This is a genomic window from Paracoccus sp. NBH48 (assembly GCF_015390265.1).
Classification (GTDB): domain Bacteria; phylum Pseudomonadota; class Alphaproteobacteria; order Rhodobacterales; family Rhodobacteraceae; genus Paracoccus; species Paracoccus marcusii.
In genome coordinates this window covers 394340-620903 of sequence record NZ_VUOJ01000004.1, presented here as the reverse complement: position 1 = coordinate 620903, position 226564 = coordinate 394340, and the positions used below count along the sequence as shown (strand labels likewise).

219 protein-coding genes, 3 tRNA genes, 10 pseudogenes and 3 riboswitches (2 of these 235 cut by a window edge) are annotated in these 226564 nt (G+C 68.3%); of the genes and pseudogenes, 119 read left to right on the top strand and 113 right to left on the bottom strand.

Annotation, left to right across the window (positions count from 1 at the left end; genetic code table 11):
* Positions 1-393, bottom strand: the beginning of a protein-coding gene (locus F1642_RS09920; RefSeq protein ID WP_046000728.1) for a C4-dicarboxylate TRAP transporter substrate-binding protein. Its footprint begins 666 nt before the window's first position; the window shows 393 of its 1059 coding nt (coding positions 1-393); it begins with the start codon at positions 391-393; its stop codon lies beyond the left edge, outside the window.
* A gap of 145 nt (positions 394-538) precedes the next feature.
* On the opposite strand from F1642_RS09920, the gene F1642_RS09915 reads away from it, so the two are divergent.
* On the top strand, positions 539-1867 hold the full coding sequence (locus F1642_RS09915; RefSeq protein ID WP_194886140.1) for a L,D-transpeptidase: 1329 nt from the start codon (positions 539-541) through the stop codon (positions 1865-1867).
* Complete coding sequence (locus F1642_RS09910; protein ID WP_194886139.1) at positions 1864-2685, top strand: extensin family protein; 822 nt, start codon at positions 1864-1866, stop codon at positions 2683-2685. Before F1642_RS09915 ends, F1642_RS09910 begins: the two co-directional genes overlap by 4 nt.
* Positions 2686-2689: 4 nt before the next feature.
* On the opposite strand, the gene F1642_RS09905 is transcribed toward F1642_RS09910, so the two are convergent.
* Both F1642_RS09905 and F1642_RS09900 read right to left on the bottom strand, forming a co-directional pair.
* Complete coding sequence (locus tag F1642_RS09905; RefSeq protein ID WP_045980973.1) at positions 2690-3421, bottom strand: Crp/Fnr family transcriptional regulator; 732 nt, start codon at positions 3419-3421, stop codon at positions 2690-2692.
* A 113-nt stretch (positions 3422-3534) separates the two neighbouring features.
* A complete protein-coding gene (locus tag F1642_RS09900) occupies positions 3535-4857 on the bottom strand; it encodes a FliI/YscN family ATPase (RefSeq protein WP_046000726.1) in 1323 nt (440 codons plus the stop codon).
* Between the two features lie 99 nt (positions 4858-4956).
* Here F1642_RS09900 and F1642_RS09895 point away from each other — a divergent pair, with 99 nt between their 5' ends.
* The 10 genes from F1642_RS09895 to F1642_RS09850 all read left to right on the top strand — a co-directional run bounded on the left by F1642_RS09895 (position 4957) and on the right by F1642_RS09850 (position 10581).
* Positions 4957-5346, top strand: a complete 390-nt coding sequence (locus tag F1642_RS09895; protein WP_045980975.1) for a FlgB family protein — start codon at positions 4957-4959, stop codon at positions 5344-5346.
* Between the two features lie 12 nt (positions 5347-5358).
* A complete protein-coding gene (gene flgC, locus F1642_RS09890) occupies positions 5359-5751 on the top strand; it encodes a flagellar basal body rod protein FlgC (RefSeq protein WP_045980976.1) in 393 nt (130 codons plus the stop codon).
* Between the two features lie 12 nt (positions 5752-5763).
* On the top strand, positions 5764-6048 hold the full coding sequence (locus tag F1642_RS09885) for a flagellar hook-basal body complex protein FliE (protein ID WP_194886138.1): 285 nt from the start codon (positions 5764-5766) through the stop codon (positions 6046-6048).
* 15 nt (positions 6049-6063) lie between these two features.
* Positions 6064-6330, top strand: a complete 267-nt coding sequence (locus tag F1642_RS09880) for a flagellar biosynthetic protein FliQ (protein ID WP_042250834.1) — start codon at positions 6064-6066, stop codon at positions 6328-6330.
* Position 6331: 1 nt separating this feature from the next.
* Positions 6332-7048, top strand: coding sequence for a flagellar hook-basal body complex protein (locus F1642_RS09875; protein WP_045980978.1), 717 nt, complete (start codon positions 6332-6334; stop codon positions 7046-7048).
* A 9-nt stretch (positions 7049-7057) separates the two neighbouring features.
* Entirely contained in the window at positions 7058-7843 is a 786-nt protein-coding gene (gene flgG, locus F1642_RS09870) for a flagellar basal-body rod protein FlgG (protein ID WP_194886137.1), read from the top strand.
* On the top strand, positions 7843-8256 hold the full coding sequence (gene flgA, locus F1642_RS09865; protein WP_045980980.1) for a flagellar basal body P-ring formation chaperone FlgA: 414 nt from the start codon (positions 7843-7845) through the stop codon (positions 8254-8256). The genes flgG and flgA overlap by 1 nt, the downstream gene beginning before the upstream one ends.
* An 11-nt stretch (positions 8257-8267) precedes the next feature.
* Positions 8268-8993, top strand: a complete 726-nt coding sequence (flgH, locus tag F1642_RS09860) for a flagellar basal body L-ring protein FlgH (protein ID WP_046000723.1) — start codon at positions 8268-8270, stop codon at positions 8991-8993.
* A gap of 10 nt (positions 8994-9003) precedes the next feature.
* Positions 9004-9570, top strand: a complete 567-nt coding sequence (locus F1642_RS09855; protein WP_194886136.1) for a hypothetical protein — start codon at positions 9004-9006, stop codon at positions 9568-9570.
* An 84-nt stretch (positions 9571-9654) separates the two neighbouring features.
* The gene (locus F1642_RS09850; RefSeq protein WP_194886135.1) at positions 9655-10581 is read left to right on the top strand and encodes a glycosyltransferase; all 927 of its coding nucleotides are present in this window, start codon (positions 9655-9657) and stop codon (positions 10579-10581) included.
* A 3-nt stretch (positions 10582-10584) separates the two neighbouring features.
* Here F1642_RS09850 and F1642_RS09845 read toward each other — a convergent pair whose 3' ends face one another.
* The 12 genes and pseudogenes from F1642_RS09845 to F1642_RS09790 form a co-directional block, all read right to left on the bottom strand.
* A complete protein-coding gene (locus F1642_RS09845; protein ID WP_045980982.1) occupies positions 10585-11688 on the bottom strand; it encodes a flagellar basal body P-ring protein FlgI in 1104 nt (367 codons plus the stop codon).
* Entirely contained in the window at positions 11685-12698 is a 1014-nt protein-coding gene (locus F1642_RS09840) for a hypothetical protein (protein WP_194886134.1), read from the bottom strand. The genes F1642_RS09845 and F1642_RS09840 overlap by 4 nt, the downstream gene beginning before the upstream one ends.
* A gap of 2 nt (positions 12699-12700) precedes the next feature.
* Positions 12701-14146 (bottom strand): flagellar hook-associated protein FlgK, encoded by a 1446-nt coding sequence (gene flgK, locus F1642_RS09835; protein ID WP_194886133.1) that lies wholly within the window; start codon positions 14144-14146, stop codon positions 12701-12703.
* Positions 14147-14182: 36 nt separating this feature from the next.
* Positions 14183-15481 carry a flagellar hook protein FlgE gene (locus F1642_RS09830; RefSeq protein ID WP_194886132.1) on the bottom strand — a complete coding sequence of 433 codons (1299 nt, stop codon included), beginning with the start codon at positions 15479-15481 and terminating at the stop codon, positions 14183-14185.
* A 76-nt stretch (positions 15482-15557) separates the two neighbouring features.
* On the bottom strand, positions 15558-16334 hold the full coding sequence (locus F1642_RS09825; RefSeq protein ID WP_194886131.1) for a flagellar motor protein MotB: 777 nt from the start codon (positions 16332-16334) through the stop codon (positions 15558-15560).
* Positions 16335-16413: 79 nt separating this feature from the next.
* A pseudogene (locus F1642_RS09820) lies at positions 16414-17627 on the bottom strand (phenylacetate--CoA ligase family protein).
* A gap of 10 nt (positions 17628-17637) precedes the next feature.
* Entirely contained in the window at positions 17638-18459 is an 822-nt protein-coding gene (locus tag F1642_RS09815) for an ABC transporter ATP-binding protein (RefSeq protein ID WP_194886130.1), read from the bottom strand.
* Between the two features lie 55 nt (positions 18460-18514).
* The gene (locus F1642_RS09810; protein WP_194886129.1) at positions 18515-19795 is read right to left on the bottom strand and encodes an ABC transporter substrate-binding protein; all 1281 of its coding nucleotides are present in this window, start codon (positions 19793-19795) and stop codon (positions 18515-18517) included.
* A gap of 47 nt (positions 19796-19842) precedes the next feature.
* The gene (locus tag F1642_RS09805) at positions 19843-20919 is read right to left on the bottom strand and encodes a branched-chain amino acid ABC transporter permease (protein WP_194886128.1); all 1077 of its coding nucleotides are present in this window, start codon (positions 20917-20919) and stop codon (positions 19843-19845) included.
* A 79-nt stretch (positions 20920-20998) separates the two neighbouring features.
* On the bottom strand, positions 20999-21982 hold the full coding sequence (locus tag F1642_RS09800; protein ID WP_045980991.1) for a branched-chain amino acid ABC transporter permease: 984 nt from the start codon (positions 21980-21982) through the stop codon (positions 20999-21001).
* 33 nt (positions 21983-22015) lie between these two features.
* A complete protein-coding gene (locus F1642_RS09795) occupies positions 22016-22837 on the bottom strand; it encodes an ABC transporter ATP-binding protein (protein ID WP_194886126.1) in 822 nt (273 codons plus the stop codon).
* Positions 22834-24780: an AMP-binding protein gene (locus F1642_RS09790; protein WP_194886259.1), complete on the bottom strand. Its 1947-nt coding sequence runs from the start codon at positions 24778-24780 to the stop codon at positions 22834-22836. The genes F1642_RS09795 and F1642_RS09790 overlap by 4 nt, the downstream gene beginning before the upstream one ends.
* Positions 24781-24980: 200 nt before the next feature.
* Between F1642_RS09790 and F1642_RS09785 the strand changes: the two are divergent.
* Both F1642_RS09785 and F1642_RS09780 read left to right on the top strand, forming a co-directional pair.
* Positions 24981-26868, top strand: a pseudogene (locus F1642_RS09785) (PAS-domain containing protein).
* Positions 26865-27566 carry a response regulator transcription factor gene (locus F1642_RS09780; protein WP_194886125.1) on the top strand — a complete coding sequence of 234 codons (702 nt, stop codon included), beginning with the start codon at positions 26865-26867 and terminating at the stop codon, positions 27564-27566. Before F1642_RS09785 ends, F1642_RS09780 begins: the two are co-directional and overlap by 4 nt.
* A gap of 232 nt (positions 27567-27798) precedes the next feature.
* Here F1642_RS09780 and F1642_RS09775 read toward each other — a convergent pair whose 3' ends face one another.
* Positions 27799-29241: an aldehyde dehydrogenase family protein gene (locus F1642_RS09775; protein ID WP_194886124.1), complete on the bottom strand. Its 1443-nt coding sequence runs from the start codon at positions 29239-29241 to the stop codon at positions 27799-27801.
* 142 nt (positions 29242-29383) lie between these two features.
* Here F1642_RS09775 and F1642_RS09770 point away from each other — a divergent pair, with 142 nt between their 5' ends.
* Positions 29384-30040: a peroxiredoxin gene (locus F1642_RS09770; protein ID WP_045980997.1), complete on the top strand. Its 657-nt coding sequence runs from the start codon at positions 29384-29386 to the stop codon at positions 30038-30040.
* Here the strand turns inward: F1642_RS09770 and F1642_RS09765 are convergent, their stop codons facing one another.
* The 9 genes from F1642_RS09765 to F1642_RS09725 form a co-directional block, all read right to left on the bottom strand.
* Positions 30041-30865 carry a glycosyltransferase gene (locus tag F1642_RS09765; RefSeq protein WP_194886123.1) on the bottom strand — a complete coding sequence of 275 codons (825 nt, stop codon included), beginning with the start codon at positions 30863-30865 and terminating at the stop codon, positions 30041-30043.
* Positions 30862-31653 (bottom strand): hypothetical protein, encoded by a 792-nt coding sequence (locus tag F1642_RS09760; RefSeq protein ID WP_194886122.1) that lies wholly within the window; start codon positions 31651-31653, stop codon positions 30862-30864. Before F1642_RS09760 ends, F1642_RS09765 begins: the two co-directional genes overlap by 4 nt.
* Complete coding sequence (locus F1642_RS09755) at positions 31650-32774, bottom strand: rhamnan synthesis F family protein (protein ID WP_194886121.1); 1125 nt, start codon at positions 32772-32774, stop codon at positions 31650-31652. The genes F1642_RS09760 and F1642_RS09755 overlap by 4 nt, the downstream gene beginning before the upstream one ends.
* Before the next feature lie 91 nt (positions 32775-32865).
* On the bottom strand, positions 32866-35010 hold the full coding sequence (pnp, locus tag F1642_RS09750; RefSeq protein ID WP_046000707.1) for a polyribonucleotide nucleotidyltransferase: 2145 nt from the start codon (positions 35008-35010) through the stop codon (positions 32866-32868).
* A 230-nt stretch (positions 35011-35240) separates the two neighbouring features.
* Positions 35241-35771, bottom strand: coding sequence for a hypothetical protein (locus tag F1642_RS09745; protein WP_194886120.1), 531 nt, complete (start codon positions 35769-35771; stop codon positions 35241-35243).
* A gap of 299 nt (positions 35772-36070) precedes the next feature.
* A complete protein-coding gene (gene rpsO / locus F1642_RS09740; protein WP_045982834.1) occupies positions 36071-36340 on the bottom strand; it encodes a 30S ribosomal protein S15 in 270 nt (89 codons plus the stop codon).
* Positions 36341-36474: 134 nt separating this feature from the next.
* Positions 36475-37428 carry a calcium-binding protein gene (locus F1642_RS09735; RefSeq protein WP_255522340.1) on the bottom strand — a complete coding sequence of 318 codons (954 nt, stop codon included), beginning with the start codon at positions 37426-37428 and terminating at the stop codon, positions 36475-36477.
* A 197-nt stretch (positions 37429-37625) separates the two neighbouring features.
* Entirely contained in the window at positions 37626-37751 is a 126-nt protein-coding gene (gene ykgO / locus F1642_RS09730) for a type B 50S ribosomal protein L36 (RefSeq protein WP_042245282.1), read from the bottom strand.
* Positions 37752-37833: 82 nt separating this feature from the next.
* Positions 37834-37908 (bottom strand) — tRNA-Val (locus F1642_RS09725).
* 155 nt (positions 37909-38063) lie between these two features.
* Here F1642_RS09725 and F1642_RS09720 point away from each other — a divergent pair.
* Both F1642_RS09720 and F1642_RS09715 read left to right on the top strand, forming a co-directional pair.
* On the top strand, positions 38064-38927 hold the full coding sequence (locus tag F1642_RS09720; protein ID WP_245008393.1) for an N-formylglutamate amidohydrolase: 864 nt from the start codon (positions 38064-38066) through the stop codon (positions 38925-38927).
* The gene (locus F1642_RS09715; RefSeq protein WP_194886119.1) at positions 38924-39334 is read left to right on the top strand and encodes an NUDIX hydrolase; all 411 of its coding nucleotides are present in this window, start codon (positions 38924-38926) and stop codon (positions 39332-39334) included. Before F1642_RS09720 ends, F1642_RS09715 begins: the two co-directional genes overlap by 4 nt.
* On the opposite strand, the gene F1642_RS09710 is transcribed toward F1642_RS09715, so the two are convergent.
* Complete coding sequence (locus F1642_RS09710) at positions 39315-40043, bottom strand: DUF998 domain-containing protein (RefSeq protein ID WP_194886118.1); 729 nt, start codon at positions 40041-40043, stop codon at positions 39315-39317. The genes F1642_RS09715 and F1642_RS09710 overlap by 20 nt on opposite strands.
* A gap of 24 nt (positions 40044-40067) precedes the next feature.
* Positions 40068-40748: an orotidine-5'-phosphate decarboxylase gene (gene pyrF, locus F1642_RS09705; RefSeq protein WP_194886117.1), complete on the bottom strand. Its 681-nt coding sequence runs from the start codon at positions 40746-40748 to the stop codon at positions 40068-40070.
* 147 nt (positions 40749-40895) lie between these two features.
* Between pyrF and clpB the strand changes: the two genes are divergently transcribed.
* Complete coding sequence (gene clpB, locus F1642_RS09700) at positions 40896-43526, top strand: ATP-dependent chaperone ClpB (RefSeq protein WP_194886116.1); 2631 nt, start codon at positions 40896-40898, stop codon at positions 43524-43526.
* A 38-nt stretch (positions 43527-43564) separates the two neighbouring features.
* Here the strand turns inward: clpB and F1642_RS09695 are convergent, their stop codons facing one another.
* Positions 43565-44455 (bottom strand): 5'-methylthioadenosine/S-adenosylhomocysteine nucleosidase, encoded by an 891-nt coding sequence (locus tag F1642_RS09695; RefSeq protein ID WP_194886115.1) that lies wholly within the window; start codon positions 44453-44455, stop codon positions 43565-43567.
* A gap of 147 nt (positions 44456-44602) precedes the next feature.
* Between F1642_RS09695 and F1642_RS09690 the strand changes: the two genes are divergently transcribed.
* The 3 genes from F1642_RS09690 (at position 44603) to msrA (ending at position 46585) form a co-directional block, all read left to right on the top strand.
* Positions 44603-45571: a nitronate monooxygenase family protein gene (locus tag F1642_RS09690; protein WP_194886114.1), complete on the top strand. Its 969-nt coding sequence runs from the start codon at positions 44603-44605 to the stop codon at positions 45569-45571.
* A gap of 65 nt (positions 45572-45636) precedes the next feature.
* The gene (gene msrB, locus F1642_RS09685; protein WP_045982827.1) at positions 45637-46086 is read left to right on the top strand and encodes a peptide-methionine (R)-S-oxide reductase MsrB; all 450 of its coding nucleotides are present in this window, start codon (positions 45637-45639) and stop codon (positions 46084-46086) included.
* A complete protein-coding gene (msrA, locus tag F1642_RS09680) occupies positions 46079-46585 on the top strand; it encodes a peptide-methionine (S)-S-oxide reductase MsrA (RefSeq protein ID WP_194886113.1) in 507 nt (168 codons plus the stop codon). The genes msrB and msrA overlap by 8 nt, the downstream gene beginning before the upstream one ends.
* Before the next feature lie 139 nt (positions 46586-46724).
* Here msrA and F1642_RS09675 read toward each other — a convergent pair whose 3' ends face one another.
* From F1642_RS09675 to kynU, 4 genes are all read right to left on the bottom strand, one after another.
* The gene (locus tag F1642_RS09675; RefSeq protein WP_139597819.1) at positions 46725-49778 is read right to left on the bottom strand and encodes an efflux RND transporter permease subunit; all 3054 of its coding nucleotides are present in this window, start codon (positions 49776-49778) and stop codon (positions 46725-46727) included.
* Positions 49775-50875: an efflux RND transporter periplasmic adaptor subunit gene (locus F1642_RS09670; RefSeq protein ID WP_194886112.1), complete on the bottom strand. Its 1101-nt coding sequence runs from the start codon at positions 50873-50875 to the stop codon at positions 49775-49777. Before F1642_RS09670 ends, F1642_RS09675 begins: the two co-directional genes overlap by 4 nt.
* Positions 50872-51936 (bottom strand): efflux RND transporter periplasmic adaptor subunit, encoded by a 1065-nt coding sequence (locus F1642_RS09665; protein ID WP_148911184.1) that lies wholly within the window; start codon positions 51934-51936, stop codon positions 50872-50874. The genes F1642_RS09670 and F1642_RS09665 overlap by 4 nt, the downstream gene beginning before the upstream one ends.
* 70 nt (positions 51937-52006) lie before the next feature.
* The gene (gene kynU / locus F1642_RS09660) at positions 52007-53194 is read right to left on the bottom strand and encodes a kynureninase (protein WP_194886111.1); all 1188 of its coding nucleotides are present in this window, start codon (positions 53192-53194) and stop codon (positions 52007-52009) included.
* Positions 53195-53255: 61 nt separating this feature from the next.
* Between kynU and F1642_RS09655 the strand changes: the two genes are divergently transcribed.
* Positions 53256-54050, top strand: a complete 795-nt coding sequence (locus tag F1642_RS09655; RefSeq protein ID WP_194886110.1) for an alpha/beta hydrolase — start codon at positions 53256-53258, stop codon at positions 54048-54050.
* Here the strand turns inward: F1642_RS09655 and F1642_RS09650 are convergent.
* Both F1642_RS09650 and F1642_RS09645 read right to left on the bottom strand, forming a co-directional pair.
* Positions 54038-54874 (bottom strand): aldo/keto reductase, encoded by an 837-nt coding sequence (locus F1642_RS09650; protein WP_194886109.1) that lies wholly within the window; start codon positions 54872-54874, stop codon positions 54038-54040. The two genes, F1642_RS09655 and F1642_RS09650, sit on opposite strands and share 13 nt — an antisense overlap.
* A gap of 51 nt (positions 54875-54925) precedes the next feature.
* Entirely contained in the window at positions 54926-55396 is a 471-nt protein-coding gene (locus tag F1642_RS09645) for a YbaK/EbsC family protein (RefSeq protein ID WP_194886108.1), read from the bottom strand.
* 113 nt (positions 55397-55509) lie between these two features.
* On the opposite strand from F1642_RS09645, the gene F1642_RS15810 reads away from it, so the two are divergent.
* The 4 genes from F1642_RS15810 (at position 55510) to bluB (ending at position 58650) form a co-directional block, all read left to right on the top strand.
* Entirely contained in the window at positions 55510-56256 is a 747-nt protein-coding gene (locus F1642_RS15810; RefSeq protein WP_046000691.1) for a DUF421 domain-containing protein, read from the top strand.
* A 3-nt stretch (positions 56257-56259) separates the two neighbouring features.
* Positions 56260-56592 (top strand): hypothetical protein, encoded by a 333-nt coding sequence (locus tag F1642_RS15805; protein WP_045982818.1) that lies wholly within the window; start codon positions 56260-56262, stop codon positions 56590-56592.
* A 118-nt stretch (positions 56593-56710) separates the two neighbouring features.
* The gene (locus F1642_RS15100; RefSeq protein ID WP_045982817.1) at positions 56711-57979 is read left to right on the top strand and encodes a lytic murein transglycosylase; all 1269 of its coding nucleotides are present in this window, start codon (positions 56711-56713) and stop codon (positions 57977-57979) included.
* Complete coding sequence (gene bluB / locus F1642_RS09630; protein ID WP_194886107.1) at positions 57976-58650, top strand: 5,6-dimethylbenzimidazole synthase; 675 nt, start codon at positions 57976-57978, stop codon at positions 58648-58650. The genes F1642_RS15100 and bluB overlap by 4 nt, the downstream gene beginning before the upstream one ends.
* On the opposite strand, the gene F1642_RS09625 is transcribed toward bluB, so the two are convergent.
* From F1642_RS09625 to rsfS, 6 genes are all read right to left on the bottom strand, one after another.
* A complete protein-coding gene (locus F1642_RS09625) occupies positions 58647-59144 on the bottom strand; it encodes an RNA pyrophosphohydrolase (protein WP_194886106.1) in 498 nt (165 codons plus the stop codon). The two genes, bluB and F1642_RS09625, sit on opposite strands and share 4 nt — an antisense overlap.
* Before the next feature lie 4 nt (positions 59145-59148).
* Complete coding sequence (locus F1642_RS09620; protein WP_127897689.1) at positions 59149-60570, bottom strand: S41 family peptidase; 1422 nt, start codon at positions 60568-60570, stop codon at positions 59149-59151.
* Positions 60571-60586: 16 nt separating this feature from the next.
* Positions 60587-61756: a murein hydrolase activator EnvC gene (locus F1642_RS09615; protein WP_045982813.1), complete on the bottom strand. Its 1170-nt coding sequence runs from the start codon at positions 61754-61756 to the stop codon at positions 60587-60589.
* Positions 61753-63267, bottom strand: coding sequence for a 2,3-bisphosphoglycerate-independent phosphoglycerate mutase (gpmI, locus tag F1642_RS09610; RefSeq protein ID WP_194886105.1), 1515 nt, complete (start codon positions 63265-63267; stop codon positions 61753-61755). The genes F1642_RS09615 and gpmI overlap by 4 nt, the downstream gene beginning before the upstream one ends.
* A gap of 94 nt (positions 63268-63361) precedes the next feature.
* Entirely contained in the window at positions 63362-63829 is a 468-nt protein-coding gene (gene rlmH / locus F1642_RS09605; RefSeq protein WP_194886104.1) for a 23S rRNA (pseudouridine(1915)-N(3))-methyltransferase RlmH, read from the bottom strand.
* A 9-nt stretch (positions 63830-63838) separates the two neighbouring features.
* Positions 63839-64204 (bottom strand): ribosome silencing factor, encoded by a 366-nt coding sequence (rsfS, locus tag F1642_RS09600; protein ID WP_045982838.1) that lies wholly within the window; start codon positions 64202-64204, stop codon positions 63839-63841.
* 357 nt (positions 64205-64561) lie between these two features.
* On the opposite strand from rsfS, the gene leuC reads away from it, so the two are divergent.
* Genes leuC through F1642_RS09585 form a run of 3 tightly spaced genes read left to right on the top strand, consistent with a single transcriptional unit; the run spans position 64562 to position 67596 of the window.
* Positions 64562-65980 (top strand): 3-isopropylmalate dehydratase large subunit, encoded by a 1419-nt coding sequence (gene leuC / locus F1642_RS09595; RefSeq protein ID WP_045982810.1) that lies wholly within the window; start codon positions 64562-64564, stop codon positions 65978-65980.
* Between the two features lie 6 nt (positions 65981-65986).
* Complete coding sequence (leuD, locus tag F1642_RS09590) at positions 65987-66592, top strand: 3-isopropylmalate dehydratase small subunit (RefSeq protein WP_127897686.1); 606 nt, start codon at positions 65987-65989, stop codon at positions 66590-66592.
* Positions 66583-67596, top strand: coding sequence for an endonuclease/exonuclease/phosphatase family protein (locus F1642_RS09585; RefSeq protein ID WP_194886103.1), 1014 nt, complete (start codon positions 66583-66585; stop codon positions 67594-67596). Before leuD ends, F1642_RS09585 begins: the two co-directional genes overlap by 10 nt.
* Here the strand turns inward: F1642_RS09585 and F1642_RS09580 are convergent.
* The 13 genes from F1642_RS09580 to fliL form a co-directional block, all read right to left on the bottom strand.
* The gene (locus F1642_RS09580) at positions 67582-68811 is read right to left on the bottom strand and encodes an adenosylmethionine--8-amino-7-oxononanoate transaminase (protein WP_194886102.1); all 1230 of its coding nucleotides are present in this window, start codon (positions 68809-68811) and stop codon (positions 67582-67584) included. The genes F1642_RS09585 and F1642_RS09580 overlap by 15 nt on opposite strands.
* Complete coding sequence (gene bioD, locus F1642_RS09575) at positions 68808-69458, bottom strand: ATP-dependent dethiobiotin synthetase BioD (RefSeq protein ID WP_370582844.1); 651 nt, start codon at positions 69456-69458, stop codon at positions 68808-68810. The genes F1642_RS09580 and bioD overlap by 4 nt, the downstream gene beginning before the upstream one ends.
* Entirely contained in the window at positions 69455-70588 is a 1134-nt protein-coding gene (locus F1642_RS09570) for an 8-amino-7-oxononanoate synthase (protein WP_245008395.1), read from the bottom strand. Before F1642_RS09570 ends, bioD begins: the two co-directional genes overlap by 4 nt.
* A gap of 15 nt (positions 70589-70603) precedes the next feature.
* On the bottom strand, positions 70604-71647 hold the full coding sequence (gene bioB / locus F1642_RS09565) for a biotin synthase BioB (RefSeq protein WP_194886100.1): 1044 nt from the start codon (positions 71645-71647) through the stop codon (positions 70604-70606).
* 68 nt (positions 71648-71715) lie between these two features.
* The gene (locus F1642_RS09560) at positions 71716-72087 is read right to left on the bottom strand and encodes a hypothetical protein (RefSeq protein ID WP_045982803.1); all 372 of its coding nucleotides are present in this window, start codon (positions 72085-72087) and stop codon (positions 71716-71718) included.
* Positions 72081-73142 (bottom strand): flagellar type III secretion system protein FlhB, encoded by a 1062-nt coding sequence (flhB, locus tag F1642_RS09555; RefSeq protein ID WP_148911171.1) that lies wholly within the window; start codon positions 73140-73142, stop codon positions 72081-72083. The genes F1642_RS09560 and flhB overlap by 7 nt, the downstream gene beginning before the upstream one ends.
* 10 nt (positions 73143-73152) lie before the next feature.
* Complete coding sequence (locus F1642_RS09550) at positions 73153-73908, bottom strand: flagellar biosynthetic protein FliR (protein ID WP_255522332.1); 756 nt, start codon at positions 73906-73908, stop codon at positions 73153-73155.
* Positions 73908-76007 (bottom strand): flagellar biosynthesis protein FlhA, encoded by a 2100-nt coding sequence (locus tag F1642_RS09545; RefSeq protein ID WP_194886098.1) that lies wholly within the window; start codon positions 76005-76007, stop codon positions 73908-73910. Before F1642_RS09545 ends, F1642_RS09550 begins: the two co-directional genes overlap by 1 nt.
* Positions 76004-76279, bottom strand: coding sequence for a hypothetical protein (locus F1642_RS09540; RefSeq protein WP_052714842.1), 276 nt, complete (start codon positions 76277-76279; stop codon positions 76004-76006). The genes F1642_RS09545 and F1642_RS09540 overlap by 4 nt, the downstream gene beginning before the upstream one ends.
* Positions 76279-77145, bottom strand: coding sequence for a flagellar motor stator protein MotA (motA, locus tag F1642_RS09535; protein ID WP_045982799.1), 867 nt, complete (start codon positions 77143-77145; stop codon positions 76279-76281). The genes F1642_RS09540 and motA overlap by 1 nt, the downstream gene beginning before the upstream one ends.
* Positions 77146-77156: 11 nt before the next feature.
* Positions 77157-77699 (bottom strand): MotE family protein, encoded by a 543-nt coding sequence (locus F1642_RS09530; protein WP_052715256.1) that lies wholly within the window; start codon positions 77697-77699, stop codon positions 77157-77159.
* Positions 77692-78042, bottom strand: a complete 351-nt coding sequence (locus tag F1642_RS09525) for a hypothetical protein (RefSeq protein ID WP_046000675.1) — start codon at positions 78040-78042, stop codon at positions 77692-77694. Before F1642_RS09525 ends, F1642_RS09530 begins: the two co-directional genes overlap by 8 nt.
* Entirely contained in the window at positions 78039-78515 is a 477-nt protein-coding gene (gene fliL / locus F1642_RS09520) for a flagellar basal body-associated protein FliL (RefSeq protein WP_046000674.1), read from the bottom strand. Before fliL ends, F1642_RS09525 begins: the two co-directional genes overlap by 4 nt.
* Before the next feature lie 117 nt (positions 78516-78632).
* Between fliL and fliF the strand changes: the two genes are divergently transcribed.
* The 4 genes and pseudogenes from fliF (at position 78633) to fliP (ending at position 81731) form a co-directional block, all read left to right on the top strand.
* On the top strand, positions 78633-80210 hold the full coding sequence (gene fliF / locus F1642_RS09515; protein WP_046000673.1) for a flagellar basal-body MS-ring/collar protein FliF: 1578 nt from the start codon (positions 78633-78635) through the stop codon (positions 80208-80210).
* Entirely contained in the window at positions 80207-80779 is a 573-nt protein-coding gene (locus F1642_RS09510; protein ID WP_046000672.1) for a hypothetical protein, read from the top strand. The genes fliF and F1642_RS09510 overlap by 4 nt, the downstream gene beginning before the upstream one ends.
* The gene (locus tag F1642_RS09505) at positions 80767-81024 is read left to right on the top strand and encodes a FliM/FliN family flagellar motor C-terminal domain-containing protein (protein ID WP_042245210.1); all 258 of its coding nucleotides are present in this window, start codon (positions 80767-80769) and stop codon (positions 81022-81024) included. The genes F1642_RS09510 and F1642_RS09505 overlap by 13 nt, the downstream gene beginning before the upstream one ends.
* A pseudogene (gene fliP / locus F1642_RS09500) lies at positions 81021-81731 on the top strand (flagellar type III secretion system pore protein FliP). Before F1642_RS09505 ends, fliP begins: the two are co-directional and overlap by 4 nt.
* A gap of 27 nt (positions 81732-81758) precedes the next feature.
* Here fliP and dxs read toward each other — a convergent pair.
* The 6 genes from dxs to dapF form a co-directional block, all read right to left on the bottom strand.
* Entirely contained in the window at positions 81759-83684 is a 1926-nt protein-coding gene (gene dxs, locus F1642_RS09495; RefSeq protein ID WP_045982793.1) for a 1-deoxy-D-xylulose-5-phosphate synthase, read from the bottom strand.
* A 26-nt stretch (positions 83685-83710) separates the two neighbouring features.
* Positions 83711-84526 (bottom strand): polyprenyl synthetase family protein, encoded by an 816-nt coding sequence (locus F1642_RS09490; RefSeq protein ID WP_370582866.1) that lies wholly within the window; start codon positions 84524-84526, stop codon positions 83711-83713.
* A gap of 48 nt (positions 84527-84574) precedes the next feature.
* Complete coding sequence (locus F1642_RS09485) at positions 84575-84811, bottom strand: exodeoxyribonuclease VII small subunit (RefSeq protein WP_045982791.1); 237 nt, start codon at positions 84809-84811, stop codon at positions 84575-84577.
* Positions 84811-85722 (bottom strand): histone deacetylase family protein, encoded by a 912-nt coding sequence (locus F1642_RS09480; protein WP_194886097.1) that lies wholly within the window; start codon positions 85720-85722, stop codon positions 84811-84813. Before F1642_RS09480 ends, F1642_RS09485 begins: the two co-directional genes overlap by 1 nt.
* 121 nt (positions 85723-85843) lie before the next feature.
* A complete protein-coding gene (gene mtaB, locus F1642_RS09475; protein ID WP_194886096.1) occupies positions 85844-87097 on the bottom strand; it encodes a tRNA (N(6)-L-threonylcarbamoyladenosine(37)-C(2))-methylthiotransferase MtaB in 1254 nt (417 codons plus the stop codon).
* Positions 87094-87921, bottom strand: coding sequence for a diaminopimelate epimerase (dapF, locus tag F1642_RS09470; RefSeq protein ID WP_046000666.1), 828 nt, complete (start codon positions 87919-87921; stop codon positions 87094-87096). The genes mtaB and dapF overlap by 4 nt, the downstream gene beginning before the upstream one ends.
* Positions 87922-88016: 95 nt before the next feature.
* On the opposite strand from dapF, the gene F1642_RS09465 reads away from it, so the two are divergent.
* The 7 genes from F1642_RS09465 to F1642_RS09435 all read left to right on the top strand — a co-directional run bounded on the left by F1642_RS09465 (position 88017) and on the right by F1642_RS09435 (position 93945).
* Positions 88017-88092: transfer RNA gene (locus F1642_RS09465), tRNA-Lys, on the top strand.
* A gap of 126 nt (positions 88093-88218) precedes the next feature.
* Positions 88219-89445: a glutathionylspermidine synthase family protein gene (locus F1642_RS09460; RefSeq protein WP_194886095.1), complete on the top strand. Its 1227-nt coding sequence runs from the start codon at positions 88219-88221 to the stop codon at positions 89443-89445.
* Positions 89446-89464: 19 nt separating this feature from the next.
* Positions 89465-90049 (top strand): DUF1190 domain-containing protein, encoded by a 585-nt coding sequence (locus F1642_RS09455; protein ID WP_045981552.1) that lies wholly within the window; start codon positions 89465-89467, stop codon positions 90047-90049.
* Positions 90050-90234: 185 nt separating this feature from the next.
* A complete protein-coding gene (locus tag F1642_RS09450) occupies positions 90235-91140 on the top strand; it encodes an ABC transporter substrate-binding protein (protein ID WP_194886094.1) in 906 nt (301 codons plus the stop codon).
* Complete coding sequence (locus tag F1642_RS09445; protein WP_194886093.1) at positions 91140-92279, top strand: ABC transporter permease; 1140 nt, start codon at positions 91140-91142, stop codon at positions 92277-92279. Before F1642_RS09450 ends, F1642_RS09445 begins: the two co-directional genes overlap by 1 nt.
* Positions 92276-93211 (top strand): ABC transporter ATP-binding protein, encoded by a 936-nt coding sequence (locus tag F1642_RS09440; RefSeq protein WP_194886092.1) that lies wholly within the window; start codon positions 92276-92278, stop codon positions 93209-93211. Before F1642_RS09445 ends, F1642_RS09440 begins: the two co-directional genes overlap by 4 nt.
* Complete coding sequence (locus tag F1642_RS09435; protein WP_194886091.1) at positions 93208-93945, top strand: ABC transporter permease; 738 nt, start codon at positions 93208-93210, stop codon at positions 93943-93945. The genes F1642_RS09440 and F1642_RS09435 overlap by 4 nt, the downstream gene beginning before the upstream one ends.
* On the opposite strand, the gene F1642_RS09430 is transcribed toward F1642_RS09435, so the two are convergent.
* A complete protein-coding gene (locus tag F1642_RS09430) occupies positions 93942-94604 on the bottom strand; it encodes a GntR family transcriptional regulator (RefSeq protein ID WP_255522328.1) in 663 nt (220 codons plus the stop codon). The two genes, F1642_RS09435 and F1642_RS09430, sit on opposite strands and share 4 nt — an antisense overlap.
* A 142-nt stretch (positions 94605-94746) precedes the next feature.
* Between F1642_RS09430 and F1642_RS09425 the strand changes: the two genes are divergently transcribed.
* On the top strand, positions 94747-95481 hold the full coding sequence (locus F1642_RS09425; RefSeq protein WP_194886090.1) for an aspartate/glutamate racemase family protein: 735 nt from the start codon (positions 94747-94749) through the stop codon (positions 95479-95481).
* The gene (locus F1642_RS09420) at positions 95478-96833 is read left to right on the top strand and encodes an NCS1 family transporter (protein WP_045981559.1); all 1356 of its coding nucleotides are present in this window, start codon (positions 95478-95480) and stop codon (positions 96831-96833) included. The genes F1642_RS09425 and F1642_RS09420 overlap by 4 nt, the downstream gene beginning before the upstream one ends.
* Positions 96834-96869: 36 nt before the next feature.
* Here the strand turns inward: F1642_RS09420 and F1642_RS09415 are convergent.
* From F1642_RS09415 to glgB, 6 genes and pseudogenes are all read right to left on the bottom strand, one after another.
* Positions 96870-99304: pseudogene (locus F1642_RS09415) on the bottom strand (glycogen/starch/alpha-glucan phosphorylase).
* On the bottom strand, positions 99282-101156 hold the full coding sequence (locus F1642_RS09410; RefSeq protein WP_194886089.1) for an amylosucrase: 1875 nt from the start codon (positions 101154-101156) through the stop codon (positions 99282-99284). Before F1642_RS09410 ends, F1642_RS09415 begins: the two are co-directional and overlap by 23 nt.
* Positions 101153-103237, bottom strand: a complete 2085-nt coding sequence (gene glgX, locus F1642_RS09405) for a glycogen debranching protein GlgX (RefSeq protein WP_194886088.1) — start codon at positions 103235-103237, stop codon at positions 101153-101155. The genes F1642_RS09410 and glgX overlap by 4 nt, the downstream gene beginning before the upstream one ends.
* The gene (glgA, locus tag F1642_RS09400) at positions 103234-104661 is read right to left on the bottom strand and encodes a glycogen synthase GlgA (protein ID WP_194886087.1); all 1428 of its coding nucleotides are present in this window, start codon (positions 104659-104661) and stop codon (positions 103234-103236) included. Before glgA ends, glgX begins: the two co-directional genes overlap by 4 nt.
* The gene (gene glgC / locus F1642_RS09395) at positions 104658-105917 is read right to left on the bottom strand and encodes a glucose-1-phosphate adenylyltransferase (protein WP_045981564.1); all 1260 of its coding nucleotides are present in this window, start codon (positions 105915-105917) and stop codon (positions 104658-104660) included. The genes glgA and glgC overlap by 4 nt, the downstream gene beginning before the upstream one ends.
* A 22-nt stretch (positions 105918-105939) precedes the next feature.
* Positions 105940-108123 carry a 1,4-alpha-glucan branching protein GlgB gene (gene glgB, locus F1642_RS09390; RefSeq protein WP_194886086.1) on the bottom strand — a complete coding sequence of 728 codons (2184 nt, stop codon included), beginning with the start codon at positions 108121-108123 and terminating at the stop codon, positions 105940-105942.
* Positions 108124-108240: 117 nt separating this feature from the next.
* On the opposite strand from glgB, the gene F1642_RS09385 reads away from it, so the two are divergent.
* Positions 108241-109845 carry an alpha-glucosidase gene (locus F1642_RS09385; RefSeq protein ID WP_194886085.1) on the top strand — a complete coding sequence of 535 codons (1605 nt, stop codon included), beginning with the start codon at positions 108241-108243 and terminating at the stop codon, positions 109843-109845.
* Between the two features lie 19 nt (positions 109846-109864).
* Here the strand turns inward: F1642_RS09385 and F1642_RS09380 are convergent, their stop codons facing one another.
* Both F1642_RS09380 and F1642_RS09375 read right to left on the bottom strand, forming a co-directional pair.
* Positions 109865-110053, bottom strand: a complete 189-nt coding sequence (locus tag F1642_RS09380) for a hypothetical protein (RefSeq protein WP_046000653.1) — start codon at positions 110051-110053, stop codon at positions 109865-109867.
* Positions 110050-111024, bottom strand: coding sequence for a LysR family transcriptional regulator (locus F1642_RS09375; RefSeq protein WP_194886084.1), 975 nt, complete (start codon positions 111022-111024; stop codon positions 110050-110052). Before F1642_RS09375 ends, F1642_RS09380 begins: the two co-directional genes overlap by 4 nt.
* A 120-nt stretch (positions 111025-111144) precedes the next feature.
* Between F1642_RS09375 and F1642_RS09370 the strand changes: the two genes are divergently transcribed.
* The 3 genes and pseudogenes from F1642_RS09370 (at position 111145) to F1642_RS09360 (ending at position 113400) form a co-directional block, all read left to right on the top strand.
* The gene (locus F1642_RS09370; RefSeq protein ID WP_045981567.1) at positions 111145-112077 is read left to right on the top strand and encodes a ring-cleaving dioxygenase; all 933 of its coding nucleotides are present in this window, start codon (positions 111145-111147) and stop codon (positions 112075-112077) included.
* 17 nt (positions 112078-112094) lie between these two features.
* Positions 112095-112648 (top strand): annotated as a pseudogene (locus F1642_RS09365) (NADPH-dependent FMN reductase).
* The gene (locus F1642_RS09360) at positions 112645-113400 is read left to right on the top strand and encodes a VOC family protein (protein ID WP_194886083.1); all 756 of its coding nucleotides are present in this window, start codon (positions 112645-112647) and stop codon (positions 113398-113400) included. Before F1642_RS09365 ends, F1642_RS09360 begins: the two are co-directional and overlap by 4 nt.
* A gap of 67 nt (positions 113401-113467) precedes the next feature.
* Here F1642_RS09360 and F1642_RS09355 read toward each other — a convergent pair whose 3' ends face one another.
* Positions 113468-114964 carry a VOC family protein gene (locus F1642_RS09355; RefSeq protein ID WP_194886082.1) on the bottom strand — a complete coding sequence of 499 codons (1497 nt, stop codon included), beginning with the start codon at positions 114962-114964 and terminating at the stop codon, positions 113468-113470.
* A gap of 153 nt (positions 114965-115117) precedes the next feature.
* Here F1642_RS09355 and F1642_RS09350 point away from each other — a divergent pair, with 153 nt between their 5' ends.
* The 5 genes from F1642_RS09350 (at position 115118) to aroQ (ending at position 119636) form a co-directional block, all read left to right on the top strand.
* A complete protein-coding gene (locus F1642_RS09350) occupies positions 115118-116050 on the top strand; it encodes a pirin family protein (protein ID WP_046000648.1) in 933 nt (310 codons plus the stop codon).
* Between the two features lie 11 nt (positions 116051-116061).
* Entirely contained in the window at positions 116062-116604 is a 543-nt protein-coding gene (locus F1642_RS09345; RefSeq protein WP_194886081.1) for a DUF924 family protein, read from the top strand.
* A gap of 8 nt (positions 116605-116612) precedes the next feature.
* Positions 116613-117668 (top strand): histone deacetylase family protein, encoded by a 1056-nt coding sequence (locus tag F1642_RS09340; RefSeq protein WP_232303341.1) that lies wholly within the window; start codon positions 116613-116615, stop codon positions 117666-117668.
* Positions 117669-117702: 34 nt separating this feature from the next.
* Positions 117703-119121 carry an asparaginase domain-containing protein gene (locus tag F1642_RS09335; RefSeq protein ID WP_194886080.1) on the top strand — a complete coding sequence of 473 codons (1419 nt, stop codon included), beginning with the start codon at positions 117703-117705 and terminating at the stop codon, positions 119119-119121.
* Between the two features lie 86 nt (positions 119122-119207).
* Entirely contained in the window at positions 119208-119636 is a 429-nt protein-coding gene (gene aroQ / locus F1642_RS09330; RefSeq protein ID WP_194886079.1) for a type II 3-dehydroquinate dehydratase, read from the top strand.
* Positions 119637-119882: 246 nt separating this feature from the next.
* Here aroQ and F1642_RS09325 read toward each other — a convergent pair whose 3' ends face one another.
* From F1642_RS09325 to cobO, 3 genes are all read right to left on the bottom strand, one after another.
* Positions 119883-121241: a trehalose-6-phosphate synthase gene (locus tag F1642_RS09325; protein WP_194886078.1), complete on the bottom strand. Its 1359-nt coding sequence runs from the start codon at positions 121239-121241 to the stop codon at positions 119883-119885.
* A 9-nt stretch (positions 121242-121250) separates the two neighbouring features.
* Entirely contained in the window at positions 121251-121973 is a 723-nt protein-coding gene (gene otsB, locus F1642_RS09320) for a trehalose-phosphatase (RefSeq protein ID WP_194886077.1), read from the bottom strand.
* Positions 121974-122074: 101 nt separating this feature from the next.
* Positions 122075-122704: a cob(I)yrinic acid a,c-diamide adenosyltransferase gene (gene cobO / locus F1642_RS09315; RefSeq protein WP_046000642.1), complete on the bottom strand. Its 630-nt coding sequence runs from the start codon at positions 122702-122704 to the stop codon at positions 122075-122077.
* Between the two features lie 40 nt (positions 122705-122744).
* Positions 122745-122971, top strand: a riboswitch (cobalamin riboswitch).
* A gap of 94 nt (positions 122972-123065) precedes the next feature.
* On the opposite strand from cobO, the gene F1642_RS09310 reads away from it, so the two are divergent.
* The 7 genes and pseudogenes from F1642_RS09310 to cobJ all read left to right on the top strand — a co-directional run bounded on the left by F1642_RS09310 (position 123066) and on the right by cobJ (position 130867).
* Positions 123066-123476 (top strand): DUF1636 domain-containing protein, encoded by a 411-nt coding sequence (locus F1642_RS09310; protein WP_045981577.1) that lies wholly within the window; start codon positions 123066-123068, stop codon positions 123474-123476.
* Between the two features lie 2 nt (positions 123477-123478).
* Positions 123479-124522 carry a cobalamin biosynthesis protein CobW gene (gene cobW, locus F1642_RS09305; RefSeq protein WP_194886076.1) on the top strand — a complete coding sequence of 348 codons (1044 nt, stop codon included), beginning with the start codon at positions 123479-123481 and terminating at the stop codon, positions 124520-124522.
* Positions 124522-127691, top strand: a pseudogene (gene cobN, locus F1642_RS09300) (cobaltochelatase subunit CobN). The gene cobW and the pseudogene cobN overlap by 1 nt, the downstream one beginning before the upstream one ends.
* Positions 127688-128776: a precorrin-3B synthase gene (gene cobG / locus F1642_RS09295; protein ID WP_194886075.1), complete on the top strand. Its 1089-nt coding sequence runs from the start codon at positions 127688-127690 to the stop codon at positions 128774-128776. Before cobN ends, cobG begins: the two are co-directional and overlap by 4 nt.
* Positions 128776-129405, top strand: coding sequence for a precorrin-8X methylmutase (locus tag F1642_RS09290; protein ID WP_194886074.1), 630 nt, complete (start codon positions 128776-128778; stop codon positions 129403-129405). Before cobG ends, F1642_RS09290 begins: the two co-directional genes overlap by 1 nt.
* Positions 129405-130142 carry a precorrin-2 C(20)-methyltransferase gene (gene cobI / locus F1642_RS09285; protein ID WP_194886073.1) on the top strand — a complete coding sequence of 246 codons (738 nt, stop codon included), beginning with the start codon at positions 129405-129407 and terminating at the stop codon, positions 130140-130142. The genes F1642_RS09290 and cobI overlap by 1 nt, the downstream gene beginning before the upstream one ends.
* Complete coding sequence (gene cobJ / locus F1642_RS09280; RefSeq protein WP_194886072.1) at positions 130139-130867, top strand: precorrin-3B C(17)-methyltransferase; 729 nt, start codon at positions 130139-130141, stop codon at positions 130865-130867. Before cobI ends, cobJ begins: the two co-directional genes overlap by 4 nt.
* On the opposite strand, the gene F1642_RS09275 is transcribed toward cobJ, so the two are convergent.
* Positions 130843-131580: a cobalt-precorrin-6A reductase gene (locus tag F1642_RS09275; protein WP_194886071.1), complete on the bottom strand. Its 738-nt coding sequence runs from the start codon at positions 131578-131580 to the stop codon at positions 130843-130845. The two genes, cobJ and F1642_RS09275, sit on opposite strands and share 25 nt — an antisense overlap.
* Here F1642_RS09275 and cbiE point away from each other — a divergent pair.
* From cbiE to cobF, 6 genes and pseudogenes are all read left to right on the top strand, one after another.
* Positions 131579-132775, top strand: coding sequence for a precorrin-6y C5,15-methyltransferase (decarboxylating) subunit CbiE (gene cbiE / locus F1642_RS09270; RefSeq protein ID WP_194886070.1), 1197 nt, complete (start codon positions 131579-131581; stop codon positions 132773-132775). The genes F1642_RS09275 and cbiE overlap by 2 nt on opposite strands.
* Positions 132757-133080: a cobalamin biosynthesis protein gene (locus F1642_RS09265; RefSeq protein WP_255522325.1), complete on the top strand. Its 324-nt coding sequence runs from the start codon at positions 132757-132759 to the stop codon at positions 133078-133080. Before cbiE ends, F1642_RS09265 begins: the two co-directional genes overlap by 19 nt.
* Positions 133077-133844 (top strand): precorrin-4 C(11)-methyltransferase, encoded by a 768-nt coding sequence (cobM, locus tag F1642_RS09260; RefSeq protein WP_194886068.1) that lies wholly within the window; start codon positions 133077-133079, stop codon positions 133842-133844. Before F1642_RS09265 ends, cobM begins: the two co-directional genes overlap by 4 nt.
* Positions 133841-135179, top strand: a pseudogene (locus F1642_RS09255) (cobyrinate a,c-diamide synthase). Before cobM ends, F1642_RS09255 begins: the two are co-directional and overlap by 4 nt.
* A gap of 20 nt (positions 135180-135199) precedes the next feature.
* A riboswitch (cobalamin riboswitch) is annotated at positions 135200-135416 on the top strand.
* A 30-nt stretch (positions 135417-135446) separates the two neighbouring features.
* Positions 135447-136112: an energy-coupling factor ABC transporter permease gene (locus F1642_RS09250; RefSeq protein WP_194886067.1), complete on the top strand. Its 666-nt coding sequence runs from the start codon at positions 135447-135449 to the stop codon at positions 136110-136112.
* Positions 136109-136849: a precorrin-6A synthase (deacetylating) gene (gene cobF, locus F1642_RS09245; protein WP_194886066.1), complete on the top strand. Its 741-nt coding sequence runs from the start codon at positions 136109-136111 to the stop codon at positions 136847-136849. The genes F1642_RS09250 and cobF overlap by 4 nt, the downstream gene beginning before the upstream one ends.
* Before the next feature lie 15 nt (positions 136850-136864).
* On the opposite strand, the gene F1642_RS09240 is transcribed toward cobF, so the two are convergent.
* Positions 136865-137770, bottom strand: a complete 906-nt coding sequence (locus F1642_RS09240; protein WP_194886065.1) for a GAF domain-containing protein — start codon at positions 137768-137770, stop codon at positions 136865-136867.
* Between the two features lie 322 nt (positions 137771-138092).
* Between F1642_RS09240 and F1642_RS09235 the strand changes: the two genes are divergently transcribed.
* The 5 genes from F1642_RS09235 (at position 138093) to F1642_RS09215 (ending at position 142994) form a co-directional block, all read left to right on the top strand.
* Entirely contained in the window at positions 138093-138584 is a 492-nt protein-coding gene (locus F1642_RS09235) for a spore coat U domain-containing protein (RefSeq protein ID WP_139597874.1), read from the top strand.
* Positions 138585-138595: 11 nt separating this feature from the next.
* A complete protein-coding gene (locus F1642_RS09230; protein ID WP_194886064.1) occupies positions 138596-139309 on the top strand; it encodes a molecular chaperone in 714 nt (237 codons plus the stop codon).
* Between the two features lie 25 nt (positions 139310-139334).
* Positions 139335-141680 (top strand): fimbria/pilus outer membrane usher protein, encoded by a 2346-nt coding sequence (locus F1642_RS09225; RefSeq protein ID WP_194886063.1) that lies wholly within the window; start codon positions 139335-139337, stop codon positions 141678-141680.
* Positions 141677-142666, top strand: coding sequence for a spore coat U domain-containing protein (locus F1642_RS09220; RefSeq protein ID WP_194886062.1), 990 nt, complete (start codon positions 141677-141679; stop codon positions 142664-142666). The genes F1642_RS09225 and F1642_RS09220 overlap by 4 nt, the downstream gene beginning before the upstream one ends.
* 127 nt (positions 142667-142793) lie before the next feature.
* Positions 142794-142994 (top strand): hypothetical protein, encoded by a 201-nt coding sequence (locus F1642_RS09215; protein ID WP_127897629.1) that lies wholly within the window; start codon positions 142794-142796, stop codon positions 142992-142994.
* Between the two features lie 27 nt (positions 142995-143021).
* Here F1642_RS09215 and F1642_RS09210 read toward each other — a convergent pair whose 3' ends face one another.
* The 7 genes from F1642_RS09210 to F1642_RS09180 form a co-directional block, all read right to left on the bottom strand.
* A complete protein-coding gene (locus F1642_RS09210; RefSeq protein WP_194886061.1) occupies positions 143022-144899 on the bottom strand; it encodes a bifunctional sugar phosphate isomerase/epimerase/4-hydroxyphenylpyruvate dioxygenase family protein in 1878 nt (625 codons plus the stop codon).
* Positions 144896-145756: a shikimate dehydrogenase gene (locus F1642_RS09205; protein WP_194886060.1), complete on the bottom strand. Its 861-nt coding sequence runs from the start codon at positions 145754-145756 to the stop codon at positions 144896-144898. Before F1642_RS09205 ends, F1642_RS09210 begins: the two co-directional genes overlap by 4 nt.
* 3 nt (positions 145757-145759) lie before the next feature.
* Positions 145760-147253: a tripartite tricarboxylate transporter permease gene (locus F1642_RS09200; protein WP_046000622.1), complete on the bottom strand. Its 1494-nt coding sequence runs from the start codon at positions 147251-147253 to the stop codon at positions 145760-145762.
* Positions 147254-147262: 9 nt separating this feature from the next.
* Positions 147263-147763 (bottom strand): tripartite tricarboxylate transporter TctB family protein, encoded by a 501-nt coding sequence (locus F1642_RS09195; protein WP_045982583.1) that lies wholly within the window; start codon positions 147761-147763, stop codon positions 147263-147265.
* A gap of 86 nt (positions 147764-147849) precedes the next feature.
* Positions 147850-148839, bottom strand: coding sequence for a tripartite tricarboxylate transporter substrate binding protein (locus F1642_RS09190; protein ID WP_194886059.1), 990 nt, complete (start codon positions 148837-148839; stop codon positions 147850-147852).
* 105 nt (positions 148840-148944) lie between these two features.
* Positions 148945-149871 (bottom strand): LysR family transcriptional regulator, encoded by a 927-nt coding sequence (locus F1642_RS09185; protein WP_194886058.1) that lies wholly within the window; start codon positions 149869-149871, stop codon positions 148945-148947.
* 65 nt (positions 149872-149936) lie between these two features.
* Entirely contained in the window at positions 149937-150419 is a 483-nt protein-coding gene (locus F1642_RS09180; RefSeq protein WP_052715252.1) for a DUF421 domain-containing protein, read from the bottom strand.
* 162 nt (positions 150420-150581) lie between these two features.
* Between F1642_RS09180 and F1642_RS09175 the strand changes: the two genes are divergently transcribed.
* On the top strand, positions 150582-151019 hold the full coding sequence (locus F1642_RS09175; RefSeq protein ID WP_194886057.1) for a DUF1810 domain-containing protein: 438 nt from the start codon (positions 150582-150584) through the stop codon (positions 151017-151019).
* Here F1642_RS09175 and F1642_RS09170 read toward each other — a convergent pair whose 3' ends face one another.
* Positions 151020-151472, bottom strand: a complete 453-nt coding sequence (locus F1642_RS09170; protein WP_194886056.1) for a TetR-like C-terminal domain-containing protein — start codon at positions 151470-151472, stop codon at positions 151020-151022.
* Between the two features lie 19 nt (positions 151473-151491).
* Here F1642_RS09170 and F1642_RS09165 point away from each other — a divergent pair, with 19 nt between their 5' ends.
* The gene (locus tag F1642_RS09165) at positions 151492-151764 is read left to right on the top strand and encodes a hypothetical protein (RefSeq protein ID WP_194886055.1); all 273 of its coding nucleotides are present in this window, start codon (positions 151492-151494) and stop codon (positions 151762-151764) included.
* A 42-nt stretch (positions 151765-151806) separates the two neighbouring features.
* Here the strand turns inward: F1642_RS09165 and F1642_RS09160 are convergent, their stop codons facing one another.
* The 7 genes from F1642_RS09160 to F1642_RS09135 form a co-directional block, all read right to left on the bottom strand.
* The gene (locus F1642_RS09160) at positions 151807-152526 is read right to left on the bottom strand and encodes a sulfate/molybdate ABC transporter ATP-binding protein (protein WP_194886054.1); all 720 of its coding nucleotides are present in this window, start codon (positions 152524-152526) and stop codon (positions 151807-151809) included.
* Positions 152527-152539: 13 nt separating this feature from the next.
* Positions 152540-153400 (bottom strand): sulfate ABC transporter permease subunit CysW, encoded by an 861-nt coding sequence (cysW, locus tag F1642_RS09155; protein ID WP_194886053.1) that lies wholly within the window; start codon positions 153398-153400, stop codon positions 152540-152542.
* The gene (gene cysT / locus F1642_RS09150; RefSeq protein WP_194886052.1) at positions 153393-154232 is read right to left on the bottom strand and encodes a sulfate ABC transporter permease subunit CysT; all 840 of its coding nucleotides are present in this window, start codon (positions 154230-154232) and stop codon (positions 153393-153395) included. Before cysT ends, cysW begins: the two co-directional genes overlap by 8 nt.
* Positions 154229-155203 (bottom strand): sulfate ABC transporter substrate-binding protein, encoded by a 975-nt coding sequence (locus tag F1642_RS09145; RefSeq protein ID WP_194886051.1) that lies wholly within the window; start codon positions 155201-155203, stop codon positions 154229-154231. Before F1642_RS09145 ends, cysT begins: the two co-directional genes overlap by 4 nt.
* Before the next feature lie 23 nt (positions 155204-155226).
* The gene (locus tag F1642_RS15800) at positions 155227-155352 is read right to left on the bottom strand and encodes a hypothetical protein (protein ID WP_255522322.1); all 126 of its coding nucleotides are present in this window, start codon (positions 155350-155352) and stop codon (positions 155227-155229) included.
* A 17-nt stretch (positions 155353-155369) separates the two neighbouring features.
* On the bottom strand, positions 155370-155582 hold the full coding sequence (locus F1642_RS09140) for a hypothetical protein (RefSeq protein ID WP_194886050.1): 213 nt from the start codon (positions 155580-155582) through the stop codon (positions 155370-155372).
* A gap of 148 nt (positions 155583-155730) precedes the next feature.
* Positions 155731-156195 (bottom strand): Rrf2 family transcriptional regulator, encoded by a 465-nt coding sequence (locus F1642_RS09135; protein WP_045983366.1) that lies wholly within the window; start codon positions 156193-156195, stop codon positions 155731-155733.
* Positions 156196-156388: 193 nt separating this feature from the next.
* Between F1642_RS09135 and F1642_RS09130 the strand changes: the two genes are divergently transcribed.
* From F1642_RS09130 to F1642_RS09120, 4 genes are all read left to right on the top strand, one after another.
* A complete protein-coding gene (locus F1642_RS09130) occupies positions 156389-156871 on the top strand; it encodes an Lrp/AsnC family transcriptional regulator (protein WP_194886049.1) in 483 nt (160 codons plus the stop codon).
* 87 nt (positions 156872-156958) lie between these two features.
* Positions 156959-157558: an alpha/beta hydrolase gene (locus F1642_RS09125; protein WP_127897616.1), complete on the top strand. Its 600-nt coding sequence runs from the start codon at positions 156959-156961 to the stop codon at positions 157556-157558.
* 26 nt (positions 157559-157584) lie between these two features.
* On the top strand, positions 157585-157719 hold the full coding sequence (locus F1642_RS15795; RefSeq protein WP_255352874.1) for a hypothetical protein: 135 nt from the start codon (positions 157585-157587) through the stop codon (positions 157717-157719).
* Positions 157720-157752: 33 nt separating this feature from the next.
* The gene (locus F1642_RS09120) at positions 157753-159150 is read left to right on the top strand and encodes an FAD/NAD(P)-binding protein (RefSeq protein ID WP_194886048.1); all 1398 of its coding nucleotides are present in this window, start codon (positions 157753-157755) and stop codon (positions 159148-159150) included.
* Between the two features lie 510 nt (positions 159151-159660).
* Here F1642_RS09120 and F1642_RS09115 read toward each other — a convergent pair.
* The gene (locus F1642_RS09115; RefSeq protein WP_046000612.1) at positions 159661-160563 is read right to left on the bottom strand and encodes a LysR substrate-binding domain-containing protein; all 903 of its coding nucleotides are present in this window, start codon (positions 160561-160563) and stop codon (positions 159661-159663) included.
* Positions 160564-160640: 77 nt separating this feature from the next.
* Between F1642_RS09115 and pcaD the strand changes: the two genes are divergently transcribed.
* The 11 genes from pcaD (at position 160641) to F1642_RS09060 (ending at position 171450) form a co-directional block, all read left to right on the top strand.
* Entirely contained in the window at positions 160641-161423 is a 783-nt protein-coding gene (pcaD, locus tag F1642_RS09110; RefSeq protein ID WP_194886047.1) for a 3-oxoadipate enol-lactonase, read from the top strand.
* Entirely contained in the window at positions 161420-161809 is a 390-nt protein-coding gene (pcaC, locus tag F1642_RS09105) for a 4-carboxymuconolactone decarboxylase (RefSeq protein ID WP_173403393.1), read from the top strand. Before pcaD ends, pcaC begins: the two co-directional genes overlap by 4 nt.
* Positions 161806-162519 (top strand): protocatechuate 3,4-dioxygenase subunit beta, encoded by a 714-nt coding sequence (gene pcaH / locus F1642_RS09100; protein WP_148911111.1) that lies wholly within the window; start codon positions 161806-161808, stop codon positions 162517-162519. Before pcaC ends, pcaH begins: the two co-directional genes overlap by 4 nt.
* Position 162520: 1 nt before the next feature.
* Complete coding sequence (pcaG, locus tag F1642_RS09095) at positions 162521-163114, top strand: protocatechuate 3,4-dioxygenase subunit alpha (protein WP_194886046.1); 594 nt, start codon at positions 162521-162523, stop codon at positions 163112-163114.
* Positions 163107-163946 (top strand): 3-keto-5-aminohexanoate cleavage protein, encoded by an 840-nt coding sequence (locus F1642_RS09090; RefSeq protein ID WP_194886045.1) that lies wholly within the window; start codon positions 163107-163109, stop codon positions 163944-163946. The genes pcaG and F1642_RS09090 overlap by 8 nt, the downstream gene beginning before the upstream one ends.
* A gap of 97 nt (positions 163947-164043) precedes the next feature.
* On the top strand, positions 164044-165375 hold the full coding sequence (locus F1642_RS09085; protein ID WP_194886044.1) for a lyase family protein: 1332 nt from the start codon (positions 164044-164046) through the stop codon (positions 165373-165375).
* A 525-nt stretch (positions 165376-165900) separates the two neighbouring features.
* Positions 165901-166998 carry an alkene reductase gene (locus tag F1642_RS09080; protein WP_194886043.1) on the top strand — a complete coding sequence of 366 codons (1098 nt, stop codon included), beginning with the start codon at positions 165901-165903 and terminating at the stop codon, positions 166996-166998.
* Positions 166999-167471: 473 nt separating this feature from the next.
* Positions 167472-167747 (top strand): lipid-A-disaccharide synthase N-terminal domain-containing protein, encoded by a 276-nt coding sequence (locus F1642_RS09075; RefSeq protein WP_139599840.1) that lies wholly within the window; start codon positions 167472-167474, stop codon positions 167745-167747.
* The gene (locus F1642_RS09070; protein WP_194886042.1) at positions 167744-169303 is read left to right on the top strand and encodes a glycosyltransferase family 39 protein; all 1560 of its coding nucleotides are present in this window, start codon (positions 167744-167746) and stop codon (positions 169301-169303) included. The genes F1642_RS09075 and F1642_RS09070 overlap by 4 nt, the downstream gene beginning before the upstream one ends.
* Positions 169300-170136 (top strand): glycosyltransferase family 2 protein, encoded by an 837-nt coding sequence (locus F1642_RS09065; protein ID WP_255522307.1) that lies wholly within the window; start codon positions 169300-169302, stop codon positions 170134-170136. Before F1642_RS09070 ends, F1642_RS09065 begins: the two co-directional genes overlap by 4 nt.
* A 226-nt stretch (positions 170137-170362) precedes the next feature.
* Positions 170363-171450 (top strand): IS3 family transposase gene (locus F1642_RS09060; protein WP_139599857.1). Its coding sequence is split into 2 segments (ribosomal slippage): positions 170363-170612 and positions 170612-171450, totalling 1089 coding nucleotides; the frame shifts between segments, so codons are not numbered across the junction.
* A 472-nt stretch (positions 171451-171922) separates the two neighbouring features.
* Here the strand turns inward: F1642_RS09060 and carB are convergent.
* The 7 genes and pseudogenes from carB to F1642_RS15790 all read right to left on the bottom strand — a co-directional run bounded on the left by carB (position 171923) and on the right by F1642_RS15790 (position 178557).
* A pseudogene (carB, locus tag F1642_RS09055) lies at positions 171923-175260 on the bottom strand (carbamoyl-phosphate synthase large subunit).
* Positions 175261-175399: 139 nt separating this feature from the next.
* A complete protein-coding gene (locus tag F1642_RS09050; protein ID WP_052715248.1) occupies positions 175400-176173 on the bottom strand; it encodes a DUF1217 domain-containing protein in 774 nt (257 codons plus the stop codon).
* A 7-nt stretch (positions 176174-176180) separates the two neighbouring features.
* Positions 176181-176585 carry a flagellar biosynthesis repressor FlbT gene (flbT, locus tag F1642_RS09045; protein ID WP_045982339.1) on the bottom strand — a complete coding sequence of 135 codons (405 nt, stop codon included), beginning with the start codon at positions 176583-176585 and terminating at the stop codon, positions 176181-176183.
* Entirely contained in the window at positions 176582-176947 is a 366-nt protein-coding gene (flaF, locus tag F1642_RS09040) for a flagellar biosynthesis regulator FlaF (protein WP_052714760.1), read from the bottom strand. Before flaF ends, flbT begins: the two co-directional genes overlap by 4 nt.
* 86 nt (positions 176948-177033) lie before the next feature.
* Positions 177034-177876 (bottom strand): flagellin, encoded by an 843-nt coding sequence (locus F1642_RS09035; protein WP_045982357.1) that lies wholly within the window; start codon positions 177874-177876, stop codon positions 177034-177036.
* A gap of 169 nt (positions 177877-178045) precedes the next feature.
* Complete coding sequence (locus F1642_RS09030; RefSeq protein WP_194886041.1) at positions 178046-178363, bottom strand: hypothetical protein; 318 nt, start codon at positions 178361-178363, stop codon at positions 178046-178048.
* Positions 178360-178557, bottom strand: a complete 198-nt coding sequence (locus tag F1642_RS15790) for a rod-binding protein (protein ID WP_245008396.1) — start codon at positions 178555-178557, stop codon at positions 178360-178362. Before F1642_RS15790 ends, F1642_RS09030 begins: the two co-directional genes overlap by 4 nt.
* Before the next feature lie 180 nt (positions 178558-178737).
* Between F1642_RS15790 and F1642_RS09020 the strand changes: the two genes are divergently transcribed.
* From F1642_RS09020 to F1642_RS09005, 4 genes are read left to right on the top strand one after another with little or no spacing between them, the layout of a single operon-like run.
* Entirely contained in the window at positions 178738-179142 is a 405-nt protein-coding gene (locus tag F1642_RS09020) for a hypothetical protein (protein WP_194886040.1), read from the top strand.
* 19 nt (positions 179143-179161) lie between these two features.
* The gene (locus F1642_RS16515) at positions 179162-179992 is read left to right on the top strand and encodes a flagellar hook-length control protein FliK (RefSeq protein WP_194886039.1); all 831 of its coding nucleotides are present in this window, start codon (positions 179162-179164) and stop codon (positions 179990-179992) included.
* Complete coding sequence (locus F1642_RS09010) at positions 179985-180206, top strand: flagellar hook capping FlgD N-terminal domain-containing protein (protein WP_194886038.1); 222 nt, start codon at positions 179985-179987, stop codon at positions 180204-180206. The genes F1642_RS16515 and F1642_RS09010 overlap by 8 nt, the downstream gene beginning before the upstream one ends.
* 20 nt (positions 180207-180226) lie before the next feature.
* A complete protein-coding gene (locus F1642_RS09005) occupies positions 180227-180652 on the top strand; it encodes a FlgD immunoglobulin-like domain containing protein (RefSeq protein WP_194886037.1) in 426 nt (141 codons plus the stop codon).
* Positions 180653-180769: 117 nt separating this feature from the next.
* Here F1642_RS09005 and cbbR read toward each other — a convergent pair whose 3' ends face one another.
* Positions 180770-181702: a LysR family regulator CbbR gene (gene cbbR / locus F1642_RS09000; RefSeq protein WP_139599166.1), complete on the bottom strand. Its 933-nt coding sequence runs from the start codon at positions 181700-181702 to the stop codon at positions 180770-180772.
* 98 nt (positions 181703-181800) lie between these two features.
* Between cbbR and F1642_RS08995 the strand changes: the two genes are divergently transcribed.
* The 8 genes and pseudogenes from F1642_RS08995 (at position 181801) to F1642_RS08960 (ending at position 189247) form a co-directional block, all read left to right on the top strand.
* Positions 181801-182679 carry a fructose-bisphosphatase class I gene (locus F1642_RS08995; RefSeq protein WP_194886036.1) on the top strand — a complete coding sequence of 293 codons (879 nt, stop codon included), beginning with the start codon at positions 181801-181803 and terminating at the stop codon, positions 182677-182679.
* A gap of 7 nt (positions 182680-182686) precedes the next feature.
* Positions 182687-183559 carry a phosphoribulokinase gene (locus tag F1642_RS08990; RefSeq protein ID WP_194886035.1) on the top strand — a complete coding sequence of 291 codons (873 nt, stop codon included), beginning with the start codon at positions 182687-182689 and terminating at the stop codon, positions 183557-183559.
* A 21-nt stretch (positions 183560-183580) separates the two neighbouring features.
* Positions 183581-185040: pseudogene (locus tag F1642_RS08985) on the top strand (form I ribulose bisphosphate carboxylase large subunit).
* A gap of 12 nt (positions 185041-185052) precedes the next feature.
* Positions 185053-185472 carry a ribulose bisphosphate carboxylase small subunit gene (locus F1642_RS08980; protein ID WP_045982330.1) on the top strand — a complete coding sequence of 140 codons (420 nt, stop codon included), beginning with the start codon at positions 185053-185055 and terminating at the stop codon, positions 185470-185472.
* Between the two features lie 77 nt (positions 185473-185549).
* Positions 185550-186473: a CbbX protein gene (cbbX, locus tag F1642_RS08975; RefSeq protein WP_194886034.1), complete on the top strand. Its 924-nt coding sequence runs from the start codon at positions 185550-185552 to the stop codon at positions 186471-186473.
* 28 nt (positions 186474-186501) lie between these two features.
* Positions 186502-187185: a ribulose-phosphate 3-epimerase gene (rpe, locus tag F1642_RS08970; RefSeq protein WP_046000595.1), complete on the top strand. Its 684-nt coding sequence runs from the start codon at positions 186502-186504 to the stop codon at positions 187183-187185.
* A 138-nt stretch (positions 187186-187323) separates the two neighbouring features.
* The gene (locus F1642_RS08965; RefSeq protein WP_045982353.1) at positions 187324-188103 is read left to right on the top strand and encodes an SDR family oxidoreductase; all 780 of its coding nucleotides are present in this window, start codon (positions 187324-187326) and stop codon (positions 188101-188103) included.
* 64 nt (positions 188104-188167) lie between these two features.
* A complete protein-coding gene (locus F1642_RS08960) occupies positions 188168-189247 on the top strand; it encodes an ABC transporter ATP-binding protein (protein WP_139599168.1) in 1080 nt (359 codons plus the stop codon).
* Here F1642_RS08960 and F1642_RS08955 read toward each other — a convergent pair.
* Complete coding sequence (locus tag F1642_RS08955; protein ID WP_194886033.1) at positions 189244-190953, bottom strand: hypothetical protein; 1710 nt, start codon at positions 190951-190953, stop codon at positions 189244-189246. The genes F1642_RS08960 and F1642_RS08955 overlap by 4 nt on opposite strands.
* A 147-nt stretch (positions 190954-191100) precedes the next feature.
* A riboswitch (glycine riboswitch) is annotated at positions 191101-191190 on the top strand.
* Positions 191191-191348: 158 nt separating this feature from the next.
* Between F1642_RS08955 and gcvT the strand changes: the two are divergent.
* The 6 genes and pseudogenes from gcvT (at position 191349) to F1642_RS08925 (ending at position 198280) form a co-directional block, all read left to right on the top strand.
* Positions 191349-192465: pseudogene (gene gcvT, locus F1642_RS08950) on the top strand (glycine cleavage system aminomethyltransferase GcvT).
* Between the two features lie 14 nt (positions 192466-192479).
* Positions 192480-192836, top strand: coding sequence for a glycine cleavage system protein GcvH (gene gcvH, locus F1642_RS08945; RefSeq protein ID WP_194886254.1), 357 nt, complete (start codon positions 192480-192482; stop codon positions 192834-192836).
* A 97-nt stretch (positions 192837-192933) separates the two neighbouring features.
* The gene (gene gcvP / locus F1642_RS08940) at positions 192934-195768 is read left to right on the top strand and encodes an aminomethyl-transferring glycine dehydrogenase (protein WP_194886032.1); all 2835 of its coding nucleotides are present in this window, start codon (positions 192934-192936) and stop codon (positions 195766-195768) included.
* 133 nt (positions 195769-195901) lie between these two features.
* The gene (locus tag F1642_RS08935; protein WP_046000590.1) at positions 195902-196261 is read left to right on the top strand and encodes a hypothetical protein; all 360 of its coding nucleotides are present in this window, start codon (positions 195902-195904) and stop codon (positions 196259-196261) included.
* 5 nt (positions 196262-196266) lie between these two features.
* Complete coding sequence (locus tag F1642_RS08930; RefSeq protein ID WP_194886031.1) at positions 196267-198144, top strand: pyrroloquinoline quinone-dependent dehydrogenase; 1878 nt, start codon at positions 196267-196269, stop codon at positions 198142-198144.
* A gap of 60 nt (positions 198145-198204) precedes the next feature.
* Positions 198205-198280 (top strand) — tRNA-Ala (locus F1642_RS08925).
* A 16-nt stretch (positions 198281-198296) separates the two neighbouring features.
* Here F1642_RS08925 and F1642_RS08920 read toward each other — a convergent pair.
* The 12 genes from F1642_RS08920 to F1642_RS08865 all read right to left on the bottom strand — a co-directional run bounded on the left by F1642_RS08920 (position 198297) and on the right by F1642_RS08865 (position 212289).
* Positions 198297-199526 (bottom strand): calcium-binding protein, encoded by a 1230-nt coding sequence (locus F1642_RS08920; protein ID WP_194886030.1) that lies wholly within the window; start codon positions 199524-199526, stop codon positions 198297-198299.
* Positions 199527-199674: 148 nt separating this feature from the next.
* Positions 199675-200592: an N-acetyl-gamma-glutamyl-phosphate reductase gene (gene argC / locus F1642_RS08915; RefSeq protein ID WP_139599175.1), complete on the bottom strand. Its 918-nt coding sequence runs from the start codon at positions 200590-200592 to the stop codon at positions 199675-199677.
* A 69-nt stretch (positions 200593-200661) separates the two neighbouring features.
* Complete coding sequence (locus tag F1642_RS08910; protein ID WP_045982321.1) at positions 200662-200991, bottom strand: DUF779 domain-containing protein; 330 nt, start codon at positions 200989-200991, stop codon at positions 200662-200664.
* A complete protein-coding gene (locus F1642_RS08905) occupies positions 200988-202043 on the bottom strand; it encodes a DNA topoisomerase IB (protein WP_045982351.1) in 1056 nt (351 codons plus the stop codon). The genes F1642_RS08910 and F1642_RS08905 overlap by 4 nt, the downstream gene beginning before the upstream one ends.
* Positions 202044-202125: 82 nt before the next feature.
* Positions 202126-203652, bottom strand: a complete 1527-nt coding sequence (gene adh, locus F1642_RS08900) for an aldehyde dehydrogenase (RefSeq protein WP_046000587.1) — start codon at positions 203650-203652, stop codon at positions 202126-202128.
* Positions 203653-203769: 117 nt separating this feature from the next.
* Positions 203770-204741 carry a GAF domain-containing protein gene (locus tag F1642_RS08895; protein ID WP_255522303.1) on the bottom strand — a complete coding sequence of 324 codons (972 nt, stop codon included), beginning with the start codon at positions 204739-204741 and terminating at the stop codon, positions 203770-203772.
* Positions 204742-204819: 78 nt separating this feature from the next.
* Positions 204820-206043, bottom strand: coding sequence for an ABC transporter ATP-binding protein (locus F1642_RS08890; RefSeq protein ID WP_139599176.1), 1224 nt, complete (start codon positions 206041-206043; stop codon positions 204820-204822).
* A 16-nt stretch (positions 206044-206059) separates the two neighbouring features.
* Positions 206060-207601: an alpha-amylase family glycosyl hydrolase gene (locus F1642_RS08885; RefSeq protein ID WP_052715245.1), complete on the bottom strand. Its 1542-nt coding sequence runs from the start codon at positions 207599-207601 to the stop codon at positions 206060-206062.
* Entirely contained in the window at positions 207598-208731 is a 1134-nt protein-coding gene (locus F1642_RS08880; RefSeq protein WP_045982319.1) for a carbohydrate ABC transporter permease, read from the bottom strand. Before F1642_RS08880 ends, F1642_RS08885 begins: the two co-directional genes overlap by 4 nt.
* Complete coding sequence (locus F1642_RS08875; protein ID WP_194886029.1) at positions 208731-209726, bottom strand: carbohydrate ABC transporter permease; 996 nt, start codon at positions 209724-209726, stop codon at positions 208731-208733. Before F1642_RS08875 ends, F1642_RS08880 begins: the two co-directional genes overlap by 1 nt.
* Positions 209727-209787: 61 nt before the next feature.
* Entirely contained in the window at positions 209788-211143 is a 1356-nt protein-coding gene (locus tag F1642_RS08870; protein ID WP_046000584.1) for an ABC transporter substrate-binding protein, read from the bottom strand.
* Positions 211144-211230: 87 nt separating this feature from the next.
* Positions 211231-212289, bottom strand: coding sequence for a quinoprotein relay system zinc metallohydrolase 2 (locus F1642_RS08865; protein ID WP_194886028.1), 1059 nt, complete (start codon positions 212287-212289; stop codon positions 211231-211233).
* A gap of 147 nt (positions 212290-212436) precedes the next feature.
* On the opposite strand from F1642_RS08865, the gene pqqA reads away from it, so the two are divergent.
* From pqqA to F1642_RS08810, 11 genes are all read left to right on the top strand, one after another.
* Positions 212437-212529, top strand: coding sequence for a pyrroloquinoline quinone precursor peptide PqqA (gene pqqA / locus F1642_RS08860; RefSeq protein WP_042250260.1), 93 nt, complete (start codon positions 212437-212439; stop codon positions 212527-212529).
* 78 nt (positions 212530-212607) lie between these two features.
* Entirely contained in the window at positions 212608-213489 is an 882-nt protein-coding gene (gene pqqB, locus F1642_RS08855) for a pyrroloquinoline quinone biosynthesis protein PqqB (protein WP_194886027.1), read from the top strand.
* Positions 213486-214238 (top strand): pyrroloquinoline-quinone synthase PqqC, encoded by a 753-nt coding sequence (pqqC, locus tag F1642_RS08850; protein WP_045982314.1) that lies wholly within the window; start codon positions 213486-213488, stop codon positions 214236-214238. Before pqqB ends, pqqC begins: the two co-directional genes overlap by 4 nt.
* Positions 214235-214528 (top strand): pyrroloquinoline quinone biosynthesis peptide chaperone PqqD, encoded by a 294-nt coding sequence (gene pqqD, locus F1642_RS08845; protein ID WP_046000581.1) that lies wholly within the window; start codon positions 214235-214237, stop codon positions 214526-214528. The genes pqqC and pqqD overlap by 4 nt, the downstream gene beginning before the upstream one ends.
* Entirely contained in the window at positions 214525-215661 is a 1137-nt protein-coding gene (pqqE, locus tag F1642_RS08840; protein WP_194886026.1) for a pyrroloquinoline quinone biosynthesis protein PqqE, read from the top strand. The genes pqqD and pqqE overlap by 4 nt, the downstream gene beginning before the upstream one ends.
* A gap of 4 nt (positions 215662-215665) precedes the next feature.
* The gene (locus F1642_RS08835) at positions 215666-216460 is read left to right on the top strand and encodes a quinoprotein dehydrogenase-associated SoxYZ-like carrier (RefSeq protein WP_194886025.1); all 795 of its coding nucleotides are present in this window, start codon (positions 215666-215668) and stop codon (positions 216458-216460) included.
* 120 nt (positions 216461-216580) lie between these two features.
* Positions 216581-217288 carry a response regulator transcription factor gene (locus tag F1642_RS08830; RefSeq protein WP_045982310.1) on the top strand — a complete coding sequence of 236 codons (708 nt, stop codon included), beginning with the start codon at positions 216581-216583 and terminating at the stop codon, positions 217286-217288.
* Entirely contained in the window at positions 217288-218439 is a 1152-nt protein-coding gene (locus F1642_RS08825) for an FIST N-terminal domain-containing protein (RefSeq protein ID WP_139599181.1), read from the top strand. The genes F1642_RS08830 and F1642_RS08825 overlap by 1 nt, the downstream gene beginning before the upstream one ends.
* Entirely contained in the window at positions 218426-219748 is a 1323-nt protein-coding gene (locus F1642_RS08820) for a hybrid sensor histidine kinase/response regulator (protein WP_052715243.1), read from the top strand. The genes F1642_RS08825 and F1642_RS08820 overlap by 14 nt, the downstream gene beginning before the upstream one ends.
* A gap of 85 nt (positions 219749-219833) precedes the next feature.
* Positions 219834-220439 carry a hypothetical protein gene (locus tag F1642_RS08815; protein WP_046000577.1) on the top strand — a complete coding sequence of 202 codons (606 nt, stop codon included), beginning with the start codon at positions 219834-219836 and terminating at the stop codon, positions 220437-220439.
* A complete protein-coding gene (locus tag F1642_RS08810; RefSeq protein WP_194886024.1) occupies positions 220436-220783 on the top strand; it encodes a hypothetical protein in 348 nt (115 codons plus the stop codon). The genes F1642_RS08815 and F1642_RS08810 overlap by 4 nt, the downstream gene beginning before the upstream one ends.
* 10 nt (positions 220784-220793) lie before the next feature.
* On the opposite strand, the gene ubiB is transcribed toward F1642_RS08810, so the two are convergent.
* Together ubiB and ubiE are read right to left on the bottom strand one after the other, a co-directional pair.
* A complete protein-coding gene (gene ubiB, locus F1642_RS08805; protein WP_194886023.1) occupies positions 220794-222326 on the bottom strand; it encodes a 2-polyprenylphenol 6-hydroxylase in 1533 nt (510 codons plus the stop codon).
* 4 nt (positions 222327-222330) lie between these two features.
* Complete coding sequence (gene ubiE / locus F1642_RS08800) at positions 222331-223077, bottom strand: bifunctional demethylmenaquinone methyltransferase/2-methoxy-6-polyprenyl-1,4-benzoquinol methylase UbiE (RefSeq protein WP_046000852.1); 747 nt, start codon at positions 223075-223077, stop codon at positions 222331-222333.
* Between the two features lie 75 nt (positions 223078-223152).
* On the opposite strand from ubiE, the gene mutM reads away from it, so the two are divergent.
* The 4 genes from mutM to dnaA all read left to right on the top strand — a co-directional run.
* Entirely contained in the window at positions 223153-223998 is an 846-nt protein-coding gene (gene mutM / locus F1642_RS08795) for a bifunctional DNA-formamidopyrimidine glycosylase/DNA-(apurinic or apyrimidinic site) lyase (protein ID WP_046000575.1), read from the top strand.
* A gap of 69 nt (positions 223999-224067) precedes the next feature.
* Positions 224068-224844, top strand: coding sequence for an enoyl-CoA hydratase (locus tag F1642_RS08790; RefSeq protein WP_046000574.1), 777 nt, complete (start codon positions 224068-224070; stop codon positions 224842-224844).
* A gap of 157 nt (positions 224845-225001) precedes the next feature.
* Positions 225002-225271 (top strand): 30S ribosomal protein S20, encoded by a 270-nt coding sequence (gene rpsT / locus F1642_RS08785; protein ID WP_045982305.1) that lies wholly within the window; start codon positions 225002-225004, stop codon positions 225269-225271.
* Positions 225272-225814: 543 nt separating this feature from the next.
* Positions 225815-226564: the 5' portion of a chromosomal replication initiator protein DnaA gene (dnaA, locus tag F1642_RS08780; RefSeq protein ID WP_194886022.1), read on the top strand. The gene runs 612 nt beyond the window's last position; 750 of the gene's 1362 nt are visible here — the first part of the coding sequence; its start codon is at positions 225815-225817; its stop codon lies beyond the right edge, outside the window.

Sequence of the window (226564 nt, the reverse complement as noted above, 5' to 3'; positions counted from 1 at the left end):
GATCTGCTCGTTGTTGCGCATCAGCGCATCGGTGGCCTTCATGCCCACCCACGGATCGGGGTTGTCCAGCGGCAGGTCGGCGATGCCGTAGGCCACCATGTCCTGGGGGAAATAGACGCCGATGACGCTGCCCAGGTCGGCCACGCCGTCGCGCAGGGACTGGACGGCGGCCTTTTCCGAAAAGAGCGCCCCGCCCCAGGTGATGTCCAGCGTCAGGTCGCCGCCCGACTGTTCGGCCACCTGATCGGCGAACCACTGCGTCGCCTCGGCGCGGGCGCCGCGGTTGGGACCGGGCTCGCCATAGATCAGCGTGGTCTGCGACATGGCGGGGGCGGCAAGGGCTGCGGTCAGGCCGGCAGCCATCAGCGCCGTGCGATACGACGGTGTGGTCATGATAAAACTCCTCCCAGTTCCACTTAGCAGGCTGCCATTCCGCACTGCGGAACGCAACCTTGAATTGACCTGATTGTGACCACTGCGCTATCTGGCGGTTTTCCGCCTGATGCCGGATGTTGCGCCTTCACCATCGGAGCTTCCCATGACGCCCCACCCCGTCCGACCGCTGCTGCTGGCCCTTGGCCTGTCCCTGGGCTGGGCCTGGCCCGCCGCGGCCCAGACCCCGGACCTGCCCTTCACCGCCGCCGAGATCGAGGCCGCGCAGTATGACGGCAGCGATCTGCCCCGGGGCCGGTCGGCCCTGACCGCCAAGGTGCAGCTGCTGCTGGACCGGTCCGGGACCTCTCCGGGCGTCATCGACGGGTTCAAGGGCGGGATGAGCCAGAGCGCGATCAAGGCGTTCGAACGCCGTACAGGTCTGCCCCAGGACGGCGTGATGGACCCCCATGTCTGGAACCTGCTGCAGTCCTTCGCGACGCGCCCCGTCACCCAGACCTATGTCGTCACCGCCGAGGACGCCGCCGGGCTGGCCGCGTCGATCCCCACGGATTACGCAGAAAAGGCGCTGATGCCCGCCATGGCCCATACCAGCGTCGCCGAACGCCTGGGCGAGCGGTTCCACATGGACGAGAAGTTCATCGAGTTCCTGAACCCTGGCGTGGCCCTGGTACCCGGCGCGACCATCCAGGTGATGGCGCCGAATCCCCGCCTGCGCGGCCAGGTCACGCGGATCATCATCGACAAGGACAACCGCCGCGTCGCCGGATACAACGCCCGCGGCCAGATGGTCGTGGATTACCCGGCAACCATCGGCAGCAGCGCCACCCCCTCGCCGCAGGGGGCGCACAACGTGCGGACCGTGGCGATCAACCCGAACTATACCTATAATCCCAACGTCAATTTCCGCCAGGAAGGCAACGACAGTCCGCTGGTCATCCCGCCGGGGCCGAACGGGCCGGTGGGCACCGTCTGGATCGGGCTGACCAAGCCCACCTACGGCATCCACGGCACGCCCACCCCGTCGCAGCTGTTCGCGAACCAGTCGATGGGCTGCGTGCGCCTGACCAACTGGGATGCCGAGGAGCTGGCCGGCATGGTCACCATCGGCGGCACCGAGGTCCAGTTCCTGGATGCCGGGGTCACCATCGCCGACGTGACCGGCAGCGGCACCGCGGTCAGCCCGCCCGTGGCCGAAATCGCGCTGCCCGAGGGCACGACCGACCAGATCACGACGCCCGACCCCGCGCAGCCGCTGTCGTTGCCCGATCCTCAGGCGCCTGCCACCGTCGCCCCGACGACCCCGACCCCCACTGCCCCGACGCCTGTAGCCCCCGCGGCCACGGATCCAGCGGCCATCCCTGCCGCGCCGGATGCCGCCGCGCCCGTGACCCCCGATCCGCTCAGCGATGCCCTCAGCGGCGCGCTGCCCGAAGGGTTCGTCGTCCCGCCTCTGGAAGAGGCACAGCCATGATCCGCGCGGCGGGGACGATCATCGCGTTGACGCTGGCGGTGGTCCCCGCCCTGGCGCAGGAGCGCACCCCTGAGGCAGAGCCTGACACCGCCCACACCGCCGACCGCCCGCCCGAAAAGCCCGAAGCTGCGGAACCGGCGCCCGTGCCGGACCCGGTCCCTGATGCGATCAGCGAATCGGTACCGAACGAACCTGCGGCGCAGCCCTTCGGCCCGCCGCCCCCGCCGGTCTGGTTCACCTTGGCCGAGACGGACGCGGAATACGACGCCTGCCGACTGGCGCTGTCAGTGATGGGCACGCAATTCCGTCCCCAGCCCCCCGTGACCGACCCGGACAACCGCGACTGCGGCATCGCCCGTCCGCTGCAGGTCAGCCGCATCCTGCCCGACGTCGCCCTGTCGGGCGAGCCGGTGATGCGCTGTGCGGCCGCGCTGTCGCTGGCCTTGTGGACGCGAGATTTCCTGCAGCCTGCCGCGGGGCTTCTACCCGAAGCGCCGCGCCTGACCGCGCTGGAGACCGGACCGGCCTATTCCTGCCGCGACCGCGTGGGGACCGGAGAGGCCGACCCGAAACCGTCGGAACACGGCTATGGCAACGCGATCGACGTGATGGGCTTTCGCTTCGACGATGGCGATCCCGTGCTGGTGCAGCCGCGCCAAGGCGACGGCGATGCCGCCGAAAGCTTTCAAAAGGCAGCGCAGGGGACCGGATGCCTGCTGTTCACCACCGTTTTGGGACCGGGATCGAACGCCGCGCATGACGACCACCTGCATCTGGACATGGCGGCCCGGAACGGCGGCTGGCGGCTGTGCGAATGACGCCTCAGCGGCTCTGACGCTCCATGTCCAGATAGGTCGGGTCGAACCGGGCCAGCATCGCCAGGCCCTTCCAGTCCAGGATCGACACATCCGCCCCCGACCAGCGCAGCAGGCCGCGATCGCGCAGATCGCGCACGGCCCGGTTCACGTGGATGGGTGAATATCCCAGGATATCCGCCAGTTCCCGTTGCAGCAAAGGCAGAGAGAACTGATGGTCGGCCGCGGCGCCGACGGCGTTCAGGCGGGTATAGACCTCGCACAGCAGGTGGGCCAGATGCGCGCTGGAGCGCAGCGAGGCCGCCGCGACCAGCCATTGCCGATGCACCGCCGCGTCGATCAGCGTCGCCATCCACAAGAGGCGCGTCAGGTGCGGAAAGTTCTCGGTGATCTCGACCAGTTCGTCGTGATCGACGAACTCGACCTCGGCGGGACCGACAGCGACGACGGAATGTTCCAGCCCGGCCAGAACGAACCCGTGCAGATCGACGAAATCGCCCGGCACGTGCAGGGCGGTGATAACCCGTTCGTCGGGCCGCCCGACCAGGCGGTGCGAACGCGCCGACATGCCGCGCAGCATCATGCAGCTGCGTTTCGCCACCCGGTCGACGGGGACGATCACCTCTCCGGATGCGAAGCTGACATGTTGGGTGCGCAGGGCGCGAAGACGGGCCAGATCGCGTTCGGGCAAGCTGTCACGTCGTTGAAGGAAGCGGATAAAATACTCGGTAATCGCCATTCCGCCCCTCCTTCTAAGGCAGCCGGACAGTTGCAAATCGGGATTCTGGACGCAATGGTCCCCCCTTGCGTTCTAACATTGATTAAGCCAACGCAACGCGGCGCCGCTTGGTTTCACGCGCGCGCGCGCATGGGCAGGCGCAGCGCGGCCTCCAACGCGGCAAAGCTGTCCGCGATGCCGGGGCAGCGGCGCGTCACGAATTCGTCCAGCTGGGGGTACAATCGCACCGCCTCGTCCAGCTTGGCGTCCGAACCGGGCGCATAGAGGCCCGCACGGATCATCAGTTCCGATTCGGCGTAGGCGCCCAGCGCCGCGCGGGCCCGCCCGATGGCCGCGTTCTCGACCGCGCTGGCGGCATCGGGCAGCGACCGTGACACCGACCGCACCACGTCGACCGCCGGAAAGCGGCCCCGTTCCGCGATGGTGCGGTCCAGCACGACATGGCCGTCCAGCGTCCCCCGCAGGATGTCGGCCACCGGCTCCTCCATGTCCGATCCCGCGACCAGCACGCTGAAGATGCCGGTGATGTCGCCCGACCCTTCCGGGCCGGGGCCTGCGCGTTCCGCCAGCGCCATGATCAGGTTCGACACCGACGGAGGAAAGCCGCGATAGCTGGGCGGCTCGCCCGCGGCCAGGGCGATCTCGCGGTGCGCCTCGGCAAAGCGGGTGATCGAATCGGCCAGGAACAGGACGTGGCGGCCCTGGTCGCGAAAATGCTCGGCCACGGCCATCGCGGCCCAGGCACAGCGCCGCCGGATCAGCGGCGACTGATCCGAGGTCGCCGCGACGATCACCGCGCGGGCCATGCCCTCCGGACCCATCGTCTTTTCGACGAATTCGCGCAGTTCGCGACCGCGTTCGCCGATCATGGCAATCACCACGACATCCGCCTGTACCCCACGTGCCATCTGCGACAGCAGCGTGGATTTTCCCACCCCCGACCCCGCGAACAGGCCGATCCGCTGTCCCGCGACGATGGGCAGCAGCGTGTCGAAGACAGCCATTCCGGTGGCCAGCCGCGCCCCAAGGCGCTTGCGCGTGGCGGCAGGCGGCGCTTCGGTCCGAAAACTGCGGCGCGTCAGGCCCTGGGTCAGCGGGCGGCCGTCCAGGGGCTGTCCCAACGGGTCGATGATCCGGCCGATCCAGGCATCGCAGGGGGCGATTCGCGGCGCGAAGTCCAGCTGCACCTGGGCGCCGACCGACAGCCCCTCGATCGGGCCCTCGGGCAGGATCTGGGCGGCACGGGGCGACAGGCCCACGATCTCTCCGCCCAGATCGCCCGATTGCAGGGCGATTCGCACCCGGTCGCCGACCGATGCGCGCCCGTTCAGCCCTTCGGCGGCGATCAGGCCCGCGCGGATCGACTGCACGCGACCGTAATGCGTGGCCAGGCGCAGCTGCGACAGCCGGCGCGCGATCGATTCAAGCTTGTCCATCCGGTCTCCTTTCGCCGCGTGTCGAAAATCCGGCGGCTGAAACGGTTTCTAAACCAATTGGGGTTAAGACCGGGTTTATCGAGATTGAGGAGAAGCCTCATGTTTGAGAAGATCGAAATGCTGCGGATGGCCCGCGCGATGGGCCAGCACACGCAGGCCCGCCACATCGAGGTGGCGCGCAACATCGCCAATGCGGACACGCCCGGTTTCCGTGCCCACGACCTGCAGCCCTTTGCCGAGACCTATCGGCAGGCCGAGGAGGGCGGCACGCTGCGCGTGTCGAACGCCCGCCACCTGGATGCGCCGCAATGGTCGCCCGGCGGGGCGCGGGTGATCGAGGTCGCGGGCCCCGTCTCTCCGAACGGCAACTCCGTGTCGCTGGAGGAGGAGATGGTCCGCGCCGCCGAGGTCAAGAGCAGCCATGACCGTTCGCTGACCATCTATCGCTCGGGGTTGGACCTGCTGCGGTCCAGTCTGGGACGCAGGTAAGGAACCACCACCATGACCGATCAGATTTCACCGCTGCGCATGGCAGCGTCGGGGATGCGTGCGCAGACCGAACGCCTGCGCCACACGTCCGAGAACATCGCGAACGCCGACACGCCCGGCTATCGCCGCAAGCTGGTGGCCTTCGAGGAGGCCGTCCGTTTCGGCCGCACGACGGGCGAGGTCCAGGCCGGCCGCATGCAGCTGGACCAGTCGGCGCTGCCGCGCATCCATGACCCCGCGCATCCGATGGCCGACCAGGACGGCTATTACGACGGATCCAACGTCGATCTGGTGATCGAGCTGGCCGATGCCCGCGAGGCGGGCCGCAGCTACGAGGCCAACCTGCGCATGTTCGAACAGACCCGTCAGATGAACGGATCGCTTCTTGATCTTCTTCGCCGCTAGAAAGGCCGACCCATGATTTCAGGATTGAACGCCGCCAACGCCTATTCCGCCGCCCGCACGGCCGTCGCCCCCCAGCAGGGATCGGAGTCCCTGGCCCGCGTGGGGCAGGCCGCCGAGGATTTCGCCGCCCAGATGGCCCAGGTCGACCAGGTCGCCACCGGCGCCATGACCGGCCAGACCAGCACCCAGCAGCTGGTCCAGACCATCGCCGAGGCCGAGCTGACCATGAACACCGTCGTGGCGATCCGCGACAAGGTCGTCGAGGCGTACCAGGAAATCCTGCGGATGCCGGTGTAGGGAAGGAACGTCGTGATGGGAGAGACGGTCCTTTTCGACATGCTGCGCCAGGCGCTGCTGATCTCGGTCCGGATCTCGGCCCCGCTTCTGGGGGTCGCGCTGATCGCGGGGGTGGTGATCGGCCTGTTCCAGGCGCTGACCTCGGTTCAGGAGATGACACTGACCTTCGTGCCCAAGGTGGGGCTGATGCTGGTCGTCTTCTGGGTCTCGATGAGCTTCATGACCACCGCCCTGGCGGATTTCTACCTGGGCGAAATCATCCCCATGATCGCGGGCAGCTGAGATGGACAACGCAATCTATGCCAGCCTGTCGCGGCAATCCGGCCTGATGGCCGAAATGCGTGTCGTGGCCAACAACATCGCCAATGCCAACACCACCGGTTACCGGCGCGAGGGGGTGATCTTTGCCGAACACCTGTCCGCGCTGGACAGGCAGGGCGACACGCTGTCGATGGCCCACGCCCGCGGCCGCCTGCTGGACCTGCAGCAGGGCGGGCTGACGCAGACCAACAACAGCATGGACCTGGCCATCGAGGGCGAGGGGTTCTTTCTGGTCGAGGCGCCCGACGGGCTGCGCCTGACCCGCGCGGGCGCCTTCATCCCCTCGGCCGAGGGGGAACTGATGACCGCCGACGGCCACCGTCTGCTGGACGAGGGTCAGGCGCCGATCATCCTGCCGGCCGGCGCCAATGCGGTGGCCATCGGTGCCGACGGCACGCTGTCGTCGAACGGCCTGCCCTTTGGCCGCATCGGCCTGTTCACCCCGCCCGAAGGCACCGACCTGACCCGCCAGAGCGGCACCGGCTTCGCCGTCGAGGGCGAGCCGCAGCTGGTCGAGGAGGGCCGCATCCGCCAGGGCTTCCTGGAGGACAGCAACGTCGACCCGATCTTCGAGATCACCCGCATGATCGAGGTCCAGCGCGCCTACGAGCTGGGCCAGACTTTCCTGGATCGCGAGGATCAGCGGATCCGCGGCGCGATCACCGCCATGACCCGATAAGGAGCCACCATGAGAGCCCTGCAGATCGCCGCCTCCGGCATGAGCGCGCAGCAGACCCGCGTCGAGGTCATCTCGAACAACCTCGCGAACATGTCCACGACCGGCTACAACGCCCGCCGTGCCGAATTCGCGGACCTGCACTACCAGCAGGCCGCCCGTCCGGGCAGCGTCACCGCCGCCGACGGAACGGTGATCCCCGCCGGGGTCCAGCTGGGCCTTGGCGTGCGCCCGACAGCGGTCAGCGTGAACCTGCAGCAGGGCGCGCTGACGCAGACGGGCGGCGACCTGGACCTGGCCATCGAGGGCGATGGTTATCTTGAGGTGACGCTGCCGTCCGGGGTCTCGGGGTATACCCGCGACGGCGGGCTGAAGCGCTCGCCCGAGGGGCAGATCGTGACCTCGGACGGCTATCCGGTCGTCCCCGACATCATCATCCCCGAGGATGCCCGCGCCATCACCATCAATGCCGGCGGAGAGGTCTATGCCTACTTCGCCGACCGGGTCGATGCCGAGCTGCTGGGCCAGCTGACCCTGGCAGGTTTCGCAAACGAGAAGGGCCTCGAGGCGATTGGGTCCAACCTGTTCATCGAGACCGCAGCCTCGGGCGGCCCGCAGGTCGTGAATCCCGGCCAGGACGGCCTGGGCACCCTGCGCCAGGGCTATCTGGAGGAAAGCTCTGTCGATGCGGTGCGCGAGATCACCGACCTGATCAAGGCGCAGCGCGGCTACGAGCTGAACGCCAAGGTCATCACCGCTGCCGACCAGATGCTCGGCGCCACGACGCAGGTGCGGTGATGCGGGCGCTGATCGTGATGCTGGCGCTGCTGCCGGGGGCGGCCTTCGCAGGCGCCCTGGGCGCGGCGCACACCCTGCCGGTCGGGCACGTGATCGCGGCGGGCGACCTGACGGTGATCGACAGCGACCGGCCCGGCCTGACAGACCCGTCCGCTGCGATCGGGATGCAGACCCGCATCACCATCTACGAAGGCCGGCCGCTGCACGCCAACATGCTGCAGGCGCCCCGCGTGATCGGCCGCAATCAGATCGTGCGCCTGCGCTTTCAGCGGGGCGCCCTGCAGATCGACACCGAGGGGCGCGCCATGTCGGACGGCGCCGCCGGAGAACTGATCCGCGTCATGAACATGGGCTCGCGCAGCACGGTCACCGCCCAGGTGATGCCGGACGGCACGCTGGCCGTCACCAATTGAGAGGAACGACGATGAAACCCGCCTATCTGCTGTGCCTGGCCCTTGCCGCCGCGGGCTGTTCGCGGGCCGCAAATATCGGCCAACCGCCCGAACTGACCTCGCCCCGCGAGACTGAGGAATTCCTGGCGATGACCAATCCGCCCCTGAACCTGCCGCTGGATTCGGGCCGCCCCGAGGCCGCGGCCTCGCTGTGGGCCGGCACCCAGTCGTCCTTGATCAGCGACCGTCGCGCGGCCATCCGCGGCGACATCCTGACCGTCGTGATCGAGATCGACGACGAGGCCACGATCAGCAACAGCAGCGGCCGCAACCGCTCCAGCAGTGAGAGCCTGTCGATCCCGCAGATGGTCGGCATCCCGCAGCGCCTTGGCGAGAAGCTGCCCGAAGGTGCCAGCTTCGACAACTTGGCCGACGCGTCGTCGTCGTCATCCTATCGCGGCAACGGCAACATCTCGCGACGCGATCAGCTGACGTTGCGGGTGGCGGCGACGGTCGTGGACACCCTGCCCAACGGCACGCTGCAGATCCAGGGCACGCAAGAGGTCCGCGTGAACTTCGAATTGCGCGAGCTGACCGTCAGCGGCTTCGTACGCCCCGCCGACATCGATCGCAGCAACGAGATCGCCTATGACCGCATCGCCGGTGCGCGCATCAGCTATGGCGGCCGCGGCCAGATCACCGATGTGCAGCAGCCGCGCTATGGCCAGCAGATCGCCGACATCGTCCTGCCCTATTGAAGGTGTTCCCGTGATCAAGAAAATCATTCCCATCGCCCTGCCCGTGCTGGCCCTGGTCGGCGGCGCATTCGGTGGCGACATGCTGCGCGCCCCCGCATCACCGGCCGATCCCGCAACCGAGGCCGCAGCCCCGGACGATCACGGCGCGGCCCCCACCGATGACGGCCACAGCGGTGGCGAGGATCATGGCGGCGACGATCACGGGGGCGGAGACCACGGCGGTGGCGACCATGGTGGCGGGGGTGACCCTACCGAGGCCGCCTATTTCCAGTTCCCGACCCAGTTCTTCGTGCCCTTGATGCGTCAGGGCGACCTGCGCGACGTGATGATCCTGACGGTGACCCTGCAGACCGACGGGGCCAACCTCCAGGCGCTGTCGAAGAAGGAGCACATCCTGCGCGACGCCCTGCTGCGCCAGCTGATGATCCACGCCAATACCGGCGGTTTCGACGGCAACTTCACCGCGGATCGCAACCTTGTCACCCTGCGCGAGGGTCTGCTGCAGGCCGCCAAGACCGCAACGGATGCCCCCGTCACCGCCGTCCTGATCGAGGATATCGCCCGCCAGCCGGGCTGACCGCTTGCCCTTGCCGCGCCTTCGGGCCAGAACCGCAGACACCCGGAGCGACCGCTTCGGGTGTCTGCTTTTCCGGAGGGGCCGTTGCACGCGCATCATGTGGTGATCCTGATGGCGACCTGGCAGGGCGCGCCGCACCTGGGCACGCAGCTGGACAGCATCGCGGCACAGACGCACGCGGATTGGTCGCTGATCGTGTCCGATGATGGGTCGACCGATGAAACCCGGCAGATCGTCGAACGGTTCGCGGCGGATCGGCCCGCAGGACAGGTGCGCCTGGTCGACGGACCGCGCGCGGGCGCCACGCGGAACTTCCTGTCGCTGCTGGATCACGTGCCCCCCGATGCATCGGCCGCGTTCTGCGATCAGGACGACCAGTGGCTGCCGCACAAGCTGGCCCGCGCGATGTCCGCCTTGCAGGGGTTGGCCGGACCCGCCCATTACGCCGCCCGGACCATCATCACCGATGCGGACCTGCGCCCCTTGGCACCATCGCGCCGGTTCCTGCGTCCCTTGGGCTTTCGCAACGCGCTGGTCCAGGCCTGCATGGCGGGCAACACCTCGGTGTTCAACCGGCACGCCGTGGCGCTGCTGCAGCACGCCGCGCCGCATGCAATGCGGGCGGGGGTGATCTCTCATGACTGGTGGGCCTATCAGGTCAGCGCGGGCCACGGCGCGACGCTGATCCACGACCCGGAACCCGGGTTGCTGTACCGCCAGCATGCCCGATCCGAGGTGGGGCGCAACGATACCTTGCCTGCGCTGGCCGCGCGGCTGCGCAAGCTGATGGCCGGGCAGTTCGGCGGCTGGCTGCGGGCCAACCGCGCCAGCCTGTTGCCCCTGGATCTTCCGTCCGACAGCCGCGCGACGCTGGCGCATCTGGGCCGGATGCTGGACAGCACCGGGCCGCAGGCCGTGATGGCCATGCGGCGTGGCGGATTTTATCGGCAGACGCGGCCCGGGACGGCGGCCCTTGCGCTGTCGGCGCTGACCGGCGCCCTGCGCGCCTGATCGTTACTCGACGATCAGGTCCGCGTGCAGGGCACCTGCCGAATGGATCGACTTCAGGATGTCGATCATGTCGCGGGGCCGCACCCCCAGGGCATTCAGACCGTCGACCAGATCCGACAGGTTGGTCTCTCCGGCCACCTCGACAAAGCCGATGCCGGGTTCCTGGTTCACGTCGACGGCGGTGCGGGGCACGGTCACTGTCTCTCCAGCGGCAAACGGGTTGGGCTGGGACACCAACGGCGCCTCGGCCACGCGCAGGGTCAGGTTGCCCTGCGACACCGCCACCCGGGAAATGCGCACGCGTTCGCCCACCACGATCGTCCCGGACTTGTGGTCGATCACGACCTTGGCCCGGTCTTCGGGTTCGATCAGCAGGTTCTCGATCCGGCCGACGACGCGGGCGGGGTTCACGTCGCCCAGGCCGCGGAAGTTCACGACGACCGTGCCGCTGTCCAGCGTGACGGCCAGTTGACGGTTGAAGTCACGGTTGATCGCGTCCTCGACCCGCGTGGCGGTGGTGAAGTCGGCATTGCGCAGCGCGATGCGGATGTCGTCGATGCCGGCGAAATCGAACTCTACCTCGCGCTCGACCCGGGCGCCCACCGGGATGCTGCCGGTGGTGGGCACGCCTTCGACCACGCGGGCCGCGTCGCCCTGCGCCGCGACCCCGCCCGCGATGATCGATCCCTGGGCCACGGCATAGATGTTGCCATCCGCGGCCTTCAGCGGGGTCATCACCAGCGTACCGCCCAGCAGGCTTTTCGCGTCGCCGATCGCAGAGACGCTCACGTCGATCCTGCTGCCCGACCGCGCAAAGGGCGGCAGGGTGGCCGTCACGATCACCGCCGCCACGTTCTTGGACCTCAGGGCGTCATCGGTGACGTTCACCCCAAGCCGTTCCAGCAGGCCGGCCAGCATCTCTTCGGTGAAGGGGGCATTGCGCATGCCGTCGCCCGACCCGTCCAAGCCGACGACAAGCCCATAGCCGACCAGGTCGTTGCCCCGTACGCCGTCGAAATCGGCCAGATCCTTGATGCGCACGGGCACGGCCAGGGCCGAGGTCGCCACGGCCATCCACAGGATCAGTGCTTGCAGAACTGTCTTCATCGCAGGAAATCCACCAGCTTGAGGTTCGCCAGCCGCGCCTGGACCGCATAGAGCGATTCCAGCTGGCTTTGCACTTCGGTCAGGGCTGCTGCCGTCTCGAACGGGTCAGCGCTGCGAATGTCGCCGCGGGCGCGTTCCAGCGTGTTCAGGGTCGAGGTCCCGGTGACCTGCGCGCGCTCGACGGTCTGCTGGGCAAGGCCCACACGCCCCATCTCTCCCAGAACGGCGCTATCCGCGGCGACCATCAGGGTGCCGCCCGTGGACAACAGCTCCCTCCGCTCGGCCACGTTGCCCGCCAGGATACCGCGGTCCAGGATGGCTGCGGTCGCCAGGCCCTTCAGCAGGTCGCGCACCGGGCCAGACGCACCGGTCGTCTGCATCTCGACCGAGACGCCTTCTCCGACGGTGATCCGCTGCGGCTGGCCCAGGGTCCCGTGATAGGCCGTGTCCAGAAACCCGCCGCCCCCGGCCGGAGCGTCGAACCAGTCGGACACCGCCTGCGCGACGTCTGCGGCCGTGGTCAGCGGCGCGACGATGGCCTGCAGGCTGTCAAGGATGCTGGTCGCATCCGACAGGGGGGCCACGTCTGACGCCTCTCCGGACAGAAGGTACCGATTGCTGTTCGTGCCGTTCAGCCTCTGGATCACCGAATCGAACGCATTGGCCACTTCTGTCGACCGCGTCCCCAGCAGGGCCTGGTCGTTGAACGGGTCGGTGGCCAGAGCCAGGCCCAGCTCCGTCGTGCTGAGCCGGACGGCGTCGAACATGTCCTGCACTGCCTGCAGCCGGATGCCCGCATCCTGACCGTTCTGGCGCATCTGCCCTGCCAGCTGGATGCGGCCTTCGATCTCGTTCAGGGCGCGGGTGTTGCCGCCGACGCGCTGGCCCACATCCGCGACCTGCCCGGACGCGACCTCCTGGGTCAGGGTGGACAGGGTCGTCTTGATCCGGTTCGAGGCGACCTGCAGCGCATAGGCGCGGGCTTGGTCACCGATACTGTTCAGGGTCACGGCTACATCCTCAGGATCTGGTTGATCATCTCGTCCACGGCGACCAGCACGCGGGCATTGGCTGCATAGGACTGTTCGTATTGCAGCAGGCGTTGCATCTCGGCGTCGCTGTCCACGCCCTCGGCCATCAGGCTGGAGGCGATGGTCGACTGGCGGCTGCTGCGGATGGTCAGGTCGGCCTCGGCCTCGACCCGCCGGGTCGACACACGCGACTCGACCGACCCGAACCGGGCGGTCAGCGTGCCGTTCCCCTCGAAGCCGCTGCCCGCCTGCGCAGGGCGGGAGGCGTCCAGCGCCTGGACCAGCGCCGAAAGGATCGCGGATTGGCCCGTCGGTTCGCCGTTCGCAGCCTGCAGGCCCGACCTCAGGCGCCACAGCTGGCCCCCCTGTCCCGGATCGACCGTCGCATTCAGTGCGATCCGACCGGACAGGCCCACGACCGTCGCTGCGGTCGCGCGCGCACCGCCGTCGGTGAACAGCCCGGCATCGGCAGCCCCGAGGGACGGATCGACGGCGGGATCGACCAAACGCTGGTGCAGGTCAAAGGCCATGTCGTCCAGTTCCGACTGCATCTGCGGGGCCAGCTGATCGCGGATCTGGAAGTTGGCGGCCAAGGACCCGCCGCCGAACAGGCGCATCTGCGCCGCGGTGACCGGCGTCCCGTTCAGGGTCAGCAGTTCCAGGGGTGCGCCAACGACCTGACCCGCGGTCACCTGATCCGCGCCTGAAAATCCCAGCCGGGCCGGCACGCTGCCATCCAGCAGCACCGCCCCCTCGGCGCTGAACAGGGCGACCTTGCCCGAGTCGCGCGCGACCTCCTGGACGGGAATGATGCTTGCGATGCGGTCGATCACCTGCTGGCGTTCGTCCATCAACGGGGTGGCATCCTTGCCGTCGGAATCCAGGATGGAGATGCGCGCATTCAGATAGGCCACCCGCTCCAGCGAGGCGTTCACCGTCGCCACGTCGGACGCGATGCCCTGCTGCGCGGCGCTGCGCGCGCCCTGAACCGCGGTCGACGCCGCGTTCAGCCGGTCCGCCAGCGCGGAGGCCGTGCTGACGACCTGCGACAGGCGGATCTCGTCATCGGGCCGCGTCGCCGCACTGCTGAGCGCGGCCTGGAAATCGGTCAGCGCACCCGACAGGGAATGCGCCTCTCCGGGAAGACCGATGACCTTTTCCATCGACCGGTGAAACGACGCGCGTGCGGTGCCATCACCGACGGACGAGGCCGCCAGGCGCGATTCGGATAGCAGGCTGGAATTGACGATCCGGGTGATGCCGTCGATGCGCACGCCCCCGCCGTGCAGTTGGGCGGACACCACCATGTCGCGCCGGGCATAACCGGGCGTCATGACGTTGGCGATGTTCGACGCCACCGTCTCGGTGCCGCGCGCGGTGGCGGTCAGCCCCGACATCGCGTTCGATATCGCCTTGGCAATGCTCATGTCCGGCCTCCTTCACCCGATCCCCTGCGGGACGGATCAGCGCTTGATGTTCGTGGTTTCCTGCAGCATCTCGTCGACCGTCTGGATGATCTTGGCGTTCGACGAATAGGCGCGCTGCGTGGTGATCAGATGCGTCAGTTCCTGCGCGATGTCGGTGGTCGACGCCTCGCGCGCATAGCCGGCGATGGCGCCCGTCGGCCCGTCGCCCGCATCCCACAGAAAGAAGCCGCCTGAATCGGGCGATGTCTTGAAGGCCTGCCCTTCGACCGCCACCAGGCCGTTGGGATTCGGGACGTCGATGACGGGGATCTTGTACAGCGCCTTGACGAAACCGGTGTCGTAGGTCGCCTTGACATAGCCCTGCGGGTCAACCTCGACCGCGACCAGCTGCCCCACCGGAGAGCCGTTCTTGACCACGTTCGATGGAGAGAAGCTGGCCGCCAGCTGCTTCAGGCCCGAGGCCCCGCCCGGCACGCCGATGGAAAGCTCTATGTTGCCGCCCCCGACGGTCAGCGGGATCACCCCGGTTGCCGGAACATAGCCGCCGCCGACGACGTTCTGCAGCGCGCCGCCCGCCCCCTGGCTGTCGTCGAATGTTACCTGGAAGGTAGAGATTGGGTTGGCCGCGGGATCACTGGCACTGTCGCTGATGCTGACCGTCCAGGTGTTCGACATGCCGGTTGGATCGCTGGTGTCGGGCGTGAAGGTGATGTCCAGCGACTCCGAGGTTCCCAGGTTGCCGAAATACTCGACACGCAGCGGCAGCGGGTCGCCCGAGCCGGTGGGTAGGGTCTCTGTCGCGGGCAGGTTGGCGCCAAGCGACACCTGCGTCGTCGGATCCCCGACGGGGCGGTTCGATTCGATGCGGATCGGCTGCAGTGCGGCCGACGTGTCGCGCGCGACAAGCGGCATGCTGCCGTCCGCGGCCGTGGGCCAGCCCATCAGCACCAGCCCGCTTTCGGTGCGCAGCAAGCCGCCCGCATCGGGACGGAACGCACCGGTCCGCGTCATCATCAGCGACGGCGTCCCCCCACCGGTTGCATCGTTCAGGGTCGTCACGGGCAGCATGCCCCGCCCGGTCATCGCAAGATCCAGCGCATTCGAGGTGGTCACGATCGCACCGTCCTGCGACACCGATCGCGTCGTCGACGCGCGAACGCCGCCTGCGGTGTAAAGGCCCGCCCCCTGCCCCACGACCAGCGCATTGAAGTCGGTCTCGACGCGCTTGTACCCGAAGGTCGATGCGTTCGCGATATTGTCCGAGATGGTTCCCAGCCGCGACGAGTTCGCGGCAAGGCCGGACACGCCGGCATTCATCGCAGAGGAGATGGACATGGACAGACACCCTTCTGATTTCGGTCTTGTCCGTCACCCTGCCCGTGAACGCTTAAGATAAGGCTAACCGCGACGGCTACCTGAGTAAAATCAGCTCTATCCGGTTGTTCAGCGGGTCCATCGGGTTGCCCTGCCGGTTCTTGCGGTCCGCATAGCCGCTGACCCGCTGCACGCGCTTGCCGTCGAAACCCTGCTGTTCCAGCAGGTTGCGCACCGTATGTGCCCGGGCATCCGACAGCGGCCAGACCGGCGATGCGACCAGGGTTTCTGGATAGGCGCGCACATGGCCCGAGATCGCCACGTCGTTCCTGACATGCCGGATGACCCGCGCGATGATTCCCATCAGTTCGGACAGGGCGGGCTGGGGCTGGGCGGTGTCCTCGACGAAGAGGGGGGCGTCGGTCAGATCGCCCAGCTCGATCACCAACCCTTCGTCGGTCATGCGGGTCACGACATGCTGCAGCAGGTTGGTCAGCTGGGATGATTCGGCGCCCGTGCCGGTCAGGCTGTCCTGGACGGCGCGGGCGACCTCCTCGAAGTCGCCGGCACTGTCGCTGTCGGGCAGCGGCGCGTCGACCGCGTGACGGACGCCGTCCTCGGTCCCGTCACCGCCGCCGCTGGTGGTGGCGTTCGGCGTCTGGATCACCGTCGGTGCGAAGTAGTCGGCCAGACCGGTCTTCTGCTCCTCGGTGGTGGCGTTCAGCAGCCACATCAGCAGGAAGAACGCCATCATCGCGGTCACGAAATCCGCATAGGCGACCTTCCACGCGCCACCGTGATGGCCGCCGTCGGACGACGCCTCGACGCGCTTGATGATGATGGACGGCCCGTTCAGCCCCTTGCCCGCAGCCATGATGTCTATCCTTCGTTCCGGTCAGGCATCCTTGTCACCGGGGCAAAGGTTTCGATCAAGTTAACGGATCAAATGCGTCCTATTCATAGCTGCGGCGATCCTCGATGACCTTGCCGTCATTGGGCAGGCTGCCCGGTGCCACCAGTTCGATGTCGCCGCGCAGCTTCAGCGTGTCCATGACGGATGCGGCATAGTCGCCCCCCTGACCCGCGGTTTCCAGCTGGACGGTCATCACGTCCATCTCTCCGCGACGATCGGCGATCACGCGGGCGCGGGACACATCCGCATGGCGCGCGACCAGGGCCGCCACCTGTTCGGGGCGCACGAACATGCCCTTGATCTTGGTCGTCTGATCGGCGCGCCCCATCCACCCCTTGATACGCATGTTGGTACGACCACAAGGACTGGTACCTGCAAGGACCGCAGACAGGTCACCCGTCGCGAAACGAACCAGCGGATAATCCGGGTTCAGCGTGGTCACCAGCACTTCGCCGACCTCGCCGTCGGGAACCGGATCGCCGGTGCCGGGGCGCACGATCTCGACGATCACGCCCTCGTCCACGATCATTCCCTCCATCGCCTCGCTCTCATAGGCGATGTTACCCAGATCGGCGGTGGCATAGCATTGCCGCGTGACGATCCCCCGGTCGGCATACATCTGGCGCAGCGACGGGAACAGCGCGCCGCCGCCCACCACGGCCTTGGTGAAGGACAGCACCTCGCCCATCTCGTCGGCACGGTCCAGGATCACCTTGAGGAAATCGGGCGTGCCGGCATAGCAGGTCGTGCCGATGTCGACGGCCGCGCGCACCTGCAGTTCTGTCTGCCCGGTGCCGGCGGGCAGGACCGCCGCATCGACGGCCCGCGCGCCCGATTCGAACATCATCCCGGCAGGCGTCAGGTGATAGCCGAAGCAGTTCTGGACGATGTCTCCCTGCCCCACGCCCGCGGCATGCAGGAAGCGGCCAAGCCGCCACCAGTCGCCGTCGCGCCGACCGGGTTCATAGATCGGGCCGGGCTTTGAAAGATGTGGTCGAACTGCGCGGCGGGGCGGGTGGTATAGCCGCCGAAGGGGGGCTGCTTGCGCTGCGCCTCGGACAGCTCGGCCTTGCGGATCACCGGCAGGCGGGCCAGCGCGGCGCGGTCGGTCACCACCTCCGGCTCCACGTCGCGCAGAAGGCGCGCCATCGCGGGGGCCAGCTTGGCGCGGCTCAGCGCCAGCGGCAGGGCCTGGGCCAGCGCCTCGGCGCGCTGACCCTCGTCGCGCGTTTCCAGATCGTCGTAATATCCCATGATGACCCCCTCAGGCCAGCCAGCGCTTGCGCCGGCGATAGCTGCGCACCTCGCGGAAGGACTTGCGCCCCTCGTCCGACATGCCCAGGTAGAATTCCTTGACGTCCGGGTTCTCGCGCAGCTGCGCGGCCGGACCCTCCATCACGACGCGCCCGTTCTCCAGGATATAGCCCTGATGGGCATAGCGCAGCGCGACGTTGGTGTTCTGCTCGGCCAGAAGGAAGGTGACGCCCTCGCCCTCGTTCACGGCCTTAACGATCTGGAAGATCTGCTCGACCAGTTGCGGGGCCAGGCCCATCGACGGCTCGTCCAGCAGGATCATCTGCGGGCGCGACATCAGCGCGCGACCCATCGCGGTCATCTGCTGTTCGCCGCCCGAGGTGTATCCCGCCTGGCTCTTCCGCCGCTCGCGCAGGCGCGGGAAATAGTCATAGACCAGCTCCAGATCGCGCTTGATGGCGGCCGATCCGTCGCGGCGGGTATAGGCGCCGGTCAGCAGGTTCTCCTCCACCGTCAGGTGCTCGAAGCAGTGGCGCCCCTCCATCACCTGGATGACGCCGCGCCGAACCAGGGCGGCCGGGTCCAGCGCGGTGATGTCGTCGCCCTGATAGGTGATCGACCCCTTGGTCACCTCTCCGCGTTCACTGGCCAGCAGGTTCGAGATCGCCTTGAGCGTCGTCGTCTTGCCTGCCCCGTTGCCCCCCAGCAGCGCAGTGATGCCGCCCTTGGGCACCGTCAGGCTGACACCCTTCAGGACCAGGATGACGTGGTTGTAGATCACCTCGATGTTGTTGACGTCCAGCAGCGTCTCTTGGGTGCGGGTATCGAACATGGGCTGTCCCCTAGGATGCGGGACCGGCGGCGGGGTGACCGCCGCCGGTCGTGGATCAGTTGCAGCGCGCGGTCAGGCCCGCCTCGGCGGCATAGGCGGCGCTGTCTTCCTTGATCAGCGGGTCCAGGATCTCGGCATCCGGCTCGATGAAGTCGGTGATCAGCGACCACGTCCCCTCGGCGGCGTTCCACTGCTGCACGCGGGCCAGGCCGTCGCCGCCATGGTTCTGACAGGACAGCGCGATGGGCGCGCCGAAATCGGGCAGGCCCAGCTCAGCCATGCGCTCGGCGGTGATGTCCAGCGCCTCGAAGCCGTCGCGCATCTGCGCGGGCGTGATCTCGGGGGTGCCGGCCAGCTCCTGCGCCTTGGCGATGGCCTCGGCGATCACCAGCGCCGCATAGGCGCCGCGCGAATAGAGAACGCTGCCCGCCTGATCGCCCGCACCGGCCGCCAGGCCCTTGTCATAGACATGCGTCTGCAGGTCCTCGTACAGCGGATAGTCTCGGCCCACGCCGTGGAAGGTCAGCGCTTTGTAGCCCTCGGCCCCGGCCCCCGCCGCGCGCACGTCGTTCTCCGATCCCGACCACCAGATGCCGATGAACTTGTCCATCGGGAAGCGGATGTTCACGGCCTCCTGGATGGCGACCTGGTTCATCACGCCCCAGGCATACATGATCACGTAATCGGGCCGGTCGCGGCGGATCTGCAGCCATTGCGACTTCTGCTCCTGGCCGGGTGCGTCCACGGGCAGCAGGCTCAGTTCGAACCCGTGCTTTTCGGACAGCTCCTCCAGCGTACGGATCGGCTCCTTGCCATAGGCCGAGTTGTGATAGACCAGCGCGATCTTCTTGCCGGCCAGGTCGCCGCCCTCTTGGTCCAGGATGTGCTTGACCGCGACCGAGGCGCCGTCCCAGTAGTTCGCAGGCGCGTTGAACACCCATTCGAAGACAGAGCCGTCCTTGGCCGAGGTGCGGCCATAGCCCGGCGTATAGAGCGGGATGCCGTCCTGGGTGATCCGCGGGATCAGCTGATAGGTGATGCCGGTCGACAGCGGATTCAGGACCAGCGGGTTCTGGGTGCGCAGCGATTCATAGCACTCGACCCCCTTCTCGGTGTTGTAGGCGGTCTCGCATTCCGGGACCTGGATGCGCTGACCGCCGATGCCGCCGTCGCGTTCGTTGAGCAGCGTGAAGTAATCGGCAAAGCCGTCGGCATAGGGGATGCCGTTCGCGGCATAGGGGCCGGTCCGATAGGACATGTTCGGCACGATCAGGTCCGCCAGTGCGGGGCTTGCGACCATCATCGTGGTGGCCAGGGCGGCAAGGGTCAGTTTCATTGCGGGTCTCCTCCCAGAGATGCGATGCCGGTTGCCCGGTCTTGACGTTAATGCGGGAACGGCCACAGGCGCAGCTTGTCCTTGGCCAGGCGCCACAGGCGCGCCAGGCCGTGCGGCTCGACGATGAGGAAGGCCACGATCAGCGCGCCCACGATCATCAGCTCGATATGGGCGGCCAGGTCGGTGGGCCAGCCCATGTTGCCGACCAGGAAGTTCTTGAGCAGCACCGGCAGCAGCACCAGGAAGGCCGCGCCGGCAAAGCTGCCGAAGATGCTGCCCAGGCCGCCGATGATGATCATGAACAGCACCAGGAAGCTCTTGTTGATGCCGAAGGCCTCGCCGACCTCGGCCGCGCCCAGGTAGACCGCGAACAGAAGCGCGCCCGCGATGCCGATGAAGAAACTGCTGACGGCAAAGGCCGACAGTTTCGCGCGCAGGGGGTTCACGCCGATGATCTCGGCCGCGATGTCCATGTCGCGGATGGCCATCCACTTGCGCCCCAGGCTGCCGCGCGTCAGGTTGCGCGCGACCCAGGCCAGCACGAAGGCGAAGACCAGGCAGATCAGGTATTTCGCGGGCGCGGTCGCGGCCGGGCCGGTCACCGCCTGGTCGAACACCGTGCGCGTCGGCGCGGTGATCTGGCCCGAGGCCGAATAGTTGTAGAACCACGGCACCTTGTTGAACAGCCAGACCAGGAAGAACTGCGCGGCCAGCGTGGCCACGGCCAGATAGAAGCCCTTGATGCGCAGGCTGGGCAGGCCGAACAGGACGCCCACCCCGGCGGTGATGCCGCCCGCCAGCAGGATGTGGATGACGATGCTGACGTCCGGGAATGCCGTCATCAGCTTGTAGACCGCATAGGCCCCCACCGCCATGAAGCCGCCGGTTCCCAGGCTGACCTGGCCGGCATAGCCGGTCAGCACGTTCAACCCCAGGGCGGCGATCGCATAGATCAGGAAGGGTACCAGGACCGCATTGGCCCAATAGTCGTTGATGACGAAGGGGATGATCCCGAAGGCCACGGCCAGGATCGCGTAATAGCCCCAGCGGTCCAGACGGATCGGAAAGGTCTGGCTGTCGTCGCGGTAGCTGGTCTTGAAGTCGCCGGCCTCACGATAGATCATCGGGTGTTCCTTTCAGCGCGGTCGGCGGGGGCCAGCCCCCGCACCCCCGGGGTATTTCTGCAATGAAGAAGCGCCATGGTCACACCCGTTCGATGATGCGTTCGCCGAACAGGCCCTGGGGCCGGAACACCAGGAAGATCAGCGCCAGGACATAGGCGAACCAGTTCTCGGTCGCGCCGCCGACCATCGGGCCGATGGTGAATTCGAACAGTTTCTCGCCCACGCCGATGATCAGCCCGCCCACGATGGCGCCGGGGATCGAAGTGAAGCCCCCCAGCATCAGCACCGGCAGCGCCTTGAGCGCGATCAGCGACAGGCTGAACTGCACCCCAGATTTCGTGCCCCACATGATGCCCGCGACCAGCGCCACGAAACCTGCGATCGACCAGACCATCACCCAGATGAAGCGCAGCGAGATGCCCACGGACATCGCCGCCTGGTGGTCGTCGGCCACGGCGCGCATGGCGCGGCCCTGCTTGGTGTATTGCGCGAAGGCCACCAGTGCGGCCACCAGGATCGCCGCGATCAACGTGGCCCACAGGTCCAGCCGGTCGATGAAGAAGCCATAGCCGAACCATTGCGCGGTGACGGCCTCGATCCCGTCCGAGATGCCCTGCGGCAGTCCCACGTCCAGCGTCTTGATGTCGGCGCCCCACATCACGTCGCCCAGGCCCTCCAGGAAATAGGCAAGGCCGATGGTCGCCATGAAAAGGATGATCGGTTCCTGCCCCACCAGGTGCTGCAGAACCAGCTTCTCGATCAGGAAGGCCAGGCCGACCATCACCAGCGCGGTCAGGGCCACGGCCAGGACCGCGGGCACCGTCCAGCCGAAATGGTGCAGCGAGGTGCCGAAGGCCGCGTTGATCAGATGCGCGAAGGGCACCTGGCCGTTCTGGATGCCCACCAGCGTCAGTGCCGCGAACAGCGCCAGCACCCCCTGGGCATAGTTGAAGACGCCGGACGCCTTGAAGATCAGCACGAAGCCCAGCGCCACAAGCGCGTACATGACCCCGGTCATCAGGCCGTTCAGCACGACCTCGGCGGCGAAGATCAGCTGGTCCATGGGGCGCATCCTTTCACTTCTGCACGGATCGGATCAGTCATGGGCCACCCCCAGATAGGCGTCGATCACCGCCTGATTGCTGCGAACCTCGGCGGGCGTGCCGTCGCCGATCTTCTTGCCGTAATCCATCACCACCACCCGGTCGGACAGGTCCATGACCACGCCCATGTCGTGTTCGATCAGGCAGATCGTGGTGCCGAACTCGTCGTTCACCGACAGGATGAAGCGGGACATGTCCTCCTTCTCCTCGACGTTCATGCCGGCCATCGGCTCGTCCAGCAGCAGCAGGTTCGGTTCCGCCGCCAGCGCGCGGGCCAGCTCGACCCGCTTCTTCAGGCCGTAGGGCAGACGGCCGACGGGCGTCTTGCGGATGTTCTGGATCTCCAAGAAGTCGATGATGCGTTCGACCACGGCGCGGTTCTCATTCTCCTCGCGCTCGGCCGCGCCCCACCACAGGGCCTGGGACAGGAAGCCCGCCTTCATCTTGTTCAGGCGCCCGGTCATGATGTTGTCCAGAACCGACATGCCGTCGAACAGCGCGATGTTCTGGAAGGTGCGGGCGATGCCCAGACGCGCCACCTGATAGGGCCTCATCGCCGGGCGCGGCTGGCCCTTGAAGATGACCTGCCCCTCCTGCGGGTTGTAGAACCCCGAGATGATGTTCAGCATCGACGACTTGCCCGCGCCGTTCGGGCCGATGATCGCGCGGATCTCTCCTTGGCGGATGTCGAAGCTGATGTCCTTGATGGCTGTCACGCCGCCGAACCGCAGGGTGATGTTTCGCAGCTCCATCACCACGGGGCCGATCTGGCGGCCGTCGGCGGTCACATAGCCGTCCTGGGTCATCGCGTTCATTGGGCTGCTACCTTCTGACGGGCCGCGTCGCCATAGACGCGGGCATCCTCGATGCGCAGGGTCGCGCTGATGGCGCCCTTGCGGCCGTCCTCGTAGGTGACCTCGGTCCGGGTATGGACGCTGGACGATCCGTCATAGAGCGCGGTGACCAGGTCGTGGAACTTCTCGGTGATGACGGCGCGGCGGACCTTGCGGGTGCGGGTCATCTCTCCGTCGTCGGGGTCCAGCTCCTTGTGCAGCACCAGGAAGCGGTGGACCTGACAGCCCGACAGCATCGGGTCCTGCGAGACGGATTCGTTCACCGCCTCGACATGGCCGCGGATGGTCTCATAGACCTGCGGGTGGCCGGCCAGTTCCTGATAGCTGCCATAGGCGATGTTGTTGCGTTCGGCCCAGTTGCCGACCGCGGTCAGGTCGATGTTGATCATCGCGGTGCAGAAGTCGCGGCCGTTGCCGATGACCACGGCCTCCAGGATGTTGGGATAGAACTTCAGCTTGTTCTCGACATATTTGGGGGCGAACATCGCGCCACTGGCCATGCGACCCACGTCCTTGGCGCGGTCGATGATGCGCAGATGGCCGCTGCCCTCCTCGAAGAAGCCCGCGTCGCCCGTGGCGACCCAGCCCTCGGCATCCTTGGTGGACGCGGTGCTGTCGGCGTTCTTGTAATATTCGACGAAGGTGCCGGGGCTGCGGTAATAGACCTCGCCGTTCTCTCCGATGCGGACCTCCACCCCGGGGCTGGGAACGCCCACCGTGTCCGAGCGCACCTGCCCGTCGGGCTGCTGGGTGATGAAGACGCTTGCCTCGGTCTGGCCGTAAAGCTGCTTCAGGTTGATGCCCAGGCTGCGGTAGAAATCGAAGATCTCGGGGCCGATCGCCTCTCCGGCGGTATAGCCCACGCGCACGCGGCTGAGGCCCAGGGTGTTCTTCAGCGGGCCGAAGACGAAGATCTTGCCCAGCGCATAGGCCAGCTTGTCGCCCAAGCCGACCGTCTTGCCGTCCAGGAGCGCCGGGCCCGCGCGATGCGCGACCGCCATGCCGCGCTTGAACAGCCACCGCTTGAAGCGGCTGGCATCCTCCATGCGGATCATGACCGAGGTCAGCTGACCCTCGAAGACGCGGGGCGGCGCGAAGAAATAGGTCGGCCCGATCTCGCGCATGTCGGTCATCATCGTGTGCGCGCCCTCGGGGCAGTTCACGGTGAAGCCCGACCACATCGCCTGGCCCATCGAGAAGATGAAGTCGCCCACCCAGGCCATCGGCAGATAGGCCACGATCTCCTCGACCTCGGTCAGATGGTCGAAATCGGCGGTGTTGCGGGCGGTCTCGATGATGTTTCGGTTGGACAGGACCACGCCCTTGGGCTTGCCCGTCGTGCCGCTGGTGTAGAGCATCACGCAGGTGCTGTCGTAATTCAGCCCGGCGATGATCGCGTCCAGCCGCGGCCCCAAGGTGGCGGCCCCCGCCCGGCCCTGCGCCTGCACGTCGGCCAGCGACGCCATGTTGGCATGGTCGTACTTCCTCAGGCCCCGCCCGTCGGTATAGATGATGCGGGCCCGCGCGCCGGTGGTCTGCTCGACCTCCAGCACCTTGTCGACCTGCTCCTGATCGCCGCACAGCACGAAGCGCGCGCCGCAATGATCCAGGACATAGGCCATCTCCTCGGCCACGGCGTCCTGGTACAGGGGCACCGGGATCGCGCCGCACATCTGTGCCGCGATCATGCCCCAGTAATGCGCCGGACGGTTGCGCCCGATGATCGCCATGTGATCGCCCGGCGCCAGCCCCTGCGCCATCAGCCCCATCGCCAGGGCGCGGATCTCGTCCGCGGCCTGGGTCCAGGTCCAGCTTTGCCAGATCCCGTATTCCTTCTCGCGATAGGCGGGGCGGTCGCCAAAGCGGGCGACGTTGCGCGCCAGCAGCGCGGGCACGGATTGCAGATCGCCCGGGGCGTGTGCTGAACGGTCATGTATCCTCCCTCAAGGCGCGGACGCCCTGTCGCGCGGCACCTCCCCGTGCCCCGCGACACACATACCATTGGCGCCAAACCTTGCGCCAGTTTTACGCGATTCCTACGAAATGTTACGACGCTTTCGCACGCTGCACACCGGTGCTAGGCCAACGGGCGGAGGAGACCGCCATGCACCACCCCGACCCCGTCACGCGGGCCGAGATTCGCGCCGACCTGACCCGGTCGGGGCTGAACCTGATCGGCCAGGCGCTGTCCATCTTCGACGCGGACCTGCGCCTGGCGGTGGCCAACCGGCAGTACCAGACGATGTTCGACCTGCCCGACGACCTGACCCTGCCGGGCAGCCATTTCGAGGACACGATCCGCTTTCTGGCCCGGCGCGGCGAATACGGCCCGACCGAGGACCCCGAACAGGCCGTCGCCCTGCGCGTGGCCCAGGCCCGCACGTTCCAGCCGCACTACTTCGAACGCGAACGCGCCGACGGCCGGTGGGTCGCGGTCGAGGGCGCGCCGCTGTCCCAAGGGGGCTGGGTCACCGTCTATACCGACATCACCGACATCAAGCGCCAGGAAGCGCTGCTTCGGGCGCGGTCGGACGCGCTGTCCGAACAGGTGCTGCTGAATGCCGAACGGCTGGCGGCGGCGAACCGCAAGCTGGCCGCGACGAACGCCGCCCTATCCGAAGCGCAGCGCATCCTGACCCGGACCGAGGCCCGCACCCGCCAAGTGACCGAGATGGTCCCGGCCCATATCGCGCATATGGACGCGCAGTTCCGCTATACCTTCTCCAACCGGCGGCTGCCGGTGATCTTTCCGGGGGCCGAGGGCGACATCGTCGGACTGACGCTGGAACAGGCCCTGGGGGCGGCCACCGCGCGAACCCTGCACCCGTTCATGGAGCGCGCGCTGGCGGGCGATCCCCAGGTGTTCGAGATCACCCACCCCACCTCGGGCCGGCGCATCCGCATCGCGCTGACGCCGGACCGCGATGGTCAGGGGGTTTATATCCTCTCCACCGATGTCAGCGCCGAGGTCCAGTCGCGCGAGGCGCTGGGCCCATGCCGCGCGGCGCAACCTGGCCGCCCAGCTGACCAGCGGCATGGCGCATGATTTCGGCAACTTGCTGACGATCATCCTGGGCCTGCAGGCCCGTCTCGCCGCCCGCGACCTGCCACCGGACGCGGCCGAGGATGTCCAGGCGACGCTGGCGGCCGCCCGCCGCGGGGCCTCGCTTCTGGACCGGCTGGCGCAGATCACCGGCGCGCGCGAACCCGCGCTGGAGCCGACGGACCTGCCGACGTTGCTGTCCGATCTGGCGGTGCTGGCCCGCCCTTCGTTGTCCGAAGGGACGCGGCTGGACCTGGCCGTGGCCCTGCCGCCCGGACAACTGCTGCTGGACCCCGGCGCGCTGCAGGATTCGGCGCTGAACCTGATCCTGAACGCCAATGCCGCGATCACCCCGCCCGGCGTCATCACGCTGAAGGCGCGGCGCAGCGGCGACTGGCTGGAACTGACGGTGGGCGATACCGGACCCGGCTTCACCCCCGAAGCCCTGTCCCGCGCGACGGAACCCTTCTTCACCACCAAGAAGGGCCAGGGATCGGGTCTGGGCCTGTCGATGGTCTATGACCAGACCAAGATGGTCGGGGGCACCATGCGCCTGTCGAACGGGCCGCGGGGCGCGCAGGTGATGCTGCGCCTGCCCTGGCGGCCCGTGGCGCGACGGATGGTGCTGCTGGTCGAGGATGACGACCAGATCCGCGCCCAGGTCCGCGACCAGCTGACCGGGCTGGGCCATGCGGTGATCGAGGCCGCGTCCCTGTCGGAGGCCCGCGCCCTGACCGACCTGCCGGGGCTGGAGGTGATCCTGTCGGACATCCAACTGGGCGATGGGCTGGGACTGGATCTGGTGGGGACGGTGCCCCTGGTGATGATGACCTCGCTGCCACCGGGCGATCCGCTGCGTGCCCGCGCGCCGGGGCCGGTGCTGACCAAGCCCGTAACGGCCCCGCGCCTGGCCGCCGCACTGGCAGCCCCCGCAAAGGAGATGCCATGACCGACGCCCCCCTGATCGCGATCCTGGACGACGAGCCGCAGATCCGCCGCATCCTGTCCGCCGCGCTGGAACAGGCAGGCTTTCGCACGCAAAGCTTCGGTCGCGCGACCGAGTTCGAGGCCGCGCTGCGCCGCATCACGCCGGATGCCTGCCTGATCGATTTGGGCCTGCCGGACCGGGACGGGTTGGCGCTGGTCCATCGGCTGGCATCGGATTCGGGGGCGGTCATCATCATCGTGTCGGGACGGGCGCAAGTCCAGGACCGGGTGACGGGATTGGAGCTGGGGGCCGACGACTACATCACCAAGCCCTTCGAGCCGGCCGAGGTCGTGGCCCGCATCCGCGCCCGCTTGCGACGGCCGTCCCAAAGCGCGACCCAGCGCCCCCAGACGCTGCGCTTTGCGGGCTGGACGGCGGAATTCGACCGTTACCTGCTGACCGCGCCCGACGGCATCGAGACACCGCTGAGCCATGCCGAGGCAGAGGTGCTGCGCCTGTTCACCGACAATCCCCGCCGCCTGATCACCCGCGCACAGATGCTGGAAACCCTGGGCGGCACGGCCGGCGACAGCTTTGATCGGGCGATGGACGTCCGCATCTCGCGCCTGCGGACCAAGCTGGGCGAGGATCCCAAGAACCCGCGGCTGATCAAGACGATCTATGGCGCGGGCTACATCTTTCTGGCCGAGATCGGCTGAGTTCCGCACCGGATCACGGTTTGCCCTGCCGGGCGGTAGCGGCGCAAGCCGGCCCCATCGAGGGGCTGGCTTGCGCGCGGGGGCTATGCCCCCGCAGGCCCTACACCATCAACGTCGTCGCAATCCTGCACCGCTGTCGCATCTTGACCCGGTCTGTGGGGTATCCCAGCAGGGGGGTCCGGGGGGACGGGAAGTCCCCCCGGCACGTCGCGGGACGCAGACGGCCCGACGGTCAGGCGTCGCGGTCCCATCCGCTGATGGCCTTGCTGTCCATGAACTCCTCCAGCCCCATCACGCCGCCTTCGCGCGCCCGGCCGGATTTCTTGACCCCGCCAAAGGCCGATCCGGCCCCGCGCGATTCGCCGTTCATCTCGACCATGCCCGCCCGCAGCTGCCGCGCCACGCGGTTACGGCGCGCGCCGTCCTGGCTCTGGACATAGTTCGTCAGCCCGTAGGGGGTGTCATTGGCGATGGCCACGGCCTCCTCCTCGCTGTCGAAGGGGATGATTGACAGAACCGGGCCAAAGATCTCCTGCTGCGCGACTGTCATGTCGTTCGACACATCCGCAAAGACCGTCGGCCGCACGAAATAGCCGCGGTTCACCCCCTCGGGCAGGCCCGGCCCGCCCGCGACCAGGCGCGCACCCTCGTCGATGCCCGCCTGGATCAGGCCCTGGATCTTGTCCCATTGCTGGCGGCTGACCACTGGGCCGATATGCTTGCCCGGCTGATGGGCGCTCGCCACGGCGGTCTCCTCGGCCACCCTGGCCGCGACCTCGACCGCGCGGTCATAGACCGAGCGTTCGACCAGCATCCGCGTCGGCGCGTTGCAGGACTGCCCGCTGTTGTAGAAGCAGTGCCGTGCGCCGCGCACCACGGCCTTGTCGTCGGCATCGGCAAAGACGATGTTGGCGCCCTTGCCACCCAGCTCCAGCACGACCTTCTTCAGGCTGTCGGCCGCGGCCTTGCTGATCGCTATCCCTGCGCGGGTCGAGCCGGTGAAGCTGATCATCTCGACATCCGGATGCACCGACAGCTGGCTGCCGACCCCCGCGCCATCGCCGTTCACCAAGTTGAAGACGCCCGCGGGCACGCCAGCCTCATCCAGCACCTCGGCAAAGACCATCGACGACAAAGGCGCGATCTCGGAGGGCTTCAGCACGCAGGTATCCCCCGCCAGCAGCGCCGGGATCACCTTCAGCGTCACCTGGTTCATCGGCCAGTTCCAGGGCGTGATCAGGCCCACCACGCCCACCGGCTCCCACGCGACCATGCTGGTCGGCGCATGCCCCCCCAAGGGCCGCACGAACTGGAACTCCTTGAAGGCGGTGATGAAATTACGGGTGTGCCAGGCCCCGGCCTCGGCCTGGTCGGCCAAGGACATGTCCTCGGGCGCGCCCATCTCCAGGCTGATCGCACGGGCGATGTCGGGCATGCGCCGCTCATAGACCGCCAGGATGCGCTCGACCACGGCCAGGCGCTCGGCGGGCGGCGTCGCGGCCCAGGCCGGGAAGGCGCGCTTGGCCGCGGCCACCGCCGCATCGGTATCCGCCTGATCGCCGATCGAGATCACCGCGACCGTATCCTCGGTCGACGGGTCGATCACCTCCAGGTCGCGTGCCTGCACGGGGTCGACCCAGGCTCCGTCGATATAGAATTTCCGCTGGTCCAGCATCTGGTCCTCCTGACTGGCATTCGGGCAAAGCCTGTCACCCCGCAGGCCGCGCCGCAACCCCGGCCGCATGGCGCCCCCACTGGCATTCCGCGCCGCGGCGCTTATCTATGGGGCGACGCAACCAACCGGAAAAGGAGCGCCCATGTCCCTGCGCATCAATGACACGGCCCCCGACTTCACCGCCAATTCGACCGAAGGGCAGATCCGCTTCCACGACTGGATCGGCGACAGCTATGCCATCGTCTTCAGCCATCCGCGCGACTTCACCCCGGTCTGCACCACAGAATTCGGCGCCGTGGCGCAACTGGCTCCCGAATTCGAAAAGCGCAACACCAAGGTGCTGGGCGTGTCCGTGGACAGCGTGGACGACCACCAGAAATGGAAGGCCGATATCGGCAAGGTCGCGGGCGTTCCTGCGAACTTCGCCATCATCGACGACAGCGACCTGGGGGTCGCCAAGGCCTATGACATGCTGCCAGCCGAATACTACCTGCCGACCGAAGGCCGCACGCCCGCCCATTCCGCCACCGTGCGCACCGTCTTCATCATCGGGCCGGACAAGAAGGTCCGCCTGACCATGACCTATCCCATGTCCGTGGGCCGCAACTTTGCCGAGATCCTGCGCGCGCTGGACGCGGTGCAGAAGACCGACGGCGTGCCGATCGCCACGCCCGCCAACTGGGTGCCGGGCCAGGACGTGATCGTGGCCCTGTCCCTGGACGATGCCGCGGCCGAGGCGAAATACGGCCCCCTGGACATCAAGCTGCCCTATCTGCGCTATGCCAAGGACCCGGCCTGATCACGGCCAGCCGTAATGATCCAGCAGGGCGGCGATGGCACGGTCATTGCCGCCCTGCCCTGCAGGGGGGCGGTTCACCGAACGCAGGCTGACCGCCTGGCTGCCTTCCCATTCAAAGATGCGGGCACGTTCGCCGATCTTGACGGGCTGAGATCCGGCCATGCGATGCATCCAGTACAGCCAGATGTCGTCCGCACCCGGTGACAGTCGCATGAACAGGTCGTCGCGCGTCACGTCGGCATGGAACACGCCGGGCGCATAGATCACCCCCGACACGCCGGTCGGAAAGACCAGCGGCCCGGTCTGTGGCGTCCGCAGGTTGTGATCCCAGCCCTCGTAAGGGGCGGGACGGCTGCCTTCCATCACTACGCCATGCGCCCGCAGGCAGGCGACGCCCGCGCCCCGATGCGCGGCTTCGACCAGACGCTCCAGCCAGTCGGCAGGATAGTACAGGTCGTCATCCGCCGTGGCGACATAGGCGTCGGGGTGCTCCAGCAGGGTCGGCACGATCTTCTTGTAGGACCGCCACAGCGGGCAGACGCGGATCTCCAACCGGGACATCGCCAGGACTTCGGCGGGCAGGTGCTGCTGGTCGCCCTCGTCCAGCCACAGGATCACACGATCGGGCTGCACCGTCTGGCGCAGAAGCGCGCGCAGCGTCGGCGCCAGCGTCGCGAACCGCGCGCGGTGGCTGGTCAGCGACACGATCAGCGGCGCAGGCAGGCCGTGCGGCCTGCCGGGACGGTCCGGGCGGCTGGCGGTTTCCGCCAGCGCGCGGGCCAGCCTGCGGCGGTGCTTGAACCGGCGGAACGCGTCGCGGATCACGGGTTTTCCCACGCGCGGCGCAGCCAGCCGATGTCGCCGATGCGGCGATACCACTTGTGCCCACGCCCGGCAAAGACGTCCTCCATCTTGGGCGCGCCGGCGAACAGCACGATCCTTGCCCCCTGGGGCAGCGACGGGTCGCGCAGATAGCTGGCCAGATTGCGCGGCACGCAGTCGTTCTTGAAGCTGACGCACCAGCCCTTGGGCCAGTAATGCAGGTTCCCATGCGCGGCCAGCTGCGCCGACTGGAACTGCTGGCTGATCTCATAGTCCCGGGTGGCCGCCGCCGGATCGGCCAGATAGGCGTCCAGCACATAGCCATGATCACCCACCCGATAGCGGAACACGCTGGAATTGCCGACGCTGTGCAGGAACCGGTCGCGGTTCGGATTCACCTTGCGCAGGGGTTTTGCCCGGAACAGGTCGTCGTCACGGATGATGAAGAAGTCGCCCGGCAGATCGAAGAACGGGCCCAGGTCATCCACCACCACCAGGTCGATGTCCAAGAACAGCGCCGTCCCCGACAGGGCCGCATCGGCGCCGCCCAGGTCGCGCCGGAACAGCGCCAGCTTGCGCCAGCGGGTGTCCGAATGGCCCTGGGGCAGCCCCAGCTCCGGCAGCGGCAACGCCTCGACCTGCGGATCGAGGCCCGCCGCATCGTCCGTGAAGCAGATGAACCGGTGCGGCCGGTCCAGATGCCGCCGGACCTGCGCCGCAAGCCGGTTCACATCGGCACTGCTGTAGAGCGTGCCCCATTTCATCGTCAGGATCAGCAGAGGTTCGGTCATCGCTTGTCCCACATTTCGACTTCGCGCCGGATCGGTTCGGGATAGGCGGCGTGCAGGCCCAGCTCGATCATCTTGGCACGCTTGCCGACCATCATCTCGACGCGCTGCTTCTTGAGGAACGGAAACCCAAGCGAGGTCATGACCGCCGGATGCAGCGCGGTCGAAAAGACCAGCAGTTCGGTGTTGTCGATACGCTCGCGCAGCATGTCGCGGATCTGCAGCGCGCTGAGCGTCGGGTCCGCCAGCAGCGGATCCAGCAGGCGCGAATCCTTGCGGTTCACCTGCGCCTGGTGGTGCAGGATGTCGCGCATCATCTGTTCGTCATCCAGCGTCAGCAGGAATTGCACCACCTCGCGCCAGCTGTGCAATCCGCCGACGGAATAGCCCAGCTTGCGGAAGTGGCGGGTCAGACCCAGTTCGCGCAGCTGGATCACGATGCGCTTCTCGTTGACCAACGACATCTTGCGCCAATAGCGGTCGAAATCCGCGTCGCGCACCATCCGGCCCGAAAAGCGGAAGAAATATGACTGCACATGCTGGGCGTTCATGTCGCCCGTCTCTCGATGCTGCTGGTCCAGGTCGATGAACAGGCCCCACAGATCCTCGGGCGCGGCACGGCTGCGCTTCAGCACGTCGGAATCCTCGGACAGGGGGAACCACATGCTGTCGTTCATGATGTACAGCGCCCTGGGGCGAATGCCGCGGTCAAGAACCTGCAGCACGCCCTCGCGGTAGCCGCCGAAATCATAGCCCAGGTTGGGCCGTTCGACGACAAGATGGGACAGCTCTGCCAGACGCGCGCGGTCATCCGCCGCCAGCGGCGCATTGGTCACCACGACCACCGACACGCCCTGCGACGCCATCCAGCGCAGCTGCCACAGCGTCGAATCCAGCAACCCGCGCGGCTGATAGATCAGAAGGACCGCGACCTCGTCCATCAGGCGCTGGGCGCCTTCTGTCACGTGAACCGTCTTGTGGCGCCGCAGATCGTGCGCCGCCCGCGCGACGTGGCCCCAAGACGGCAGCACCAAGGCCGCGATCTGACGCCCGACGCGCCGCGTCTCTCGCACCAGCTTTTCGGAAAGCGTCTTCTCGGGCGGCATGAAGGGTTTTTCGGTCACGACACTGGCCTTGTGCAGCGTGCACGCCACGGCGTGCGGAATGTCGAAAGGGGGCAGATGCCCTGCCCCCTTCTGTCTTTCGGTGCGGATATCAGCCTTCGGCCGACTGGTCCTGCTTTTCCTCGATCTCGGCACCGGTTTCCTGGTCGACCATCTTCATGCCCAGACGAACCTTGCCGCGATCGTCGAAGCCCAGCAGCTTGACCTTGACCTCCTGGCCCTCCTTCAGGATCTCGTTCGGATGACCCAGGCGGCGGTTGGCGATCTGGCTGACATGGACCAGCCCGTCACGCTTGCCGAAGAAGTTCACGAAGGCGCCGAAGTCGACCAGCTTGACGACCTTGCCGGTATAGACCTTGCCCTCTTCCGGCTCGGCCACGATCGAATAGATCATGTCATAGGCCTTCTTGATCGAATCGGCGTTGGCCGACGCGATCTTGATGATGCCGTCGTCGTTGATGTCGACCTTGGCACCCGAAACCTCGACGATCTCGCGGATGACCTTGCCGCCCGAACCGATCACTTCGCGGATCTTGTCGGTCGGGATCTGCATCGTCTCGATGCGCGGCGCATGGGCGCTGAACTCGGTCCGGCCTGCGGTCAGGGCGTTGGCCATTTCCGACAGGATGTGCAGACGACCGTCCTTGGCCTGAGCCAGGGCCTGCTCCATGATCTCGGGGGTGATGCCCGCGACCTTGATGTCCATCTGCAGCGACGTGATCCCGTTCTCGGTCCCCGCCACCTTGAAATCCATGTCGCCCAGGTGGTCTTCGTCACCTAGGATGTCGGTCAGCACGGCAAAGCGGCCGTCCTCTTCCAGGATCAGGCCCATCGCCACGCCCGCGACCGGCGCCTTGAGCGGCACGCCCGCATCCATCATCGACAGCGAACCGCCGCAGACCGACGCCATCGACGACGACCCGTTCGATTCGGTGATCTCGGACACGACGCGGATGGTGTAGGGGAAGTCCGTCGCCGCGGGCAGAACCGCCTGCAGCGCGCGCCATGCCAGCTTGCCATGGCCGATCTCGCGGCGGCCGGGGCTGCCCACGCGACCAACCTCGCCGACCGAATAGGGCGGGAAGTTGTAATGCAGCAGGAAGTTCGAGCGCGAATTGCCGTGCAACGCATCGATGATCTGTTCGTCATCGCCGGTGCCCAGGGTCGTCACGACCAGCGCCTGCGTCTCGCCCCGCGTGAACAGCGACGAACCGTGGGTGCGCGGCAGGATGCCGACTTGGCTGACGATCGGACGAACGGTCTTGGTGTCCCGGCCGTCGATGCGGGCGCCACCGCTGATGATGTCGCCGCGCAGGATGCCCGATTCCAGCTTCTTCAGCGCCGAGCCCAGATTGGCATCGGCCAGCTCTTCCTCGGTCAGGGCGTCCTTGACCTTGGTCTTGGCGGCGGCGATGGCGTCCTGACGCTCGGACTTGTCGCGGATCGCGTAAGCCGCGCGCATGTCGGCCTCGCCCAGCGACTTCACGCGGTTGTAGAGCGCGCTGTAGTCGGGCGACTGGAAGTCGAACGGCTCCTTGGCGGCATCCTCGGCAAGGTCGATGATCAGGTCGATCACCGGCTTGATCGCGTCATGGCCGAACTTGACCGCGCCCAGCATCTCCTGCTCGGTCAGCTCATAGGCCTCGGATTCGACCATCATCACGGCGTCGGCGGTGCCGGCGATGACCAGGTCCAGGCGCTGTTCGGGGTTGTTGCGCAGGCCGTCCATATCCTGAACCTCGGGGTTCAGCACATATTCGCCGTTCGAGAAGCCGACGCGGGCGCCCGCGATCGGGCCCATGAAGGGCACGCCCGAGATGGTCAGCGCGGCGCTGGCCGCGATCATTGCGACGATGTCGGGATCGTTGACCAGGTCGTGGCTCAGCACGGTGCACATCACCAGCACTTCATGCTTGAAGCCGGGGGCGAACAGCGGGCGGATCGGACGGTCGATCAGGCGCGCGGTCAGCGTCTCCTTTTCGGACGGACGCGCCTCGCGCTTGAAGAAGCCGCCCGGGACCTTGCCGGCGGCATAGTATTTTTCCTGGTAATGCACCGTCAGCGGAAAGAAGTCCTGACCGGGCTTCGGCGCCTTCGCGAAGGTGACGTTGGCCATGACGCTGGTCTCGCCCAAAGTGGCGATGACGCTGCCGTCGGCCTGACGGGCAACCTTGCCCGTTTCCAGCGTCAGGGTTTCCTGGCCCCACTGGATCGATTTCTTCACTTCATCAAACATCTGATTTCCTCAAAGGGTGCTCCGGCCCTCCGGCCACCCATGTCATGTATCGCGGCCCCATTGCCGCCGCCCCTATCCTTTGCATGTGCCCCGGGGCAGGACCTCACGTCACAGATGACAGGGGCCATACAGGAAAACGCCGGATTTGGGAAGGGCGGCGACGGATGCGCCAAAGGCGGCCGGACCACGGTGCGGCCGCCCGTTTCCGGCCCGCCGACCGGGCGGTCGCGTCAGGCGGCGACCGGCGCGCGGCGATCGGCCACCGGGGCGGCGGCGGCCGAAACCGGGGCCGCCGCCTCTGGCGCGCGGAACAGGTCGCGCAGTTCGGCATAGCCCGTTCTGGCAAGGTTCAGCAGGCGGTCGCGCTGCAGCTGGCTTTCGGCAAAGCTGCGCGCCTGCGCCTCCTCACCCAGACGCGGCTCCTCGGATTTGACGGCAGCGGGTACGGCATCCGCGACAGGCGCGGCCTCGCCCAGCGGCGCGGGGCGCGGGGCGGCAGGGGCTGCCGCGGGCGTCGCGTCGGGGGCAGGCTCCGTCCGGGCCACCTGGCTGCCTTCGGCGGCGCGTGCCATCGCATCGGGATCATAGCCGGCCTCGGCGTCCGGCGTCGGTTCCGGTTGCACCGCCACGGCCTGCTCCTCGGCCGGGACGGGCTGGGTCTGCTGCGCCGGGGCGGTTTCCTGCGGTTGCTGCGGCGGGGGGCTGCTGGGTGCCGGGGTGGTGTTCGTACGCCAGCCACTGGTCAGGCCACTGATCAACATGTCAACTCTCCTACGATGATGGCGGGCTGTTAACGTTTCAGTCACCACGCGATCCATAAGAGGGTCCTGAAAGTTTTAGCGATTGCCCGGACGCGGCAACGCCCCGAGATTGCCGGGCATGCAGGCTGTTTTCGACAGCATATTGATTTGACTTTGATTCTTTCCGCGTAACTGCCCAAGCAGCGCTACTGGGCCGTTCGGGGATCGCCAAGCGACCTGCCCTTAAGGACAGCCGCCGCCCGCAATGCAAAACGCCCGCGACAGGGTCGCGGGCGCCAGGGAAATGCGGGGTGCCGGTCTTAGCGACGCAGGCCCAGCTTGCCGATCAGGGCGGTGTAACGCGCCTCTTCCTTCTTCTTCAGATAGTCCAGCAGCTTGCGGCGCTGTGCGACCATCATCAGCAGACCACGACGCGAGTGGTTGTCTTTCTTGTGCGACTTGAAGTGCTCGGTCAGGGTGGCGATGCGCGAGGACAGGATCGCGATCTGCACTTCCGGCGAACCGGTATCGCCTTCCTTGGTGCCGAACTCTGCGATGACGCGGGCTTTTTCTTCGACGGTGATCGACATCGGGATCTCCTTTCGGATGAAGGGTGAGGGCACAGGCCGGGATGTCGTCCAGCAAGGTCCATGAAACACCGCACGGACCGGATGTCCGACGGATGCGCGCGTCTAGCCCATCAGGGGCGAAAAGGAAAGCCCGTTCAGCCGCCGATGGCCACGATGCGAATGTCGCCCAGGCGCAGGGCCTCGGGGTTCAGCAGGCGCCCCACGGCTTGGCCGTTCACCTCCAGCAGCGTGCTGCCACCCGCGTCCTCGCGCAGCGACAGCTGCACGTCGCGCGCGACCTGCGCATCCAGATGCAGGACCAGCTGGTCGTGATCGCCGTGGAAATCGGCCAGCGTCGGAAAGCCCTCCTGGACCTGGCGCAGCAAGAAGGTGTCGTCGCCCGCGTTGCCCGACGCAAAGTCATGCGCGCCGGGCATCAGCGTGTCGTTGCCGTCCCCGCCGTTCATCCAGACCGTTTCGGGGCCGTCATGGCCGATCAGCACGTCGTCGCCCGCGCCCCCGTCCAGATCATCCGTGCCGCCGGTCGAGACCAGCAGGTCGTTGCCCTCATGCCCGGCCAGGACGTCGTCGCCCTCGCCTCCGAACAGCGAATCATCGCCCTCCCCGCCCATCAGGGTGTCGTCGCCATCCTCTCCGAACAGCATGTCATTGCCGCCCTGACCGGCCAGCAGGTCGTCGCCCTCGCCACCATAGATCAGGTCGTCGCCGCCAGGCCCATAGACCGCGTCGCCCTGGACCCAGTCATCGCCGGCCCCCGCCTCGATCGTGTCGGCGCCCAGGCCGCCCCGCAGGTCGTCCGCGCCGCCCTGACCGCGAATCAGATCGTCGCCGGGCGTCCCCATCAGGAAATCCAGCCCCTCCGACCCGTCGATTACCGATTCGTCCGGCGCGGCCGGCACCTCGGGCTCCGGTTCGGGCTCGGGCTCCGGCTGGGGTTCGGGCATGATGGGGGGCAGGCTCTCGCCCTCCTCCTCATCCGGGACGGGGGTGTCGTCGTCGTCATCCTCGGCATGCCGACTGGTCAGCGCGCTGACATCGACCATCATCCCGGCCATCAGCACGCCCAGAATCCCGCCCAGAATGATCATCGACCCAGACCCCGTTCGCGACCGGCCCCATGCCGATGCCACGATACTAACGCGCCATGGCCCGGCATCGTACGGAAAAGTTGATAAAACCTTAATGCGGGTTGGCGGCCCGGCATGAAAAAACCCGCCCTGTGCGGGGCGGGTGATTCTGTCGTTTCCGCGTGACCTGCCGGATGACCCGGCCAGGACCCAACCGATCAGCCCTGGCGGGCCTTGAAGCGGCGGTTGGTCTTGTTGATCACGTAGATGCGGCCCTTGCGGCGCACGACCTGGCAGTCGCGGTGCCGGCTCTTGAGCGAGCGGAGCGAGTTGCGAACCTTCATCGGTTTTCTCCATCGTCGCGGCGCGTCGCAGCCGCATTGGAAAACGAAATGCCCCCGGTTTTGGCCGGGGGCGGCGAAATAATGGTGGGCGGTACTGGGATCGAACCAGTGGCCACTACGATGTCAACGTAGTGCTCTACCGCTGAGCTAACCGCCCGTTCCTTGGTGATTCCATCACGTTTCCTTGCGAAAACCCGGTGCAATCCCCTCGGTCCGCAGGTCTTTAACCGAGGTGTCTGGGGTATTCAAGGCCTATCGGTGGGCAATTTTTCAGGTTTATATGCGTTGACGCGCCGGATGCCGAGGTCTGCCTTGTCCCAGCCTGATCTGCCCTATGTCGTGACACGCCCCCGCCACTGGCTTTCGGGGGTGATCTTCGCGTCCCCGCATTCGGGCCATGACTATCCCGACTGGTTCCTGCAGGGCACCCGCCTGCCCATCCAGACCCTGCGATCGTCCGAGGACGCCTTCATCGATCGCCTGATCGCGCCCGCCACGGCCTTTGGGGCGGTCACGCTGGCTGCGCGCATCCCGCGCTGCATCGTGGACCTCAACCGCGGCGCGGACGAGATCGACCCCCTGGTCGTGCGCGGCGTGCCGCGTCACCCGCTGAACCAGCGCACCCTGGCCGGGCTGGGGGTGATTCCCCGCGTGGTCAGCCAGGGCCGGGTGATTCACGACCGCCAGATCGACCGGGCCGAGGCCGACCGCCGGATCGACGCCTGCTGGCGCCCCTATCACGCGGCGCTGTCCGGGCTGATCGCGCAGGCCCGCGCCCGATTCGGGCAGGCGATCCTGATCGACATGCACTCCATGCCCCATGATGCGCTGTCGCATCTGCAGGGAACGCGGCCCGACATGGTGCTGGGCAACCGTCACGGGCTGTCGGCGGCGGCGCGCATCTCGGACGCGGTCAGCGCCGCGGTCGAGGCCGAGGGCTGGACCCTGCGCCGCAATGCCCCCTTCTCGGGGGCCTACATCTGCTCGGCCTATGGCCGCCCCGCCCAGAACGTCCATGTCGTGCAGCTGGAGATCGACCGCTCGCTCTACATGGACGAGGCGACGATCACCCCCCGCCCCGACTTCGACGACTTCGCGGCGCGAATCGCCCGGGTGATCGGCCGCCTGTCCGGCCTGGGCCAGGATCAGTCGGGCGGGCGCGTCGCCGCGGAATGACCGCCGCGGGCTTCAACGGTGCCAAGCTGCTGCTAACCCATGGCGACCGGCTGCTGACGTGCCTACGCGACGATCGCCCCAACATTCCCTTTCCGGCGCATTGGGACCTGCCCGGCGGCGGCCGCGAAGGACAGGAGACGCCCGTCCAATGCGCCCTGCGCGAGCTGGACGAGGAGTTCGGGCTGCACCTGTCCCCGCAGGCGCTGACCGGTCGGGCGTTTCCGTCGCATTCCGCGCCCGGACTGATGTCCTGGCTGTTCGCGGGGCAGATCAGCGCGGCCCAGATCGCCGCGATCCGGTTCGGGAACGAAGGTCAGGGGTGGTGCATGATGCCGGTGGCTGACTATCTGACCCACCCACGCGCGATCCCGCATTTCTGCCGCTGGATCACCGCGATGCGGCAATGACGGCGCGGGTCAGCGGGCGCAGGCTGTCGCCCTTGACCGCCCAGCTGGTCGCAAAGGCGAAGGTGGCCGCCGTCTCCAGCCAGAAGACCGGGCGCAGGCGCGCCAGCGTATCGTCCAGGCCCGTCGCGAACAGCAGCCCGATCAGGCCGATGCTGACGATGATCGTCCATCCGCAGATGCGATAGATGCGGTTCGACGCGGCCTTTTCCGGGCCGTCCACGGTACCCCTGACGAACAGCACCAGGCAGAACACCGCCAGCGCGGCAAAGAACAGCCCCGCCGCGACGACATGGATCAGCGCCGACAGGCCCGGACCCGCGATGCATTCCAGCGCGGTGCAGGGCCCGTCCGGCCCATCCGTGGGGACCAGGGCCACCAGCGCGATGGAGACCGCCGCCAGCCGCGCCATGGCCTTGTCAGTGATCCATTCGCCCGCATCGGGGCGGAACCCCTCATAGCTCCACAGGAACACGGCCTGCGCGATCAGCGTGCCGACGAAGACCTCGCGCATCGGAGAGTAATAGTAGGCCGAGATGCTGGTCCGCAGCGGCTCGGGCCACAGCACTGCATAGGCGATCAGCGCCAGCGGCAGAAAGAACCCCAGGGCGCCGATGGCGCGGCGCACCGCCAGGAAGGACAGGACCAGCTCGTTGCGGACCTTCTGCACGCCGCCGTCATCGTCCATCGCCACCCCCGCGTTTCGCGCCATGCTGGGACGCAGGGGCGCCGGGCGTCAAGCCAGTTCGGCCAGGATTGCCTGCGCCGCCGCGCGCGGATCGGCGGCCTGCCAGACCGGGCGGCCCACCACGATGTGGTCGACCCCGGCGGCGATGGCCGATGCCGGTGTCTCGACCCGCTTCTGGTCGCCCAGGGCGCTGCCCGCGGGGCGTACGCCCGGCGTCACGATCAGGCGCGATCCCGGCAGGGCGCGGATGTCGGCGGCCTCGCGCGGGGAGCAGATGATGCCGTCGGCCCCCGCCTCGAACGCGCGGGCGGCGCGTTCTACGGTGATGTCGTGCAGATCGCCTGGCCGGATCAGCCCCGCGTCCAGGTCGGCCCGGTCCAGCGAGGTCAGGATGGTCACGCCCAGGATCTTCAGGTTCGACCCCGCGGCCCCCTGCTTGGCCGCCGCCACCACATGCGGGTCGCCATGCACGGTCAGGAAGTCCAGATCGAACTGCGCCAGGCCGCGCACCGCGGCCTCGACGGTCGCGCCGATGTCGAACAGCTTCATGTCCAGGAAGATGCGCTTGCCGTGCTCCTGCTTCAGCTCGTTGGCCAGGGCCAGGCCGCCGCCGGTCAGCATGCCCAGCCCGATCTTGTAGAAGCCCACGGCGTCGCCCAGGCGTCCCGCCAGGTCCAGCCCCGCCACGGCATTCGGCACGTCCAGCGCCACGATCAGCCGGTCATCCATCACGCATCCCCTTCTTTGTTCCGCGGGCCTTATGACATGCTTGAAACCACCCCGCGACCCCCCCAAATCTGATCCATCAGACCCGGACCGGGGCGTGCCGCAACAGGGCGCCACCAGCACGGGGGCTTTGCAAAAGGAGTACTGCCGATGAACATGGAAAAGTTCACGGAACGGTCGCGCGGCTTCCTGCAATCCGCCCAGACCATCGCGATCCGCGAGAACCAGCAGCGCGTGATGCCCGAGCATCTGCTGAAGGCGCTGATGGATGACGACCAGGGACTGGCCTCGAACCTGATCACCCGTGCGGGCGGCGACGCCAAGCGCGTGCGCGAGGCGGTGGATGCCGCCGTGGCGAAACAGCCCAAGGTCAGCGGGTCGGGCAGCGGTCAGGTCTATGTCGACCCCACGCTGGTCCGCGTGCTGGACGAGGCGGAGTCCGTGGCCAAGAAGGCCGGCGACAGCTTCGTACCCGCCGAACGGGTGCTGATGGCGCTGGCCATGGTCAACACCAATGCCCGCGATGCGCTGGCTGCGGGTTCGGTCAACGCGCAGGCGCTGAACGCCGCCATCAACGACATCCGCAAGGGACGCACCGCCGACACGGCATCGGCCGAGGACAGCTATGAGGCGCTGGAGAAATATGCCCGCGACCTGACGGCGGCCGCGCGCGACGGCAAGATCGACCCGATCATCGGCCGCGACGAGGAGATCCGCCGTGCCATGCAGGTCCTGTCGCGGCGCACCAAGAACAACCCCGTCCTGATCGGCGAACCCGGCGTCGGCAAGACCGCCATTGCCGAGGGCCTCGCGCTGCGCATCATCGACGGCGACGTGCCGGAATCCCTTCGCAACAAGCGGCTGATGGCGCTGGACATGGGCGCGCTGATCGCGGGCGCGAAATATCGCGGCGATTTCGAGGAGCGGCTGAAGTCGATCCTGAAGGAGATCGAGACCGCCGCAGGCGAGATCATCCTGTTCATCGACGAGCTGCACACGCTGGTCGGCGCGGGCAAGGGCGACGGCGCGATGGATGCCGCCAACCTGATCAAGCCGGCCCTGGCGCGGGGCGAGCTGCATTGCGTCGGCGCCACCACGCTGGACGAATACCGCAAGTATATCGAGAAGGACGCGGCTCTGGCCCGGCGCTTCCAGCCCGTGCTGGTCGAGGAGCCGACGGTCGAGGACACGATCAGCATCCTGCGCGGCATCAAGGAGAAGTACGAGCTGCACCACGGCGTGCGGATCAGCGACGCGGCCCTGGTCGCGGCGGCGACGCTGTCGCATCGCTATATCACCGACCGCTTCCTGCCCGACAAGGCCATCGACCTGATGGACGAGGCGGCCTCGCGCCTGCGCATGGAGGTCGACAGCAAGCCCGAGGAGCTGGACCAGCTGGATCGCCAGATCCTGCAGATGCAGATCGAGGCCGAGGCGCTGAAGAAGGAGGACGACGCGGCATCGAAGGACCGGCTGGAACGGCTGGAGAAGGATCTGTCCAGCCTGCAGGAGCGCAGCGCCGAGATGACCGCCCGCTGGCAGGCGGAACGCGACAAGCTGCAGGGGTCGCGCGACCTCAAGGAGCAGCTGGACCGCGCCCGCGCCGACCTGGACCAGGCCAAGCGCGAGGGGAACCTGGCCCGCGCCGGAGAGCTGTCCTATGGCATCATCCCCGGGCTGGAGAAGCAATTGGCCGAAGCCGAGCAGGGCGACGGTCTGATGGTCGAGGAGGCCGTCAGCCCCGAACAGATCGCCGAGGTCGTCGAACGCTGGACCGGCATCCCCACTGCCAAGATGCTGGAGGGCGAGCGCGACAAGCTGTTGAAGATGGAGGAGCAGATCGGCAAGCGTGTGATCGGTCAGCAGGAGGCCGTCACCGCGGTCAGCAATGCCGTCCGCCGCGCCCGCGCGGGTCTGAACGATGAGAACCGGCCGCTTGGCAGCTTCCTGTTCCTGGGGCCCACGGGTGTCGGCAAGACGGAACTGACCAAGGCGTTGGCCGAATACATGTTCGACGATGACAGCGCGATGGTCCGCATCGACATGTCCGAGTTCATGGAAAAGCATTCCGTGGCCCGGCTGATCGGCGCGCCTCCGGGCTATGTGGGTTACGACGAGGGCGGCGTCCTGACCGAGGCCGTGCGGCGGCGTCCCTATCAGGTGATCCTGTTCGACGAGGTCGAAAAGGCGCATCCGGACGTCTTCAACGTGCTGTTGCAGGTGCTGGACGACGGGGTGCTGACCGACGGCCAGGGCCGGACGGTGGACTTCAAGCAGACGCTGATCATCCTGACCTCGAACCTGGGTTCTCAGGCGCTGTCGCATCTGCCCGAGGAGGCGGATGCGTCGGACGCCCGCCATCAGGTGATGGAGGCGGTGCGCGGTCATTTCCGCCCCGAATTCCTGAACCGCCTGGACGAGATCATCATCTTCCGCAGGCTCTCGCGGACGAACATGGACGGGATCGTCAAGGTGCAGATGGCGCGGCTGGAAAAGCGCCTGGCAGGTCGCAAGATCACGCTGGACATGGACGACGCGGCGCGGATGTGGCTGGCCGATCAGGGTTACGACCCGGTCTTCGGCGCGCGCCCGCTGAAGCGCGTGATCCAGCGCGCCCTGCAGGATCCGCTGGCGGAACTGCTTTTGTCGGGCGAGGTCATGGACGGGGCGACCGTCCATGTCAGCGCCGGGCCGGACGGGTTGCTGGTCGGCAACCGTGTGGGCCAGGCGGGACCGCGGCTTGGCGCGATCGGCGAAGGCCCGCGCCCGCCGATTCACTAAGGAAGACGGCCCCCGGAGCGATCCGGGGGCCGTTTCCGTCAGGGCATCTCGGCCAGGAAGGCCTTGACCAGCGCCGCCGAATTGTCGGAGGCCAGCGACATGAAGACGCCCATCTCGTTCTCGCCCTCGCCGCCGCCGGCCAGGTCCGACAGCGAGCGGAAGGCGATGAACGGCACCTGGTTCGCCCAGGCCACCTGCGCCACGGCGGCCGATTCCATGTCGACCACCTGCGCCTCGAAGGTCGTGGACAGCCAGTCGCGCACCCCGGCATTGTCCATGAAAGACGACCCCGACACGCCGTTCCCGCCCACGCGGATCTGCGGCGCGGTGGTCAGGCAGTCGTTCTGGGCATTGCAGTCGGCCAGATCGGTCGCCTCGGCGACGCGGGCGGCGACCTCCAACAGGGCCGGGTCGGCGGGAAACCAGAACCGCGTCTCGGGCTCGCCCCGGTCCGAGGCCACGGTCGTCTCGCGCGTGTAGATCATGTCATAGTTCGGAAAGGGCGATTCCAGGAACCCCGGCAGGGCGAAGCCCTCCTCGGTCCGGCGCGCCATGACGGTCTCCAGCCACTGGCCCCACTGGTCGGCCACGACCACGTCGCCGATGTTCAGCGCCGGATCGACCCCGCCCGCGATGCCGGAAAACACGATCGCCTCGATGTCGAACCGCTCCAGCGCCATCTGGGTGGTCATGGCCGCGTTGACCATCGACACGCCCGACAGGAACAGCACGACCTCCTGCCCCGACAGGGTGCCGGTGATGAACTCGGTGCCGTTGATGGTCTGGGTTTCCGCGCCCTCCAGGCCCGCCTGCAGGCTGATCCATTCCGGCTCGAAGGCCGACATGACGGCGATGCGGGGCGTGTCGTCGACGCCATGCGCGGCCAGGGGCGCGGCAGACAGCATCAGGGCGAGGGCGGGACGGATCATGGGGCGGGCCTTTCACGATATGCAATTCCGCCCCCGGCTTACGCTGCGGCACCCGTGATGGCCAGAGCCGCCACCCTGTCGCCGCGTCACGGCTTGCCCGTTGCCCAAGGCGCGGGCATCGTGACGCAAATCCAAGGGAGATCATCCATGCTGCCACCGATCCTGCAGGGCCTGCGCATTCCGGTCGTCGCCTCGCCCATGTTCATCGTCTCGGGGCCCGACCTGGTCATCGCGCAGTGCAAGGCGGGCATCGTCGGCAGCTTTCCGGCGCTGAACGCCCGCGAAAAGGACGGCGAGCCATCCATGCTGGACGCCTGGCTGACTCGGATCGAGGAGGAGTTGGACCGTCACAACCAGGCGAACCCCGACCACCCCGCCGCCCCCTTCGCGGTCAACCAGATCGTCCATCGCAGCAATGCGCGGCTGGAGCGCGACATCGAGATCTGTCACCGCCACAAGGTGCCGATCTGGATCACCTCGCTTGGCGCGCGGGTCGAGGTGAACCAGGCCGCCCATGACTGCGGCGGCATCGCGCTGCATGACATCATCAACAACATGTTCGCTAGGAAGGCCATCGAGAAGGGCGCCGACGGCCTGATCGCGGTGGCCGCCGGCGCGGGGGGCCATGCCGGGCCGCAATCGCCCTTTGCCCTGATCCAGGAGATCCGGGAGTGGTTCGACGGGCCGCTGCTGCTGTCGGGCTCGATCGCCACCGGGCGCGCGGTGCTGGCGGCGCAGGTGATGGGGGCGGATCTGGCCTATATCGGCAGCCCGTTCATCGCGACCGAGGAGGCGAATGCCCAGCCCGACTACAAGCAGATGATCGTGGACAGCACGGCGGCCGACATCGTGACCTCGTCGCTGTTCACAGGCGTGTCGGGCAATTATCTGGCGCCGTCGATCCGCAAGGCGGGGCTGGACCCGGACAACCTGGCGGGGGCGGATGCCAGCGCGATGAACTTCGGCAGCGGGTCGTCGAAGCCCAAGGCCTGGTCCACCATCTGGGGCGCGGGCCAGGGCATCGGCGCGGTGCGGGCGGTGGAACCGGCGGGCGCGCGCATCGACCGGCTGGCTGCGGAATATCAAGCCGCGAAAGAGGCCGTTTCGCGCCTGTGACCTTTGCGGATGGGCGGGACGCTTCCCATATAGGGGATCGAACCGTCCCATCCGTGGAGGACCAGATGGCCTATGAGAAAACCCCCGACGCGATCGCCCGGCTGACCCCGGAGCAGTATCGCGTCACCCAGGAGAACGGCACCGAGCGGGCCTTCACCGGCGAATACGACCACCATTTCGATGCGGGCATCTATGTCGATGTCGTCTCGGGAGAGCCGCTGTTCGTCAGCAGCACGAAATACAATTCCGGTTGCGGCTGGCCCGCCTTCACCAAGCCCATCGACGGCAACGTGACCGAGCATCGCGACACCACCCACGGCATGGTCCGGGTCGAGGTGCGGTCCAAGCACGGCGACAGCCATCTGGGCCACGTCTTCCCGGACGGTCCGCGCGATCAGGGCGGGCTGCGCTATTGCATCAATTCGGCGTCGCTGCGCTTTGTCCCCAAGGACCGGATGGAGGCCGAGGGTTACGGCGACTATCTGGCCCAGGTCGAGGAGGCGCATCATGGTTGAACGTGCGGTTCTGGCCGGTGGCTGCTTCTGGGGCATGCAGGACCTGATCCGGCGCATGCCAGGCGTGATCGCGACGCGCGTCGGTTATTCCGGCGGCGACGTGCCCAACGCGACCTATCGCAACCACGGCACCCATGCCGAGGCGATCGAGATCATGTTCGACCCCGACCTGATCAGCTATCGCCGGCTGCTGGAGTTCTTCTTCCAGATCCACGACCCCTCCAAGCCGAATCGGCAGGGCAACGACATCGGGCCGGGCTATCGTTCCGCGATCTATTACGCGGACGAGGCACAGAAGCAGGTGGCGCTGGACACGATCGCGGATGTTGACGCATCCGGCATCTGGCCGGGACGCGTCGTGACCGAGGTCGAGCCGGTGGGCGATTTCTGGGAGGCCGAGCCCGAGCACCAGGATTATCTGGAGCGGTTTCCCAACGGCTATACCTGCCATTTCCCGCGCCCCGATTGGGTCTTGCCCAAACGCGACGCCGCCGAGTGAGGCACGGGCGCCCCGGAACGCGGTTCCGGGGCGTTCTCTGGCGTCCCGCGACGGCCGGGGGGCTGCCGCCCCCCGGACCCCCCGCCCGGACGGTTCAGATCCGAACGGTTCAGGCCCGATTGGCTTGGAGACGGACGCTTCAGGGACGGGGCGGCCTGACCCGGAACACCGCGCAGTAGAGCGCGGGCACGAAGACCAGCGTGACCAGCGTGCCGGCGATGATGCCGCCCATCATCGCATAGGCCATCGGCCCCCAGAACACCTGCCGCGAGATCGGGATCAGCGCCAGCGACGCCGCAGCCGCGGTCAGCAGAATGGGGCGCGCGCGACTGTCCGAGGCCTCGAACACGGCGTCCCACTGGCTGCGGCCCTTGTGCAGCAGTTCCTGGATCTCGTGGACCAGGATGACCGAGTTGCGGATCAGGATGCCGATCAGCGCCAGGATCCCCAGGATCGCCACGAAACCCATCGGCACGCCGAAGGGCACCAGCACCGCCACCACGCCGATCAGGCCCAGGGGGGCCGCGGCGATCACCACCAGCGACATCCGAAAGCTTTGCATCTGCGCCATGACCAGGACGGCCATGATCAGCAGCATCACCGGCACCACCGCGGCGATCGGCGCCTGGCTGTCGGCCGAGGTCTCGACGCTGCCGCCGACCTCGATGCGGACATCGGGGGGCAGGGTTTCTTGGTATTCGGCCACCTGAGCGGCCAGCGCCGTGACCAGGGTCGCGGGCTGGTCGGCGGTGCCGATGGCGGCCTTGACCGTGACGGTGGGCAGGCCGTTTCTCTGCATGATCAGCGGCTGTTCGGATCCGTATTCCAGCGTCACCAGCGCGGCCAGCGGCACCACCCGCCCGTCCGCCAGGTTCAGCTGCATGTTGCGGATCGAGGCCAGCGACTGCCGATCGTCGGCCACGCCGCGGGCGACCACGTCGATCAGGAAGATGTCGTCGCGCAGCTGCGTCACGCTGGTGCCGCTGAACAGGGCCGACAGCGCCTGGGCGATGTCCTGGCTGGTCACGCTGAGCCGGCGGGCCTGGTCCTGGTCCACGACCAGGCGGACCATGCGCGCGGGCTCGTTCCAGTCCAGCGCGATGTCGCGCAGGCGCGGCTCGGACGCGATCAGCGTGGCAAGGCCCTGGGCCGCGTCGCGGGCGGCGTCGGTGTCGGGGCTGGTCACGCGGTACTGGACGGGCTTGCCCACGGGCGGGCCGATTTCCAGGTTCTTGACATAGATGTCGACGCCCGGAAATTCGGCGGCCGCCAGCGCGCTCAGCCGCGCCTTGACGCGGTCGCGCGCGGCCAGGTCGGGGGTCTGGATCACGATCTGGCCCATATGCGGCCCTGCCGTGGGCACGTCCATCGACAGCACGAAGCGCGGCGCCCCCTGCCCCACATAGGAGGTCCAGAACAGCACGTCGTCATCATCCGCCAGGCTAGCCTCCAGCCGGTCCATGTCGGCGCGGGTCCGCGCGATCGAGGCGTTCTGGCGTTCCGTGATGTCGACCAGCACCTCGGTCCGGTCGGAGGTGGGGAAGAACTGCTGTTCCACGAAGCGCATCCCCCAGACCGACGTCGCAAAGATCGCCAGCGTCACCGCGATGGTCAGCCACTTGAACCGCATCGCCGCCCGCAGCAGGCCGTGGAAGGCGCGCCGCAACCGGCCCGGCCCCTTGTGGCCATGCCCCATGTCGGCGCGCAGGAACGTGACCCCCAGCAGCGGCGCGAACAGCACCGCCACGATCCAGGACACGATCAGCGACACCGCGATGACCACGAACAGCGAGAACGTGAACTCTCCCGCGGCAGAGCTGTTCAGCCCGATGGGAATGAAGCCCGCGACCGTCACCAGCGTGCCGGTCAGCATCGGAAAGGCGATCGAGGTCCAGGCATAGCTTGCCGCATCGGTCAGCGATTCCCCGATCTCCAGCCTTGAGATCATCGTCTCGATGGCAATCATCGCATCGTCGACCAGCAGGCCAAGGGCGATGATCAGCGCGCCCAGAGAGATCCGCTGCAGCGTGATGCCGTAAAGGTCCAGGATGACGAAGGTGATCGCCAGGCACAGCGGGATGGTCAGCGTCACCACCAGCCCCGCGCGCAGGCCCAGGCTGATGAAGCTGACGACCAGGACGATGGCCACGGCCTCGGCCAGGGCCTTGACGAAATGGCCCACGGCGTCTTCGACCACATGCGGCTGGTCGGCGAATTTCGCCATCTCGATGCCGATGGGCAGGTCGGCGGCGATGCGGTCCATCAGCGCCTCCAGTTCGGCGCCGAACTCCAGGATGTTGCCGCCCTGGCGCATGCCGATCTGCAGCCCGATCGCGGGCTGGCCGTTGTGGCGGAACAGCGATGTCGGCGGGTCCTGATAGCCGCGTGTGACGGTAGCCACGTCGCCCAGATTGAAGAACCGCTCTCCGACGCGCAGGTTCACGGCCTCGATCGACTCCGCCCCGTCGAACTGGCCGCCGACGCGCACCAGGATGCGTTCGGGCCCGGCCTGGATCACGCCGGACGGCGCGATGGCATTCTGTTGGGCCAGGGTCTGGATCACCTGCGCCTGGTTCAGGCCCAGGGCCGCCAGCCGCGCGGCGGAGAACTCCAGGAACACCTGTTCGTCCTGCACGCCCAGCAGCTCGGTCTTGCCGGCGGCGTCCAGGGCCGCGACCTGGCGACGGATCGCCTCGACCCGGTCGCGCAGCTCGCGCGGCGTGAATCCGTCGGCGGTGAAGGCATAGATGTTGCCGAACACGTCGCCGAAATTGTCGTTGAACTGAAAGCCCGCGAATTCCTGGGGAAATTCGGGGCGGATGTCGCCCATCATCTGGCGGACCCGCTTCCACACCTCGGGGACGGCGGGGCCGCGGATGGTGGGGTCCAGCTCGACATAGACGACCGCCTGGCCGGGCGTCGTGACCGACCGGGTAAAGTCCAGCTCGTCCAGCTCCTCCAGCTTGGTCTCGATCCGGGTGGTGACCTGCTTCAGCGTCTCGTCGATGGTGGCGCCGGGAAGGGCCGCGCCGATGATCATCGTCTTGATCGTGAAGTCCGGGTCCTCCTCGCGGCCCAGGTTCAGATAGCTGATGGTGCCCGCGATCATCGACACGATCAGCAGGAACCATACGAAACTGCGATGCTTCAGTGCCCAGTCGGACAGGTTGAAGCGGGTCTTGGGGGTGCTCACGGCTCCAGCCTCCGGCCGACGGGCTGGCCGGAGGCCAGGGATTTCACGCCGCGGATCACGACCTCGTCGCCCGCGTCAAGGCCGTGGGTGATGGAGACGCGCCCGCGAAAGGGGGCCGCCGCCTGCACGGGGGCCTGTTCGACCCGCGCCCCCGCATCATCCCGGATCACCCGCCAGACGAAGGGCATGCCCTCGGTCGCGACCAAAGCCTCGGCCGGCAGCGACAGGGATGGCGCATCGACCGTTCCGAACCGCGCCCGCACCAGCGCGCCAAGGCGGAACGGCGCGCCCGGCGGCAGCGTCAGGTACAGCCGCCGCGTCCGGGTGGCGCTGTCGGCGATGGGGTCGACCCGGTCCAGCGTGGCCGCGATCTCGACCTGGGGGTCGCTGCGATGCCAGACGGTAAAGTCGGCGCCCGGCGCAAGCCCGACCAGCGCCTGTTCGGGCAGGTCGATCACCACCTCTGGGGTGTCCTGGGCCGACAGCTGGATCACGGGCGCGCCCGCATCCACGACCGCGCCCGGCACCTCATAGACGGCGCTGACCACACCGGCGAAAGGCGCGGTCATCTTGGCGAACCCTTCGGCATCCTCGGCCTGCAGCAGCTGCGAGCGGGCCTGCTCGACCGCGGCGGCGGCGGCGCTGGCCTCCTGCTGGGCCTGTTCCAGCTGGGCGTTCGAGGCGACGTTGCGCGCCGCCAGCGCCTGCGTGCGTTCCAGTGTCGCGCGCGCGGTGCGGTCCTGCACGTCCGCGGCATCGACGGCGGCGCGCGCGGCGCGGGTGGTCGCGGCCAGATCGTCCGTGGACAGCTGCGCCAGCAGATCGCCGGCCGCCACCTGATCGCCCAGATCGACGGGCCGCGCGATCATCCGGCCCAGGGTCTGAAAGCCCAGCTGGACCTGGGTTCGCGCCTCGACCACGCCGGGGATCCAGCGCGCGTTCAGGCCGCGATCGTCCACGATCACGCTGACCACCGGGCGCGGCGGGGCCGCGGGCTCCTCGGCCTGACCGCCAAGGCCCAGCCAGTCGGGCAGCGACAGCGCCGCGGCCGGCCCGCAGGCCAGCGCAAGCACGCCGGCAAGGATCAGCGCCCTCATTGCACGCCCTCCGCGACCGGCTGGACCCGGCGGCCGGGATACAGCAGCTGCGCCCCGTCACCCACGACCCGCTGTCCGTCGGACAGGCCCTCGGACACGAAGATCGTGCTGTCCGCAAAATGGTTGATGACCACCTTGGTCAGCGCCACGCGCCCGTCATCGTCGACCACCCAGACGGCCGGATCGTCGCCCGACCGCATCAGGGCGGTCCAGGGCACGACCACGCCCTTTTCCATCGCCATGCTCAGATGCCCGCGCACCGACGCGCCCAGAAGGACGATCCCGGCATTGGGCGTCAGCAGCCGCGCGCGCACGGTCACCGTGCCGGTCTGCGGATCGACCAGGGGCGCGATCTCGGTCACGGTGCCGACCATGTCGGGACGGTCGACGTCCAGCGTCTCCATCCGCACGTCGCGGCCCAGGATGTCGTGCAGCAGCGGGTCGTCGGGCGCGTGGAAGACGGCCTCCAGCCCCGACAGCGCGGCCAGCGTCAGCACCGGCTGCGCGGCGGCGACCACCTGGCCGGGGGCCACCGACTTGTCGGTCACGACGGCGTCCTCGGGCGCCCGCAGCACCGCATCGTCGACGGCGCGCCGCGCCTGTTCGACCGCGGTTTCCGCGCGCTCCAGCGCCCCTTGGGTCTGGGACAGCGCCTGTTCGGCCTGATCGGCCGCCGCCCGCGTGCCGACCCCCCGCGCCAGCAGCGCATCGGCGCGGTCGCGGGCCTGCCGGGCCTGGTCGCTGCCCGCGCGCGCGGCGGCCAGGCCCGCCAGCGCGACGTTCAGCGCCTGATCCTGCTGGACCGCGTTCAGCCGGGCCAGGGGCTGGCCCGCGACGACGCGGTCGCCCTCGGCCACCAGCACCTCGGTCACACGGCCGCCCTGACGAAAGCCCAGCTCCAGCGTGTCGACGGCCTCGATCTCTCCGGACAGCTGCATGTCCAGGTCCAGAGGCTGGGTGCGGGCGGTCACGATGCGCACGCGGATATCGTCGGGGGCGGCCTGGGCCGCCGCAAGCGCGGGAATCATCATGGCAAGGGCAAGGGGCAGCAGCTTGAACATCGGAACCGATCCACGACATCTGTGGCTCAATCTGTCGACGGTTTTAGCCGCCTTGGAAAGCCCCCTTACCCTAGGTCACCGCAGCCTTGCGACGGAATTCCGCACTGTCCCAGCTGCCGTCGCGCAGGATTCGCGCCAAAGTCGCGACCGCCTGCGACACGTCGTCCAGATCGTTGTAAAGCGGCGCGAACCCAAAGCGCAGCACGTCGGGCGCGCGAAAGTCGCCGACCACCCCCGCCGCGATCAGCGCCTGCATCACCGCATAGCCCTGCGGATGGCGGAACCCGACCTGCGATCCGCGCCGCGCCGGGTCGCGCGGGCTGTTCAGGACCAGGTCTGGGCATTGCGCCTCGACCCCCGCAATGAACGCTTCGGTCAGTTCGATCGATCGCGCCCGCAGCGCGGCCATGTCGACCGTGTCCCAGATGTCCAGCGACGCCTCCAACGCGCTCAGCGCGATGACGGGGGGCGTGCCCACGCGCATCCGCTCGATCCCCGGCGCGGGGCGGTATTCCTGGTCGAAGGCAAAGGGCGCGGCATGGCCCATCCAGCCCTGCAGGATCGGCTCGGCCTGTTCGGCGTGGCGCGGATGGGTCCAGATGAAGGCCGGCGCCCCCGGACCGCCGTTCAGGTATTTATAGGTGCAGCCCACCGCGAAATCGGCATTTGCCCCCAGCAGATCCACGTCCACCGCCCCCGCCGAATGGGCCAGATCCCAAATGGCCAGCGCGCCGGCGTCATGCGCGCGGGCGGTCAGGGCGGGCATGTCGTGACGGCGGCCGGTGCGGTAATCGACCTCGGTCAGCATCAGCACGGCCAGGTCGGGGCCAATGGCCGCCTCGACGTCTTCAGGGGCGACGACGCGCAGGGTTGCGCCCAGGGCGCGGGCGACCCCCTCGGCCACGTACAGGTCCGACGGAAAGTTGCCGCTGTCCGACAGGATCACCCGGCGGTCGGGCCGCAGGGCCAGCGCCGCGCTCAGCGCCTGGAACACCTTGATGGACAGCGTATCGCCCATGACCACCTGGCCATCCCCCGCGCCGATCAGCCGGGCAATGCGGTCGCCGACCTTGCGCGGCTGGACATACCAGCCCGCCCTGTTCCAGCCGGTGATCAGCATCTGGGACCATTCGTCGGCCATCATGGTCGCGACCCGGTCGGCGGCGGCGCGGGGCATCGGCCCCAGGGAATTGCCGTCCAGATAGGTCATGCCGTCCGGCAGGTGGAACGCGGCGCGGGTCTTGGTGAAATCGGTCATCATGGGCTCCCTCTTGACGCGACGATAGCGCCGCGATTGGCTGCCCGAAAGAGGGGGAACCATGCTCTATCAGATCACCGACTGGGACGACGCCTATGCCAATGGCGCGCATATCCCGCATGCCGACACCTATGTCCCCCGCTGGACCGATGCCGCCGCGGCCTTCCGAACGGCCAATCCGCCGCAGGATCTGGGCCGGGGGCATCTGTTCCTGCCGGAGGGAGACCCGCGCGGGCTGATGGTGTTCATCCATGGCGGCTACTGGATGCGGTTCGACCCGACGCTGTGGTCGCATCTGGCGGGCGGTGCGCTGGCGGAGGGTTGGGCCTGCGTCCTGCCGGGCTATCCCTTGGCGCCGGACGCGCGCATTGCCGACATGACCTGCATCGTCGCGGAGCAGATCGCAGAAGCGGCGGGTCGCATCGCAGGGCCCATCGCGCTGACCGGTCATTCGGCGGGTGGGCACCTGGCGGCGCGGATGATCTGTCCGGGGGTGCTGTCCGAGACGGTTGCCGCGCGGGTCACCGCCTGCGTCCCCATCTCTCCGCTGACCGACCTGCGCCCGCTGATGCGCACGGCGATGAACGACACCCTGCACTTGGACGCGGCCGAGGCCGCATCCGAAAGCCCCGCCCTGCTGGAACCCCGTACGGGCATCCCGGTCACGACTTGGGTCGGGGGGGCCGAAAGGCCTGAATTCATCCGCCATGCCCGGCTGCTGGCGAATGCCTGGGCGGGGCTGGGCGCGGCGACCGAATGCGTCATCGACCCCGGCCGCCACCATTTCGACGTGATCGAGGGACTTGCGGACCCCGCCAGCCCCCTGATGCGTCGCCTGCTGGGTTACAGCGGCTGACGATAGTCGAACGTGTCCGGGTCCGGTCCGGTGCGATGGCCGCGGTCCAGCGCGTCGATGGCCGACATCTCCTCGGGCGTCAGGGTAAAGTCCAGCACGTCGAAATTCTCGGCCAGGCGTTCGGGCTTTTCCGATTTCGGAATGACCGACAGCCCGTGCTGGATGTGCCAGCGCAGAATCACCTGCGCCACCGTCCGCCCCGTGCGCGCCGCCGCATCGCGGATCGCGGGGGCGTCGAAGCTGTCGCCACGGCCCAGGGGGGTCCAGCTTTGCGTGACGATGCCAAGCTGCTTGTTCACCGCCCGCATGCGCTCCTGCGTAAGCGACGGGTGCAGCTCGATCTGGTTCAACGCGGGCGCGACGCCCGTCTCGTCGATCAGGCGACGCAGATGCGGCTCGTGGAAATTCGCGACGCCGATGGACCGTACGCGCCCTTCGTCGCGCAGGCGGATCAGCGCCTTCCAGCTGTCAACATAGGCGTCCATCGCCGGCAACGGCCAGTGGATCAGGTACAGGTCCAGATAATCCAGCCCCGACCGCTCCATCGTCGCGTCAAAGGCCCGCAGCGCGGCGTCATGCCCCTGCGCGTCGTTCCACAGCTTGGACGTGACGAAGATCTGGTCGCGGGCCACGTCGCTGTCGCGGATGCCCCGGCCCATCCCGGCCTCGTTCTTGTAGGCGGCGGCACCGTCGATCAGCCGGTATCCGACGCGCAGCGCCTCGGCCACGACCTCGGGGGTCTTCGCATCCTCGATCTGCCAGATGCCGGTGCCCAGCTGGGGCATGGTCCGGCCGTCGTTCAGGGTCATCATGGGTTGGGTCATCGGGGCTTCCTTTCAGATGTCGCGTCCCAACGCCCCGGACCCGCCGCGGGGTCATGCGACAAAATCACCGGTCCGTGCGGCGGTCACGGCCTGCAGCCGGTCGGGCGCGATGGCAAAGACGTGCCGCGGGGTGCCCGCCGCCGCCCAGACCTGCGCGAATTCGGCCAGGCGCGGGTCTAGGAAGGCTCTGACCGGCGACAGATGCCCCACCGGCGCGACGCCGCCGATGGCGAACCCCGTGCGCGCCCGCACCAGCGCCGCATCGGCCCGACCCAACGGCTCTCCGGCCAGCGTCGCGGCCTTGTCGGGATCGACCCTGTTGCCGCCCGCGGTCAGGAATAGCAGCACCGCTCCGCTGTCCTGGCCATGAAAGATGATCGACTTGGCGATCTGGTCCAGCGCGCAGCCGACCGCGTCCGCGGCCTCGGCGGCGGTGCGGGTGCTGCCCGGCATCTCGCGGATGTCGACCGCGACGCCGGCCGCATCCAGGGCCGCGCGGACCCGCTCCAGACTGTCGCTCATGGCATGCCCCCCTGCTGCTGCGCGGACCCTAGCGGGCGGGACCGGGCGGCGGAACCCCTCGGTTCGGGCACGGTTATAGGCTGTGCAGCATTCCCTGCCGCGAAAGGCCTTTCATGGACCAACCGGTCATCCCCTTCGATCTTGCCCGGATGTTCCTGGGCGAGCATCCACCCCTGTTCTATGCCGAGATCCTGGTCCGCACCGTGCTGGTCTATGTCTATGCGCTGCTGATGATCCGCTGGATCGGCGGGCGCGGCGTGGCGCAGCTGTCGATGGTCGAGTTCCTGCTGGTCATCGCCCTGGGGTCCGCCGTGGGCGACGCGATGTTCTATCCCGACGTGCCGCTGCTGGCGGCGATGGCGGTCATCACCGTGGTCGTCGGGCTGAACAAGGTCTTGGACCGACTGATCGTGCGGTTCGACCGGGCCAAGCGCATCATCGACGGCCGCCCCGTGGCGCTGGTCCTGGATGGGCGCATCCTGCCCGAGGCGGCATCGCAGCGCGACCTGGGCCTGGCCGAGATCAAGGCGATGTTGCGCCTGGCCGGCGTCGGCAACCTTGGAGAGCTGCGCGCCGCCTATCTGGAGGCGGGCGGCGGACTGTCCGTCTTTCGCCGGTCGCAGGTGCAGCCCGGCCTGTCGCTGCTGCCGCCCGAACATCTGGTGAACGGCCCGCCCCCGCCCGCAAAGGCGCTTGCGATGGACGGGCAGACATGTTGTGCCATGTGCGGCGCGTCCGCGGGCGCGCAGATCATCGCCACCCGTGCGCCCTGCCCCGAATGCGGCAACCGCATGTGGCAGGCCCCCGAATGGCCCGAAGGGGCCGAACGCGCCCAGGGCGGCGCAAAACCGATGGAGTAAGCCATGAAGGTCTTCACGCTGGTCGTCGAGCTGGGCAGGCGGAAGGGCGACGGTCTGCCCAAGGGCGCCACCGGGGCGGGGCTGGTCTGCTATGCCCCGGCCAACGACGAACCCGAGGCCGTGCGAGAGACCGTGGCGATCCTGAAGCAGGCCGACATGGCCCCCCTGGACGTCACCGGCTATGGCACGCTGGACGAGCGTCTGGCCGACGGCCACGAGATCGACGAGGCGGAACGCGCGCTGATGGATCGGGCGCTGGCCGAAAACTCGGTCATCATCGCGCAGATGACGCCTTGGTTCGGGACCGCGCCGGACCCGGAATCGCTGCTGCACTAAGCGCGCCCGCGCCCTACCCAAGCGAGAGTGGTTCGTCTAGACTGCACGCAGAAGACCAAATCCGGGCCATCAAGATCCGGGCCAAGAAACCTCGGCAGTCCAAAACAGGCGATCCATAATGAGCTTTTCCCGCATTCTTCTGTCCACCACCCTGATCGGCGCGCTGGCCGCCTGTGCATCGCCGATGTCGCGCATGCCCGCCGCGGGCGGCCCCCGCGCGCCCGCCGATGTGACCGTGACCCCGATCCCGCCCGCCAATCCCGGCGACGAGGCCGGCCTGCAGCGGTTCGTCCAGCAGTTCCGCGCCCGCGCCCTGTCGTCGGGCGTGTCGGGCCCGACCTATGACCGCGCCATGGCGCTGGCCCGCTACAACCCCGAGGTGATCCGCCTAGACCGCCGCCAAGCCGAATTCTCGCGCCCCGTCTGGCTGTACCTGGACAGCGCCGTATCGGACGTGCGCATCACCACCGGCCGCCAGAAGCTGGCGCAGCTGTCGCCCGTCCTGGCCCGGATCGAGGCGCAGTACGGCGTCCCGCGCGAGATCGTGCTGGCGGTCTGGGGGATGGAATCGAACTTCGGCGCCAACCGCGGCAGGATGCAGATCATCCCGTCGCTGGCGACGCTGGCCTATGACGGCCGCCGCGGAGAGATGTTCCAGAACCAGCTGATCGCCGCCCTGCAGATCCTTCAGGCGGGCGACACCGATCCCCAGCACATGCTGGGCAGCTGGGCGGGCGCGATGGGGCATACCCAGTTCATGCCGACCTCCTATCTGGAATACGCGGTCGACTTCAACGGCGACGGCCGCCGCGACATCTGGTCCGAGGACCCGACCGATTCACTGGCTTCGACCGCAGCCTATCTGGCGCGCAGCGGCTGGCAGCGCGGCGCGACTTGGGGCGCCGAGGTCCGCCTGCCCGCGAACTTCAACATGGGCCTGATCGGCAAGGGCACCCGGCGGTCGGCCGGCGACTGGTCGGCACAGGGCGTGCGCACAATGTCGGGCGGCGGGCTGCCGGCGGGCAACGGCTCGATCATCATGCCGGCGGGGGCGCGGGGGCCCGCGTTCTTCATCACCGACAATTTCCGGTCGATCCTGCGCTACAACAACTCGGACAACTACGCCCTGGGCGTGTCCTATCTTGCGGAACGCATCGCGGGCCGTCCGGGCATCCAGGGCGCCTGGCCGCGCCAGGACCGCACCCTGTCCACCGCCGAACGCCAAGAGATCCAGCAGCGCCTGGCGCAGCGCGGCTTCTATCAGGGAGAGATCGACGGCCTGTTCGGATCGGCCACGATGGAATCGGTCTCGGCCTTCCAGCGCTCGATCGGCGTGACGCCGGACGGCTATCCGACCTCGATCCTACTGGACCAGCTGCGCCGGTGACCGATGCCTGCGGCCTTGCCCCGGCGGGGCCGTTTTCGAACGCGGAGCGCGCGGCGGTCTATCGCGCGATCCGCGAACGCCGCGACGTGCGGGGCCAGTTCCGCCCCGACCCGGTCGATCCCGACACGTTGCGCCGCCTGCTGCAGGCGGCGCATGACGCGCCGTCCGTCGGGCTGTCGCAGCCCTGGAACTTCATCCTGATCCGCGACGCGGCGCTGCGCGGACGCATCCATGACGCCTTCGCATCGGCCAATGCCGAGGCCGCCGACCGCTTTCCCGACCGCAAGGCGCTCTATTCGTCGCTAAAGCTGGAGGGGATCCTGCAGGCGCCGGTCAACCTGTGCATCACCTGCGACCGGACACGGGGCGGCGCGCATGTGCTGGGCCGCACCCATGACCCCGCGACCGATCTGTATTCCACCGCCTGCGCGGTGCAGAACCTGTGGCTGGCCGCACGGGCCGAAGGCATTGGGGTGGGCTGGGTCAGCATCTTCCGGCCTGACGACCTTCGCGGTCTGCTGCACCTGCCCGACCATGTCGTGCCGGTGGCCTATCTGTGCATCGGCCATGTCACCGAACTGTACCGCCAGCCCGAACTGCAAAGCCGGGGCTGGGCGGCGCGCCTGCCGCTGGACGACCTGATCCTGGAGGATCGCTGGCCTGCGCCCTAGGCCAGATGGGCCCGGAACGCGCCCAGCACCTCGGCATAGACCGCGCGCTTGAAGGGCACGATGCTGTCCAGCACGTCCTCGGCCCGCATCCACCGCCACTGGTCGAACTCGGGGTGGGCGGTATCGATGCGGATGTCGGTGTCCTGGCCCAGGAACCGCAGCGCCAGCCATTTTTGGCACTGCCCGCCATAACGGCCCTTCCAGATCCGGCCGACCATCTCGGGCGGCAGGTCGTAGAAGACCCAGTCGGGCGTCTCGTCCAGCACCTCGACCAGCGACGGGTCGATGCCCGTCTCCTCGGTCAGCTCGCGCAGCGCGGCCTCGCGCGGGGTCTCCCCCTCGTCGATGCCGCCCTGGGGCATCTGCCACGCAGGCGGCTGGTCGGGGCTGCGATCGATCCGGCGCCCGGCAAAGACCAGGCCCCGGTCGTCGATCAGCACCACGCCGGCGCAGGGCCGGTACGGCAGGCCGCCCGGCCCCACGCGTCCGTCCATCGGATCAACCCTGGTCCGGGGCGGCCTCGGCCCCCTCGCCCGCGCCTTCGCCGGTGACCGCAGGCGTCTCCGCGGCAGGCACCTGGTCGGCGCGGAAGTTCACCGCGGCCAGACCCTTCAGCACGTCGACCGCATAGGCCAGCTGATAGTCCTCCTCGCGCAGCGCGGCGGTGGCCTCGACCTCGGCGGCCTCCTCCTCCATCTGCTTGCGCATCTCGTCGCTGACATCGTTGCCCAAGGCACCGCGCAGGTCGGCCTCGGACCGGCTGAAGTCGCTGTTGCTGCGGGCTTCCTCCTCCTCGACCTCGGGGGCCGGGGCGGGCTGGGCGACCAGGATGTCGGGCTGCACGCCCAGGGCCTGGATCGACCGGCCCGACGGGGTGAAGTACCGCGCCGTGGTCAGGCGGATGGCGCTGTCGGCGGTCACCGGCATGACCGTCTGGACCGAACCCTTGCCAAAGGACTTCTCGCCCACGACGATGGCGCGGCGGTGGTCCTGCAAGGCGCCCGCGACGATTTCCGACGCGCTAGCCGAACCGCCGTTGATCAGCACGACCATCGGCTTGCCCTCGGCCAGATCGCCCGCCTCGGCGTTCCAGCGTTCGCTTTCGTCCGGGTTGCGGCCGCGGGTGCTGACGATCTCTCCGGCGTCCAGAAAGGCGTCGCTGACGCTGATCGCCTGGTTCAGCAGGCCGCCGGGATTGTTGCGCAGGTCCAGCACGAAACCGGTGACCCGGTCGATGCCGCCGGCTTCCTCGACGGCCTTCTTTAGTTCCGCCTGCAGCGTGTCATAGGTCTCGTCGTTGAAGGTGGACACACGCAGCACGACCGCATGGCCCTCGACGCGGCTGCGCACCACGGTCAGCTTGATCGTGTCGCGCGACATGGTCAGGTCGAACGGCTCGCTCTCGCCCTCGCGCAGGACGGTGATGGTGATCTCGGACCCGATCGGGCCGCGCATCATCTCGACCGCGTCGTCCAAAGGCAGGCCCAGCAGCGATTCGCCGTTCACGTGGGTGATGAAGTCGCCCGGCTGGATGCCCGCATTCGCGGCGGGCGTGTCGTCGATGGGGGCCACGACCTTGACCAGGCCCTCCTCCTGGCTGACCTCGATCCCCAGGCCGCCAAAGCTGCCGCGGGTCTGGGTCTGCATGTCGGAATAATCGTCGGCCGACAGGAAGCTGGAATGCGGGTCAAGTGAGGTCAGCATGCCGTTGATGGCCGCTTCGATCAGCTCCTTGTCCTCGGGTGCCTCGACATAGTCGGTGCGGATGCGCTCGAAGATGTTCCCGAACAGCTCCAGCTGCTGATAGACCGAGGCATTCCCCTCGGCCGTCTCCTGCGCCAGCAGCGGACCGGCGATCTGGGTGGTGGCCAGGGCTCCGGCCAGAACGCCCCCCAGGCCTGCGATCAGATAATGTCTCATGGCGGTCTTTCCTGCCTCAGTCCTGTTGCGGGTCGACGACGGGATTCAGCACGAACCAGTCGGCGGGGTCCAGCGTTTCATTGCCCTGGCGCAGTTCCAGATACAGCGTCTCGCTGCGTCCGGCCTCGGCGCCCTGGGCGGCATCGGCGACGAATTGCGATCCGAACTCCTGGGCGGGGGCTTCCGCGCCCCCCATCAAGCCCACCGGATCGCCCGCCTTCAAGACGTCGCCCACTTCTCCGAAGACCTGGGACAGGCCTGCGAAGATCATTAGATAGCCGCGCGCGGGCTCGACGATCATCACATTGCCGTAATCCAGGAACGGCCCCCGATAGCGGATCGTCGCAGGCCAAGGCGTCTGCACCAGCGCCGCGGGGGCGGTGGCGATCACCCAGCCCGGTCGGCTGACCCCCGCCGCGTCCGGCTCCCGATAGGGGCGCAGCACGGTCCCCACCACCGGCAGGGCCAGGCTGCCGCGCGCGCCCTCGAAATCGTCCATGGGCGCGCCCACGTCCTTTTCCATCCGCGCGATGCCGGTCGCAAAATCGTCCAGGCTCTGCGCGGCCGCGCGCAGAGCCTGCAGCTCCTCGGGGTCCTCGGCATATCGCGCGGGCATCGAGCTGCGGTCGGTCACGGCGCTGGCCAGCAGGCGGCGGGCCTCCTGGACGCTGTCCAGGCCGCTGCCCAGCATGCCGGCGGCGTTCGACTGCAGCTGGCGGACGGTGGCGATCTCGTCCAGATCGGCCTGCAGGGCCTCGGCCTCGGCCCGCAGGCCGGGGGTGACGCCCGACAGGATCATCCCGGACCGCGCATTGGCCAGCGCTCCCGCCGGATGCAGCAGCATCGTCGATTCGGGGCTTTGCTGCAGCGCGGTCATCGCGCCCAGGACGCGCGCCAGCTGGTCGCGCTGCGCCTCGAACCGGTCGCGCAGCTCGGCCTCGCGGCCGCTGGCCTGGCGCAGGCCGCCGCGCAGGGCGGCCAGGCCCAGCTCGTATCCGCGAATGACCTCGGTCAGGGCCACCACCTGGTCGTCGGCGCTGACCGCCTCGGCCAGCTGGCCGATGGCCGCGCGCAGCAGCGCCGCGGCGGCCTCGGCATCCGCGACCGCCTGGTTGGCGGGGGTGGTCTGCGCAAGGGCCGGACCGGCAAGGGCGGCGCAGAGCGCCAGGGCAAGGCGGGTTCTCATCGGACGATCAGGCTTTCCCCGGTCATGTCGGCAGGCTGGTCCAGCCCCATCAGCGCCAGGACAGTCGGCGCCAGATCGGCCAGGCGCCCGTCGCGCAGCCCCGTGACGCCCGGCGCGCCATAGACAATGACCGGGACGGGGTTCAGCGTGTGCGCGGTATGCGGCCCGCCTGTCACCGGGTCGATCATCTGTTCGCAATTGCCGTGATCGGCGCAGATCACCGCCGCCCCCCCGACCGCGTCCAGCGCGGCCAGCATACGGCCCAGGCCGCGATCCACCGCCTCGCAGGCGCGGGCGGCCGCGTCCAGGTCGCCGGTATGGCCGACCATGTCGGGGTTGGCATAGTTCACCACGATCAGATCGTAGCCCTGACCGATCACCTGGACCAGCTTGTCGGTGACCTCGACGGACGCCATCTCGGGCGCCAGGTCATAGGTGGCGACCTTGGGGCTTTGCGGCATGTGGCGATCCTCGCCCGGTTCGGGCGTTTCCTTGCCGCCGTTCAGGAAGAAGGTCACGTGGGGGTATTTCTCGGTCTCGGCCAGGCGGAACTGGCGCAGGCCTTTGGCCGCGACCCAGGCCCCCAGGGTGTTCTGCACCTGCCGCTTGGGAAAGGCCGCCTGCATGAAGCTGTCGTGGCGGGTCGAATAATCGACCATGCCCAGCATCGCGGCCCAGGCCGGGCGTGCGGCGGCGTCAAAGCCGTCGAAGACGGGATCGCCCAAGGCAGACAGGATTTCACGCGCGCGGTCGGCGCGGAAATTCAGGCAAAAGACCCCGTCCCCATCCCGCGCACCCGCATAGCCACCGATGACGAAGGGCGGCACGAACTCGTCCATCTCGCCGCGCGCATGGGCCGTGGCGATGGCGGATGCGGCGTCCGGCGCGGCCTCTCCCTGTCCGGCGACGACGGCGTCGAACGCGCGCTGCACCCGGTCCCAGCGGCTGTCACGATCCAGTGCGTAATAGCGACCGATCACCGTTCCGATCCGCGCCCCTGCGGGCAGCCCATCCTGCAGCGTGGCCAGGAAGCCCGGTGCCGAATCGGGGGCCACGTCGCGGCCGTCGGTGATCGCGTGGATCACCACCGGCACGCCTGCCTGCGCCACCGCGCGGGCCGCGGCCAGCACATGGACGATATGACCGTGAACACCGCCATCCGAGACGACGCCCAGCAGATGCGCCGTCCCGCCCGTGGCCTTCAGCCGGTCGATGAACGCCAGCAGCGGCGCGTTGCGGCCGAAGCTGCCATCCTCGATCGCCAGATCGATCGCGCCCAGATCCATCGCGACCACGCGTCCGGCGCCGATATTCGTGTGACCCACCTCGGAATTGCCCATCTGGCCGCGCGGCAGGCCCACGTCGGGACCGTGGGTCACCAGCGTTGCATGGGGACAGTCGCGCATCAGACGGTCGAAATTCGGGGTCGCCGCCCGGTCCGGGGCGCTTTGTTCGGGTCGGGTGGACTGGCCCCAGCCGTCCAGAATGCACAGGATCACGGGTTTGGTCATCGGAGCCTCGCGGTTTTGCCCTTACTTACGCCTCGCGGGCGGCGGCGGCAACCAAGCCCGCCCATGCCCGGTGCCCCCCTATGCCCGGTGCCCCCTACTCCCGGTGATAGGGCGACCCGGCGAGGATCGTGGCGGCGCGGTACAGCTGTTCGGCCAGCATCACGCGGACCAGCAGATGCGGCCAGACCATCCGGCCCAGGCTGATCTGCCAGTCGGCCCGCGCCCGCAACGACGGGTCCAGCCCGTCCGCGCCGCCGATCACGAAGCACACGTCGCGCGCCTGGTCGCGCCAGTCCGCCAGCCGCGCCGCGAATTCGGGAGAGGTCGGCTGATCGCCGCGTTCATCCATCATCACCACCGCCGCGCCGGGCGGGATGGCGCGGGACAGCAGCTCCGCCTCGGCGGCCATGGTGCCGGCGCGGCGATCCTCGACCTCGACCACGGACACGGCCGGCAGCCCCAGGCTGCGGCCGGTCTTGGCAAAGCGCTGCAGGTAATCGGCGACCAGCGCCGCCTCGGGGCCGGTCTTCAGCCGCCCCACGGCGGCGATGTCGATCCGCATCGCGGCGGATCAGTCCTGCGGCTGATAGCTGGACGGTTGGGCGGGTTCGCGCACGCGGGCCAACGCATCGGCGGGCAGCCACATCTTTTCCAGCTGATAGAAGTCGCGGACCTCGGGGCGGAACACGTGGACGATCACGTCGTCCGTGTCGATCAGCACCCAGTCGCCGGCATCCTTGCCCTCGATCCGCGGGCTGCGGCCGGTGACCTGCTTCACGCGCTCGGCCAGCTTCTCCGCGATGGCGCCCACCTGACGCGAGCTGCGCCCGGAGGCGATGACCATGTGGTCGGCAATGGCCGTGCGACCGCGCAGGTCAATGCTGACGACCTCCTCGGCCTTGTCGTCATCAAGGGAATTCAGCACCAAGGCCAGCATGTCGTCACTGGTATGCTGGCTGGTCTGCTGGGTCGAGGTCGGCCGACCGGCCGACGGGGCGTCTTGTGACAGGGTGTAGTCCTCCGGTCCGCGCGCCGATAGCCCCCGGCGCAGGGGTTCCCCCAACATAGCATCTTTTCAGCCCGTCTCAATCTCTCGCGGCATTTTCCTTGACATGCGCGCGCTTGCCAGCAGGCGGATGCTGGCCTAATCTGGCCGGATGATGCGTTATTTCGACATTCATGACCGCGCGCGCCTGCCGGGCCGCTTCTACGGCGAGATGCTGGGCGTGACCGCGCAGGGCTGACGGCTGCCCGCCCGTCACCAATCCTGCATCACAGCCGAAAGACCTCAGCCATGACCCCTGCACGCACGCTTTACGACAAGATCTGGGACGCCCATGTGGTGGACCGCCAGGAAGACGGCACCTGCCTTCTGTATATCGACCGCCACCTGGTCCACGAGGTGACCAGCCCGCAGGCCTTCGAGGGGCTGCGCATGACCGGCCGCCCGGTCCGCGCGCCCGAACGCACGATCGCCGTGCCTGATCACAACGTGCCCACCACGCTGGACCGTCAGACCGGCATCGACAACGAGGAAAGCCGCATCCAGGTGGATGCGCTGGACCGCAACGCCCGCGAATTTGGGGTGGTCTATTACCCGGTGAACGACATCCGCCAGGGCATCGTGCACATCGTCGGCCCCGAACAGGGCTGGACCCTGCCCGGCATGACCGTCGTCTGCGGCGACAGCCATACCGCGACCCACGGTGCCTTCGGCGCGCTGGCCCACGGCATCGGCACGTCCGAGGTCGAGCATGTGCTGGCCACCCAGACCCTGATCCAGGGCAAGTCCAAGAACATGAAGGTCGAGATCACCGGCCGCCTGGCCCCCGGCGTGACCGCCAAGGACATCGTCCTGCGCATCATCGCCGAGACCGGCACCGCAGGCGGCACCGGCCATGTCATCGAATATTGCGGAGAGGCGATCCGCAACCTGTCGATGGAAGGCCGCATGACCATCTGCAACATGGCGATCGAGGGCGGCGCCCGCGCCGGCCTGATCGCCCCGGACGAGGTGACGTTCAATTACGTCAAGGGCCGTCCCCATGCGCCCAAGGGCGCCCAATGGGAGGCCGCCGTCGCTTGGTGGAAGACGCTCTTCTCGGACGACGGCGCGCATTTCGACAAGGTCCTGACCATCCGCGCCGAGGACATCGCGCCGACCGTCACCTGGGGCACCAGCCCCGAAGACGCGCTGCCGATCACGGCATCCGTGCCCGACCCGGAAAGCTTTGCGGGCGGCAAGGTCGATGCCGCGCGCCGGTCGCTGGACTACATGGGCCTGACCGCCGGCACGCCGCTGACCGACATCGCCATCGACGCGGTCTTCATCGGATCCTGCACCAACGGCCGGATCGAGGACCTGCGCGCGGCCGCCGACGTGCTGCGCGGGCGGAAGCTGGCGCCGGGCGTGCGCGGCATGGTCGTGCCGGGGTCGGGCCTGGTCCGCGCCATGGCCGAGGAGGAAGGGCTGGACCGCATCTTCATCGACGCGGGCTTTGAATGGCGGCTGGCCGGCTGCTCGATGTGCCTGGGCATGAACCCCGACCAGCTGAAGCCCGGCGAACGCTGCGCCGCGACCAGCAACCGCAACTTCGAGGGGCGCCAGGGCTACAAGGGCCGCACCCACCTGATGAGCCCCGCGATGGCGGCCGCCGCCGGCGTCACCGGACGCCTGACCGACATCCGCGAATTCGCGCACGAACCGGCCTGAGGACACATGGACAAGTTCACCACCCTGACCGGCATCGCGGCCCCCATGCCCCTGGTCAACATCGACACCGACATGATCATCCCCAAGCAGTTCCTGAAGACCATCAAGCGGTCCGGCTTGGGCGTGAACCTGTTCGACGAGATGCGCTATGACCGCGACGGGAACGAGATCCCCGATTTCGTCCTGAACCGGCCCGCCTATCGCGACGCCCAGATCCTGATCGCGGGCGACAATTTCGGCTGCGGCTCCTCGCGCGAGCATGCCCCCTGGGCGCTGCTGGATTTCGGCATTCGCTGCGTCGTCTCGACCAGCTTTGCCGACATCTTCTTCAACAACTGCTTCAAGAACGGCATCCTGCCGGTGGTCCTGCCCCAGGATGCGGTCGACGCACTGATGCGCGATGCCGAGAAGGGCGCGAATGCCCGCATCACCGTCGATCTGGACGCGCAGACCGTGACCGGTGCGGACGGCACCGAATACAGCTTCGACATCGACCCGTTCCGCAAGCATTGCCTGATGAACGGCCTGGACGACATCGGACTGACGATGGAAAAGGCCCCCGCCATCGACACGTTCGAGACGCAGATGGCCCAGGCCCGCCCTTGGGTCTAAGGGCCCTTGCCCTGGCCTTGCTGCTGGCGGGCCCGGCGGCGGCCGATCCGCTGCGCATCGCCACCTGGGACCCCGGCCTGTCGCGCGACGGGCCGGGTCTTTTGTTGCGCGACATCACGGCCCGCGATCCGCAGGTGCTGGCCGCGGCGCAGGTGATCGCCCATGCCGCGCCCGATGCGATCCTGCTGACCGGGCTGGACTGGGACCTGGACAACCGCGCACTGACCGCTTTCGCGGGCCTGCTGGCCGAACAGGGTCATGCGATGCCGCATCATCATGCGACGCAATCCAACCGCGGCATGGCCACGGGCGTTGACCTGGATGGCGACGGGCGCGCGGGCCAGCCCCGCGATGCGCAAGGCTATGGCGCCTTCACCGGACAGGCAGGGCTGGCGGTCCTGTCGCGCCTGCCCATCGCGGGCGTCACCGATCACAGCGCGACGCTGTGGCGCGACCTGCCGGGCAACCGGATGCCCGAAAGCCCCCATGCCGACATCCAGCGCCTGTCCAGCACGGCGCATTGGGACGTGGCGCTGGACACGCCTGCGGGGCCGCTGCACCTGCTGGCACTGGCCGCAACGCCCCCCGCCTTCGAGGATCGCAATGCCGCCCGCAACCATGACGAGGTCACCTTCTGGCTGACCCACCTTCCCGACGCGCCCTTTGCGATCTTAGGCAACCTGAACGTCGATCCGCAGGACGGCGACGGCGATCCGGCCACACTGGCGGCGCTGGCTTCCGTTACCCAGGACCCCCGGCCCCGCGGCGCATGGCAACCTCCGCAGACCGGCCCGAATGCCGGCCAGCGGGGCGACCCGGCGCTGGATACGGCGGAATACGACCGCGCGCCGGGCAACCTGCGACTGGACTACGTCCTGCCTGCGAAGGGGCTGTCGGTGCTGGCGTCGGGTGTCGTCTGGCCCGCGCCCGACGATCCGCTGGCAGAGGCCGTGGCGCTGGCCTCGCATCGCAGGCTGGTCTGGGTCGACCTAGACCTGGAATGAGGTGACGGCCTCCCATGCCGCATCCAGGTCGCCCCCCGTCACGCAATAGGGCGGCAGCACATAGACCGTATTCCCCAAGGGACGCAGCAGCACGCCGCGGTCCATGCAATGCGCCCGCATCCGCGGCCCGACTTCGGACAGATAGCCGCCCTCGGGCACGACCAGGTCGGCGGCGGCGATGGTGCCGCATTGGCGGATGTTGGTGAACCGCCCGTCCAGCCGCGCCAGCCGTTCGGCCTGCATGGCGGACAGCGCGTCCAGCCGCGCCTGCATCGGGCTGGCCTGCCACAGCCGCACCTGCGCCAGCGCCGCCGCGCAGGCGATCGGATTCGCGGTATAGCTGCTGGAGTGATAGAAGGTCCGCCGCCGGTCGGTCGAGCGATGCGCGTCGAAGATCCGCCCGCTGGCCAGCGTCGCCGCCAGCGGCACCACGCCCCCGGTCAGCCCCTTGGACGTGCACAGGATATCGGGCGCGACGCCCGCATGATCGCAGGCCCACAACCGCCCGGTGCGGCCCCACCCGGTCATTACCTCGTCGGCGATCATCAGCATGTCGTGGCGGTCGCAGATCGCCCGCAGCCCGGCCAGAACCGCGGGGGCGTACATCCGCATCCCCCCCGCGCCCAGCACCAAGGGCTCCAGAATGATCGCCGCCATCCGCCCGCTGGCCGCCAGCGCCTCGAACGCTGACAGCGTGGCGGCACCGTCGCCTTCGGGAAAGGGCAACCGGTCCACCCCGAACATCAGCGGGTCATAGGCGGCGTTGAAGACCCCCCGCTCTCCGACGCTCATCGTGCCGATGGTGTCGCCGTGATAGCTGTCCTCGATCACCGCGATGCGGTGGCGGCCGTCGCCCTCGTGGCGCCAATATCCCAGGGCCATCTTCAACGCGACCTCGACCGCGGTCGATCCGCTGTCGCTGTAGAACACGTGGTCCAGCCCCGCGGGCGTCATCGTCACCAGCGCCTCGGCCAGCTCCTCCGCCGGGTCATGGGTCAGCCCGGCAAAGATCACCTGGTCCAGCCGCCCGGCGGTCTCGCGGATGGCCTCCACGATCTGGGGCTGATTGTGGCCATGCGTGACCACCCACCAGCTGCTGATCCCGTCCAGCAGCGGGCCGCGATCGGTCAGGATATGCGCGCCTTGGGTGCCGACCGCCCGGGGCGGGGCCGGTTCGGTGCCATGCTGAAAGAACGGATGCCAGACGGCGCTCATGCGAAATCCCCTGCGCTAAACGCGGCCCGCATCGCGGCGGTCAGGCTGTCCCTGTCCAGCCGGTCCAGCAAAGGCAGGCGTCCCAGCACCCTGACCCGACCCAGATCGCCGATGGTCGCCATGTTGTCGTCATTCGCAGGCCCGACGAAGGCCACGCCATGCACCGGCACGCCGCGCGCGCGCAGGCTCTCCAGCGCGGTCAGGCTGTGGCTGATCGTGCCCAGCCCCGTGGCACAGACGACGATCACCGGCACCTGCCAGCGCGCAAACAGGTCCGCGAACAGCACCTGCCGCGTGACGGGCACCAGCGCGCCGCCCGCCCCCTCAATCACCAGCCGCGCGGCATCGGGCGGGGTCCAGGCCGCCGGGTCCAGCGTGACGCCCGCCAGTTCCGCCGCCCGGTGCGGCGACAGGGGCTGGGGCAGCAGCACGGCCTCGGGGTGGGTCCGGGCGCCGGACAGCCGCTCGACCTCGGCGCGGTCGGTGCCGGGTTGGGCGGCATCCCCGCGGGTGGCAGAAATGGCGTCGTTTTCGACGTTCCCGGCCAGCCCCGACTGCACCGGCTTCCAGTACTCTGCCCCGATCAGCCCGCACAGCCCGGCCGCGAAGACCGTCTTGCCGACATCGGTGCCGGTGCTTGTGATCACAAATCGGGCCACAGGTCCTCCAGCGTCTCGGCCAGCCGCAGCACATCCGCGCGCGTGGCGTTCAGCGTCAGCGACACCCGCAGCCGCGACGTGCCCTCGGGCACCGTCGGAGGGCGGATGCCGCGCACGTCGAACCCGCGCGCCTGCACCTGTGCGGCCAGCGCCATGGTTTCGGCATTGGGTCCGACGATCAGCGGCACGATCTGGCTGCCGCTCAGCGGAACCTGCGGCAGGCGGCGCGCCATCTGGTCGTGGAACGCCACGACATGGCCCGCCAAGGTCGCCTGACGCCACGGTTCGTCCTGCAGCATCGCCAGCGCCTCCAGCCCCGCGGCCGCCATCAGCGGCGACGGCGCGGTGGCAAAGATGAAGGGCCGGCAGCGGTTCACCAGGAAATCGATCAGCACCCGCGCCCCGCAGATCAGCGCACCGGACCCGCCCAGGGCCTTGCCAAGCGTATGCAGCGTCACGACGTTGTCGCGCCCTTCCAGGTGATGGGCCAGTCCCCGCCCCCGGGGACCGAAGACGCCCGTCGCATGCGCCTCGTCGATCAGCAGAAAGCCGTGCGCGTCCGCCAGCCGCATCAGGTCGTCCAGCGGCGCCCGGTCCCCGTCCATGCTGTAAAGGCTCTCGACCGCGATCCAGACCGCCCCCGTGTTGCCCGCGCGGCGCCATGCGGTGATCACATCCTCGGCGTGGCCGACATCGCCGTGGCGAAAGCTGGCGACCTCGGCGCGCCCGGCCCGCGCCCCCTCATGCGTGCTGGCATGTGCCAGCGCATCCATCAGCAGCAGGTCGCCCCGCTGCGGCAGGGTGGTGATGACCGCGAAGTTCGCGACATAGCCCCCACCAAAGCCCAAGGCCGCCTCGGCGCCAAAGAACCGCGCGGCGGCATCCTCGAACCCGGCCTGTCGGTCGGTGTTGCCCCGCAGCAGGCGCGACCCCGCCGCGCCCACCGGAACGCCCGCGTCCAGCGCCCGCACGACCGCGGCCCGCATCCGGTCGCTTTGCGCAAGGCCCAGATAGTCGTTCGACGAAAAGTCGACCCCCCGGCGCTCAGCCAGGCTGCGCAGCCGCGCATCGCCCGCCAGACCCTGCAGGTCGCGTCGATAAATTGCCAGCCGGTCCAAGCCGCAGCCCCGGCCCTAGCGCAGGATCGGAATGGCGGGGTCGGCGGCCAGCAATTCGGCCCGGCGCGCTGCGTCGGGATGATGTTCGTGCGCCTGCATGGGCTGAAGGCCCAGCTTGGCGAACAGGCGCATGTCGCTTTCCTCCTCGGGGTTGTCCTTGGTCAGCAGCGTGTCGCCCACGAAGATCGAATTCGCCCCGGCAAAGAAGCACATCGCCTGCATCTCGTCCGACATGGCGGTGCGGCCGGCGGACAGGCGGACATGGCTGCGCGGCATCATGATGCGCGCGGTGGCGATCATGCGCACGAAATCGATGGGGTCCACCGGGGCGGCGTCGGCCAGCGGGGTGCCCTCGACCGGGATCAGCATGTTGATCGGCACGCTTTCCGGCGCGACCGGCAGGTTGGCAAGCGTCACCAGCATGTCGACGCGGTCCTGCGGCCCCTCGCCCAGACCCAGGATGCCGCCCGAGCAGACCTTGATCCCGGCCTGCCGGACGGTGTCCAGCGTGTCCAGCCGGTCGGCAAAGCTGCGGGTGGTGATGACGTTGCCGTAATGCGCCTCGGACGTGTCGATGTTGTGGTTGTAGTAGTCCAGCCCGGCATCGGCCAACTGGCGCGACTGGTCCGCATCCAGCATGCCCAGGGTCATGCAGGTCTCCATCCCCAGGGCCTTGACGCCCTCGACCATGGCGATGATCTGCGGCATGTCGCGTGGCTTGGGGCTGCGCCAGGCGGCGCCCATGCAATAGCGTGTGGCACCGGCGTCGCGTGCGCGGCGCGCCTCGGCCAGCACGCGCTCGACCTCCATCAGCTTGGATGCCGACAGGCCCGACGCATGGCGGGCCGACTGGCTGCAATAGCTGCAATCCTCGGGGCAGCCGCCGGTCTTGATCGACAGAAGGCGGCTCAGCTGCACGCGGTTCGGGTCGAAATGCTGGCGGTGCACGGTCTGCGCCTGAAACAGCAGATCCATCAGCGGCAGGTCAAAGACGGCGCGCGCGCCCTCGGCGGTCCAGATCTTGCGGTGGCTGTCGGTGTTCGGATCGCTGTGCAGCATGGCTCTTCCCCGTGGCTTGGCACCGTGCCTAGCATTCCGGTCGCAGCCTGTCCAATGCCGCCGACGGCTCAGTATTTCTCCTTGCGGCGGCGTTCCGCCTCATCCTGTCCCAGGCCCAGCAGCGCCTCGGCCCGGCCGAATTCGCGCGCCGCCTGCTGGCGGGCGATCTGGAACCGGGGCAGCATCCGCTGCAGCTCCTGGTCGGCATGGCGCAGCTCTCGTGCGGCACGCCCGGCCTGAGCGTTGGCGATGCGCGCCTCGGGCAGGGTCAGGGGGGCGGTGCTGTCATAGCTTTGCGCCAGCGTGGCCTGCAGCGAATCGATGCGTTGGCGTGCAACCGTCATGTGCGCATTGAACGCCGCAAAAGTCTTGAGCTGACGCTCGGCCTTCAGCCGCGCGATGCGTTCCAGCTGCTGCAGCTGCTTGATCTTGTCTACCATCCGGAACGGGCCTTCTGTCGCATCTTTTCGGCAAAGCGGATCGCGGCGGCGACGGCGGCGAAATGGGCGCGGTCGATCTCCTCGCCCACCTTGACCTGGGCGTGGATGGCGCGGGCGCAAGGCGGGTCGGACCAGATGGGCACGCCGGCCTCGGTCGCCTTGGCGCGAATGCGGGCGGCGACCTCGTCGGTGCCCTTGGCCACGCAGACCGGGGCACGGCCGGACCCCCGCGACCATTTCAGGGCGACGGCATAATGGGTCGGGTTGACGATGATGACGTCGGCGGTGGGCACGTCGGCCAGCATCTGCTTCATCGCGATGTCGACCGCGCGCTGGCGGCGGGCGCCCTTCATGTGCGGGTCGCCTTCGGAATCCTTGAACTCGTCCTGCATTTCCTGGCGGCTCATGCGGTTCTTGCGGCGGTGGTCGAACCACTTCCACAGCATGTCCGGCACGGTGAAGACGATCGAGACGACCAGCCCCAGCATCAGCACCTGCCCCAGGATCGAGCCCAGTGCCGCAACCCATTGCCCGTCCGCCATCGCCGCGGCGGCGATCCGGTCCAGCAGCGATGCGAACAGGAACCACCCCCCCGCACAGACCAGTCCGGCCTTGCCCAAGGAAAAGGCGAAGGTCACCAGGCCGTCCTTGCCGAACTTCTGCGCGGCGTTCTTGACCGGGTTGATGCGCTTGATGTCGAAGGCCAGCTTCTGGGGCGAAAAGATCAGCGCCCGCGTGGCGATCAGGCCCAGAAGGATCGCCCCCATCACCAGCGCGGCCAAGCCGATCGTGGCGGTCGCGGCATAGGCGGCCAGGCCGCGCGCGATCGGTGCCGGCCCGCTGTCCGACCAGCCCTCGGCGCCAAGCGCCCGCGTGGCCATGGCCATCCATTGGCGCACCGCAAAGCCGGCCATGACCGAAAAGGCCAGGAACGCCCCCAGATACATCATCGTGACGTTCAATTCCGTCGATCGCGGAATGTCGCCCTTTTCGCGCGCACGCTGCAGCTTCTGGTCGGTGGCCTCGAACTGCTTGTCGTCGGTATCCTCGCTCATCCGCGGTCCTTCATGGCAGTGCCGGCAGCATGAAGCCCATGACCGCGTTGGCCCAGATGCCGACCAGCAGCGGCGCCAGGATCACCAACCCCATCAGCGCCAGCAGGATGGAGGCAGGCGCGCCGATGAACACGACCGGCAGGGCGGGCATCACCCGGTTGATGACCCCCGACAGCGCCTGGTACAGGAACCCGCCCAAGGTGAAGGGCGCGGCCAGCATCATCGCCAGCCAGAAGCTGTCGGTGACCATGCGGACGACGGCCATCACCAGCCCCTCGACCTGGGGCAGGTCCGCGGGCGGCCAGAGACGCAGGCTGTCGGCGATCAGCTCGACGATCATGACCGGCAGTCCCATGGCCATCAGGACCGCCATGCCGGCCAGGTGCAGCATGTTGCCGATGGGATGGGGCGACATCTCGTTCTGGATGCCCATGATCTGGGACAGTGACGCGGTCGCGGCAATGGCCGTGGTGGCGATGTCTATGGCGATGGTCAGCAGCCGCAGCATGATGCCCGTGGCAAAGCCCAGAACCATCTCGACCCCGACCTGCGCGATCATGCTCAGGGGCTGTTCGGGCATCTGCGGGCCGGGCGCTACGCCCGCCAGCAGCGGCGCCAGCGCCAGCGCGATCGCCACCTTGACGCGGGCCGAGATCACGCGTTCGCCCAGGCCCGGCAGGGCCACCACGCAGGCCTGCACGCGGACATAGACCAGCACCAGCGCCCAGTCCAACCCCGGAACGATGGCCTGCAGCTGGTCCCACATCATGCGGCCTCGACGGTGCCCAGCAGGCGCAGTTCGGCGGCGGGATCGATCTCCTCCAGACCCAGGACCGGGACCGCCATGCCGTTGGCCCCCAGCACCGCGTGGACCATGCGGCGCCGGTGGTCGGGCGCAACCAGCACGGTGCGGGCGACGGGTTCAGCCAGGGACAGCGCGCGGCGGGTGGCCTCGACCAGCTTCTTGGACATGGCGGGGGTCATCGCCCCGCCTCCCGCACGTCCGGTTTCGGCATCGGCGCGCACGAACTCCGCCTCCCAGGCGGGATGCAGCTGCAGGGCTGCGACGCGACCGGCCTCGTCCGAATATTGCTGGGTGATCTGGCCGCGCAGGCGCTTGCGCACCAGCTCATAGATCGTCTCGGCCGATTCCACGTTGCGGAACTCGCAGATGGCATCCACGATCAGCGGCAGGTTGCGGATCGAGATCCGCTCCTCCAGCAGGGCGCGCAGGATCGCCAGCAGCGTCTCGGGCGTCACCTTTTCCGGCATCATCGCGTCGAAATACTTGCGATAGCGTTCGGCGCGGCCCGTGTCGGACAGGGTCTTCAGTTCCTCGATCTGGCGCTGCATCGCGCCCAGGGTCAGCAGTGCGGGCAGGTTGGCCTTGACCACCTCCATCAGATGCGTGGACAGCACTTCCATCGGGGTCACGACGGTGGCGCCCATGGTCGCCGCGTCCTCCTGGTCCGTCGGATGGATCCAGCGGGCCGGGCTGGAATAGACCGGCTCGCGGACGGCCACGCCGCGCAGATCGGCCAGCACGGAATCCGGGCCAAGCGCCAGGATCTCGGCCGGGCGCAGGGTGCCGCGGCCGCGGATGACGCCGTGGATGCGGATCTGATAATCGCCGGGCGGCAGATCGTCGGTGTCGGTGATGCGCACATCCGGCAGGATCAGCCCAAAGCTGCGGGCGATGTGGATGCGCAGGTTGCTGATGCGGCTGCCCAGGCCCCGCGCCTGGTCCAGCGCGGTCACGATCAGGTCCGACCCGATCTCGACGCTGATGTCGTCGGTATCCAGGACGTCCCCGATGCGGGCGGCAGGCTTGATCGCGCTGTCGCCCAGGGGCAGGTCGGGCAGCGCCTCGTCCGCGATGCGGCGTTTCTGCGCGATGCGCCAGGCCATGAAGCCCATCCCCGCCGCGATCCCCAGAAACAGTGGCTTTGGCATGCCCGGCACGAGGGAGATCACCACCATCGCCGCCGCGACCATCGCCGCCGGCTGCCAGCTGCGCACGAACTCGGTCGACATCAGGCCCGCGGTGGTTTCCGTGGCCCCGCCCCGCGACAGCAGCAGCGCCGCCGCCATCGAGGTGATCAGCGCCGGGATCTGGCTGACCAGCCCGTCCCCGACCGTCAGGTGGGAATAGGTCGCCGCCGCCTCTCCCAGAGGCATTCCGTGGATCGTGATGCCCACGACCAGACCGATGCACAGGTTGATCAGCGTGATGACGATCCCCGCCACCGCGTCGCCCTTGACGAACTTCGACGCGCCGTCCAACGAGCCGAAAAAGCTGATCTCGCGCTGTTCCTGGATGCGGCGGCGCTTGGCCTCCTGGTGGTCAATGGCACCGGCGTTCAGATCGCCGTCGATGGCCAACTGCTTGCCGGGCAGCGAATCCAGCGCAAAGCGGGCGGCGACCTCGGCCATGCGGCCCGAGCCCTTGGTGATGACCATGAAGTTCACCACAGAGATCACCGCAAAGATCGTGATCCCGACCAGGATCGACCCCCCTGCCACGAATTCGGCAAAGCCGTTGATGACCGAACCCGCCGCCTCCTTGCCGTTCTGCCCTTCGGTCAGGATCAGCCGGGTCGACGATACGTTCAGCGACAGCCGGATCACCAGGCTGACCAGCAGCAGGACCGGGAAGGCCTGAAAGTCGGTGGGCTTCTCGACCAGCGAGGCCATGACCAGCACCATCACGGCGGTGGCGATAGAGATGGCGATGCCGAAATCCAGCACGCCGGCCGGCAGCGGGATCACCATCGAGATGACGACCAGCACAAGGCCGCCCGTGACAAGCAGGGGCGCGTCCAGGATCTTGGTGGACTTGCCCGAGAGGGCGGCAATGGGGGTCATTCGCGGGGCTCCGTTCTGGTGGCCGCGGGGCGCAGGAGGTCGTCAAGCGACCAGGGACGTTCCGTCAACAATCCGATGCGGCGCAGATAGGCGATCGCCTGCAGCCGATCGGCACTGTCCATCTGCAGCAGCGTCACGCGATAATCGCGCGGCAGCCCCTGTCCGGTCAGCAGCCATTCGTCGGCGGTGCGGCGAAAGCCGTCCAGCCCGGCGGCGGCGACCGGACCAGCGGCCAGGCAGGCGATCAGAAGCGGCAGGCCGATCCGGGTCATCACGCCGCCTTCTTCAGCTCTCTCAGGGCACCTTCCAGCGTGTCGAAGCTGGGGCGCACATGTTCGGGCACGGTCTGGCGGCCGACCTCGACGCACAGGGTGGTGGCGTGCTGGTGCAGGCCTGCGACCAGGACCGACTTGACGACCTCGTAAAAGCCCAGGTCCTGCTTGACGACCGCGCCAAGCCGGTTGGCCAGCGGCGCCACGAAGCCATAGGACAGAAACACCCCCAAGAAGGTACCGACCAGCGCCCCGCCAATCATCTTGCCCAGAACCGAAGGCGGCTGATCGATCGAGGACATGGTCTTGATCACGCCCAGAACCGCCGCGACGATCCCCAGGGCGGGCAGCGCGTCGGCCATGTTCTGCAGGGCGTGGGGGACGTGCATCTCCTCCTCCTTGAGGACGGCGATGCGGCGGGACAGCATGTCCTCGACCTGGTAGGGATCGTCATAGTTCAGGCTGGCCGAACGCAGCGTATCGGCGATCAGCGAGACGACATGATGATCCGCCGCCAGCTTGGGATAGGCGGTGAAGATCGGTGATTCGCCGGGATTCTCGATGTGCTGTTCCAGCGCGACGGGGTTCTCCTTGGCGATCTTGAGCAGCTGGAACATCAGGCACAGCACGTCCTGATGATCTTGGGCGTTCCATTTCGGGCCTTTGAAGGCGCGGATCAGCCCGCCCAGGGTGGCCTTCAGCGTATGGCTGTCGTTGCCCAGCAGATAGGCGCCGACGGCAGCGCCCATGATCATCATCATCTCGAAGGGCAGCGAATGCAGGATCACGCCCATCTTGCCGCCGGCCAGCAGGTAGCCGCCGAACACCATGGCGATCGTAAGGAATATTCCGACGAAACCGAACATTGCGGGGTTCCTTATGGGTTGCGGACGCTGCGCGCGCCCATCTGGGCGGTCAGCAGGGCGGCCTGGCGCGGCTCGACCGCGGCGATGATGCGGGCGCCGGCCTCGGGCTGGACGCGCATCAGGATCTCGGCCGCGAAATCGGCGGGCAGGTTGGTCAGGATGGCGGCGGCCTCGGCAGGTTTCATCTGGTCATAAAGCGCGATCAGCCGGTCGATGTCGGTGCGCACGGCCTGGGTCGCGCCGTCCTGGCGGGCCGTGATGCTGCCCTTTTGGGTGCGCAGCTCGGCCAGCCGTTCGCGCAGCGTGCTTTCCGCCTGCGCCAGCTCGGCCTTCCGCGCGTCGATGGATTCCATGTAACGCTCGATGCGCAGCGCACGGTCGCGCAGCTCCTCGGCCAGGGCCACGGCCTCGGGGACATCGCCGCAGCCGTCCAGCAGGTCGGTGGGCGCGGCCACGGCGGCAAACACCCGCGACAGGTCCTGGCCCTGCCAGATCATCGCGCCGGCCGGCAGCGCGAACAGCAATGTCAGCGCGGGCAGCAGATGCCTAGCCATGGGACACCTCGCGCTTGCGCAGGCGGCGACCCGAAGGCATCGGCTGCGGCGCCTCGGAGGCGGCGGCGCCGATGCGCTGCCGCAGGTCCCAGATGGCGCGTTCGCGGCGCGCGGTCTCGATCTCCTCGGCCAGGCGCTCGCTGGCGGCGGTGGCCTCGTCGCGGGCCGACCGGATGGCGCGTTCCAGGCGGTCGACCTCGGCGGCCATGACGGCGATCGCGCCCCCCAGACCGCTTTCCAGGTTGTTCATCCGCCGCAGCCGCCGCGCCAGGGTGGCGCAGAAGACACCAAGCCCCAGACAGGCCGCCAGCAGCAGGATCTGCATCAGTTGTTCCAAGGTCATTTGAATCGAAACTCCGTGATCAGAAGGTCCTTGACCGGCTCCTCGCCCAGGACGAAGCGGGTGCGAGTGACCAGTTCGGCGCGGATCACCTCGAGGACGCCGCGCTTGTCATAGGCCGCCGGATCGACGCCCGAGAGGAAGGTCGTGAACGCGTCCGACACGCGCGGCATCAGGTGGGTCACCTCGGCCTTGTGGGTGGTGTCGGTCTCGATCGTCGCGGACAGGACCAGGCTGCGGGCGCGGCCACCCGGGATGACGATCTCGATGGTGGGGATGTCAATGAACTCGACGCTCATGTGCTCGGTCGACTGAACCGGCTCCTCGGGGCCCGACAACATGCCGGAGGGCGACCAGAAGCCCAGATAGCTGGACGCGAATCCCGCCCCGCCCAGGACCAGCGTCGCCACCAGCGGGATCAGCAACCCCTTCTTTCCGCGCGGCTTTTCGGGTGCCGCCGCAACAATGTCGGTCATCGTGATTCTCCGTCCTGACCAGACCGAAATATCAGGTTGCGACTAACCAATTCTTAACGTGGCCCATGTCATTTCAGGGTCAGACGACCATGACGCGATGATTCGAAAGGAACGGTTTTGCAAAAACTGCAGGACTACTGGAACGAGCGAAGCTCTCGACAGCGGATGATCCTGGGGGCGGCCTTTCTGGGGACGTTCCTGGTGATCGCAGGGTTCGGCTGGATGGCCAGCCGCCCCAGCATGGCCCTGATTTATGGCGGGCTGGACAGCGCCCAGGCCGGCGAGGTCATCGCCGGCATCGAACGTGCCGGCGTTCCCTACGAGGTGCGGGGCGACTCGATCTATGTCGCAGCCGATCAGCGCGACCGCCTGCGCATGGATCTGGCCGCCGAAGGCCTGCCCGCCGCCGGCAGCACCGGCTACGAGCTGCTGGACGGCATGTCGGGCTTTGGCACCACGTCGCAGATGTTCGACGCCGCCTATTGGCGCGCGAAGGAGGGAGAGCTGGCGCGCACCATCCTGGCCCTGCCCAACGTCCAGACGGCCCGCGTCCACCTGGCGATCGAGACCGGACGCGGATACCGCCGCGACCAGAACGGCAGCGCTTCGGTCACCCTGACGACCAATGGCGGCACGATCACGCGCGAACAGGCCGCGGCGTTGAAATACCTGGTGTCGTCGGGCGTACCGGGCATGCAACCCGACCGCGTCACCGTCATCGATTCGCAGCGCGGGATCATCGCCGCGACCGAGGACCAGACAGGAGCAGACCGCGCGGCCGAGATGAAGCGCAACGTCGAACGCATCCTGGAGCCCCATGTCGGCATCGGAAACGCCATCGTCGAACTGAACCTGGACCTGCTGACCGAAACCGAACTGCTGACCGAACAGCGTTATGACCCCGAGGCCCGCGCCCTGATCTCGACCGTGACCGAGGAGACGACGGACGAGAGCAACTCGACCGGAAAGGGCGCAGTCACCGCGGCCTCGAACCTGCCCGATGCCACGGAACAGCCGGGCGACACCAGCCAGAGCAGCCGCGCCGAGAACCGTACCCAGTCCAATTTCGAGGTCAGCCGCACCACGCGCGAGGTTCAGCGCCAGCCCGGATCGACCCGCCGCCTGACCGTCGCCGTCCTGGTGAACGGCGTCCCGCAGGCCGGCGCCGACGGAGAGACCACCCTGACCCCCCGGTCCGAGGCCGAACTGCAGACGCTGCGCGAGCTGGTCGCCTCTGCCGTTGGCTATGACGAGGCGCGGGGTGACCAGATCACCGTCAAGTCGCTGCCCTTCGCCACGCTGGGCGAGAATGGCACCCTGGCCACGCCGGGCTTCCTTGATCGGCTGGCGCTGAACGATCTGGCGCGCATCGCGCTGATCGGCGTCTTTGCGCTTGCGGTGATCGTGATGGTCCTGCGCCCGATGATGCGCAATCGCGCCCCCGCCCCTGCGCCGATGCTGGACAACAGCCTGCCGCCGATGCCCCCGATGATGGGCGGGCTGACGGGCATGATCGACGACGAGCCCTCTCCGGACAACCCACGGATCGTGCCGATCGAGTTTCCGGGGCTGGACCAGCTGGCCCTGCCGCCTGCCGATCCTGTCGCCCGCCTGAAGGCGATGATGAAGGACCGCCATGACGAGAGCGTCAAGATCCTGTCGGGATGGATCGACAACAAGGAGAAGGTGAATTGAGCCTGGCCCTCTTCAAGCTTGAGTCCTTCTCGAACGCGGTCGCGGCGCGTGTCGAGGTGACCTACACGCAGGCCGACCTGGACCAGGCCTTCGCCGACGGCGTGGCGCAGGCCAGCGCGCAGGCCCAGGACGACCAGCTGCGCGCCCTGAGCGCCAGCCTGGAACAGGTCGCCGCCGGTCTGGCCGCGGACGAGACCCGCCGCCGCCAGATGCGCCAGGAGGCGGTCGATGCGCTGGCGCCGATCCTGCATCAGGTCCTGGACCTGATGGCCCCGCCCCTGTCGTCGCGCCGGCTGGAGGAGGCCCTGCAGGCAGAGCTGACCCATCTGGCGCAGCGCGCGACCCCCGTGGGCCTGCGCATCGCCTGCAGCGACCGGCTGGCCGACATGGTCCGCCGCTGCCTGGCCCAGGCCGGCCTTGAGGGCATCGAGATCGCCCCGGTCCCGCAGGACCTGATTACCGTGTCGCTGCAAGGCGGCCACATCGACTTTACCCCCGACAGCATTGCGGGCGACATCCGCGCCCTGATCGCGGAAATCACCCAGGAGGACAGCACATGGACGCACTGAAGCATCTGATCGACACCGACACCATCCAGGTCGAGGTGACCATCCGCCTTGGCCGCACGCGCCAGACCGTCTCGCAGCTGTCCTCGCTGCGCGCCGACGACATCCTGGTCCTGGACCAGGCGATCGAGGACGGGGTCGAGATCTGCGTGGGCGACAAGGTCATCGCGCGGGGCGAGCTGACCGGCGACGGATCGGCCGAAGACCGGCTGTGCGTGCGCGTCCTGGGCGCGACGGGGGCGGCGTGATCCGCGCCGCGGCCCTTGTCGCGGTCGCGGCCCTGCTGCCCTCGCCCCTGTGGGCGCAGGACCTGGGCGGCGCCCTTGGCGCCGGCTGGGCGACAATGCGGTGATGCTGGTCCTGGTGCTGACGGCGCTGTCGCTGGCACCGGGCATCGCGATCATGGTGACCGCGTTCCCGTTCATCGTGACGGTCCTGTCGATTTTGCGCCAGTCGATCGGCCTGCAGCAATCGCCGCCGAACATGCTGATCGTCAGCCTGGCGATCTTTCTGACCTGGTTCATCATGGACCCGGTCCTGCGCGAGGCCTGGACCGTCGCGGGGCTGCCCCTGCAGCAGGGTCAGATCGGCATCGCCGAGGCCTTCCAGCGCGGCATCGTGCCGTTCGAGAGGTTCATGGCGGCCCGCACCGACCCCGACACCTTGGCCAACCTGGCCGAGATCGCGCCCGGCACCGGCCCCGCAGACCGCCTGTCGGTGCTGATCCCGTCCTTCATGCTGTCCGAGATCCAGCGCGCCTTCGAGATCGGGTTTCCTGATCGCCCTGCCCTTCCTGATCATCGATCTGGTCGTGGCGGCCGTGCTGATGTCGATGGGCATGATGATGCTGCCCCCGGTGGTGGTGTCGCTGCCCTTCAAGCTGGCGTTCTTCGTGGTCGTGGACGGATGGGGAATGATCGCGGGCGCGCTGGTGCGCAGCTATGCGCCCGGCTGACCCCCGCAGGGGATCAGCCGACGCCAATCAGGCGCGGTCGGTGCGCCGCGCCGCCAGCGACTGGACGCCCATCACGGAAAGGACCTTGTCCTCGATATGCTGGGCGTTCAGGCAGCTGCTGTCATACATCGCCCGCGGCGCGTCGTGGTCGACGAACGCATCCGGCAGGACCATCGACCGGAAGCGCAGCCCCTTGTCGAAGGCGCCCTCCTCGGCCAGCAGATGGGCGACATGGCTGCCGAAACCGCCCACGGCGCCCTCCTCGATGGTGATCAGCGCCTCGTGGTCGCGGGCCAGTGCCAGGATCAGGTCACGATCCAGCGGCTTGGCAAAGCGCGCGTCGGCGACCGTGGGCGTGATGCCCCGCGCCATCAGCGCCTCGCGCGCGGTCATCACCTCGGATAGGCGCGTGCCGAAGGACAGGATGGCGACGCCCTTGCCCTCCGCGATCATGCGGCCCTTGCCGATGGGCAGGACCTGCCCGCGCTCGGGCATCTCGACCCCGGTGCCCTCTCCGCGCGGAAAACGGAAGGCGATGGGGCCGCTGTCATGTGCGGCGGCCGTGGCGACCATGTGGACCAGTTCGGCCTCGTCCGCGGCGGCCATGACGACAAACCCGGGCAGATTGGCCAGGAAGGCGGTGTCATAGGCGCCGGAGTGCGTCGGACCATCCTGGCCCACCAGCCCGGCACGGTCGACGGCGAACCGGACGGGCAGGTTCTGGACCGCGACGTCATGCACGATCTGGTCATAGCCGCGCTGCAGAAAGGTCGAATAGATCGCGACGAAAGGCTTCATGCCTCCCGCGGCCAGACCGGCGGCAAAGGTCACGGCATGCTGTTCGGCGATGCCCACGTCGAAGCAGCGGCGCGGAAAGCGCTGCGCGAACTGCTTGAGGCCGGTCCCGTCCGGCATCGCGGCGGTCACACCCAGGATGCGATCGTCGCGGCCCGCCTGATCGATCAGCGCCTGCGCGAAGACGGCGGTATAGCTGGGCGCGTTCGATTTCGCCTTGGCCTGCACGCCGGTGATCACGTCGAACTTGGCTGTGGCATGGCCCTTGTCCGCGGCCGCCTCGGCCGGGGCATAACCCTTGCCCTTCTTGGTCACGACGTGGATCAGAACCGGACCGTCCGCCCGCGCCCGCACGGTGCGCAGCAGGGGCAGCAACTGTTCCATGTCGTGACCGTCGACCGGCCCGATGTAGGAAAAGCCCAGCTCTTCGAACAGGGTGCCGCCCACGGCCATGCCCTTCAGCATCTCCTTGGCGCGGCGCGCGCCCTCCTGCAGGGCGTCCGGCAGCATGCCGACGGCGCCCTTGGCCACTGCCTTCAGCTCCTGGAACGGCCCGCCCGCGTAAAGGCGCGTCAGATAGGAGGACATGGCGCCGACCGGGGGCGCAATGGACATCTCGTTGTCGTTCAGCACCACGAACAGGCGCTTGCCCTCATGGCCCGCGTTGTTCAGCGCCTCATAAGCCATGCCTGCGCTCATGGCGCCGTCGCCGATGACCGCGATCGCATCGCCCGGGTCGCCGCCCAGTTCCCGCGCCATCGCGAAACCCAGGGCCGCGCTGATCGAGGTCGACGAATGCCCCGCCCCGAACGGGTCATAGGGGCTTTCCGCGCGCTTGGTGAAGCCCGCAAGGCCCCCGCCCATGCGAAGCGTGCGGATGCGGTCGCGCCGCCCGGTCAGGATCTTGTGCGGATAGCACTGATGCCCCACGTCCCAGATCAGCTTGTCGCGCGGCGTATCGAAGACAGCGTGCAGGGCCACGGTCAGTTCGACCACGCCCAGGCCCGCGCCCAGATGGCCGCCGGTCACGCTGACGGCGCTGATGGTCTCGGCCCGCAGCTCGTCGGCAAGCTGGCGCAGTTGCGCGTCGGTCAGGGTCTTCAGATCCGACGGCAGGCTAACGCGGTCCAGAATCGGCGTCTTGGGTCGATCGGTCATGGCTGGCCCTCCTCCGGGGCGGGCGTTCAAGTGTCGCGCTCGATAACGAAACGCGCGAGATCGTGCAAGTTCCCGGCGGCATCACCATAGTGCGACAGCGCATCGGTTCCCATGGCGACACGACGCCGCGCCTCGGCCTGTGCGCCGTCCAGGCCCAGCAGCGACACGAAGGTCGCCTTGCCGGCCCCGGCATCCTTGCCGACGCGCTTGCCGGTCACGGCCTCATCGCCGGTCACGTCCAGGATGTCGTCGGCGATCTGGAAGGCCAGGCCCAGGGCCACCGCATAGCGGTCCAGCGCCGTGGGATCGTCGCCCGCGATCAGCGGCCCTGCGGTCGCGGCAAAGCGGATCAGCGCGCCGGTCTTGCCACCCTGCAATTCAGTGATCGCGTCCAGGTCCAGCGGCGTGCCCGCGGTTTCGGCAGCGATGTCCAACGCCTGCCCCCAGACCATGCCCGCCGCCCCCGACGCCTGCGCCAGCGCGGACACCAGCCGCACCTGCGCGTCGGGCGCGCCGATGCGCGGATCGGTCAACAGCTGAAACGCCAGCGTCTGCAGCGCGTCGCCCGCCAGAATCGCGGTCGCATCGGTCCATTTGACATGCACGGTCGGCTGACCGCGCCGCAGGTCGTCGTCGTCCATCGCCGGCAGGTCGTCATGGACCAGGCTATAGGCATGCAGCGCCTCGACCGCCGTCGCGACCGGCAGGGCGGCATCGTCAGACACCCCGTGCAGGCGTGCCGATTCCATCACCAGAAAGGCGCGCAGCCGCTTGCCCCCGTTGACCGCATAGGCCATCGCATCGCGCAGATCGCCGGGCGGCAGCGCCCGTGATGGCGCGATCCAGCTCGGCCTGAACCTCGATGCGGACACGCGCAAGGCGGTCCTGCATCACAGGCCCTCGACGGGGGTGGTACCGGCAGGCTGGCCGTTGGCGGCCAGGGTGATCTTCTCGACCCGCTCCTCGGCCTCGCGCAGGCGGGCCTCGCAATGCGCGCGCAGGGCGGCGCCGCGTTCGTACAGCGCGATCGATTCCTCAAGCGTCGCCTCTCCGGTCTCCAGCTTGCCGACCGTGGCCTCCAGCTCGCGCATGGCCTCCTCGAACGAGAGGGTGGTGATATCGCTCATCAGTCGGCCTCCATCAGCACATCGACATGGGCCCGCACGCTGCGACCCAAGGCCCGAAGGTCATAACCACCTTCCAGGCAGGATACCACCGGGGCCTTGCCCGCCGCGTCCAGGATCGCGCGTGTCAGGGCGGCATAGTCGTCGTCGTCCCATTCCAGCTGCGCCAGCGGATCGTCGCGATGCGCATCAAAGCCGGCGGAAATCAGCACCAGCTGCGGCGAAAACTCCCGCATCCGGTCCAGCGCGCCCTGCCATTCCGACAAAGCCAGCGCCCCGTCCGATCCGGGGGGCAGCGGCAGGTTCACCACCTGCCCATGCGCGCCACGCTCGGACGCGGCCCCGGTGCCCGGCCACAGGGGAAACTGCTGGCTGCTGACGAACAGCACCCGCGCCTCGTCCCACAGCAGGGCCTGCGTGCCGTTGCCGTGATGCACGTCGAAATCCAGGACTGCCACCCGCTCCAGCCCGTGATGATCAAGCGCGCGTTTCGCCGCGATCGCCACCGTGCCGAACAGGCAGAACCCCATCGAGACCTCGGCCTCGGCATGGTGCCCCGGCGGGCGCAGGGCGACGAAGGCCCGCCGCGCCTCTTCGGCAAGAACAGCGTCCACCGCCGCACAGGCCCCGCCCACGGCACGCAGCGCGGGCTCCAGGCTGCCGGGCGACAGATGCGTGTCCGCGTCGATCTGGCGGGTCCCCGCCTGCGGCACCGCATCGCGCAGGCCCTGCAGATAGCGGGCGGGATGACAGCGCAGCACCTCGGCATCCTCCGCCACGGGCGCCTCGCGCCGGTCCAGCGCCAGCCCCTCCAGCGCGGCCATCACGGCATCATGTCGGGCCACCTGCTCGGGGTGGCCATCGGGCGTCACGTGGCGGCGGGCGCTGTCATGGGAATACAGGATCACGGTCATTCATCTCCTCCGAAGGGGCAGGCTAGAAGCCCCCGCGCATCCCGGCAACCCGCCATTTCTCCGTTGCGAAAATACCCCGGGGGAGCCCGCAGGGCGGGGCAGCGCCCCCATTCGCCTCCAGTCAGACCGTCAGCCGTTGCCCGTCATGCCCCGCAACGGTCAGGGTCATCAGCGCCCCTTCGGGCTGGTCGCTGTCAAAGGCAACTTCGGTGAACTGTTCGGTCCGGCCAAGGCGCGGCCCCTCGGTCAGCACCCGGTGCGCAAGCCCGACCTGCGCTTCCAGATGCGTGCGCAATGCCGCATCGCCCGCCGCCCGCAGACGCGCGGCGCGGTCGCGGATCGCGGGGCCGGGCACGGCGGGCATGCGCGCCGCGGGCGTGCCCTTGCGCGCCGAATAGGGGAAGACATGCAGGAAGGTCAGGCCGCAATCCTGAACCAGCTTCAGCGAATTGTCGAACATCGCCTCGGTTTCGGTCGGAAAGCCGGCGATGATGTCGGCGCCGAAGACCATGTCGGGACGCAGCCGCCGCGCCTCCTCGCAGAAGGCGATGGCATCGTCGCGCAGATGGCGGCGCTTCATCCGCTTCAGGATCATGTCGTCGCCGGCCTGTAGCGACAGGTGCAGATGCGGCATCAGGCGCGGTTCGGTCGCGATGGCCAGCATCAGGTTCTCGTCCGCCTCGATCGAATCGATAGAGCTGATCCGCAGGCGCGGCAGGTCCGGCACCAGCCGCAGGATGCGCATGACCAGATCGCCAAGCCGCGGCGTGCCCGGCAGGTCCGCGCCCCAGCTGGTCAGGTCCACCCCGGTCAGCACGACCTCGTTGAAGCCGCGCCCGACCAGACGCTTGATCTGCTCGACCACCACACCTGCGGGCACCGACCGCGAATTGCCGCGGCCAAAGGGGATGATGCAGAAGGTGCAGCGGTGATCGCAGCCGTTCTGGACCTGCACATAGGCCCGGTGCCGCCCGAACCCGTCGATCAGGTGGCCCGCGGTTTCCCGCACCGACATGATGTCGTCCACGACCACCTTCTCGGTCTCGCCGATCAGGTCGGGGGCGCGAAGGCTGGCCCAGGTGGCGGGCTGCATCTTCTCATGGTTGCCGATGACCTTGGTGACCTCGGGCATGGCGGCAAAGGTCTCGGGCTCGGTCTGGGCGGCGCAGCCGGTGACGATGACCGGCACGCCGGGATTCTCGCGCGACAGGCGGCGGATCTCCTGGCGGGCCTTGCGGACGGCCTCGGCGGTCACGGCGCAGGTGTTGACGACGACCGCGCCCGACAGGCCCGCGGCCTCGGCCATCTCGCGCATGGCCTCGGTCTCATAGGCGTTCAGACGACAGCCCAAAGTCGAGAAGACGGGCGCGCTCATGCCAGCCACGCGGGCGTCAGGCGCCCCTCGAAGACGATGGCGGTCGGCCCCTCCATCCAGACGCCATCCTCGCGCCAGTCGATCAACAGCTGCCCGCCCGGCACATGCACCGTCACGCGCCGATCCGTCAGACCGCGCCGCGCCGCGGCCACCACCGCCGCACAGGAACACGACCCGGATGCCAGCGTCGGCCCCGTCCCGCGTTCCCAGATGCGCAGCCGGATCGCGTCGCGCGACAGGACCTGCACGACCTCCACATTGGTGCGTTCGGGATAGAGAGGGTGATGCTCATGCTCCGGCCCGAAACGGTCCAGATCGACGGCATCGGCGTCATCCACGAAGAAGGTCACATGCGGATTGCCCATGCCGGTCGCCACCGGATCACCCGCGATGGGCAGATGATCGATGTCCACGTCCCGCGCCAAGGGGATCGCGCGCCAGTCCAGGACCGGCGGCCCCATGTTCACACGGGTCAGCCCGCCGCCCGCGTCCTCGGCCAGCAGCATGCCGTGATCGGTCCGCAGGCGCAGCGACGCTGCCCCCGTCTGATCCATCAGCCAGCGCGCGATGCAGCGCGTCGCATTGCCGCAGGCCGACGACAGCGACCCGTCCGCGTTCCAGAACACCAGCCGCGCATCCGCGTCACCGCAATCCTCGACCGCGGCCAGCTGGTCGAAGCCCACGCCGCGATGGCGGTCCGCGATGCGCGCGACAAGGCCCGCGTCCGGCCGGGCCAACCCGCCGCGCAGATCCAGTACCACGAAGTCGTTGCCCAGCCCGTGCATCTTGAGGAAGGGCAGCCCGGTCGAATGAGAATGCGTCATGGCCGCGATATAGGCCGCACGGACGGATTCCGCCAGATGGGTTGATTTTTCTGCTTGACGCCACCGGCCACCCCCCCTAGGAACCGCCTCGTGATGGGCCCATAGCTCAGTTGGTAGAGCAACTGACTTTTAATCAGTGGGTCACAGGTTCGAATCCTGTTGGGCTCACCACTGTATCCTCCGATCTGCAGACCACCGGCCGCCCGCGGCGATCGCCGTGGCGGATGCCGGGGATTTCACCCGCGCGCGACATCCGGGGCTCTGGTCCTCGCGGCGCGCAGCGACTACATCTTGGGCATGCGCAAGATCACCCTTCCCGAACGCCCCGACCTGGCCGCCAAGGCCGCCGATGTCGGCTTCACCTTCGCCCATATGCATGGCGAGCCCTATTGGGACGAAACCACCGCCTATCAGTTCACGCTGGCCCAGATCGAAGACGACCTGGAAGGCCCCGCGACCGAACTGCACGCGATGGTGCGTCAGGCGGTCGACCGCATCGTGGCCGACCCCGCGCTGATGACGCGTCTGGGCATCCCGCAGGCGCATCACGCGCTGATCGCCGACAGCTGGGCGCGGTCCGAGCCCGCGATCTATGGGCGGATGGATCTGGTCTATGACGGCACCGGTCCGGCCAGGCTGCTGGAATACAACGCCGACACGCCGACCTCGCTGTATGAATCGGCGGCCTTCCAGTGGCAGTGGCTGGAGGATCAGTTGGCGGCGGGACACCTGCCCACGGGGGCCGACCAGTTCAACGGCATCCACGAGGCGCTGGTCGAGCGGTTCCGCGAGCTGTTCGCGCCGAACACCGACATCCACTTCACCGCCGTCGCGAACAACGCCGAGGATTACGCCACGGTCGAATCGATGGCCTGGGCCGCGCGCGAGGCCGGGATGGGTGCGCATTACACCGACCTGGACAAGCTGGCCGTCAGCAAGAAGGGCCAGTTCCTGGATGCCGAGGATCGGGTGATCGGCACGCTGTTCAAGCTGTATCCGTGGGAGGACCTGCTGGCCGACGACTATGCCCGCCATATCGCGGGGTCGGGCTGCATGTTCCTTGAGCCCGCGTGGAAGGCCGTCGTGTCGAACAAGGGCCTGCTGCCCGTCCTGTGGGAGATGTTCGAGGGTCACCCGAACCTGCTGCCCGCCTTCTTCGCCGACGACGTGGCCCCCGCCCTGGTCGAGGACGGCCAGCCCGACCCGTCCGTTGCCCAGGCCTTCGGGCGCGTGGCCGACCAGTTCCGCGCCGCCCATGTGGTCAAGCCGATCTTCTCGCGCGAAGGCGCGGGCGTTGTCATCGTCGAGAACGGCGCCGTTACCGAGGCGTCAGACAACCACGATTACGACGGGCATGCGCGGATCGTGCAGGCCTATCACCCCCTGCCCGAATTCGAGGGTTTCCGCCCGGTCATCGGTGCCTGGATCGTGGGCGATGCCTGCGCCGGCATCGGTATCCGAGAGGATCGCGCCCGCATCACCCAGGACCTGTCGCGCTTCAAGCCGCATTTCATCGCGGGCTGACCCGCCAAGGAGGATTTCCATGAGGACACGTTCACGGACCGTCGCTCTGACCATTCTGGGGGCGGCCGCCTTCACCGTCGCGGGCTGCCGGGACGAACAGGTCGAGGCGCAGGCCTTTCCGGATCTTGCCAGCTGCCAGGCGGCGGCGGTGAACGGCGGCCTGGTGACTGCCGATCAGTGCAGCCAGGCCTTTGCCGAGGCCGAGGCCCTGCATGTCGAGGCCGCGCCCCGCTATGACAGCCTGGCCGTCTGCGAGGAGCAGCACGGTGCCGGCAATTGCGGGTCCGAGGATCAGCAGGTGTCGCAGGGCGGGTCGGGCAGCATCTTCATGCCGCTGCTGGCGGGCTATCTGATCGGCAGCATGCTGGGTCGCGCGGGTGGCGGGATGGCGGCCTCGCAGCCGATGTACCGCAATGCGCAGGGCGGCTTCACCAACGCCGCCGGCACCACCAATTTCGGCAGCAATGCCGGGCGTGCGTCGATGTCGTCGCAGAACTTCACGCGGCCCGCCACGACCGCGGGACAGGCGCCGATGACGCGGGCCACGGCCGCGTCGCGCGGCGGGTTCGGCGGGTCCAGCGCGGGGCGCAGCATCGGCGGCTGAGGCCGGGCCGGCGCGTCCGTGACCGACGGACGACCGGCATCCGGTGCGGCACGGGTCAGCCCCGGTCGGCCGGATCGTCATCGGCGGGACGACAGGATCGTACCCATCTATGCCGGAACCAAATCGCCGCGCGGGCATTTGCATTGTCGAGCCCAACAATGCCGTCCGCGCGACAGGAGATCCGCATGAAAGCCCTTACCCCCCTTGCCGCGCTGCTGATCGGCCTCGGCGGCGCCGCCGGTGCCCAGGACATCACCGTGTCCTCCAAGATCGACACCGAGGGTGGCCTTCTGGGCAACATGATCCTGCTGGCGCTGCAGGATGCAGGCCTCCCGGTGCAGGATCGCCTGCAGCTGGGCGGCACGCCGATCATGCGCGACGCGATCACCTCGGGTCAGATCGACATCTATCCGGAATACACCGCCAACGGCGCGTTCTTCTTCAACGAGGCCGACAGCGATGTCTGGAAGGATGCCGAAGCCGGCTACAAGCGCGTGGCAGAGCTGGACCTGGAACAGAACGACATCGTCTGGCTGCAACCCTCGCCCGCGAACAACACCTGGGCCATCGCCCTGCGCCAAGACGTCGCGACCGAAAACGACCTGCAGACCATGACCCAGATGGGCGAATGGATCGCGGGGGGCGGCGACGTCAAGCTGGCGGCATCGACCGAATTCGTGACCTCGGCCGCGGCGCTTCCGGCGTTCCAGGAAACCTATGGCTTTACCATGAGCCCCGACCAGCTGGTGCAGCTGTCGGGCGGCGACACGGCCGCGACCATCGCGGCGGCAGCGCAGCAGACCTCGGGCGTGAACGCGGCGATGGTCTATGGCACCGATGGCGGCATCGCGCCCGCCGGTTTGGTGGTGATGGAGGACGACAAGGGCGTGCAGCCCGTCTATCAGCCCGCTCCGATCATCCGTGCCGAGGTTCTTGAGGCGCATCCGGAGATCCCCGACATCCTGGCGCCGATCTTCTCGTCGCTGGACCTTGAAACCCTGCAGGAGTTGAACGGTCGCATCCAGATCGGCGGTGAACCCGCCGCCACCGTCGCGCGCGACCACCTGACCCAAGCGGGCTTTCTGGACTGATGCGCGCGCGGCTGGACCGGCCCGGCCTGCTGTTTGCGGTGATCGGTCTGGCCGGGCTGGCCCTGCCGCTGGTGCAGTTCAAGCCGAACCGCATCGTGCTGGGCGAGGGGCTGTCCCTGATCGCCGCCCTGCCCCAGGGACTGATCCTGACCGTGGCCTTGGCCGCGGTGCTGGTCGCGGGCTGCCTGCGCTGGCCGCCCGCGCTGCGCCTGGCCGCCGGTGCCGCGGCGCTGCTGGCGGTGCTGCTGGCCTTGGGGGCGGCGGCGACTCATCTGACCCCGCCCGACAACACCCTGGCCCGCGTCGCGCCATCGGTCGGGTTCTGGCTGATGGCACTGGCGTTCGCCCTGATGCTGGCCGATGCGCTGGCGCGGATGAACCCGACGCTGTGGCTGCGCTGGCTGATCCTGGTAGGGGCGGTCGCCGCGATCGGCGCGATCCTGGGGTCAGGCGCATTGGACGGGGTGTCCGTCATGCGCGAATACGCCGCGCGTCAGGACATCTTCCTGCGCGAGGCGCGGGCGCATCTGACGCTGGCCTTTGGGTCACTGGCGCTGGCGCTGCTGATCGGGCTGCCGCTTGGGGTCGCGCTCTATCAGGCGCGGCGGCTGAGGGGGCCAGTTCTCTCGGTGCTGAATATCCTGCAGACGATCCCGTCGCTGGCGCTGTTCGGCGTGATGATCCCCGTCTTCGGCTGGATCGCGGCCAATGTGCCCGGCGCCGCGCAGGCGGGGGTGGCGGGCATCGGCCTGTTCCCGGCGCTGGTCGCGCTGTTTCTCTATTCGCTGCTGCCGGTCGTGTCGAACACGCTGACCGGGCTGACCGGCGTGAACCCCGCCACGCGCGAGGCCGCGATCGGCCTGGGCCTGACGCGGACGCAGCTGATGCTGCAGGTGCTGATCCCGCTGGCGCTGCCGGTGCTGCTGGCGGCGGTGCGGATCGTGCTGGTCCAGAACATCGGGCTGGCGGTCATCGCCGGGCTGATCGGCGGCGGCGGCTTCGGCACCTTCGTCTTTCAGGGCCTGAACCAGACCGCGATGGATCTGGTCCTGCTGGGCGCCCTGCCCACCATCGTGCTGGCGCTGACCGCCGGCATCGCTCTTGATCTGCTGGTGCGTTCCAGCCGGAGGTCCGCATGATCGACATCCAGAACCTGACCCGCATCTATGACGGCCGCGCCGCGGTCGACGATGTCAGCCTGACGGTCGAACCGGGCCAGATCGCGGCGCTGGTCGGCACCTCGGGGTCGGGCAAGACGACGCTGTTGCGCATGATCAACCGCCTTGTCGAACCCAGCAGCGGTCGCGTGCTGATCGACGGGCAGGACACGCGCGAGGTCGCGCCCCATCTGCTGCGCCGCCGCATCGGCTATGCGATCCAGGGCCACGGGCTGTTCCCGCATCGCACCGTGGGCCAGAACATCGCCACCGTCCCGCGCCTGCTGGGCTGGGACCAAGCCGCAATCCGCGACCGGGTGGACGAACTTCTGACGCTGTTCCAGATGGCGCCCGACCAGTTCCGCGACCGCATGCCCCATGAGCTGTCCGGCGGCCAGCAGCAGCGCGTGGGCGTGGCCCGTGCGCTGGCGGCGAAGCCCGACCTGCTGCTGATGGACGAGCCCTTTGGCGCCCTTGACCCGGTGATCCGCGCCAAGGCGCAGGCCGACCTGCGCGACATCCAGCGTCGGCTTGGCACGACCCTGATCCTGGTCACCCACGACATGGAGGAGGCCGTCACCTTGGGCGACCGCATCGCCGTCATGGACAAGGGCCGCCTGGTCCAATACGCCCCCCCGTCCGAGATTCTGACCGCCCCCGCCACGCCCTTCGTCCGCGACCTGATCGGGCTGGATCAGCGACCCTTCCACCTGCTGTCGCTGACCCCGGCCCATGCCCTGGCGCGCGAGGGCCATGCCGACGGCCCCGCCCTGCCACGCGAGGCGACCCTGCGCGACGCGCTGGCCGAATGCCTGTGGAGCGGGCGCGACTCCCTGCCGGTCGAGGGCGGCGGCGTCATCACCCTGGCCGCCCTGCGCGCCCAGGCCGCCCCGCAGGCCCGGGCGGCGGAATGATCGGACGCATCCTGTTGGCCCTGGCCGCGGTTCTGCTGCTGGCTTTCCTGATCGCGCCGGGCTGGTTCGCGCCGGTATTTCAACCTTTCACCCGCAACCACGCGCCCGCGATCTATACCCAGACCCCGCTCTGGTCGCTGACCCTGTCGCATCTGGCGCTAGTGGCGCTGGCGGTCATCGCATCGACCGTGGTGGCGCTGGTGCTGGCGGTGCTGGTGACGCGGCCCGCGGGGCGCGAGTTCCTGCCCTTGGCGCGCACGATCACCAGCGTGGGCCAGACCTTTCCGCCCGTGGCGGTGCTGGCACTGGCCGTGCCGATCATGGGGTTCGGCGCCGGGCCGACCCTGGTGGCGCTGTTCCTCTACGGCCTGCTGCCGGTGTTCGAGAACACCTTGGCGGGCCTGACCACCCAGCCCGCCAACGTGGCCGAGGCCGCGCGCGGCATGGGCCTGACCCATCGCCAGCGGCTGTGGCAGGTCGACCTGCCGCTGGCCCTGCCGGTGATCCTGGGGGGAATGCGGCTGACGGCGGTGATCTCGCTTGGCACGGCCACGATCGGCTCGACCGTCGCGGCCCGCACCCTGGGCGAGGTGATCATCGCGGGGCTGCTGTCGTCGAACACAGCCTTCGTCCTGCAGGGCGGGCTTGTCGTCGGCATCATCGCGGTGCTGATCCACGAAGGCTTTCAGGCACTGGAACGGATCGCCGCCCGCCGCACCGGCCTGGACCGCTAGCGCCCCCGCAACGCCGCGGACAGCGCGCCCGTCACCGGCAACGCATCGTCGAACCGGATCCCCGCCTCGATATGGCGCAGGTGCGTGTCCAGCAGGGACAGGGCCCGCCCCTCGTCCCGCGCGGCGATGGCCGCGACGATGTTCGCATGCTCATCCTCGGCGCACAGCGTGGCGTGGCCTTGGGCGTACAGGCCGATGATCAGCGACGACCGCATCGTCAGCTCGTCCAGATAGCGGGTCAGCACCGGGTTGCGCCCGATCCGCGCCAACAGGATGTGAAACCCGCGCGACAGGCGGATGGCGGCGGGGCGGTTGTCCTGCCCACGGGCCGCATCCTCGGCCGCCAGATGCGCCTGCAGGTCGGCCAGGTCCTGCGCGTCGGCCAGCCGGACGGCATTGCGACAGATCGTCGTCTCGATCGCGCGGCGGGCCTGAAAGACATCGCGCGCATCCTGCGGCGTGGGCGTCGCGACATAGGCGCCGCGATTGGGCAGGTGATCCACGACCTGCCAGCCGGTCAGCATCGACAGCGCACGCCGCACATGGGCGCGGTTGCAGGCAAAGATATCCGACAGCGCCTGTTCGCCCAGCTTGGTCCCCGCGCGCAGCCGCTGATCGGCGATGGCGTCCAGGATGCTGTCCACGATCAGTGTTTCCAAGGGCTTGTCCATGGTTTCCAATTTGCACCTTCCTTGGTCCTTCGCAACATTGTTCCGCCTGGAAAGACGGCAGAAAAATATGATTATAGATTGTTAACAATTCGTGGTAACAATAGGGCGACTCAGGAACACGGAGACGCCAATGAAGCTGGTCGTGATCAACCCCAACTCCACCGCATCGATGACCGACAAGATCCTGGCATCGGCCCGCGCGGTGGCCGCCCCCGGCACTGATGTCGAGGGCCGTACCGCCCATGGCGCCCCCGCCAGCATCGAGGGCCATTTCGACGAGGTGATGTCCGCCGCCCACCTGCTGCGCGAGGTGCAGCAGGCCCAGGCCGAGGGCGCCGACGCCATCGTGGTCGCCTGTTTCGACGATCCCGCCATCGGCGCCTGCCGCGAGGTCGCGACCGGCCCCGTGCTGGGCATCTGCGAGGCGGGCATCAAGGCCGCCAGCATGATCGCCACGTCGTTCTCCATCGTCACCACCCTGCCCCGCTCCGTCCCGGTGATCGAGGAATTGGTGCGCAAGTACGGCCTTGACCACCAGTGCCGTCGCGTCCGGTCGGCGGAAATTCCGGTGCTGGCCCTGGAAGAGCCCGGATCGAATGCACGGCAGCTGGTTCGTGCCGAAATCCTGCGCGCCATCGAGGAGGACCGCTGCGAAGCCGTCGTTCTGGGATGCGCCGGCATGTCCGACCTGACCGAATGGCTGAGCCACGAGACGGGGATTCCCGTCATCGACGGCGTGACCGTCGCCACCAAGTTCGCCGAGGCGCTGGTCGGCGCCGGGCTGCTGACCTCAAGATCGGGGCCTATGCGCACCCGATCCAAAAATAAGAAATCCGCCATCTCCATACAGGGAGTATCCCCATGACCCATACCGGAACGATCGCCGATCACGCCCCACATGCCCTGGACGACAAAAGACCGGGCGAGGAGAGCCTTGCCCCGCAGACCACCCGCATCATGGACCCCTGGTCCTACCTGTTCGCCTGGCTGGGCGGCTGCGTCAGCATCGGCACCTTCACCGTCGGATCGGGGCTGGTGGGCACGCTGAACCTGATCCAGACCGTCGTGGCCATCGCCATCGGCTGCACGGTCATCGGCCTTGCGCTGATGATCAACGGGCGCGCGGGCCACAAGTACGGCATCCCCTTCATGGTGCAGGCCCGGTCGTCCTTCGGCTTTGCCGGGACGCGGCTGCCCGCGCTGGTGCGATCGGTCCCGGCGATCGTCTGGTACGGCTTTCAAAGCTGGATCGGCGCCGGCGCCCTGAACCTGGTCTCCGAAACGATGTTCGGCTACTCCAACATCTGGGTGTTCTTCATAGGCTTCCAGTTCCTGCAGATCGCCCTGTCGGTGCTGGGTTTCCACGGCATCAAGTGGCTGGAGAACATCGGCGCCGTGTTCATCATCGGCGCGCTGATCTACATGTTCTTCAGCGTGATCGGGCAGTACGGCGACCAGATCAGCACCAACCTGATCCAGGCCGAAGGCACCTGGGGCGCGCCGTTCTGGGGGGCCACGATGCTGTTCCTGGGCGTCTATTCCACGATGATGCTGAACGTGTCGGACTATTCGCGCGAATTGCAGCACCGCGTGGGATCGGTGCGGCAGGTGGTGATCTATGCCAACTCGATCCTGCCCGCGACGCTGTTCATGGGGATGATCGGCCTGATGGTGTCCTCGGCCACGGGAGAGGTCGACCCGATCAAGGTCTTCTCCAGCGCGGTGGACAACCCGATCCTGCTGGTGGTGACGCTGTTGTTCATCGCCTTTGCGCAGGTGACGACCAACATCCTGAACAACGTGGTGCCGCCCGCCTATGCGATGATGGACGTGTTCAAGCTGTCGTTCAAATCGGCCGCCGTCATCGTGGGCCTTCTGGCCTTCGCGACCTTCCCCTGGCTGCTAGTGCGCGACGAATCCGCGGCGGGGCTGGGCCTGTTCATCCAGACCTACAGCGCCTTCCTGGGGCCGATCTTCGCGATCCTGGTGGTCGACTATTACGTGATCCGCCGCCAGACCCTGAACCTTGACCACCATTACGATGCCGACGGCCCCTATCGCGGCTGGAACCCGGCGGCGGTCATCGCGACCGTGGTGGGCGTGATCGTCGCGCTGATCTTTTCGGGCATCAGCTGGTATGCCAGCCTGATCCCGGCGGGGGTCACCTATTGGCTGCTGATGCAGTACCTGCCATCGGCACAGCGCTTCCGCGCCTGACAGGAAAAAGGCCCCCGGTGACGGGGGCCTTTCGCATCATGCGGGCACGACCGGCACCGCGTGCCAGATGTCGCGCATGTATCCCCGGATCGTCCGGTCGGACGAGAAGAACCCCGACCGCGCGATGTTCAGGGCCGCCATCCGGTCCCAGGCCGCATGGTCGGCATAGGCCCGGTCCACCGCCCGCTGCGTCGCGAAATAGCTGTCGAAATCGGACGCCACAAGGAACGGGTCGTCGTTCCAGGTCCGGTCCAGCAGCGTGTAATAGCTGTCGGCCCGGCCGAACTGACCTTCGGCGATCAGCTGCAGGGCGATCTTCATGTCCTCGGACGCTTCGATCGCGGCGCGGGCATGGCCGGGGCGGGCCTTTTCCGCCGCGGCCTCCTCGGCGGTCAGGCCGAACAGGAAGAAGTTCTCGGGGCCCACATGCTCGCGGATCTCGACATTGGCGCCGTCCAGCGTGCCGATGGTCAGCGCGCCGTTCATGGTGAACTTCATGTTGCCGGTGCCGGACGCCTCCTTGCCCGCGGTGCTGATCTGTTCGGACAGATCGGCGGCGGGGATCAGGTCTTCGGCCATCGAGACATTGTAGTTCGGGGGATAGGCGATCTGCAGGTATTTTGCCGTGACCGGGTCGTTGTTGATCTTGGCGGCCACGTCGTTGATCAGGTGGATCACCGACTTCGCCAGCCAGTATCCCGGCGCCGCCTTGCCGCCGAAGATCTTGACTCGGGGCGTCCAGTCACCGTTCGGGCTGTCATGGATGCGCTTCCACAGGGCGATCGCCTCCAGCACGTTCAGCAGCTGGCGCTTGTATTCGTGGATGCGCTTGATCTGGACGTCGAAGATCGCGTCCGGGTCGGCCTTGACGCCCAGCCCTGCCAGCAACCCGTCGGACAGGGCAACCTTGTTGGCGCGCTTTGCGCCCCGCAGATGTTCCAGGAAGGTCGCGTCGCCGGCATGGGTCTCAAGTCCCGCCAGCTGGTCCAGGTCCTTGGTCCAGCCGGTGCCGATGGTGTCGTCCAGAAGCCGCGTCAGCGCCGGGTTCGACATGCGCAGCCAGCGGCGCGGCGTCACGCCGTTGGTCTGGTTCACGATCCGGTCGGGATGCAGCTTGTGCAGGTCGGCAAAGACCGTGTCCTTGACCAGATCGGTGTGCAGCGCGGACACGCCGTTCACGCGGCCCGCCATGATGAAGGCCAGCTCTCCCATGTGGACCTGGTCGCCATGCACGATGCCGATATGGGCGGGGCGGTTGGTGGTCTTGCGGTGATCCTCGTCGATCATCTGGATGATCTGCATGTGCCGGGGAAGCACGCGACCCATCAGCCAGGTGGACCACCGCTCCAACGCCTCGGGCAGCAGGGTGTGGTTGGTATAGTTCAGCGTCCGCCGCGCCAGGTCCTGCGCGCGGTCGAAGGCCAGGCCGTGCACGTCCATCAGCAGGCGGATCAGTTCGGGCCCGGCGATGGCGGGGTGGGTGTCGTTCAGCTGGATCGCGACCTTGTCTGGCAGGATCTCCAGGTCGCCATGTTCGGCCAGGAACCGCGCCAGGATGTCCTGCAACGCGGCAGATGTCAGGAAATATTCCTGCTTCAGGCGCAGTTCCTTGCCTGACTCCGTGGTGTCGTCGGATAAAGAACGCGCGACAGCGTGCGGGCCAGCGCCTCGGGTTCGGCCGCGGCCGTGTGATCGCCCGCGTTGAAGCGCTTGAGGTCCAGCAGCGTCGTCGGATGCGCCCCCCACAGCCGCAGCGTGTTGGCCCAGTCCCCGCCCCAGCCGATGACCGGCGTGTCATAGGCACGCGCCACGACGCTTTCGCCCGGATGCCAGACGGCATGGCCGTCGACCGTGTCGACATGGCCCTTGAACCCGATCTCGTAGCTGTAGTTGATGCGCACGAATTCCCACGGATGCGGCTGGTTCAGCCAATCCTCGGGGGTCTCGACCTGCTGGCCGCCCTCGAAGCGCTGGCGGAACAGGCCGTGCTCATAGCGGATGCCATAGCCGAAGGCCGGGCAGGACAGCGACGACAGCGATTCCATGAAACACGCCGCCAGACGCCCCAACCCGCCGTTGCCCAGGGCCGCGTCGGGTTCGTCGTCCAGGATCACCTGCTCGTCCAGACCCAGCAGGGTCAGCGCCTCGCCCATGGCGGGCTCCAGGTTCAGGTTGATGATCGCATCGCCCAGGATGCGGCCGATCAGGAATTCCATCGACAGGTAATAGACCCGCTTGGCGCCCTGGTCGCGGGCGGCACGGATGGCGCCGACCCAGGGGCCGACCATCAGGTCGCGCACCGTATAGCTGACGGCAAGGCGCCAATCGAAAACGGTTGCGAATTCCGGGCCGCGGCCCTGGGTGTGGGTCAGGTGATGCAGGATCTGATCGCGCAGATCCTGTGCCGACAGGGATTGGGTCACATTCCGCCTCTTGCGCAGGGAAAAATCAGGACAACCAGACGCGGCCATAGGGTGGCAATGCCAGCATGTCGTCATGCAGCGTCACCGTCGCGTCCGACAGAATGTCGCGCATGTCCGTCACGCCTTGAAAGCGCAACCAGTCGCCGCTGACCTGTTGCCAGCTTTCCGTGAAGTTGAAAAGACACAGAATGCCGCCCTGGGGCGCGCGGCGTGCGAATGCCAGCAGCGCGGCGTTGCCGCAGTCCAGAATTTCGGTCAGATGCCCGCCATGCAGGCGGTCGCAGGACCGGCGCGCGGCCAGGATGGCGCGGGTGCCGTGCAGGACGCGGCCCTCGGGCGTGGCGGGGTCGGCGCTTGCGCGGGCGGCGCGGTCCCAGTCCATGGCGGGGCGGTTGATCCAGCGGCTGTCATGCGCATGCTCGGGCACGTCCAGATAGCCGTGGTCGTTCACCATCGCCAGTTCGTCCCCCATGTAGATCAGGGGGATGCCGCCAAAGGACGCGATCAGCGCATGGCCCAGCAGGATCCGGTCCACGGCCCGGTCGACCACCAGCGGATCGCCCGCGGCCAGACCGGCCTCCAGCCCAGCCAGTGCGGCAAAGCTGCCGGCAATGCGCTTGTCGCCGGTCTCGGGGTTCTCCTGGAACAGCACGCCGCGGGCGAAGCTGCCCGGATAGCTGCCGTCATAGAAATCCGACAGGAAGGCGCGATGCGCCGCCCCCGACAGGCCCAGGGCGCCCGCATCCTCATCCGTGATCGCCCATCCGATGTCGTCATGACAGCGGATGTATGTTGCATAGGTCGCGTTCGTCAGCACGGGCGGAAAATGCGTGCGCAGCACATGCGTCATCAGCCGCGTGTCGCGCGTGGCCAAGGCCGACCAGTACTGGACCATCAGGCTGTTGTGATAGCACAGGTTCCCCTCGCGCCCGTCATGTTCGCCGCGCCCGAAATAGGTCAGCATCTCGGCCGGGCCGACGATGGCCTCCTCCAGATGGATCACCGCGCTGGCCGCGATCCGGGTACAGGCGCGCAAAGCGCGCAGGATCAGGTGGACTTCGGGCTGGGACTGGCAGGTGGTGCCCATGCGCTTCCACATGAAGGCTACCGCGTCCAGGCGCAGCACGTCGACGCCCTTGTTGGCCAGGTTCAGCATGATCCGCACAATCTCCAGGAACACCCGCGGATTGGCCCAGTTCAGGTCCCATTGATGGGCGTTGAACGTGGTCCAGACCCATTTGCCGAATTCGGGGTGATGGGTGAAGCTGCCCGGCGCGGTCTCGGGAAATATCTCGATCAGCGACGCCTCATAGGCGCGGGGCAGCGTGTCGTCGTCGAACATCAGGTACATGTCCTGGTATTCCGGATCGCCCGCCGCCGCGCGCCGCGCCCATTCGTGTTCCTGCGCGGTGTGGTTCAGCACCAGATCCACACACAGCGACATGCACCGTTCGCGCAGGCTGCTCGCCAGTCGCGTCAGGTCGGCCATGCGCCCGAAGGCCGGGTCGATCTGGCGATAGTCCATCACCGAATAGCCGCCATCGCTGTCGCCCGGCCGCGGCATCAGGCAGGGCATCAGGTGGACATAGCTGATGCCCAGATCGCGCAGGTAATCCAGCCGGCCATGCACCCCGGACAGCGTCCCCGCAAAGCGGTCGATGTAGAAGACATAGCCCGCCATGCCAGACCGCTGGAACCAGTCGGGCTCCAGGTCGCGCATCAGGTCCAGGCGCTTCAGGTCGGCGGGACGCGCGGCCCAGCCCTCGCGCAGCGCGGCCTCCAGCTCGGCGCAGAAGGCGTCGTAATCGGGGCGATCGCCGTACAGGCGTTCCAGCATGGGCCACAGGTCGGGCGCGCTGCGCGCGAGGCGCATGTCGAAGATCGAGGGGGCTTGGGTCATGATACGCTCGGGGTGGTCAGCACGAAGGCCGCGACGCTGTCGGCGGCGATGGGTTCAAGGTCATGGGCGGGCAGGTCGGTGTCGTCGTCCCGCGCGCTGTCCAGGCGGCGGCGCCAGCGGCCCTCGGGCGCGTCGGGCAGGCGGACCTGCGCCTCGGGGCCGTTGTTGAAGACCAGGAAGACCGCTCCCGGCAGGGCCGCATAGGCGGGCGTGCCGGATGCCATGCGCATCTCTGCCGCCAGCAGGCGGCGGTCGGGGTCGTTCCAGTCGTCGGGCGTCATCGGCGCGCCGTCGGCCCGGCGCCAGAACAGGTCGGGTAGACCGTCCTGTTCGCGCGGCTGGCTGTGCAGGAAACGCTTCTGCCGCAGGATCGGATGCGCGCGCCGGAACGCGATGACGCGGCGCACGAAGTCAAGGAAGGCCGGGTCCGCGCCGTCCCAATCGACCCAGCCCGTCGGGTTGTCCTGGGCATAGGCGTTGTTGTTGCCGCCCTGGCTGTTTCCCAGCTCGTCGCCGGCCAGCAGCATGGGCGTGCCTTGGGACAGCATCAGCGTGGCGATCAGGTTGCGGCGGCGGCGGTCGCGCGCGGCGGTGATCGCGGGATCGTCGGTCGGGCCTTCGACGCCCATGTTGTCGGACAGGTTGTGGTTGTGGCCGTCGCGGTTCTCCTCGCCGTTGGCCTCGTTGTGCTTGTCGTTGAAGCTGACCGTGTCCATCAGCGTGAAGCCGTCATGGGCGGCCACGAAATTCACCGAACTGGTCGCGGGGCGACCGTCATGGTCGAACCGCGCGGCCGATCCCGCGACCCGCTTGGCCAGCTTGCCGATCAGGCCCGGATCGCCCCGCCAGAACCCGCGGATCTGATCGCGATAGCGGTCGTTCCATTCCGCGAAGGGCGCCGGATAGGCGCCCAGCTGGTATCCGCCCGGCCCGATGTCCCAAGGTTCTGCGATCAGCTTGACGCGGTTCAGGACCGGGTCCTGGCGGATGGCGCGAAACAGCGGCGCGTCGCGGTCGAACACGCCGCGCGTGCGCCCCAGCACGGATGCCAGGTCGAAGCGGAACCCGTCCACATGCATCACCTCGACCCAGTATCGCAGCGAATCCATGACCAGCCGCAGCGTGAAGGGGCTGTCCAGGTTCAGCACGTTGCCGGTGCCCGCCTCGTTCACATAGAACCGCCGATCCTCGGCCAAGCGGTAATAGGACGCGTTGTCCAGCCCGCGGAACGACAGGGTCGGGCCCAGTTCGTTGCCTTCGGCCGTGTGGTTGTAGACCACGTCCAGGATCACCTCGATCCCGGCCTTGTGGAACCGTGCGACCATCTGCTGGAATTCGGCGATGTCGCCCGTCAGCATGTAGCGCGGTTCCGGCGCGAAGAACCCATAGGACATGTAGCCCCAGAAATTCGTCAGCTTCCTGTCGGTCAGAAAGCGGTCGTCGGCAAAGGCATGGACGGGCAGCAGCTCGATCGCGGTGACGCCAAGCCGCGTCAGGTGATCCAGCACGGGTTCGGACGCCATCGCCAGATAGCTGCCGCGATGCCCGATATCGGTGCGCCCCGCGGTCAGTCCCTTGACATGCGCCTCATAGATCACCGTTTCGGACAGGGGCCGGTGCAGGGCACGGTCGTCGCCCCAGGCGAAGCTGGGGTCCACGACCACCGACTTCGGCATGTGCTGCGCGCTGTCGCGGCGGTCGAATGACAGGTCGGCATCGTGATGCCCGACCCGGTATCCCATCAGCGCGTCATGTGCGGCGGGCCGTCCCGTCAGCCGCTTGGCATAGGGGTCGATCAACAGCTTGCGCGCGTTGAAGCGATGCCCTTCGTGGGGGCGATAGGGGCCGTGCATCCGAAAGCCGTATTTCTGGCCGGGGCGCAGCCCCTCGACATGGCCGTGCCAGACATGGCCCTCGCGTTCTGGCAGATCGACCCGCGTCTCTCGGTTGCGTTCGTCGAACAGGCACAGCACGGCGCGTTCGGCATGCTGAGAGAACACCGCAAAGTTCACCCCCGCGCCGTCGAAGGTCGCACCCAGGGGCGTGGGGCGCCCTGCGGTCATCGCGATGGTCTGGGTCATGACGGACGGGTCAGCCTTGCATAAAGATCGGCATAGGCACGGGCCGACTGCCCCCACCCGACGGGATGGGCCATGGCGTTGGCCTGCATCCGGGACCAGGTATCCCGGTCCGCGTAAAGGGTCGCCAACCGCATCAGCGCCCCGCGCAGCGCCACCGCCGTGACGGGCGCGAACTGGATGCCCGTGGCGACGCCGCGCGCCAGCCCCGCGGGCGAGGCGTTGATGACCGTGTCTGCCAGCCCGCCGGTCAGCGCGACGACCGGGATGGTGCCATAGCGCAGTCCGTACATCTGCGTCAGCCCGCAGGGTTCGAACCGCGACGGCACCAGGATCGCGTCCCCCCCGGCGATCAGCCGATGAGAGAACGCCTCGTCATAGCCGATGCGCACGGCCACGTTGGGGTCCGCCGCCGCCTGCCGGAACGCCTGTTCCAGGCCCGGATCGCCCGACCCCAGGACCGCCAGCTGACCGCCCGCCGCCATCAGCGCGGGCAGCGTCTCCAGCACCAGGTCCAGTCCTTTCTGATGGGTCATCCGCGACACGATCACGCAAAGCGGCCCCTCCGCCTGCGGCAGGCCCAGCTCCGCCTGCAACGCGGCCTTGGCGGCGGCCTTGCCCGCCGGGTTGGCGAAAGGAACGATGGCCGGGTCGGTCGCCGGGTCCCAGGCCTGTTCGTCGATGCCGTTCAGGATGCCGGTCAGGGCGGCCTGCCGGTGGCGCATGACCCCGTCCAGCCCCATGCCGAATTCGGGCGTCATCAATTCGTCCGCATAGCTGGGCGACACGGTGGTCAGCGCGTCCGCGCCCATCAGCCCGGCCTTCAGCGCCGAGATGCCGCCCCAGAATTCGTACCCCTCGCTGTAGAACCGCGCGGGGTCCAGGCGCAGCGAATGCAGCCGCCCCGGATCGGTCGACCCGGTAAAGGCGATGTTGTGGATGGTCAGCACCGTCCGCACATCGGCCCCGCCCATGCGCGGCAGGTATTCGGTCATGAAACCCGCCTGCCAGTCGTGACCGTGCAGCACCTGGGGGCCCCATCCGGCCGCGCCATGGGCCGCGACATGCGCGCCCACCCAGGACAGCGCGGCAAAGCGTTCCGGGTTATCCGGCCAGTCGCGCCCGTCGGGGCCCAGATAGGGGTTGCCGGGACGGCCATACAGATGGGGTGCGTCGATCACCAGCAGGTCCAGCCCCGCGCCCCGCCCCTGCAGCAGGACCGCGGGCCCGCCGAACAGGTCGTCGAAGGCATGGACGGCCTCGGCTTCCTGCAGCGCGGCCATCACCGCCGGATAGCCGGGGACCAGGCTGCGCATGTGGACGCCCACGCCCGCCAGGGCGGCGGGCAGCGCGCCCGCGACGTCGGCAAGCCCCCCGGTCTTGACCAGGGGGGCGATCTCGGAGGCGACCGACAGCACCCGCATCACAGGGATGCCGCCCGCCGGTCCAGCATGTCCTGGGTGATCAGGGTCACGCCGCCCTCGCTGACGCGGAACCAGCGGGCATCGGCATCGGGGTCCTCTCCGACGATCAAGCCCTCGGGGATGACCACGCGGCTGTCGATCACGACGTTGCGCAGCCGGGCATGGCGGTTCACCGTCACGTAGGGCAGCACCACCGCGTGATCCAGGACCGCATAGCTGTTCGTGTGCACCTCGGTGAACAGCAGCGAATTGCGCACCTCGGTCCCCGAGATGATGCAGCCCCCGGACACCATCGACGACACGGCAAGGCCGCGGCGGTCGGTTTCGTCATGGATGAACTTGGCGGGCGGCACGCTTTCGGAATAGGTCCAGATCGGCCAGTCGCGGTCCCACAGGTTCAGGTCCGGGGTAAAGTCGGTCAGCGCGATGTTGGCCTGCCAGAAGGCGTCGACCGTGCCCACGTCCTTCCAATAGGCCGGCGCATGCGCCTCGCGCACGCAGGACGTGTCGAACCGATGCGCCATCGCCTTGCCGTTCTTGACGATGTCGGGGATCAGGTCGGTGCCGAAATCGTGGCTGGAATTGGGGTCCTGCGCATCGCGCAGCAGCAGGTCGCGCAGGAAGGCCCAGTTGAAGACATAGATGCCCATCGACGCCAGCGCCTTGTCCGGCTCGCCCGGCATGGCGGGCGGATCGGCGGGCTTCTCCAGGAAGGACACGATCCGGCCCGTGGCGTCCACGTCCATCACGCCAAAGGCCGTGGCCTCCATCCGGGGCACGGTCAGGCAGCCCACGGTGACGTCCGCGCCGCTTTCGACATGCTCGCGCAGCATGATCTCGTAGTCCATCTTGTAGATGTGGTCGCCCGCCAGGATGACGATGTAATCGACGTCGTAATCGTCCACGATGTCGATGTTCTGGGTCACCGCATCGGCCGTGCCGCGGTACCAGTGATCCTCGGACGTGCGCTGGCTGGCGGGCAGGATGTCCAGGAACTCGTTGCGTTCGGCCCGAAAGAAGTTCCAGCCGCGCTGGCAATGCCGGATCAGGCTGTGGGCCTTGTACTGCGTGGCGATGGCGATCTTGCGGATGCCGGAATTCATCGCGTTCGACAGGGCAAAGTCGATGATGCGGGTCTTGCCGCCGAAATAGACGGCGGGCTTGACGCGCCGGTCGGTCAGCTCCTTCAGGCGACTGCCCCGGCCCCCCGCCAGCACGAATGCCATCGCCCGGCGCGTCAGCCGTTGCGTTTCCACCATGGTCTTCTCCTCCCTTATGATTTCAGCCTGCCGCCACGAAGATCACCACGGACAAGGGCGGCAGGGTCACAGCCATCGAAGCCGGCTGACCGTCCTGCGGTTCCCCGTCCGCCACGACGCCGCCCAGATTGCCCATGCCGCTGCCGCCATAGGCGGTGGCATCGGTGTTCAACGCCTCGCGCCAGCGCCCCGCCTGCGGCACGCCGATGCGGAAACCGGGGCGCGGCACGGGGGTGAAGTTGCAGACCACCACCACCGGCGGATCGCCCGCATCGCCACGCCGGATCCAGGAATAGGTCGACTGCGCGGGATCGGTCGCGATCCACTGGAACCCCTCTGGCTCGGCATCCTTGACGTGCAGGGCGGGGGTGTCGCGATAGAGCGCGTTCAGGTCGCGCACCAGCGCCTGCACGCCCTGGTGCATCGGCTGCCCGGCGGCATGCCAGTTCAGCTCTCCGTTGTGGTTCCACTCCTCGGGCTGGCCGAACTCGCAGCCCATGAACAGCAGCTTTTTCCCCGGATGCCCCCACATGAAGCCGTAATAGGCGCGCAGGTTGGCGAACTGCTGCCATTCGTCGCCGGGCATCTTGTGCAGCAGGCTGCCCTTGCCGTGGACGACCTCGTCATGGCTGATCGGCAGGATGAAGTTCTCGCTGAAGGCGTACATCAGCCCAAAGCTCATCAGGTCGTGGTGATAGCGGCGGTGGACCGGATCGCGGCTCATGTAGCGCAGGGTGTCGTTCATCCAGCCCATGTTCCACTTGAAGCCAAAGCCCAGCCCCCCCGCATCGACCGGGGCCGACACCTTGGGGAATGACGTGCTCTCCTCGGCCACGGTCATGATGCCGGGCTGTTCGCCGTAAGCCTCGATGTTCATGTTCTGAAGGAAGGCGATCGCCTCGTAGTTCTCGCGCCCGCCATCCTTGTTCGGAACCCATTCGCCGGCCTTGCGGGAATAGTCGCGGTACAGCATCGACGCCACCGCATCCACGCGCAGCCCGTCGATATGGTATTCGTCCAGCCAGTAGACCGCATTGGCGGTCAGGAAGTTCTGCACCTCGGTCCGGCCATAGTTGTAGATCAGCGTGTTCCAGTCCTGGTGGAACCCCTCGCGCGTGTCGGCATGTTCGTAAAGCTCGGTCCCGTCGAAGCGGGCCAGGCCATGCGCGTCGGTCGGGAAATGCCCCGGCACCCAGTCCAGCAGCACCCCCAGCCCCGCCTGGTGCGCCGCATCGACCAGGTCGCGGAACTCATGCGGCGGGCCGAACCGGATCGTCGGCGCATAAAGGCCCACCGGCTGATAGCCCCATGACCCGTCAAAGGGAAATTCGCTGACCGGCATCAGCTCCAGATGGGTGAAGCCCATGTCCTTGGCATAGGCCACCAGATCCCGCGCCATCTCCTGATAGGAGAGCGGCCGCCCGCCATCGTCATACTTGCGGCGCCAGCTGCCCGGATGGACCTCATAGATGCTGATGGGCGCGCGGCGATCCTGCGCCCGCGCGCGCCGCGCCATCCATTCGGCGTCCTTCCAGCCATAGCCGGTGATGTCGCGCACCACGCTGGCCTTTTCTGGCGGATGCTGGCTGCCGAAACCCACCGGGTCGGCCTTCAGCATGACCCCGCCATGGGCGTCCAGAACCTCGTACTTGTAGAGGGTGCCCTCGCCCAGGTCAGGCAGGAAGATCTCCCAGAACCCCTGGCCCACGCGGCGCATCGGATGGCGCCGGCCGTCCCACCCGTTGAACTGGCCCACGACCGACACCCGCCCCGCATTGGGCGCCCAGACCGCAAAGCGGGTCCCTGCGACGCCCTGATGGGTGGTCACATGCGCGCCCAGCACCTGCCACAGCCGCTTGTGCGTGCCTTCGGCCAGCAGGTGCAGGTCCATCTCGCCCAGCACGGGCGCGAACCGATAGGGGTCGTCGAAGGTCCATTCGACGCCGCCGCCCGACCGGGCCTTCAGCCGATAGGGACCGGCCGGGATCGGGCCGGCGAACAGATCGCCCGCCACGCGCGGCAGATCCACCTCTCCATCGGGCCCCACGGCCGACAACGCGGCCAGGTCGGGGTGATAGACGGTCAGCCACTGACCGTCGCCGAACGGGCGCGGTCCCAGAATTGAAAACGGTTGCGAACATCGCCCCTGGGCCAGCAGGGCCTGATCTTCGGGGCTAACATGCGGAGGATTCTTGCTTTTGTCCATGCGGCCCACCTTAGCCCGATCACAGATTCGGGCAATCGTCTGGTTAACGCTAACACCTCCTTTTTCATCCCGCTATAGTCATCCGCGACGACAGGATTTTCCGGAAAGGTATCGATGATGGCGGAATGGTGGCGCGACGCGGTGATCTATCAGATCTATCCCCGCAGTTTTCAGGACAGTGACGGCGACGGCATCGGCGACCTGCCGGGCATCACGCGCCGGCTGGACCATGTGGCGGGCCTTGGTGTGGATGCGATCTGGCTGTCGCCCTTCTTCACCTCGCCGCAGAAGGACATGGGCTATGACGTGTCCGACTATACCGGTGTCGACCCGCTGTTCGGCAGCATGGCCGATTTCGACGCCATGGTCGCCCGCGCGCACGCCCTGGGCCTGAAGGTCATCATCGACCAGGTCATCAGCCATTCCAGCGACAAGCATCCCTGGTTCGAGGAGAGCCGCCGCGACCGCACCAACCCCAAGGCCGACTGGTATGTCTGGGCCGACCCCAAGCCCGACGGCACACCCCCCACGAACTGGCCCTCCGTCTTCGGCGGGCCGGCATGGGAATGGGAGCCGCGCCGGCGCCAGTACTACCTGCACAACTTCCTGATCGAGCAGCCCGACCTGAACATGTGGAACCCCGCGGTCCAGGACGCCCTGCTGGACACGATGCGATTCTGGCTGGATCGCGGCGTCGACGGGTTCCGGCTGGACACGGTCAACTACTACTTCCACGACGCCAAGCTGCGCGACAACCCGCCCAATCCCGACCACAAGGGCCCCGAGACCTACGGCTTTCAGCGTCACGTCTATTCCAAGAACCAGCCTGAGAACATCGCCTTCCTGGAACGCATGCGCGCGCTGACCGACGAATACGACGCCCGCATGATGGTCGGAGAGGTCGGCGACGGCGGCCAGACCGCCATCGACATCATGGGCGATTACACTCAGGGCGATGACCGCCTGCACATGTGCTACAGTTTCGAGATGCTCAGCCCCGACTTCACCGCGCGCCATTTCCGGCACACGATCGAGGGCGTGCACGATCATGCCCCCGACAGCCATTCCTGCTGGTCCTTCTCGAACCACGACGTGATCCGGCACGTGTCCCGTTGGGCCGACCATGCGCAATCCCCCGAGGCGCTGGCACGGCAGGCGGCGGCGATGCTGCTGTCCTTTCCCGGCACGATCTGCCTCTATCAGGGAGAGGAGCTGGGCCAGACCGAGACGACCCTGGTCTATGAGGAGCTGACCGACCCCCCCGCCCTGCGCTTCTGGCCCGAGGTCAAGGGCCGCGACGGCTGCCGCACGCCGATGGTCTGGGATCAGAGCGAACCGCATGCGGGGTTCTCGGACGCGGCGCCCTGGCTGCCGGTCAAGGACGACCAGGCGGTCCGCGCTGTGGCGCATCAGCAGAACGGCAACGACAGCGTGCTGGCCGCCTATCGCGGCACGATCGCCTTTCGCAAGGCGTCCGATGCGCTGCGCTTCGGCAAGACCGCCTTCCTGGACATGCCCGAACCGATCCTGGCCTTCCGCCGCGACCATGACGGGCAGGCGCTGACGGCGGTGTTCAACCTGTCGCGCACGCCCCTGTCGGTGGCGGTCGCGGGCGATACTGACCTCAGCGGCCCGGTCAACGCCACACTGGAGGGCGGCACGCTGCACCTGCCGGCGAACGGCTTCGCCTGGCTGACGGGTGCACCGGTGCTGACCGCCTAAGATACGGGTGGCCGGGGCCTCAGGGCTCCGGCCGCCGCCACACGAACAGGGCCAGCCCCAGATAGATCCCCGCGGCCCCGAACAGCATGGCCCAGGCAGGGCTGCCCGACCACAGCTCCACCCCCGCCCAGATCAGCGGCAGGATCACGCAGATCACCCGCACCCACAGCGGGCGAAAGAACGGCGCATCGGGATCGACCAGCTTCATGGAACACCTTCCAGGGGCTTGGGGGGGCGGGGGGTCCGGGGGGCTGGCCCCCCGGCCGTCGCGGGACGCACCAGCCCGCGCTGCCATGGCGGGTCCTCGGCAAAGGCCGCCGCGATGTGATCGACAAAGGCCCGCGTCTTGCGGGGCAGCGGCCGGATCGGCGGCCAGACTACGCTGATCGGCAGCGGGTCCTGCGCCAGGTCCGGCAGCACCTGCACCAGCCGCCCGTCGCGCAGCGCGTCATGGACGATGAACAGCGGCAGCAGCGCCAGGCCCAACCCGCCGATGGCCAGATCGCGCATCGCCTCGCCGTTGTTGGCCGACACCCGGCTCTGCCGGGGCGGCGCGACCTGGTCGCCAAAGGGCCAGATCTCGGCCAGCCGTGCGTTCAGGTATCCGATGACCTCGTGCCCCGCCAGATCGCCGGGCGCCCCGACCGCGCCGTGCTGCGCCAGGTAATCGGGGCTGGCCACCAGGGCGCGCGGGTCCTCGCACAGGCGGCGCGCCATCAGGCTGCTGTCCTTCAGATGCCCGATGCGCAGCCCCAGATCGAACCCCGCCCGCCCCAGGTCCATGTGCCGGTCATCGTAATCCAGCACGATCTCCAGCCCCGGATGGGCGCGCGCGAAACCCGCGATCACCGGGCCCAGGTGGCGGATGCCGAAACTCATCGGCGCCGCGATGGCCAGCCGCCCGCGCAGCGCGGCCTCGGGCGCGGCGGCGCTTTCGGTGGCGGCGACCAGTTCGGCCAGCGCCGGGCGCAACCGTTCGGCCAGGGACAGCGCGCTGTCGGTGGGCGCGATGCGCCCGGCATGCCGGGTGAACAGCGCGACGCCCAACGCGGCCTCGAAATCGGTGATCCGCTTGCTGACCACGGATTTCGACAGGTCCGACCGCGCCGCGGCACCCGAGATGCTGCCCGCATCCAGCACCGACAGAAAGGTTCGGATATCCGTGATCGTCCAGGTCATGGCGAACCCTAGCACGTCGCCGGTCGTTCGCAAGAACCGAACGCGGCGTTGCCGCGCGCATGGGTGCCGCGAACGCCCCGCCTGCGCCATATTCCCTTCAAGCAAGGAAAGGAGCCTGCCATGCAGCTGACCGGAATCCATCACCTGACGGCGATCACCGCCAATGCGCGGGGCAACAACCAGTTCTATACCCAGACCCTTGGCCTGCGCCGGGTCAAGAAGACCGTGAACCAGGACGACACCTCGGCCTATCACCTGTTCTTCGCGGACGGGGCGGGCAGCCCCGGCACCGACATCACCTTCTTCGACTGGCCCGCCGCGCCCGAACGCCGCGGCACGAACGCGATCACCCGGACGGGGCTGCGCGTGGGCGCGGACAGCCTGGACTACTGGGCCGACCGCCTGTCGGGCCTGGCCGGCAAGATCACCACGCTGGACGGCCGCCCGACCCTGGATGTCGAGGACCCCGAGGGTCAGCGCCTGCGCCTGATCGCCGCCCCCACCCCGGCGGGCCAGCCCTGGGATCGCAGCGACGTGCCCGCCGAACACCAGATCCACGGGCTGGGGCCGATCACCATCTCGGTTCCCGAACTGGCCCCGACCCAAGCCGTGCTGACCCAGGTCATGAACATGCGCCTGGTGCGCGACTATGCCAGCCCCGATGGCCAGGGCCAGGTCCATGTCTTCGAGATGGGCGAGGGTGGTGCCGCGGCCGAACTGCATGTCGCGGTCCAGCCCGGCCTGCCGCAGGCGCGCCAGGGCGCGGGCGGGGTGCATCACGTGGCCTTCCGCGTGCCCGATACCGCTGCCCTGACCGCCTGGACCGACCGCGTGGCCCGGTTCCGCGTGCCCAGCAGCGGCGAGGTCGAGCGGTTCTATTTCCGGTCGTTGTATTTCCGCGAACCCGGCGGCAATCTGTTCGAACTGGCGACCGACGGGCCGGGCTTCGACGTGGACGAACCCTTCGAGACGATGGGCGAGGGCCTGTCCCTGCCCCCCTTCCTGGAGGGCAAGCGCCAGCAGATCGAGGCCGGGCTGAAACCCCTGGCCTGAACGCAAGGAGAGACGCGATGACCACGATCCTGGGACTTTCCGGCAGCCTGCGTCGGGCATCGCTGAATTCCGGCCTGCTTCGGGCGGCGGCGGATGCCGCCCCCGAGGGTGTGACGATCACCATCGGCGACATCGCGCAGGTGCCGCTCTATGACGGCGACCTGGAGGCCGCGTCGGGCATTCCCGCCGCGGTCACGACCCTGACCGACCAGCTGGCGGCCGCGGACGGGCTGCTGCTGGTCAGCCCGGAATACAACAACGGCGTGCCGGGCGTGCTGAAGAACGTCATCGACTGGATGTCGCGCGGCCAGGGCATGGCCGTCTTCAAGGGCAAGCCCGTGGCCGTCATCGGCGCCTCTCCGGGCAATTTCGGAACCGCGCATGCGCAGTCGCACTGGCTGCCGGTGCTGCGGATGCTGGCCACCCGCCCTTGGTGGGAAGGACGGCTGATGGTGTCGCGCGCGGGCGATCTGTTCGACGACCAGGGCAACCTGACGGACGACAAGACCGCGAAAGGCTGGCCGAATTCGTGGCGGGTTTTGCCGGCTCGATCGGCGGCGGCCGGTCATGACCGGCATCGCCCATGTCGCGCTGACCGTGCGCGACCTGCCCGGCATGGCGCGGTTCTATCAGACCGCGCTTGGGCTGGAGCCGATGGGCGGGGACGGGGCAGAGCGCGATCTGGGCGCGGGCGGGCAGGTGCTGATGCGCCTGTCGGGCGATCCCGCCGCCATCCCGCGCGATCCGCGTGACGCGGGCCTGTTCCACACCGCCTTCCTGCTGCCCGACCGCGCGGCCCTGGGCCGCTGGCTGCGCCACGCCGCCGATACGGGCGTGCGGCTGACCGGCGCATCGGATCACGATGTCAGCGAGGCGCTGTATCTGGACGACCCCGAAGGCAACGGGATCGAGATCTATCGCGACCGGCCTGCCTCGGACTGGACCCGCGACGGCGACCGCGTGCGGATGGTCACCGAACGGCTGGACCTGAACGATCTTGCGGCCGCAGCGGACGGGCCCTGGCAGGACGCGCCCGCCGGGACCCAAATCGGCCATGTCCACCTGCAGGTCGGGGCGATGGACGCGGCCGATGACTTCATGCAGGGCACGCTTGGCCTGACGCGCACCCATGATGCGCCGGGCGGGGGGTGGTACGGCTGGAACGGCTATCACCACCATCTGGCCGCGAATGTCTGGAACAGCCGGGGCGCCGGTCCCCGCCCCGACAGCCGGACCGGGCTGGATCACGTCGCCTTGACCGGATTTCCGGAAAAATCCGCCGCCGTGGCGGACCCGTTCGGGAACCGGTTCGAATTTGTCTGAGTTATAGCGCCGTACACAGTCTGACCAGTGCGCCCCGCCTCCGGCCAAGACCGGAGGCGGGGCTTTTTCATGCCCCGGGGCTGGCCATCCAGGCGCTGGCCGTGGCCAGGTCCTCGGGGGCGATCTCGTGTCCCGCCGCGATCGTGCGGGCGTCCAGATCGGCCCCGCTTGCGGCCAGCCAGTCGTTCAGCGCCGGGGCGTAATGCCCATAGGGGTCACGCGCCCCCTGCAACGTCAGAACCCGGACCCCCGACAGGTCGGCCCGTGGCACCGGGTCCAGCACCAGCATCGGCCGGATCAGGATCGCCCGCGCGATCAGCCCCGGATGCAGCGCCATCATCGCCCCCGCAAAGTTTGCGCCGTTCGAATAGCCCAGCACCGTGAGCCGCGCGGGGTCGAGGCCATAGGCCGCCATCGCACCCTCCCAGAAGCCGGCAAAGGCCGCGGCTTCGGACCGGATGTCGTCCTGGTCAAAGCTGGCCATGGACAGGCGCCGGAAGAACCGGGCGACGCCCTCCTCGGTCGACCGGCCGCGCAGGCCCAGCAGGGTGGCGCGCGGCGCGATGCGATGCGCCAGCGGCATCAGGTCGGATTCCGATCCGCCGGTGCCGTGCAGCAGCAGGATCACCGACCCGTCTGCATCGTCGGGGGTGTGGATGCGGTGGATGAAGGGCAGATCGCGCATGGGGGTCCTTTCCTCGCCCGGGCGGGCGAATTGCGGCAGGCGCAGCCGCAGGTCGGTGTCGTCGGTCATGTGCGGCGGGACCTTCAGGGTCCGGCCAAGGTCGTCCTCGTCCACGGCCATGCCGGGACCGTCGGTCGCCAGTTCGATCAGGATGCCCGCAGGATCGCGGACATAGAGAGAGATGAAGTACAGCCGGTCATGGACCGTCACATCCGTCAGCGCGGCCCGGTGCGCGTCGATCGCCGCGACATCGGGCACGCGCAGGGCGACATGGTCGATCACCCCGGTTCCCGGAATGCCCGGTACGAACCCCGCCGCATCGCGGATGTCGATCGCGTCGCGGTCCGATGCCAGGCGCGTCACGCCCCCTTCGATGCCCTGGGGGGCATAGCCGAAGCGCGCCAGGAACGCCGCCGTGGCTGGGGCGTCCTGCGACCACAGGGTCACGCCCTGCAGGCGGGCGGGGGCCGCGGGCCAGCCGGTATCGGGGCTGTCCCCGCCCACCAGCTTGACGATGATCCCGTCCGGGTCGCGCAGGCGCAGGACCGGCGCGCCGAATTCGCGGACCGGCCCCTCGACGCGCAGGCCGCGCTGCATGGCGCGGGTCAGCCAGTCGCCGATCCGCGCGCGGGGGATGGCCAAGGCGATCTCGGCCACCTGTCCGTGTCCCACGCGACCGGGCGCGCCGTCCTGCCAGACCAGAAAGCTGACCAGCGACCCGGGCGCGCCCGTGGCATCGCCATAGAACAGATGCAGCTGTTCGGCATCCTCGAACCCCGCGGTCTGCTTGACCAGCGACAGGCCCAGAAAGCCCATCCAGAAATCGACATTGGCCTGCACGTCGCGCGTGATGGCCGTCACGTGATGAAGTCCCGTCATGGCGACCTCCTTTCAGGATCCAACATGCCCGTGGCGGTCGTTCGGCGCCACGGGGGTCGTGCACAACCCGGCGTTCGCACAGGCCGAACGCCTGCACGCTTGCCCGATGGCCCGCAAACCCCCACCCTTGGGAACAGCACAGGAGAGAACGCCATGAGCTGGAACCCCGCCCTGACCCCCGGATGCCCCGACGCCGTCGGCGCCGATGCCATCGAGACGCTGATCATCCCCCGCGCCCGCGACCTGGGCGGGTTCGAGGTGCGCCGCGCCCTGCCCGCCCCCAAACGCCAGATGGTCGGGCCGTTCATCTTCTTCGACCAGATGGGCCCGGCGGAATTCCTGACCGACCAGGGCATCGACGTGCGCCCGCACCCCCATATCGGGCTGGGCACGGTCACCTATCTGTATCGCGGCAGCTTTCAGCATCAAGACAGCACCGGCGCCGACCAGATCATCACGCCGGGCGCGCTGAACTGGATGGTGGCGGGGCGCGGCGTGACCCATTCCGAACGCAGCCCCGACGCCGTGCGCGCCGGGCCCAGCAGCCTGCTGGGCATCCAGACCTGGATCGCCCTGCCGGAAACGCATGAGGACATCGCCCCCAGCTTCGAACATCACGCGGCGGACGCCCTGCCCGAGATCCGCGACCAGGGGATCGAGGCGCGGCTGATCCTGGGCCGCGCCTATGGCGAGACAGCCCCCGCGACGATGCATTCCGACACGTTTTATCTGGATGTGACGCTTGCCGCCCGCGCCCGCTTTCCCCTGCCCGTCGATCACGAGGATCGGGGGATCTACATCACCGAGGGCAGCGTCAGCATCGCCGGGCAGGAGTTCCAGGCCGGCCAGATGATGGTGTTCCGCCCCGGCGACGCGATCACGGTGGCGGCGGGCGACCGGGGCGCACGGCTGATGGCGCTTGGCGGTGCCACGCTGAACGGGCCGCGCCACATCTGGTGGAACTTCGTCGCGTCGTCGCGCGAACGGATCGAGGCCGCGAAACAGGAATGGCGCGAGGCGCGTTGGGGGCAAGGACGGTTCGACCTGCCGCCGGGCGACCGCGACGAACACATCCCCTTGCCGTGACGGAGAGACACATGCCCAAGACCCCCCACGAGGTGCTGGAGTTCTGGTTTTCGGACCAGATGCGCCCCTATTGGTTCGCCAAGTCGGACGACATCGACCGCGACATCGCCGCCCGTTTCAGCGACACCTACGAGGCCGCGCATGCCGGGCGGCTGGACGACTGGATGGACGCGCCCGACAGCGCGCTGGCGCTGGTGATCGTGCTGGACCAGTTCCCGCGCAACATCTATCGCGGCGGGCCGCGCAGCTTCGAATCGAACGACCTGGCGCTGCGCCACGCGCGGACCGCGCTGGACATGGGCCATGACGTGGGTCAGGCCCCCGACCGGCGGCAGTTCTTCTATCTGCCGTTCATGCACAGCGAGGATCTGGCCGACCAGACCCGGTCGGTGGCGCTGTACGAAGAGCTGGGCAACGACAATTCGCTGCATTTCGCGCGCGAGCATCGCGACATCGTCAAACGCTTCGGCCGCTTTCCGCATCGCAACGCGATCCTGGGCCGCGACAGCACCCCCGAGGAGGCGGAGTTCCTGAAGACGCATAGCGGCTTCTGATCTTGCCGATGCGGCGCGGGCGTCCTAGCCTGCGCCGCATGGACAGCCTGCCCTGCTTTTACGCACCCGACACCGCCGCCCACGATCCCCGGTTCTGGATGCTGCGCGGGGTGCCGATGGCGAACAAGGAAACCGCCGAACGCGCCGAACGCCTGCTGGCGGGCATCGCCGCCGCGGGATTGACCGCGACCGATCCGCCGGTGGCCGACCGCGCCCCGATGCACGCGGTTCACACGGCGCGCTATCTGCACTTTCTGGAAACCGCATGGGACGAATGGCAGACGGCCCCCGGCGCGGGGGCCGAGGTCGTGGCCAACCTGCATCCGCAGAAGGCCGACCAGACCTATCCGTCCGGGATCACCGGGCGGGCGGGCTGGCACATGGCTGATACCGGCTGTCCGCTTGGGCCGCACACCTACGCGGCGGCGCTGCGTGGGGTGGACGCCGCGCTGGCGGCCAGCCGCGCGGTGCTGGACGGGGCGGGCGCGGCCTATGCGCTGTGCCGTCCGCCGGGGCACCATGCCGATGCAGACACCGCGGCGGGGCACTGTTTCCTGAACAATTCCGCCATCGCCGCGCAGGCCCTGCGTGCGGCGCATGACCGGGTCGCCATCCTGGACATCGATGTCCATCACGGCAACGGCACGCAGCAGATCTTTTTTGACCGTGCCGACGTGCTGACCGTGTCGGTTCATGCCGATCCGGACGCGTTCTATCCCTTCTATCTGGGCCATGCGCATGAGGTGGGGCCGGCCGGCACAAACCTGAACCTGCCGCTGCCCTTGGGATCGGACGATTCCGTCTGGCTGGACGCCATCGACCGCGCGCTGGACCGCATCGCGGGTTTCGCGCCGGGCGCCCTGGTCCTGGCCCTGGGGCTGGACGCGCACGAGAACGACCCGTTTCGCGGGCTGCGTGTCACCACCCCGGGTTTCGCCCGCGCCGCCGCCCGCATCCGCGCCGCGGGCCTGCCCACCGTCATCGTCCAGGAGGGCGGTTATCTGTCCGAGGATCTGACGCACAACCTTGCCAGCTTTCTGCAGGGCTGGATCGGCACCGCCTGAGCGTTCTATAGCGGTCCGGGAACGGGGGACCCTCATGCGCATCTGCATCATCAACACGGGCGGCACGATCAGCAGCACGGGCCAGCCGCTGGCCCCCATGGCGGCGGACCGCTTTGCCTGCGCCGCGAACGATCTGCTGGGGCCGGCGCTGGCGGCGGCCCTGCCGGGGGACGCGCTGCATTTCGACACGGGACTGCGGTTTTCGGATGACGGGCCCGGAACGCTGGACAGCACCGACCTGCGCCCGTCCGACTGGTGCCGGATCGCGCGGCGGGTGCTGGACCTCTATGCCGACCACGACGCCTTCGTGATCCTGCACGGCACCGACACGATGGATTACACCGGCGCGGCGCTGCCCCTGCTGCTGAACGTCTTCGACGATCTGGGGCTGGCCCGCGCGGCGCTGTCCAAGCCGGTGATCCTGACGGGCGCACAGCTGCCGCTGTTCACCGACACCCCCGCCGGGCTGGTCCTGAACGCGGGCAGCGATGCGCTGGCCAACCTGACCGGCGCACTGTCCTGCGCCCGCCTGCGCCTGCCCGAGGTCGCGATCTTCTTCGACGGGCGCCTGCTGCGCGGGTGCCGCGCACTCAAGGTGTCGACGACACGCTTCGCGGCCTTTGACAGCCCGCATCTGGCGCCCCTGGCGGAACGCGGCATCGGCATCCGCCGGGGCACGGTCGCGCCCCTGCCCGGCCCCGCCGCGCCCGACCTGGCGCTGGACGGACCCGCGGCCCATGCGCGGGCGATGGCCCAGCTGGACGCGGTGCAGGCCCGCATCGACGATCAGCGCGTGGTGCAGATCACGGCCGTGCCCGCCGATCACCGCGCCGCCGCCCCGATGCTGGCGCAGCAGGTGCGCGCGGCGCTGGACCAGGGCGCGACCGGCCTGCTGCTGGAGGGGTTCGGCCCCGGCAATGTCCCCGCAGGAGATGGCGCGATGGCGCAGGTGCTGGCGGATGCGGACGTGCCCGTGCTGATCGCCAGCCGGGTGATCGGCGGGCAGGTCGGCGCGTTCGATTATGCCGCCGGGGCCTGGATCGCGGCGACCGGGGCCGTCGCGGGGGGCGACATGACGCCCGTCGCGGCGCTGGCCAAGATGGTGGTCCTGACCGCGGCCGCGCCCCATCACGGGTGGGACGGCGCCACGCTGGCCGCCCTGCTGGCGCGCGGGCTGACCGGGGACTGTGCGCCCACCGACCGGATGGACGGCCCGCTGTGGCCCGGACAGGTGCTGACCTGCGGCCCCGTGCGGCTGGAGAACGACCCCGATGCCGGGCCGCGGCTGATGCGGGGCGGCGCCGTCCTGTGGCAAGCGCCGGGGCCCGGCGTGCTGCGGATGCAGGGCGACCGGCTGGCGCTGATCGGTCACGACGGGGCGGTGCAGTGGTCCGGCCCCCCGCCCCCGGCGCGGTGGCGATCCTGTCGGACGATCCTCCGGCGCTGCGCATGATCGACCCCGCCCATCGCGCCGCCCCCGTCACCGCGCTTGCGGGCTGACACCCGCCCGCGCTAGCAAGCCCCAGCAAGGAGACCCCGATGCCGCTGATCCATGTCCTGAACGGTCCGAACCTGAACCTGCTGGGCCAGCGCCAGCCCGAGGTCTATGGCCACGAGACGCTGGCCGATCTCGAGGCGCTGTGCCGCAACGCCGCCGCCCCGCATGACATCCGCTTCCTGCAGTCGAACTGGGAAGGCCAGATCGTCGACTGGATCCACGAAGCCCGGCTGGAGGCCGCTGCCATCGTCATCAACCCGGCGGCACTGACCCATACCTCGGTCGCGGTGCTGGATGCGCTGAACGCCTTCGACGGCCCGGTGATCGAGGTCCATATCAGCCAGGTCCACAAGCGCGAGGCGTTCCGCCACCATTCGTTCGTGTCAAAGCGCGCCGACGGGGTGATCGCGGGGCTGGGGCTGAACGGCTATGCCGCAGCCCTGCGCCACGTGGCGGGCCTGATCGGCTGAGACGAAAAGACCGCCGGACCTGGCCGCAGGGAGGAGGGGGGCGGCAGGACCGGCGGCTTTCCGAAGTGTCCGTGGCCGGACCGGGAGGAGGACGCCACGAAGCATCTGCTTCATAGGTCCACCATGCGCCGGACCTGCGCCCCTGTCACCGCAGGCCGCGCCGCTTGGTCAACCGGGACGTGCGCTGCCACGGGACCGGGCGCAATTTGAGGGTATTGCCCGATCCTTGGGCACACCCCGCGCGAATCACCGCGCCGTCAGCGCCTCCAGATAGGTGCGCGACCACCAGGCGACATCGTGGTCCACCACACCTTCCAGCAGGGCGGCATGGCGGTCGCGGCGTACGGCTTGCGACATCCGCATCGCCTGTGCCATCGCGACGGCCAGATCATGCGGGTCGTGGGGGTTGATGATCAGCGCCTCGGCCATGGTCTCTGCGGCCCCGGCAAAGCGCGACAGGATCAGCACGCCCGGATCGTCGGGGTTCTGGGCGGCGACGTATTCCTTGGCGACCAGGTTCATCCCGTCGGCCAGCGGCGTGACCAACCCGATGCGCGCCTGCCGGTACAGCCCCGCCAGCACGGGACGCGGGAACGGCCGATGGATGAACCGGATCGGCGTCCAGTTCAACGTCGCGAACTGGCCGTTGATGCGTCCGGCCAAGTGTTCGGTCTCCTCCCGGATGTCCTGATAGGCTTCGACCTCGCCGCGCGTCGGGGGCGCGATCTGCAGGAACGAGATCTTCTCATGCAGGTCGGGGATCTTTTCCAGCAGCAGCTGATAGGCCCTGAACCGCTGCGGGATGCCCTTGGAGTAATCCAGCCGGTCGACGCCGATCATCATCTTGGCCCCGGTCAGCAGGCGCATGCGGTCGCTGTCGGGGGCGTCTGCCGCCTCGGTGATGAAGGCCGCGGCGTCGATGCCGATCGGAAAGACCTGCGTGCGGACCGAGCGTCCCGACAGCCGGAAGCGGTCCGGCGCGACCTGATCGCCGTCTGCCAGCTGGCGCGCGCTTTCGGCAAAGGCACCAAGGTCGCGTTCGGCCTGGAATCCCAGCAGATCGTAATGGGACAGCCAGTCGAACAGCTGCGCGGGGTTGGGCAGGGCCGCGCAATCGGCCGGACCCGGAAAGGGGATGTGCAGGAAATGGCCGATCGGGTTTTCCACCCCCAAGGCGCGCAGTTCGGCGGCCAGCGGGAACAGGTGATAATCCTGCACCCAGATCCGGTCATCGGGCCGCAGGACCGGCAGCAGCATTCGGGCGATGCGCTGGTTCACCCGTGCATATCCATCCAGGTATTCGGGCCTGATGCGCATCAGGTTGGGGCGCCCATGACACAGCGGCCACAGGATGGAGTTGGAATAGCCCAGATAGTATTCGTCATGCTCTTGCGGGGTCAGGTCAAAGGACAGCCGTTGGAACGCCGCGCCCGGATGGTCCTGCAGGTCGGGCGCGGGATCGTCCGTCACCTCGCCCGAGAAACCCACCCACACCCCGCCGGAACTGCGCAGCGCATCCTCCAGCGCCACCACCAGCCCCCCCGAGGGGTCGTCCCCCAGCGGCAGGCGGTTCGAGACGACGATCAGGCGCGGTTCGGTGGACATGGGCATTCCTCAGTTCAGCGATGCGTCAAGCCAGGCGGCCAGCGCGGCAGGGTCGGACAATCGGTGATGCGCGGCGGTGGGACCGTCGCCGATCTTGATGGCAAAGCCGCCGCGGGCCTGCGCCTCGGCCATGGCGGGTTCGTCGGTGGTATCGTCGCCCGCAAAGACCGGCACGCGCCCGACAAAGGGCTCAAGCGTCATCAGATGGGCCAGCGCGCTGTCCTTGCCGACGCCACCGGGGCGCAGTTCAACCGCCATCTTGGCGGGCTGCAGCACCAGATGCGGGTTCCGGTCGGCCAGATCCTGCATCACCCCCTCGACAAAGGTGCGAAGATCGGGGGCGTCCCGATAATGCAGTGCGACGCCGTGGGGCTTTTCCTCGACCAACAGGGCGGGATGGGGCGCGGCGGCGGCATGGGCCGCGGCATGAAGGGGGCCCGCGTCGAAATCGACCCGGTGCAGGGTCTGGATGCGGCCGGGGCGCAGCGACAGCTCGGCGCCGTGGCTGCCCGCGACGATCCCCTCGAACCCGTCCATATGTCCGCGCAGGTCGGCCACGTCGCGCCCCGAGATCAGCGCCACTGCGCCCCCCTGCCGCCGGTACAGCGCCGCCAGCCGGTCGCGCAGCGCCTGCGTGACAACGACCGCATCGGGCCGGGGGGCGATGTCGACCAGGCAGCCGTCGAAATCCAGGAACAGGGCGGCGTCGGGGGCAAGTGGGGGTGGGGTCACGTCAGGCGGGCTCCGGCGATTGGGATACACCAAAGGGAACCCATGACTCCCCCCGAGGGTTCACCGCCGCGTGAGGTTTTTTGACCGCCAACCCGCGCGCGTCAGTATTCGACCCCGGCCTGCGCCTTGATCCCAGACCGGAACGGATGCTTGACCTGGGTCATCTCGGTCACCAGGTCGGCGGCCTCGATCAGCGCGTCGGGGGCGCCGCGCCCGGTCAGCACCACATGGGTCATGGCGGGCTTTTCCGCCTGCAGAAAGGCCACCACCTCGGCCGCGTCCAGATAACCATAGCGCAGCGCGATGTTGATCTCGTCCAGCAGGACCATGCGGATGGCCGGGTCACGGATCAGGTCCTGCGCGCGCGCCCATCCGGCCTGCGCCATGGCGATGTCGCGGGACTTGTCCTGCGTCTCCCAGGTAAAGCCCTCGCCCATGGCGTGGAACTGGCAGATGCCGGTGAAATGCGTGGTCAGCAGCGTGCGTTCGCCCGTGTCCCACGCGCCCTTGATGAACTGCACAACGGCGCAGGGCATCCCGTGCGCGATGGAGCGCATGATCATGCCGAACCCCGACGACGACTTGCCCTTGCCCGGCCCGGTATGGACGATGATCAGGCCCTTTTCGCCGGTCTTGGTCTCCATCATGCGGTCGCGGGCGGCCTTTTTCCTGGCCATCTTGGCGGCGTGGCGGTCCTGATCCTCGGCGGAAATCGGGTCGGTCTGCGTCATCGGGTCGCTCCTTGCGGTTGACAAACGGCGGGTGCGGGGGTTTGGGTGAGGGCGTGTTGGTTCCTGTCTATGACAGGCGAAGAGGGAATGCGACAAGGCCCCGGGTCATCAGACCCGCGACCCCAAGCGCAGCCGCCCCCGCGACCGTGACCGGAGAGGTCGCCCGATCCACTGGCCCCGATTGGGGCTGGGAAGGTGGGACGACCGTCGGGGCATCCGCCCCTGAATCCGCAAGCCGGGAGACCTGCCAGCACCTGACGATGACGGGCGAACGGGGTGTTTCGCGACCGGCAGGTGATGGCCGGATGCCCCGTGCCGCCTCCTCTCGGACGCCCCTTGCCGCAACAAGGAAGGGGCCGCGATGCGCGCCGTTCTGCATGTCTGCACCACCTGTCGCGGCACCGTGCCCGACCCGGTTCCCGATGCCGCAGGGACCGATGCCGCAAGGACGGATGCCCTTGGCCCGGACGCGCCGCGCCTTGGCGCCCGGCTGCACGACCTGCTGTCCCGCACCGCCCCAGACGGCGTCGAGATCCGCCCCGTCGAATGCCTTTCCGCCTGTTCGCAGGGCTGTTCCGTCGCGCTGTCCGCGCCGGGCAAGTGGTCCTATGTCTATGGCCGCCTGACGCTGGACGACGCCGCCGACATCCTGTCGGGCGCGCGCGCCTATGCCGGGACCGCCGACGGCATCGTGCCGTGGCGCGAACGCCCCGCCGTCTTCCGCAAGCAGAGCCTTGCCCGCATCCCCCCGCATACCCTGTCGCAGGAGTGACCATGAACGACCTCGTGAAGACCCCCGTCACCGTGATCACCGGCTTTCTGGGGTCGGGCAAGACGACCCTGGTGCGCCATCTGATGGCCAACCCCCAGGGGCTGCGCCTTGCGGTGATCGTGAACGAATTCGGCACGATGGGTGTCGATGGAGAGATCCTCAAGGGTTGCGCCGACGCCGCCTGCCCGGCCGAGAATATCGTCGAGCTGTCGAACGGCTGCATCTGCTGCACCGTCGCCGACGATTTCATCCCCACGCTGGAGGCGCTGATGGCGCTGCCCGCCCGCCCGGACCACATCCTGATCGAGACGTCCGGGCTGGCGCTGCCCAAGCCTCTGCTGAAGGCATTCGATTGGCCCGCGATCCGGTCGCGGATCACCGTGGACGGCGTGATCGCCCTGGCCGATGCCGAGGCCGTGGCGGCCGGTCGCTTCGCCCCCGACGTGGCGGCGGTGGACGCGCAGCGCGCCGCCGACCCTGGCCTGGACCACGAGACGCCCCTGTCCGAGGTCTTCGAGGATCAGATCGCCTGCGCCGACGTGATCCTGCTGACCAAGGCCGATCTGGCCGGGCCGGAAGGCGTCGCCGCCGCCCGCGCCGCGATCGAGGCCGAGTTGCCCCGCCCCCTGCCCATTCTGACCGTGACCGAGGGCGCGGTCGATCCGCGCCTGATCCTGGGTCTGGGCAAGGCCGCCGAGGACGACCTGGACGCCCGCCCCAGCCATCACGACGGCGCCGACGACCACGAGCATGAGGATTTCGACACCGTCGTGATCGAGCTGCCCGAGATCACCGATCCCGCCGATCTGGCGGCCCGCATCGCCCGTCTGGCCGCCGAGCAGAACGTGCTGCGCGTCAAGGGCCATGTCGCCGTCGCGGGCAAGCCCATGCGCCTTCTGGTGCAGGCCGTGGGCTCGCGGGTGCGCCATCAGTACGACCGCCCGTGGGGCCAGACCCCGCGCCGGTCGCGCCTTGTGGTGATCGCGGAGCATGACGACGTGAACCCCGACGCGATCCGCGCCGTGCTGGAGGGTGTTCCCGCCTGATGCATGTCATCTTCCGCGAACAGGTCGGGCTTGAACAGTCCGACGCCCCCTATGATCCCGGTCAGACCCCCGGCGATCTGGTGGTCCTGTCCTTTTCGGACAGCGACCTGGGGGCGTTTGCGGAAGGCTGGCGGCGCGCGGCGGGGGGGCTACCCTCGACCCGGCTCTGCAACCTGGTGGCGCTGCGGCACCCGGTTTCGGTCGACACCTATGTCGAGAACACCCTGTCGGGCGCGCGCGGCATCCTGATCCGGTTGATCGGCGGAGAGGCCTATTGGCCCTATGGCCTGGCCTCGGTCCAGGACCTGGCGCGCAGGCGCGGCATCGCGCTGGCCGTGCTGCCCGCGGACGGCCGCGACGATCCGCGGTTGGAGGAGATCTCGACCGTTCCCCCCTCGGTCCTGCGCGTGCTGCGGCGGCATTGCGACCAGGGCGGCGCGGTCGCGGCGCAGGCGGCGCTGGCGCAGATGGCCATCGCATCGGGCCTGCAGGCCGCGCCCGTGCCGGGGGTCAAGACCCTACCCGCGATGGGCTTCTACGACCCCGACCGGGGGGTGGTCGCCGACCCGGGCCCGGTCGCGGCGCTGGTCACCTTCTATCGCAGCTGGCTGGCAGCGGCGGATGTGGCGCCCATCGATGCGCTGATCCGGGCGTTGCGGGCGCGGGGCATCGTGGCGATGGGCGTCTTTGCCCCGTCGCTGAAGGCGCCGGGCCTGGGCGACTGGCTGGCCGATGCCCTGCCGGGCGGGCCTGCGCTGGTCGTGAACGCGACCGGGTTTTCCGGGGGGAATGCGGGTCCGTTCGACGGCTGGTCCTGCCCGGTGTTCCAAGTGGCCCTGTCCACCAACCGCCGCCGCGACTGGCTGGCGGCCGAACGCGGGCTGTCGCCGTCGGACCTGGCGATGAATGTCGTCCTGCCCGAGGTCGACGGACGCATCTTCGCGGGCCTCATCAGCTTCAAGGCGGTCAGCCCGCGCGATCCGGACCTGCAGTATTCGCGCTTCGTGCACCGGCCCGATGCGCCGATGCTGGCCCGGGCCGTCGACCGCATCGCCGCCTGGCACGCGATGGCGCAAGGGGCGGGTCGCGTGGCGATGGTGCTCTCCACCTATCCGGGGCGCGACTGGCAACAGGCCCATGCCGTGGGACTGGACGCGCCGGCATCCGCGCAGGCGGTGGGGGCGATGCTGGGCACGGACCTGCCCGCGCTGCCGGACGGCACCCTGGCTTGGCCGCTGGACGATTACCGCGCGGCGCTGGCCCGCCTGCCGCAGGCGCTGCAGGAGGACCTGCACGCGGCCTGGGGGCCGCCCGAGACCGATCCCGATTGCCGGGACGGCGCCTTCCACCTGCACGCCAGCCTGCACGGCCCGGTGATCCTGGCGCTGCAGCCCGAACGCAGCCACCGCGCCGGGCGCGAGGACAGCTATCATGACCTGACCCGCGTGCCGCGCCATGCCTACGTTGCCTTCTATCTGTGGCTCGCGCAGCAGGGCGCGCGGGCGCTGATCCACATGGGCGCGCATGGCACGCTGGAATGGCTGCCGGGCAAGGCGGTCGCGCTGTCGGGCGACTGCTGGCCGCAGGTGCTGCTGGGGTCGCTGCCGGTGATCTATCCCTTCATCGTCAACGATCCGGGAGAGGCCGCGCAGGCGAAACGCCGCATCGGGGCGGTGACCCTGGGCCATATGCCGCCCCCCATGCGGGACGCGGCCCTGCCCCCCGGCATGGCCGGGCTGGAACGGTCCCTGGACGAATATTCCACCGCCGACGGGCTGGACCCCGCGCGTCGCGACCGCCTGATCGCCGCAATCCGGGACGAGGCGCGCGCCCTGGGGGTCGAGGCCGATCTGGGCATCCCCCCCGACGCCAGCGCCGCCGAGGCGATCACCCGAATCGACCGCTTCGTCTGCGACATCAAGGAAAGCCAGTACGGAGAGGGGCTGCATGTCTGGGGCAGCGGCGTCTGCGGTCAGGCCGAACGCGACGGGCTGATGGCCGCGCTGGCCGGGCGGTTCGTTGCGCCGGGGCCGTCGGGTTCGCCCAATCGGGGGCGGTCGGACGTGATGCCCACCGGGCGCAACCTCTACAGCGTGGACCCGCGCGCCGTGCCCACCCCCTCGGCCCATGCGCAGGGGGTGAAGCTGGCCGAGGAGCTGCTGCGCCGCCACCTGCAGGATCACGGCGACTGGCCGCGCGGGCTGGTCGTGGACCTCTGGGGCAGCGCGACGATGCGCACCGCCGGAGAGGAGTTCGCCATGGCCCTGCATCTGGCCGGGCTGAAGCCGATCTGGGATGCCGGGTCCGGCCGGGTCTCGGGGGTCGAGGTCCTGCCGCTGGCCCTGCTGGGCCGCCCGCGCGTCGACGTGACGCTGCGCGTGTCGGGCCTCTTCCGCGATGTGTTCCCGGTGCTGGCGCAGCTGTTTCAGACCGGGGCCGCTGCCTTGGCCGCGCGGGACGAGGCGGCGGATCAGAACCCCTATGCCGGGGGCGCACGGGTCTTCGGCCCGCAGCCGGGACAATACGGGCTGGGCATGGGCACCGCGCCCACGGAATTTACCGATGCCGCGCGTCAGGCCGCGGGCGAGGCCTGGATCGCGGCCTCCAGCTGGGCCATCGGTGCGGATGGCGCCAGCCATGAGGCCCGCGACGCGCTGGAGGCGCGGCTGACCCGCGCCGACAGCTTTGTCCACGCGCAGGACCTGCCCGAGACGGATCTGCTGCTGGCCGCCGACTATGCCGCGCATGAAGGGGGCTTTGCCGCCGCCATGGCGCGGATCGGCGGCCGGGCCAGCCTGTACCATCTGGACGCCACGCAACCCGACCGCCCCGCGCCCGGACCCTGACCGAGGAGATCGCCCGCACCACCCGCTCGCGTGCCGCCGATCCGGCCTGGGCCGATGCGATGACCGCACATGGATACCGGGGCGCGGCCGAGATCGCGGCGACGCTGGACCACATGGCGGCCTTTGCCCATCTGGCGGGCGCGGTGCCCGCGCATCTGTTCGACCTTTATCATCAGGCGACCTTGGGCCGCCCCGAGATCGTGGATTTCATGGAACAGGCCAACCCCGCCGCCCTGGCCGCGATGCGCGATCTGTTCCAGCGGCTGCACGATGCCGGTCTGTGGGTCACGCGGCGAAACTCGATCATGGCGGGGCTGTCATGATCCGCGGCTGGTGCCCCGGCGCGCTGCAGCCGATGGAGTCCGGCGACGGGTGGGTGGTACGTATCCGCCCCCCCGGCGGGCGTCTTGACGCGGCCCAGGCCCAGGCCATCGCCGATGCCGCCCAGACCCATGGCAACGGCGTGATCGAACTGACCGGCCGCGCCAACCTGCAGCTGCGCGGGGTCAGGCCCGCGACCCATGCGCCGCTGATCGCGGCGCTGCGCCCGCACGGCCTGATCGACCCCGACATCGCCACCGAGACGCGCCGCAACATCCTGGTCACGCCCTTCGCGGATGCCGTGGCCGATGCGCTGGCCGCCGATCTGGCGGCGGCGCTGGCGGCCAGCGACCTGGCCCTGCCCGCCAAGTTCGGTTTTGCGGTCGATACCGGTCCCGCGCCGGTGCTGACCCGAGACCCCGCCGATATCCGCATCGAGGCAGGCCCGACGCTCCGCGCCGACGGCATGGACCGCGCCGCACCCTATCACGGGCCGCAGGACGCGCTGGCACTGGCCGGCTGGTTCCTGGACCGGGGCGGCGCGCCCGACGGGCGGGGCCGCATGGCCGCATTGACCGCGCGGGTGCAGCCCCCCGGCGCCACCCTGCCCGCCCCCCGGCCCGCCGCGCCGCCGCAGCCGGGGCCGCATCCGCAAGGCCTGCTGATCGCGCTGGAATTCGGCCAGATCGCCCCCGATACGCTGCGTCGCCTTGGGCGCCTGGCACTGCTGCGCCTGACGCCGTGGCGGATGCTGCTGGTCGAGGGGGTCCGCCACCTTCCCGCGCTGGAAGGGCTGATCCTGGACCCCCGCGATCCGCGCAACCGTCTGCGCGCCTGTCCCGGCGCGCCCGCCTGCCCGCAGGGACAGGCCGCGACGCGCCCCCTGGCGCGGGCGCTGGCGCCGCTGATCCCGCCGGATGCCGTGCTGCATGTCAGCGGCTGCGCCAAGGGCTGCGGCTGGCCGCGCGCCGCCGACCTCACGCTGACCGCGACGCCCGAGGGGTTCGACCTGATCCGCCATGGCCGCGCCCATGACCCCGCCGCCCTGCGCGGCCTGCACCCCGATCAACTGCCGAAGGTTCTGTGATGCCCCATGACTACGAAAGGGACGGCGCCGCCATCTATCGCCAGTCCTTCGCCACCATCCGGGCCGAGGCCGATCTGGTGCGTTTCGACGCGGATGAGGAACCCGTCGTCGTCCGCATGATCCATGCAGCGGGCCTGGTGGGGCTGGAACGCGACGTGGCCTTCACCCCCGGCATGGCGACCGCCGCCCGCGCGGCGCTGGCCGCCGGTGCGCCAATCCTCTGCGACGCGCATATGGTCAGCGAGGGCGTCACCCGCGCCCGCCTGCCTGCGGACAACGCGGTGATCTGCACCCTGCGCGACCCGCGTGTGCCGGACATGGCGCGCGACCTGGGCAACACCCGCAGCGCCGCCGCGCTGGAGCTGTGGCGGCCGCATCTGGCGGGCGCGGTCGTGGCCATCGGCAATGCGCCCACCGCGCTGTTTCACCTGCTGAACATGCTGGAGGACCCCGCCTGCCCCCGCCCCGCCGCGATCATCGGCTGCCCCGTGGGCTTCGTCGGCGCGGCGGAGTCGAAGGACGCGCTGATGGCCGCGCCGCCCGCACCGTCTGTCGTGGTGCGCGGCAGGCTGGGCGGGTCGGCCATCACCGTCGCCGCGATCAACGCGCTGGCCAGCCGGAGGGAATGATGGGACGCATCATCTGCGCAGGTCTGGGGCCGGGTGATCCAGACCTGATCTCGGTCCGGGCCGACCGGGCGGTGCGCGCCGCGCGCCACGTCGCCTATTTCCGCAAACCCGGCCGCCCCGGTCAGGCGCGGCGCATCGTGCAGGGGATGCTGGCCCCGGATGCGGTCGAATATCCGATGGAATACCCGGTCACGACCGAGATCCCCTTCGATCATCCCGATTACAACGACGCGCTGGCGGGGTTCTATGATCTCTGGGCCGCGCGTCTGGCGCAGCTGGCCCAGACCGAGGATGTGGTGGTCCTGTGCGAGGGCGATCCGTTCCTCTACGGCAGCTTCATGCATCTGCAGGTGCGGCTGACCGGACTGGCCCAGGTTGAGGTGATCCCCGGCATTCCCGGCATGGTCGGCTGCTGGAACGCGGTGGGTCAGCCCATGACCTGGGGCGACGACGTGCTGACCGTGCTGATGGGCACCCTGCCCGAGGCGGACCTGATCCGCCACATGCAAGGCAGCGACGCGCTGGTGGTGATGAAGACGGGCCGCAACCTGCCCAAGCTGCGCCGCGCGCTGGCGGCGTCCGGACGTCTGGCCGACGCTTGGCTGATCGAACGCGGCACCATGCCCGGCCAGCGCATCGTGGCGCTGCGCGAGGTGGCCGATGACGACTGCCCCTATTTCGCGATCCTGCTGGTCCATGGCCATGGACGGCGCCCCATGGCGCGGGTGGCGGAATGAGCGGCTGGATCACCGTCGCGGGGCTGGGGCCGGGGTCGGACGCCATGGTGACCCCCGAGGTCGCCGCCGCGCTGGACCAGGCGACCGACGTGATCGGCTACATCCCCTATGTCGCGCGGGTGGCGGCGCGGCCCGGCCTGACGCTGCATGCCAGCGACAACCGGGTGGAGCTGGACCGCGCCCGCCACGCGCTGTCGCTTGCCGAAGGCGGTGCGCGGGTGGTGATCGTGTCGTCCGGCGATCCGGGCGTCTTCGCCATGGCCTCCGCCCTGTTCGAGGCGCTGGAGGGCGCGGGCACCGACCCCGACATCCGCATCCTGCCCGGCATCACCGCAATGCTGGCGGCGGCGGCGCGGGCCGGCGCGCCTTTGGGCCATGATTTCTGCGCCATCAACCTGTCGGACAACCTCAAGCCCATGGCGCTGATCGAACACCGTCTGCGCCATGCTGCGCGGGGCGATTTCGCGATGGCCTTCTACAACCCGCGCTCGGCCAGCCGCCCCGCAGGCTTCGCCCGCGTGCTGGAGGTGCTGCACGAGGAATGCGAACCCGAACGCCTGATGATCTTTGCCCGCGCCGTCACCACGCCGGACGAGGCGCTGCGCGTGGTCACGCTGGCCGAGGCCACGCCCGACATGGCCGACATGCGCACCGTCGTGCTGGTCGGCAACCGCGCCACACGGCGCGTGGGCCGGTGGGTCTATACCCCGCGGGGGGCGGTCTGATGCAGCCAGTCCAGCGCCTGTTCCGGTGTGGCGACCTGCGGCCGGTCCGGCGCGGCCGGTCGGTCGATCAACACGACCCGCACGCCCAGATCACGCGCCGCGTCCAACTTTGCGCTGGCCCCCGCACCGCCGCTGTTCTTGGCGACCAGATGGGTGATGCCATGCGCCTGCATCAGCGCCCGGTCGCCCGCGACCGTGAAGGGGCCGCGGGCCAGCACCACCTGCGCGCCGGGCAAGGGGGGCGCATCGGGCGCATCGACCAGCCGCAACAGCCAGCGATGCGGCAGGGCGGCAAAGGGCGCCAAGGTCTGCTTGCCGATGGCCAGAAAGACGCCGGTCGGCGCGCAAGGCAGCGCCGCGACCGCGCCCGCGATGTCGGGGACGCGCTGCCAACCGGGATCGACCGGCCAAGGCGGGCGGCGCAGCATCAGCATCGGCACCCCCGCCGCGCGGCAGGCGGCATCCGCGTTGCGGCTGATCTGGGCTGCGAAGGGATGGGTCGCATCGACCACCGCGCCGATGTCGTGATCACGCAGGTATCGCGCCATCCCCTCGGCCCCACCGAAGCCGCCGATCCGGGTGGGCAGGGGCTGGGCGATGGGCGCCTCCGTCCGTCCGGCATAGGAGAAGACCGCCGCGACACCGGCGCGGGCCAGCAGGGCGGCCAGGCGGCTGGCCTCACTTGTGCCGCCCAGCAGCAGGATGCGTCGCATGTCTGACCCTTGGCTGACGATCATCGGGATCACCGAAGATGGACCGGACGGCCTGCCCGGCGCAAGCCTGCGCGCGCTGGAGGCGGCCGAGGTCATCTTTGGCGGCCCGCGCCACCTGGCGCTGGCGGGGGTGGGCGCGCGGGGGCGGGCCTGGCCGGTGCCCTTCGACCTGGCGCCGCTTCTGGCGCTGCGGGGGCGGCGGGTGGCGGCGCTGGTCTCGGGCGATCCCTTCTGGTGCGGCGCGGGGGGCAGCATCGCCGCCGTGCTGGAGCCCCACGAATGGCACGCCCTGCCCGCGCCGGGGGTGCTGTCTCTGGCCACCGCGCGCCTTGGCTGGCGGCTGGAGGAGGTGGTGACCCTGGGCCTGCATGCTGCGCCCTTCGCGCGGCTGCGCCCGCATCTGGCGCGCGGTTGCCAAATCATCGCGACGCTGCGCGATGGCGACGCGCCCGCCGCGCTGGCCGATTGGCTGGTCGCCGCAGGCGCGGGAGCGGCGCGGCTGACGGTGCTGGAGCGTCTTGGCGGGCCGTCTGAACGGGTGCGCACCACCCGCGCCGATGGGTTCGCGCTGACCTGCGCCGCACCGGTGGCGGTGGCCATCGACGGGGCGGACCTGCCTCGCGGCTTCGGCCTGCCCGCGGTGCCGGGCCGGGCTGATGCGCTGTTCACCCATGACGGGCAGATCACCAAATCGCCCATCCGCGCGCTGACGCTGGCCGCGCTGGCCCCGCGCCCGGGAGAGGTTCTGTGGGACATTGGCGGCGGCTCGGGCTCGGTCGCAGTGGAATGGGCTCTGGCCGGGGGCCGCGCCGTGACGGTCGAGCCGCGCGCGGATCGCATCGCCACCATCCGCGCCAATCTGGACGCCTTCGGTCTGGGCGGGCGGGTCACGGTGATCGAAGGGTCGGCCCCCGAGGCGCTGCCGCCCGGCACCCCCGATGCGGTCTTTGTCGGCGGCGGCGCGTCGCAGGCGCTGCTGGAGGCGCTGTGGGCCCGCCTGCCCTCCGGCGCGCGACTGGTCGCCAATGCCGTGACGCTGGAGACGGAGTCGCTGCTGACCCGCTGCCACGCGGATCACGGCGGTCGCCTGCTGCGCATCGACATCGCCGAGGCCACCCCCTTGGGGGGGATGCGCGGCTGGACCCCCGCCCGCCCGATCGTGCAATGGAGCGTCACATGCGCATCGCCGGAATAGGCTGCCGCCCCGGCACGCCCCTGCCCGCCCTGCTGGCCGCGCTGGAGGCCGCGGGCGGTGCCGACGCGCTGGCCACCATCCCGGAACGCGCGACCGAACTGCGCCCGCTGGCCCATACGCGCGACCTGCCGCTGCATCTGGTCGCCGTGGCGGGCATCGCCACGCCCACGCAATCGCCCCGAATCCTGGCCGCCTTCGGCACCGGATCGGTGGCCGAGGCCGCCGTCATTGGGGCGGGCGGCCGCCTGACCCATCCGCGCAGGACCTTCGGTCCCGTCACCATCGCCATCGCAGAGGTTCCATGACCGTCCATTTCATCGGCGCAGGCCCCGGCGCGCCCGACCTGATCACGCTCCGCGGCCGCGACCTGATCGCGGCCTGCCCGGTCTGCCTCTATGCCGGGTCGCTGGTGCCTGCCGCGCTGCTCTCCCATTGCCCGCCCGGTGCGCGGATCGTGAACACCGCGCCCCTGTCGCTGGACCAAATCATGGAGGAGATCGCCACCGCCCATGCCGCGGGCCAGGACGTGGCGCGGCTGCATTCGGGCGATCTGTCGGTCTGGTCCGCGATGGGCGAACAGATCCGCCGCCTGCGGGCGCTGGACATCCCCTTCGACGTGACGCCCGGCGTGCCGTCATTCGCCGCCGCCGCCGCCGCGCTGCAGGCCGAGCTGACCCTGCCGGGCCTGGCGCAATCCGTGGTGCTGACCCGCACGCCGGGCCGCGCCTCGACCATGCCCGCGGGCGAGACGCTGGCGGCCTTTGCCGCGACCGGGGCGACGCTGGCGATCCACCTGTCGATCCACGCGCTGGACCGGGTGGTGGCCGATCTGACCCCGCATTATGGGCCGGACTGCCCGGTGGCGGTGGTCTGGCGGGCCAGTTGGCCGGAGCAGCGGGTGATCCGCGCGACGCTGGCCACCGTGGACGCGCAGGGCATCGACCGCACCGCGCTGATCCTGGTCGGGCCCGCGCTGGCGGGCGAGGGGTTCGAGGACAGCCGTCTTTACGCCGCGGATTACGACCGCCGCTATCGGCCCGTGGGTGACGCGCCGAGGTTTCCGGAATGACGCGCCCCTTGACCCCGGGCCTGATGATCTCGGCCCCCGCATCCGGGACCGGCAAGACGATGCTGATGCTGGGCCTGCTGACCGCGCTGCGCAGGCGCGGGCTGGTGGTGCAGCCCTTCAAGTCGGGGCCCGACTACATCGATCCGGGGTTCCACCTGGCGGCCTCGGGGCGGGCCAGCTTCAACCTGGATGCCTGGGCGATGGAGCCGGGGCGGCTGATCGCCCATGCGACCGGCCAGCCGAACGCTGATCTGGTCCTGGCCGAGGGGTCGATGGGCCTGTTCGACGGGGTCGCGACGAAGGGGGAAACCGGCATCGGCTCCAGCGCCGAGATCGCCCAGATGATGGGCTGGCCGGTGGTGCTGATCCTGGATGTCAGCGGGCAGGCGCAATCGGCGGCGGCGACGGCGCGGGGCTTTGCCACGCTGCGCCCGGATCTGCCCTTTGCGGGGGTGGTGCTGAACCGCGTGGCCTCGCCGCGCCATGACCGGCTGATCCGCGAGGGGATGGATCAGGCGGGCATCCGCGTCCTGGGCAGCCTGCCGCGTCAGGGCACCATCACCCTACCCGAGCGTCATCTGGGCCTGATCCAGGCCGAGGAGACGGCGGGCCTGCAAGCCATCCTGGACCATGCGGGCGATTTCATCGCGGCGCATTGCGACCTGGAGGCGATCATCGCCGCCGCCGCCCATCGCGCCCTGCCCGAGGCCCCCCGCGCCGCGTCCGCTGACGCCGCCCGGCGGGCGGATCGCGCTGGCCCGCGACGCGGCCTTCAGCTTCGTCTATCCGCATGTGCTGGAGGCGTGGCGGCGCGCGGGGGCCACGATCCTGCCGTTCTCGCCACTGGCGGATCAGGGGCCGGATGACAGCGCCGATTGCTGCTGGCTGCCGGGGGGCTACCCGGAGCTGCACGCGCCCCGGCTGGCCGCCTGCGACGGGTTCCGCGCGGCCATGCACCGCTTTGCGGGCACGCGGCCGGTGCATGGAGAATGCGGGGGATACATGGCGCTTGGGGCAGGCCTGGTGGATGCCGATGGAAAACGACACCAGATGTTGGGGCTGCTGGGGTTGGAGACCAGCTATGCTAAACGCCGGATGCATCTGGGGTACCGCCGCGCCGATCCGCTGACCGCCCTGCCGGGACTGGGTCGCACGGCGCTGCGGGGGCATGAATTCCACTATGCCTCGATCCTGTCCCAGCCCGATGCGCCCCTGGCGCGCGTGACCGACGCGACCGGCGCCGCGGTGGAGGAAACCGGCAGTCACCGGACGATGTCCGGGAGCGGGCATGTGTCCGGCACGTTCTTTCACCTGATCGCCCCGGCCGCGACTTGACGCAGGCCCTGCGATCCCGTCTATCTGACCGTCTGAATGGTGCCCGTCAGGCGTGAAACGCCGGGCTTCATCGGGAACGGGGAAGGGTGGACCCAATCGCGGCACCCGAAGCCCCGGCCGCCCCCGCGACTGTATGCGGAGAGCGCGCGTCACCCATGCCACTGGAGCGATCCGGGAAGGCCGACGCCGCGCCCGGACCCGCAAGCCAGGAAACCGGCCATGTCAGGCAACCCCATGCCGTCGGGTGGACGGCCACAGGAGGATGACATGCATATCGAAGAGGGCGTCGTCACCGGCGCCAAGCTGATACTGGGCTATGCCACGGCCGCCACGGCCGGGCTTTACGCGCTGAGGCTGGCGGCCCAGGCCCTGCGCGCGCAGGGCGGGGCGTCGCTGGCGGCGCGCGGGGCGCTGGCGACGGCCGCGACCTTCGTGTTCTTCCAGGTCCTGCCCACCGCGCCCGTAGGCGTGTCCGAGGTGCACCTGATCCTGGGATCGACGCTGTTCCTGATCCTGGGCGCGGCGCCGGCGGCGATCGGGCTGGCCCTGGGCCTGCTGATCCAGGGACTGTTCTTCGCGCCGTTCGATCTGCCGCAATACGGGATGAACGTGACCACGCTGCTGGTGCCGCTGTTCGTGGTCGCGGCGGTGGCGCGGCGGGTGATTGCGCCGGACACCGCCTATGTGGACCTGCGCTATGGCCAGGCGCTGGCGCTGTCGGCGGCCTATCAGGGGGGCATCGTGGCCTGGGTCGCGTTCTGGGCGTTCTATGGTCAGGGCGCCGGTGCGACGGCGGGGGTCCTGTCCTTCGGCGCGGCCTATCTGCTGGTCATCGTGGTCGAGCCGCTGGTCGATCTGGCCGTGCTGGCGGGCGCCAAGGCGGCGCGCGGCCTGCGCGGCAGCGGGCTGGTGACGCCACGGCTCTACGCATGATCGATCTGGTGCTGATCGGGGCCGGCACGGGCCATCCCGACCACCTGACCCTGCAGGGCGTCCGCGCCCTGCAGGAGGCCGATCTGGTCCTGATCCCCCGCAAGGGCGCCGGGAAGGAGGATCTGGCCCATCTGCGCCGCGCGATGGTGGACCGCCACCGCCCCGGCGGCGCCGTGGCCGAGATCGACCTGCCGGTGCGCGATGCAAACCGGCCCTATCTGGAGGCCGTCGACCGATGGCATGATGCCATCGCGCAAGTCTGGGCGGGGGCCGTCGCGGCGGCGCTGCCGCAGGGCGGGGCGGTGGCGATGCTGGTCTGGGGCGACCCGTCGCTCTATGACAGCAGCCTGCGCATTGCCGCGCGTCTGGACTGGCGCGCACGGGTGATCCCGGGAATCACCGCGATCCAGGCCCTGTGCGCTGCCCATGCCATTCCACTGAACGCCCTGGGATCCGAGGTGCGGATCACCACCGGACGGCGGCTTCGCGACAAGGGCTTTCCCAATGACGTCGACCGGGTCGTGGTGATGCTGGACGGCACCTGCGCCTTTGCGACGCTGCCCCCTCAGGGCCTGCAGATCTGGTGGGGCGCCTACCTGGGCATGCCCGAACAACTGCTGGAGGCGGGCCCCTTGACCGAGGCCGGACCACGGATCGAGGCGGCACGCGCCGCCGCCCGGGCGGCGCATGGCTGGATCATGGATTGCTATCTGCTGGCCCGCGACGATGCAGCGTGACCGGCCCGCGGGACGTCAGGATGTCAGGCGGGTCGCGTCGTTGATCGTGCAGTCCCATGTCAGCCCGCCGTTCCGACCGGATGCGGGAAGCCCATGCCCCTCCAGCCACTTGACCTGACCGTCAGGCAGGCGGATGCGCCAGCGATGGTGCCAGGGGATCATCCCGGCGGCAGAGTTTCCGAACGATGCGCGGGCCAGCGGGTAATCCTCGACCATGCAGAAGGCGAAGACATCGCCGAACCGCGCCATGTATTCGGCGGCCGGGATGCCCCAGATTTGCTCCGTCTCCGCAGTCGCGGCGTCGATCGTCTCGGTCCCGTCGGGGGCGTGGTGATAGGTCAGGACCGCGCTGGTCGGCTGTGGCAGGGCCGAGGCGCCGCCCGGTTCCTGACCGATGGCGGTCCGCATCCGTTCGGACAGGACCATCGTCTTGATCTGGGTCGAGACACCTTCCGCAAAGGCCTGCAGCACCTCGACATTGGCCGACGTCCAGTCCCGCGGCCTGCTTTCGGCCACGCAGAGGGCGGCGATGGCCCTCCCCGTCTCGTCCTTGACCGGCACGCCCAGATAGGCGACCACGCCGAACCTGCCGATGGCAAGATGCCCGCTGAACCGCGGATCGATCCGGGCATCCGCGATGACCAGCGGCGCGGAATTCGCGACGACGATCCGGCAGAAGGAATAGGCAAGCGACGTGACGCGATCCTCGTCCGCGGTCAGCATCAGGCCCGCCTCGGCCTTGAAGAACTGGCGGTCGTTCGCCTCGTCGATGATCGTCAGCAGGCTGGCCTGGCATGAGAAGATTCGCCGCGCCTGCTCGACGACGCGGTCGAAGACGGGCGTCCGCGTCGGACGCAGCACGCCGTTTTCGTAAAGACGGATCAGGCCCGAATCAGTTGGCGGAACGTCCATGCCGGACATGTCCCGTCGCGGGGTGCCATCTGCGGCGGCGGACCCGGCGCCAGGGTCACCCGCACGTTTCCAGTTCAAGGTCATGACCGAATTCTTTCGATACCCGGACTGAGACGGCAATGACCGCCGCGGCCAGGGGTAAGGCATGGGTCCGCAGGACGATCCGCGGATATGGGGAATTTGCGCAAAATCAAGGTTACACACTGGAAGGTTTAGTTTGACACGAAATCACTGTGCCCGATACTTCTTAATACACCTTTAAGATGTGCTTTTTGCTTAGTCTGCAAAACTTCGGATCGGCGTTCTCGAATTTTGGAGCATATGAACCATCATGACACAGGAAATTTTTCCGACGATCTTGGCCGTGATCGCCTTTTCGGCGACGGCGCCCCTGGCGCAGACGGTGACGACGGACAGCTTCGACGTCCGGATCACCATCGTCGCCGAATGCGAGATCACCTCGACCGAGACGCTGGATTTCGGGACCCAGGGCGTGCTTGGCACGGATGTCGATGCCACGGCCACGATGGAGGTCACCTGCACCGACACCACCCCCTATGACATCGGCCTGAACGAAGGGCTGGGCGCAGGGGCCACGACCAGCGTACGCCAGATGACATCGGGCGGAGAGACGATCGCCTATGCCCTGTTCCAGGATGCCGGGCGGGTGACGAACTGGGGCAATGCCGTGGGCGCGGACACCCAGCCGGCGACGGGGACGGGCGACGCGCAATCCTTCACGGTCTTCGGCCGGGTCCTGGCACAGGCGACGCCTGCCCCCGGAACCTATACCGATACCGTCACGGTGACCGTCACTTACTGAAAGGCCAGACCATGCGTGGATTTCTTGCAGGCGGCCTTCTGGCCGTGTCGATGTCGCTTGGCCTGGCGGTGGGGGCCACGGCGCAGGGGTTGAGGGTCTCTCCGGTGCTGCTGGAGGTTCCGGCGCCCGGGGCGGCGACCACCCTGACCCTGCGCAACGACGGCAGCCGGCCGATCACCGTCCAGTCGCGCGTCTTCCGCTGGCTGCAGCCCGGCGCCCAGGACAGCCTGGAACGCAGCGCGGATGTCGTGGTCAGCCCGCCCGCGATCCAGCTTGCGCCCGGTGCGACGCAGACGATCCGCGTCGTCCGCGTCGCGCGCACCCCGGTCAGCGGAGAAGAGGCCTATCGCGTCGTCCTGAACGAGATCCCCGACCAGTCGCGCAGACAGGCGGGCGCCGTGGCCTTTGCCACCGAACTGCGCATCCCGGTGTTCTTTGCCGATGCCGGGGTACGATCCGCCGATGTCCGCTGGTCGCTGCGCCGATCGGGGGGCGCGACCCATCTGGTGGCCCAGAACACCGGCGACAGCCGCCTGCGCATCGCCGACGTCACACTGAGCGCGCCGAATGGCGCCACGGTGCGCCATCCCGGCCTGCTGGGATACGTGCTGGGCGGATCGTCGATGGAATGGCCGATCGTGCCGGCGGGGCAGTTGGGCGGTTCGGCGCGGCTGTCGGCCGCGACGAACATGGGGGCGCTGGACGTCGATGTCCCCATGCGCTGAGCGCATCGGCCGAGGGTGGCTGGCCATGACCGTCCTTGCGTCGCTGTGCTGCGGACCGGCGGGGGCCCAGGACATCCCGCCACCCGAGGCGGGGCAGGACCTGTACCTGGAGGTGTTCGTGAACGGCCAGCCCAGGAACCTGATCGCCCGCTTCACCGACGTGGGCGACGGCGTCCTCAGCGCGGATGCCGAGGACCTGCGCACCAGCGGCATCCTGGCCGGTGATGCCGTGACCGGAGAGGTCAGGCTGGACCAGATCCCCGGCCTTGGCTGGCGCCTGGTCGCGCCCGACCAGACGATCCGCTTCATCGTCCCGCCCGACATCGCAGCGCCCCACGAACTTGACGCCGGTACCCCGGCAGAGGACACCCCGCCCGGCGAAGATGCCGGACCCGCGGTCGATCAGGGCTATGGCGTGGTGCTGAACTATGGGCTGAACGTCGAGACCTGGCGCGGCGATGCGGGAGCCGGCGGCCAGCTGGTCTCGGGCAGCGTCGACGGGCGGCTGTTCATGCCCCTGGGGGTGCTGAACCACGCATTCGTCGTCGCGCCGGACGGGGACGGATCGCACCGGTACCGGCGGCTGGAGACGAGCTGGCGCAGTTCGTTCCCCGGGCGCGCGATGCAGGTCCAGGTCGGGGACATCGCGTCACGCGGTCCCTCCTGGGCCAGGCCGGTCCGCATGGGCGGCGCGATGGTCGAGCGCAATTTCGGCCTGCAGCCCGATCTGATCACGATCCCGCTGGCCGGGTTCGAGGGCAGCGCCGCCCTGCCCTCGACGGTCGAGGTCTTCTCGGATTCGATCAGGGCCTATTCCGCCGAGGTGCCCGCCGGCCCGTTCAGCATCCGCGACCTGCCCTTGAGCGGGGGGTCGGGGGTGGCGCACGTCGTCGTGCGCGACGTGACGGGCCGCGAGACGCAGGTCGATCTGCCCTTCCTGATGTCGGACCTGCTGCTGAAACCGGGGCTTGCCGATTTCGCGCTGTCCGTGGGGCGGCCCAGGCTGGGCATCGGCACGCCAGGCGATCGCTATGGCGACGACATCTTCGGCGTGGGCACGCTGCGCTATGGCATGACCGACGCGCTGACCCTGTCGGCCCATGCCGAAGGGGGGCGCGGCCTGCAGATGGCGGGGGCGGGGGCGGTGGTCCGGATCGGCCATCTGGGCACGGCCAGCCTTGGCCTGGCCGGCAGCCGGTCCGACAGGGGCAGCGGCGCGCTGCTGGATCTGTCGACCAGCCTGTCGATCGGCTCTGCCGCCCTGTCAGGCCGCCTGATGCGGACCCAAGGGCGGTTCGATGACGTCGCCGCCGTGTCGGCCACCCCACGGGGCGCGCGCACCGACCGATACGATTTTCCCCGCCAGATCGCCCAGGTTAGCCTGGCGATGCCGCTGGACAGCCGGATCGGCAGCGGCGCCAGCCTGTTTCTTTCCGACATCCGTGCGCCCGGCCCGGTCGCACGCGAAACCGCCCTGGGCCTGTCCTTCAGCCGGAGGCTGTGGGGCGACAGCAGCGTGACGCTGAGCGCGACATCGCTGCGCGGATCGCGGCGCGACACGACCGCGGGGGTCCAGCTGCAGATCCCCCTGGGAACCCGGCACTATGCCGGGATGCAGTCCGAACGCCGCCAGGGCGGATGGCGTCACTATGCGCAGATCAGCGGTCAAAGCGCGGGCGACATCCCGCGCTGGAACTGGCGGGTGCAGGCGGACCAGGGGGACGGGCGCTCGATCCGGGCCGATGCGGGATACGAGAACCAGCTGGGTCGGGTCGAGGTCGCGGCGCGCAGCCAGTCGGGCGCCCAGGCCGTGGGCCTGCGGGTCGACGGTGCCATCGTCGCGTCGGGCGGTGGCGTCTTTCTGTCGCGCCCGGTCCAGGACGCCTTTGCCGTCGTCGATGCCGGCGCCCCCGGGGTCGAGGTCAGCGCCGAGAACCGCACCGTCGGCCGCACCGGGCGGTCGGGCCGCATCCTGGTCCCCGACCTGCGCGCCTACGAGGGCAACGCGATCTCCATCGACCCGCTTGGGCTGCCGCTGGATGCGGCCGCCGATGCCACGCAGCGGGTCGTCCGCCCGGCCCACCGGTCGGGGGCGACGGTCACCTTCGGCGTGCAGACCAGCACGCGCGAGGCGCTGATCGGGCTGGTCGACGGCCAGGGCCAGCCGCTGGAGGTCGGGGGACGGGTGGTGCTGAACGATGACGGCGGTGACAACCTGGTCGGATTTGACGGAGAGACGTTCCTGTCCGGCATGCAGGAGATCAACGTGATCGCGGTGTCCTATCCAGACGGGCGGCGCTGCCGCGCCGAGGTCGCCTATGTCGACGAACCCGGTGTGCTGACCCATCTGCAGAAGGTGCCATGCCTATGACCACTGCCCCCTTCCCGCGTGCTATCCTGCTGTTCCTGATCGCAGGTCTGCTGACCCTTGGGTTGGCCGCGCCGGCCCGGGCGCAAAGCTGCACCTTCTCGGCCAGCAACATCGTGCTGGGGCCCGTCGACGTCCTGGGCAGCAGCCCGACCACCGCCACGGGCAACATCGCGGTCAACTGCTCGACCTTCCTGGGGCTGCTGAATTCGATCACGGTGACGATCGAACTGGGCGACGGTTCGGCTGGCCTGTTCGGCAGCCTGCGCCGCCTTGGGGGGCCGTCGGGCAGCAGCCTGGCCTATGACCTGTACCAGAACCCGACCCACACGACGATCTTCGGAGGAAGTCAGGGAACGCATGGCGGGCAGCCCGTGGTCCTGACGGGCAGTTCGGTCCTGTCGCTGCTGACGACGACAGGCATGAACGTGCCGGTCTATGCCCGCGTCCCCGGCGCGCAGAACGCGGCCGTGCCGGGTGCTTACAGCGCGACCTTTTCGCGTCAGCCGCTGGATGTCCGCGCCACGACCGAGACGTGCCGGCCGCCGCTTCTGGGGGGATGCACCACGCGCGTCACCGGGTTCACCTTCATGGTGCAGGCCCAGGTCCGCCCGAACTGCCGCGTCGTCGCCGACGATCTGGACTTTGGCCAGCATGGCCTGCTGGACCGGCCGGTCGATGCGACCAGCCAGGTCCGCGTGACCTGCACCGCGGGAACCAGCTACAGCCTGGGGCTGGGTCACGGGTTGCAGGCGGCGGGGATCGGCGGCCGGCAGATGCGCGATCTGGCAGGCCATCGCGTGGGCTATCAGCTGTATCGCGACGCGGCCCGGACGCAGCCATGGGGGCTGATCGCGGACGGCCTGGCCACGACGGATGCGGGGACCGGGGTCTCGCGCGCCGTGACGGTCCATGGCCGCGTGCCCCCGCAGCCGACGCCCCCGCCCGGTGCCTATTCCGATACCGTCGTGGTCACGGTCACCTATTGATCTGTCCAAGGATCGGGCAGCGGCGAAAATCGGCTGATCTGGGCTGGCATGATGCAACCAAAGGATGAACGATGTAGTTTACCTGCGCCGACCGACAGTGCCCAGCCTTTGCGAAGACGGACATGCCATGCCCCGAATGATCCTGACCGATCCCGACACGCTGCAACCGCGGGCCATCGATTTCGACCGCGACACGGACTTTGAAACGCACGAAACGGTGGGTGGCCTGACCTCGCTCACGGTGCTGCATCGCAACCGCGCGACCACCTATCGGGTGGTCGAGACGGTCACGCAGATCCAGTTGCTGCGCAACGTCGCACTGCGCTGACGCCCGTGAGCCGCGGCCGCCGCGACGCTAGTGGCGCGGCATTCCGGCGGGACGGGCGGCGCGTTTCTGCGCGGCGATGCGGAACGGGGCATTGGGCGCGCCATAGCCCGCATAGTTGCCCTGCCGCTGGACGATCTCAAGGAAAAAGCCGTCGGCGCGCGGTTCGCTGTACAACTGGAAGAACTGTCCGTCCTCATCCTCGTCATACATGATCGATGCCGCCTGCATCCGGTCGACGAAGCCCTGATCCAGCCCGAACCGGGCCTGGATGTCGTCATAGTAGTTGGCGCCGATCCGCAGCGTGGCGAAACCGCGTTCCGCCAAGGCGGCGGCAGTGGCGAACAGGTCGTCGCTTGCAAAGGCCACATGCTGGACCGAGGCGCCGAAGCTGTCCTCGATGAAGCGGCCGGCCAGGGTGTGGCGCGCATCGGCCCCGTTCAGCGTCACCCGCAGCCCGCCCGACCGGACCGCCCGGCTGCGCACCAGCCCGTCGGGGTCCACGACATCGACCATGGGCGCCTTCTGCGCGTCGAAGATCGACGTATAGAACAGCGACCAGCTGAGCATCTCGTCATAGGCCATGGTCTGGCCGATATGATCGATCCCGGTGATCCCGGCCCCGGCCTGCGCGGGCGTCGCGCGGAAATCGACCTGCCAGATGCCCGCCAGGTCCGACGTGGCATCCAGCAGGCGGATCACGTTGCCGCTGACGCCCCGGATCGCGGGAATCGCCAGCTGTCCCGGCGGCGTCTCCTGGACCAGCGGCCGCGCCAGAAGCGCGGTCGCGCGCTGATACGCGGCGCGGGCATCGGGGACCATCAGCGCAATTTCCGACACGGTCGTCCCGTGGGTCACGTACGCGCTGTGGGCAAAGCCCGAGGGGTCGGAATTGACCAGCACGTTCACGCCGCCCTGACGCCAGACCGTCACCGGCTTGGAGACATGGCGCCCCCCTGCCGCAAAGCCAAGGCTGGACAGCAGCGTCTCCAGCCCGGGGGCCTCGGCCGCGCTGGTGGCGAATTCGATGTATTCGATCCGCTCGACCGGGGCCGGGGCGGGAAAGCGCGGCAGGTCGGGGGCGGCCGCCGGTTCGACACGCCGCACCTGATCCATCAGCGCGATCAGGCTGCGATGCCCGTCCTTGGCCACCATGCGCGGCAGGCCCGACCGGAACTGGTCGTTGAAGATCTCAAGGCTCAGCGGTCCGGCATAGCCCGTCGCCGCGACCGCCTGCATGAAGCTGGTCACGTCCAGATCACCCTCGCCCGGCATGTTGCGATAATGCCGCGACCAGTACAGCAGGTCCATGTCGATGGCCGGCGCATCGGCCAGCTGCACGAAGAAGATCCGGTCACCCGGAATGGCCCGGATGGAGGCCGGGTCGATCCGGCGCGCCAGCGTGTGGAAACTGTCCAGGATCAGGCCGACATTCGGGTGGTCGGCGCGGCGCACCACCTCCCAGGCGTCGCGGTGGTCGTTCACGAAGCGGCCCCAGCACAGCGCCTCGAAGCCCACGCGGATGCCGTGGCGGGCCGCCAGATCGCCCAGGTCGCGGAAATCGCGCGCCATGCGGTCGATGCCGCCGATGGCCGCCGGATGGACGGTCGAGCAGACCAGCATCAGGTCGGTGCCCAGCTGGTTCATCAGGTCGAACTTGCGTTCGGCCCGGGCCAGTGCGCGGCTGCGATGCGGTTCGGGCAGGCCCTCGAAGTCGCGGAAAGGCTGGAACAGTGTGATCTCCAGCCCGTGATCGCGGACCATGCGCCCGACCTCGGCCGGGGTGAAGTCCGAGGCCAAGAAATCCTGCTCGAAGATCTCGATGCCGTCGAACCCGGCCTCGGCGATGGCGGCCAGCTTGGCAGTCAGACTGCCCGACAGCGACACGGTGGCGATCGAGGTCTTCATGGCGCGTCCCGCCCGGCCGCAAGATCGTCGCGCAGGCGCGCCTCGTCCAAGGGCAGGCCGGTGAAGATGGCCCAGGCATCCACGCCCTGCCCCACGAACAGCTCGTATCCCGAGATGACGTCCAGACCCGCCGCCCCCGCATCGCGCAGGAACGGCGTGTCGACCGGGGTATAGACCGCGTCGAAGACCCATTCCGCCCCCGCCATCAGATCGGCGGGCAAGGGCGTGCCGCCATATCCGACCATGCCGACGGGGGTGCAGTTGATCAGCCCCTGCGCGCCGGGCGCCAGCGCCGCCGCATCGGTGCCGGTCCGCACGACCAGCCCCGGCGCGGCGCGGCGCAGCGCATCGGCCAGGCCGTCGGCCTTGGCCGCGTCGCGATCGGCCAGCCGGATCTCGGCCGCGCCAAGCGCGATCAGGCCGAAGGCCACCGCGCGCCCCACACCGCCCGCGCCGATCATCAGCACGGCCCCCGGCGCCCGTTCGCCCCGCACCCGCCGATAGGCCGCGACAAAGCCGGAATAGTCGGTGTTGAAGCCGCGCGGCCCCTCCGGGTTGAACAGCACCGTGTTGCAGGCCCCGATCGCCCTGACCAGCGGATCGTCGATGCGCAGCCGGCCCGCCACGACCTCCTTGTAGGGATAGGTGACGTTGATGCCGCGATAGCCCCCCGCCGCGCAACGGGCGAACAGGGCGTCGAAGTCCAGCCCCTCGACCGCGGGGATCAGGCTGTCATAGCGCACCCTGCGCCCGTTCTGCAGGCCTGCCAGACGGTGCAGGCGGGGCGACTGCGAGGCCGCGATGTTGTCGCCGATCAGGCCCAGCAGGATCGTGTCGGTCATGGTCAGGTCTTTCATTGCTCAGGCCTTGCGGGCGCGCCGCCGGGCCCACCACGGCGTGTTGGTGACAAGGATCATCACGACCGCAAGGAACAGGCACAGCGACAGCGGGCTGGTGAAGATGCCCATCATCATCGCGCCGAAATCCTCGCGCTCGCTGATGATGGCCCGGCGCCAGTTGTCGTCCAGAAGCCGCGACAGGATTACCCCCAGGATGATGGGCGCCAGCGGATAGCCGTAAAGCCGCATGAAATAGCCCAGCACGCCGAAGCCCAGCATCCAGTAGACATCCGTCAGGCTGTTGTTGACCGCATAGGCGCCGACGATCGACAGCACCATGATGACCGGCAGCAGGACCGTACGCGGCAGTTCGACGATGCGCACGAACAGGCGGATCCCGGTCAGGCCGAAGATCAGCATGAACACGTTGGCCAGCGCCAGCGAGCTGACGATGAACCAGAACATGTCGGGCTGTTCGATCATCAGCATCGGGCCGGGGTTCAGGCCGTGGATGAACAGCGCGCCGATCATGATCGCGGTGACCGCGTCGCCCGGAATGCCAAGCGTCAGCATGGGGATGAACGCCCCGCCCACGGCGGCGTTGTTGGCGGTCTCGGGGGCGACCAGCCCTTCGATGGCGCCCTTGCCGAAGGGGGTCTCGGGGTTGCGGGTGACGCGCTTGGCATGGTCATAGGCCATCAGCGCGGCGATGTCGCCGCCGGTGCCCGGCAGGGCCCCCACGACCGTGCCGATGGTCGAGGTCTGCAGGCCAAGCGGCAGGTGCCGACGCACCTTGGACCAGCTGGGGATGATGCCGGTGATCTTCTGACGCACGGCCGGGGTGTGGATGCTGTGCAGCTGGATCAGCGCCTCGGACACGCCGAAAAGGCCGATCATCACCGCCACGAACGAGATCCCTCCCCGCAGTTCCGAGATGCCGAAGACGAACCGGTCCTGGATGGTCAGCGGGTCCATGCCCACCGCGCCCACGCCGATGCCCAGGGCGCCCGCGAAGATGCCCTTGACCAGGCTGTCGCCCGACAGCGATCCGACCAGCAGGATGCCCATGATCGCCAGCAGCATGAAGTCGCGCGGCTGGAACCCGATGGCGAAATCCGACAGCAGCGGGGCAAAGGCGCCCAGGGCGAAGATGCCGATGAAGCCGCCGATGAACGAGACCACGGTCACGATGCCGATCGCCTCTCCGGCGCGGCCCTGCTGGGCCATGGGAAATCCGTCCAGCGCGGTGGCGATGGCCGATGGTGCGCCTGGGATGTTCAGCAGGATCGCGGTGCGCGACCCGCCGTAGACGCCGCCCATGTAGATGCCGATCATCAGCGCCAGCGCCGGATAGACCTCCCATGAAAAGGTGAACGAGATCAGGATCGACACAGCCATCGTCACCGACAGGCCGGGGATCGCGCCGACATAGATGCCCGCGAAGGTCCCCACGGCGATCAGCATCAGCAGGTCAAGATTGACGATCGGGATCAGCAGGTTCGACAGGATGTCCATGATGCGCCCTCAGAACAGCGACGTGATGGCAGAGACGATGCGTCCCTCGGGGATGATGCCCTGGGGCATCAGGACGGCGAAGATCAGGCGGAAGATGATCCAGATCACGAAGACGGTGCCCACCGACACCGCCAGGCAGAAACCCCATCCGCGCCGCGACAGAAAGCGGATCATCACCAGCAGGAACAGCACCGAGGTCGGCAGGAAACCAAGCGGCCGCAGCAGCACCGCATAGGCGGCGATCATCGCGATGGTCACGATCACGATCAGCGGCAGGATGTCGGCGGCCATGGTCTGCCCGCCGCCCGTGCCCTTGCGCAGCGTCTGGACCAGGATGATGATCGCGCAGACCGCCATGATCGCGGTGGTGGCCATCGGCACCGCGCCGGGGGCCGAAAGCGCCTCGAAGCCCGAGATGCCGTAGGCGGAATAGAGCAGGCCGAAGCTGGCCAGCATGACCGCGATGTTGAAGACAAGTTCGCCCGGACGACGTTTGGGGGTCGGTTCCATGGATGGGTCCCTCCGTCGGACCTGTGACTTGCGCGGACCTTGGGATGCCGCCCCGGTCGAACGGGGCGGCGGATGATCGGGCCGGATCAGGGACGGCTGATGCCGAAATCCTCGGGCGAGTTCTTGGCGATCTCGGCGTCGTACAGGATCCAGGCGGTCTGGCTCTGCCAGCCGTCCAGGAACTCCTGGGCTTCGGCGCCGGTCAGCGACAGCATGCGGAAGCCGCGTCCCTCCATCATCGACAGGAAGTCGGCGTTCTGCGTGGCCTGGCCATAGGCGTCGGTCAGCTTGGCCACGATGTCGTCGGGGGTGCCCGCCTTGACGAAGATGCCGAAGAACGGACCCCAGGGCAGCAGGTCGGCGAATTCCGGGTTCGTGTCGGTGATCGCCGGGACGTCGGGCAGCTGCGGCACGCCCTCGGTGTCGAAGATCGCGATGGCCTTGAGGTTGCCGGCCCGCACCGGCTCCAGCGCGGCGCCCAGCACGGCGGGCATCACGTCGATCGCCCCGCCCTGCAGCGCGGTCAGCGCCGGGCCGTCGCCGTCATAGGGCACGGCGGTCACCTCGATCGGGGTCTTGTCATTGATCATCGCCGTGACCACAGACGGCAGGCCGCCCGGCCCGGTCGAACCGAAACGGATCTCTCCCGGGTTCTCGTTGATATAGGCGATCATCTCGGGGAAGGTGTCGAAGGGCGCATCGGGCTGGGCGACCAGGATGGGGATGCCACGCGCGATGACGTTGATCGGCACGAAGTCCGAATAGTCCTTCTCTCCCAGGCCCATGACCTTGTAGAGCAGCGGGTTCTCGGCCCCGAACAGCAGGGTATAGCCGTCGGCATCTGCGCGGTCGGCCTGGTTCAGGCCGATGGCCCCGACCCCGCCGGTCACGTTCTGCAGGATCACCTTGGCGCCCAGGATCTCCTCGGCATGCGGCGTCACAGAACGGCTGACCGTGTCGGTCGACCCGCCGGCACCCCACTGGATGATGCCCTGGATGTCGCGTTCGGGGTATTCGGCCATCGCAGGCATCGCCAGACCCAGCACCACGGCCGCGCCGTAAACAAAATGTCGCATCGTTCCTCCCTCAGATCAGCGCCCATCCTCCTGGGCCGACGCCCATGCATCTCAGATCGCAGGGCTAACCGCAAATACCGATTGAACGCGGAACGTAACCTGACGTTAATCGGCGGGCTGGTCCCACCTCTCGCGTGCCCGCGCCCGGCCCAGTTCGCGGCGGAACAGGGTCACGGTCTGTTCGGCAAAGCTGGACAGCTGGCGCCCCCGTTTCTGTACCGACCAGGCGGTGATCGTCGCGGGTTCGACAAGCGGCCGGCGGACCAGCCCGGCCATGTACACCTCGGCCACCGAGAATTCGTCGATGACCGCGACACCCAGGCCGTGGCGCACCAGGCTGACGATGGTCTGGGCGAACCGCCCGCGCATCGCGTGACGCGGGGTCAGGCCGGCATCGTCGAAGGGCCGCGCCAGGGTCTGGCCATAGGGGTCGGACGGATCTACGCCGATGAACGGATACTGGACCAGATCGTGGATCGACACGGCCAGCTTCTGCGCCAGCACGTGCCCTTCGGGCATGATGGCCACGATCCGGCCCTCGCCGATGGGGGTGCACTGGATGCCGGGATTGTCCAGATGCGACGACATGATCACCACCTCGCCCTTTTCCAGCAGCAGATAGTCCAGCGTCTCCTCGATCTTGAGGATGTCCAGGTCGATGTCCAGATCGGGGAACCGCTGTCGTAGTCCGCGGATGACCCGCGCCGCGATGAACTGCGCGATCGAGGGCGCGGATGCGAAGGAGAGCGTGAACTGGTGCCCCTTCTGAAGCGCGCTGACCGCAACGTTCAGGTTGTCCATCTGCCGGTGGACCTGCTCCAGCATGGCAAAGATCGCATGCGCCTCGGTCGCGGGTACGAAGATCCCGGCCTTGCGTTCGAACAGCCGGATGCCAAGGCCGCTTTCGGTATGCTTGATCAGCCGGCTGATCCCAGGTGCGGACACGTTTAGCAGATCGGCGGCACCCTGGATCGTGCCGGCGATCATGACGGCGCGCACGACCTCGACCTGGCGCAGGGTAAGCTCTCTCATCGCTTATGCTTCGGGCGGAAAGGCGCGCATTGCAAGGTTCCGATCGCGCCCCGCGCCGGTCGCCCTCACGGCTGCAGCGACACGCTGATGGTGCCGTCGGCCTCCAGGATGACGAAGCGGACCTCGGCGATGTCGCGCGCCCCGGCCGACCGGACGACGCCCATGATCTCGTCCTCGGTCAGCCGCTGCTGGGTCATCGTGGCGCTGCAGAACCGGCCGTCGCGGGCCAGCAGGCTCGGCTCGGACCGGATCAGCCGGGCGAAGGTGGCGGAATGGACCGACCCATAGGTGACGATGAACTGCAGCAGCAGAAGAAGGCCGATCGCCGTGGCCCCTTCGGCCAGCGCGATGGATTCCTGCAGCAGGATGCTGGCCAGGATCGAGCCCAGGGCGACCGTCACCACAAAGTCAAAGGCGTTCAGCTTGGCAAGGCTGCGCTTGCCGGCGATGCGCAGAAAAGCCACCAGCACGACATAGGCCAAGGTGCCGACAAGCAGCGTGCGCACGATGCCTTCCCAGCCCTGAAAGAACATTGCGCCCCAATCCATCCGATCCCCTCCGTCATCACGTTGCAGGGTCCAACGTGGCGGGAACGGATCGGTTCGCCTTGGGCCCATGCCCATCGGACATCGGCCAGGGCCATGTGAACCCGGCCGGCCGGTCGGGGCGTTGTCCCGATGTCCCGTCCGAAACCCAAAGGCAGCATCCCCATGACCCGTCATTCGCCCGCGCAGGACCCCGAAAGCCTCGATCGGTTTGTCGCCGCGCAGGACCGCGCCTATGCCGTCGCGCTTTCCGAACTGGAGCGGGGCCGCAAGGAAAGCCATTGGATGTGGTTCATCTTTCCGCAGCTGCGCGGATTGGGACAGTCGGCGATGTCCCACCTGTACGGCATAGCGGACCGCGACGAGGCGCGGCGGTACGTGGCGCACCCGCTGCTTGGTCCGCGCCTGGTCGCCTGCGCGCAGGCCGTTCTGGCCCATGACGACCGGTCGGCCGAGGCGATCTTCGGCACCGTCGACGCGGGCAAGCTGCGGTCCTCGGCCACGCTGTTCGCCGCCGATGGCCCTGCGGTCTTCACGACGATTCTTGACACCTTCTTCGACGGTCGGCCCTGCCCCGTGACGGCGCGCCGCCTGCACGCCTAGTCACACGACCGCCTGACCCGACGGGCGCAGCAGGTGCAGGATGAAGACGCGCATGTTGGTGCGGGCGGCCTCGATGTCGGACGATCCGGGGTTCCAGCGGGCCAGATCGCCCAACAGCATCTTGCTGGCCACCCCATAGGCGAAGGTGTGCGCGACAGAAACGAAGGTCACCAGGTCCTGATCCCGCGCGATCAGGCCGGATGCCTGCGCCCGCTGCAGCAGCCTGATCATCAATTCGTGGATCGAGGCCTCATAGCGCATCAGGCGTTCGTTGCCCTCGAAATTGCCGGCGGGCATCGATCCGACGATCCGGAACTCGCGGGGATGGCGATGCGCCCATTCGACATAGCCGTTCGCGATGGCCAGGAACTGCGCGACCGGATCGTCGCGGCGGGCGGCCGCGACACAGTCGATCAGCGTCTGGTTCAGCACCATCATCGCGCTTTCTGCCATCGCGACCAGCAGGTGCTGGATGCTGGGGAAACAGCTGGTCGATCCGGTCCCGGCACACGCCCATGTGGTCGGCGATCTCCTGGATCGACGGCACCGCGCCGTTGCGCGCCGCAAGCTCTGTCAGCGCCTCGATGGCGTTCGCATAGACGTTGCCACGCAGGGTCGTCCCGGTCATCGCAGCCTCTGTGTCCTGTCCGTCATCGCAGCATCGCGAACCGCATTTGGTCTGCGCAACTGCAAGCAGAGTTGGCCGCATTTCGCAAGAGGCGGCAGCGGCATTCGCGACACCTGACCACCCGCCACCGACAGGACATCGACCCGCGACGGGCGTCCGTCAAGCGCCGACGAATTCGCGCACGAAGGCGGTGGCAGGGCGGGTGCGGATGTCCTGGGGCTTTCCGATCTGCTCGATCCGGCCCATGGACATGACGACGACCAGATCGGCCAGCGCCATCGCCTCGTCCTGGTCATGCGTGACGAAGACGGTGGTCAACCCGGTCTCGTCATGGATGTCGCGCAGGCCCTGGCGCAGCTCCTTGCGGACCTTGGCGTCCAGCGCGCCGAACGGCTCGTCCAAAAGCAGCATGCGCGGCTCGATCGCCAGGGCGCGGGCCAGGGCCACACGCTGGCGCTGCCCGCCCGACAGCTGCGTCGGATAGCGGTCGGCGATCTGGGGCAGCTGGATCAGGTCCAGCAGCTTCAGCACCCGCCGCTCGATCTCGCCCTTGGGGGGGCGACTGGCGCGGGGTCGGGCGCGCAGGCCATAGGCGATGTTCTCGAACACCGTCATGTGGCGGAACAGGGCATAGGACTGGAACACGAAGCCCGCGCGTCGGTCCTGGACGGTCATGCCGGTGGCGTCCTGGCCGTTGAACAGCACCCGCCCCGAGGTCGGGAACTCCAGCCCGCCCAGGATGCGCAAGAGCGTCGTCTTGCCCGAACCCGATGGCCCCAGAAGCGCCACCAGCGCCCCCGAGGGGATGGACAGCGACACCGGATGCAACGCGGTGGTGGTCCCGAATTCCTTGGCGATCTCGTCGATCTGGATATGCATGGGTTGTCCTTCCCTAATGGCGGCGGGTGGCCGACAACGCGTCGGCATGGCGCAGTTCCAGCGCGGTCTTGAGCATCAGCGTCAGCAGCGCGAACCCCGTCAGCAGCGCCGCCATGGAAAAGGCCGCGACCGACAGGTATTCGTTGTAGAACATCTCGATGGTGATCGGCATGGTCGCGGTCTGGCCGCGGATCTTGCCTGACACGACCGCGACCGCACCGAATTCGCCCATCGCGCGGGCGGTGCACAAAAGCGTACCATAGAGGAGCGCCCACCGGATGTTGGGCAGCGTCACCGTGCGGAACACCCGCCAGCCCGATGCGCCAAGCGTCAGCGCGGCCTCCTCCTCGGCACGGCCCTGCTCGATCATTACGGGGATCAGCTCGCGCGCGACAAAGGGGAAGGTCACGAAGACCGTGGCCAGCACGATCCCCGGAACGGCAAAGACGATCAGGTATCCGCTGGCCACCAGCCAGCCGCCGATGGCCGAATTGGCCCCGAACAGCAGCACGATGCACAGGCCCGCCACGACCGGGCTGACGCTGAAGGGCAGGTCGATGAGGGTGATCAGGAAGGCCTTGCCGCGAAAGTCGAACTTGGTGACGAACCAGGCGGCGGCGATGCCGAAGACCGCGTTCAGCGGCACGGCGATGGCGGTGATCAGCAGGGTCAGGCGGATCGCGGATTGCGCGTCGCGGCTGGCCAGGCTTGCGACCGCGGCGGCCCAGCCCCGCGACAGGGCCTCGGCAAAGACGATGACCAGCGGGGCGCCGACAAGCAGGGCCAGGCCCCCCACCGCGACGGCGATCAGTGCCCACCGGGCGGCGGGCGATTCCTCGGTCGCGCGGCGGAAGGGGTGGGTGGCGTCAGACATGACCGATCCTCCGGCGTGACCAGATCTGGATGAGGTTGATCGCCAGCAGCATGGCGAAGCTGATGGCCAGCATCGCCAGGCCAATGGCGGCGGCGGCACCGTAATTGTACTCCTCCAACTGGATCACGATCAGCAGGGGGGCGATCTCGGTGCGCAGCGGGATGTTGCCCGCGATGAAGATGACCGACCCGTATTCGCCGACCGCACGCGCCAGCGACAGTGCGAACCCGGTCAGGGCGGCGGGCATCAGCATCGGCGCGATCACGTGGCGCAGGGTGTGCCAACGCGACGCGCCGAGCGTGGCGGAGGCCTCCTCCACCTCAGTCTCGATCTCCTCGATCACCGGCTGGACGGTGCGCGTCACGAAGGGCAGGCCCACGAAGACCAAGGCAAGCCAGATCCCCCATTGCGTATAGGCGATGCGCCAGCCCAGATCACCGGCCAGGCTGCCCAGCACCCCGTTCGGCGCATAAAGCGCGGTCAGCGCGATGCCCGCCACCGCGGTGGGCAGTGCGAAGGGCAGATCCACCGCCGCATCGATGATGCGCCGCCCCGGAAAGCGACAGCGCACCAGAACCCAGGCCAGGATCACCCCGAAGATCAGGTTGAAGCAGGCCGCCAGGAAGGACAGCCGGAAGGACAGCCACAGCGCCGCCCAGACCCGCTCGCGGTTAATCGTGTCCCACACGGCCGCCGGGCCGAAGGCCGCACCCTGCCAGAGCAGCGCGCCGATGGGCAGGAACACCACCAGCGTCAGCATGAACAGGGTGATCCCAGCCGACAGGCCGAGACCGGGCATCGCCGTGCGGCTGACGAGGGGTCGGCCGCTCATTTCGCCACGTAGATCTGGTCGAAGATGCCGCCGTCGCCGAAATGCTCGGGCTGTAGCTTGGCCCAACCACCCATCTCGTCGATGGTGACCAGCTCCAGCTTGGGGAAGCGGGCGACATCCGCGGGGTCGGCGGCGCTGGCGTCCCACGCGCGGTAATAGTGCTTGAAGGCCAAGGCCTGCCCTTCCGGGGTGTAAAGATAATCCAGATAGGCGCTGGCCAGGTCACGCTGCGCGTCGTCCGCGATGTTGCCATCGACCAAGGCCACCGGCGGTTCGGCCAGGATCGACAGGCTGGGCACGACGATGTCGAACTGATCCTCGCCCAGTTCGGCCAGCGCCAGATAGGCCTCGTTCTCCCAGGCCAGCAGCACGTCGCCGATGCCGCGCTGTGCAAAGGTCGTGGTCGCGCCCCGCGCGCCCGTGTCCAGGACCGGCACGTTGGCAAAGATCTGGCCCAGGAACTCGGCCGGGTCGCGGCCGTTCTTCTGGGCCCATGCCCAGGCCGCCAGATAGTTCCAGCGCGCACCGCCTGATGTCTTGGGGTTGGGCGTGATCACCTCGACCCCCTCGGCGGTCAGGTCGCCCCAATCCTGGATGCCCTTGGGATTGCCGTCGCGCACCAGGAACACGATGGTCGAGGTATAGGGGCTGGAATTGTGCGGCAGCCGCGACTGCCAGTCGGCCGGCAGCTTTCCGGCGGCGGCGATCTGGTCGATGTCGGAGGCCAGCGCCAACGTCACCACCTGCGCGTTCAGGCCGTCGATCACGGATCGTGCCTGCGCGCCCGACCCGCCGTGGCTGGTCTCGATGGTCGGGGCATCATGGCCCTGGGCCTGCCAATGGGCGGCAAAGGCCTGATTGACGTCGCGATAGAGCTCGCGCGTGGGGTCATAGCTGACGTTCAGCAGATCCTGCGCTTGGGCGGCGGGGGCCAGCAGCAGCAGCGACAGGATGGCGGGGCGGATGAACATGATGGTCCTCGTGATGGGATGGGTCAGATGCCGGTGGGCGTCAGGCGGCCGGTCGGCCACCAGCCCGGCGCGGAGCGCCGGGTCTGGGGGGCCGTGGCCGCGTCCGGGCCGGCGGTCTGCGCGGGGATGCTGACTGCGATCGGGGTCATGGGCCGTCCTGTCCGGGTCAGCGGGCGCTGGCGGGCAGCGGCTGGATGCGGGCATCCCACAGCCGGGCGTCGCGCCCGGCCAGCAGTTCGGCCGCGGCGCCGTGGGGGTCGCGGCTCAGCGCGACCAGGGCTGCGCCGTTCACGCGGTGCGGGCGGCCGGTGCGGCGGTCGATCAGCGTCACGGCGCACAGCGCCGGGCGGCCATGGGTCAGGGGGTGGGTCGAGGTCATCGGGTCATCCCTTTCGGTTCGGGCCAAGTGCGGCGCTACGATACCTTAATAACGACAGGGATACTCGTGTTTAGCAAAGGAAGAATCACGCCTAATTCGGTCGTGAAAAGAGATGATTATTCTCCGAAACCGCCGGATCGCGGTCGGCTCAGGCGGTCGCGCCGTCCTGCAGCACCGCCTGCGCCACGTCGGGCGTGCCCAACATGTCGGCCAGGCTGAGGGATTCGATCAGGATGAGATAGGACCAGAACACCTCCGAGAACACGCGACGCAGGCGGCAGCTGGCCTCGTCGGTGCAGTCCTCGCACCGCTGATAGGCACGCCGCGACAGGCACGGCAGGGGCGCGATCGGCCCGTCGATCAGCCGCAGCAGCTCCGAGATCGACACGTCCTCGGGGCGCTTGATCAGCGTGTACCCCCCCGACCGTCCACGGATCGAGGCCACGACACCGGCATTGCGCACCTCCAGCAGGATCTGCTCCAGGAACCGCTTGGGGGTGCCCGACCGCCTGGCAATGACTTCGATCGTCAGCGGCTCGGGACGCGGGCTGCGCGCCTCGTCGCCCAGAACTAGCAGGGCCTTCAGCGCGTATTTCATCTTTTGCGTGATCATGACCCTGCCCCGGATTGCGTTGCTGTCCACTGGATATAAGGCGGATCGCGCCCTGCGAAAAGAAAAGACGACCCAGCGGCGTGGTTTTTATTGGGCATGTCTGCGCCGGGATCATCCAGTCATGGCTAATAACGACAATCACGCTAGACTTTATATTCTATTGCGGCATGCTGGCGACGAAAGGAATCGCACGATGACCCAGATCCCGCCCCTGGACCTGATCGACCGCAAGATCGTCGCCACGCTGATGGCAGACGCCACCACCCCCATCGCGCAGATTGCCGACAGGGTGGGCCTGTCCCAGACCCCTTGCTGGAAGCGCATTCAGAAGCTGGAGGCGAACGGCGTGCTGACCGGGCGCGTGGCGCTGGCCGATCCGGCGATGCTGGGATTCGGCCTGACCGTCTTCGTCGGCATCGAGGCGCCAGACCAAGGCACGCAATGGCGCGCCGCCTTTGCCCGCGCCATCGACGCCCTGCCCGAGGTCATGGAAGCTTGGCGGATGGCCGGTGACATCGACTATCTACTGCGCGTGGCGGTGCCGGACATGGCCGCCTATGACCGCTTCTACAGGGCGCTGACCGACGCCGTGGCGATCAAGAACGTCACATCGCAATTCGCGATGGAACGGCTGCGCTACACCACCGCCTATCCCGTCAACACCCGCGACCGATAGAACCCTGTTCCCTTTTCGGGGGTGATCTTTGGAATCGCAATACACGACCATCCTTGTAGTCTTATGAGAGATAAAAGGAGAAATCCGATGACCAAGACCCTGATCGTCCCCGGCCTCGACGGCTCTCCTGCGCCGCACTGGCAGGACTGGTGGGCGCGCACCGACCCCAATGCGATGCTGCTGGACATGGGTGACACGGGCCGTCCCGTCCGCGAAGTCTGGGAGGCCACGCTGGCCGTCCACATCATGGCCCATCCCGACAGCATCCTGGTCGGCCATTCGCTTGGCGCGGTGACCATCGCGCATCTGCTGGCCCGCTGGCCGGGGCTGCGGGTGCGGGCCGCGCTGCTGGTCGCGCCTGCCGATCCGGCCACCTCGGACCGCACCCGCGGTTTCGGTGCCCTGCCGCGCGAACGGTTCGACGTGCCCGCGACGCTGGTGGCAAGCCGCAACGACCCGTGGATGGCTTTCGACCACAGCCGACAGCTGGCGGCGCATTGGGGCGCGGACCTGCACGACATCGGCCATGCGGGCCATGTCAATGCGGCATCGGGCTTTGGCCCCTGGCCCGCGGGCAAGGCGCTGCGCGACGACCTGCTGGCGCGCACCGCGCGACCCGGGGTCCTGCGGCGCCTGTTCGGCGCGCGCCCCGCCCCCCTGTCCCTGCCCGCCCGACGGCTGGCCTGACCCCCATCACCGGACCCGAGGTTGCCATGTTCGACATCCAGACCGAGGCCTATCTGCGCCGCACCCATCCCCGCGACACCGACCGTCCCGACCGCATCGTCCCCACGCTGGTCGGTGCCAGCCTGGTCCTGTGGGCGGGGCTGCTGATCGCCGCCCTCTAGGACCGCCCCCGCACCCAAGCGAAGGAGCCCGCCATGAAGACCATCCCCCTGGCCGACACGTCTGCGCCCCATGCGGCCCATCTGCCCCATGTCGTCATCATCGGTGGCGGCGCCAGCGGTGTCCTGTTGGCCGCCCATGTGCTGCGCGACCCGGCCACGCCCCTGCGTGTCACCGTGATCGAGGGGCGGCACATGCTGGGCTGCGGCGTGGCCTATTCGACCAGCGATCCGGGCCATCTGCTGAACACCCGCGTCGCCAACATGAGCGCCTTTCCCGACGATCCCGACCATTTCCGCCGCTGGCTGGCCGCGCGCGGAGACGGCGCGACGGGCGCCTGCTTCGTGGGCCGCGCGACCTATGGCGCCTACATGACCGATCTGCTGGCGCCGCTGTCGGCCGACGGGCGGCTGCGCTGTCTGCGCGCGACATGCATCCGGCTGGTCACCACGCGGGCCGGGGCCGCGGCGCATCTGGACGACGGCCAGGTCGTTCCCGCCGACCGGGCCGTGCTGGCCACCGGCCATGCCCTGCCCGGACCGGACCCGACAGGCCTGGTCCACGGCGCCTGGCAGCAGGCCGACCCCCCGCCCCAGGGCGGGCGCGTGGTCATCATCGGGTCCGGCCTGTCGATGGTGGACCAGGCCATCAGCCTGCTGTCCCACGGCCACCGCGGGGAAATCGTGGCCCTGTCACGTCGCGCCCAACTGCCGCGTGTGCATGCCACGGGCGCGCCCCTGTCGATCACCCGGGCCGAGGTGCCTTTGGGCGCCCCGGTCAGCTTTGTCCTGTCCTGGCTGCGCGATCTTGCCGCCAGGGCCGAGGCGCAGGGCGGCACCTGGCGCGACGCGGTCGACGGCGTCCGCCCGCACCTGTCGGCCCTGTGGCGTGCCATGTCCGTGGCGGACCGCGCCCGCTTCCTGCGCCACGCCGCCCCCTGGTGGGAGGTGCACCGCCACCGCCTGCCCCCGGAAAGCGCGGCCATCCTGCATCGCGCGCTGGACAGCGGCCAGATGCGGCAGCTGGCGGGCCGCTTCGACGGGGCCAGCCGGGACGGCGCGATCCTGCGCGCGCATTGGCGCCCGCGCGGGGCCAATCGTATCCGGACGCTGGATGCGGCGCGGATCGTCGACTGCCGCGGCATCCGCCGCGACCCGCGGGCCAACGCGACGCCGCTGGTCGCCGACCTGCTGGCCACCGGCCGCGCCCGCATCGATCCCGTGCGGATCGGTCTGGATGTCGCGGCCGACTGCGCCCTGATCGGCGCCGACGGCCGCCCGGACCCCCGCATCCGCGTCATCGGCCCGGCATCGCGCGCAGCGTTCTGGGAGATCACCGCCATCCCCGACATCCGCGACCAGGCCCAAACGCTGGCCGTTGCGCTGATCCGCGACGTGGCCCCGCACCAGCAAGCGGCCACAGCGGCACCCTGAAACCGATGGCAGAGCCGGTCGCCCTGCGGCATCGACTGCTCAGGGGGTAGGCCCTCGTATCGGACCTATCGTTTGTGGGTCTGCAAGGGCGAACCTGTCGGCAGGTGACTGGCCGTTTTGCACGGCATGGACAAAGGCAGATCGTGGTGCCGTACCGCCAAGTCACGACAGACAAAGCCACAAGATGCTTGGCTTGAGGAAGCGTCCGAACCGCCAGTTGTGCCGTGCTCCGCGATAGACGGGGAAAAGCGGGCTCGATCGCGCAGCGTACCAGATGACGGTGCAGCCAAAGGCATTGCGTGCCGCGATGACAGCACCGAACCTTGCAACAGACAGTGTAAAGACCGCCGGTGGACCGCAATCGCGGTAGCAGCATCCCCGAACACTTCCGCGCGCGGGGCTGTCAATGAGTTCCAGGCTTGCAGGCCGACGCGGGTCGCCGTCGGCCATGTCCATTGTCACCGCAGTATTGCACCAGCATGCACCATCGCGACCGTCGCTGATCCTGCTTTAGGTCCGCGTCCCGTCTGTCGCCAGGCGCGTCAGCACGTCCAGCATCGCATTGTCCGGCCCGACCTGCCGGCGCGTCAGGCCGACCGCGCCGGTCAGGAACCCTGCATCGGTCGGCCACTGGATCAGCGCGCCTCGGTCCAGCTCGTCCCCGACCACGCCTTGCGAGATGAACCACAGCGCGTCCGATGCCGCAAGGATGCCCCGACCCACCGCCAGCGCCGCGGTCTCGAACGCGGGATGCAGCCCGGCCAGGTTGCGGGCCTGCAAGTAGTCGTCGACCGCCCGGCGGATCAGCGCGTCCTGCGGCGGCAGGATCACCGGACAGGCCGACAGGACGTCACGCACCGGCTGCCCCCAGCACGGATGCCCGGCGCGGGACACCAGCGCGACCTGATCCTCGTAGAGGTGATCGAAGCGCAGGCCCGCCATGTCGGCGGCGGCCGGCATGCGCCCGATCATCAGGTCGATCCCGCCCTCGCGCAGCAGGCGGATCAGATGCGGATGCGGCCCCGTCTCGACCGACAGGGTCACATGCGGATGCATCTCGCGAAAGCGCAGCGCCACGCGCGGGAACAGCCGCGTGGCCGCCGTGGGCAGGATGCCCACCCGCAATCGGTCCGTCCCCGCGACCGGATGCAGCGCGGCGACCCCGCTCTCCAGCATCTGCAGCGCAGCGGCGGCATGGGTGCGCAGCAGCGTGCCCGCATCGGTCAGCACCAGCCGCCGCCGCTCGCGCCGGAACAGCGGCACCTGCAGCAGGGCCTCCAGCTCTGCCAGGGTGCGGCTCAGCGCGGGCTGGGTGATGCCCTGCGCCCGCGCCGCCGCGGTCAGGCTGCCGCGGGCCGCGATGTCCAGAAAGACCCGCAGATGGCGCAGCTTGATGCCGGGATGCATAATCATATGGGCATCCTTTGCTGCCGATTTTGAATTATCGGCGATCCTGCCCCCATGTTACGTTATGGACAGGAGGAGTATCCATGCAAATCTTGTCCCGCCCCTATGGCGCGCTGCACTATCGGCTGGACGGGCCAACGGGCGCGCCGGTGGTGCTGATGGCCAATTCGCTTGGCACGGATCTGCGCCTGTGGGAGGCGGTCCTGCCGCTGCTGCCGCAGGGGCTGCGCTATCTGCGCTATGACAAGCAGGGGCACGGGCTGTCCGATCTGGGCGCCGCAGACCGCATCGCCGACCACGCCGCCGACGCAGCCGCGCTGATCGAGGCCGTGGCCCCCGGCCCGGTGGTCGTGCTGGGCCTGTCCATCGGCGGACTGATCGCGCAGCGCCTGGCGGCCGACCGGCCCGATCTGGTCCGCGCGCTGATCCTGTCCAACACCGCCGCGCGTCTTGGCACGCCCGACAGCTGGCAGACCCGGATCGAGGCGGTGGAACGGGACGGCATGGCCGGTATCGCGGATGCGGTGATGGAACGCTGGTTCGCGCCCGCCTTCCGCGCGACGCCCGCGCTGGCACCCTGGCGCAACATGCTGGCCCGCACGCCTGCCGCGGGCTATGTCGCCGCCTGCCGGGCGCTGGCCGGGGCCGATCAACGGCAGGCCAGCGCGGCACTGCGCCTGCCCACGATGGTGATCGCGGGCGAGGCCGACGGCGCATCGCCCCCCGACATGGTGCGCGCCACCGCCGACCTGATCCCCGGCGCGACCTTCCACCTGATCCCCGGCGCCGGCCACCTGCCCTGCGTCGAGACGCCCGACGGCCACGCCGCGCTGATGACCCCCTTTCTGGAAAGACATGCCGCATGACCGAATTGTCAGACACCGGCCTTGCCACCCGCAGACGCGTGCTGGGACCGGCCCATGTCGCCCGCGCGCAGGCCGCGCAGACGCCCTTCGACGCACCGTTCCAGGCGCTGATCACCGATGCGGCCTGGGGCCATGTCTGGTCGCGCGGCACGATTCCGCTGCGCGAGCGGTCGATGATGACCATCGCCCTGCTGGCGGGCCTCGGCAACGACGGCGAACTGGCCCTGCACCTGCGGTCCATCCCGAACACCGGCACCAGCCGCGACGACGTGATGGAGGCGCTGCTGCACGTCGCCATCTATGCCGGCGTCCCGCGCGCCAATCACGCCATCGCCCTGGCCCGCCGCATCTTTGCCGAAGCCGATGCCGAAGGAGGACAGGCATGACGCTCTATCAACGCGACCGCACCTGGCATCCGCCCGCGCTGGCCCCCGACTACAAGACCTCGGTCGCGCGGTCGCCGCGACAGGCGATGCTGTCGATCGAGGGCACCGTGTCGGAACTGACCGGCCCCCGCTTCGGTCACGGGGCCATCACCCCGCTGGATGGCGACTTGATCGCGAACTATGCCAAGGACGGCGATCCGGTGGGCGAACGCATCATCGTCCACGGACGCGTCCTGGACGAGAACGGCCGCCCCGTCCCCCGCACCCTGGTCGAGATCTGGCAGGCCAATGCCGGCGGCCGATACCGCCACAAGAAGGATGGCTACCTGGCCCCGATCGACCCGAATTTCGGCGGCTGCGGGCGGGTTCTGACCGACGATCAGGGCCATTACGCCTTTCGGACCATCAAGCCCGGCGCCTATCCGTGGCGCAACTGGGTCAACAACTGGCGGCCCGCGCATATCCACCTGTCGGTCTTCGGCACGGCCTTTGCGCAGCGCCTGATCACCCAGATGTATTTCGAGGGCGACCCGTTGATCGCGCATTGCCCGATCGTGCAGGCGATCCCCGATCCCCGCGCCATCGACGCGCTGATCGCCCCGCTGGACCTGAACCAGGCGGTGCCGCTGGACTGTCTGGCCTATCGGTTCGACATCGTGCTGCGCGGGCGGCGGTCGACCTTCTTCGAGAACCGGCCGGAGGGAAACTGACATGCCGCAGCCGTTGAACTACCTCAAGGAGACCCCGTCCCAGACCGCCGGACCCTATGTCCATATCGGGCTGGCCCCGCGGGCGGCAGGATTCGACATCTATGACACCGAACTGGGCTTTGACCCCATGCCCGACGACGTGCCCGGCCCGCGCATCCGCGTCACCGGCTGCGTCTTCGACGGCATGGGCGCACCGGTCCGGGACGTGCTGATCGAGGTCTGGCAGGCCGACGCGGCCGGGTTGTACCCCGATCAGCCGGGGGCCGCAGCGGGGTTCCGGCACTGGGCGCGCGTGGTGCCCGATTTCGACACCGGGCAGTTCACGCTGGACACCGTCCTGCCCGGCGCGGTGCCGGGGCCGCGGGGCCGCATGCAGGCGCCGCACCTGTCGCTGTGGCTGGTCGCGCGGGGCATCAACACCGGACTGCAGACGCGGATGTATTTCGCCGATCAGGACAACGCCGCCGACCCGGTGCTGTCCCTGATCGAACAGCCGCATCGCCGCGACACCCTGATCGCCCGTGGCGCCGACGGCCACTATCACTTCGACATTCACCTGCAAGGTGACAAGGAAACGGTATTTCTCGATGTCTGACCCCTGCATCATCTGCGTGGCCATCACCGGCAGCCTTCCGACCAAGGCCGACAACCCGGCCGTTCCCGTGACCATCGCCGAACAGGTGGAATCGACCCACGAGGCCTTCGAGGCGGGCGCCGCCATCGTTCACGCCCATGTCCGCGACGACGAGGGCAAGCCCACCAGCGATCCCGACCGCTTTGCCCGCCTGCTGGAGGGGGTCCGCCGGCATTGCCCCGGCATGATCGTGCAGTTGTCCACCGGCGGGCGGTCGGGCGCGGGCCGCGACCGGGGCGGCATGCTGCCGCTGCGGCCGGACATGGCCAGCCTGTCGGTCGGGTCGAACAACTTTCCGACCCGCGTCTATGAAAACAGCCCCGACCTGGTGGACTGGCTGGCATCGCAGATGGCCACCCACGGCGTCATGCCCGAAATCGAGGCCTTCGATCTGTCCCACATCCTGCAGGCCCATGCGATGTGGCAGGACGGACGACTGACCACCCGGCCCTATGTGCAGTTCGTGATGGGCGTCAAGAATGCCATGCCGGTCGACCGCAACGTGTTCGACTACTACATCGCCACGGTCCGGCGGCTGTTCGGCACGAATGCGCCCTGGTGCGCGGCGGGGATCGGCCCGAACCAGATCGTCCTGAACGAATGGGCCGTGGCATCGGGCGGTCACGCCCGCACGGGCCTGGAGGACAACGTGCGCCTGGACCGCACGCGCCTGGCACCGTCCAACGCGGCGCTGGTGCGGCGGGTGGTGGACCTGTGCGACCGCTATCGCCGACCGGTGGCGACATGGCAGCAGGCCCGCGCGATTTTGAACCTGCCCGAGACCGTTTCATGACACAGGTACATGTCACGACGGGGCGTAAGTCGCCCCTGCCACCGCCGACCCACGGCCCGCACCGCCAGGCGGTGCGCAGCCCCGCCGCGGTCGGGCCATGACCGCGGCCGGAAACCCCCTCTATGCCATGCTGTTCGGCGACCCGGACACCCAGGCGCTGTTCACGGCCAAGGCCGAACTGGACGCGATGATCCGGGTCGAAGTCGCGCTGGCCCGGGTTCAGGCGCAGCTTGGGGTCATCCCCCCCGATGCCGGTCCGGCCATCGCCGCGGCCAGCCGTGGCCTGCTGATCGATCCGGCATCCCTGGCCCAGGCCACCGCCCGCAACGGCGTCCCCGTCCCCGCCCTGGTCCAGGAGATGCGGCGGCAGATGGCCGGCGATCCCGCGGCCGCGCATCTGCACTGGGGCGCCACCAGCCAGGACATCATGGACAGCGCGCTGGCCCTGCGCCTGCGCCCCATGCTGGACCTGTGGGGCGCCCGCCTGGATGCCGTTTTGACCCAGCTGGCCGCGCTGGCGGATCGGCACGCCACCCTGCCCATGGCCGCGCGGACCTATGGCCAGACGGCGACACCCACCAGCTTTGGCGCGGTCGCGGCCAGCTGGGGATGGCCGCTGCTGGATCACGCACAGGATCTGGCACAGGTTCGCGACGCGGTGCTGCGCGTTTCGTTGTCCGGGGCGGCGGGCACGCTGTCGGCGATGGGGCCGCAGGGCGCGGCCGTGCGGGCGGGCCTTGCGCAGGCGCTGGACCTGTCGGATCCCGGCCACGGTTGGCATTCCGACCGTTCGGGGCTGGGCCGGCTGGCGGACTGGGCCGCGGCGGTGGCCGTCGCCCTGGCCAAGCTGGCCGAGGACCTGCTGCTGATGACGCAGTCGGGTCTGGCCCTGGTGCGGATCGAGGGCGGGGGGGCATCCTCGACCATGCCGCAGAAGCAGAACCCGGTCGGCCCTTCGGCGCTGGCGGCCCTGGCGCGGCAGGTGATCGGGTTGGCATCGGTCTTCGGAGCGGCGGGAGTGCATCGACAGAACCGCGACGGCGCGGCGTGGTTCACCGAATGGCTGACCCTGCCGCAGATCTGCGTCAGCCTTGGCGCGATGCTGCGGCTGACGCAGGATGTCCTGGACCGGCTGACCCCTGACCCACAGGCGATGGAGCGCGACCTGGGTGGCGGGTCCGGCACCATCCATGCCGAGTCGCTGACATTCGCGGTCGTGGCCGAACTGGGCCTGGACCGGGCCTCTGTCGCAGGCAGGGTCGGTCGGCTTTGCGCAACCGCCCTGGCGGAGGGCCGCGACCTGCTGGACCTGGCCCAGAAGGAATGGCCGGACCGGGACTGGGCCGCGCTGGTCCGCGCCAACGGTCTCGGCCTGGCCCCGCAGGAGGCCCGCGCCTTTGCCGACCGTCAGCAGACCCGTATGCCCTAGGCGTCGGCCTGTCGGTCTGGCGGCAAGGTGAACAGCAGGCGCACGACCAGCGGTCGTCGCAAGGCCCGCCGTGGCTGGCGTTTCCGACGCGACCCAATCGCGGCGGGCGCCCTTCCCTGTTGAGATGGTCATGCATCATCCCATGCCTGGACAAACCCCGGCTGCCAGAGGTCATGCCGGGGTTCGGCAGCCGGCGCCCTAAACCAACCTGCGCGCTGCCAACGTCCCCGTCATCGCGTCGCTATGGCGAGGGTCCGACTTACGATCAGTGAGGGGTCTGCAAGCAGCTGACCATGCCCCGATGAGGGAACGGAAACGCCCCTGGCAACGGCTCAGGCGACGCGCATGCTCTACCAAGCCCAGACCGTCCGCCCTGTGCCGCGGCTGTCAGCCCCCCATCGCCCGGGCCGCGGATGCTGCGACACCGTGCGTCAGGAAATACTTCACGGCCCTGAAAACATTCCGCCCGCTGCGCGTTACCTGCCCTGAACGACCAAGACCAATCACACCCGGAAAGCGGAAACGATGAACCAGAACACGCTCTTTCAGCCCTATGACCTTGGCCCCCTGCGCCTGGCGAACCGCATCGTCATGGCACCGCTGACCCGCAACCGCGCCGCGGAGGGCCTGGTGCCCGGACCCCATGCGGCCGAATATTACGCGCAGCGCGCGACCGCGGGGCTGATCATCGCCGAGGCGACGCAGATCTCGGCGCAGGCGCAGGGCTATCAGGACACGCCCGGCGTCTATACGCCCGAACAGATCGCCGGATGGCGCAAGGTCACCGATGCGGTCCATGCCAAGGGCGGGCGCATCTTCCTGCAGCTGTGGCATGTGGGTCGGGTGTCGCATGTCGACGTGCAGCCGGGCCGCGCGGCCCCCGTGGCCCCCTCGGCGATCGCGGCAGAAACCAAGACCTTCGTGAACGGCGGATTTGTCGAGACCTCGACCCCGCGCGCCCTGCGCCTGGACGAAATCCCGGGCATCGTCGACGATTTCCGCCAGGCTGCGGCCAACGCCATCGAGGCGGGCTTCGACGGGGTCGAGATCCATGGGGCCAACGGTTATCTGCTGGACCAGTTCGCCAAGGATGGCGCCAACAAGCGCACCGACGCCTATGGCGGCTCGGTCGAGAACCGCGCCCGGCTGATGCTGGAGGTGGCCCAGGCGGTCGTGGCCGAGATCGGCGCGGACCGCACGGGCATCCGCCTGTCTCCGGTCTCTCCGGCCGGCGGGGTGTCCTGCAGCGATCCGCAGCCGCAGTTCGATCATATCGTGGACGGGGTGGAGGCGCTTGGCCTGGTCTACATCCACATTGTAGAGGGCGCGACCGGCGGCCCGCGCGACGTGGCGCCGTTCGATTTCGACAGCCTGCGCCAGCGGTTCTCGCGCACCTATATCGCCAATAACGGCTATGACCTGGACCTGGCGACGAAGCGCCTGGAAGAGGGTAAGGCGGACCTGTTCGCCTTTGGCCGCCCCTACATCGCGAACCCCGACCTGGTCGCGCGGATGAGGGCCGGCGCCCCCCTGGCCAAGCCCGACGAGTCCACGATGTATGGCGGCGGTGCCGAAGGCTATGTGGACTATCCCCCGATGGACGCGACGGCCGATCAGGCCTGAGTCCCCTCCGCGGCGCCCCATGACAGGGCGTCGCGTCGCACCCGATGGACCGGCCCGATACAGGGCTGGTCCCTGTCATGCGACGCAGTTCATTGGATGGCGGGACAGCAGGATGGCAGCTTAACCACTTCGCAACGTCCCCCTATCTAAGATGAGTTGGCCCGATCACGGCGGTGAGCATGCCCCGCCAGTTGGCCTCCACTGACCATAGATAGTCGATACCGCCTGGGTGGGGGGGCGCATCCGACTGAAACCATAATGGGGCGTCCGGGCCAGCGCAGCCCCTGATTCCACGGCCTATCAGCGGCCCGGTGTTGCAACTGTCATGACCTGAGGGATGGCCCCGGCCATTCGATGACCGGCCTTTTGGAAGACGCCCGGCGATCGACGATGCAGTTCGGCGCATCCAAGCTCTCGACTGCACGCTTCCTGCAAGCCTCGCGTGGCATAGCTGTCCTGCAACGACGAGGCGGATGACGGGACAGACGGTTTGGCTTGGGATCGGGTTTCTGGGGCAGGCGCTGTTCAGCGCCCGTTTCGTCATCCAGTGGCTGGCCAGCGAACGGATGCGACGCAGTGTCGTCCCGCACGCGTTCTGGTGGTTCTCGCTGGCGGGCGGGGTCACGCTCCTGGCCTATGCGCTGTGGCGTGGCGACCCAGTCTTCGTGCTGGGCCAGGGGCTGGGGCTGTTCGTCTATCTGCGCAACCTGATGCTGATCCGCAAGCATCGCCGGACGGCCGCGGCATGAGGATGCGGCCCGTCCTGTCCGCCACGCTGCTGTTCGGGCTGACCGCGCTGACGCTGATCCTGCTGCGTCCGCTGATGCCCGTGGACGAGACGCGATATGTCGCCGCCGCGTGGGAGATGCATGTCGGCGAGTCGCCCTGGGTTCCGCATCTGAACGGGGCGATCTACGGGCACAAGCCGCCGCTGCTGTTCTGGCTGATCAACCTGGTCTGGGCGGTCGTGGGCGTCGATGCCTTCGCGGCCCGGCTGGTCGGGCCGGCCTTCGCGACGGCCTGCGTGGCGATGACCGGGCTGCTGGCCTTGCGGCTGTGGCCGGACAGGCCGGCGCGTGGCGGGGCCGCGGCGCTGATCCTGGCGGTATCGCCGGTCTGGCTGCTGTTCGGATCGACCACCATGTTCGACGCGATGCTGACCGCGGCCACGCTGCTGGCGATGATGGCGCTGTGGTCCGCGGCCCGCAGGCCGCGGCGCGGGACTTGGGTCGCCTTGGGGATGGCCGTGGCCCTGGGCGTCTATGCCAAGGGGCCGGTGATCCTGATCCACGTGCTGCCCGTGGCGCTGTCGATGCCGCTCTGGGCAGGGCCGGACCGCCCGTCGGCGCGACAATGGGCGGACGGGCTGGCGCAGGCGCTGGCCGTCGCGCTGGTGGCGGTCGGCCTGTGGCTGGTGCCCGCGCTGATCCTGGGCGGGCCCGAATACCGCACCGAGGTCCTGTGGCGGCAAAGCGGCGGGCGCATGGTGGCATCCTTTGCCCATCGCAAGCCCTGGTGGTTCTATGCCGCCCTGCTGCCCGCGATGATCTGGCCCTTCGGCTGGACCGGGGCGGGGTTTGGTGACCTGCGGCCAAGGCGGCTGTGGGCCGATCCCGGTACGCGGCTGGCAGCGGTCTGGGCCATGGGAGCGTTCGTCGCATTCTCTGTGATCAGTGGAAAGCAGGCGCATTACCTGCTGCCGGAACTGCCCGCGCTGGCGCTGCTGCTGTCGGGCGGCCTGCCCGCGCGGCGGTGGACGCGGCGCGACCTGTGGCTGGCCGCGCCCGTGATCGGGCTGATCCTGGCCTCTCTGGCGGCGGGCGCAGGGTTCATTCCGGCGCTGGCACGGCTTGGCGATCCGCTGCCGTTGTGGTCGCTGGCCTTGGGCGGGCTCTGCGCGCTGACAGGGCTGGCGGCGTTCCTGCGGCTGCGGGCGCCGGTCATGGCGCTGGCCGCGCTGCCGCTGGCGCTGGCGCTGATGATCGGGCTGCATCTCGGGCTGAGCCCGCTGCTGTTCGCCCGCTATGACATGACCGATCTGGGCCGGGCCGTGGCGCCCCATGATACCGCAGGCATCGCCGTCACCGACGGCACCTATCATGCGCAGCTAAACTTTGCCGGACGGCTGCTGAACCCGGTCGCCCACCTGTCCGACGACGCCGTTGCGGGGTGGCTGCGCGACCATCCGGGCGGCGTGCTTTTGGACCAGACGGACCGGCCCTTCCCTGGCATGACCCCTGTCCTGCGGCTGCCGTTCCGCGACAGGACCTATACCCTTCACCGCTCACAGGAGGTCGCGCCATGACGCCCGACATTTCCGTCGTCCTGCCCGCCCGCGACGGGGCCGGCAACATCACCTCCCTGCTGACCGGCATCGCCGCCACCCTGCAGGACCGCGCGCATGAGATCATCGTCGTCGACGACGCCTCGCGCGATGGAACGCGAGCGGAACTGGCCGCGCTGCAGACGCGGCTGCCGCAGCTGCGGGTGATCTGCCACGACCGGTCCTGCGGGCAGTCCGCCGCGATCCGCAGCGGGGTCTGGGCCGCGCGCGGGGCGCTGATCGTGACGCTGGATGCGGACGGTCAGAACCCGCCCGACAACATTCCTGCCCTGCTGGCGCCCTTTGCCGGGGGCGACACGGCCTTGGGCCTGGTCCAGGGCCAGCGGGTGGACCGCCGCGACCGCCCGTCGCGGCGGCTGGCCTCGGCCGCGGCGAACCGCATCCGCAACGCTCTGCTGCGCGACGGCGTGCGCGACAGCGGCTGCGGGCTGAAGGCCTTTCCGCGGATGGTTTATCTGGCCCTGCCCTATTTCGATCACATCCACCGCTTCATGCCCGCCATGGTCGCGCGCGAGGGGTTGCGGGTGCAGACCGTGCCCGTGACCCACGCCCCCCGCGCCTTCGGCCGGTCCAAATACGGCAATTTGCGGCGCGCGGCGGTGGGCATCGTCGAACCTGCTGGGCACGGCCTGGCTGATCCGCCGCCGTCGCCTGCCCCGCACGCGCGAACTGGCCCGGTCCGGAGCCACCGACCTGAGGGGCGCAGCATGAGCCTCATGATCACCGGCTCTGCAGTGTCCATCGGCATCACGGCCATCCAAAGGCCCTCTGCGATGCCCATGCCATTCGCCTGAACGTGCTTGGCGGAGAGGTCCGCATCACTACCGGCCGCCAGATACAAGAGCGCGGCTAGCCCGCGGGGTAGGATTGAATGGTGGTGATGCTGGACAGGGGCTGCGCTGCTGGATGCTGAGTTGTTGGTAGAAACCGGGCTGCGGATTGGGCGCGCTGGTAATCCTCCCCATCGTTAAGGGGGTTTATTCGTAGAATTTTCTCGTAGCGTGAGCTGAGGAGATTCGAATGAGAAAGACCCGATTTACCGAGCCGCAGATCATGGCTGTGCTGCGCCAGGCCGAAGGCGGTGTTGCGGTGCCGGAGCTGTGCCGAGAGCATGGGATCAGCAGCGCGAGCTTTTACAAATGGCGGGCGAAGTATGGCGGTATGGATGCGTCCATGATGAGCCAGATGAAGGCGCTGGAGGATGAAAACCGGCGGCTGAAGCGCATGTTCGCGGACCTGAGCATGCAGGCCGACCTGCTCAAGGAAGCTTTGGGAAAAAAGTGACGCGGCCAGCTCAACGCCGCGAGTTGGCCGCGAGGGCGGTGGCAACGAAGGGGGTCAGCATTGCGCTGGCCTGCCGCACATTTGGGGTCAGCGAGACGTGCTTTCGTTACAGCCCGAAGCGCTGTGCCGAGAACGAGACCATCGCGGATCTTCTTGAGGGCCTGACCAAGGCGCACAGAACCTGGGGCTTCGGCCTATGCTTCCTGTATCTGCGCAATGTCCGTGGCCATGCCTGGAACCACAAGCGCGTTCGCCGGATCTACTGCGAACTGGAACTGAACCTGCGGATCAAGCCAAGGCGGCGCATCAAGCGGCACAAGCCGGACGTGCTCTCGGTTCCAGACGCGCCGAACCTCGTGTGGTCCATGGACTTCATGGCCGACCGTCTGGCCGATGGTCGCCAATTCCGGCTGCTGAACGTGCTCGACGACTTCAACCGCGAGGGTCTGGGCATTGAGGTCGACTTTTCGCTTCCGGCCGAGCGCGTGGTTCGGGCGCTGAACCAGATCATCGAGTGGCGCGGCAAGCCCATGGCCATCAGGGTCGACAACGGCCCGGAATACATCAGCGCAACCTTGGCAATCTGGGCCGCAAAGCAGGGCATTGTCCTGACCCACATCCAGCCCGGCAAACCGCAGCAGAACGCTTACGTCGAGCGCTACAACCGCACCGTCCGCCATGAATGGCTCGACCTCTACATTTTTGAAACCATCGCGGAGGCACAGAGTATCGCAACCGACTGGCTCTGGACTTACAACAACGAGCGACCCAACATGGGCATCGGCGGCATAACACCCGCACAGAAACTGAAAATGGCTGCGTGAGTTCTACGACCAAACCCCGTTAAAACGGGGAGGATTACCCGACGAGGCTGTTCTGAGGATACAACAGTCTGAATTTGGCTCGATTTTTTCTCAAGGCACACAAAAAACACTCACCACGGGAAAAAAATTGGGTTCTCAAAGTCGCGCCTCCTTCGAGAAGGTCGCGCGCATCGCATCAGCAGACGATGCAGCCGTCAATCGGACGATCTGCCGAGCTTTGGTTGAATCGGGCTTAATATCAAGCTTTGATGTCGAAGTAGCGTTACCCGGCAAATATGCCGTCCGGTCTGACATTTTGGCTCAAACCGAGGGCGGGCCAATACGCATTGAGATGATGTGGCGAACAAGGACAGGTCGCGCGGACATTGCCAACTACACACTCAAGAAGCTGGAGGTATATGGAAAAGCTATTGGTCTTCTTGATTAAACGTGCCGTTCGCCGGGTAGGGATGCCCCTGCCCGGCAGTTAACTTCAAGCCTGCAGCGACCTCACGCCGACTTCCCCTTCCTCCCGGGACTTGATCGCTGCCACGGCGGCGATGCTGCCTGCGGCCGTGGTGAAATAGGGGATCTTGTCGTAAAGGGCGACGGCGCGGATGTCGCGGCTGTCGGCGATGGCCTGGACGCCTTCGGTCGTATTCAGGACCATCGCGATTTCGTCGTTCTTGAGGCGGTCGACGATGTTCGGGCGGCCTTCATAGACCTTGTTCACGCGGGTAGATGCCACGCCCTGCGCATCGAGGAAATCGGCGGTGCCCGAGGTCGCGACCAGATCGAAGCCCATCGTCACCAGGTCGCGGGCGGCCTGCGCCAGGGCGGGCGTCTTGTCGGCATCCTTGACGGACAGGAAGACGCGGCCGGTGGTCGGCAGGTCGGTGCCCGCACCCATCTGCGCCTTGAGGAAGGCGCGCGCAAAGTTGCGGTCCCAGCCCATGACTTCGCCGGTCGAACGCATTTCCGGGCCAGCAGCGTGTCGACGCCGGGGAAGCGGGCGAAGGGCAGCACGGCCTCCTTGACCGAGAACCAGGGCGTGATCGGGTCGGCCAGCGTCATCGGGTCGGCAAAGGGCAGGTCGGTTTCCGGGCCCACGCCCTCTGGGTAGGGGGCGCGCGCGGGGAAGTTCGACATCGGCTCGCCCGCCATCAGCCGCGCGGCGATCGAGGCAATGGCGCTGTCCGTGGCCTTGGCGACGAAGGGCACGGTGCGGCTGGCGCGCGGATTGACCTCCAGCACGAAGATCTCTCCGTCCTTCAGGGCGAACTGTACGTTCATCAGGCCCTTGACCTTAAGCGCACGGGCCATGGCCGTGGTCTGGACCTTGAGTTCCGCGACGGTCGCCGCATCCAGCGTGTGGGGCGGCAGCGAACAGGCACTGTCGCCCGAATGGACGCCGGCCTCCTCGATATGCTCCATGATGCCCGCGACATGGACGGTCTCGCCGTCGCACAGGGCGTCGACGTCGACCTCGATCGCACCGGACAGATAGCTGTCCAGCAGGACCGGGCTTTTCCCGCTGACCGTCACGGCCTCGGTGATGTAGCGGCGCAGGTGGTCCATGTCGCGCACGATCTCCATCGCGCGGCCGCCCAAAACATAGGACGGGCGGATGACCAGCGGAAAGCCGATGCGCTCGGCGATCTCGATGGCTTGGGCGTCGCTGCTGGCGATGCCGTTGATCGGCTGCTTGAGGCCCAGATCCTGCAGCAGGCGCTGGAACCGCTCGCGGTCCTCGGCCAGGTCGATGGCGTCGGGGGTCGTGCCCAGGATGGGGATACCTTCGTCCTGCAGCGCATTGGCCAGCTTCAGCGGCGTCTGGCCACCGAACTGGACGATGACGCCGTGCAGGGTACCGTTCTGCTGTTCGGTATGCAGGATCTCCAGCACGTGTTCGAAGGTCAGCGGTTCGAAATACAACCGGTCCGAGGTGTCGTAATCGGTGCTGACCGTTTCCGGATTGCAGTTGATCATGATCGTCTCGTAGCCCGCCTTGGTCAGCGCATAGCAGGCGTGGCAGCAGCAATAGTCGAACTCGATCCCCTGGCCGATGCGGTTCGGACCGCCGCCCAGGATGACGACCTTCTTGGCGTCGGTGGGGCGGGATTCGCATTCCACGTCGCCCATCGCGGGCGCCTCATAGGTGGAATACATGTAGGGGGTCTGGGCCTCGAACTCGGCCGCGCAGGTGTCGATGCGCTTGAACACCGGGCGGATGTCCAGGTTGCGCCGGGCGCGGCGCGCCGTGGTCTCGTCGGTCTTGGTCAGATGGGCCAGGCGGGCATCGGTGAAGCCCATCATCTTGATGCGGCGCATCCCGTCGGCATCGGTCGGCAGGCCGTTCTCGCGGATCTGATGCTCGACATCGATGATCTCGCGGATGCGGGCTAGGAACCACGGGTCAAAGCTGGTGACGCGGTGGATCTCGTCATCGGACAGGCCGAACCGCATCGCCTCGGCGATGACGCGGATGCGGTCGGGGGTGGCCTTGGACAGGGCAGCGATGACGGCGGGCTTGCCCTGCTCGGACGCGCCCTCGATGGCAATCTCGTCCAGGCCGGTCAGGCCGTTCTCCATCGAGGCCAGCGCCTTCTGCAGCGATTCGTGGAAGCTGCGGCCGATCGCCATGACCTCGCCCACGGACTTCATCGCGGTGGTCAGGTCGGGCTTGCTGCCCGGAAACTTCTCGAACGCAAAGCGCGGGATCTTGGTCACGACATAGTCGATGCTCGGCTCAAAGCTGGCGGGCGTGACGCGGGTGATGTCGTTGTCCAGTTCGTCCAACGTGTATCCCACCGCCAGCTTCGCGGCGATCTTGGCGATCGGGAAGCCGGTGGCCTTGGAGGCCAGCGCGGACGACCGCGACACGCGGGGGTTCATCTCGATCACGACCATGCGGCCGTCGGCGGGGTTCACTGCCCATTGCACGTTGGAACCGCCAGTCTCGACGCCGATCTCGCGCAGGACCGCGATGCTGGCCGTGCGCATGATCTGGTATTCGCGATCGGTCAGGGTCAGGGCCGGGGCGACGGTCATGCTGTCGCCGGTATGCACGCCCATCGGGTCGATGTTCTCGATCGCGCAGACGATGATGGCGTTGTCGTTGCGATCCCGCACGACCTCCATCTCGTACTCCTTCCAGCCCAGCAGGCTTTCGTCGATCAGAACCTGCGCCATGGGCGAGGCGTCTAGGCCCGACCGGACAATGCGTTCGTAATCGTCGCGGTTATAGGCCACGCCGCCGCCGGTGCCGCCCAGGGTGAAGGCCGGGCGGATGATCGCGGGCAGGCCGATCTCCTCCAGCGCGTCCATCGCCTGGCTGACGCCGGCATTGATGTCGTATTTGCCCGATGCCAGCTTGGGGGCGGCGATGATCGTGGCCTTGGGATTCTCCAGGCCGATGCGGTCCATCGCCTCGCGGAACAGCTTGCGGTCCTCGGCCATCTCGATGGCGCTGCGCTGCGCGCCGATCAGTTCGACCCCATAGCGGTTCAACGCGCCGCTGTCGGCCAGGGCCAGCGCGGTGTTCAGCCCGGTCTGACCGCCCATCGTCGGCAGCAAGGCGTCGGGGCGCTCCTTGGCAATGATCTTTTCGACGATCTCGGGGGTGATCGGCTCGATATAGGTGGCATCGGCCATTTCCGGGTCGGTCATGATCGTCGCCGGGTTCGAGTTCACCAGGATGACCCGGTAACCTTCCTCGCGCAGCGCCTTGCAGGCCTGAGCCCCGGAATAGTCGAACTCGCAGGCCTGCCCGATGACGATGGGCCCTGCCCCGATGATCAGGATCGACTTGATATCGGTACGTTTCGGCATGGTTCTGGCCCCCGGGCTGGTCGTGCATCGATCGCGGCAAATCGTCCGGGGTTATAGCCAGCCACGCCTTGGGCGCAAGGTGCGGCGGGCCGCTGGCGCGTGGAAATCAGGCTTTGCCTGCCGCCAGGGTGACGCAAGGTCAGAAGTTCTGCAACAGGGTCAGCGCCGCGCTGTAGCGATTGGCCGTGGGCGACGTGGTCAACTGCGATCGCGCCATGAAGGTCTGGATCAGCTTCTCCACGTTCTCGGGCTTGGAAATGTCCTTGAAGCTTGAACTGCCCAGCAGCCTCTCCGAGGCCTTGGTGTATTCCTCCAGCTGGCGGTCGATCGGCAGTCGGGCATAGTTGTCGCCGAACCCGAATGCACCTTGAAAGACCTTGCGCAGCGGGGCGTTGCCGATGACCTCGAACCACAGGGTCCGGTCGGTCGAGGTGCGGCCTGCCAGCTCCTGCACCTCGCGCCGGGCATTCAGGCTAAGACGCAGGTTGTCGTCGCTTTCACCGATGCGCCGTTCGAATTCACGCTGCACAAAGGCGGTGCTGATGGTGTCGGCCAGATCCTTGGCGGGCTTCGTCGACCCAAAGCCCATCGCCTCGTTCATGCGCAGATAGCGCTTGTCGGCCAGACGGTTGACCAGCGACGACTTGTCCGCGGGATCGCTTTCCAGAACCTTCTGGATGAAGGCCTTGTTGGGCAGGTCCGCCTCCAGCCCGAAGGCCGAAAGCGTCGTGCTCAAAAGGCGGTAATCCTTGACCAACTCCTCGGCCTTGGTGGTGGCCGCGATCTTGTCACGGAAGTAGGTCGTGCTGCGCTGGACCACAGGGTCGCGGGCAACGGATTCGATCTGCCGGGCCTCGGTTCGCTGGACGATCTTCCAGCCCAGCAGGCCCGTGGCGCCGACAGAGATGGTCATGATACCCTCACGTCCGGGCGGCGGCGAACAGCCGCGCCTCTCGAGGCAGCAGATCGCGCAGCTTGCGCAACGCCTGATAGGCGTTCGCATCGACCGCGGCGGCACTGGCCTCGGCCAACAGCAGGCGGCTGTCGCGATCGTCGAACACCTGGCTCAATTGTTCGATGGCGATCAGCAATTGCCGGCGGCCCTCGGACGGTTCGGCATCGCCGGACAGGATCATCTGCGCGACATACATGGCGCGCGACACCGGTGTCTGGGCGCTGTCGGGATGGATCGCATCGCGCAGGCGCAGGACGTTCACATTGGGCGTCTTGATCGCGATCTTGGTGCGGCGGTCGCCGTTCTCGATCACCGCGCCGTTGATCAGGACGCGTTCGTTCGGTGCCAGCTTGAGGACAAGGCCGCTCATGGTGCGCCCTCTCCGCGCAGACCGCGCATGACGGTCATGTTGATGTCGATCAGCGGATCGGTCTGGGCGCTGCCCGCCATCACGGCCTGACCGTGGCGGATGGCAAATCCCGCCAGCGAGATCAGGCCGGCTTTGACCTGATCGGGCAGCCCGTTGCCGGGGTCGGCAAGGTCGGTTGCCAGGATCGTCCACAGTTCGGAATTCTTGTGCACCGCCTGGATGGTATCGGTGTTGTCGGCCTTTCGCGGGGCCTGCCGCAGCATGCGCGTGACGCGCGAGAAGATGTCGTATTCCGCATCGCGCGGAGAGCGGATGGCGGATGTCCTGTAGCCATGGTCGGTCAGTGGCGTTACCGCGTTCAAGATCGTGCTTCCCATTCTGGAGTGTGATCAGGGGCTGAATGATATTCAGAGGGTGGCGGGCGCCCTTGGGGCGCCCGCCGGTCTTATCAGCGGAACAGCGACATGACGGCCGACGGCCCCTGGTTGGCGATCGACAGCGCCTGGATGCCCAGCTGCTGCTGCGTCTGCAGGGCCTGAAGGCGAGCCGACGACTCCTCCATGTCGGCGTCGACCAGCGAGCCGATGCCGGTTTTCAGCGAGTCCGACAGCTTGCCCACGAAGCTGGACTGGTCAGAGATCCGCTTGCCGGCCGAACCCAGATCGGCGGCACCCTGAACAGCGACGTCGATCAGGGCCTCGATCTCGCCGATCGCGGTTTCGGCCGAGGCACGGTCGGTGACCGCGGTCAGACCGGCGACATCCAGGCCTGCCTCGAAGTCGACCGAGTCGACCTCGATGTTGGCAGCACCGGTGGCCACGGTGCCGTTGGTGCGGTCCAGCGAACCCAGAACCGTGAAGGCGGTGTTGGTGCCGGTCGGGTTCGTCTTCAGCAGGTTGACGCCGTTCAGCTGCGTCCCCTCGATGATCGCCGTGATCTGCTCGACCTTCTTCGCCATATCCGTCTGGATCTTGCCGAAGTCAGCAGCGTCGTTGGCACCGCCGATCGCCAGGTTCTTCATCTCCTTCAGCAGATCGGTGATCTGCTCGGCGCCAGCGCGGGCGGTTCCCACCACGGCGTCGGCCACGTTCAGGTTCGACTGGATCGTCTTGAATGCCGACTGGTCGGTTTCCATGACTTTCGAGATCGCCCAGACGGCAGCGTTGTCCTTGGCGTTCGCGACGGTCTTGCCGGTCGCGATGTCGGACTGGGTTTTACCCAGCTGCGAGTTGATGCTTTTCAGGGTCTGCAGCGCGACCATGGCGCTGTTGTTGGTCAGAATGCTGGACATGGTGTCCTCCGATATAAGGTGCTTTGCACCCAGGTTGCATCTTGTGGCCTTCTGACCTGTCGGGCGGTTGCCCTTGCCATTTCCCTGGCATGTCCCCGGTTTAGCGGCCGGTTATTGACAACTAGTGAATATCGGCCCTCCTCTCAAACAAACCTTCCGACGCATTTTATCAAAACCTTTGCGGTGCATTCGCGCGGGTTTCACTCACATGGCGCTGACCCAGGGAATCATAGGTCTGCAGGCTGCGTGCGGCCTGGACGATGGCGCGCACCTGTTCGGCCGCCTGCTGCGCGCCCTTGAGCGAGGCCTGTGCCAGCGCGCGCAGGTCGGCCAAGGCGGGCTCCAGCAGATCACGGGTGGGGGTGTCGATGCCCTTGCGCGCGGCGATGCGGGTCAGTTCGTCCAATCCTGCCAGCGCTGCCTGGGCATTTCCGGCCATCAGCGCGCCGCGGATCTGGGCCACCTGGCGGGTCAGGGCGCGGCTCATGCGCGGCCCTCCAGCATGGCGGCAAAGCCCAGGTCCAGGCGTTCCGCCAACAGCCCCGCATGTTCGCGCGTCAGGAAGCTGGAGAACTGCTCCTCTCCGGCGCCGCCGGAAAAGGCGCCTTCGGACGGGCCGGGGCCGCAATATTTCAGCATCTCCTCCAGAAATGCCTGTTCAAGTTGATTCGCGACAGCCACGGACGAGGGCTTTTGAGCCGTCGTGGGAATAATCGGTTCGATCTGCATTCAGTCCCCGCTGCATATGACGATGGGATTCAAAATATCGGGGCGTCGTAAATAATTGGTAAGGAATAAGGACTAATCAGGAAAAAACCCAAAGAGGCTTTTTCATGGCTGACATCCCAGATCATATCGCCCATGCCCGCCCGCGCCGATGCCTTCGTCGATGCGGCGACGCCTGTTGCCATCACGGGCGAATCGGGTTTCGATCTCTGGTCGGCAGGCGCGATGGTACCAGCCGCCCCCACGGCCGCGGTGCCAGCACCACCGCAGGACCCGCTTGCGGCATGGCTAGAGCAGCAGATGGGCTTCAGCGGAGAGTTCAGCGCACCGCCCGGCACCGATCCCGCGATCGAGGCGCTGGCCGCAGGCCTTCCGCAGCTGCCAGCGCCCGAGATTGACGAATCAGCCGACATTCAGGGCGGCGATCCTTTGGCCAGCCTGCTGCCCGTGGACGCACGGACATCCCGATGCGAGCCTGATCGGCGATGCGGTTCCAACGGCACCGCAATCGACCGACCCGACGACCCCTGCTGCGACTGATCCCGCGGACGCGCCGGCTGTGCAGACCGCAGTCGCGCCGACCACGACCCCCATCGTCGCTGCAGGCGTCACGCAGCAGGCCGCCAACCCGGCCCCCACCCTGCCTGGGGCAAACGCCGCACAGGTGGCCCCGGTCCATGGCGGCGGCCAGCCTGTCGCGCCGGCGCGCCCGGGCCGTCCGATCACGGCGACCGAGAGCGCCGCGACCGCCCGTCCCGTCGATGCCAGCCCGAGCAACGCCGCCCCGCCCCCGGTCGACCGGGCGGCACCGGACCGTCCGGCGCCAACGGTGGCCCGCGACCCGATCACTGCCGCTCGGTCCGAGATCGCCCTGCCCGCAGGCCTTGCGGAGACCTTGGCCGAATTGCCGTTCGGCACCGATTCGCACACCCCCGCCGCCGCACGGGCCACTGCCGCTGCCGGGTCCGGCTGGCAGGCTGCGTCGCACGATCCGCGCCCCGTGCTGCAGCAGGTCACCGACGCGCTGGTCAGCACCCGTGGCGACCGGACCGAGATCGCCCTGTCCCCCGAGGAGCTGGGCCGCATCCGCCTGGTCATGTCGGGCCCAGATCGCGGCCAGATCACCATCTGGGCCGAGCGCCCCGAGACGCTGGACCTGGTGCGCCGCAACGCGGACCTGCTGACGCAGCAGCTAGCCGATGCGGGCGTGTCCGCGGGCAGTCTGGATTTCCGCCGCGACGACCGCAGCGACAGCCAGCCTGCGCAGGGCCGTGCCAGCGATGACGACGACATTCCCTTTTCGGCCGCCCCCCTTGCGGGTCCGCATGTCGCCCACCGCGTTGAGCGACCGCCGCCTGGACATCAGATTATAGGAGCCTTTCATGGTTGACGCGATCACCAGCCCGACAGTGACCATTCCCGCGGCCACCCCCTCTGCGGCAGGCGCGGGCGGGTTCGCAGGCGCCGGCGCGGGAGGGGACTTTCAGACGTTCCTGACCATGCTGACCGCGCAGCTGCAGAACCAGGATCCCCTGAACCCTATGGAAAGCACAGACTTTGCGATCCAGCTGGCGACGTTCGCCGGGTCGAACAGGCGGCGCTGAGCAACAAGTTCCTGGAGCAGATGGCCGGGCAGGCGGGTGGTGCGGGCATCGCGGGCTGGATCGGCAAGGAGGGGCGGACCACCGCCCCGATCTGGTTCGGCGACGACGCCATCACCCTGGACGTGGTGCCGCATTCCCTGGCCGACAGCGTGCAGCTGGTCACCCGCGACGCGCAAGGCCGCGAGGTGACGCGCGAGGAGATCGGCCCCGGAGAGGGCCAGATCGACTGGCTGGGCCGCAGCGCCGACGACACCAAGCTGCCTGACGGGCTGTACAGCTTTACGTTGGAGAGCCGGCGCGGCGGCGAGATGATCCTGGAGAGCAAGGTCGGCGCCTACGCCCGCATCGTCGAGGCGCAGTTCGACGCCAGCGGTGGGCGGGTCGTGTTCGAAGGCGGCGCCTCTGCCCCGGCGGGAGAGGTCACGGCCCTGCGCGACGCCGGCTGACGGATCAGCGTTAAGAGGCGGTGTCGGTGGATTAGGGGAACGGCCCGCCATAGCGGCCGGCCGTTCGTATTTGCCCGGGCGACGGCCGCACGACAACACGACCCGGAACCGGCAAGATCAGCCGCGCCCCTCCAGACGCGGCAGGAAGCTGCCGCCAAGACCCGCGATGGCCGCGCGGATGCGTTCGGTGGCCGGACTGGGCGCGCGGTCGGCGCGGTGCAGCAGGTACCAGCTGCGCTGGATGGGCAGGCCGATGGCCTGCAGCGCAACCAGGCGGCCGGTGCGCAATTCCTCCGTGCAGGTATGCTGAGAGATCAGCGCGATCCCCAGGCCCGCGATCACCGCCTGCTTAATCGTCTCATTCGTGCCCATCTCGGTCGCGCGCCAGGGCGTACCTTCGCCGATGCGGTCCAGAAAGCGGGTCATCAGGATGCGGGTGCCGGACCCCTCCTCGCGCGACAGGAAGGTCTGGGACAAGAGGTCCATCGGCATCACCGGGTCCTGGGCCGCCAGCGGATGGTCGGGTGCCGCGATGATGATGTGCGGATGCGGCCCGACGGGGGCGGCGATCACGGCGGGTTCGCGCGGCGGGCGGCCCATGATCGCCAGGTCCAGCTCATCCGCGGCCAGCGCGGCCAGGATCGCGTCGCGGTTGCCGATCCGCAGCGTCACCTCGATCCGCGGCAGGGCGCGTTGCAGCGTGGCGACCAGGAACGGCGCGAAATACTTGCCGGTGGACACCACCCCCAGGACCACGTTGCCGCTGTGCCCCTGGGCCAGGGACGCGACCTCGCGCCCAGCGCGGGCCAGTGCGGTGGCGATCTGGGCCTCTGCCATCAGCAGGGCACGACCCTGTGCGGTGGCGCGAAACGCCCCGTGCTCGGCGCGCTGCAGCAACGGCGCCCCAGCCAGATCCTCCAGCGATTTCAGCTGACTGTGAATGGCGGGCGGGCTGAGGCCCAGCTGCGCCGCGGCCAGGGTCAGGCTGCCGCTGTCGGCGACCGCGCGCAGGGCGCGCAATTGGCGCAGGGTGACGGCATCATGGCGCATCTTAAGTTTTCCTGAATGCGTCTTTCACCTTATTAAATTTTCCGAAACGTGGGCGCCTGTCAATGTCCCCTGGCAGCACTCGTGCCGGGGAGGGGACGATGACCGAAGCGACCATCGACACGGACCTGATCCCGGCCGATCTGCACGCCTGCCTGGATGATCTGGCGCGCCACCTGGCCACCGGGGCTGCGCTGCGAGGCAGGGGGCTGCGCTGGATCAGCCGGGCGGATCAGGCCACGCCCGAAGGGGGCGATCCGCGGGGCGCGCTGGCCTTGGCCATCGCGCATTCGCCGCCCGACCAGCCTGATGCCAATGCCCCCACGGGCACCCTGTTTGCGATCTTCGACGCGGCGGCCACGGCCGAGGACAGCTTTCTGCGCCCTGCGCGGCAGATGCGGGCAGCGGGATACGTGATGCACGGACCGCGCTGCCTGATGGTGCTGACCTGCGGCGACGGCGTGCAGGTGCAGGCGCTGGACGGGTGGGCCTTCGCCATCGAACGGGCGCGGGCCACCCTGCCCGACACCGTGCGCGACCTGGCCATCGACATGTCGCAGTACCGCCACTGGCCGCGCCCCGTGCGGGCCTATGTCGACGACTGCCTGGCCGGCGTTCAGGGCCCGCGCGGACGGACCATCGACCTGCGCTGGACCCCGTCGCTGGTGGCCGAGGCGCATCGGATCCTGATGCGCGGCGGCATCTACCTGGCGCCCGCTGATGCGCGGTCGGGGCATGCGCGGGGCAGCCTGTCGATGCTGCATCAGGCGGCGCCCATCGCGTTCCTGATCGAACAGGCCGGGGGACGGGCGACGGACGGCGCGCTGCCGATCCTGGACGCGGTGATCACCGGGTTCGACAGCCGCACGCCGCTGGTCTTCGGCTGCGTCGACAAGGTCGACCGCGTCGCCGCCTATCACGATCTGCCCGAGGCCGAGGTGTCGGCCCTGTTCGGCCATCGCGGCCTGTTCCGCACCTGAGGACCCCATGAGCCAGAAGCATCCCATCATCTCGGTCACCGGCAGTTCGGGCGCGGGCACCACCACGGTCAAGTCGACCTTCGACCAGATCTTTCGCCGCGAGGGCATCACCGCCGTCAGCATCGAGGGCGATGCCTTTCACCGCTATGACCGCGCCGCGATGAAGGCCGAACTGGCCGCGCGGCTGGCCGCGGGCGACGCGACCTTCAGCCATTTCAGCTTTGACGCCAACGAACTGCAGGCGCTGGAGGAGATCTTTCGCGTCTATGGCGAAACGGGGCGCGGCCAGACCCGCCATTACGTCCATGACGACCGCGAGGCGGAACGCTGGGGCACCCCGCCCGGCACCTTCACGGACTGGGCACCCTTTCCCGACGGCAGCGACCTACTGTTCTATGAGGGGCTGCACGGGGCGGTGGCCAACGACACCGTCAACCTGGCCGCGCTGGCCGACCTGAAGATCGGCGTTGTGCCGGTGATCAATCTGGAATGGATCCAGAAGATCCACCGCGACAGCGCCCAGCGCGGCTATTCGACCGAGGCCGTGACCGACACCATCCTGCGGCGCATGCACGCCTATGTGCACTGCATCTGTCCCCAGTTCACCCAGACCGACATCAATTTCCAGCGGGTGCCGGTCGTCGACACGTCGAACCCGTTCATCGCGCGCTGGATCCCCACTGCCGACGAAAGCCTGGTGGTGATCCGGTTCCGCAACCCGAGGGGCATCGATTTTCCTTATCTGACCCAGATGATCGACGGATCCTGGATGAGCCGCGCCAACTCGATCGTCGTGCCCGGCCCCAAGATGGACCTGGCGATGCAGCTGATCCTGACGCCGATGATCCTGCGCCTGACCCATGACGCCAAGCGCGCCTGACCCTTTCACGGAGGACTGACCATGAACGAGATGCCAGCCAAGTTGGACGCGAAAAAGCGGTACTCTGCCGGGGTGCTGAAATACGCGCAGATGGGATACTGGGAGCCGGACTATACCCCCAAGGACACCGACATCATCGCGCTGTTCCGCATCACGCCGCAGGACGGGGTGGACGCGGTCGAGGCCGCGGCGGCGGTGGCGGGTGAAAGCAGCACCGCGACCTGGACCGTGGTCTGGACCGACCGGCTGACCGCCTGCGACAAGTACCGCGCCAAGGCCTATCGCGTGGACCCCGTCCCAAACGGCCCCGGAGAGTTCTTTGCCTATATCGCCTATGACCTTGACCTGTTCGAGGGGGCAGCATCGCCAACCTGACCGCGTCGATCATCGGCAACGTCTTCGGCTTCAAGCCGCTGAAGGCCCTGCGGCTGGAGGACATGCGCCTGCCCGTGGCCTATGTGAAGACGTTCCAGGGTCCCGCCACCGGCATCGTGGTCGAGCGCGAGCGCCTGAACTGCTATGGCCGCCCGCTGCTGGGTGCCACGGTCAAGCCCAAGCTGGGTCTGTCGGGCCGGAACTATGGCCGCGTCGTCTATGAGGCGCTGAAGGGCGGTCTGGACTTCACCAAGGACGACGAGAACATCAACAGCCAGCCCTTCATGCATTGGCGGGACCGGTTCCTGTACTGCATGGAGGCGGTGAACCGCGCCAGCGCCGCGACCGGAGAGGTCAAAGGAACGTACCTGAACGTCACCGCCGGCACGATGGAGGAGATGTACGCACGGGCCGAGTTCGCGAAATCACTTGGGTCGGTGATCGTGATGATCGACCTGGTGATCGGGTACACCGCGATCCAGTCGATGGCCAAATGGGCGCGCGACAACGACATGATCCTGCACCTGCACCGGGCCGGGCATTCGACCTATACCCGCCAGCGCAGCCACGGCGTCAGCTTTCGCGTGATCGCGAAATGGATGCGCCTGGCCGGCGTCGATCACCTGCACGCAGGCACCGTCGTGGGCAAGCTGGAGGGTGATCCGGCGACCACCAGGGGATATTACGACATCTTCCGCGAGGAGCGGAATCCCATGGCGCTGGAGAACGGGATCTTCTTCGACCAGGAATGGGCCAGCCTGAACAAGATGATGCCGGTGGCGTCGGGCGGCATCCATGCCGGCCAGATGCACCAGCTGCTGCATTACCTGGGCGAGGATGTCGTGCTGCAGTTCGGCGGCGGCACGATCGGCCACCCCCACGGCATCGCCGCCGGCGCGCAGGCCAACCGCGTCGCGCTGGAGGCGATGGTGTTCGCGCGCAATTCGGGCCGCGACATCTGGAACGAGGGCGAGGACATCCTGCGCGACGCCGCACGCACCTGCACGCCGCTGAAGCAGGCCCTGGATGTCTGGAAGGACGTCAGCTTCGACTATGCCTCGACCGATGCGCCCGATTTCGCGCCCACCCCCGAAGTGTCCCTTTGAGGAGCCAGAGCCATGAAGATGACCCAAGGCCAGTTCAGCTTTCTGCCCGACCTGTCGGATGACGACATCCGCGTGCAGGCCCAGTACGCCATCGACAGGGGCTGGGCGGTATCGGTCGAATACACCGACGATCCGCATCCCCGGAACACGTACTGGGAGATGTGGGGCCACCCGATGTTCGACAATCCCGACGCCGCGGCGGTGGTGTTCGAGGTCAACGAATGCCGCAAGGTGCATGGCGGCGTCTATATCCGCGTCATCGCCTTCGATGCCTCGCCCGGATGGGAATCGATCCGCATGGCGATGATCGTGAACCGCCCGGCGGTGGAACCGGGCTTTCGGCTGGTGCGCCAGGAGGGCGAGGGCCGGACGGTCCGATACAGCATCGAGAGTTACGCCATGCGCGAGCCCGAGGGCGCACGCTATCCCTGAGAGGTTGCTCCTCCGCAGGGCCAGGTCCGGGCGGTGTCCTCCCATCGCCCGGACGCATTCCACGAAAGAGGTGCATGATGACCGAAGATGTCCCGACCCATGTCGACCTTGCCCGGGACTTTGCCGACAGCGGCGTGGCCGAGGTCCTGGCCGAACTGGACCGGGAGCTGGTGGGCCTGGCCCCCGTCAAGGCGCGCATCCGCGAGACGGCGGCGCTGCTGCTGGTCGACCGGGCGCGGCGGCGACTGGGCCTGGCGACCGAGACGCCGACCCTGCACATGAGCTTCACCGGCAATCCCGGCACGGGCAAGACGACCGTCGCGCTGAAGATGGCCACGCTGCTGCACAGGCTGGGCTATGTCCGCAAGGGACACCTTGTGACGGTCACGCGCGACGACCTGGTGGGCCAGTATATCGGCCATACCGCGCCCAAGACCAAGGAGGTGCTGAAGAAGGCGATGGGGGGCGTGCTGTTCATCGACGAGGCGTATTACCTCTACCGGGCCGAGAACGAGCGCGACTATGGGCAGGAGGCGATCGAGATCCTGCTGCAGGTGATGGAGAACAACCGCGACGACCTGGTGGTGATCCTGGCGGGCTATGGCGACAGGATGGACCGGTTCTTTGCCTCGAACCCCGGGTTCCGGTCGCGGATCGCCCACCACATCGAGTTTCCCGACTACAGCGACGACGAGCTGCTGCACATCTGCGAAGGCATGCTGGCGCGGCAGAGCTATCGCCTGGACGACGCGGCCCGCACCGCGATGGGCCAGTACATCGCCGCGCGGCGCACGCAGCCGCATTTCGCGAACGCCCGGTCGATCCGGAACGCGCTGGACCGCGCCCGGCTGCGGCAGGCGAACCGTCTGTTCACCGAGGCGCAGGGGCCGCTGGACGCCGCCGCCCTGTCCACGCTGAGCGCGCCGGACATCCGCGCCAGCCGGGTCTTCGACGGCGGTCTTGACGTGGACCGCGCCAGCAGGCAGGCCGCAGCGGAGTGAACCCCGCCCGAACAGACTGGAGAGCGCCATGGATTTCGACCGCACGATCAAGATCGCCCCATCAATCCTGTCCGCCGATTTCGCCAATTTCGGGGCCGAAATTCGCGCCATCGAGGCGCAGGGCGCCGACTGGGTGCATGTCGACGTGATGGACGGGCATTTCGTGCCGAACCTGACCTTCGGCCCCCCGGCGGTCAAGGCGTTCCGCCCGCATGTCAAGACGGTCATGGACGTGCATCTGATGATCGCGCCGGTCGACGCCTATATCGAGGCCTATGCCGAGGCGGGCGCCGACATGATCACCGCCCATGTCGAGGCCGGGCCGCATCCGCACCGCACCCTGCAGGCGATCCGTGCGACGGGCAAAAAGGCCGGGATCGCGCTGAACCCCGGCACCCCGGTCGAGGCGGTCGAATACCTGCTGGACCTGTGCGACATGGTGCTGGTGATGACGGTGAACCCCGGTTTCGGCGGGCAGAAGTTCATCCACAGCCAGGTCGACAAGATCGCCCGCCTGCGCGGGATGATCGGCGATCGGCCGATCCATATCCAGGTGGATGGCGGGGTGGACCCGGCGACGGCGCCGCTGGTGGCACAGGCCGGGGCCGACGTGCTGGTCGCGGGATCGGCGGTCTTCAAGGGCGGGTCGGTGGACCGGCCCGACGTCTATGGCACGAACATGCGCGCGATCCGCAAGGCCATCGCGGAGTGAGCATGGGGCAAGGGCGGGGCCGTCGAGGCCCCTTCCTTGCCGCGGGGCTGCGCCCCGCGGCGCATCGCCGCCGTCATCGCGTTTGACAATGCCGCCCCGCCCGCGTTTCCTGCGCGTCGAACGCAGAGGGAGAACACGATGGATCTGGGGATCAAGGGCAAACGGGCGCTGGTCTGTGCGGCGTCCAAGGGGTTGGGGCGCGGCTGCGCCGAGGCGCTGGCCGAGGCCGGCGTGAACCTGGTCATCAACGCCCGCACCGAGGCCGAGATCACCCGGACCGCCCGCGAGATCGCCGAACGGCATGGCGTCGAGGTCACCCCGGTCGCCGCCGACATCACGACCGAGGAGGGCCGCGCCCGCGTGCTGGCCGCCGTGGGCCATGCCGACATCCTGGTCACCAATGCGGGCGGCCCTCCGCCGGGCGACTGGCAGGACTGGACTCGCGACGATTTCATCCGTGCCATCGACGCCAACATGCTGTCGGCCATCGCCCTGATGCAGGCGCTGGTGCCGGGCATGATGGACCGCGGCTGGGGCCGGGTCGTGAACATCACCTCGGCATCGGTGCGGTCGCCGATCTCGGTGCTGGGGCTGTCCAACACGGCGCGCACCGGGCTGACCGGGTTCGTGGCCGGCATGTCGCGCCAGGTCGCCGGCAAGGGCGTCTGCGTGAACAACCTGCTGCCCGGCATCCACGCGACCGACCGCGCCGACAGCCTGGATGGCGGCGTGGCGTCCGCGCAGGGCATCACCGTCGATCAGGCCCGCGCACAGCGGCAGGCGACCATCCCCACCGGCACCTATGGCACGGCTGCCGATTTCGGCGCGACCTGCGCGTTCCTGTGCAGCCAGCAGGCGCGGTTCATCGTCGGGCAGAACGTGCTGCTGGACGGCGGCGCGTTGAACGTCACGGTCTGAGGCCCTGTTGCGAGGCGGGGGCGCGCCTGATACGCAACCCCGACCAAAACGCCAAGGATCGCCCGTGACCGTGCCCCCCCGCCTGGAAGTTCAGGGACTGACCCGCCGATTCGACGGGCAGGCGGTGGTGGACGATGTCAGCTTCCAGGTCGAGGCGGGCCAGGTGGCCTGCCTGCTGGGCCCGTCGGGCTGCGGCAAATCGACCACGCTGCGCATCGTGGCAGGCGTCGACATGCAGGACCGGGGGCGGATCTTCGTCGACGGCCAGCTGGTCTGCGACACCCAGTTCCGCATCCCGCCCGAACGCCGCGCGATCGGGCTGATGTTCCAGGACTTCGCGCTGTTCCCGCATCTGCCCGTGCGCGAGAACGTGGCATTCGGCCTGGCCGGCGGCTGGAAGTCCAACCGCGACCGCGTGGCCGAGCTGCTGGACCGCGTGCGCATGACCGCCCATATCGACAGCTATCCGCATGAGCTGTCCGGCGGAGAGCAGCAGCGCGTGGCCCTGGCGCGCGCCCTGGCCCCGCGGCCGCGCGTCCTGTTGATGGACGAGCCGTTCAGCGGCCTGGACGAGCGCCTGCGCGACGGCATCCGCGACGAGACGCTGGCCCTGCTGAAGGATGAGGGCACCGCCGTCCTGCTGGTCACCCACGAGCCGCACGAGGCGATGCGGATGGCCGACCAGATCCTGCTGATGCGGGGGGGCCGGATCGTGCAGCAGGGTGCGCCCTACAACCTCTACAACGCACCGGTGGACCGGCTGGCGGCGGGGTTCTTCAGCGACATCAACGTGCTGACGGGACGGGTGCAGGGCGCGCTGACCGACACGCCCTTCGGCCAGTTCCTGACGCCCGGCCTGCCCGAGGGGGCAGAGGTCGACATCGTCATCCGGCCCCAGCACCTGAAGATGGATTTCGACCGCGCCGGACAGGGCCCCGCCCCCACCGCCGAAAACGGCAGCGCCGCGCTGGCGCGGGTCACGCGGGCCCGCTATCTGGGTCGCGAATCGCTGGTCGAGTTCGCGACCGATGCGGGCGGCATCGCACTGAACGCGACGGTGCCGGGGGTGTTCCTGCCGCCTGCCGGGACGCCGATGTGGCTGATGCTGCGCCGCGACCGGGTCTTCGTCTTTCCGCGCCGCTAGTCCTGGCCCGTGGCGCGGCGGTAATCGGCAAGCACCTGTGCCAGATGCAGCCTGCGCCCGGCTGGATCGGCCAGGGCATGGCACAGCCTGCGCGCCTTGCGCGACATCTGCCGGCAGGCGTCCGGGTTTGCGCGGGCCCAGGCCAGCCGGTCAGGCAGGTCGGACCCGTCCTGCGCCATCGGAATGACGTGGACCCAAGGCCGGAACAGCCGCCCCGCAAAGCTTTCCCAGCCGTCATCCTGGCGGATCACCACCGCGTGGCTGTTGACCAGGGGCAGGAGGTCGGCATCCCCCTCGGAGCCGGACAGGCACAGGGCGTGGCGCGGCGGCCGGGGCGACGCCTGCGGCGCAGGCGGGCGCAAGCCGCCGCGGTCCAGCGCCCGCGCGACCCGCGCATCGGGGATCAGCGCCAGGTCGACGCCGTCGCGTCCTGCATGGTCGGTCAGGAACCGCCAGCGCGACATCCGCGGCAAGGCATCGACCGCCTGTGCGAAGGCGTCGGAGCCCGGCGCGTTGGTCAGCAGGGCGGTGATCGCGCCCTCCGCCGTCAGGCGGTCGTGATGGCCGGACAACGTTCCGCGCCACCCCGCCACGTCGGCGCGGTCCTGCCATGCGGGGTCATCGCCCGCGGGTGCGCCTGGAAAGCCGTCATTGCCGATGCGGTGCAGCCAAGGCGCGGGCCACAGGAACACGTTGCGCGCCCCCGTGCGGCGCAGGCTGGCGATCAGCGGTCCGTCGGCGGGATCGTCCGGTCCGCTGCCCGCGAAGGTCGCGGGGCGCATGTCCAGCCAGTACCGCCCCCGATCTGTCAACGCGGCGATGTCATTGGCCACTGCCGCCGCCCGCAGCAGGCCGGGGCGCTGTGCGGCCAGATAGAACCGCCCGTCCGGCCCGCGATGCAGCGGCAGGTCGGCCCCGTCGGCCGTGCGCAGGCGGCCCTGATCCATGTCCAAGCACAGCGCCTGCGCATGGGGCGGGCGGTCGACCGTACCTTTCTGCCGCAGGCGGGCGGGCGCGGCCAGCCGGGCCAGGCGCGCCGCCAGCCGGGCGCGACGGTCGGGGTCGATGTCGATGCCGGGAACCCCCGTCTGCATCATCGCCAGCACCCGCGGCAGGTTCGCGCGCCGGGCCTGGCGCACCCCCGTGCCCGGCAGGGCGGGCAGGTGCGGCAGGTCGTACCAGGGCGACAGGGCGCGGCGGTAATCCTCGGGGGCGGCCTGGTCGATGTCGATGTCGATGAAGGTGGGGCGGCCCGCGAAATGCGCCCGCACGGCGGACAGGTGGTCGGCCCAGTCCCGCGCCCAGATGTCGCCCAGATCGCCCAGGGGAACGCCCAGATTGGCCGCGATGCTGCGGGCATAGGCGCCGCCCCGGTGCAGATAGCGACTGGCGATCCAGTCCTCGACCCGGCGGGTGTTCAGCAGGAAGACCGAACCGGGATAGTGACGATCCAGCAGGGCGAAGTCGCGGAACCCCTCGATCACCGGCATGTTCAGGAAGCGCACCGATTCCATGTCGGTGAAGGCCGTGACGCTGTCCGCCCATCGCGCCAGCGGCCGGGCACCGGTCAGCTTGGCATAAGCGATGTCATCGGCCAGCGCGCCTTCCAGCCAGTGTGCAGCCGGGATGCTGTTCAGGTCGAACAGGCGCGCGATGAAGGTCGTGCCGCATTTGTTGAAGCCGATCTGGAAGAACTTGGGCGGCATGGGCGACCTGTCCGGGGGCAAGCCGCGACGATGCGCATGGGGGCGGGGCCTGTCAACGTTTGCCCGGCCCTTGGGCGGAAAGCGCCGCTTTGACGCACGGCTGCGACAAAGGTCTTGCCTTGCCGCAAGGGGGCGGCTAGCACCGAGGGCAGGAATTCGGGAGACACCGGCGCTGCGCCGGGGCCGAAGGAGAAGCCGCCCCGGCAAGCTCTCAGGCAAAAGGACCGTCTTCCCCAAGAACTCTGGAGAGTGGCCGAGAGGCCCGCCGAAGGGATAACGATCTCAGGCGCCCAAGTCCCGACAGGGGCACCGGCACGGACAGAGGGGGCATCGACGCACGGGGGCATTCCCCGTCCAACCGATGCCGGCTGCCCGGCAGACACGCAGGAGGCCAGATGGCCGAGACGAGCCGCCGGACCGGTCTTTACGACCTTCATGTCGAACAGGGTGCCCGCATGGTGCCCTTTGCGGGCTGGGACATGCCCGTGCAGTACCCGATGGGGGTGATGGCCGAACATCTGCACACCCGCGCGCGGGCCGGGCTGTTCGACGTCAGCCACATGGGACAGGTGCTGGTCACCCCTGATGATGGCGACATGGCCACCGCCGCCGCGGCGCTGGAGACGCTGATCCCCGCAGATGTCGCGAGCCTGGCGCCCGGGCGGCAGCGTTACGGCCTGTTCACCAACGATGCGGGCGGGGTCCTGGACGACCTGAATGTTCGCCAACCGGGGCGATCATTACCTGCTGGTCGTGAATGCGGCCTGTGCGGAACAGGACATCGCGCATCTGCGCGGTCTGGCGGGCGTGACGGTGACGCCGGTGACCGATCGCGGGCTGGTGGCGCTGCAGGGGCCGCAGGCGGAGGCGGCGCTGGCCCGGCTGGTGCCGGGGATAGCGGCGATGCGGTTCATGGACAGCACCGCGCTGGACTGGGATGGGGCGACGCTTTGGGTATCGCGGTCGGGCTATACCGGAGAGGACGGGTTCGAGATCTCGGTCCCCGAGGCCCGGCTGGAGGATTTCGCGCGGGCGCTGCTGGCAGAGCCCGAGGTGGCGCCCATCGGTCTGGGGGCGCGCGACAGCCTGCGGCTGGAGGCGGGGATGCCGCTTTACGGTCATGACATGGACGGGGGCGTGACGCCCGCGCAGGCGGCGCTTGGCTGGTCGATCCCCAAGGTGCGCCGCGCGGGCGGCGCGCGGGCGGGCGGGTTTCCCGGCGCCGACGCGGTGCTGGCCGAACTGGGATCGCCCGCCGTCACCCGCCGCGGGCTGCGCCCCGATGGCCGCGCACCGATCCGCGAGGGGGTCGCGCTGTTCGCCGATGACGGGACGCCCATCGGGACGGTCGGTTCGGGCGGCTTCGGGCCGTCTGTGGGCGGCCCGATCGCCATGGCCCGCATTCCCGCCGACATCCCCGAGGGTGCCACGATCCAGGCGGAGCTGCGCGGCAAGCGCATGCCCCTGACGGTCTGCGCCCTGCCCTTCGTCACCCCATCCTATAAACGCTGAAGGACCTGATCATGTTGAAATACACCCAAGACCACGAATGGCTGCGCGCCGAGGGCGACGAGATCGTCGTGGGCATCACCAAGCATGCCAGCGAACAGCTGGGCGACGTGGTGTTCATCGAGCTGCCCGAGGAGGGGCGCGAGGTGTCCGCCGGCGACGAGATCGTGGTGATCGAGAGCGTCAAGGCCGCGTCCGACATCACGGCCCCGGTGGCGGGCACGATCACCGCGGTGAACGAGGCGCTGTCGGACAGCCCCGGCGACGTGAACGGCGATCCGATGGCCGCCTGGTTCTTCCGGATCAAGCCCACGGATGCCGGTGCCTTGGACGAGTTCATGGACGAGGCCGCCTACAAGGCGCTGGTCGACTGAAGATCGACCGCCGGCCGGGGGTTTCACCCCCGGACCCCCAAGGTATTTGAACAAAGAAGAAGGGCCGCCGCCGCGCGTGCCCGGCAAGGAGGCCAGGATGAGCCGCTGGACGCCCACCGACTATAACCCCGACGATTTCGCGAACCGCCGGCATATCGGCCCGTCCCCGGTCGAGATGGCCGAAATGCTGAAGGCGGTTGGGGCCGACAGCCTGGACCAGCTGATCGAACAGACCGTGCCCGCGGCGATCCGCCAGTCGGATGCGCTGGACTGGCCGGCGCTGTCCGAGGCCGGGCTGCTGGCACGCATGCGTGAGGTGGCGGACAAGAACCGGGTGATGACCAGCCTGATCGGCCAAGGTTACTATGGCACCGTCACGCCCCCTGCGATCCAGCGCAACATCCTGGAGAACCCGGCCTGGTACACGGCCTATACGCCGTATCAGCCCGAGATCGCGCAGGGGCGGCTGGAGGCGCTGCTGAACTTCCAGACCATGGTCGCGGATCTGACCGGGCTGCCGGTGGCGAACGCATCGCTGCTGGACGAGGCGACCGCGGCGGCGGAGGCGATGGCCATGGCGCGGCGGCAGTCGAAGTCCAAGGCGGACGCATTCTTCGTGGCCCATGACCTGCACCCGCAGACCATCGCGGTGATCGAGACGCGGGCGGCGCCTTTGGGCATTCGCATCATCAAGGGCTCGGTTGACGATCTGGTGGCGGATCAGGTCTTTGCCGCGGTGTTCCAGTATCCCGGCACCTATGGCCATGTCCGCGACCTGACCCCCGAGATCGAGGCGCTGCATGCCGCGGGCGCGCTTGCCATCGTCGCGACCGACCTTCTGGCGCTGTGCGTGCTGAAGGAGCCGGGCGCGATGGGTGCCGACATCGCCGTCGGATCGTCGCAGCGCTTTGGCGTGCCGATGGGCTATGGCGGGCCGCATGCCGCCTTCATGTCCTGCCGCGACGCGCTGAAGCGGGCGATGCCGGGGCGCATCGTCGGAGTCAGCATCGACAGTTCGGGCAACCAGGCGCTGCGCCTGTCGCTGCAGACGCGCGAGCAGCATATCCGCCGCGAGAAGGCCACCAGCAATGTCTGCACCGCGCAGGCGCTGCTGGCGGTGATGGCGGGATTCTATGCGGTGTTCCACGGGCCCGTGGGCCTGCGTGCCATCGCGCAGCGGGTGCATCTGCACGCGGTCACGGTCGCCGATGCCCTGCGTGCTGCGGGGGCCGAGGTCGCGCCGGAGGCGTTCTTTGACACCATCACCGTCAAGGTGGGCGTGGGACAGCAGGGCATCATGGCCGCCGCGCGTCATCGCGGCATCAACCTGCGCAAGGTGGGCCGCGACCGCGTGGGCATCAGCGTGGACGAGACGACCGATGCGGGCGTGATCATTCGCTTGCTGGACGCGTTCGGGATCACCGATGCGGCACCGGCGGCGACCGCACCCGCGATCCCGGAGGCGCTGCTGCGCGAGAGCGAGTACCTGACCCATCCGGTCTTTCACATGAACCGCGCCGAATCCGAGATGATGCGCTATATGCGCCGCCTGTCGGACCGGGATCTGGCGCTGGACCGGGCGATGATTCCGCTTGGCAGCTGCACCATGAAGCTGAACGCCGCGGCCGAGATGATGCCGATCACCTGGCCCGAGTTCGGCGCGCTGCATCCCTTTGCGCCTGCCGATCAGGCGGCGGGGTATCATGAGGCGATCGCGGACCTGACCCAGAAGCTGTGCGTGATCACCGGATACGACGCCTTCTCCATGCAGCCGAACAGCGGCGCGCAGGGGGAATATGCCGGGCTGCTGACCATCCAGGCCTATCACAAGGCGCGGGGCGAGGAGCGTGACATCTGCCTGATCCCGGTGTCGGCGCATGGGACGAACCCGGCATCGGCGCAGATGTGCGGGATGCAGGTCGTGGTGGTGAAATCCGCCCCGAACGGCGACATCGACCTGGAGGATTTCGCCGACAAGGCGGCTAAGGCGGGCGACCGGCTGGCGGCGGTGATGATCACCTACCCCTCGACCCACGGCGTCTTCGAGGACACCGTGCGACAGGTCTGCGACATCACGCATGACCATGGCGGGCAGGTCTATATCGACGGCGCGAACATGAACGCGCTGGTGGGTCTGGTGAAGCCCGGAGAGATCGGCGGCGATGTCAGCCACCTGAACCTGCACAAGACCTTTGCCATCCCGCATGGCGGCGGCGGCCCCGGCATGGGGCCGATCGGGGTCAAGGCGCATCTGGCGTCCTTCCTGCCAGGCGATCCGCAGGGCGGCGAAGGCGCGGTCAGTGCGGCGCCCTATGGGTCGGCGTCGATCCTGCTGATCAGCTGGGCCTATTGCCTGATGATGGGCGGCGAGGGCCTGACCCAAGCCACCCGCGTGGCGATCCTGAACGCGAACTATATCGCGGCGCGGCTGGCCGGGGCCTATCCGATCCTGTTCATGGGCAATCGCGGCCGGGTGGCGCATGAATGCATCATCGACACGCGGCCCTTTGCCGAACATGGCGTGACGGTGGACGACATCGCCAAGCGTCTGATCGACAACGGCTTTCACGCCCCCACGATGAGCTGGCCGGTCAGCGGCACGCTGATGGTCGAGCCGACCGAGAGCGAGACCAAGGCCGAGATCGACCGCTTCATCACCGCGCTGCTGGCAATCCGCGACGAGATCACCGACGTGGCCGAGGGTCGCATTGCCGCGGATCAAAGCCCGTTGCGCCACGCGCCGCATACGGTCGAGGATTTGGTCCGCGATTGGGACCGCCCCTATTCGCGCGAACAGGGCTGTTTCCCGGCGGGTGCATTCCGCGTGGACAAGTACTGGCCGCCGGTCGGGCGCGTGGACAACGCCCATGGCGACCGCAACCTGATCTGCACCTGCCCGCCGCTGGAAGCCTATGCCGAGGCTGCCAAATAGGCGATGCCAGCCCCCAGGGCCCGAAATCCGGGCCTTGGGGGGAACCCTGCCCCGCCCCGGGCATTGCCCTTGCATGTCACGATCTGACACGGCCCCGTGATCGCGCCGGTCAGACCCCATGCCAGAGGTCCCGATGCCCGACACCCTGCCCCCCGCCCACCGCGCCCGAGAGGAGCTGGTCGCCAATCTGATGGCGGTCCCTGCCGTGATCGGCCTGGTTCTGGCTATCCTGGCCTTCTTCCAGCGCGGATCGGGCATCACCGGAACTGCCGGCGCCGGGCTGGCCATCCTTGGCATGGTCGCACTGACCGTGGCCGCGCTGCTGGTCGGGCGTCTGTCGCCGGGCCGGTTCCGCACCTTCGTCGCGGTGATGATCCTGATCGGGGGGCTGCTGACGCTGATCTGCGCGTGGTTCCTGATGCAGGGCTGGCTGATGCTGGCCATCGCGCTGACGCTGGCCCTGTGGCTGATCTTCATCCTGGTCGCGAGGTAAAAGCCATGATCCGCATCCTTCCCGCCCTGATCCTGCTGGCCCCCGCCGCCCATGCGCAACAGACCGAATGGACCGGTTTCCACGGCAACGGCATGGCGCAGAAATACAGCGCCTCCACCCAGATTACCCCCGAGAACGTCGGCGATCTTGAAATGGCGTGGGAGATCCACACCGGGGATGTCTCCGACGGGTCGGGCGACATTCCGGGCACGGTGTGGTCTGCGACGCCGATCCTGGCCAACGACCTGCTGTATGTCGGCACGCCCTTCTATCGCATCCTGGCCGTCCATCCCGACACCGGAGAGATCGCCTGGACGTATGAGCCCGACGACACCACGCTGGAGCCCCTGTCCCAGCCCGAACTGAAGAACCGCGGCGTGACCTATTGGGAGGGAGAGGGCGACGGACCCTGCGCCCGGCGGGTCTATATCGGCACGATGGACGCCGAACTGCATGCGGTGGATGCCGATACCGGGGAACTGTGCGCCGATTTCGGCGAGGGCGGCATTTTGGACGTGAACCAGTGGAACAAGCCCGACGCGAACTTTCCGCTGTCGCAGCTGCAGCCCCCCACCGTCTTTCGCGACAAGCTGTTGCTGGGTTGGGCGGGCAAGGACTGGCACGACGCAGCGAACCCCCTGGGGTCGGTCTTTGCCGTCGACGCGCGCACCGGCGAACTGGACTGGACCTTCCATTCGATCCCCGACGATTACGACGGCGTGACCGGCACGTCGAACGTCTGGACCGCCATGTCGGTCGACGAGGAGAACGGTCTGGCCTTCCTGCCCGTCTCCAGCCCCAGCGCGGATTTCTATGGCGGGACGCGCACCGACCCGATCCCCCTGGCGACCTCGGTCACCGCAGTGAATGGCGACACCGGAGAGGTCGTGTGGTCGCGCCAATTGGTAAACCACGACATCTGGGATTACGATACCGTCGCGGCACCAACCCTTGTGGATATCCCCGGTGAGGGGGGCAGCACCCCCGCCTTGGTCCAGCCCACCAAGATGGGCTATGCCTTCGTTCTGAACCGCCTGACCGGAGAGCCGATCTTTCCGATCGAGGACACCCCCGTCCCCGCAACGGATGTCGAAGGAGAGGTCTCGTCCCCGACGCAGCCCATTCCGACCCTACCGAAATCGCCGATCGGCGATGATTGGGGCGGCGTGTTCGGCTTGGCCGACATCGCGTCCTTCGGCTATTGCTCGCGCAAGTTCGACGAGCTGCGCTATGAGGGCCGTTACACCCCGCCCAGCCTGGAAGGGACGCTGGCCTATCCGGCCACAGCGGGCGGCTTTCAATGGGGCGGCGGCGCGGTCGATCCGGAAAGCGGCATCCTTTATATCAACAGCTCTCGCGTGGCGCAGATCTATCAACTGATCGAGCGCGAGGATTACGACACCATGACCAGCGGCGGCAGCGAGGCCGAGGGCGGCCTGTTCCCGATGACCGGCACGCCCTACGGTTTCAGCCTGACCAACTTCCTGAACCCGATCGGCATGCCCTGCTGGAAGCCACCCTATGGTCTGATGTCCGCCATCGACCTGAAATCGGGTGAAACGCTGTGGGAGCGTCCCTTTGGACAGACGCAGCAATGGGGCTTCTACATGCCGGAAAGCTGGGGTTCGCCCACCATCGGCGGGCCGGTCGTGACGGCGTCCGGGCTGATCTTCATCGGCGCGTCGATGGACGCCCGGGTGCGCGCGCTGGACGCCGCCACCGGCGACGTGTTGTGGAAGGCTCAGGTCGACGCCCCGGCCGTGTCGATCCCCGCGGTCTATGATTATGATGGCCAGCAATACGTGGTCTTTGCCGTCGGTGGCAATTCCATCATCAAGCCGCAGGTGGCCGATCAGCTGATCGCCTTCACCCTGCCCAAGTGATGAACAGGGCGGCGCGGCCCACTTGACAAACCGCGCCGCCCACGCGATCAAAACAGCGTTGGGGTCGTAGCTCAGTTGGTAGAGCGCGTCGTTCGCAATGACGAGGTCAGGGGTTCGATTCCCCTCGGCTCCACCAGATCCGGATCATCCGTCTACAGAATGAAATCTGCCTCGGTCAGCGACAGCTGGCCTGACAGGCGGATCATCCCGTCCACGCGGCCATCTCCGTTCGCGTCCATCATCACACGCGTCACGTTGGTCTGCGGGACATACTGCACCATCAATTGTGCACCCTGCCCGGGCTCGAAGCTGTCGGTCATGTGGAACGCCTGGTTTCCGGGGGTCCGCCAGTCCGCATCGATGCCGGACAGGTCGATTCGATCGCTGCCGCGCCGGAAATCAAGGATCAGGTCGGTCTGGGCGCTCTGGCTGTCGGCCATCGACCCGAAGACGAACGTATCCGCCCCGACGCCCCCGGTCAGCAGATCCGCCCCCTGTCCGCCGATCAGGGTGTCGTTGCCCGCTCCGCCCGCCAGCCGATCCGCCCCCTGCCCGCCATGCAGACGGTCATTGCCGAACCCGCCCTCCAGCGTGTCGTTGCCCGCGCGCCCTTCCAGCCGATCATTGCCCGCGTTGCCACGCATCAGGTTTCCCTGCCCGTTGCCCAGCAGCACGTCATGGCCGGCGCCGCCTTCGGCATTCTCGACCCCGCGGATGATGTCCAGGCCATGGCGGGTGTCCTGCCGCCCGGTCACCGCCAGGTCGATGTGGCCACCCGTGGCGCCCTGCAGGACGACCGTATCGACGCCCGAACCGCCGTCGATGACGTCATTGCCCGCATCCATCAGCACCCGGTCCAGGCCGGCGCCGCCATACAGCGCGTCATGGCCGATCCCGCCGCCAAGGATGTCGTTGCCGCCATTGCCGTACAGCGTATCGTCGCCCGCCATCCCGAAGGCGCGGTCGTCTTCGAAGCTTAGGGTGAAGACGTCGTTGCCAGACAGCATCCGTTCGATGATCCGCTGATCATCGACACGCGAGAATGTCATGGACGCGTTGTAGATATCTGCCAGCGGCACCCTCAGCTGGTCGATCTGCCATTGATCGTAGTAATGTCCGCCAATATTGGCGGCCCCGCCGATCAGAGTGACGGTTCCACCCGTAATGTCACCACCGGTCACACGAAAGCCGCTGCCGCCGAAGATCGTCGCAAAATCGTAGCCGCCGCTGTAATAATCCACCAGCAGGACGTCCTCGAACTGCTGTCCGTCATAATTGAAATAAAGATTGTCAAAGAATTCGACATTGAACGCATCGTAATACAACACGCTGAGATCAAAGTTCGTGATGTCGAAACCGGAATACGCCTGCACGCGCGCCATCGTTAACCCCTTGCAAAATAACCATGAAAATGGGCTCTGTCCCGTTCATGTGCGGGGACAGAATGGCATTCATTAACGACGTCGCACGACAGGCGTCAAAACCTATCGCGCAACGTCGTTAACGTTTCCGCAAGGATGGCGTGGCGCGTCAGAGGCTGGTGCCCTCGGGCAGGCCCAGCATGATGTTCATGTTCTGGACCGCGGCGCCCGATGCGCCCTTGCCCAGGTTGTCCAGCACCGCGACGATCGTGGCGCATCCGGTCTCATCGTCGCCATGCACGCTGATGCGCAGCACGTTGCTGCCGTTCAGCGCGGTCGGGTCGATGCGGGCGCCGATCTGGTCGGCGGGCACGACCTGCACGAAGGCCTCGTTCGCGTAATGATCGGCCAGCGCCTGGTGCAGGGCCGCGACGCTGCGGTCGTCATCCAGCTGCAGCGGCAGCTGGACCGCCATGCCTTGGGCAAAATTCCCGACCGATGGCGCGAAGACCGGCTGCAGCAGCAGGCCGCCATGGGTCATGATTTCGGGGATGTGCTTGTGGCGCTGGTCCAGGCCATAGATGAAATGCACGGGCGCGGTGCCCGCCTCGAAATCCGCGACCATTGCCTTGCCGCCGCCGGTATAGCCGCTGACGGCGTTGATCGACAGCGCCTCGGTCTCGTCGATCAGGCCGGCAGCGACCAGCGGGGCCACGATGGCGATCGCGCCGGTCGAATAGCAGCCCGGATTGCTGACCAGCCGCGCGGCGGCGATGCGCTCGCGCATCTCGGGGGCCAGTTCGGGAAAGCCGAAGACCCAGTCCGGATCGATCCGGTGCGCGGTCGAGGCGTCGATCAGGCGCACGTCCATGTCGGCCGTCAGGGTCACGGCCTCGCGCGCGGCGGCGTCCGGCAGGCACAGGATGGCGACATCGGCCTGCGCAAAGCAATCGGCGCGGGCCTGCGGGTCCTTGCGCATCGCGGGGTCCAGCTGAACCAGGCGGATGTCGTCGCGTCCCAGCAGGCGGTCGCGGATCTGCAGGCCGGTGGTGCCGGCCTCGCCATCGATGAAGACGCTGTGGGTCATGGGGCAAGCCTTTCGCAGGTGTCGCCCGTGTCTAGCGCAGCGCGGCCTTGGTCACAACGCTGCTTGGCGCTAGATGCTGCACATCTCTGACCGGGTCAGGAACCGCTTCTCGCGACCGTTGTCCAGACTGAACATGCCGCCCCGCCCCGGCACCACGTCGATGATCAGGTCGGTATGGGCCCACGCCTCGGCCTGGCTGGCCGAGATGTAGAAGGGCGCACCGCCGATCTCTCCCAGCTGCACGTCGCGTTCGCCCACGCGGAAATCGCCTTGGGGATAGCACATCGGCGACGACCCGTCGCAGCAGCCGCCCGACTGGTGGAACAGGACCGGGCCGTGATCGGCCACGATCTCGGCGATCAGTTCCAGCGCGGCGGGGGTGGCGGTGACGGTGCTCATGTCTTCAGCCTTTTCTTGAGGAACCGCAGGACCTGCGTCTCTTCGGGGCGCAGGTCGGTCTGGGTCAGGGTGTCGTCGATCGTGTCCGCCAGCTCCAGCCGCAACTCGTCGGCCAGATAGGCGTCGATGATTTGGGGGTGCACATAGCACTGGCGGCAGATGGTGGGCGTGTTGCCAAGCCGCGCAGCAACCGATTCGATGGCGTCGCGCACATTGCGCTTGGCAGCTGCCTCGCTGTCGGCCTTCTCGTATTCGGCCAATGCCAGGGCAGCCAGGACCGTGCCGGTCCAGGTTCGGAAATCCTTGGCGGTGACCTGCCGCCCGGTGATCTGGCGCAGATAGTCGTTCACCTCGGTCGAGGTGACCTGGCGGCGGGTGCCGTCGTCGTCGACATACTGGAACAGATGCTGGCCCGGGATCTCCTGCACGGCACGGATGATGCGGGCAACGCGGCGGTCGCGCAGGCCCAGGTTCCATTCCTTGCCCGACTTGCCCTTGAACTTGAAGCGGACCTGATTGCCGTCCAGCGTGACATGCCGCATCCGCAGCGTGGTCAGCCCGTGCGACTTGTTCTCGCGCGCATAGCGGGTGTTGCCCACGCGGATCATGGTGTTCTCCAACAGGAACACGATGGTCGCCAGAACCTTCTCCACCGGCAGGCCGCGGCGCGACATGTCGGCATCGACCTGCGCGCGCAGCTGCGGCAGGCCGCGCGCGAAATCCAGCATGCGGTCATACTTGCTGCTGTCGCGCAGCTCGCGGAATTCGGGGTGATAGCGGTACTGCTTGCGGCCCTTGGCGTCGCGCCCGGTCGCCTGGATGTGGCCGCGCGGATCGGGACAGATCCAGACGTCGACATAGGCGGGCGGAATGGCCAACGATGCCAGCCGCTTGCGTTCCGCCTTGTCGGTGATGGTGCGCCCGTCCGGTCCCTTGTACGAGAACCCCTTGCCCGACCGCTGGCGCGTGATGCCCGGCATGTCGTCGTTCACATAGGTCAGGCCCGCGCTGATCGCGGCGTCCTCGGGGTCGATGATGCTGTCCTTGGGCATGGCGCGCTCCGCAGGTGGCGTCTGGCCCAACGCCGCGGGATCGGTGCGGGTTGCGGGCGACCCGAAGGCCGCCCGCATCGCGTTAGAAGAAGCCCAGCTTCTTGGGGCTGTAGCTGACCAGCATATTCTTGGTCTGCTGATAGTGGTCCAGCATCATGCGGTGGTTTTCACGCCCGATGCCCGACTGCTTGTAGCCGCCGAAGGCCGCGTGGGCCGGATAGGCGTGATAGCAGTTGGTCCAGACCCGGCCTGCCTGGATCGCGCGGCCGAAGCGGTAGCAGGTGTTCGCGTCCCGCGACCATAGGCCGGCGCCCAGACCGTACAGCGTGTCGTTGGCGATCGACAGCGCCTCGTCCTGGTCCTTGAAGGTGGTCACGGACACGACCGGGCCAAAGATCTCCTCCTGGAAGACCCGCATCTTGTTGTGGCCCTTGAAGACCGTTGGCTTGATGTAGAAGCCGCCCGACAACTCTCCGCCGTGATCCGCGGCCTCGCCGCCGATCAGCACCTCGGCGCCTTCCTTACGACCGATGTCGAAATAGCTGAGGATCTTCTCCTTCTGCTCGCTCGAGGCCTGCGCGCCGATCATCGTCGCGCTGTCACGCGGGTCGCCCTGCACGATGGCCTCGACGCGCTTCAACGCGCGTTCCATGAACTGGTCATAGATCTTCTCGTGGATCAGGGCGCGCGACGGGCAGGTGCAGACCTCGCCCTGGTTCAGCGCGAACATCACGAAACCCTCGATCGCCTTGTCGAAGAAATCGTCGTCCTCGCGGCAGACATCCTCCATGAAGATGTTGGGCGACTTGCCACCCAGTTCCAGCGTGACCGGGATCAGGTTCTCGGACGCGTACTGCATGATCAGGCGGCCGGTGGTCGTCTCGCCGGTGAAGGCGATCTTGGAGATGCGCGGGTTCGAGGCCAGCGGCTTGCCCGCCTCCAGGCCGAAACCGTTGACGATGTTCAGGACGCCCGGCGGCAGGATGTCTGCGATCAGCTCGGCAAAGACCATGATCGTGGCCGGGGTCTGCTCTGCGGGCTTCAGCACCACGCAGTTGCCGGCGGCCAGTGCGGGCGCCAGCTTCCAGCAGGCCATCAGCAGCGGAAAGTTCCACGGGATGATCTGACCCACCACGCCCAGGGGCTCGTGGAAGTGATACGCGATCGTGTCGTTGTCGATCTCGCTGATGCCGCCCTCTTGCGCGCGCAGGACGCCCGCGAAGTAGCGGAAATGGTCGATGGCCAGCGGCAGGTCGGCGGCCATCGTCTCGCGGATGGGCTTGCCGTTGTCCCAGGTCTCGGCGGTGGCCAGCAGCTCCAGGTTCGCCTCCATCCGGTCGGCGATCTTCAGCAGCGCGTTGGACCGATCGGTGGTCGAGGTGCGGCCCCAGGCCCCCTTGGCCTTGTGCGCCGCGTCCAGCGCGGCCTCGATGTCGTCGGCATTGGACCGGGCGATCTCGCCGATCTCGGCCCCGGTGATGGGCGTGGTGTTGGTGAAGTAGCGGCCCGACTTGGGCGCCGTCCATTCGCCACCAATGAAGTTGTCATAGCGGCGGGCAAAGGGCATCACGCCCACGCCCTTGAATTCGTGCGTCTGGTCGTTCGGCATCGGTTCCTCCTCCTCGGGATGTCAGCCCCCGGATCTCCCGGTCCGGGTATGCGCAAAGCGTCGGACAGCGCGTGATTCGTCGCAACCGCCGATCCACGCCGCAGCGCAGAAGCTGTCTCACATGTGAGACAGTCCCCCGTGATTTTCACCAAGCCCAAGGCGCGCCATGCGCCGGTACATCGTCGCCCGCCCGATCCCAAGCGCGCGTGCGGCCGCCGACACGTTGCCCTGCGCGCGGGCCAGGGCGCGCATCACGGCGGCGCGTTCAGCCCGGTCGAACCCGGTCAGGTCGTCCTGGCGCCCCAGCAGGTCGGCGGCCGGGCGCGGGCGGATCGCACCCTCGCGCTCCAGCCCCAGGGCGCGGCGGGCAGCGCGGGTGGCGCCGATGGCCAGGTCATCCTTGTCCACCGCCAGCAGCACCGCCTGTTCGCCCTGATCGTCCGAGGCCACGACGATGCGCGCGTCGGGAAACGACATCCGGAAGAACAGCGATTCGATCGCCCGCGCGGTCTGCGCCACCTGCGCCGAGATCAGCCGGTTGTAGCGTTCGGTCTGGTCCGCCCGCGCCGAACTGACGTCCAGCGCCGCCAGCAGCCGCCCGTCCGGTCCCCAGATCGGCGCGTCCATGCAGGACATCGCGGTGTTCAGGGTGCGGAAATGTTCGTCACGGTGGATGGTCACCTGCCGACCCTCGGCCAGGCAAGTGCCGATGCCGTTGGTGCCCTGCGCGGCCTCGGACCAGTCGGCGCCCTGCCACAGGCCCCAGTCGCGGAACTGCTGGGCGTCGGCATCCGACACCCGCTGGTCCAGCACGATGCCATGCGCATCGGTCAGCAGCACGTTGCAGCCCGACAGGCCGACCAGGTTGTACAGCTGGTCCAGCTGCGGTCCGGCGACGTTCAGGAAGGCCTGCATCGCCTGATGGCGGTCGGCCAGTTCGCTGTCTGACAGGCGATCCGGGCGGCGGCGGTCGGCGGGGTCCAGCCCGTGCTTCAGCATGGACCGCCGCCAGGATGCGGCCAGCGCCGAGGTGGCGCTGGGTGACTGCGACTGCGCGGCCACAAGCTCCGCGTGGTTGCGTTCGGTCATGGTCTCCCCCTCAGGATGGGGAAAGTATAGCACGGTTTGCGGGGCGCGATCTGCGACTTTGGTCGCGCCCCCCGGGGGTCAGCGTACCGGGCCCTCGGGGATGACCATCCCGTCCATTGCCCGGTCCGGACCGCGATCCGACTGCGCGGGCGTGCCGCCCATGCTGCCCGAGGGCGCGGCCATGCGCGGCTGATAGGGCGGCAGGCGGTCGGCGCCGTCCCGGTACAGCAGCGACTGTCCCTTGTGGAACAGGTGCAGCGCATGGGGATCGGCGGTCAGCCGGACCCGCTTGCCCTTCAGGTCCGGGTGGATGCCCGGCAGTTTGGCGGTGATCGGCGCGGTCTCGGCCCCGGTGCCGAAGTACAGCAGCGTGACCTCCCCCAAGGCCTCGGTCAGATCGACGGTTCCCTCGAAGACCGGGGTGCCGTCGGTCTCGCGCATGTCCTCGGGGCGGACGCCCAGGTTGACGACCATGCCCTCGTCGCCGGCGCGGGTCGGGATGGCGACCTGCGCCTCCAGGCCCACGTCCAGCGCGACGGTGGTCATCGCGCCCACGGTCTTGACCCGCCCGGGCAGCAGGTTCATCGCCGGGCTGCCGATGAACTGGGCCACGAATTCGGTCATCGGACGCTCGTACAGCTCCAGCGGCGCGCCGACCTGGGCGATGCCGCCGCCGGCCAGCACCACGATGCGGTCGGCCAGGGTCATCGCCTCGGTCTGGTCGTGGGTGACATAGATCATCGTGCGGTCGGGCATCGAGGCCTTCAGCTGCGCGATCTCGATCCGGGTGGCGACGCGCAGGGCGGCGTCCAAGTTCGACAGCGGTTCGTCGAACAGATAGACCTTGGGGTCGCGCACGATGGCCCGCCCGATGGCCACGCGCTGACGCTGGCCGCCCGACAGCGCCTTGGGCAGGCGGTCCAGATAGGGCGTCAGCTGCAGCATCTTGCCGGCGCGGTCGGTGGCGGCCTGGATCTGCTCCTTGGACTGGCCCGCGATCTTCAGCGCGAAGGCCATGTTGTCGCGGACCGTCATGTGCGGGTACAGCGCATAGGACTGGAACACCATCGCGATGCCGCGCTGGCTGGGCGGGATGTCGTTCATCACCTGCCCGCCGATCTTCAGCTCTCCTCCGGTGATCTGCTCCAGGCCCGCGATCATGCGCAAGAGCGTGGATTTCCCGCAGCCGGACGGCCCGACAAAGACGATGAACTCTCCCGAACGGATGTCCAGGTCGATGTCCCTCAGCACCTGCACGTCGCCATAGGACTTGGCGACGTCCGTCAGTTTCAGATCGGCCATTTGCGGTCTTCCTCCCCTACCCTTCGATGATCTGGACCTGCCACGGCATCAGCCCGCCCGCATCGTCGTCGGACAAGTTGGCGCGGATCAGCAGGGTCTGCTTGTCGTCACGGCGGCGGAAGGACAGCACCGGCCCCTCGGCCTTGATGTCTGTCATGTTTCCGCAGCGCAATGCGCTGTGCTTGCGGCGCAGGCCGACCGCCCAGCGATAATGGTGCAGCATGGACTGGGCGTCGGCCTCCTGGCTGACGACGGTGCGCTGCAGATGCGTGTGCGGCACCGGCAGCCAGGGCTGGCTGGTCGAGAAACCGCCGTTCACGCCCATGTCCCAGACCATCGGCGTCCGGCAACCGTCGCGGCCCTTGAACTCGGGCCAGAACTCTATGCCATAGGGATCGCGCAGATCCTCGAAGCGCAGCTCGGCCTCGGGCAGGCCCAGCTCCTCTCCCTGGTACAGGCAGACCGACCCGCGCAGGCACAACAGCACCGTCGCATAGGCCTTGGCCGCCTGGTCCGGCAGGTTCCAGCGCGTGACGTGGCGCACCACGTCATGGTTCGACATGGCCCAGCAGGGCCAGGCGTTGGGCGCGATGTCGTGCAGCTTATCGAACACCTCGACCACGCGCGCGGCGGGCAGGTCGTCACCCGACAGGAAGTCGAAGACATAGGACATCTGCACCCGGCCCGGCACGCCGGTATACTCCTCCAGCAGTTCCAGCCCGCGCTCGCTGTCGCCGATCTCGCCCACGACGGCGGCGCCGTAAGGCACCAGCGCCTGGTGGAACCGTTCAAGGAAGGCCAGGTTCTCGGGCTGCGATTTGCTGAAGCGGTGGCTCTGGTGGTTGTAGGGGTTCACGGCGGGGGCCGTGTCCGACTTGCGCAGTTCCGGCGCCAGGGGCGGGTTGTCGCGCAGCTGGGCGTCGTGGAAATAGAAGTTGATCGTGTCCAGCCGGAAGCCGTCGACGCCCTTGTCCAGCCAGAACCGCGCCATCTCGATCAGGGCATCCTGGACGGCGGGGTTGTGAAAGTTCAGGTCCGGCTGCGACGACAGGAAGTTGTGCAGGAAATACTGTTCGCGCCGGGCATCCCACTGCCACGCGCTGCCGCCGAAGATCGACAGCCAGTTGTTGGGCGGCGTGCCGTCCGGGCGCGGGTCCGACCAGACATACCAGTCCGATTTCGGGTTGTCGCGGCTGGCGCGGCTTTCCTTGAACCAGGGATGCTGGTCCGAGGTATGCGACATCACCAGGTCGATCATGACCTTCAGCCCCAGCTCATGCGCGCTTTGGACCAGCCAGTCGAAATCCTCCATCGTGCCGAAGATCGGGTCGATGCCGCAGTAATCGCTGACGTCGTAGCCGAAATCCTTCATCGGAGAGGTGAAGAACGGAGAGATCCAGACCGCATCGACCCCCAGGGACGCCACATAGGGCAGGCGCTGGGCGATGCCCGCCAGATCGCCCGTGCCGCTGCCGGTCGTGTCCTGAAAGCTGCGCGGGTAGATCTGATAGATGATCCCGCCTTTCCACCAATCCGTCGTCTGTTCAGTCAAGTTCATCCACCTTTCACGGAGCCGGCCAGCAATCCGCGGACCAGATATTTCTGCATGGCAAAGAACACCAGCAGCGGCACCGCTATCGAGATAAAGGCCGAAGTTGCAAGGATCTCCCATTCACCTCCGCGCGATCCCATCAGCTCTCGCAGCAGGCCCGTCATGACCAGCTGTTCGCGCGTGTTGCCCAGGAAGACCGTGGCCACCAGCAGGTCGTTCCAGACCCACAGGAACTGGAAGATCGCGAAACTGGCCAGGGCCGGGAAGGACAGCGGCAGAATGATCCGGCGGAAGATCTGGAATTCGGTCGCGCCGTCGACGCGGGCGCTCTCGATGACCTCTCGTGGCAGGCCGACCATGTAGTTTCGCAGCAGATAGACCGCCAGCGGCAGGCCGAACCCGGTATGGGCCAGCCAGATGCCCAGGTATCCCTTGCCGATCCCCAGTTCGTTGTGCAGCCGCAGCAATGGGATCAGCGCCACCTGCAGCGGCACGACCAGAAGCCCCACCACGCACGCCGTCAGCAGGGCCCGGCCCGGAAACTGCATCCAGGCCAGCGCATAGGCCGCGAAGGCCGCGATCAGGATCGGGATGACGGTGGCGGGGATCGTCACCGTCATGGTGTTCATGAAGGCGCGCCCCAGCCCGCCCGCGGTCAGAACCCGGGAATAGTTGTCGGTCGTGAAGGCCGGCGGCGACAGGGTGGTGGTGAAGATCCGTTCACCCCGCCGCATCTCGAAGGGCTGGGCCGAGGTCATGCGATAGCTGCCGTCCTCGGCCACGGTCAGATCGATCCCCGGCTCCAGCTCGACGGTGTCGCCGGGGGCGTTGGCATCGGGCTGACGCGCGCTGGTGCCCCAGGCGGTCAACTCCTGCGTACCCTCCAGGGCGCTGCCCTGGATCACATAGAGATCGCCCTCCTGCACCTGGTCCTCCGCCGTGCCCGAACGCACGAAACCGGTCTGCACCGACCCCGAGAACGACTGCCACCACCCCGAGGTCGAGATCTGGTCGCGGTCGCGGAACGACGACACGAACAGGCCCAGCGTCGGGATCGTCCACAGCAGCACCAGCAGGAAGGCCGCGATGTTGACCGCCCAGGCCAGCGACGACTTCTGTCCAGCCATCCCCTCCATCAGCGGACCTCCTTGCGTGCGTTGTAGATATTCCAGACCATGATCGGGGTGACCAGGATCATCAGGACGATGGCGATGGCCGACCCGCGCCCGTAATCGGGCGTGCCGCGGAACATCCAGTCGTACATCAGGTTCGCCAGCACCTGCGTGCCCCATTGCCCGTTGGTCATGACGAAGACGATGTCGAAGACCTTCAGCACGACGATGGTGATGGTGGTCCAGACCACCGCGATGGTGCCCATGATCTGCGGCACCTTGATCTTGAAGAAGACCTGCAGGGGCGATGCGCCGTCCAGGATGGCGGCCTCGATCGTCTCCTCGGGGATGCCGCGCAGGGCGGCCGACAGGATGACCATTGCGAAGCCTGTCTGAATCCAGACCAGCACCACCATCAGCAGAAGGTTGTTCCACACCGGCAGGGTCAGCCAGATCTGCGGCTCTCCACCCAGCTGGGTCACGATCCAGTTCAGAAGGCCGATCTGCGTCTCGCCCGAGGCGCGGTATTCATAGATGAACTTCCAGATCACGCCCGCGCCGACAAAGCTGATGGCCATGGGCATGAAGATCAGCGACTTGCCGATGTTGCCCCATTTCAGCCGGTCGGTCAGCTGCGCGGCCAGCAGGCCGAACAGCGTGGACAGGGCCGGCACGACCAGCAGCCAGGCCATGTTGTTCAGCATGGATTCCCGGAACTTGCCGTCGTTCACCAGCCAGACATAGTTGTCCAGGCCGACGAACTGCGATCCGTTAGAATTGAACAGCGACCGCCAGAAGCTGTCCAGCACCGGATAGACCAGATAGGTCGTCAGGAACAGGATCGCGGGCCCCAGGAACAGCCAGGGGCGGATCTGGTTCGCCCGCCGGATGTTGTCGCCCGCCTGCGCCCCGCGCGGCGGATAGATGCGGTCCAGCAGCCAGTTCGACCCCCAGAACCAGGCCACGCAGCCAAAGACCCCGATCGCGATCGTGCTGACCGCCAACCACAGTAATTCCATTCCCGGTCTCCCCCCTGGATCATGGGGCGCGGCGGCGTCGCGACCGCCGCGCCGGTCGTCGTCAGTTCAGCGAAGCCCAGCTGGCCTGGATCTTGTCCGCGACGTCCTGTGCCGAGGCGCCGCCGACGAAATCGATCATCCCGGTCCAGAACGCCCCCGCGCCGATCGCGCCGGGCATCAGGTCCGACCCGTCGAACCGGAAGACCGTCGCGTCCAGCAGGATCTGCCCCATGCGGCGGACGGTCGGATCGTCATAGGCCTCGACATTGGCGCCGGTATAGGGCGTGACGAAGCCCTGCTGCGCCATCCAGATCTCGTGCGCGACGGGGGTCTTCAGGAACTCGACGAAGGCCATCGCGGCGGGGTTGTCCGACAGGACCGCGAACATGGTGCCGCCGCCCAGGACGGGCTGGCCCAGGTCACCCGATGCGGGCGCGGGCATGTAGAAGAAGTCGGCATCCTCGCCCACGACCGTGCCCTCCGGGAAGAAGGTCGTGATGAAGCTGGCCTGTCGGTGCAGGTAGCAGGCGGGCGGGCTGTCGAACAGCCCGGCGGGGCTTTCGCGGAAATCGGTCGCGCTGACCGATCCGACGCCGCCCGCGACGAAATCGGGGTTCTTGGCGAACCAGCCGAACTCGTCGATCGCGGCCACGACCTTGGGGTCGTTGAACGGCATCGCATTGGTCGTCCAGGCGTCGTAATCCTCGGGCGTGGCAGTGCGCAGCATCAGGTCCTCGACCCAGTCGGTCGCGGGCCAGCCGGTGGCGCCGCCCGAACCCAGGCCGATGCACCAGGGGGTCTCTCCCTCCTCGGCGATCTGCTCGGTCAGGGCCTTCAGGTCCTCGTAGGTCTCGGGGATCTCATAGCCGGCATCCTCGAAGTTCTCGGGGACGTACCAGACCAGCGACTTGACGTCGGCCTTGTAGGGGAAGGCATACAGTGCCTCGGTCCCGTCGGGGCCCGCATAGGTGCCCAGCGCCGCCCAGCTTTCGCCCGCGGCATAGTTGTCGGTCAGCCATTGCGCCGTCTCCTCGCCAAGGGGGCGCAGGAAGCCCTTCTCGGCCAGGTCCGAGGCCAGGCCCGGCTGCGGGAAGACCGCGACATCGGGGGGAGATCCGGCCTCGCTGTCGATGACGATCTGCTGCTCGAAGCTGTCGGAACCGGAATAGTTCGCCTGCGCGCCGGTCGCCTCGTTGAAATAGGCGATGACCGACTGGAACAGCTCCTGGTCGCCGCCCAGCCAGGGGCCCAGGATGTTGAAGCTCTGCCCCTCAAGGTCGGAATGCGCGGCCTTGAACTCGTCCAGGCTGGCCCAGTTGATGCGGTCGTCGCTGCCCGGTTCAATCACCAGCTGCGCCTGCGCGCTGCCCGCGGTCAGCGCGATGATCGCGGCGGTCGTGTACAATGCGGTTTTCAAGTCTTCCTCCCTGAAAGTCCCCGGACCTGTTTCGCCCGGCTGTTAACGCGAACATTTGCCAGTTCTGGCGAACCTGTCAAACGCTTCTCATTCCCATTCCAGTTCCTTGTAGGCCGCGGTTGCGTTCCGCGCCACCGTCTCTGGATAGGAATTCCATGAATTCTGCATCGGCTGCAATGCATTGGCGATGGCGGGCACGGCCTGCGACAGGGGCAACCCGTCCTGAATGGCCCGGCGCGTCGCGGTCGCAAGCGCTTTCAATAATGCGGTCTGGGGTGCCGATGCGTCGGCCCATGATTCGCTGGCCGGTCCATGTCCCGGCACGATCAAGCCTGCGCCGCGCGCCGGGTCGCTGTCCAGCCATTCCAGCCATCCCAGCAGCGATCCGTCCACCACCGGCGTCAGGTCCCGGAACAGCAGATCGCCGGTGAACAGCGTGTTCGTCCTGCGGTCTAGCACGGTCAGGTCGCTGTCGGTATGGGCCGCGGGCCATGCCCGCAGCAGCAGGGACCGATCGCCCAGGTCGATCTGGCGGCGGTCATCGACCAGGTCGTCGGGCATGACCACCTGCGTGCCGATCCAATCCGGGGCCGGGTAAAGACCAACCAGCGCGTCAAGATACCCCGCCGCCCGCGCCTGAAGCGCCTGCGGCAGGGCGTGATGCGCGGTGATGCGGGCCCCGGCCTCGGACAGCACCTGCGCGCCCAGCACGTGGTCGGGATGCATGTGCGTCAGGATCAGGTGCCGCATCGGAAGGTCGGTGATCCTCCGGATCGCCACATAGTGGTCCTGCGCCTGCGCCCGCGACACCCCCGCGTCGATCACCGCGACCGCATCGCGGCCGATGATCACCCCCAGGTTGGCGATGCGCCCGTCCGGGGTCTCCTCCATCTGGTGAGAATCGCCGAAATGGACATGAACGCCCGGCGCGACCTGCTGCAGGTCCAGCGCCGGAAGATCGGCATTGGCGCGGCATTCCGGCGCACTGCCGGTCAGTTCGGGCCGCGCGGCCAGCCACGCATCCGCGACCTGCGCGGCCTGCGTTCGGCACCCCTGGGCCGTCGCCGAATCGCCCTGGGGCAGCAGAACCTGGCCGCATTGATCGGCGGCCATCGCCAGACAGACGCCCAGAACCAGGTGAAACATCGTCCTTCCGTCCCCTTTTGCGGCCCGTCTTCACGAAATGGTCACGACCTTGCGACCTTTGTCGTGTTGATTCATCCTGTCTGTATACTAGATTTGAATCCAGTCGCCTTCTGTAGCGGCGCCACCGGCATGTAGGAGGAGCACAACATGGCCTGGACCAAACCTATCCTGACCGAGATCGCTTGCGGCATGGAGATCAACATGTACGCACCCGCCGAGGACGAGCCCGTCCTGTTCTAAGCCTGTACCGCAGGCAGGAATGCGGCCCCGTCCGAACTCGTTCGGGCGGGGCTTTCTTATCGTAAGGCACGACACCCGATGCGGATCATCATCCTTGGGGCGGCGGCGGGCGGTGGCCTGCCGCAATGGAACTGCGGCTGCGGCAATTGCGACGCGGCCCGCGCGGGACGTATCCCGTCGATGACCCAAAGCTCGGTCGCGGTCAGTGCCGATGGGCGCGACTGGGCCATCCTGAACGCATCGCCCGACATCCGGGCGCAACTGGCAGCGACGCCGGCGTTGCACCCGTCCGGCCCGCGGACCATGCCGCTGCGGTCGGTCCTGGTGACGAATGGCGACATCGATCACGTGGCCGGGCTGCTGACGCTGCGCGAAAGCCATCCCTTCGATCTGTTCGCGACGCAGGCGATCCATGATGCGCTGGCGGCCAACCCGATGATGGCTGCGGTGAACCCCGACTTTGTCCCACGCCGGACCGTCGCGCTGGACCAGACGATCCCGCTGACCCCCGGCCTGACCGCGACGCTGTTCGCCGTGCCGGGAAAGGTGCCACTGTATCAGGAGGGCGCCACGGTCGAGACCGGCCTGATCGGAGAGACCACCGTGGGCGTCGAGCTGCGCAGCGCGGACCGGCGCGCGTTCTACATTCCCGGATGCGCGGACATGCCCGACTGGCTGCGCGACCGCGTCGCGGGGGCGGATGCGCTGTTCTTCGACGGCACCCTGTGGGACGACGACGAGATGATCCGCATGGGTCTGGGCCGCAAGACCGGTCGCCGCATGGGGCACATGGCGGTGACCGACACGATACCCGCCCTGGCCGACACGCTAATTGGCCAGCGCATCTTCGTGCACATGAACAATTCGAACCCGCTGACCGACCCGGACAGCCCGCAGGCGGCCCAGGCCGCGGCACAGGGCTGGCAGGTCGCCCGCGACGGAATGGAGATCACGCTGTGAAGGACGTCCAAGCCACCGCCCAGTCCCGTGAGGATTTCGAGGCCCGCCTGCGCGCCATCGGCGCCGCGCGCTATCACGACCGTCACCCGTTCCACGCCCGGCTGCATGGCGGGCAGTGCACCCCGGACGAGGTGCGGGCCTGGGTCATCAACCGCTGGATGTACCAGTCGCGCATCCCCATGAAGGACGCGGCCTTCATGAGCCGGGTCGAGGATCCCGACCTGCGCCGCGCTTGGCGCAAGCGGATCGAGGATCACGACGGCGGTCAGACCGAGGGCGGCGGCATCCGCCGCTGGCTGGCCTTGGCGCAGGCGGTGGGGCTTGACCCGGACTATGTCGCATCGGGCGTGGGCATCATGCCGGCGACACGGTTCGCGGTCGATGCCTATGTCCGCTTCGTGCGCGACATGCCGCTGCTGGACGCGGTGGCGGCCAGCCTGACCGAACTGTTCGCGCCCCGCATCCATGCCCAGCGGATCGAGGGTCTGCTGCAGCATTACGATTTCGCCGATGACAGCAGCCTGTCCTATTTCAAGAAGCGCCTGACCGAGGCGCCCGAGGACGTCAAGTTCGGCCTGGACTATGTCCTGACCCATGCCGACACGCTGGAAAAGCAGGACGCCGCGGCCGCCGCGCTGACCTTCAAGACCGACGTGCTGTGGGCCCAACTGGACGCGCTGTGGCACGGCTATGTCGAGGGGCGCACGCCCCCCGGGGCTTGGCGGCCCGGAGAGGGGATGCGCGCATGACCGCATTGATCGGACCCGACGACATCCCCTATCTGCCGCGCGGCGTGCGGCTGCAGGGCGATCGCGTGCGCGGCATCCGCGTGCTGCAGGCCCCGGAACGCGCCATGCAGCTGGACCAGATCGGAGAGGCGATCCTGTCCGAACTGGACGGCGCCCGCAGCCTGGACCGGATCGTGCGCGACCTGGCCGCGCGCTATGACGCGCCGGTGGACCAGATCGGCGGCGACGTGCGCGATTTCCTGACCGGGCTGATCGAACGGCGCATGGTCTTTGTCAGGGACAGCGCATGAAGGACCAGCAGCACCAGCCCCGCGACCTGGACGGCAACCCCGTCACCCCCGGCCTGCCCATGGCGATGCTAGCCGAGGTCACGCATCGCTGCCCGCTGGCCTGTCCCTATTGCTCGAACCCGGTCGATCTGGTCCGCGCGTCGCGCGAGATCGGCGCCGACGACTGGGGCCGGGTGTTCCGGCAGGCTGCCGATCTGGGCGTGCTGCAGGTGCACATCTCGGGCGGTGAACCCGGTGCGCGGCGCGATCTGGCGCAGATCGTGGGCCATGCGCGCGACGCGGGGCTGTACGTGAACCTGATCACCTCTGGCATCGGCATCACCCGTGACCGGCTGATCGAACTGGACCGCGCGGGCGTCGATCATGTCCAGCTGTCGCTGCAGGGCATCCGCCCCGACATGGCCGACCGGATCAGCGGCCATCCGGGGTCCTGGGACAAGAAGATGGCCTTCAGCGACTGGGTCACCGAGATCGGCTTTCCGCTGACCATCAATGCCGTCGTCCACCGCCAGAACATGGACCGCCTGCCCGACATGATCGATCTGGCCGAACGTCTTGGCGCCCGGCGGATCGAGGTGGCGACTGTCCAGTTCCACGGATGGGCCGACCGCAACCGCGGCGCGCTGATGCCCACCCGCGAACAGGCCGAATTCGCGCGACAGGTGGTCAACGCCGCCCGCGTCCGGCTGCGCGGACGGATGGTCATCGATTACGTTCCCGCCGATCACCATGCGGTCTATCCCAAGGCCTGCATGGGGGGCTGGGGCTCGACCGGGCTGAACGTCGGACCTGATGGGACCGTGCTGCCCTGCCACGCCGCCCAGACCATCGACTGGATGCGCTTCGAGAACGTGCAGGAGCGGTCGCTGTCCGACATTTGGCACCTGTCCGACAGCTTCAACGCCTTCCGCGGCACGGCGTGGATGCCGGAACCATGCCGCGGCTGCGACCGCAAGTCCGTCGATTTCGGCGGCTGCCGCTGCCAGGCGATGGCGCTGGCCGGCGACGCGCGGGCGACGGACCCGGTCTGTTCGAAATCTCCGCTGCATGCAGGGGTCGTGGCACGCGCCGAGGAGGACGCCGTCGCCACGACCACCGAATTCATCTATCGGAGGATGTCCAAGGGAGGATGAGGCAATGAGACTGTGGCTGACCCTGACGGCGGCGCTGCTGGCCGCGCCCGCGATGGCGCAGGACAACGCGCTGCAACCATCGCCCACCTGGGAGGATCTGCGCGGGGCGGTGATGGACCTGGACAGCGATCCGCCGCAGGACGCGACGGTACTGGACCTGGACGCACCGACCCGCGCCCATGACGCGGCCATCGTGCCCATCCGGCTGACGCAGGCGGCCGACGCCCCCGCCATCGACGCCCTGACCCTGGTCATCGACGAGAACCCTGCCCCCGTCGCCGCCGAATACGCCTTTGGTCCCGCGCTGATGCCCTTGGATTTCGAGGTGCGCGTCCGGGTCGACAGCTATTCCGACGTCCGCGCCATCGCGACCCAGGCCGACGGCATGCAGGTCATGGCCGGGCGTTTCGTCAAGGCCGCGGGCGGCTGTTCGGCGCCAGCGGGCAAGGACATGGCCGCGACCAAGGCGACCATGGGCCAGATGCGCTGGCGCAGCGAGGTTCAGGACGGAGCGGAGATCGGCACGCTGATGATCCGGCATCCGAATTTTTCGGGCCTTCAGCGCGACCAAGTGACGCTGCTGAACATCCCTGCCCATTTCATCGACCGCCTGGACGTACGCCAGGGTGACGCACTGCTGTTCTCGATGGCGGCGGGGATCTCGGTCAGCGAGGATCCGGTGTTCCGCTTTCGCTATCAACCGGATGGCCAGCCGATCAACATCCGGGTCGAGGATACGGACGGCAATGTCTGGACCGAAAGCTTTCCGCCGGGCGAACGAACGGTCAACAAAAGCTAGATCGCCATCCGACTTTCGTCGCAGCATGGCGCTTGCTTTATGTGCACCCTGCCCTAGACTGCGGTCACGGCGGCACCCTTGAGGAGGGGTTGCAGCCGGCAGAACCCAGGGAGGAATGCCATGACAGCAGCCGCCATGCAGGCGCGTCCCGTGCCGTCAGCGCGACCCACCGCCGACCAGGTCCGCGAGATCCTGATCGTCGACGACCACCCGCTGATGTGCGATGCGCTGGCACTGACGCTGAAGATCAGCTTTGGCCTGAAGAATGTCCGCACCGCACGCAGCCTTGGCGCCGCGGTGGAACAGATCCGCGTGCAGGGTGCGCCCGACGCCGTGATCCTTGACCTGAACCTGCCCGACGCGCGCGGCGCCGAGGGCATCGTGACCCTGCGCCGCCAGCTTCCGGGCGTGCCGATCACCATGATCTCGGCCGATCTGGAGGGGGCGATGATCTCGACCGCGATGGCGGCCGGGGCACAGGGCTATATCAGCAAGTCGCTGTCGCGCGAGGCGCTGGTCGACAGCCTGCGCCGCATGTGGGAGGGCGAGCACGTCACCCCCGACGGATACCAACCCGATCAAGACAGCGCGGACGACGACGCGAAGGCCGAACTGGCGCGGCGCTTTTCGTCACTGACGCCGCAGCAGATGAAGATCCTGCGGCTGATCTGCAAAGGCAAGGCCAACAAGGAGATCAGCTACGAGCTGTCGATCGCCGAGGCCACGGTCAAGACCCACATCACGGCGATCATGTCCAAGATCAACGCCCGCCGCCGCACGCAGGCCGTGCTGCTGGCCAACTCGATCCGGCTGTTCGAGGCCGGCTGATGAACACCGACCCGGCTGCGATGGAGGGCGCATCCGGGCCGGTCGCTGTGCAGGCCGACCGCGGCGGGACCGACATGGTCCCGACCTTGCTGGACGGCCTGCGCGGCACCAATCCCGCCTTGGTCCTGCTGTTCGGCGCGCAGGCGGACGACCTGGCCGCGCTGCAGTCCGGGCTGGCCCCCCACCTGCCGCCCGATTGCGTGATCGCCGGATGCTCGTCCGCCGGAGAGATCGGGCCGCAGGGCTATGCCAGCGACAGCGTGGTGGCGATCGGGTTTCCCGCGCGCCATTTCCGCGCCGCGTCCCTGCTGCTGCCGGACCTTGCCGCGCTGCCGGTGTCGGAATGGATGGCGCAGCTGCGCCAGATGGCGCGCGATTTCGGCCCCGACCCGGCGCGGCACCTGTTCGGCCTTCTGCTGACCGATGGCCTGGCCGGACAGGAGGACGCGCTGGTCGCCACGCTGGACGCGGCCCTGCCCTCGGTCCCGGTGCTGGGGGGGTCGGCTGGCGACGGTCTGGATTTCCGCCGCACCTCGCTGCTTGCGCAGGGCGCCGTGCGGTCGGGCGTCGCGGTCTTCCTGCTGGTCGAGACCGACCTGACCATCCGCGAGGTCACGTTCGCCCATTTCAGCCCCACCCCCACGCGCGCGGTGGTCACCGCCGCCATTCCCGAAAAACGCCGCATCCTGGAGCTAAACGCCGAACCCGCGGCGCAGGAATATGCCCGCCTGACCGGGTTGCGCCGCGCCGACCTGACGCCCAGCGAATTTGCCCGCCACCCCCTGCTGCTGCGCATGGGCGGGCGCCATCACGTGCGCGCCATCAGCGCCATCACAGACGACGACGGCCTGTCGCTGATGTCGTCCATCGACACCGGCACCGTCCTGACCCTTGGCCGGTCCGAGGATCTGATCCAGGGGTTTTCCGACCTGCTGGAGGCGCTGCCCACGCCGCCGCTGATGGTGCTGGCCTTTGACTGCATCCTGCGCCGGCTGGCGCTGGAACGCGCGGGGCTGACCGACCGGATGTCGGACCTGTACCGCCGTCACCGCGTTGCGGGGTTCAACACCTATGGCGAACAGCACAGCGGCATGCATGTGAACCAGACATTCGTGGGCCTGGCCTTCATGAGGTCCGATGATGTTGCGTGACGACGATCCGCCCGACCGGCAGATCGCCAAGCTGACCCGTATCAACGCCGTCCTGATCGACCGGATCGACCGGCTGGAAGAATCACGCGGGTCCGCATGGTCGATGTTCCAGGCCGCCGTCGCGCTGGAGCAGGAGGTGCTGGCCCGCACGCGTGACCTGGAACGCGCGATGGCCGACCTGTCGCAAAGAAACCGCGAACTGGCCGTGGCCCGCGCCCTGGCCGAGGAGGCGAACCGGTCCAAGACCCGTTTCCTGCGCGCAGCCAGCCACGACCTGCTGCAGCCCCTGTCGGCGGCGCGGCTGTTCCTGTCAGCGCTGACCGACACGCCGATGGACCCGCACCAGACCGAACTGACCGACCGGCTTGGCAGTGCCTTCGAATCGGTCGAACAGCTGATGCATGCGGTGCTGGACATCTCGCGGCTGGACAGCCAGCGGATCGAGTTCAACCGACAGCCCGTGCCGCTGGACGACCTGTTCCGCAGGCTGGCGGCCGAATTCGCGCCCGTGGCGCAGGCCAAGGGGTTGCGGCTGCGGTTCATGCCCACGACCGCGGTCGTGGACAGCGACCCGATCTTCCTGCGCCGCATCGCGCAGAACCTGGTGTCGAACGCGATCAAGTACACCCATCGCGGCGGCGTCGCGGTGGGTGCGCGGCGCAAGGGGGCGATGTGCTGGCTGTCGGTCTATGACACCGGGATGGGCATTCCGGCCGTGGACCGCAACCGCATCTTCGACGAGTTCCAGCGCCTGACCCATGACAGCGCGACGCCCGGCATGGGGCTGGGCCTGTCCATCGTGCGCCGGGCCTGCGCCAAGCTGGGCCATCCGATCAGCCTGTCGTCCGAGGCGATGCGCGGCACGGTGTTCCGCGTCGGCCTGCCCCTGGTGCAGGCGCTGTCGGACACGCCGCGCCTCGCCGTCGCGCCGCTGCCCGCGCTGCGCGGCCGCGTGGCCTTGGTGGTCGAGAACGACCCCGAGATGCGCCGTGCCTATCAGATGATCCTGCGCAACCGGCTTGGCATGGTGCCCCGCATCGCGGGCGACACGGCCGAGGCGCTGGCCACGATGGGGGACGAACCCCCCGACGTGATCCTGGCCGATTACCACCTGGAGAACGGCGACACCGGGTTTGCCGCGATCGAGGCGCTGCGCGCCGCATCCGACCGGCCGGTGCCCGCGGTGATGGTGACGGCGCATCGCGATCCGGCGATTTCGCGGCGCTGCGCCGCCATGGGGATCCACCTGCTGGAAAAGCCCGTCAGTCCGCCAGACCTGGCCGAGATTTTGGGGCGTCTTCTGGCCTAAGACCAAGGGGGGATGCGGCCGCCGCCGGGGCTTGCGCCGCCGCCCGTCCCGCGCCCATCATGCCCCAACGTTTGGGAGGACGACCATGACCCGCGCCTTTGCACTTGCCCTGATGCTGGGGCTTGCCCCCCTGCCCCTGATCGCGGCCGAGGCCGGCGACGCGGTCTTTGCCGAACGGGGCCCCTGGGATCTGGGCGACAGGACGCTGGAATGGCAGATGACCGTCACGGGCCCGATGGCCGAAGGGTTCCGCCCGACCGAGGACGGCCGCATCACCCTGTCCCAGGACATCGACCCCAGCGATCAGCAGCCGATCCTGGAGCTGACCCAGAAGGCCGGGCCGATCGACCGCACGATCGGGCCGTTCCCGATCTCTTCGGGTGATCCGGTCCTGACCTTCTTTCTGGAACAGACAACCCGCGACATGGCCGCGCTGACCGGCGGCAGCCCTTTCTATATCCGCAACCGCATGAAGGAGGCGCTTTTCCGGGGCGGAGAGGTCACGACCACCGACGGCGGCATCACGGCCAGCTTTCAGCCCTTCATCGCGGACAAGAATGCAGAACGCATGCACGGCTTCCAGACTCTGACGCTGACCTTCGTGATGGCCGCGCCGGACGAGCCCATCCGCGAGCTGCGCGCCGAAACCGATGCCGCGGCGGGTTATCGCAACGAACTGGTGCTGCAATGATCCGCGCGGGCGCCTGTGCGCTGGCGCTGGCCCTGGCCCTGACGGCGGCCCCCGCGTCGGCGCAGGCGGTGAACGATTATCCGACCAATGCGCGGGTCGAATACGCCTTTGCCTGCATGGCGACCAACGGGCAGACGCGCGACATGCTGGACCGCTGCTCCTGCGCGATCGACCGCATCGCCGAGGTGCTGCCCTATGCCGATTACGTCGGCGCGGAAACCATCCTGCGGATGCGCCAGACCACCGGAGAGCGGTCCGGCATGTTCCGCGGCATGGCCGCCCTGACCGAGACCGTGGCCACCCTGCGCCGCGCCGAGGCCGAGGCCGAGATCATCTGTTTCTGACCGCCGCGCCCTACAGCGACAGGCCGATCCCCGCCCCCGCCGCCAGCGCCAAGATCGCGACCAGCAGCAGCGTCCCGGAACTGCGCGGCTGGATCAGGGTCAGGCGCGCCTCCTCGGGGTGGGCGCGTTCCCACAGGGCCTGCTCGATCATCCGTGGCAGCAGCGGGCCGTACCGGCCCACGGTCTGCGCGATATGGGTCAGGTCGCTGATCGCGGCCTTGGGGCCGACGCTGGCCTTGATGTAATCGGACACCACCGGCTTGGCCGCGTCCCAGATGTTCAGCTGCGGGTCCAGCGACCGGGCCACGCCCTCGACCACGACCATGGTGCGCTGCAGCAGGATCAGCTCGGTCCGCGTGGGCATGCCGAAGCGTTCCGTCACCTCGAACAGATAGGACAGCAGGTTGCCCATGCTGATGCGGCTGGCATCGGCACCGAAGATCGGCTCGCCCACGGCACGCAGGGCGCGGGCAAAGGCGGCCTCGTCGCGGTCGCGGGGGACGTATCCGGCCTCGAAATGCACGCGGGCGACCAGGCGGTAATCGCGCTGGATGAACCCGTACAGGATCTGGGCATAGACCCGGCGGGTGTATTCGTCGATCTCTCCCATGATGCCGAAGTCATAGGCGATGATGTCGCCGTTCGCCGCCACCTTGAGGTTGCCGTGATGCATGTCGGCATGGAAGAACCCGTCGCGCAGCGCATGCGAGAGGAACAGCTGGATCACCCGGCGCGCCAGTTCGGTCGTGTCGTGACCGGCGGCGATCAGCGCGTCGCGGTCGCCCATCGGCAGCCCCTCGGCCCAGTCTGCGGTCAGCACGCGACGCGACGACAGCGCCCAATGCGGCATGGGGATCTGAAACCCCTCGTCCCGCGCCGTGTTTTCCGCGAATTCCGACGCGGCCGCGGCCTCCAGGCGCAGGTCCTGTTCGCCGGTGACCGTCTGTTCGAAATGGCGCACCACGTCGCGCGGCCGCAGGCGGCGGGTGCCGGGGGACAGAAGCTGGATCAGGTGGGCGCCGAAATGGAACGCGTCGATGTCGCGCTTGAACGCGGCCCCGATGCCGGGACGCACGACCTTGACGGCGACCTCGCGCCCCGTCTCGCGGACGCGGGCGCGGTGGACCTGCGCGATCGAGGCGGCGGCGACGGGTTCGGAAAATTCGCTGAACAGCTGGTCGACCGGGGCGCGCAGCTCGGCCTCGATGGCCTTCTTGGCCAGGTCGGTGGGAAAGGGCGGCAGGCGGTCCTGCAGCATGCGCAGCTGCCCGGCCATTTCGGGGCCCACGACATCGGCGCGCGTCGACAGGATCTGCCCGAACTTGATGTAGGCCGGCCCCAGCGCGGTGATCGCCCGGGTGATGGGCGGCAGGGTCGGATCGCCCTTGTAGCCCAGCCAGCGGAAGGGCCAGCCCATGACCCGCGCGGCCAGGCGCAGGCGGATCGGCGCATCGACCGCGTCCAGGACGGCGGCCATCGCACCGGTCCGTTCGAAGGTCGCACCTGTCCTGATCAGACGCAAGATGTTGTGGGGACCGCGCATATGCCTACAATTTCCAGCCGGAATGCAGGGCGGCGATGCCCATCGACAGGTTGCGCCACTGCACCCGGTCAAAGCCCGCGTCACGGATCAGGGCGGCAAAGCTGTCCTGGTCGGGAAACTTGCGGATCGACTCGACCAGGTATTGATAGCTGTCGCGATCGCCTGTCACCGCCTGCCCCATCGCCGGGATCACGTTGAAGCTGTAGCGGTCATAGGCCCATTGCATCGCCGGCACCGGGATCTGGCTGAACTCCAGCACCATCAGCCGGCCGCCGGGCTTCAGCACGCGGTACGCCTCGGCCAGCGCATCTGGAATGCGCGTCACGTTACGGATGCCGAAGCTGATCGTGTAGCGGTCAAAGCTGTTGTCGGCAAAGGGCAGCGCCATCGCGTCGCCCGTGACCCAGGCCAGCCGGTCCGCCTTGTCGACGGCATCGGCACGCTTGCGCCCCTCGACCAGCATGGATTCGGTCATGTCGCAGACGGTGACCCGCGCGCCCGGCGCCCGGTCCAGGAACCGGAACGCCACGTCGCCCGTGCCGCCCGCCACGTCCAGCAGGTGCTGTCCATCACGCGGCGCCAGCCAGTCCATCATCGCGGTCTTCCAGACGCGGTGGATGCCCACGCTCATCAGGTCGTTCATCACGTCGTATTTCGACGCGACCGAGGAGAAGACCTGATGGACCATGCCGGCCTTCTGATCCTCGTCCACGGTCTGAAAGCCGAAATGGGTCTGCCTGTTGTCCGTCATGCGCTTGCCGTTTGCCTGTTCCATTGCCAGATAGGTCCGGCGTGCCGCGCGCACAATGCGACGAAAGGAACCCGATTGCCAGAACTGCCGGAAGTCGAGACCGTTCGCCGCGGCCTGCTGCCCCATCTGGAAGGCGCGCGCATCGCCCGCGCCCAGATCAACCGCCCGGACCTGCGCTGGCCCCTGCCGGTGGACCTGATGCAGGTGCTGACGGGCGCCACCGTCACCGCGCTGCGGCGGCGGTCGAAATACCTACTGGCCGACCTGGAAGGGCGCGGCACGGTCCTGTGGCACCTGGGCATGTCCGGCCGCATGCTGGTCGAGGGTGCTGGCCTGGCGGGGTTCCACCGCGATCCGGGCATCCATGCGCGCCACGACCATGTCGTGCTGACCACGGATGCGGGCACGACCGTCACCTTCAACGACGCGCGACGGTTCGGCATGGTCGACCTGATCCGCGAGGGCGCGTCCCATCCCCTGCTGGACCATCTGGGCCCGGAACCCTTCGACCCGGTCTTCACGCCCGCCTATTTGCAGGCGGCCTTTGCCGGTCGGCGGGTGCCGGTGAAACAGGCGCTGCTGGATCAGCGCATCGTCGCGGGCCTAGGCAACATCTATGTCAGCGAATCGCTGTGGCGCGCAGGCATCGATCCGCGCCGGGCGGCGGGACGGATCGGGGCCGCACGCATTGCGGCGCTGGTAGGCCATGTCCGCGACGTGCTGACCGACGCGATCGCCGCGGGCGGGTCCAGCCTGCGCGATCACCGGCAGGCCAGCGGAGAGCTGGGCTATTTCCAGCACAGCTTCCGCGTCTATGACCGGGCGGGCCAGCCCTGCCTGCGGGACGGATGCGGCGGCACCATCGCGCGGATCGTGCAATCGGGGCGGTCGTCCTTCTACTGTCCCGCCTGCCAGAGGTGAACGATTGGACGACTGCGCGGGCCTCTGCTAGGACGGGGGCCACGCAATCTGCCAACGAGGTCCAAGCCTATGGCTTATGAAACCATCATCGTGGAGATCGAGGACGAGGTCGCCCTGATCCGGCTGAACCGCCCCGAGGCGCTGAACGCGCTGAACGCCACGCTTCTGGACGAGCTGTCGGCCGCACTGTCGGATGCCGACCGCAACGACAAGGTCCGCTGCATCGTCCTGACCGGCAGCGAAAAGGCCTTTGCCGCCGGTGCCGACATCAAGGAGATGTCGACCAAGACTTTCGTCGAGGTCTACGAATCCGACCTGTTCGGCGCCCAGATCGAGGCGATCACCCGGGTCCGCAAGCCGATCATCGCCGCCGTAAGCGGATACGCCCTGGGCGGCGGATGCGAACTGGCGATGGTCTGCGATTTCATCATCTGCGCCGAGAACGCCAAGTTCGGCCAGCCCGAGATCAACCTGGGCGTCGTCGCGGGCATCGGGGGCACGCAGCGCCTGACGCGGTTCGTGGGCAAGTCCAAGGCGATGGACATGAACCTGACCGGCCGCTTCATGGATGCCGCAGAGGCCGAGCGGTCCGGTCTGGTTAGCCGCGTCGTGCCCACCCCCAAGCTGATTCCCGAGGCGATGGCCGCCGCGCGCAAGATCGCCGAGAAGTCCCAGATCGCCACCAAGACCGTCAAGGAGGCCGTGAACCGCGCCTATGAGACGACGCTGCGCGAGGGTCTGTTGTTCGAGCGCCGGTCCTTCCATGCGCTGTTCGCGACCGAGGACCAGAAGGAGGGCATGGCCGCCTTCCTGGAAAAGCGCGAGGCGCAGTTCCGCGACAGATAAGGGTTTTCTTTTCGGCAAGGCTGGCCTATACGCCCCGACTTACATGCGTGTGGGCCCGCTTTGGCAAGAATCATGTCCGTCCCGAACCGGGACGGCGCCATGGGGCTTTTGCACGTTCGAAATTTAGACATGCAACCGACCCGATAGGAAGACACCCATGGCCAACACGCCCCAGTCCAAGAAACGCGCCCGCCAGATCGAACGTCGCACCGACGTCAACAAGGCCCGTCGTTCGCGCATCCGCACCTATATCCGCAAGGTCGAAGAGGCCATCGCCTCGGGCAATGCCGATGCGGCCGCGCTGGCGCTGAAGACCGCGCAGCCCGAACTGATGCGCGGCGTGACCAAGGGCGTCGTGCACAAGAACACCGCGTCGCGCAAGATCTCGCGCCTGGCGGCCCGCGTGAAGGCGCTGTCGGCCAACTGATCCACAGGCTCCACAGGGGCCTGAGACACGCGTTCCACGCCCTTCGGGGCACCGGAATACAGCATCGGGTGCAGGCGAAAGCCCTGCGCCCGATTTGCGTTTCTGCACCTGCGACATTTTGAAAAATCGAACGAATTCAAGCAATTCAGAAAATTGTTAATCGAGTCAAAGGCATCGCAGATTCGCTTGGACCAAGTTGCTGTCAAGCGCAGAGTTCGGTTGCAGCTATCCACAAGCTGGGGCTAGTTTCCTCCTTGCGATTCACGTCGCTTGGGGACGGGCCGAGCCTTGTGGACAGATCTTCGGATCCGTCCGGGACGACGGCCGGGCCGCGAAGAACACCTCTTCCGCCTTCGGGTTCACGACATCCGGCTGCCACCGGGTGTCCGGGGACCTGTGTCCAGGACCGAAAACGGGCTGATGCCCCTTGATCGACCGCGTTCGCGGTCGCGGGGGCAGCGTTTTTGCGTGCCACCCGGATGACGTGAATTCTGTCCCGTCGGATCAACCGGCGGGGATTGGGGACAGACGGGAAACGGGACGATGATGGACAAGATCTGGGGTCAGGCATGCGCCGAGCTGGAACAGAGCGTGGGGCCGAACAACTACAACCACTGGATCAAGCCGCTGCGCCTGATGGCGATCGACGACGGGGCCGCGCGATTCGTCAGCCCGACGCGCTTCATCTCTGACTGGGTCGGGCGTCACTTTGCCAAGGACATCATGGCGGTGCTGACCCGCCATGGCGCCCCGGTCGAGCGTCTGCGCTTTGACGTGGGCAGCGCCGCGGCGCGCCCCTCGGCCCAAGCCACGGCCCCCGCGGGCCAGCTGGCCGAGGCGCCGACCACCCGCGCCGCCCGCACCGATCTGGGCGCGCCGCTGGACAGCCGCTTCACCTTCGGGAACTTCATCGTCGGCAAGCCGAACGAGCTGGCCCATGCCGCCGCCCGCCGCGTCGCCGAGGGGGGGCCCGTCGGTTTCAACCCGCTGTTCCTCTATGGCGGCGTGGGCCTGGGCAAGACGCACCTGATGCACGCGATCGCGCATGACTATCAGGCGCGCCACCCGTCGGCGCAGGTCCTGTACCTGTCGGCCGAACAGTTCATGTACCGCTTCGTGCAGGCGCTGCGCGAAAGCTCGATCATGGACTTCAAGAGCATGTTCCGGAACGTGAACATGCTGATGGTCGACGACGTGCAGTTCATCGCCGGCAAGGACAGCACCCAAGAGGAATTCTTCCACACGTTCAACGCGCTGGTCGACCAGGGCAAGCAGATCGTGATCTCGGCCGAC

Coding starts and splice junctions, on each gene's coding strand:
- F1642_RS09915 (WP_194886140.1), top strand. CDS start 539: ATGACGCCCCACCCCGTCCGACCGCTGCTGCTGGCCCTTGGCCTGTCC.
- F1642_RS09910 (WP_194886139.1), top strand. CDS start 1,864: ATGATCCGCGCGGCGGGGACGATCATCGCGTTGACGCTGGCGGTGGTC.
- F1642_RS09905 (WP_045980973.1), bottom strand. CDS start 3,421: ATGGCGATTACCGAGTATTTTATCCGCTTCCTTCAACGACGTGACAGC.
- F1642_RS09900 (WP_046000726.1), bottom strand. CDS start 4,857: ATGGACAAGCTTGAATCGATCGCGCGCCGGCTGTCGCAGCTGCGCCTG.
- F1642_RS09895 (WP_045980975.1), top strand. CDS start 4,957: ATGTTTGAGAAGATCGAAATGCTGCGGATGGCCCGCGCGATGGGCCAG.
- flgC (WP_045980976.1), top strand. CDS start 5,359: ATGACCGATCAGATTTCACCGCTGCGCATGGCAGCGTCGGGGATGCGT.
- F1642_RS09885 (WP_194886138.1), top strand. CDS start 5,764: ATGATTTCAGGATTGAACGCCGCCAACGCCTATTCCGCCGCCCGCACG.
- F1642_RS09880 (WP_042250834.1), top strand. CDS start 6,064: ATGGGAGAGACGGTCCTTTTCGACATGCTGCGCCAGGCGCTGCTGATC.
- F1642_RS09875 (WP_045980978.1), top strand. CDS start 6,332: ATGGACAACGCAATCTATGCCAGCCTGTCGCGGCAATCCGGCCTGATG.
- flgG (WP_194886137.1), top strand. CDS start 7,058: ATGAGAGCCCTGCAGATCGCCGCCTCCGGCATGAGCGCGCAGCAGACC.
- flgA (WP_045980980.1), top strand. CDS start 7,843: ATGCGGGCGCTGATCGTGATGCTGGCGCTGCTGCCGGGGGCGGCCTTC.
- flgH (WP_046000723.1), top strand. CDS start 8,268: ATGAAACCCGCCTATCTGCTGTGCCTGGCCCTTGCCGCCGCGGGCTGT.
- F1642_RS09845 (WP_045980982.1), bottom strand. CDS start 11,688: ATGAAGACAGTTCTGCAAGCACTGATCCTGTGGATGGCCGTGGCGACC.
- flgK (WP_194886133.1), bottom strand. CDS start 14,146: ATGAGCATTGCCAAGGCGATATCGAACGCGATGTCGGGGCTGACCGCC.
- F1642_RS09830 (WP_194886132.1), bottom strand. CDS start 15,481: ATGTCCATCTCCTCTGCGATGAATGCCGGCGTGTCCGGCCTTGCCGCG.
- F1642_RS09825 (WP_194886131.1), bottom strand. CDS start 16,334: ATGGCTGCGGGCAAGGGGCTGAACGGGCCGTCCATCATCATCAAGCGC.
- F1642_RS09815 (WP_194886130.1), bottom strand. CDS start 18,459: ATGTTCGATACCCGCACCCAAGAGACGCTGCTGGACGTCAACAACATC.
- F1642_RS09810 (WP_194886129.1), bottom strand. CDS start 19,795: ATGAAACTGACCCTTGCCGCCCTGGCCACCACGATGATGGTCGCAAGC.
- F1642_RS09805 (WP_194886128.1), bottom strand. CDS start 20,919: ATGATCTATCGTGAGGCCGGCGACTTCAAGACCAGCTACCGCGACGAC.
- F1642_RS09800 (WP_045980991.1), bottom strand. CDS start 21,982: ATGGACCAGCTGATCTTCGCCGCCGAGGTCGTGCTGAACGGCCTGATG.
- F1642_RS09795 (WP_194886126.1), bottom strand. CDS start 22,837: ATGAACGCGATGACCCAGGACGGCTATGTGACCGCCGACGGCCGCCAG.
- F1642_RS09780 (WP_194886125.1), top strand. CDS start 26,865: ATGACCGACGCCCCCCTGATCGCGATCCTGGACGACGAGCCGCAGATC.
- F1642_RS09775 (WP_194886124.1), bottom strand. CDS start 29,241: ATGCTGGACCAGCGGAAATTCTATATCGACGGAGCCTGGGTCGACCCC.
- F1642_RS09770 (WP_045980997.1), top strand. CDS start 29,384: ATGTCCCTGCGCATCAATGACACGGCCCCCGACTTCACCGCCAATTCG.
- F1642_RS09760 (WP_194886122.1), bottom strand. CDS start 31,653: ATGACCGAACCTCTGCTGATCCTGACGATGAAATGGGGCACGCTCTAC.
- pnp (WP_046000707.1), bottom strand. CDS start 35,010: ATGTTTGATGAAGTGAAGAAATCGATCCAGTGGGGCCAGGAAACCCTG.
- F1642_RS09745 (WP_194886120.1), bottom strand. CDS start 35,771: ATGTTGATCAGTGGCCTGACCAGTGGCTGGCGTACGAACACCACCCCG.
- rpsO (WP_045982834.1), bottom strand. CDS start 36,340: ATGTCGATCACCGTCGAAGAAAAAGCCCGCGTCATCGCAGAGTTCGGC.
- F1642_RS09735 (WP_255522340.1), bottom strand. CDS start 37,428: ATGATCATTCTGGGCGGGATTCTGGGCGTGCTGATGGCCGGGATGATG.
- ykgO (WP_042245282.1), bottom strand. CDS start 37,751: ATGAAGGTTCGCAACTCGCTCCGCTCGCTCAAGAGCCGGCACCGCGAC.
- F1642_RS09715 (WP_194886119.1), top strand. CDS start 38,924: ATGACCGCCGCGGGCTTCAACGGTGCCAAGCTGCTGCTAACCCATGGC.
- F1642_RS09710 (WP_194886118.1), bottom strand. CDS start 40,043: ATGGCGCGAAACGCGGGGGTGGCGATGGACGATGACGGCGGCGTGCAG.
- pyrF (WP_194886117.1), bottom strand. CDS start 40,748: ATGGATGACCGGCTGATCGTGGCGCTGGACGTGCCGAATGCCGTGGCG.
- clpB (WP_194886116.1), top strand. CDS start 40,896: ATGAACATGGAAAAGTTCACGGAACGGTCGCGCGGCTTCCTGCAATCC.
- F1642_RS09695 (WP_194886115.1), bottom strand. CDS start 44,455: ATGATCCGTCCCGCCCTCGCCCTGATGCTGTCTGCCGCGCCCCTGGCC.
- F1642_RS09690 (WP_194886114.1), top strand. CDS start 44,603: ATGCTGCCACCGATCCTGCAGGGCCTGCGCATTCCGGTCGTCGCCTCG.
- msrB (WP_045982827.1), top strand. CDS start 45,637: ATGGCCTATGAGAAAACCCCCGACGCGATCGCCCGGCTGACCCCGGAG.
- msrA (WP_194886113.1), top strand. CDS start 46,079: ATGGTTGAACGTGCGGTTCTGGCCGGTGGCTGCTTCTGGGGCATGCAG.
- F1642_RS09670 (WP_194886112.1), bottom strand. CDS start 50,875: ATGAGGGCGCTGATCCTTGCCGGCGTGCTTGCGCTGGCCTGCGGGCCG.
- F1642_RS09665 (WP_148911184.1), bottom strand. CDS start 51,936: ATGTTCAAGCTGCTGCCCCTTGCCCTTGCCATGATGATTCCCGCGCTT.
- kynU (WP_194886111.1), bottom strand. CDS start 53,194: ATGACCGATTTCACCAAGACCCGCGCCGCGTTCCACCTGCCGGACGGC.
- F1642_RS09655 (WP_194886110.1), top strand. CDS start 53,256: ATGCTCTATCAGATCACCGACTGGGACGACGCCTATGCCAATGGCGCG.
- F1642_RS09650 (WP_194886109.1), bottom strand. CDS start 54,874: ATGACCCAACCCATGATGACCCTGAACGACGGCCGGACCATGCCCCAG.
- F1642_RS09645 (WP_194886108.1), bottom strand. CDS start 55,396: ATGAGCGACAGTCTGGAGCGGGTCCGCGCGGCCCTGGATGCGGCCGGC.
- F1642_RS15810 (WP_046000691.1), top strand. CDS start 55,510: ATGGACCAACCGGTCATCCCCTTCGATCTTGCCCGGATGTTCCTGGGC.
- F1642_RS15805 (WP_045982818.1), top strand. CDS start 56,260: ATGAAGGTCTTCACGCTGGTCGTCGAGCTGGGCAGGCGGAAGGGCGAC.
- F1642_RS15100 (WP_045982817.1), top strand. CDS start 56,711: ATGAGCTTTTCCCGCATTCTTCTGTCCACCACCCTGATCGGCGCGCTG.
- F1642_RS09625 (WP_194886106.1), bottom strand. CDS start 59,144: ATGGACGGACGCGTGGGGCCGGGCGGCCTGCCGTACCGGCCCTGCGCC.
- F1642_RS09620 (WP_127897689.1), bottom strand. CDS start 60,570: ATGAGACATTATCTGATCGCAGGCCTGGGGGGCGTTCTGGCCGGAGCC.
- F1642_RS09615 (WP_045982813.1), bottom strand. CDS start 61,756: ATGAGAACCCGCCTTGCCCTGGCGCTCTGCGCCGCCCTTGCCGGTCCG.
- gpmI (WP_194886105.1), bottom strand. CDS start 63,267: ATGACCAAACCCGTGATCCTGTGCATTCTGGACGGCTGGGGCCAGTCC.
- rlmH (WP_194886104.1), bottom strand. CDS start 63,829: ATGCGGATCGACATCGCCGCCGTGGGGCGGCTGAAGACCGGCCCCGAG.
- rsfS (WP_045982838.1), bottom strand. CDS start 64,204: ATGCTGGCCTTGGTGCTGAATTCCCTTGATGACGACAAGGCCGAGGAG.
- leuC (WP_045982810.1), top strand. CDS start 64,562: ATGACCCCTGCACGCACGCTTTACGACAAGATCTGGGACGCCCATGTG.
- leuD (WP_127897686.1), top strand. CDS start 65,987: ATGGACAAGTTCACCACCCTGACCGGCATCGCGGCCCCCATGCCCCTG.
- F1642_RS09580 (WP_194886102.1), bottom strand. CDS start 68,811: ATGAGCGCCGTCTGGCATCCGTTCTTTCAGCATGGCACCGAACCGGCC.
- bioB (WP_194886100.1), bottom strand. CDS start 71,647: ATGCTGCACAGCGATCCGAACACCGACAGCCACCGCAAGATCTGGACC.
- F1642_RS09560 (WP_045982803.1), bottom strand. CDS start 72,087: ATGGTAGACAAGATCAAGCAGCTGCAGCAGCTGGAACGCATCGCGCGG.
- flhB (WP_148911171.1), bottom strand. CDS start 73,142: ATGAGCGAGGATACCGACGACAAGCAGTTCGAGGCCACCGACCAGAAG.
- F1642_RS09550 (WP_255522332.1), bottom strand. CDS start 73,908: ATGTGGGACCAGCTGCAGGCCATCGTTCCGGGGTTGGACTGGGCGCTG.
- F1642_RS09545 (WP_194886098.1), bottom strand. CDS start 76,007: ATGACCCCCATTGCCGCCCTCTCGGGCAAGTCCACCAAGATCCTGGAC.
- F1642_RS09540 (WP_052714842.1), bottom strand. CDS start 76,279: ATGACCCGGATCGGCCTGCCGCTTCTGATCGCCTGCCTGGCCGCTGGT.
- motA (WP_045982799.1), bottom strand. CDS start 77,145: ATGTTCGGTTTCGTCGGAATATTCCTTACGATCGCCATGGTGTTCGGC.
- F1642_RS09530 (WP_052715256.1), bottom strand. CDS start 77,699: ATGGCTAGGCATCTGCTGCCCGCGCTGACATTGCTGTTCGCGCTGCCG.
- F1642_RS09525 (WP_046000675.1), bottom strand. CDS start 78,042: ATGACCTTGGAACAACTGATGCAGATCCTGCTGCTGGCGGCCTGTCTG.
- fliL (WP_046000674.1), bottom strand. CDS start 78,515: ATGACCGACATTGTTGCGGCGGCACCCGAAAAGCCGCGCGGAAAGAAG.
- F1642_RS09505 (WP_042245210.1), top strand. CDS start 80,767: ATGGACGCACTGAAGCATCTGATCGACACCGACACCATCCAGGTCGAG.
- dxs (WP_045982793.1), bottom strand. CDS start 83,684: ATGACCGATCGACCCAAGACGCCGATTCTGGACCGCGTTAGCCTGCCG.
- F1642_RS09485 (WP_045982791.1), bottom strand. CDS start 84,811: ATGAGCGATATCACCACCCTCTCGTTCGAGGAGGCCATGCGCGAGCTG.
- F1642_RS09480 (WP_194886097.1), bottom strand. CDS start 85,722: ATGACCGTGATCCTGTATTCCCATGACAGCGCCCGCCGCCACGTGACG.
- mtaB (WP_194886096.1), bottom strand. CDS start 87,097: ATGAGCGCGCCCGTCTTCTCGACTTTGGGCTGTCGTCTGAACGCCTAT.
- dapF (WP_046000666.1), bottom strand. CDS start 87,921: ATGACGCATTCTCATTCGACCGGGCTGCCCTTCCTCAAGATGCACGGG.
- F1642_RS09460 (WP_194886095.1), top strand. CDS start 88,219: ATGCGCAAGATCACCCTTCCCGAACGCCCCGACCTGGCCGCCAAGGCC.
- F1642_RS09455 (WP_045981552.1), top strand. CDS start 89,465: ATGAGGACACGTTCACGGACCGTCGCTCTGACCATTCTGGGGGCGGCC.
- F1642_RS09450 (WP_194886094.1), top strand. CDS start 90,235: ATGAAAGCCCTTACCCCCCTTGCCGCGCTGCTGATCGGCCTCGGCGGC.
- F1642_RS09445 (WP_194886093.1), top strand. CDS start 91,140: ATGCGCGCGCGGCTGGACCGGCCCGGCCTGCTGTTTGCGGTGATCGGT.
- F1642_RS09440 (WP_194886092.1), top strand. CDS start 92,276: ATGATCGACATCCAGAACCTGACCCGCATCTATGACGGCCGCGCCGCG.
- F1642_RS09435 (WP_194886091.1), top strand. CDS start 93,208: ATGATCGGACGCATCCTGTTGGCCCTGGCCGCGGTTCTGCTGCTGGCT.
- F1642_RS09425 (WP_194886090.1), top strand. CDS start 94,747: ATGAAGCTGGTCGTGATCAACCCCAACTCCACCGCATCGATGACCGAC.
- F1642_RS09420 (WP_045981559.1), top strand. CDS start 95,478: ATGACCCATACCGGAACGATCGCCGATCACGCCCCACATGCCCTGGAC.
- F1642_RS09410 (WP_194886089.1), bottom strand. CDS start 101,156: ATGACCCAAGCCCCCTCGATCTTCGACATGCGCCTCGCGCGCAGCGCG.
- glgX (WP_194886088.1), bottom strand. CDS start 103,237: ATGACCCAGACCATCGCGATGACCGCAGGGCGCCCCACGCCCCTGGGT.
- glgC (WP_045981564.1), bottom strand. CDS start 105,917: ATGGTGGAAACGCAACGGCTGACGCGCCGGGCGATGGCATTCGTGCTG.
- glgB (WP_194886086.1), bottom strand. CDS start 108,123: ATGGACAAAAGCAAGAATCCTCCGCATGTTAGCCCCGAAGATCAGGCC.
- F1642_RS09385 (WP_194886085.1), top strand. CDS start 108,241: ATGGCGGAATGGTGGCGCGACGCGGTGATCTATCAGATCTATCCCCGC.
- F1642_RS09380 (WP_046000653.1), bottom strand. CDS start 110,053: ATGAAGCTGGTCGATCCCGATGCGCCGTTCTTTCGCCCGCTGTGGGTG.
- F1642_RS09375 (WP_194886084.1), bottom strand. CDS start 111,024: ATGACCTGGACGATCACGGATATCCGAACCTTTCTGTCGGTGCTGGAT.
- F1642_RS09370 (WP_045981567.1), top strand. CDS start 111,145: ATGCAGCTGACCGGAATCCATCACCTGACGGCGATCACCGCCAATGCG.
- F1642_RS09360 (WP_194886083.1), top strand. CDS start 112,645: ATGACCGGCATCGCCCATGTCGCGCTGACCGTGCGCGACCTGCCCGGC.
- F1642_RS09355 (WP_194886082.1), bottom strand. CDS start 114,964: ATGACGGGACTTCATCACGTGACGGCCATCACGCGCGACGTGCAGGCC.
- F1642_RS09350 (WP_046000648.1), top strand. CDS start 115,118: ATGAGCTGGAACCCCGCCCTGACCCCCGGATGCCCCGACGCCGTCGGC.
- F1642_RS09345 (WP_194886081.1), top strand. CDS start 116,062: ATGCCCAAGACCCCCCACGAGGTGCTGGAGTTCTGGTTTTCGGACCAG.
- F1642_RS09340 (WP_232303341.1), top strand. CDS start 116,613: ATGCGGCGCGGGCGTCCTAGCCTGCGCCGCATGGACAGCCTGCCCTGC.
- F1642_RS09335 (WP_194886080.1), top strand. CDS start 117,703: ATGCGCATCTGCATCATCAACACGGGCGGCACGATCAGCAGCACGGGC.
- aroQ (WP_194886079.1), top strand. CDS start 119,208: ATGCCGCTGATCCATGTCCTGAACGGTCCGAACCTGAACCTGCTGGGC.
- F1642_RS09325 (WP_194886078.1), bottom strand. CDS start 121,241: ATGTCCACCGAACCGCGCCTGATCGTCGTCTCGAACCGCCTGCCGCTG.
- cobO (WP_046000642.1), bottom strand. CDS start 122,704: ATGACGCAGACCGACCCGATTTCCGCCGAGGATCAGGACCGCCACGCC.
- F1642_RS09310 (WP_045981577.1), top strand. CDS start 123,066: ATGCGCGCCGTTCTGCATGTCTGCACCACCTGTCGCGGCACCGTGCCC.
- cobW (WP_194886076.1), top strand. CDS start 123,479: ATGAACGACCTCGTGAAGACCCCCGTCACCGTGATCACCGGCTTTCTG.
- cobG (WP_194886075.1), top strand. CDS start 127,688: ATGATCCGCGGCTGGTGCCCCGGCGCGCTGCAGCCGATGGAGTCCGGC.
- F1642_RS09290 (WP_194886074.1), top strand. CDS start 128,776: ATGCCCCATGACTACGAAAGGGACGGCGCCGCCATCTATCGCCAGTCC.
- cobI (WP_194886073.1), top strand. CDS start 129,405: ATGGGACGCATCATCTGCGCAGGTCTGGGGCCGGGTGATCCAGACCTG.
- cobJ (WP_194886072.1), top strand. CDS start 130,139: ATGAGCGGCTGGATCACCGTCGCGGGGCTGGGGCCGGGGTCGGACGCC.
- cbiE (WP_194886070.1), top strand. CDS start 131,579: ATGTCTGACCCTTGGCTGACGATCATCGGGATCACCGAAGATGGACCG.
- F1642_RS09275 (WP_194886071.1), bottom strand. CDS start 131,580: ATGCGACGCATCCTGCTGCTGGGCGGCACAAGTGAGGCCAGCCGCCTG.
- F1642_RS09265 (WP_255522325.1), top strand. CDS start 132,757: ATGCGCATCGCCGGAATAGGCTGCCGCCCCGGCACGCCCCTGCCCGCC.
- cobM (WP_194886068.1), top strand. CDS start 133,077: ATGACCGTCCATTTCATCGGCGCAGGCCCCGGCGCGCCCGACCTGATC.
- F1642_RS09250 (WP_194886067.1), top strand. CDS start 135,447: ATGCATATCGAAGAGGGCGTCGTCACCGGCGCCAAGCTGATACTGGGC.
- cobF (WP_194886066.1), top strand. CDS start 136,109: ATGATCGATCTGGTGCTGATCGGGGCCGGCACGGGCCATCCCGACCAC.
- F1642_RS09240 (WP_194886065.1), bottom strand. CDS start 137,770: ATGTCCGGCATGGACGTTCCGCCAACTGATTCGGGCCTGATCCGTCTT.
- F1642_RS09235 (WP_139597874.1), top strand. CDS start 138,093: ATGACACAGGAAATTTTTCCGACGATCTTGGCCGTGATCGCCTTTTCG.
- F1642_RS09230 (WP_194886064.1), top strand. CDS start 138,596: ATGCGTGGATTTCTTGCAGGCGGCCTTCTGGCCGTGTCGATGTCGCTT.
- F1642_RS09225 (WP_194886063.1), top strand. CDS start 139,335: ATGACCGTCCTTGCGTCGCTGTGCTGCGGACCGGCGGGGGCCCAGGAC.
- F1642_RS09220 (WP_194886062.1), top strand. CDS start 141,677: ATGACCACTGCCCCCTTCCCGCGTGCTATCCTGCTGTTCCTGATCGCA.
- F1642_RS09215 (WP_127897629.1), top strand. CDS start 142,794: ATGCCCCGAATGATCCTGACCGATCCCGACACGCTGCAACCGCGGGCC.
- F1642_RS09210 (WP_194886061.1), bottom strand. CDS start 144,899: ATGAAGACCTCGATCGCCACCGTGTCGCTGTCGGGCAGTCTGACTGCC.
- F1642_RS09205 (WP_194886060.1), bottom strand. CDS start 145,756: ATGAAAGACCTGACCATGACCGACACGATCCTGCTGGGCCTGATCGGC.
- F1642_RS09200 (WP_046000622.1), bottom strand. CDS start 147,253: ATGGACATCCTGTCGAACCTGCTGATCCCGATCGTCAATCTTGACCTG.
- F1642_RS09195 (WP_045982583.1), bottom strand. CDS start 147,763: ATGGAACCGACCCCCAAACGTCGTCCGGGCGAACTTGTCTTCAACATC.
- F1642_RS09190 (WP_194886059.1), bottom strand. CDS start 148,839: ATGCGACATTTTGTTTACGGCGCGGCCGTGGTGCTGGGTCTGGCGATG.
- F1642_RS09185 (WP_194886058.1), bottom strand. CDS start 149,871: ATGAGAGAGCTTACCCTGCGCCAGGTCGAGGTCGTGCGCGCCGTCATG.
- F1642_RS09180 (WP_052715252.1), bottom strand. CDS start 150,419: ATGGATTGGGGCGCAATGTTCTTTCAGGGCTGGGAAGGCATCGTGCGC.
- F1642_RS09175 (WP_194886057.1), top strand. CDS start 150,582: ATGACCCGTCATTCGCCCGCGCAGGACCCCGAAAGCCTCGATCGGTTT.
- F1642_RS09170 (WP_194886056.1), bottom strand. CDS start 151,472: ATGGCAGAAAGCGCGATGATGGTGCTGAACCAGACGCTGATCGACTGT.
- F1642_RS09165 (WP_194886055.1), top strand. CDS start 151,492: ATGCTGGGGAAACAGCTGGTCGATCCGGTCCCGGCACACGCCCATGTG.
- F1642_RS09160 (WP_194886054.1), bottom strand. CDS start 152,526: ATGCATATCCAGATCGACGAGATCGCCAAGGAATTCGGGACCACCACC.
- cysW (WP_194886053.1), bottom strand. CDS start 153,400: ATGTCTGACGCCACCCACCCCTTCCGCCGCGCGACCGAGGAATCGCCC.
- cysT (WP_194886052.1), bottom strand. CDS start 154,232: ATGAGCGGCCGACCCCTCGTCAGCCGCACGGCGATGCCCGGTCTCGGC.
- F1642_RS09145 (WP_194886051.1), bottom strand. CDS start 155,203: ATGTTCATCCGCCCCGCCATCCTGTCGCTGCTGCTGCTGGCCCCCGCC.
- F1642_RS15800 (WP_255522322.1), bottom strand. CDS start 155,352: ATGACCCCGATCGCAGTCAGCATCCCCGCGCAGACCGCCGGCCCGGAC.
- F1642_RS09140 (WP_194886050.1), bottom strand. CDS start 155,582: ATGACCTCGACCCACCCCCTGACCCATGGCCGCCCGGCGCTGTGCGCC.
- F1642_RS09135 (WP_045983366.1), bottom strand. CDS start 156,195: ATGATCACGCAAAAGATGAAATACGCGCTGAAGGCCCTGCTAGTTCTG.
- F1642_RS09130 (WP_194886049.1), top strand. CDS start 156,389: ATGACCCAGATCCCGCCCCTGGACCTGATCGACCGCAAGATCGTCGCC.
- F1642_RS09125 (WP_127897616.1), top strand. CDS start 156,959: ATGACCAAGACCCTGATCGTCCCCGGCCTCGACGGCTCTCCTGCGCCG.
- F1642_RS15795 (WP_255352874.1), top strand. CDS start 157,585: ATGTTCGACATCCAGACCGAGGCCTATCTGCGCCGCACCCATCCCCGC.
- F1642_RS09120 (WP_194886048.1), top strand. CDS start 157,753: ATGAAGACCATCCCCCTGGCCGACACGTCTGCGCCCCATGCGGCCCAT.
- F1642_RS09115 (WP_046000612.1), bottom strand. CDS start 160,563: ATGATTATGCATCCCGGCATCAAGCTGCGCCATCTGCGGGTCTTTCTG.
- pcaD (WP_194886047.1), top strand. CDS start 160,641: ATGCAAATCTTGTCCCGCCCCTATGGCGCGCTGCACTATCGGCTGGAC.
- pcaC (WP_173403393.1), top strand. CDS start 161,420: ATGACCGAATTGTCAGACACCGGCCTTGCCACCCGCAGACGCGTGCTG.
- pcaH (WP_148911111.1), top strand. CDS start 161,806: ATGACGCTCTATCAACGCGACCGCACCTGGCATCCGCCCGCGCTGGCC.
- pcaG (WP_194886046.1), top strand. CDS start 162,521: ATGCCGCAGCCGTTGAACTACCTCAAGGAGACCCCGTCCCAGACCGCC.
- F1642_RS09090 (WP_194886045.1), top strand. CDS start 163,107: ATGTCTGACCCCTGCATCATCTGCGTGGCCATCACCGGCAGCCTTCCG.
- F1642_RS09085 (WP_194886044.1), top strand. CDS start 164,044: ATGACCGCGGCCGGAAACCCCCTCTATGCCATGCTGTTCGGCGACCCG.
- F1642_RS09080 (WP_194886043.1), top strand. CDS start 165,901: ATGAACCAGAACACGCTCTTTCAGCCCTATGACCTTGGCCCCCTGCGC.
- F1642_RS09075 (WP_139599840.1), top strand. CDS start 167,472: ATGACGGGACAGACGGTTTGGCTTGGGATCGGGTTTCTGGGGCAGGCG.
- F1642_RS09070 (WP_194886042.1), top strand. CDS start 167,744: ATGAGGATGCGGCCCGTCCTGTCCGCCACGCTGCTGTTCGGGCTGACC.
- F1642_RS09065 (WP_255522307.1), top strand. CDS start 169,300: ATGACGCCCGACATTTCCGTCGTCCTGCCCGCCCGCGACGGGGCCGGC.
- F1642_RS09050 (WP_052715248.1), bottom strand. CDS start 176,173: ATGACCATCTCTGTCGGCGCCACGGGCCTGCTGGGCTGGAAGATCGTC.
- flbT (WP_045982339.1), bottom strand. CDS start 176,585: ATGAGCGGCCTTGTCCTCAAGCTGGCACCGAACGAACGCGTCCTGATC.
- F1642_RS09035 (WP_045982357.1), bottom strand. CDS start 177,876: ATGTCCAGCATTCTGACCAACAACAGCGCCATGGTCGCGCTGCAGACC.
- F1642_RS09030 (WP_194886041.1), bottom strand. CDS start 178,363: ATGAGCCGCGCCCTGACCCGCCAGGTGGCCCAGATCCGCGGCGCGCTG.
- F1642_RS09020 (WP_194886040.1), top strand. CDS start 178,738: ATGCCCGCCCGCGCCGATGCCTTCGTCGATGCGGCGACGCCTGTTGCC.
- F1642_RS09010 (WP_194886038.1), top strand. CDS start 179,985: ATGGTTGACGCGATCACCAGCCCGACAGTGACCATTCCCGCGGCCACC.
- F1642_RS09005 (WP_194886037.1), top strand. CDS start 180,227: ATGGCCGGGCAGGCGGGTGGTGCGGGCATCGCGGGCTGGATCGGCAAG.
- cbbR (WP_139599166.1), bottom strand. CDS start 181,702: ATGCGCCATGATGCCGTCACCCTGCGCCAATTGCGCGCCCTGCGCGCG.
- F1642_RS08995 (WP_194886036.1), top strand. CDS start 181,801: ATGACCGAAGCGACCATCGACACGGACCTGATCCCGGCCGATCTGCAC.
- F1642_RS08990 (WP_194886035.1), top strand. CDS start 182,687: ATGAGCCAGAAGCATCCCATCATCTCGGTCACCGGCAGTTCGGGCGCG.
- F1642_RS08980 (WP_045982330.1), top strand. CDS start 185,053: ATGAAGATGACCCAAGGCCAGTTCAGCTTTCTGCCCGACCTGTCGGAT.
- cbbX (WP_194886034.1), top strand. CDS start 185,550: ATGACCGAAGATGTCCCGACCCATGTCGACCTTGCCCGGGACTTTGCC.
- rpe (WP_046000595.1), top strand. CDS start 186,502: ATGGATTTCGACCGCACGATCAAGATCGCCCCATCAATCCTGTCCGCC.
- F1642_RS08965 (WP_045982353.1), top strand. CDS start 187,324: ATGGATCTGGGGATCAAGGGCAAACGGGCGCTGGTCTGTGCGGCGTCC.
- F1642_RS08955 (WP_194886033.1), bottom strand. CDS start 190,953: ATGCCGCCCAAGTTCTTCCAGATCGGCTTCAACAAATGCGGCACGACC.
- gcvP (WP_194886032.1), top strand. CDS start 192,934: ATGAGCCGCTGGACGCCCACCGACTATAACCCCGACGATTTCGCGAAC.
- F1642_RS08935 (WP_046000590.1), top strand. CDS start 195,902: ATGCCCGACACCCTGCCCCCCGCCCACCGCGCCCGAGAGGAGCTGGTC.
- F1642_RS08930 (WP_194886031.1), top strand. CDS start 196,267: ATGATCCGCATCCTTCCCGCCCTGATCCTGCTGGCCCCCGCCGCCCAT.
- F1642_RS08920 (WP_194886030.1), bottom strand. CDS start 199,526: ATGGCGCGCGTGCAGGCGTATTCCGGTTTCGACATCACGAACTTTGAT.
- argC (WP_139599175.1), bottom strand. CDS start 200,592: ATGACCCACAGCGTCTTCATCGATGGCGAGGCCGGCACCACCGGCCTG.
- F1642_RS08910 (WP_045982321.1), bottom strand. CDS start 200,991: ATGAGCACCGTCACCGCCACCCCCGCCGCGCTGGAACTGATCGCCGAG.
- F1642_RS08905 (WP_045982351.1), bottom strand. CDS start 202,043: ATGCCCAAGGACAGCATCATCGACCCCGAGGACGCCGCGATCAGCGCG.
- adh (WP_046000587.1), bottom strand. CDS start 203,652: ATGCCGAACGACCAGACGCACGAATTCAAGGGCGTGGGCGTGATGCCC.
- F1642_RS08895 (WP_255522303.1), bottom strand. CDS start 204,741: ATGACCGAACGCAACCACGCGGAGCTTGTGGCCGCGCAGTCGCAGTCA.
- F1642_RS08890 (WP_139599176.1), bottom strand. CDS start 206,043: ATGGCCGATCTGAAACTGACGGACGTCGCCAAGTCCTATGGCGACGTG.
- F1642_RS08885 (WP_052715245.1), bottom strand. CDS start 207,601: ATGAACTTGACTGAACAGACGACGGATTGGTGGAAAGGCGGGATCATC.
- F1642_RS08880 (WP_045982319.1), bottom strand. CDS start 208,731: ATGGAGGGGATGGCTGGACAGAAGTCGTCGCTGGCCTGGGCGGTCAAC.
- F1642_RS08875 (WP_194886029.1), bottom strand. CDS start 209,726: ATGGAATTACTGTGGTTGGCGGTCAGCACGATCGCGATCGGGGTCTTT.
- F1642_RS08865 (WP_194886028.1), bottom strand. CDS start 212,289: ATGTTTCACCTGGTTCTGGGCGTCTGTCTGGCGATGGCCGCCGATCAA.
- pqqA (WP_042250260.1), top strand. CDS start 212,437: ATGGCCTGGACCAAACCTATCCTGACCGAGATCGCTTGCGGCATGGAG.
- pqqB (WP_194886027.1), top strand. CDS start 212,608: ATGCGGATCATCATCCTTGGGGCGGCGGCGGGCGGTGGCCTGCCGCAA.
- pqqD (WP_046000581.1), top strand. CDS start 214,235: ATGACCGCATTGATCGGACCCGACGACATCCCCTATCTGCCGCGCGGC.
- pqqE (WP_194886026.1), top strand. CDS start 214,525: ATGAAGGACCAGCAGCACCAGCCCCGCGACCTGGACGGCAACCCCGTC.
- F1642_RS08835 (WP_194886025.1), top strand. CDS start 215,666: ATGAGACTGTGGCTGACCCTGACGGCGGCGCTGCTGGCCGCGCCCGCG.
- F1642_RS08830 (WP_045982310.1), top strand. CDS start 216,581: ATGACAGCAGCCGCCATGCAGGCGCGTCCCGTGCCGTCAGCGCGACCC.
- F1642_RS08825 (WP_139599181.1), top strand. CDS start 217,288: ATGAACACCGACCCGGCTGCGATGGAGGGCGCATCCGGGCCGGTCGCT.
- F1642_RS08820 (WP_052715243.1), top strand. CDS start 218,426: ATGATGTTGCGTGACGACGATCCGCCCGACCGGCAGATCGCCAAGCTG.
- F1642_RS08815 (WP_046000577.1), top strand. CDS start 219,834: ATGACCCGCGCCTTTGCACTTGCCCTGATGCTGGGGCTTGCCCCCCTG.
- F1642_RS08810 (WP_194886024.1), top strand. CDS start 220,436: ATGATCCGCGCGGGCGCCTGTGCGCTGGCGCTGGCCCTGGCCCTGACG.
- ubiB (WP_194886023.1), bottom strand. CDS start 222,326: ATGCGCGGTCCCCACAACATCTTGCGTCTGATCAGGACAGGTGCGACC.
- ubiE (WP_046000852.1), bottom strand. CDS start 223,077: ATGACGGACAACAGGCAGACCCATTTCGGCTTTCAGACCGTGGACGAG.
- F1642_RS08790 (WP_046000574.1), top strand. CDS start 224,068: ATGGCTTATGAAACCATCATCGTGGAGATCGAGGACGAGGTCGCCCTG.
- rpsT (WP_045982305.1), top strand. CDS start 225,002: ATGGCCAACACGCCCCAGTCCAAGAAACGCGCCCGCCAGATCGAACGT.